Source organism: Verrucomicrobiaceae bacterium, from assembly GCA_016713035.1.
Taxonomy (GTDB): Bacteria; Verrucomicrobiota; Verrucomicrobiia; order Verrucomicrobiales; family Verrucomicrobiaceae; genus Prosthecobacter.
The window spans coordinates 1-230,686 of record JADJPW010000003.1 but is presented as its reverse complement, the minus strand read 5'-3'; the positions used below and the strand labels follow the sequence as shown (position 1 = coordinate 230,686).

161 protein-coding genes, 1 tRNA gene and 3 pseudogenes (1 of these 165 cut by a window edge) are annotated in these 230,686 nt (G+C 58.2%); 91 read left to right on the top strand and 74 right to left on the bottom strand.

The window, feature by feature from the left end; translation table 11 throughout:
- The 4 genes from IPK32_11980 to IPK32_11965 all read left to right on the top strand — a co-directional run.
- Positions 1 to 522: the 3' portion of a four helix bundle protein gene (locus IPK32_11980; GenBank protein MBK8092669.1), read on the top strand. Its footprint begins 36 nt before the window's first position; only the last 522 of its 558 coding nucleotides appear in the window; the start codon falls outside the window, past its left edge; the stop codon is at positions 520 to 522.
- 233 nt (positions 523 to 755) lie between these two features.
- A complete protein-coding gene (locus IPK32_11975) occupies positions 756 to 1,076 on the top strand; it encodes a hypothetical protein (GenBank protein ID MBK8092668.1) in 321 nt (106 codons plus the stop codon).
- The gene (locus tag IPK32_11970) at positions 1,045 to 1,296 is read left to right on the top strand and encodes a hypothetical protein (protein ID MBK8092667.1); all 252 of its coding nucleotides are present in this window, start codon (positions 1,045 to 1,047) and stop codon (positions 1,294 to 1,296) included. Before IPK32_11975 ends, IPK32_11970 begins: the two co-directional genes overlap by 32 nt.
- An 81-nt stretch (positions 1,297 to 1,377) precedes the next feature.
- Positions 1,378 to 2,142, top strand: a complete 765-nt coding sequence (locus IPK32_11965) for a hypothetical protein (GenBank protein MBK8092666.1) — start codon at positions 1,378 to 1,380, stop codon at positions 2,140 to 2,142.
- Positions 2,143 to 2,485: 343 nt separating this feature from the next.
- On the opposite strand, the gene IPK32_11960 is transcribed toward IPK32_11965, so the two are convergent.
- The gene (locus IPK32_11960) at positions 2,486 to 3,025 is read right to left on the bottom strand and encodes a transposase (GenBank protein MBK8092665.1); all 540 of its coding nucleotides are present in this window, start codon (positions 3,023 to 3,025) and stop codon (positions 2,486 to 2,488) included.
- Positions 3,026 to 4,300: 1,275 nt separating this feature from the next.
- Here IPK32_11960 and IPK32_11955 point away from each other — a divergent pair.
- Both IPK32_11955 and asnB read left to right on the top strand, forming a co-directional pair.
- The gene (locus IPK32_11955; protein ID MBK8092664.1) at positions 4,301 to 6,016 is read left to right on the top strand and encodes a citramalate synthase; all 1,716 of its coding nucleotides are present in this window, start codon (positions 4,301 to 4,303) and stop codon (positions 6,014 to 6,016) included.
- On the top strand, positions 5,907 to 7,742 hold the full coding sequence (gene asnB, locus IPK32_11950; protein MBK8092663.1) for an asparagine synthase (glutamine-hydrolyzing): 1,836 nt from the start codon (positions 5,907 to 5,909) through the stop codon (positions 7,740 to 7,742). The genes IPK32_11955 and asnB overlap by 110 nt, the downstream gene beginning before the upstream one ends.
- 70 nt (positions 7,743 to 7,812) lie before the next feature.
- Here the strand turns inward: asnB and IPK32_11945 are convergent, their stop codons facing one another.
- Positions 7,813 to 8,691, bottom strand: coding sequence for a haloacid dehalogenase-like hydrolase (locus tag IPK32_11945; GenBank protein MBK8092662.1), 879 nt, complete (start codon positions 8,689 to 8,691; stop codon positions 7,813 to 7,815).
- Between the two features lie 19 nt (positions 8,692 to 8,710).
- On the bottom strand, positions 8,711 to 9,619 hold the full coding sequence (locus tag IPK32_11940; GenBank protein MBK8092661.1) for a TIGR01777 family protein: 909 nt from the start codon (positions 9,617 to 9,619) through the stop codon (positions 8,711 to 8,713).
- Positions 9,620 to 9,663: 44 nt separating this feature from the next.
- Between IPK32_11940 and IPK32_11935 the strand changes: the two genes are divergently transcribed.
- From IPK32_11935 to IPK32_11925, 3 genes are all read left to right on the top strand, one after another.
- Positions 9,664 to 10,419 carry a hypothetical protein gene (locus IPK32_11935; GenBank protein MBK8092660.1) on the top strand — a complete coding sequence of 252 codons (756 nt, stop codon included), beginning with the start codon at positions 9,664 to 9,666 and terminating at the stop codon, positions 10,417 to 10,419.
- A 129-nt stretch (positions 10,420 to 10,548) separates the two neighbouring features.
- Positions 10,549 to 11,052: a hypothetical protein gene (locus IPK32_11930; GenBank protein ID MBK8092659.1), complete on the top strand. Its 504-nt coding sequence runs from the start codon at positions 10,549 to 10,551 to the stop codon at positions 11,050 to 11,052.
- A complete protein-coding gene (locus IPK32_11925) occupies positions 11,049 to 12,233 on the top strand; it encodes a beta-lactamase family protein (protein MBK8092658.1) in 1,185 nt (394 codons plus the stop codon). The genes IPK32_11930 and IPK32_11925 overlap by 4 nt, the downstream gene beginning before the upstream one ends.
- On the opposite strand, the gene lgt is transcribed toward IPK32_11925, so the two are convergent.
- On the bottom strand, positions 12,221 to 13,174 hold the full coding sequence (gene lgt, locus IPK32_11920; GenBank protein MBK8092657.1) for a prolipoprotein diacylglyceryl transferase: 954 nt from the start codon (positions 13,172 to 13,174) through the stop codon (positions 12,221 to 12,223). The genes IPK32_11925 and lgt overlap by 13 nt on opposite strands.
- 14 nt (positions 13,175 to 13,188) lie before the next feature.
- Positions 13,189 to 13,683, bottom strand: coding sequence for a pantetheine-phosphate adenylyltransferase (gene coaD / locus IPK32_11915; protein ID MBK8092656.1), 495 nt, complete (start codon positions 13,681 to 13,683; stop codon positions 13,189 to 13,191).
- Positions 13,684 to 13,806: 123 nt separating this feature from the next.
- Here coaD and IPK32_11910 point away from each other — a divergent pair, with 123 nt between their 5' ends.
- From IPK32_11910 to IPK32_11895, 4 genes are all read left to right on the top strand, one after another.
- Positions 13,807 to 14,556, top strand: coding sequence for an RraA family protein (locus tag IPK32_11910; protein MBK8092655.1), 750 nt, complete (start codon positions 13,807 to 13,809; stop codon positions 14,554 to 14,556).
- Between the two features lie 64 nt (positions 14,557 to 14,620).
- Positions 14,621 to 15,040, top strand: coding sequence for a hypothetical protein (locus tag IPK32_11905; protein ID MBK8092654.1), 420 nt, complete (start codon positions 14,621 to 14,623; stop codon positions 15,038 to 15,040).
- A 23-nt stretch (positions 15,041 to 15,063) separates the two neighbouring features.
- Positions 15,064 to 16,419 carry a PQQ-binding-like beta-propeller repeat protein gene (locus IPK32_11900; protein MBK8092653.1) on the top strand — a complete coding sequence of 452 codons (1,356 nt, stop codon included), beginning with the start codon at positions 15,064 to 15,066 and terminating at the stop codon, positions 16,417 to 16,419.
- A gap of 221 nt (positions 16,420 to 16,640) precedes the next feature.
- On the top strand, positions 16,641 to 16,904 hold the full coding sequence (locus IPK32_11895; GenBank protein ID MBK8092652.1) for a hypothetical protein: 264 nt from the start codon (positions 16,641 to 16,643) through the stop codon (positions 16,902 to 16,904).
- 84 nt (positions 16,905 to 16,988) lie between these two features.
- Here IPK32_11895 and tgt read toward each other — a convergent pair whose 3' ends face one another.
- The 3 genes from tgt to IPK32_11880 all read right to left on the bottom strand — a co-directional run bounded on the left by tgt (position 16,989) and on the right by IPK32_11880 (position 23,445).
- A complete protein-coding gene (tgt, locus tag IPK32_11890; GenBank protein MBK8092651.1) occupies positions 16,989 to 18,605 on the bottom strand; it encodes a tRNA guanosine(34) transglycosylase Tgt in 1,617 nt (538 codons plus the stop codon).
- A gap of 91 nt (positions 18,606 to 18,696) precedes the next feature.
- Positions 18,697 to 22,344, bottom strand: a complete 3,648-nt coding sequence (locus IPK32_11885; GenBank protein ID MBK8092650.1) for a hypothetical protein — start codon at positions 22,342 to 22,344, stop codon at positions 18,697 to 18,699.
- Between the two features lie 63 nt (positions 22,345 to 22,407).
- Positions 22,408 to 23,445, bottom strand: coding sequence for a methionine synthase (locus IPK32_11880; GenBank protein MBK8092649.1), 1,038 nt, complete (start codon positions 23,443 to 23,445; stop codon positions 22,408 to 22,410).
- Between the two features lie 914 nt (positions 23,446 to 24,359).
- Between IPK32_11880 and IPK32_11875 the strand changes: the two genes are divergently transcribed.
- Positions 24,360 to 26,129 carry a polyprenyl synthetase family protein gene (locus tag IPK32_11875; GenBank protein MBK8092648.1) on the top strand — a complete coding sequence of 590 codons (1,770 nt, stop codon included), beginning with the start codon at positions 24,360 to 24,362 and terminating at the stop codon, positions 26,127 to 26,129.
- An 84-nt stretch (positions 26,130 to 26,213) separates the two neighbouring features.
- Here IPK32_11875 and IPK32_11870 read toward each other — a convergent pair whose 3' ends face one another.
- The 3 genes from IPK32_11870 to IPK32_11860 are packed head-to-tail and all read right to left on the bottom strand — an operon-like array spanning position 26,214 to position 29,164.
- Entirely contained in the window at positions 26,214 to 27,281 is a 1,068-nt protein-coding gene (locus tag IPK32_11870) for an aminoglycoside phosphotransferase family protein (GenBank protein MBK8092647.1), read from the bottom strand.
- On the bottom strand, positions 27,278 to 28,231 hold the full coding sequence (locus IPK32_11865) for a bile acid:sodium symporter family protein (GenBank protein MBK8092646.1): 954 nt from the start codon (positions 28,229 to 28,231) through the stop codon (positions 27,278 to 27,280). Before IPK32_11865 ends, IPK32_11870 begins: the two co-directional genes overlap by 4 nt.
- Before the next feature lie 27 nt (positions 28,232 to 28,258).
- Entirely contained in the window at positions 28,259 to 29,164 is a 906-nt protein-coding gene (locus IPK32_11860; GenBank protein ID MBK8092645.1) for a tRNA-dihydrouridine synthase family protein, read from the bottom strand.
- Positions 29,165 to 29,402: 238 nt separating this feature from the next.
- Between IPK32_11860 and IPK32_11855 the strand changes: the two genes are divergently transcribed.
- The gene (locus IPK32_11855; GenBank protein MBK8092644.1) at positions 29,403 to 32,264 is read left to right on the top strand and encodes a M28 family peptidase; all 2,862 of its coding nucleotides are present in this window, start codon (positions 29,403 to 29,405) and stop codon (positions 32,262 to 32,264) included.
- Positions 32,265 to 32,284: 20 nt separating this feature from the next.
- Positions 32,285 to 32,701, top strand: coding sequence for a hypothetical protein (locus IPK32_11850; protein ID MBK8092643.1), 417 nt, complete (start codon positions 32,285 to 32,287; stop codon positions 32,699 to 32,701).
- Here IPK32_11850 and IPK32_11845 read toward each other — a convergent pair.
- The 3 genes from IPK32_11845 to IPK32_11835 form a co-directional block, all read right to left on the bottom strand.
- Positions 32,698 to 34,017 (bottom strand): membrane dipeptidase, encoded by a 1,320-nt coding sequence (locus IPK32_11845; GenBank protein MBK8092642.1) that lies wholly within the window; start codon positions 34,015 to 34,017, stop codon positions 32,698 to 32,700. The two genes, IPK32_11850 and IPK32_11845, sit on opposite strands and share 4 nt — an antisense overlap.
- Positions 34,018 to 34,051: 34 nt before the next feature.
- Positions 34,052 to 34,816: a sulfite exporter TauE/SafE family protein gene (locus tag IPK32_11840; protein ID MBK8092641.1), complete on the bottom strand. Its 765-nt coding sequence runs from the start codon at positions 34,814 to 34,816 to the stop codon at positions 34,052 to 34,054.
- A gap of 114 nt (positions 34,817 to 34,930) precedes the next feature.
- Positions 34,931 to 35,566: a hypothetical protein gene (locus IPK32_11835; GenBank protein ID MBK8092640.1), complete on the bottom strand. Its 636-nt coding sequence runs from the start codon at positions 35,564 to 35,566 to the stop codon at positions 34,931 to 34,933.
- A 291-nt stretch (positions 35,567 to 35,857) separates the two neighbouring features.
- Between IPK32_11835 and IPK32_11830 the strand changes: the two genes are divergently transcribed.
- The gene (locus IPK32_11830; protein ID MBK8092639.1) at positions 35,858 to 37,861 is read left to right on the top strand and encodes a PKD domain-containing protein; all 2,004 of its coding nucleotides are present in this window, start codon (positions 35,858 to 35,860) and stop codon (positions 37,859 to 37,861) included.
- Positions 37,862 to 37,865: 4 nt separating this feature from the next.
- Here the strand turns inward: IPK32_11830 and IPK32_11825 are convergent, their stop codons facing one another.
- A complete protein-coding gene (locus tag IPK32_11825) occupies positions 37,866 to 39,995 on the bottom strand; it encodes a protein kinase (GenBank protein MBK8092638.1) in 2,130 nt (709 codons plus the stop codon).
- 112 nt (positions 39,996 to 40,107) lie between these two features.
- Here IPK32_11825 and IPK32_11820 point away from each other — a divergent pair, with 112 nt between their 5' ends.
- The 3 genes from IPK32_11820 to IPK32_11810 all read left to right on the top strand — a co-directional run bounded on the left by IPK32_11820 (position 40,108) and on the right by IPK32_11810 (position 44,867).
- On the top strand, positions 40,108 to 41,187 hold the full coding sequence (locus tag IPK32_11820; GenBank protein ID MBK8092637.1) for an ABC transporter ATP-binding protein: 1,080 nt from the start codon (positions 40,108 to 40,110) through the stop codon (positions 41,185 to 41,187).
- A gap of 35 nt (positions 41,188 to 41,222) precedes the next feature.
- On the top strand, positions 41,223 to 43,379 hold the full coding sequence (locus IPK32_11815; protein MBK8092636.1) for a DUF1549 domain-containing protein: 2,157 nt from the start codon (positions 41,223 to 41,225) through the stop codon (positions 43,377 to 43,379).
- A gap of 219 nt (positions 43,380 to 43,598) precedes the next feature.
- The gene (locus tag IPK32_11810) at positions 43,599 to 44,867 is read left to right on the top strand and encodes a low temperature requirement protein A (GenBank protein MBK8092635.1); all 1,269 of its coding nucleotides are present in this window, start codon (positions 43,599 to 43,601) and stop codon (positions 44,865 to 44,867) included.
- Positions 44,868 to 44,945: 78 nt separating this feature from the next.
- Here the strand turns inward: IPK32_11810 and IPK32_11805 are convergent, their stop codons facing one another.
- Positions 44,946 to 45,182, bottom strand: a complete 237-nt coding sequence (locus tag IPK32_11805; GenBank protein ID MBK8092634.1) for a thioredoxin family protein — start codon at positions 45,180 to 45,182, stop codon at positions 44,946 to 44,948.
- A 171-nt stretch (positions 45,183 to 45,353) separates the two neighbouring features.
- Between IPK32_11805 and IPK32_11800 the strand changes: the two genes are divergently transcribed.
- From IPK32_11800 to IPK32_11785, 4 genes are read left to right on the top strand one after another with little or no spacing between them, the layout of a single operon-like run.
- Positions 45,354 to 45,707 (top strand): helix-turn-helix transcriptional regulator, encoded by a 354-nt coding sequence (locus IPK32_11800; GenBank protein MBK8092633.1) that lies wholly within the window; start codon positions 45,354 to 45,356, stop codon positions 45,705 to 45,707.
- A gap of 13 nt (positions 45,708 to 45,720) precedes the next feature.
- Complete coding sequence (locus IPK32_11795) at positions 45,721 to 46,953, top strand: hypothetical protein (protein MBK8092632.1); 1,233 nt, start codon at positions 45,721 to 45,723, stop codon at positions 46,951 to 46,953.
- 41 nt (positions 46,954 to 46,994) lie between these two features.
- On the top strand, positions 46,995 to 49,625 hold the full coding sequence (locus IPK32_11790; GenBank protein MBK8092631.1) for a glycoside hydrolase: 2,631 nt from the start codon (positions 46,995 to 46,997) through the stop codon (positions 49,623 to 49,625).
- Positions 49,626 to 49,684: 59 nt separating this feature from the next.
- A complete protein-coding gene (locus IPK32_11785) occupies positions 49,685 to 52,420 on the top strand; it encodes a hypothetical protein (GenBank protein MBK8092630.1) in 2,736 nt (911 codons plus the stop codon).
- 199 nt (positions 52,421 to 52,619) lie between these two features.
- On the opposite strand, the gene IPK32_11780 is transcribed toward IPK32_11785, so the two are convergent.
- On the bottom strand, positions 52,620 to 53,528 hold the full coding sequence (locus IPK32_11780; protein MBK8092629.1) for a hypothetical protein: 909 nt from the start codon (positions 53,526 to 53,528) through the stop codon (positions 52,620 to 52,622).
- 40 nt (positions 53,529 to 53,568) lie between these two features.
- Positions 53,569 to 56,586 (bottom strand): hypothetical protein, encoded by a 3,018-nt coding sequence (locus IPK32_11775; protein ID MBK8092628.1) that lies wholly within the window; start codon positions 56,584 to 56,586, stop codon positions 53,569 to 53,571.
- A 338-nt stretch (positions 56,587 to 56,924) separates the two neighbouring features.
- On the opposite strand from IPK32_11775, the gene IPK32_11770 reads away from it, so the two are divergent.
- From IPK32_11770 to IPK32_11760, 3 genes are all read left to right on the top strand, one after another.
- Positions 56,925 to 58,001, top strand: a complete 1,077-nt coding sequence (locus IPK32_11770; GenBank protein MBK8092627.1) for an exo-alpha-sialidase — start codon at positions 56,925 to 56,927, stop codon at positions 57,999 to 58,001.
- Positions 58,002 to 58,060: 59 nt separating this feature from the next.
- Positions 58,061 to 58,981, top strand: a complete 921-nt coding sequence (locus tag IPK32_11765) for a dihydrodipicolinate synthase family protein (GenBank protein ID MBK8092626.1) — start codon at positions 58,061 to 58,063, stop codon at positions 58,979 to 58,981.
- A 200-nt stretch (positions 58,982 to 59,181) separates the two neighbouring features.
- Positions 59,182 to 59,799: a DUF2490 domain-containing protein gene (locus tag IPK32_11760; protein MBK8092625.1), complete on the top strand. Its 618-nt coding sequence runs from the start codon at positions 59,182 to 59,184 to the stop codon at positions 59,797 to 59,799.
- Between the two features lie 211 nt (positions 59,800 to 60,010).
- On the opposite strand, the gene IPK32_11755 is transcribed toward IPK32_11760, so the two are convergent.
- Entirely contained in the window at positions 60,011 to 61,468 is a 1,458-nt protein-coding gene (locus IPK32_11755; protein MBK8092624.1) for a PPC domain-containing protein, read from the bottom strand.
- A gap of 14 nt (positions 61,469 to 61,482) precedes the next feature.
- On the bottom strand, positions 61,483 to 62,823 hold the full coding sequence (locus tag IPK32_11750; GenBank protein MBK8092623.1) for a DUF1501 domain-containing protein: 1,341 nt from the start codon (positions 62,821 to 62,823) through the stop codon (positions 61,483 to 61,485).
- Between the two features lie 134 nt (positions 62,824 to 62,957).
- Here IPK32_11750 and IPK32_11745 point away from each other — a divergent pair, with 134 nt between their 5' ends.
- From IPK32_11745 to IPK32_11725, 5 genes are all read left to right on the top strand, one after another.
- Positions 62,958 to 64,340 (top strand): tetratricopeptide repeat protein, encoded by a 1,383-nt coding sequence (locus IPK32_11745; GenBank protein MBK8092622.1) that lies wholly within the window; start codon positions 62,958 to 62,960, stop codon positions 64,338 to 64,340.
- 60 nt (positions 64,341 to 64,400) lie between these two features.
- Positions 64,401 to 64,910, top strand: a complete 510-nt coding sequence (locus IPK32_11740) for an LptE family protein (protein ID MBK8092621.1) — start codon at positions 64,401 to 64,403, stop codon at positions 64,908 to 64,910.
- Positions 64,911 to 64,938: 28 nt separating this feature from the next.
- Complete coding sequence (gene rsmI / locus IPK32_11735) at positions 64,939 to 65,694, top strand: 16S rRNA (cytidine(1402)-2'-O)-methyltransferase (protein ID MBK8092620.1); 756 nt, start codon at positions 64,939 to 64,941, stop codon at positions 65,692 to 65,694.
- A gap of 40 nt (positions 65,695 to 65,734) precedes the next feature.
- On the top strand, positions 65,735 to 66,112 hold the full coding sequence (locus IPK32_11730) for a DUF721 domain-containing protein (protein ID MBK8092619.1): 378 nt from the start codon (positions 65,735 to 65,737) through the stop codon (positions 66,110 to 66,112).
- Positions 66,113 to 66,242: 130 nt separating this feature from the next.
- Positions 66,243 to 66,327, top strand: a tRNA-Leu gene (locus tag IPK32_11725).
- A 77-nt stretch (positions 66,328 to 66,404) separates the two neighbouring features.
- Here the strand turns inward: IPK32_11725 and IPK32_11720 are convergent.
- Both IPK32_11720 and IPK32_11715 read right to left on the bottom strand, forming a co-directional pair.
- On the bottom strand, positions 66,405 to 84,227 hold the full coding sequence (locus IPK32_11720) for a putative Ig domain-containing protein (GenBank protein ID MBK8092618.1): 17,823 nt from the start codon (positions 84,225 to 84,227) through the stop codon (positions 66,405 to 66,407).
- Positions 84,228 to 84,282: 55 nt separating this feature from the next.
- Positions 84,283 to 85,581 carry a hypothetical protein gene (locus tag IPK32_11715; protein MBK8092617.1) on the bottom strand — a complete coding sequence of 433 codons (1,299 nt, stop codon included), beginning with the start codon at positions 85,579 to 85,581 and terminating at the stop codon, positions 84,283 to 84,285.
- 428 nt (positions 85,582 to 86,009) lie between these two features.
- Between IPK32_11715 and IPK32_11710 the strand changes: the two genes are divergently transcribed.
- Positions 86,010 to 87,242: an argininosuccinate synthase gene (locus IPK32_11710; protein MBK8092616.1), complete on the top strand. Its 1,233-nt coding sequence runs from the start codon at positions 86,010 to 86,012 to the stop codon at positions 87,240 to 87,242.
- A gap of 230 nt (positions 87,243 to 87,472) precedes the next feature.
- A complete protein-coding gene (locus IPK32_11705) occupies positions 87,473 to 88,873 on the top strand; it encodes a DUF1501 domain-containing protein (GenBank protein MBK8092615.1) in 1,401 nt (466 codons plus the stop codon).
- An 8-nt stretch (positions 88,874 to 88,881) separates the two neighbouring features.
- On the opposite strand, the gene IPK32_11700 is transcribed toward IPK32_11705, so the two are convergent.
- A complete protein-coding gene (locus IPK32_11700; GenBank protein MBK8092614.1) occupies positions 88,882 to 89,955 on the bottom strand; it encodes a Gfo/Idh/MocA family oxidoreductase in 1,074 nt (357 codons plus the stop codon).
- A gap of 109 nt (positions 89,956 to 90,064) precedes the next feature.
- Here IPK32_11700 and gcvT point away from each other — a divergent pair, with 109 nt between their 5' ends.
- The 9 genes from gcvT (at position 90,065) to IPK32_11655 (ending at position 129,098) form a co-directional block, all read left to right on the top strand.
- On the top strand, positions 90,065 to 91,177 hold the full coding sequence (gcvT, locus tag IPK32_11695) for a glycine cleavage system aminomethyltransferase GcvT (protein MBK8092613.1): 1,113 nt from the start codon (positions 90,065 to 90,067) through the stop codon (positions 91,175 to 91,177).
- A gap of 60 nt (positions 91,178 to 91,237) precedes the next feature.
- Positions 91,238 to 91,618, top strand: a complete 381-nt coding sequence (gene gcvH / locus IPK32_11690; protein MBK8092612.1) for a glycine cleavage system protein GcvH — start codon at positions 91,238 to 91,240, stop codon at positions 91,616 to 91,618.
- A 1,271-nt stretch (positions 91,619 to 92,889) separates the two neighbouring features.
- Entirely contained in the window at positions 92,890 to 99,324 is a 6,435-nt protein-coding gene (locus IPK32_11685; GenBank protein MBK8092611.1) for a putative Ig domain-containing protein, read from the top strand.
- The gene (locus IPK32_11680) at positions 99,218 to 101,617 is read left to right on the top strand and encodes a TIGR02597 family protein (GenBank protein MBK8092610.1); all 2,400 of its coding nucleotides are present in this window, start codon (positions 99,218 to 99,220) and stop codon (positions 101,615 to 101,617) included. The genes IPK32_11685 and IPK32_11680 overlap by 107 nt, the downstream gene beginning before the upstream one ends.
- A 77-nt stretch (positions 101,618 to 101,694) precedes the next feature.
- Positions 101,695 to 102,363 (top strand): PEP-CTERM sorting domain-containing protein, encoded by a 669-nt coding sequence (locus tag IPK32_11675; protein ID MBK8092609.1) that lies wholly within the window; start codon positions 101,695 to 101,697, stop codon positions 102,361 to 102,363.
- 123 nt (positions 102,364 to 102,486) lie between these two features.
- Complete coding sequence (locus tag IPK32_11670; GenBank protein MBK8092608.1) at positions 102,487 to 103,032, top strand: C40 family peptidase; 546 nt, start codon at positions 102,487 to 102,489, stop codon at positions 103,030 to 103,032.
- 3 nt (positions 103,033 to 103,035) lie between these two features.
- Positions 103,036 to 103,776 (top strand): septal ring lytic transglycosylase RlpA family protein, encoded by a 741-nt coding sequence (locus IPK32_11665; GenBank protein ID MBK8092607.1) that lies wholly within the window; start codon positions 103,036 to 103,038, stop codon positions 103,774 to 103,776.
- Positions 103,777 to 104,078: 302 nt separating this feature from the next.
- Positions 104,079 to 119,084 (top strand): putative Ig domain-containing protein, encoded by a 15,006-nt coding sequence (locus IPK32_11660; GenBank protein MBK8092606.1) that lies wholly within the window; start codon positions 104,079 to 104,081, stop codon positions 119,082 to 119,084.
- A 15-nt stretch (positions 119,085 to 119,099) separates the two neighbouring features.
- A complete protein-coding gene (locus tag IPK32_11655) occupies positions 119,100 to 129,098 on the top strand; it encodes a putative Ig domain-containing protein (protein MBK8092605.1) in 9,999 nt (3,332 codons plus the stop codon).
- Positions 129,099 to 129,134: 36 nt separating this feature from the next.
- On the opposite strand, the gene IPK32_11650 is transcribed toward IPK32_11655, so the two are convergent.
- Together IPK32_11650 and IPK32_11645 are read right to left on the bottom strand one after the other, a co-directional pair.
- Positions 129,135 to 129,932 carry a hypothetical protein gene (locus tag IPK32_11650; protein ID MBK8092604.1) on the bottom strand — a complete coding sequence of 266 codons (798 nt, stop codon included), beginning with the start codon at positions 129,930 to 129,932 and terminating at the stop codon, positions 129,135 to 129,137.
- Between the two features lie 616 nt (positions 129,933 to 130,548).
- Entirely contained in the window at positions 130,549 to 131,655 is a 1,107-nt protein-coding gene (locus IPK32_11645) for a PQQ-dependent sugar dehydrogenase (protein MBK8092603.1), read from the bottom strand.
- Between the two features lie 208 nt (positions 131,656 to 131,863).
- Between IPK32_11645 and IPK32_11640 the strand changes: the two genes are divergently transcribed.
- Positions 131,864 to 133,087: a transposase gene (locus tag IPK32_11640; GenBank protein ID MBK8092602.1), complete on the top strand. Its 1,224-nt coding sequence runs from the start codon at positions 131,864 to 131,866 to the stop codon at positions 133,085 to 133,087.
- Here the strand turns inward: IPK32_11640 and IPK32_11635 are convergent.
- The 3 genes from IPK32_11635 to IPK32_11625 are packed head-to-tail and all read right to left on the bottom strand — an operon-like array spanning position 133,084 to position 136,228.
- Complete coding sequence (locus IPK32_11635; GenBank protein MBK8092601.1) at positions 133,084 to 133,764, bottom strand: response regulator transcription factor; 681 nt, start codon at positions 133,762 to 133,764, stop codon at positions 133,084 to 133,086. The genes IPK32_11640 and IPK32_11635 overlap by 4 nt on opposite strands.
- Before the next feature lie 31 nt (positions 133,765 to 133,795).
- Positions 133,796 to 134,908, bottom strand: coding sequence for a sensor histidine kinase (locus IPK32_11630; GenBank protein ID MBK8092600.1), 1,113 nt, complete (start codon positions 134,906 to 134,908; stop codon positions 133,796 to 133,798).
- A gap of 24 nt (positions 134,909 to 134,932) precedes the next feature.
- Positions 134,933 to 136,228, bottom strand: a complete 1,296-nt coding sequence (locus IPK32_11625; GenBank protein ID MBK8092599.1) for a hypothetical protein — start codon at positions 136,226 to 136,228, stop codon at positions 134,933 to 134,935.
- Positions 136,229 to 136,450: 222 nt separating this feature from the next.
- Between IPK32_11625 and IPK32_11620 the strand changes: the two genes are divergently transcribed.
- The 3 genes from IPK32_11620 to IPK32_11610 are packed head-to-tail and all read left to right on the top strand — an operon-like array spanning position 136,451 to position 138,425.
- Complete coding sequence (locus tag IPK32_11620; protein MBK8092598.1) at positions 136,451 to 137,002, top strand: sigma-70 family RNA polymerase sigma factor; 552 nt, start codon at positions 136,451 to 136,453, stop codon at positions 137,000 to 137,002.
- Complete coding sequence (locus IPK32_11615; protein MBK8092597.1) at positions 136,999 to 137,529, top strand: hypothetical protein; 531 nt, start codon at positions 136,999 to 137,001, stop codon at positions 137,527 to 137,529. Before IPK32_11620 ends, IPK32_11615 begins: the two co-directional genes overlap by 4 nt.
- The gene (locus IPK32_11610) at positions 137,490 to 138,425 is read left to right on the top strand and encodes a DUF3520 domain-containing protein (GenBank protein ID MBK8092596.1); all 936 of its coding nucleotides are present in this window, start codon (positions 137,490 to 137,492) and stop codon (positions 138,423 to 138,425) included. Before IPK32_11615 ends, IPK32_11610 begins: the two co-directional genes overlap by 40 nt.
- Positions 138,426 to 138,432: 7 nt before the next feature.
- On the opposite strand, the gene eboE is transcribed toward IPK32_11610, so the two are convergent.
- Positions 138,433 to 139,605 (bottom strand): metabolite traffic protein EboE, encoded by a 1,173-nt coding sequence (gene eboE, locus IPK32_11605; protein ID MBK8092595.1) that lies wholly within the window; start codon positions 139,603 to 139,605, stop codon positions 138,433 to 138,435.
- Between the two features lie 138 nt (positions 139,606 to 139,743).
- On the opposite strand from eboE, the gene IPK32_11600 reads away from it, so the two are divergent.
- Positions 139,744 to 141,060 carry an amidohydrolase gene (locus tag IPK32_11600; protein MBK8092594.1) on the top strand — a complete coding sequence of 439 codons (1,317 nt, stop codon included), beginning with the start codon at positions 139,744 to 139,746 and terminating at the stop codon, positions 141,058 to 141,060.
- Positions 141,061 to 141,344: 284 nt separating this feature from the next.
- Here the strand turns inward: IPK32_11600 and IPK32_11595 are convergent, their stop codons facing one another.
- Positions 141,345 to 142,172, bottom strand: a complete 828-nt coding sequence (locus IPK32_11595; protein MBK8092593.1) for a hypothetical protein — start codon at positions 142,170 to 142,172, stop codon at positions 141,345 to 141,347.
- 301 nt (positions 142,173 to 142,473) lie between these two features.
- Here IPK32_11595 and IPK32_11590 point away from each other — a divergent pair, with 301 nt between their 5' ends.
- Entirely contained in the window at positions 142,474 to 144,864 is a 2,391-nt protein-coding gene (locus IPK32_11590) for a heparinase II/III family protein (protein MBK8092592.1), read from the top strand.
- Positions 144,865 to 144,891: 27 nt separating this feature from the next.
- Entirely contained in the window at positions 144,892 to 145,377 is a 486-nt protein-coding gene (locus IPK32_11585) for a methylated-DNA--[protein]-cysteine S-methyltransferase (GenBank protein MBK8092591.1), read from the top strand.
- Positions 145,378 to 145,403: 26 nt separating this feature from the next.
- Here the strand turns inward: IPK32_11585 and hrpB are convergent, their stop codons facing one another.
- Together hrpB and IPK32_11575 are read right to left on the bottom strand one after the other, a co-directional pair.
- Positions 145,404 to 147,962, bottom strand: a complete 2,559-nt coding sequence (hrpB, locus tag IPK32_11580; GenBank protein MBK8092590.1) for an ATP-dependent helicase HrpB — start codon at positions 147,960 to 147,962, stop codon at positions 145,404 to 145,406.
- A 102-nt stretch (positions 147,963 to 148,064) separates the two neighbouring features.
- A complete protein-coding gene (locus IPK32_11575; protein ID MBK8092589.1) occupies positions 148,065 to 149,339 on the bottom strand; it encodes a Gfo/Idh/MocA family oxidoreductase in 1,275 nt (424 codons plus the stop codon).
- 179 nt (positions 149,340 to 149,518) lie between these two features.
- Here IPK32_11575 and IPK32_11570 point away from each other — a divergent pair, with 179 nt between their 5' ends.
- Both IPK32_11570 and ispD read left to right on the top strand, forming a co-directional pair.
- Positions 149,519 to 149,971, top strand: a complete 453-nt coding sequence (locus IPK32_11570) for a GatB/YqeY domain-containing protein (GenBank protein ID MBK8092588.1) — start codon at positions 149,519 to 149,521, stop codon at positions 149,969 to 149,971.
- 72 nt (positions 149,972 to 150,043) lie between these two features.
- On the top strand, positions 150,044 to 150,700 hold the full coding sequence (gene ispD, locus IPK32_11565) for a 2-C-methyl-D-erythritol 4-phosphate cytidylyltransferase (GenBank protein MBK8092587.1): 657 nt from the start codon (positions 150,044 to 150,046) through the stop codon (positions 150,698 to 150,700).
- A gap of 12 nt (positions 150,701 to 150,712) precedes the next feature.
- Here the strand turns inward: ispD and IPK32_11560 are convergent, their stop codons facing one another.
- Both IPK32_11560 and IPK32_11555 read right to left on the bottom strand, forming a co-directional pair.
- A complete protein-coding gene (locus IPK32_11560; GenBank protein MBK8092586.1) occupies positions 150,713 to 151,597 on the bottom strand; it encodes a hypothetical protein in 885 nt (294 codons plus the stop codon).
- A gap of 5 nt (positions 151,598 to 151,602) precedes the next feature.
- Entirely contained in the window at positions 151,603 to 152,394 is a 792-nt protein-coding gene (locus IPK32_11555) for a dienelactone hydrolase family protein (protein ID MBK8092585.1), read from the bottom strand.
- Positions 152,395 to 153,231: 837 nt separating this feature from the next.
- Here IPK32_11555 and IPK32_11550 point away from each other — a divergent pair.
- The 6 genes and pseudogenes from IPK32_11550 to IPK32_11525 all read left to right on the top strand — a co-directional run bounded on the left by IPK32_11550 (position 153,232) and on the right by IPK32_11525 (position 159,161).
- Positions 153,232 to 153,576 carry a hypothetical protein gene (locus tag IPK32_11550; GenBank protein ID MBK8092584.1) on the top strand — a complete coding sequence of 115 codons (345 nt, stop codon included), beginning with the start codon at positions 153,232 to 153,234 and terminating at the stop codon, positions 153,574 to 153,576.
- Between the two features lie 41 nt (positions 153,577 to 153,617).
- Positions 153,618 to 154,520, top strand: a complete 903-nt coding sequence (locus IPK32_11545; GenBank protein ID MBK8092583.1) for a DUF3800 domain-containing protein — start codon at positions 153,618 to 153,620, stop codon at positions 154,518 to 154,520.
- A gap of 799 nt (positions 154,521 to 155,319) precedes the next feature.
- Positions 155,320 to 156,198 carry a methyltransferase gene (locus tag IPK32_11540; protein MBK8092582.1) on the top strand — a complete coding sequence of 293 codons (879 nt, stop codon included), beginning with the start codon at positions 155,320 to 155,322 and terminating at the stop codon, positions 156,196 to 156,198.
- Between the two features lie 113 nt (positions 156,199 to 156,311).
- Positions 156,312 to 157,050: pseudogene (locus IPK32_11535) on the top strand (MBL fold metallo-hydrolase).
- A gap of 128 nt (positions 157,051 to 157,178) precedes the next feature.
- A complete protein-coding gene (locus IPK32_11530; GenBank protein ID MBK8092581.1) occupies positions 157,179 to 158,063 on the top strand; it encodes an NAD(P)-dependent oxidoreductase in 885 nt (294 codons plus the stop codon).
- Between the two features lie 57 nt (positions 158,064 to 158,120).
- Positions 158,121 to 159,161 carry a VWA domain-containing protein gene (locus tag IPK32_11525; protein MBK8092580.1) on the top strand — a complete coding sequence of 347 codons (1,041 nt, stop codon included), beginning with the start codon at positions 158,121 to 158,123 and terminating at the stop codon, positions 159,159 to 159,161.
- Between the two features lie 10 nt (positions 159,162 to 159,171).
- On the opposite strand, the gene IPK32_11520 is transcribed toward IPK32_11525, so the two are convergent.
- Entirely contained in the window at positions 159,172 to 160,230 is a 1,059-nt protein-coding gene (locus tag IPK32_11520) for a murein L,D-transpeptidase (GenBank protein MBK8092579.1), read from the bottom strand.
- Positions 160,231 to 160,575: 345 nt separating this feature from the next.
- Here IPK32_11520 and IPK32_11515 point away from each other — a divergent pair, with 345 nt between their 5' ends.
- Both IPK32_11515 and IPK32_11510 read left to right on the top strand, forming a co-directional pair.
- A complete protein-coding gene (locus IPK32_11515; GenBank protein ID MBK8092578.1) occupies positions 160,576 to 161,973 on the top strand; it encodes a sulfatase-like hydrolase/transferase in 1,398 nt (465 codons plus the stop codon).
- A gap of 83 nt (positions 161,974 to 162,056) precedes the next feature.
- On the top strand, positions 162,057 to 162,467 hold the full coding sequence (locus IPK32_11510; GenBank protein MBK8092577.1) for an RNA-binding S4 domain-containing protein: 411 nt from the start codon (positions 162,057 to 162,059) through the stop codon (positions 162,465 to 162,467).
- A gap of 48 nt (positions 162,468 to 162,515) precedes the next feature.
- Here IPK32_11510 and IPK32_11505 read toward each other — a convergent pair whose 3' ends face one another.
- From IPK32_11505 to IPK32_11480, 6 genes are all read right to left on the bottom strand, one after another.
- Positions 162,516 to 163,004 carry a hypothetical protein gene (locus tag IPK32_11505; protein ID MBK8092576.1) on the bottom strand — a complete coding sequence of 163 codons (489 nt, stop codon included), beginning with the start codon at positions 163,002 to 163,004 and terminating at the stop codon, positions 162,516 to 162,518.
- The gene (locus tag IPK32_11500; protein ID MBK8092575.1) at positions 162,982 to 164,088 is read right to left on the bottom strand and encodes an NAD(P)/FAD-dependent oxidoreductase; all 1,107 of its coding nucleotides are present in this window, start codon (positions 164,086 to 164,088) and stop codon (positions 162,982 to 162,984) included. The genes IPK32_11505 and IPK32_11500 overlap by 23 nt, the downstream gene beginning before the upstream one ends.
- Before the next feature lie 34 nt (positions 164,089 to 164,122).
- The gene (locus IPK32_11495) at positions 164,123 to 165,622 is read right to left on the bottom strand and encodes a sulfatase-like hydrolase/transferase (GenBank protein ID MBK8092574.1); all 1,500 of its coding nucleotides are present in this window, start codon (positions 165,620 to 165,622) and stop codon (positions 164,123 to 164,125) included.
- A 39-nt stretch (positions 165,623 to 165,661) separates the two neighbouring features.
- Positions 165,662 to 166,741, bottom strand: a complete 1,080-nt coding sequence (aroB, locus tag IPK32_11490; GenBank protein MBK8092573.1) for a 3-dehydroquinate synthase — start codon at positions 166,739 to 166,741, stop codon at positions 165,662 to 165,664.
- A gap of 625 nt (positions 166,742 to 167,366) precedes the next feature.
- Entirely contained in the window at positions 167,367 to 167,576 is a 210-nt protein-coding gene (locus IPK32_11485) for a transposase (GenBank protein ID MBK8092572.1), read from the bottom strand.
- A gap of 498 nt (positions 167,577 to 168,074) precedes the next feature.
- Positions 168,075 to 168,971, bottom strand: a complete 897-nt coding sequence (locus tag IPK32_11480; protein MBK8092571.1) for an amidohydrolase family protein — start codon at positions 168,969 to 168,971, stop codon at positions 168,075 to 168,077.
- A gap of 320 nt (positions 168,972 to 169,291) precedes the next feature.
- On the opposite strand from IPK32_11480, the gene IPK32_11475 reads away from it, so the two are divergent.
- The gene (locus IPK32_11475) at positions 169,292 to 170,431 is read left to right on the top strand and encodes an IS1380 family transposase (protein ID MBK8092570.1); all 1,140 of its coding nucleotides are present in this window, start codon (positions 169,292 to 169,294) and stop codon (positions 170,429 to 170,431) included.
- A gap of 336 nt (positions 170,432 to 170,767) precedes the next feature.
- Positions 170,768 to 171,448, top strand: coding sequence for an IS5 family transposase (locus IPK32_11470; protein ID MBK8092569.1), 681 nt, complete (start codon positions 170,768 to 170,770; stop codon positions 171,446 to 171,448).
- A 91-nt stretch (positions 171,449 to 171,539) separates the two neighbouring features.
- Here IPK32_11470 and IPK32_11465 read toward each other — a convergent pair whose 3' ends face one another.
- The 4 genes and pseudogenes from IPK32_11465 to IPK32_11450 form a co-directional block, all read right to left on the bottom strand.
- Entirely contained in the window at positions 171,540 to 171,608 is a 69-nt protein-coding gene (locus tag IPK32_11465; GenBank protein ID MBK8092568.1) for a hypothetical protein, read from the bottom strand.
- A gap of 180 nt (positions 171,609 to 171,788) precedes the next feature.
- Positions 171,789 to 172,382, bottom strand: a pseudogene (locus tag IPK32_11460) (IS630 family transposase).
- Entirely contained in the window at positions 172,310 to 172,717 is a 408-nt protein-coding gene (locus IPK32_11455) for a transposase (protein ID MBK8092567.1), read from the bottom strand. Before IPK32_11455 ends, IPK32_11460 begins: the two are co-directional and overlap by 73 nt.
- Before the next feature lie 5 nt (positions 172,718 to 172,722).
- Positions 172,723 to 173,649 carry a transposase gene (locus tag IPK32_11450; GenBank protein MBK8092566.1) on the bottom strand — a complete coding sequence of 309 codons (927 nt, stop codon included), beginning with the start codon at positions 173,647 to 173,649 and terminating at the stop codon, positions 172,723 to 172,725.
- Between the two features lie 37 nt (positions 173,650 to 173,686).
- On the opposite strand from IPK32_11450, the gene IPK32_11445 reads away from it, so the two are divergent.
- Positions 173,687 to 173,995 carry a hypothetical protein gene (locus IPK32_11445; GenBank protein MBK8092565.1) on the top strand — a complete coding sequence of 103 codons (309 nt, stop codon included), beginning with the start codon at positions 173,687 to 173,689 and terminating at the stop codon, positions 173,993 to 173,995.
- Positions 173,996 to 174,288: 293 nt separating this feature from the next.
- On the opposite strand, the gene IPK32_11440 is transcribed toward IPK32_11445, so the two are convergent.
- Positions 174,289 to 175,038, bottom strand: coding sequence for an IS630 family transposase (locus tag IPK32_11440; protein ID MBK8092564.1), 750 nt, complete (start codon positions 175,036 to 175,038; stop codon positions 174,289 to 174,291).
- On the bottom strand, positions 174,981 to 175,322 hold the full coding sequence (locus IPK32_11435; protein ID MBK8092563.1) for a helix-turn-helix domain-containing protein: 342 nt from the start codon (positions 175,320 to 175,322) through the stop codon (positions 174,981 to 174,983). The genes IPK32_11440 and IPK32_11435 overlap by 58 nt, the downstream gene beginning before the upstream one ends.
- Positions 175,323 to 175,619: 297 nt before the next feature.
- On the opposite strand from IPK32_11435, the gene IPK32_11430 reads away from it, so the two are divergent.
- A complete protein-coding gene (locus IPK32_11430) occupies positions 175,620 to 175,769 on the top strand; it encodes a hypothetical protein (GenBank protein MBK8092562.1) in 150 nt (49 codons plus the stop codon).
- Between the two features lie 210 nt (positions 175,770 to 175,979).
- Here IPK32_11430 and IPK32_11425 read toward each other — a convergent pair whose 3' ends face one another.
- Positions 175,980 to 177,530, bottom strand: a complete 1,551-nt coding sequence (locus tag IPK32_11425) for a hypothetical protein (GenBank protein ID MBK8092561.1) — start codon at positions 177,528 to 177,530, stop codon at positions 175,980 to 175,982.
- Positions 177,531 to 177,673: 143 nt separating this feature from the next.
- On the opposite strand from IPK32_11425, the gene IPK32_11420 reads away from it, so the two are divergent.
- Positions 177,674 to 178,219, top strand: a complete 546-nt coding sequence (locus IPK32_11420) for a hypothetical protein (protein ID MBK8092560.1) — start codon at positions 177,674 to 177,676, stop codon at positions 178,217 to 178,219.
- 22 nt (positions 178,220 to 178,241) lie between these two features.
- Positions 178,242 to 178,604, top strand: a complete 363-nt coding sequence (locus IPK32_11415; GenBank protein MBK8092559.1) for an ATP-dependent Clp protease adaptor ClpS — start codon at positions 178,242 to 178,244, stop codon at positions 178,602 to 178,604.
- A gap of 2 nt (positions 178,605 to 178,606) precedes the next feature.
- On the opposite strand, the gene IPK32_11410 is transcribed toward IPK32_11415, so the two are convergent.
- Positions 178,607 to 178,759 carry a hypothetical protein gene (locus IPK32_11410; GenBank protein ID MBK8092558.1) on the bottom strand — a complete coding sequence of 51 codons (153 nt, stop codon included), beginning with the start codon at positions 178,757 to 178,759 and terminating at the stop codon, positions 178,607 to 178,609.
- Positions 178,760 to 178,852: 93 nt separating this feature from the next.
- Here IPK32_11410 and IPK32_11405 point away from each other — a divergent pair, with 93 nt between their 5' ends.
- Both IPK32_11405 and IPK32_11400 read left to right on the top strand, forming a co-directional pair.
- On the top strand, positions 178,853 to 180,538 hold the full coding sequence (locus IPK32_11405) for a ribulokinase (protein MBK8092557.1): 1,686 nt from the start codon (positions 178,853 to 178,855) through the stop codon (positions 180,536 to 180,538).
- A complete protein-coding gene (locus IPK32_11400) occupies positions 180,535 to 181,578 on the top strand; it encodes a substrate-binding domain-containing protein (GenBank protein MBK8092556.1) in 1,044 nt (347 codons plus the stop codon). Before IPK32_11405 ends, IPK32_11400 begins: the two co-directional genes overlap by 4 nt.
- A gap of 93 nt (positions 181,579 to 181,671) precedes the next feature.
- On the opposite strand, the gene IPK32_11395 is transcribed toward IPK32_11400, so the two are convergent.
- A complete protein-coding gene (locus IPK32_11395) occupies positions 181,672 to 182,685 on the bottom strand; it encodes a ketoacyl-ACP synthase III (GenBank protein MBK8092555.1) in 1,014 nt (337 codons plus the stop codon).
- A 64-nt stretch (positions 182,686 to 182,749) separates the two neighbouring features.
- Positions 182,750 to 183,805 (bottom strand): aminopeptidase, encoded by a 1,056-nt coding sequence (locus tag IPK32_11390; GenBank protein MBK8092554.1) that lies wholly within the window; start codon positions 183,803 to 183,805, stop codon positions 182,750 to 182,752.
- A 375-nt stretch (positions 183,806 to 184,180) separates the two neighbouring features.
- Here IPK32_11390 and IPK32_11385 point away from each other — a divergent pair, with 375 nt between their 5' ends.
- Positions 184,181 to 185,590 (top strand): mandelate racemase/muconate lactonizing enzyme family protein, encoded by a 1,410-nt coding sequence (locus IPK32_11385; GenBank protein ID MBK8092553.1) that lies wholly within the window; start codon positions 184,181 to 184,183, stop codon positions 185,588 to 185,590.
- Positions 185,591 to 185,702: 112 nt separating this feature from the next.
- Here IPK32_11385 and IPK32_11380 read toward each other — a convergent pair whose 3' ends face one another.
- Positions 185,703 to 187,280 (bottom strand): methionine--tRNA ligase, encoded by a 1,578-nt coding sequence (locus tag IPK32_11380; protein MBK8092552.1) that lies wholly within the window; start codon positions 187,278 to 187,280, stop codon positions 185,703 to 185,705.
- A 124-nt stretch (positions 187,281 to 187,404) separates the two neighbouring features.
- Between IPK32_11380 and IPK32_11375 the strand changes: the two genes are divergently transcribed.
- The 6 genes from IPK32_11375 (at position 187,405) to IPK32_11350 (ending at position 194,019) form a co-directional block, all read left to right on the top strand.
- Positions 187,405 to 187,566: a hypothetical protein gene (locus IPK32_11375; protein ID MBK8092551.1), complete on the top strand. Its 162-nt coding sequence runs from the start codon at positions 187,405 to 187,407 to the stop codon at positions 187,564 to 187,566.
- A gap of 59 nt (positions 187,567 to 187,625) precedes the next feature.
- Positions 187,626 to 189,014 carry a hypothetical protein gene (locus IPK32_11370; GenBank protein MBK8092550.1) on the top strand — a complete coding sequence of 463 codons (1,389 nt, stop codon included), beginning with the start codon at positions 187,626 to 187,628 and terminating at the stop codon, positions 189,012 to 189,014.
- Between the two features lie 101 nt (positions 189,015 to 189,115).
- A complete protein-coding gene (locus IPK32_11365) occupies positions 189,116 to 191,755 on the top strand; it encodes a right-handed parallel beta-helix repeat-containing protein (protein ID MBK8092549.1) in 2,640 nt (879 codons plus the stop codon).
- Between the two features lie 112 nt (positions 191,756 to 191,867).
- Complete coding sequence (locus tag IPK32_11360) at positions 191,868 to 192,203, top strand: DUF433 domain-containing protein (GenBank protein ID MBK8092548.1); 336 nt, start codon at positions 191,868 to 191,870, stop codon at positions 192,201 to 192,203.
- Positions 192,200 to 192,541 carry a DUF5615 family PIN-like protein gene (locus IPK32_11355; protein ID MBK8092547.1) on the top strand — a complete coding sequence of 114 codons (342 nt, stop codon included), beginning with the start codon at positions 192,200 to 192,202 and terminating at the stop codon, positions 192,539 to 192,541. The genes IPK32_11360 and IPK32_11355 overlap by 4 nt, the downstream gene beginning before the upstream one ends.
- Before the next feature lie 122 nt (positions 192,542 to 192,663).
- Positions 192,664 to 194,019, top strand: a complete 1,356-nt coding sequence (locus tag IPK32_11350; GenBank protein ID MBK8092546.1) for a toll/interleukin-1 receptor domain-containing protein — start codon at positions 192,664 to 192,666, stop codon at positions 194,017 to 194,019.
- 30 nt (positions 194,020 to 194,049) lie between these two features.
- Here the strand turns inward: IPK32_11350 and IPK32_11345 are convergent, their stop codons facing one another.
- Positions 194,050 to 194,358, bottom strand: a complete 309-nt coding sequence (locus tag IPK32_11345; protein ID MBK8092545.1) for a hypothetical protein — start codon at positions 194,356 to 194,358, stop codon at positions 194,050 to 194,052.
- Positions 194,359 to 194,677: 319 nt separating this feature from the next.
- Between IPK32_11345 and IPK32_11340 the strand changes: the two genes are divergently transcribed.
- Positions 194,678 to 195,169 (top strand): hypothetical protein, encoded by a 492-nt coding sequence (locus IPK32_11340; GenBank protein ID MBK8092544.1) that lies wholly within the window; start codon positions 194,678 to 194,680, stop codon positions 195,167 to 195,169.
- Between the two features lie 856 nt (positions 195,170 to 196,025).
- On the top strand, positions 196,026 to 196,838 hold the full coding sequence (locus IPK32_11335; protein ID MBK8092543.1) for a hypothetical protein: 813 nt from the start codon (positions 196,026 to 196,028) through the stop codon (positions 196,836 to 196,838).
- A 12-nt stretch (positions 196,839 to 196,850) separates the two neighbouring features.
- Here IPK32_11335 and IPK32_11330 read toward each other — a convergent pair whose 3' ends face one another.
- Positions 196,851 to 198,062, bottom strand: coding sequence for a DEAD/DEAH box helicase (locus IPK32_11330; protein MBK8092542.1), 1,212 nt, complete (start codon positions 198,060 to 198,062; stop codon positions 196,851 to 196,853).
- Positions 198,063 to 198,661: 599 nt separating this feature from the next.
- Here IPK32_11330 and IPK32_11325 point away from each other — a divergent pair.
- From IPK32_11325 to IPK32_11300, 6 genes are all read left to right on the top strand, one after another.
- Positions 198,662 to 199,381 (top strand): PEP-CTERM sorting domain-containing protein, encoded by a 720-nt coding sequence (locus IPK32_11325; GenBank protein MBK8092541.1) that lies wholly within the window; start codon positions 198,662 to 198,664, stop codon positions 199,379 to 199,381.
- Positions 199,382 to 199,454: 73 nt separating this feature from the next.
- Positions 199,455 to 200,210 (top strand): 3-deoxy-manno-octulosonate cytidylyltransferase, encoded by a 756-nt coding sequence (gene kdsB, locus IPK32_11320; GenBank protein MBK8092540.1) that lies wholly within the window; start codon positions 199,455 to 199,457, stop codon positions 200,208 to 200,210.
- 31 nt (positions 200,211 to 200,241) lie between these two features.
- Positions 200,242 to 201,867 (top strand): CTP synthase, encoded by a 1,626-nt coding sequence (locus tag IPK32_11315; GenBank protein ID MBK8092539.1) that lies wholly within the window; start codon positions 200,242 to 200,244, stop codon positions 201,865 to 201,867.
- 97 nt (positions 201,868 to 201,964) lie between these two features.
- Entirely contained in the window at positions 201,965 to 202,687 is a 723-nt protein-coding gene (locus tag IPK32_11310; GenBank protein ID MBK8092538.1) for a hypothetical protein, read from the top strand.
- Between the two features lie 163 nt (positions 202,688 to 202,850).
- On the top strand, positions 202,851 to 203,510 hold the full coding sequence (locus tag IPK32_11305) for a transposase (protein ID MBK8092537.1): 660 nt from the start codon (positions 202,851 to 202,853) through the stop codon (positions 203,508 to 203,510).
- Positions 203,507 to 203,902, top strand: coding sequence for a hypothetical protein (locus IPK32_11300; GenBank protein MBK8092536.1), 396 nt, complete (start codon positions 203,507 to 203,509; stop codon positions 203,900 to 203,902). Before IPK32_11305 ends, IPK32_11300 begins: the two co-directional genes overlap by 4 nt.
- A 76-nt stretch (positions 203,903 to 203,978) precedes the next feature.
- On the opposite strand, the gene IPK32_11295 is transcribed toward IPK32_11300, so the two are convergent.
- Complete coding sequence (locus IPK32_11295; GenBank protein ID MBK8092535.1) at positions 203,979 to 204,995, bottom strand: glutamine synthetase beta-grasp domain-containing protein; 1,017 nt, start codon at positions 204,993 to 204,995, stop codon at positions 203,979 to 203,981.
- Between the two features lie 243 nt (positions 204,996 to 205,238).
- On the opposite strand from IPK32_11295, the gene IPK32_11290 reads away from it, so the two are divergent.
- From IPK32_11290 to IPK32_11275, 4 genes are all read left to right on the top strand, one after another.
- Positions 205,239 to 206,153: a dihydrodipicolinate synthase family protein gene (locus IPK32_11290; GenBank protein ID MBK8092534.1), complete on the top strand. Its 915-nt coding sequence runs from the start codon at positions 205,239 to 205,241 to the stop codon at positions 206,151 to 206,153.
- Between the two features lie 151 nt (positions 206,154 to 206,304).
- Positions 206,305 to 207,117, top strand: coding sequence for a diaminopimelate epimerase (locus IPK32_11285; protein MBK8092533.1), 813 nt, complete (start codon positions 206,305 to 206,307; stop codon positions 207,115 to 207,117).
- A 58-nt stretch (positions 207,118 to 207,175) separates the two neighbouring features.
- Positions 207,176 to 207,571 carry a four helix bundle protein gene (locus tag IPK32_11280; GenBank protein MBK8092532.1) on the top strand — a complete coding sequence of 132 codons (396 nt, stop codon included), beginning with the start codon at positions 207,176 to 207,178 and terminating at the stop codon, positions 207,569 to 207,571.
- 93 nt (positions 207,572 to 207,664) lie between these two features.
- On the top strand, positions 207,665 to 208,546 hold the full coding sequence (locus IPK32_11275; protein MBK8092531.1) for a 4-hydroxy-tetrahydrodipicolinate synthase: 882 nt from the start codon (positions 207,665 to 207,667) through the stop codon (positions 208,544 to 208,546).
- 277 nt (positions 208,547 to 208,823) lie between these two features.
- Here IPK32_11275 and IPK32_11270 read toward each other — a convergent pair whose 3' ends face one another.
- Positions 208,824 to 210,140 (bottom strand): Gfo/Idh/MocA family oxidoreductase, encoded by a 1,317-nt coding sequence (locus tag IPK32_11270; protein ID MBK8092530.1) that lies wholly within the window; start codon positions 210,138 to 210,140, stop codon positions 208,824 to 208,826.
- A 73-nt stretch (positions 210,141 to 210,213) separates the two neighbouring features.
- Between IPK32_11270 and IPK32_11265 the strand changes: the two genes are divergently transcribed.
- Positions 210,214 to 210,918 carry a YggS family pyridoxal phosphate-dependent enzyme gene (locus IPK32_11265; GenBank protein ID MBK8092529.1) on the top strand — a complete coding sequence of 235 codons (705 nt, stop codon included), beginning with the start codon at positions 210,214 to 210,216 and terminating at the stop codon, positions 210,916 to 210,918.
- Between the two features lie 9 nt (positions 210,919 to 210,927).
- Here the strand turns inward: IPK32_11265 and IPK32_11260 are convergent, their stop codons facing one another.
- The 4 genes and pseudogenes from IPK32_11260 to IPK32_11245 form a co-directional block, all read right to left on the bottom strand.
- Positions 210,928 to 211,707: a hypothetical protein gene (locus IPK32_11260; GenBank protein MBK8092528.1), complete on the bottom strand. Its 780-nt coding sequence runs from the start codon at positions 211,705 to 211,707 to the stop codon at positions 210,928 to 210,930.
- A pseudogene (locus tag IPK32_11255) lies at positions 211,704 to 212,781 on the bottom strand (exo-alpha-sialidase). The gene IPK32_11260 and the pseudogene IPK32_11255 overlap by 4 nt, the downstream one beginning before the upstream one ends.
- A 27-nt stretch (positions 212,782 to 212,808) precedes the next feature.
- Entirely contained in the window at positions 212,809 to 213,819 is a 1,011-nt protein-coding gene (locus IPK32_11250) for a hypothetical protein (protein MBK8092527.1), read from the bottom strand.
- A gap of 34 nt (positions 213,820 to 213,853) precedes the next feature.
- Positions 213,854 to 214,411, bottom strand: a complete 558-nt coding sequence (locus tag IPK32_11245) for a recombination protein O N-terminal domain-containing protein (GenBank protein ID MBK8092526.1) — start codon at positions 214,409 to 214,411, stop codon at positions 213,854 to 213,856.
- 78 nt (positions 214,412 to 214,489) lie between these two features.
- On the opposite strand from IPK32_11245, the gene IPK32_11240 reads away from it, so the two are divergent.
- Genes IPK32_11240 through IPK32_11230 form a run of 3 tightly spaced genes read left to right on the top strand, consistent with a single transcriptional unit; the run spans position 214,490 to position 215,765 of the window.
- Positions 214,490 to 214,741 (top strand): hypothetical protein, encoded by a 252-nt coding sequence (locus IPK32_11240; protein MBK8092525.1) that lies wholly within the window; start codon positions 214,490 to 214,492, stop codon positions 214,739 to 214,741.
- Positions 214,742 to 214,758: 17 nt separating this feature from the next.
- Positions 214,759 to 215,526 (top strand): hypothetical protein, encoded by a 768-nt coding sequence (locus IPK32_11235; GenBank protein ID MBK8092524.1) that lies wholly within the window; start codon positions 214,759 to 214,761, stop codon positions 215,524 to 215,526.
- Positions 215,523 to 215,765 (top strand): hypothetical protein, encoded by a 243-nt coding sequence (locus tag IPK32_11230; protein MBK8092523.1) that lies wholly within the window; start codon positions 215,523 to 215,525, stop codon positions 215,763 to 215,765. Before IPK32_11235 ends, IPK32_11230 begins: the two co-directional genes overlap by 4 nt.
- 40 nt (positions 215,766 to 215,805) lie before the next feature.
- Here the strand turns inward: IPK32_11230 and IPK32_11225 are convergent, their stop codons facing one another.
- The 14 genes from IPK32_11225 to thiH form a co-directional block, all read right to left on the bottom strand.
- Positions 215,806 to 215,943 (bottom strand): hypothetical protein, encoded by a 138-nt coding sequence (locus tag IPK32_11225; GenBank protein ID MBK8092522.1) that lies wholly within the window; start codon positions 215,941 to 215,943, stop codon positions 215,806 to 215,808.
- A gap of 4 nt (positions 215,944 to 215,947) precedes the next feature.
- Positions 215,948 to 216,784 carry a subclass B3 metallo-beta-lactamase gene (gene bla, locus IPK32_11220; protein ID MBK8092521.1) on the bottom strand — a complete coding sequence of 279 codons (837 nt, stop codon included), beginning with the start codon at positions 216,782 to 216,784 and terminating at the stop codon, positions 215,948 to 215,950.
- Between the two features lie 6 nt (positions 216,785 to 216,790).
- Complete coding sequence (locus IPK32_11215; protein ID MBK8092520.1) at positions 216,791 to 217,996, bottom strand: family 10 glycosylhydrolase; 1,206 nt, start codon at positions 217,994 to 217,996, stop codon at positions 216,791 to 216,793.
- 75 nt (positions 217,997 to 218,071) lie between these two features.
- Positions 218,072 to 218,689 (bottom strand): hypothetical protein, encoded by a 618-nt coding sequence (locus IPK32_11210; protein ID MBK8092519.1) that lies wholly within the window; start codon positions 218,687 to 218,689, stop codon positions 218,072 to 218,074.
- An 84-nt stretch (positions 218,690 to 218,773) separates the two neighbouring features.
- A complete protein-coding gene (locus tag IPK32_11205) occupies positions 218,774 to 219,589 on the bottom strand; it encodes a hypothetical protein (GenBank protein MBK8092518.1) in 816 nt (271 codons plus the stop codon).
- A 26-nt stretch (positions 219,590 to 219,615) separates the two neighbouring features.
- Positions 219,616 to 221,277 (bottom strand): N-6 DNA methylase, encoded by a 1,662-nt coding sequence (locus IPK32_11200; protein ID MBK8092517.1) that lies wholly within the window; start codon positions 221,275 to 221,277, stop codon positions 219,616 to 219,618.
- Positions 221,220 to 222,131: a hypothetical protein gene (locus IPK32_11195; protein ID MBK8092516.1), complete on the bottom strand. Its 912-nt coding sequence runs from the start codon at positions 222,129 to 222,131 to the stop codon at positions 221,220 to 221,222. Before IPK32_11195 ends, IPK32_11200 begins: the two co-directional genes overlap by 58 nt.
- The gene (gene lexA / locus IPK32_11190; GenBank protein MBK8092515.1) at positions 222,097 to 222,702 is read right to left on the bottom strand and encodes a repressor LexA; all 606 of its coding nucleotides are present in this window, start codon (positions 222,700 to 222,702) and stop codon (positions 222,097 to 222,099) included. Before lexA ends, IPK32_11195 begins: the two co-directional genes overlap by 35 nt.
- A 257-nt stretch (positions 222,703 to 222,959) precedes the next feature.
- Positions 222,960 to 223,835, bottom strand: coding sequence for a hypothetical protein (locus tag IPK32_11185; protein MBK8092514.1), 876 nt, complete (start codon positions 223,833 to 223,835; stop codon positions 222,960 to 222,962).
- Positions 223,836 to 223,842: 7 nt separating this feature from the next.
- Complete coding sequence (locus IPK32_11180) at positions 223,843 to 226,476, bottom strand: DUF4838 domain-containing protein (GenBank protein MBK8092513.1); 2,634 nt, start codon at positions 226,474 to 226,476, stop codon at positions 223,843 to 223,845.
- A 618-nt stretch (positions 226,477 to 227,094) separates the two neighbouring features.
- Entirely contained in the window at positions 227,095 to 227,586 is a 492-nt protein-coding gene (locus tag IPK32_11175) for an FKBP-type peptidyl-prolyl cis-trans isomerase (GenBank protein ID MBK8092512.1), read from the bottom strand.
- Positions 227,587 to 228,146: 560 nt separating this feature from the next.
- Positions 228,147 to 228,416, bottom strand: a complete 270-nt coding sequence (locus tag IPK32_11170) for a hypothetical protein (protein MBK8092511.1) — start codon at positions 228,414 to 228,416, stop codon at positions 228,147 to 228,149.
- A gap of 363 nt (positions 228,417 to 228,779) precedes the next feature.
- A complete protein-coding gene (locus tag IPK32_11165; protein ID MBK8092510.1) occupies positions 228,780 to 229,478 on the bottom strand; it encodes a hypothetical protein in 699 nt (232 codons plus the stop codon).
- Between the two features lie 46 nt (positions 229,479 to 229,524).
- Positions 229,525 to 230,658, bottom strand: coding sequence for a 2-iminoacetate synthase ThiH (gene thiH, locus IPK32_11160; GenBank protein MBK8092509.1), 1,134 nt, complete (start codon positions 230,656 to 230,658; stop codon positions 229,525 to 229,527).
- Positions 230,659 to 230,686: the final 28 nt, after the last annotated feature.

Below are 230,686 nucleotides of genomic sequence, written 5' to 3'. Positions count from 1 at the left end.
CCCCAGGGCGGCAACTACCGAGAACTCCTCTCCTTCCGCAAGTCCGAGACCGTCTTCGACTTCACCTTCCGCTTCTGCGAGCGCTTCCTCAAGAAAGGCGACCGCACCATCGACCAGATGGTGCAGTCTGCCCGATCCGGGAAACAAAACATCGGTGAAGGCTGCAAAGCCTCCATCACCTCCGCCGAGATGGAGCTGAAGCTCGTCAACGTCGCCCGTGCCAGCCTGGAGGAACTCCTCCTCGACTACGAGGACTACCTCCGCGTCCGCGACCACGCCAAGTGGGACAAAAACAGCAAAGAAGCCCTCTACGTCCGCAAACTCGGCCGCACCCCCGACGAGAGCTACGAGACCTACCGGACCTTCATGGACACCCGACCACCGGAGGTCCTCGCCAACATCGCCATCTGCCTCATCCATCAGGCCAACTACCTCCTCGATCAGCAGCGCCGCCGTTTGGAAAAAGACTTCGTCAAAAAAGGCGGCATCCGCGAGCGCATGACCCAGGCCCGCCTGGAGTAGCGGAAAAAGCAGCCATCCCGCCCGCCCCAGCGCTCGACACCACCCTCCGCTTCACCACCCAGCCCACCCGGCAACAGCACCACCACCACCCGCAAGCCCCCCAACCGCCGCCAAGACTAATCCCTCCCATCGACCTCGCCTTTGGCCCTCTAGGCCCAATGCCGCTAAGCAAAAAAGCGAAGAGGGGCGAAAAGAGTGCTGTACAACTGAGTAGCTGAGTCAACTAGCGGTAGATGGTAAAGCCATCCAGCCCACCGCGATACGAACATCATCTCTCTGCACGCATCCGCAAAAAACTCGGCGTCGAGCAGTTGCCCGAGGAACTGCGGGCAGAGCCAACGCACCAAGGGCCGCGACGCAAACTTCTCGGTTGGCAACTCATCGCCGGCATGGTCGCCCAAAGTCTGCACGCTTGCGGCAGCCTACAGCAGATCATCGGTCGTTATTTTGCTGTGCGCATCAGGCTCCGCGGCGCTAAGCCAGCGTCGTTTGAAGATATCCACCCAAGCTTTCGATGCCTGCATGCGCCACTCCCTGGTGCCGCTAGCCTGTGAGCAGCGGCATCCAGCGTGTTTTTTCGCCGGGCTGCGCTTGGTCGGCATCGACGGTGGGCAGTGGAACCTGCTTAACACCGTGCAGATCAACGCCCAAGTGCCCAAAAGCCGCAGTCGTCGTGCGCAGGCAGCCTTTGCCAAGCTCTCCATGAGCACGCTGGTCGAGCCTCGGCACCCATGCACCGCTGGCCGTATCGATGTCACTGGGTGCGCTCAATGAGAAATCGCTGGCCGATCCGTTGCTCGCCGCGCTACCACTCGCAGCCTGCTCATCGCCGACCGCTATTACGGGCAGGCTCCGATGCTCAAAGAACTGCAAAAACATTCGCAGCGCACGCAGAGTCACTTTTTGGTCCGAGTGCGGCAAAAGCTCTCCGTGCGAGTGCAAAGCGTGCATGCCGATGGCAGTGCGGAGGTGGTGGTGAGTCTGCGCGAGCGTGAGAGCCCATGCGCAGACTCGTCAACAACAGCTCCGTCCAAAGCTGACGAGAAGCAGACACCCGAGGCGAACAAAGCGCGAGGCCGCCCGCGCAAACATCCGCCGATGCGCCAGAGCGAGTTGCCAGTGCGCGAGATCGTGGGGCGAGTGCGCAACGCCGCTGGAGAGTGGGTGAAGGTGCGGCTGTGGACGAGCCTGAGCGTGCAGCAGGGCAGTGCGCGTGAGTTGTTGGCGTTGTATGCGAAGCGCTGGGAACAGGAAGTCTTTTACAAAGAACTCAAGCTCGTGCTTCACGGAGGGCATTTGCTCAGCGCACAACGCACCGAGACAGCACAGCAAGAACTCGCCGCGCTCCTCATCGCCAGCTCACTGGTGGCTGAGGAGCGACTAGCCTGCGCACAGAGCAGTGAGGATGAAGAAGTCCGGCAGGCAGGAGCGCTGCGCATCAGCATGAGCCACTGTTTGGAGCACACCGTAGCGCTGCTACTGGTGCTGGAGGCAGCGCAGGGCCTCATGGACGAGGCGGCACAAGGAGTGCTGGTGCGCCGAGTGCGAGAGCAATCGCCCAAGCCGCGTTGCCAGCGCGACGAAGACGTAGTTGCCAGCGCAAGGTGCGACAGCCCGTGAGCAAATGGCCACGCCTGCTCTCGACCTCTTCTCTCCAAGCCAGCGACGATCTCATCATCGACCCTTTGCTTAGCGGCATTGCCTCTAGGCCCCATCCGTCCTATTCTTTCCCCCCACCGCCTCCCCGGCCAATAAGTCCCCTCAGCCCTATCCGACCTATTCTCCCCGTCATCAGCTCTGCAGCCCCTCCAAAGAACCGCTCCAGCAGAAACCCGACGAAGAAAGTGCCGCCGCCCCTGATAAGCCTCCGCTTGCCAACTCACAGCCCCCAACCGAAAGCTCATCCATGAACATCACCGAAGACGTCCGCCAATACGCCGCCGAACAAGCCATCTCTGAGAGTCTATCCGGCAAAAGGTTCGACAGGTTGTAACGAGGTGAGGCGTCTGGCCATGATGCCGATGAAGGCGAGGTAAACAAAGGCTTCGTGATGGCGCGGGTTCTTCTCGTGATCCCGTGTGAGTCGGCGTTGCTTCACCAGCCAGCCAAAGCTGCGCTCGATGACCCAGCGGCGCGGCAGCACCACGAAGCCCTTCTGGTCTTCGAGCTTCTTGATGATCCCCAAGGCAAAACTCGCTCCGTGACCGAAGAGTTGTCCCATGCTCTGCACGAAGGTCTCCAGCTTCCCGGCATAGCCACCATCGGCAAAGATCATCAGCAGGCTCAGGAAGCCATGGCAAAACATGCACAACAGCAGCTTTGCGCCGTCACGATCTTGCACGTCGGCGGGCGTGACCACCACGCCCAGCAGCAGGCCGTTGGTGTCGGTGAGCGCGTGGCGCTTGCGTCCCTTGATCTTCTTGCCCGCGTCGTAACCGCAGCTCACAGCCGGTAGCTGCCCGCCTTTGACGCTTTGGCTGTCGATGACAGCGGCGCTGGGCATGGCGTTTTTTTAGCATCAGGCGTGTCTGGGTGCGCAGGGCGTCGTTGAGCTTGGGCCACAAGCCCTGCTCGGTCCATTTACTCAAGGCGTCGTGAGCGGTGCTGCGGGGCGCGAGGTTCTTGGGGATCATCGACCACTGAGAGCCCGTTTTGAGCACATAGCGGATGGTGTCCAGACAGATTCGGGCGGAGTCGGGAGCTCGCAGCCTGCCTCGACAACGCTTCGCGCCAGCCGGGTAGATGATAGGCTTGATGAGTTCCCATTCCGCATCGCTGAGATCAGAATCGTAACCGGCTGGTTGATAGGGCTTGGCTGGCATCGCCCAACTTCCACTTTCAGCTTTTACTGGCTACAACTTTTTGCCGGATAGGCTCTGAGGAGGCGGCGCTTCAGCGTGGGATGGCGGAAAAGTCGAAGGAGTTCGTCGAAAGTGGAACGGAGGTTTACTCGAAGGCTTAGCGTATATTGATCTCAATTCTGTGAGAGGTGGGCTGGTGGGTGATCCGAAGAATTACAGGTGGTGTGGGTATGCGGAGGCGCTGGGTGGGAATAGGGAGTGCCAGCGGGGGATATGTCGTGTGACTGGGCGAGATGCTGCGGAGACGGATTGGGTGAAGAGTGGAGCGCGGGAGGGGTATCGGCAGATGTTGTTTTCGATTGGGCGGGAGGTGAAAACGAGGGAAGGGAAGGCTGTGGCGCGGCGTGGGGTGAAGCGCGAGAAGGCCGAGGAGGTTTTGGAGGCGCGAGGGAAGCTATCGTTGAGTGAGTTGGTGCGCACGAGGGTGCGGCATTTCTCGGAGGGGGCTGTGATTGGGTCGCGGGCGTTTGTGGACGTGTTTTTCACGAAAAATCGGGATATGTTTGGGCCGTCGCGAATGAACGGCGCTCGGAGGATTCGCGGTGCCGACTGTGATTTGATGGCTTTGCGTGACCTGGATGCTGGATCTGGCAGATTAGCCAATCCCTAGCTGTAGGCAGTGTGTGAGCCCACTTGACTGCTCTTGACCTCTAGTTCGGTCTCCATCCTTCAGCGACTCCTAGAATCTCTTTGCCTTCAGCAGGCGGCTCGGATAGATTCTAGGCCGTTTTCCATGGCTCACACCGCCTTCCATTACCAGACCATCCGAATTAGTCGAGGACTCCACTGCGCGTGACGCGGCAGCGGGGTCCGGTTCGCATTTTTTGGTCTGGTGAGGCCGTCCTGCCGATGCGCAGCCGCACCGCCCGCGTCGCCCACTTTAGGCTTTCGGCAAACTGTCCCCATTTTTCATCCACATGTCCCTCGTAACTATCTATGACACCACCCTGCGTGACGGCACCCAGGGCACCGGCATCTCCTTCAGTACCCTCGATAAAATCCGCGTCGCAGAAAAGCTCGACGACTTCGGCGTTCACTACATCGAGGGCGGCTGGCCGGGCTCGAACCCCAAGGATGCAGCTTTCTTCGAGGAGGCCGCCAAGCGCACCTGGAAAAAGGCTCGCATCACGGCCTTTGGTATGACCCGCCGTGGTAAAATGAAGGTCGAGGACGATCCGCAGGTCAAAATGCTCCTCGATGCCAAAACTCCAGCCGTGACCATTGTCGGCAAAACTTGGCCCCTGCACGTCACGGAGGTCTTCCAGGTTACTTTGGAAGAAAACCTGGCGATGATCGCGGATACGGTTGCTCATTTGAAAAAACATGGGCGCGAGGTGCTCTATGATGCGGAGCACTTCTTCGATAGTTTCCGTGAAGACCCTGAATACTCGCTGAAAACGATCAAAACCGCCTCAGATGCCGGTGCTGATCTCATTGTGCTCTGTGAGACGAATGGTGGCGCACTGCCGGAGTTCATCGAAGAAGTCACCCGCAAAGCTATCGCTCATCTGGGCAAGCCAGTGGGCATTCACACGCATAATGACGGTGGCGTCGGAGTGGCCAATGCGCTCGCGGCCGTCCGTGCGGGTGCTTGCCAAGTCCAGGGCACCATCAATGGCTATGGTGAGCGTGTGGGGAACTGCAACCTCGTCACGGTGATGCCGAATCTCCAGATCAAGATGGGTATCCCACTCGGTATCGACCTCACACGTCTGCGGGAGCTATCCCACTTTGTCGATGAGCTGGCCAATGTGCCGCATGATATCCGTGCTCCCTATGTCGGTCCTGCCGCCTTTACGCATAAAGGTGGTCTGCATGTGCATGCAGTGCAGAAGCTTGCCCGCACTTACGAGCACGTCGATCCAGCCCTGGTCGGCAATGAGCGCATCATCACCATCTCTGATATGTCCGGTCAGTCGAACGTGCTTATCAAGGCGGAGAACATGGGCTTCAAGTTCGCCAAAGGTGCTCCTGAGGTGCAAAAAATTCTTTCGGAGGTAAAACGCCTCGAAAGTGAAGGCTGCGAATTCGAGGCGGCTGAGGCTTCCTTTGAGATGCTCATCCGTAGGCAGCTCGGGCTTTTCAAGCCCAGCTTCCAGCTCATCGAATACCACTCCACGCACCGTCATCGCGGTGGATTGGATGGTTTTGAGAGCTGTGAGGCCACGGTGAAGATCGACATCGGTGGACAGCATGTTTATACCGTGGATGAAGGCGACGGTCCCGTGAACGCTCTGGACAAAGCCTTGCGAAAAGCCCTCATCGCCGCGTATCCGGCCATCGAGGTCATGCGCCTCGTCGATTACAAAGTGCGTATCATCGACAGTGGCAGCGGCACTGCGGCCAAGACCCGCGTGCTCATCGCCAGCACCGATGGTAATGCCACCTGGAGCACAGTCGGCGTCAGTCAAAATATCATCGACGCGAGCTGGAAGGCTCTGGTCGATGGCATCGAGTTTTCATCACCAAACAGCCCGAGTGACTGCGGCTTTAGCGAGCTAAATCCTCACACCACTTCCTCCCATGTGCGGCTTTCTTGGCTGGTTCCGTCCCTCCACCGCTCCCTGGAGCGTGGAGGAGCGTGGCCTCCAGTCGAGTGCCCTCGCACGCATCACGCATCGTGGGCCGGATGATGGCTCTGAGTCTCTGGGAGACGGCTGGTGGATGGGCTTCCGGCGGCTGTCCATTCTGGATCTGAGCGATCATGGTCGCCAGCCCATGCGCTTCGGAGCTGGGCGCTACACGCTCACCTTTAACGGTGAAATCTACAACTTTCGTGAGCTGCGAGCCACTCTAGGCGATGCGCAGCTTGGCTCCACGGGGGATACGGCGGTCCTGGGGGCTCTCATTGAGCGCTACGGCATCGACAGCGTGCTGCCACGGTTGCGTGGCATGTTCGCCATCGCTTGGCGAGATGCGGCAGATGGCTCACTCGTCATCGCACGCGATCATTTTGGGATCAAACCGCTGTACTACCGCGTGGCGAGTGACGACGGCCTCATTTACGGCTCAGAGCTCCGCGCCGTGCAGCGTATCAGCGGTGATAGCGCGATCAATCCGAGTGCCCTCGCTGATTTTTTCCGCTGGGGAGCCGTGCAGGCACCGGAGACGATGTTTGCGGGCATTCGTTGTCTGCCGCCTGGTCACTTACTGCGCTGGAAAAATGGGCGCATGGAGGTGCAGCGCTGGTTTACGCCAGAGTGGGCCCCGCGTGGTGGCAAAGCTATCGCTAAAGAAGAGGTGCGTGATGCTGTGATCGAGAGTGTGCGCACGCATCTCGTCGCAGATGTGCCGGTGGGCGTTTTTTTGAGTGGGGGGCTGGATTCCACTATGATGGTGGCGTGCATGCGAGCCGCAGGGCAGGGGAGTATCAAAGCCTTCTCGATCGGTTACGAAGAAAATGTTGGTGTGCCGGATGAATCGGATGCGGCAAGACGAAGTGCGGAGTTTTTCGGCTGCGAATTCACTCGCGAGCGCCTCACCGCAGACTCCCTGGAGCAGAAGCTCGATGCCTATTTTGATGCGATGGATCAGCCCACTGGCGATGCGCTCAATACCTGGCTGGTCTGTGGCGTCGCCGCCCAGGATGTGAAAGTCGCACTCAGCGGCCTCGGGGCGGATGAGTGGTGGGCCGGTTACAATTACCACCGTCTCATCGCATTGGCGCAGAAGTCGCCGTTTCGCTTTGCAGGCGGCCTTGCACGCGGATTGGACAAGGCGCTGCCCGCTGTCCTGCGTGGTCACAAGGCATGGAAGGCTGCTTTTTATGCCTTTGGCGGAGCTGGTGCCGATGTGGCGCATCAACAGGCCCATGCACGCACCATCATCCCACCGGTGATCGCGCCGGATTTGCGCATCGAGTCTGCGCATTGGCTGGATGAGCTGCTCCTGCGTGAGACGCAGACCTACCTAGCGAACATGCTCCTCCGTGACAATGACTGGACCAGCATGGCACACAGTCTGGAACTGCGTGTGCCCTTGGTGGATACCGAGATTTTCTCCCTCGCGGGTCGAGTGGCTCCTGAGGCCAAGCTCAATGCCAGCGGTGGCAAACGCATCCTGCGCGAGGCCTTCCGCGAGATGCTGCCTCCTTGGATTTACGAGGACAAGGCCAAGAAGACCTTCACGCTCCCGCTCATGAAATGGATGCGCCTGCCGAAATGGCGTGAGCGCATTCTCGATACATTGCACTCCCAGGCCTGTCGTGAGCGTGGTTTGCTCGATCCCGCCCGTGTCGAGGCGCTTTGTAGTGGCTATTTTGCCAATCAAAACGATTCGAAGCAGATCTGGCACCTCAGCCAGCCTGTTTGGATGCTCTACCTGCTCGAAGAATGGGCGCGGCGGCATACGTCTCCATGATGAGGCCAATAGGGGGGGGCAATGCGCCTAAAAGAGCCTTTTCGCGTCGATGCAGAGGCATGTTCGACTCTTAGAAGTGCGGTGCTGCGATGGTGCCGTCTTCGATTTCTTGCTTCTTTTTGCGGAGGATGGTGTCGGCGATTTCGCGGACCATTTCCTCTAGCAGGAGGCGCAGGTGGCTGCCGGGGCGGTAGTCCGCCGGAGCGATGTGCTTCACGCGGTCAGCTAAGCCGGTGAGCTGGAAGCATTTGCGGAAACTGGCGCGGGAGGACTCATCGGGATTGTACACGGCGATGGCGTGGCCGCCGTAGCGCTTCATCAATGTAAAGCACGGCACGTCCGTGGGGCCGTCACCGACGTAGATCATGTGCTGAAAGGGAATGGGCCGCAGCTCAGGGGCCATGTGGTCGTTCACGTCTTCATGCGGCTCGAGCATGCCTTTATTGATGCGGAAGATGTATTGCGTCTTGGTGGTGTGGCTGATGACCCGCTTGGGGAATGTGATGCGGCCATTTTTATCCTCTCCGAATTCGCAGCCAAAGATGCGCTTGATATGCGGAGCGAGGGCGGAGCCATCGAGGAGGGCCTTCAGTCCGCTGGAGACGATGTAATGCTCGATCTTCACGCCGAGGAGACGGTGTTGGTCATTGAGGATGTTGTTGATCTCCGAAAAGATTTCCGGCACGCCTTTGTAGAAGCGCAGCTTGGCACCGAGCTGGCGCAGGTCTTCATTGGTGGGGCGGTCCATGTCGAGGTAGTCGAGCATGCACTTGAGGTAGGCGAGCTCGCCGTCGTAGCCTTCTTGATCGACGAGTTCGCGACTGCGCTTCCAGAACTGCGCGGGATTGATGCCGAAGTGCGGGAAGAGTGTCTCGTCCTGCATGTACGTCGGGCTCAATGTCTGATCATAGTCGTAAATGATGCCGATGGTGGTCTGTTGGGAGGCCATGATGGATAATGCCTGTTATTTAGGTTCCTGATTGCCACAGGGATGTCAGAGCACCCTGGAGCTGCGGATGAGCGAAAGTGTAGCCGGATTCCGTCGCGATGCGAGGAAGGACTCGCGTGCTCGGCAGTAGCATTTCTTCCGCCATACCGGGTAGTGCCCCCCGTAGCACGGCTGCGGGCACATGGCAGAAGGCGGGCCGGTGCAGCACGGTAGCGAGCGTTTGAGTGAAAACGGCATTCGTCACCGCCTGCGGGGCGACTAGATTCAGCGGGCCATGCATGCTCTGCGTGTCCAGGGCATGCAAAATGAGCCTCGCAGCATCTTCGACATGAATCCACGGCATCCACTGCTGCCCGCTGCCTAGTCGTCCTCCGAGCCCGAGGCGAAATACACGCCTCAGCAGCGGAAATGCCCCGCCATCCTCACCTAGCACCATGCCGGTGCGCAGTGTGATGACACGGATTCCGAGTGCAGCGGCCTCCTGGGCGGCATTTTCCCACGCCACGCAGAGTTTGGCCAAAAAGCCCTCTCCCGCCGCTGCGTATTCATCGAGGCTCTCTTCTCCGCGATTCCCGTAAAAACCGGCTCCAGAGGCGCAAATGAGCACGCGGGGGCGATTTTCTGCTCTCCAGCTGCGGAGCTGCGCGATGAGCGAGGCGGTGAGATCGACACGGCTTTTCCAGATGCGCTGTTTTTTCGACTGCGTCCAAAAACCCATCAGGGACTCGCCTGCTAGATGCACGAGCGCATCCAGCCGTGTCTCTGGCACTGCATGCGGCGCATCCGCAGGCACGCGCAGGATCTCATCTGCCAAAAGTACTGGCCATGGCTGCGCGGAGCGGCTGTAGGCCACACGCTCATGCTGGTGAGCGTGTAGGAGCAAATGTCGTGCGAGGAAGCCCGTGGCTCCGGTGATGCCGATACGCATGTCTATTGCTATGTGGCGGAGTATCTGCTCGTAAAGGGCTTTGTATGCCGTCTTCCATCCCGCAAGTGCTCCGCAAACTAGGTCTATTCAGCTCCTCGTGCCTGCTGGGGGCATTTCTCACTGCATGTGGCACGCGGCCACCACTGGCGAATCAAGGCCTGACACCACAGAGCTGCATGGCCGTGGCAGAGGCCTATCGCACGCATGTGTGGATGCCCACCACTGCGAATGTAAGACATACCCGTGATGCAGACGGCATCTCTGTGGATACGCCGGACACGGGCTATCGTCCGGGCAGCTTTTGTCCGGGCTACTGGACGCCGGGGCACGCGGCGCTGGGCATCCCGTATCAATGGGGTGGCTTCTGCACCCCAGCGGAGTTCGATACCGGAGTGCGTGCTGGTTTGGCCGCGGGGGATGTCTATACGGCGGAGAAAAGGCGTCTGCTCGATGCCGCCGTGAGTCGCCATGCCTGCGGGATCGACTGCTCGGGCTTTATCTCCCGCTGTTGGCAGCTCCCGCGCTCCTACTCCACGCGGGAGCTGCCAGGTATCTGCCGTGTCATCCCAGCGCAGCAGCTACGCCCTGGTGATGTGCTCAATACAGTGAATGCACACTGCATCCTCTTTGGCGGCTGGGTGGATGCCTCACAGACCAGTTTTTATGCTTATCATACCGGTAGTCCACCACACTGGCGTGTGGTGCGGCAGGTGATGGGGCTAGCACCGCTTTTGGCGCAGGGTTTTGTGCCTTTGCGGTATGTGGGAATGGAGGATAGGCCGCTCCACCGAGCACGATAAAGGCCTGATCATTCAGTCTGAGGGCAGACGCAGAAGACAGACTTCTGAAATCTCTTGTTTGCTAGAGGGAGATTTGTTTCTATCAGCACTTGAGCGGGTACTCTGGGAGTTTCCACGCTCCTACCTTTTATGAATGATCTGAATCGCCGTATCGCAGCCGCACAGGGCTATGTCGAACTGGGACTCCACGAGGAGGCACGGGAGGTGCTGGTATCACTGCCCATAGCGGCCCATGGGCGTGTGGATGTGATCGAGATCACCCTGCTATGCCTGATGGGGGAGCGGCGCTGGGAGGAGGCCTTTGCTCTGGCGGCACGGCTGTGTGAGATCGAGCCCTCGGAGCCGGGGGGCTTTATCCACGCGGCGTTTTGCCTGCATGAGATGGATCGTACCATGGAGGCGCTGGATTTTCTTTCTCGTGGTCCGGCAGAGCTGCGCAAGAAGCCTGTCTATTATTACAACATGGGCTGCTACCACGCGAAGCTGGGGCACACGGAGCAGGCGCTGCATTATCTACGCCTGTCGTTTGAGATGGATGCGAGCCTGCGGAAGCACGCTCGGCGTGATCCTGATCTCGCCGGATTGCGTGAGTGGCTCCACGCAGGTGCAGTGGTAAAACCGCAAACTGCATGAGTGCCCCGATGCTGACCTCTGAGCGGCTCCAGGCGGCCACGGCGTGGTTTGACGAGAATTTCCGCACGCGTGGTGATCTGGGGGCCTCTGTCTGTGTGTGGGAAAAGGGGCGTGAGGTGCTCTCGCTCGCTCGTGGGCATACTGACCGCGCTCGTTTGCATGAGTGGACAGCGCAGACCCTGGTGCCAGTCTGGTCTGCGACGAAAGGGCCGGCCGCGCTCAGCTGTCTGCTGGCGCTGGCGGAGGCCGCTTTGCCGCTGGAGAGTGAGGTGGCGGAGGTGTGGCCCGAGTTTGTGGGCGGAGGGAAGGAGTGGGTTACGTTTCGTCACCTGCTCACACATACGGCGGGCCTTTGTGCACTGGATGAGCGGGTGCCGATCTTTGACTACGATGCCGTCATCGCGGCACTGGAGCAGCAGCAGCCACTGTGGGCTCCGGGCACGCGGCAGGGCTATCACGCTCGCACGTTCGGCTTTTTGATGGATGAAATCGTGCGGCGTGTGACGGGTGCGGAGTCGCTGGGGCAGTATTTCCACGACACGATCGGTGAGGCGCTGGGGCTGGATTTCTGGATCGGGCTGCCGCGTGAGCAGTGGGAGCGTGTGTCGCCGATTTATCCTGGGAAGATCAGCGTCGCGGCGGCAGATCAGGCTTTTTTGCGTGCTTTTGGCACTCCCGGCTCGCTGACGCTGCGCACCTTTCAGTCACCGTTCGGTCTGAATGCCGTGAGTGACTTCAATCAGTCAGAAATGTGGGCACGCGGCTACGCCAGCATGGGTGGAGTGGGCAGCGCGGCGGGGCTGGCGCGGTTCTATGCCTTGCTGGCAGGTGGTGGTCGCTGGGAGGGGCGTCAGATCGTGTCGGAGGGCATCATTCAGCAGTTCATGTCCAGTCTGAGTCAGCAGGAGGATGCCGTGCTGCTCACGCCTATATCTTTTGGCGCTGGAGTGATGCATGACCCGGTCGATCTCGATCCTGAGTCCCCAGGCCAGGGGCGGAAGCTGCGGCAGCATTTTGGCACCGCGAAGAGTGCCTTTGGGCACCCAGGGGCAGGGGGGAGCCTAGCCTTCGCTGATCCTGAAAACGGCGTGTCTTTTGCCTATGTGATGAATCAGATGGAGACCAGTGCACTACCCGGTGAGAAGGTGCAGGGCATCGTGCGGGCGCTTTACGGCATCTGAGGCACTCCGGCGGGCTTTTTGCCAAAAAGGAAGCCATAGACCAAAAAGACGATGCCGATCCCGATCATGAATGTGGAGAAGAATTGGCCCTTCGTGAGGCCCATGATCATCTCTGAGCCGCTATCTGGCTGCCGCACATTTTCCAGTGCGATACGGGCTGCGGCATAAAGGAGGAAAAACAGGCCTGTGATGACGCCATGTGGCAGCCGTGGCCATTTGACCCGGATGAAGATCAATACGGCAGAGAGCAGCAATCCCTCCCCCAGCGCCTCATAGAGCTGCGAAGGATGCCGAGGGTGCAAAATAGCCTCCAACTCGGCACGGCCACCGCCATTTTGCTCGAACCACGCGATGATGTCTGGGCTGTGCTGCAAGCCCTGGGGCAGCGAAACCGGCACACCGCCCTGACGCTCGAAATCCTCATGCAACAGCTCCGTGGGGAATTTCATCGCCCACGGCACATTCGTCACGCGGCCAAAGAGCTCGCCATTGATGAAATTCGCGATCCTGCCGAGGAACACACCCAGCGGAGCCCCACACACCAAAGTGTCACCGATGCCAGTCCATGAGATGTGGTGCTTCCGTGCATACCAGAGGCAAAAAAGCGCCACTCCAGCGATCCCGCCGTGACTGGCCATGCCACCATTTTGCAGCATGAAGAAGGTCCACGGCTCACGGATGAAGCCGTCAAAGTTATACAGCAGCATGTAGCCGAGTCGTCCGCCCAGGATCACGCCGAATAGGGCCACCAGGCTGATGAAGTCGCTCACATCTTTCTCAGGGATCTCTGAGAGGCCACGTCGTGCCAGAAAGACCATCACGCGGTAGGTGAGGTAAAAGCCCATCACATACGCTAGCCCATACCATTGCAGTCCGAGGGTGTCCGTGAAGCGGATGATCTGTGGATGGAGATTGTGAAGGTAGTAGGCGAAGAAAGACATGAAAAAGAGATCCATCATGAAGGCGTTAACTCAGCGCTATACTTGCTGCGCAGCGCAGAGACGACATTGGCAGGGGCAAAGGGCTCAATACCACCACCTAGGCGACCGATTTCTTTGACGAGGCGGCTGCTGATGTAGGTGAACTCCTCGCGGGGCATGAGGAACATGGTTTCCAGATTCGGCTCCAGCTTCCGGTTCATGAGTGCGAGCTGGAACTCGAACTCAAAGTCCGAAACGGCACGCAGACCACGCACCAGAGCGCAGGCACCCATTTTGCGGGCAAAATTCACCAGCAAGCCATCAAAGGGCATCACCTCGACATGCGGAATGTGTGCCGTAGCCTCACGAGTCAGCCCCACACGCTCCTCCACGCTAAAGAGGCTGTTTTTAGCATTATCACGAGCCACCGCGACGATCAGTCGGTCAAAGAGGCCAGCGGCACGCTGGATAACGTCGAGGTGGCCGTTGGTGATGGGATCAAAGCTGCCGGGATAAAGCGCGATTCTCATGGTGAGGGCCTGATTTTAGCGCGGCGGCAGGAAATGCAATGCGGGTATCACATTAGAAAAGCGCCATCGAACCCGCGACTCTGCGCAAAAGCCTCTCTAGCGACGTTTAATCCATCACTCCTCATGCCACATCTCAAGCACTCCGATCTCCTCCAGCTCAAACGCTGGAATACCCCCACCATCTACAACGGCTGGGAGCAGATCACGAAGAGGGACTCCGGCGCAGATGCCTTCAACATTGAGGAAACGCGTGATTTTATGCCGCAGATGGGGCCGATGATCGGCTACGCCGTCACCGTGGTCATCGAGCCCTCCAACAAAGCCCATCGTGAGGCCAATCCAAACGCCGGCAACGAATACCGCCGCTACATCGCCTCCGTGCCGGGTCCTAAAATCGTCATTGTGCAGGATCTCGATAAACCCGGCGTGATCGGCTCCTTTTGGGGTGAGGTGAATAGCAACATCCACCGCTCTCTCGGCTGCGTAGGCACCATCACCGACGGAGCGATCCGCGATGTCGATGAAATGACCAACGCAGGCTTCAAAGCACTCGCTCGCCGACTCTGCGTGGGGCATGCCCATGTGCATCCGGTGCGCTGGAATGTCGATGTGGAGGTCTTTGGGCGCAAAATCTCTCCAGGGGACCTCATCCATGCCGATAAGCACGGCTTTCTCGTCATCCCGCCGGAGGATCAGCCACGCCTGCTCGATGCGGCCCGCTTCATGGATAGCAACGAATGCGAGACCGTGATCCCCGCAGCTCGTAGCGCCACAGGCCAGAGCACAGACCAGATCATCACGCAGCTAGAGGCCTCCATCACCCAGTTCAGCGCCAATGTGAAAGCGAAATTCCGCCGCGAGGGCGAGTGGTGATGTCGCGATGCTTTTGACCGCATTACTTTTCAACAAAGACCCTCCAGCCAGTGACTATGCACCCATGAAAACGAGCCTTTTTCTGCTCCTCGGCCTATGTGCGGCCCTTTTGCCCTCCTGCTCCTCATCGAGCCCGGCTGGTGGTGCATCGAGTTTCCGGCTCACAGCCGCAGACCATGCACGGCACCGCGCTCGTGAGGAAAGGAAGGCGCAGGAGCTCGCCGCTAGCCAGGCTGCGACGGGTCAGACTGGCAGCCTCATGTATCAGTCGAACCAGAGTGGGCCATTTGGCAGCAGCAGCCAGAGTGGCATGGTGCGTGTGAATGGACCCATCGAGGCCTATCAGACCATCGGTGGCGCACCAGTCTATCCAGGTATGCCCGTTCCAGGGTATAACTACTATCCGCAGCCCATTTACGTCGGCGGCGGTGCACCAGGTGCGTATTGGGGACCCACGACAGTGCGGCGCACCGTTTCGCCATGAGCTCATCTTCGAGGTGATCCAGAATGAGGCGAAAGATTGCACCGCTCGTAGCCGTCCATTTGGCCCGCATGATCCGCCGCATCGCCTCACTCCTCACTCTCCTCTCGATCTCCAGCCTCGCCGCACATGGCGCAGTCACGACTCCGCTATTTTGGCCAACTAAATTTGGCCCTACTGGCGACAGCATCGTGCCCGCAGCAGATGCGGCGAAAATCCCCCTCGAATGGGACGGCAGTAGCGGGAAAAACATCCTCTGGCGCACGCCGCTGGAGGGGAAGGGGCACTCCACACCAGTCATCGGTGGGGATTTGATCTGGTTCACCGCTGCCACCGAGGACGGAAAGAAAATGTACGTCTATGGCATCGACCGGCATGACGGAAAGATCGTTCACCACATCCTACTCTTTGAAAATGCCCAGCCTGAGGAGCTAGGGAATCCCCTCAATAACTACGCGGCCCCATCACCCGTGCTCGAAGCAGACGCTCTCTACGTGCACTTCGGCACCTACGGCACTGCACGGATCGACCCCAGCACTGGTAAGACCGTCTGGCAGCGCCGCGACATCAATGCCCGCCACTTTCGCGGCCCTGGCTCATCACCCATCATCCATGGTGGCATGCTCGTGCTCACTTTTGATGGCATTGATACACAGTACGTCACCGCGCTGGATAAGGCCACTGGTAGCACCCTCTGGAAAACGCCACGCAGCACGGATTACGGTGATCTCGATAAAGAAGGCAAGCCCACCCGCGATGGCGACATGCGGAAGGCCTACCACACACCCGCAGTCTTTGACATCGGCGGCACGGAGGTGCTCGTCTCCATCGGATCACGCGCAGCTTTCGGTTATGATGTGAAAACGGGCAAAGAGCTCTGGACCGTGCGCCACACCGGCTTCAATGCCGCCATCCCACCCTATCGCATCGGCGACGTGCTCTTGCTGAATTCGGGTGCCGAGCGTGCTCACACCATCGGCATCCGTATCGACGCTAAAATGACAGGCGACATCACCGAGAGCCATCTGCTCTTTGATCGAGAAAAGCGCAACGCCAGTGAAGCCTGCCCCGTCCTACTCGGTGGCACATATTACCAGATCACACGCGGAGGCATTCTCTCTGCCATGGATGCCAAGACTGGCAAAGATCTGTGGGAAGACCGTCTCCAGGGCCGCTTCCTCCCCAGCCCCATCGCTCTCGGTGACAAGCTCCTCATCTGCAACGATCCCGGCCAGTGCTACTTCGTCAAAGCCAGCCCAGAGAAATTCGAGCTCACAGGTACCAATACACTGCCAGAGCTCATCACCTCCTCTCCCGTGGTTGCGGATGGTGCTCTCTTCATTCGCAGTGCAGGTGCACTATATAAAATCGGTAAAAAGTAAGGCATCAATCGTGATGCCCAGACGGGTCGTGGCCGAGTCAAGCAAGCATTTCCTCAAAATATTTCCGCCCTGGAGTACAAAATGCTTCTCAAAGACACAAAACCGTCGCAAAGCTGATTCTTTGTGCTAGTATAGCCGTCCCTATGGCTACCACGACTACTACCGCACCTGTACGCAAGACACGTTTCTCCCGTCGAGTCCCTGACCATGTTACTGATGAACTGGTCAATGTCCTTTCCAGCCAGGAAACCTACGAGTTCAACCAACTCTTCCGCCTTGTTTACGACAATCTGAAGCTCAAGAACGCTGTCAGCGGTGGTGAAGAAATGCTCCGTCTCCGTAGCTATGAAAAGCTGCAAAATCTCGTCAGCCGCGGCCTTTGCGCCAAAGTCGGCAAGACCTACCGCGGCCTCGAAGGCCTGCGTGAAGCCCATGAAGCCGCTATCGCAGCACGCAATGCCGCTGCTATCGCTGCACGCCGCTAATCCGCCGCTTCAAATAACGAAATCATTCATCACAGGCCGCCCCATCTGGGCGGCCTGTTTTGTTAGAGGTGGCTAAATCCTGCCTTACTCGGCCCGTAGCACAAAATCAGCCACTGGAGCCTCCGTAGCCCGCGATTTCAGCTCCCAGCTCAGCCCAGGCTTGAAGCGGGATTTCCAGTTGCCGCGCAGTAGCAGCGTATCGGCCGCTCCATGGCGTAAAAAGGGGAAATGCCGCTTCTGCGCCAGTGCGAGCCGCAGAGCGTCAAGGTCCTCCGCATGGCTGATGATGTGCATCGGGCGCAAATCATCGTTTTGGGCCTCTGCGAGTGCTTCATAGGCCAAGATCGCCGCTAGGGCCGCTGCACCGATGCCCAGCTCTGGATCGAGGACGACCAGGGGCTCACCCGCAGATAAGAGCATGTGTTTCAGTGGCTCCAAATCGAGTGTGCAAGTGCTGGCGAGCACCTCACCACTCACGCGGTGTCTCACCGTGCTCTCATGCAGTTCGTAGTGCCCCAGGCTGGTCGGCGGCTCGGTGCTGCGCTTTACGCGTTTCGGCGGGGAGACGGGGTTCTCCACGTCCTCCTCCTGCAAAATGGCCCGTTTTTGGGTATACAGAGCCGTGAAGCGATCTTCCAGGATGCTCTGCCGCACTTCCCGCATCAGCGCATGGTAGAAGTGGATATTATGCTGACCGATGAGCTGCCACCCCAGCGTCTCCTGCGTCTTGGTGAGGTGGTGCAGATAGGCCCGTGAGTGCGTGGCGCATACTGGACAGCCACAGGCCGCATCCAGCGGCACATCGGCGAATTTATAAACCGCACGCCGTAGCTCCACGATCCCGTGTGAGGTGAAGGCCGTCCCCCGTCGTGCCACCTGGGTGGGGATGATGCAGTCAAACATGTCCACACCGCGATGCACCGCCTCCAGCACATCCAGCGGAGTGCCCACGCCCATGAGGTAGCGCGGGCGGTCCTCTGGCAGCAGGGCCGCTGTCAGCTCACAGACGTCCTCGCGCTCGCTTTTCGCCTCCCCGACGGCGAGTCCACCGATCGCGAATCCATCGAATGGCATCTGCACCAGGCCTGCGGCACTCTCTTTCCTCAAATGCGGATACAGAGCCCCCTGCACGATCGCGAAGAGCGATTGAGGAGAGTCCTCCCGCGCGGCGAGGCTGCGTGCCGCCCAGCGCCGCGTCACTTGCAGTGCCTGGCGGGCTGTTTTTTCATCTGCTGTGCTGGGGATGCATTGATCGAGCACCATCATGATGTCACTGCCGATGCTGCGCTGCGTCTGGATGCTCAGTTCGGGGCTCAGCAGGATGCGGCGGTTATCCACGTAGCTTTGGAACACAGCGCCTTTCTCCGTCATGGAGCGAGAGTGCGGCAAGGAGAAGATCTGGTAGCCGCCGCTATCCGTCAGCACCGAGCCTGGCCACTGCATGAAGCGGTGGATGCCGCCCATTTTTTCAAAGACCTCTGGCCCAGGCCGCAGCAGTAGGTGGTAAGTATTTGCCAGCAGGATCTGGGAGCCAGAGGCATGCAGAGACTCCGGCGTCTGTGCCTTCACCGTCGCCTGCGTGCCTACAGGCATGAAGAGAGGCGTGCGCACCTCTCCATGCAGCGTGCGAAACGTCGCCGCACGCGAACGCGACCCGCTAGCGCGGGCTTCGAGTCGGAAATGCAGTCGTGAATCGGGCATGGGGCCCGCTTCATACTGCGACAGCCGCCCGTAGCAACTTCTCCCCGCTCAGATACCCTCTGCTAGTGCTGGGAAAGCTGTGCAAAAGAGCTCACGGCACGATCCGCACGCGATAGAAGTGCTTCACCGTGCCAGCGCTGGTGTCGTTGTAGCTACTTGTGGTCGTGGTGGCGGTGATTTCTGGGGAGACATCAGTCCAGCTCGCGCTCACCAGCGTGGCGCTGCGCTGGACGCGGTACTTTTTTCCGATCTCGCTGGCCCAGGTGACGGTGAAGTGGCCAGCAGCAGGCTGCGCGTGGCTGGTGATCTTGAAGGTGGAGCTACCAGAGAGCGGATTGGTGCCTGCGGCGTGCTCCGCTTCATTGCTCTGGCCATCGCCATCGTCATCAGCGGTCGGCGAGAGCAGTTTCACCGCCGTGGTGGCGCTGGCGGGATTCGGAGCGCCGCTGTCGGAGCTGGCGGAGGTGGATTCGACTCCAGTGGCGCTGACGGCTTTCAGTGTGGCGTAGTAGGTCTGCCCAGCGGTGCCGGTGAAGGTGTAGCTACTGCCGCTGACGCTCACGTTATTCGCGAGTTCGCTGCCGCCGGGTGTGGTGCCGATGCTGATGAGCCAACTGGTGATGTTGTCATGTGATCCGGCGTTGCTCGTCCAGGTGAAGGTGCCCTGCGTGCCGATCATGTAGTAGCTGCTGTTCGGGCTGCTACTAGGCGGCGGCGTGACATCGACGATTTTCAAATACTGCGCCAGCTCACCATCGGCGGTGATGGGATTGACCGTGCCCCCACCGAGGCCGACGTAGATGCCGTTGCTGTAAATATCCGCCCCAGTGCGAGCAGTGCCCCAGAGATTCGCCGAGGCATTGCTGCTAGCGAGATTGCGCACGTTGTATTGGCGTGCGCTGCTGTTTTGCAGCCCGAGCAGGTTCCAGAGCGGATCACCGACACCGCCACGGATGTCAAAGGTGCTGCTGGTGGCCAGGTGGGCTGCACCGTGCTCGAAAAGGTTCGTGAAGCAGAGCACCACGTCTTTGAAGGCAGGCGAGGCATTGGCTTGTTCATATTTCGCAATGGCGAAAATGTTGTCCGCAGGTGCTCCACCGCCGATTTTGAGGTCCAGATAGTATTGATTGAGGCTTTTGATGGCGGGGCTGTTCAGGCGGGCCCAGTTCACTCGGCCATACCATTGCGCGAGGCCTGTGTTGTTCGGAGGTGGTTGGGTCCAGAACTGCGCTTTGTTCCATTTTTTGAAGTGCGGGATGCGTTTGAAGAAATTCAGTTCGTGATCGGTTTCAAAGCCATCGTAGTGCCAGGTGCCGGAGCCGGTGTTGTAGTTCTGGATGCCCTGTTCCTGCCCGTAAAAGACCATCGGCAGGCCAGGGACGCTGCTGGCAAGGGCGTGGCGTGTGGCATTGAGCCAGGTGTCGTTATCGGGTAGGATTTCGTCATGGCCAGTGATGTTCAGCAGGATCGCTCCAGTGCGGTAATTGCTGCGGCGGGCCTCGTAGGCGCTTTGGAAGTCATTTTCCTTGTTCAGATGCGTGGCGGTGAAGCTGAAGACCATGTTTTCATTGAGGATGTCAAAGACGCGATTGCTGCGATAGCCCGGCTCGGCTCCGTCGAGTGTCTCCGCCATGAAAACGAAATTCCACTTCGCACAGCGGGTTTTGTTGATGATGTATTCCCACAGCGGATTGGGCAATCCTTGGCCGAAATCGCAGCGAAGGGCGTCGATGCCTTTGTTATCTGCTGCGAGGCGTGCGGCGGCGCTGCCGCTGGTGGAGTTGGAGAGCGTGTGGCCGCTTTGCTGAAGCCAATAGATCGGGTAGTAGCCGAACATCCGCCAAAGCTTGATCACGTCAGGACTCATGCTGTTCCAATCCATGAAGTCGTCTTCGTTTTTATGCGGCTCAGATCCGGGCGCATAACTCGGGAGGCGCCAAAGTGCGGAGTAGCGTCCGTAATACAGCTCTGCCGCGTCGTTCCACTTGGTGGGGAAGTCATTGCGATCCGGTGCCACCGCTTTGTCTTTGTCGCTGAGACTGGTGAAATACGTCGCTGGCTGCCCATAGTCACCCGTGCGGCTGTACCAATGTGCGGGGATGCTGGTGCCGGTGCTGCCAGTGAGGCCCAAATCGACTCCACCTTGGCCGTAGATGGCATCCCAGGCGGTGTGATTCGCCACGAAGTCGAGCATCACATTGATCGTGCCGACGCTGCCGCTGTAATCATCCGCTTTGGTGACAAAGGTCTGGAACTCGCTGAGTGCGGAGCTCTCGGTATTGGCACTGCCGAGGTAGGGATTCACCGCGAAGAAGTTCTTCGTCGCATAGGGGCTGCCGGGCTCGTAGGGCGCGGAGGTGGCGGGATCATTCTCCACACCGAGTCCGCCCGTGGGATGGATGGGCTGGAACCAGAGGCAATTCGTCTGGATCGAGTTGAAGTAGTCGAGCGAGAGCGGGTCTGTGCCATCGCTATCCCCATCGGCCGCGCCGAGCAGATCCACAAAGGTACTGCGACCGCCGGAGCTATTCGCCGTGGCCTCGATGGTGAGCGGATTGATCTCATAGAGCGTCATTTCGAGTGTCTTCTTTGGCGAGACGACCACGGCGTGATCGCGGTCGCCATAGTAGAACCACGGCCCTGTCGGCGTGAAGCGGTAGCGCACCGTCGCACGATAGGCCCCGGTCTTCGTCACGGGGATGGAGGTGCTCCAAGTCGATCCCGCAGCGGTCATCGCGTAGGCTTTGTAGTAATGCGAGTCGTTCTGGCCGCAGACATCGCGTGCAGGCGGCAGGATGCCATCGGCGATGCCGTCGCCATTGCTGTCAGCATCTGCTTTTTCACGGCGATTGAGATTGGTCACTAGCTCCACTTCCGTGGGGGCAGTGCCGGCATTGAAGGTAGCACTGACATTCAGCGGGTAGGATTCCCCCGCGATTTCGTCGATGAAAAACTTGGTGGTTTGATAAGGGCCACTGGCTGCATTGATGGTGAAGTCCGAGATACGCTGAATGCCGGTGATCGCGTAGTTTGCCCCGGAGTTGTTGTTCCAGGAAAGCGTGAGCGCATCTGTGGCGAAGCCGCTGTGGAATTTATCCGCTGTGGCAGTGCTGGTGAAGGCATACCAGGCGTAGTTTTTGCCGTCCTTGATGTCAGGGATGGTCGTCGTGGCGGTGCTGCCTGCCACGCTAGCCTGGATCACCTGCGAGTACTTCCAGGCGCTGTCCGTGTATCGCACATAGACCTTTTCCTCGGCGCTGGGCGTGCCGTTGAGATTGATCGTGATCAAACCCGTGCCCGCATTCCGCGAGACACTCGTGATGGCCACCGGGGCGCTGCTCATCTCCATCACGCTGATGAAGGTATTCGCGGGACCGGGGTCTTTGACAGTAAAGACGTAACGTTTGCTGTTAAGTGTGCCGCCACTGAGTTTCGCATCAGAATCGCCGACAGGCTGGTAATAGAGGATGGCGAGTTCGTTCTTCGGGAAGATGAGATTGCCGCCGTAGTCCTTGTTCCAGTCATTGCCGGTGACCATTTTGAAATTGTAATCGGAATCGGCAACTGGAGCCATCCACTCGAAGCGGAACCACTCCGTGCTGCCATCTGGGCCGGTGTATTTGTAGCTGTTTGTGGTGCCTAGGTCCCAGCCTTGACCGTCGCCGGGGAAATCGACTTCATTGGCATTCCAGGCAAAGGCAGAGCTGGCGATGAGCAAAAATGGAAGGAGGCGTATCACGCTGGAGAGGTAGAACAGGCCTTGGAGCCCGTCCTTTGGTCATCCGTTGAAATTCTGGCCGATTTAGAGCCCGAGTTCCTTCTTCACGATCTCCACACCCGCGCACATGCTGGCGAGCTTCTTTTTCGCGGCCCAGCGTGCGGTTTGAGAGAGGCCGCAGTCCGGGGCGAAGACCAGCTTGTCCGCTGGCGCATGCTTCAGGCAGGCGCGGACGGCATCAGCGACCTGCTCTGGGGTCTCGATGTGGTAGCTTTTCACGTCGATGATGCCCACGGCGACATCGTAGCGCTCGGACATCGGTTTGATGACCTCCAGCTCCGCGTATTCACGGTTCGCCATCTCGACGTGGACTTCGTCACAGTGCAGATCGAGGAAAGCGGGGAACAGAGGCGCGTATTTGCGCCAGCCGACGGGGTGGCCTTTGAAATTACCAAAGCAGAGATGCGTGCAGATGCGGGCCTTGCCGTAACCGCTGCTGACAGTGCGATTGAAGATGTCCACGAAGCGCCGCGTGTCCTCGCGGTAGCCGTAGCAGCTCATGCTCGGCTCATCCACGCAGATTTCCTCCGCACCCGCCGCGACGAGATCGGCGATCTCCTTGTTCACGATGGGCAAAAGCGCCTCCGTGATGGCGTAGCGGTCCTTGTAGCGATCATTTGGCAAAAGCCGCCCACTGAGCGTGTAAGGACCTGGAACGGAGACTTTGAGCCTTTTGCCCGTTTTTGCCGCGAGACGCTGCAAACGCTGAAATTCCTCCACCGCACCGAGGCCACGCGGAGCACGGAGTTCGCCGGAAATCTCGTGTTTGCCGCGCTGATCATGCGCAGGCGGCCCAAAGCGCCGCGGACTAGCCGGTTCGAGCGCGATGCCCTCGATGAAGCCGTAAAATGACAAATTGAAGTCAAAACGCGTCTGTTCGCCATCCGTGATGACATCCAGCCCAGCGGTGATTTGATCCTGGATCGCCACCTGCGCCGCATCGTCCTGCATTTCCGCGATGTCCGCCGTGCCGAAGCTGCCGAGATGCTGCGCAGAGAATTCCAGCCATCCCGGAAACGGATAACTGCCAATGACGGAGGTGCGGAGCGGTTGGTTTTTCATGGTGCCTACACGAAACGCCATGCAGGCCCGCTATGCCATCCAGGAGCCGCAAAGAACAACCGATGCGGCGGGAAGGTGCAATCTGTGGGGGCAATTGGCAGAGAGACAATTACTTCACTCGTTGGGGGTAATATTACCGCATACAAAGCTAAAACCTATTCATTTAGGTGGGTGTGATTTGTCTTGGGTTGATCGTAGCGGTGCAGTTCCAGCTCGAGAAATTTGGTCACGTCATCGACGATCCAGTGGATTGCGTGATGGGGAACCACTTTCATGCAAAGGTGGAGGCGCCGGTTCAGAAGAGGTGGGTGGAGGAGCTGTTTGGTGGGCCTCAGGGGGGGAGGAACGGCTGATGCGGCATCTGCGGGTGCTGTATAGCAAGGTGTTCGTGGAGCAGTTGCAGGAGGAGTGCGGCGAATTGCGAAAGCGTGGCTCTGAGGCGGTGGTGCAGCATCGGTTTGGGCTGCTCAAAAGGCGGTTTTGCGATGTGGCGGTGTTTTTGAAGGAGGTGAAGCAGAGATTTTCGCGGTGGTACAACAAGCGGCACAAGCTGAAGGGGACGCTATGGATGGATCGCTATCGGAGTGTGCTGGTGAATGGGGCGGGAAGGGAACCCGCTGCTGGAGATGGTTGCGTATATTGTGCTGTTTTCGGTGGGGCGGGAGGTGTCACCCTTTGGGGTGATGCGGAGCTGGCTAAAATGCAGTGCGCAGGCGTTTGCGGCGGTGAAGTCTGGTTTGACGGCTGGTTTATGCTCTTGGAGCGGAAAAATGTTTACCTAATGAACTGCGTCGGGTTGCCTCCTGGACAAAGATCGCATACTCCAGCGCAATCTCTGCAAGACCTGCTCTATCTGCGCCGGTTACACATTGTCCGAAAACCAGAATCCAAATCAGGTATCCCAATCACCCCCGATGTCCGTCCTCACTGTCCGTGCCGCCGCTCTGCCCCCGCCCATCCCTGGGCTGAACCGCGCCTTGCGTGCTCCGAAAAAGAACATCCCGCAGACCAAGCAGGAGCGTGATCATATTCTCGCTACCGTCCGCGCTTATGCGCAGGAGGTCGGCCTGGTCCCACCCATCCCGCTCGAAGAACTCAGCCAGCACACGGACAAAGTCATCGCCATCCACGGATTCGACAAAATCTACCGCGACTACATCGGCGTCCTCATGGCCAACGAAAGCTGGCGCGAGGCACTGGCCACCGTCCCTTTTGAAAAACGCCTGCTGCTGATGCCGAAATGCCTCCGGGTGGAGAGCAAATGCCCGGCTCCCTTTGATGAATTCGGTCTGCTCTGCAAGCAGTGCGGCCTGTGCAGCATCCAGGATTTCCAAAATGAGGCCGAAAAGTTAGGCTACGCCGTTCTCGTCGCCGAAGGCAGCGCTATCGTCATGTCCCTAATCCAAACTGGGAAAATCGAGGCCATCGTCGGTATCTCCTGCCTTCCGGTGCTGGAAAGAACCTTCCCCTACGTCGAAGCGGCTGCTATACCGGCCGTCGCGGTGCCTTTGCTCCAGGATGACTGCATCGACACCGTCGTCGATATCGACTGGGTCTGGGACTACATCCACCTCACTAGCGAAGACCAGACTCGCCGGCTCAATCTCAACTCCCTCCACGATGAGGTGAAGACGTGGTTCACCCGCGAAAGCATCGACGCACTCATGGGCAAACCCAGAGGCCACACCGAGGAGCTCGCTCGCGATTGGCTGGCCCGTGCGGGCAAGCGCTGGAGGCCGTTTTTGACCGTCGCCGCCTACCAGGCTCTCCGTGAAGACCCTGAAGGCCCCATCACCGATTCGATCAAAAAAGCAGCCATCGCCGTCGAGCTCTTTCACAAAGCCTCGCTTGTTCATGACGATATCGAGGACGATGATGCCCAGCGCTATGGCGAAACGACACTCCACACCGCTCACGGCATTCCTGTGGCCCTCAATATTGGCGATTTGCTCATCGGAGAAGGCTACCGACTCCTCGTCGAAAGTGATGCACCAGCGCATCTCCGCACAGCAGCCCTCCAGGCCGCTGCGGATGGTCAAAGAGAGCTCTGCATCGGCCAAGGAGCCGAGCTGCTATGGACACGTCACCCTGTCGCTCTCACCAGCCAGCAAGTCCTCGAAATCTTCCGCAGCAAAACCGCTCCTGCCTTTGAGGTGGCGCTCAAGGTCGGTGCGGCTCTGGCCGGTCGTCTCGATGAATGCGCTGACGCCTTGCACACCTACAGCGAAAACCTGGGCATCGCTTACCAAGTCCGTGACGACCTCGATGATCTGGGAGAAGACAGCGCCGCCGCCAATGAATGGAACATGCGTCCCAGCATCGTGCTCTCGCTCCTGCGTGAAAAAGGCAAAGGAGAGATCAAAGAGACCATGGAGGCTCTCTGGAACGGTCAACCCTGCACCAAGCCCACCAACGCCCAAATCCGCGAATGGGCCCAGTCCACCGGTGCCTACGAAAAGGCCACCACCTTGCTGGAAAGCTATAAAGAGGTCGCCATACGCTCCCTCCAAGATGTGGAGATTCCGAATCTCAAAGGCCTGCTGCGTCGCGTCATCGGAAAAATCTTCCATGAGCTGGAAATCAAAGGCTGGTGTCGAGAGTTCGAGCAAAAAAATCTCAACCCCGAACTCCGTGCTCAAGCTGCCAAGGCTGCCGAGCACCTCGTCCCGGTTGTGAACGCTTAAAGGACTGATCAAAAGCGCCGCGAGAGCCGCGGCTCCTGCCCCTTGTGGATGGGTGCGTCGATAGCATCCAGTCCCAGGGACGACTCATGCATCATCTGTGACTTCAGCATCCGTTCGCAGACCACGCAGAGCGAAATCGAGTCGCTGCAGCGTCATCTCCCGCAGGCCAGCACCGCCGGAACCTGCTGCGATGAGGAAAAAGCCCGCATCACGCTCAAAATAGCCTGCTCCCACGCGGATCACGGATTTCACCAACATATTGCGCAGCAGATGCAGCCAAAAGCGCCGCCGATACTCCGCTGGCAAAGCTAGACGTGCCTGGTAGCCCACAAATGCATGCCGCAAGAACTCCGCATCGTGAAAACAGGCCAGTAGAGAGAGGTCATCCATCGGATCGCCGCGAATCGCGTCATCGAAGTCAATGAAGGCTGCGATCTCGCTGCGTGTGCCCAGGATGTTCCAGAGGGCCAGATCCTTATGCACCAGGCAGCCAGCCTCCAGCCGCAGTAGTGACTCATGGACCGCGATTTCTGCTGCGATCTCCTTTGCCCGAGCATGCGTGAGGAATCCACGCTCGACCAAGAAGCCTAAATGCTGCTCCAGCCGCAGATGAAAGTAATCTGCATACACCGCATGGCAGCCTGTGAGCGATTCATCGAGTGGGCCGTAGCCACTACCCGTGATCTGCTGCCACTGCGCCACGGCCTCGCCGATGCCCGATGCGATGCGGGGCACATCCAGCACGCCTTGCTTATGCCAGTGATTGAGATCCGGCACGGAAAAGCGCTCCAGTGCCTGCCACGCGAAGGGCACCTGCTCACGGCTTGCATCACAGCCAAAAACACGCGGCACAGGCACGCCAGCCGCACGCACTCGCTCCATTACGCAGGACTCCACGGCCAAATGCGCATCTTTTTCTGGCCCGTTCTCCACACGGACAAAAAGCTCTCTGCCATCCACTGCGGCATTCCATGTCAGATGATTCCCTTGTCCTGCCCCTGGGCTCAAAAGGACCGATTGGGCCGCGAAGTGGCCTTTTAGAGCTGCGAGCAGTTGCGGCTCGATTTCTGCATCCTCCGCACCACGAGCCTGTGTGCCGTGAAAAGCCGCCGGGCGATCACATTTCCAGTAATAAATGTCCTTTCGGCTCATGGTGGGCTGAGAGGTGCTTTTTCATCTGGAATGCGGTTTTTCCACCACGCTGCCAGCAGGCCCCCGATGACGTTTTGCAGCACTCCGCTGAAAACAGCCGCCGCAGCGGCTAGCGGCATCGCGCCGAAATGCTCCCGTGCCAAGGAGGCCGCCATACCGCCATTTTGCATACCTACCTCGATACTCACGGTGCGTGCTACGGACTCAGGGTAGCGAAGCACACGCGGCAAAATGTAGCCCAATGCGAAACCAAAAAGGTGCAACAGCAGAGCTGCGAGCAATAAGCGGCCGAAATTCGCCGAGATCGCATCTGCGCTCGCCGCCACGATGCCACCACTCACCAGGACGAAGGCCAGCACCGCGATCGTAGGCCCACAGGCACCGATCTGATCCGCCATGCGCGGGGTTTTCCAGCGGATCAGCACCCCCAGCACGACGGGAGCCACCGTGAGCTGAAAGGCCGAGATGCACAGTTCCCACGCATTTACCGGCACGTATTTCCCTGCCAGCAGACTCGTCCACATCGGTGTGAAAAAGAAAGCCAGGAGAGTCGAAGCCATCGTCAGCACGACTGAGAGGGCTACATTCGCCCGTGCTAGATAGCTGATCATATTCGATGCCATGCCGCCTGGGCAACTTGCTACGAGGATGATGCCCACAGCCAGCCCCGGCTCCAGTCGCAGCGCCGTGGCCACCAGCCAGCCACAAAAGGGCATGACCGTGTATTGAGCCACAAAACCCAGCACCACACTCCCTGGCATGCGACCGATCATTTTAAAGTCATCCAAACTCAGCGTCAGGCCCATCCCCAGCATGGATGCCGCCAGCGACCAAAAGATCCACGGCTTATCAAACCAACTCATCGTCCAAGGCCAGAAGAAAACGATCACGGCCAGCGTCACCAGCCAGACCGGATAGAGATTGTTAAACCAGGAGAAAAAGCGCTTCATAGAGTAAGTTGTATGGGATGGCTGAAATCAAAAATAGTGGGCACACACATCCATCACACCAGCACGCGTCGTGCAACGGCGCATGGCATGTAGAAAGGCCTCAGCATCACGCACCACGGGGCCAAAAAAATTCAGGTGTTTCTTCACGCGGTTCACCTGATCGAGCTCACGCGTCGCAGGCATCGTGACCGTTTCGTAGAGCTCCTCCACATAGGCCAAGCGCTCTGCCGCTGTGCGTGGGGGAGGCGTTTCACCACGAATCCGGGCACGGATACGCTCAAAGAGCCACGGGTCACAGATCGCGCCGCGCCCGATCATGAGTCCGCGCACTCCTGTCTGAGAGAGGACGGCCTCGGCAGCCTCTGGAGTGCTGATATTGCCATTGGCCAGCACGGGACGCCCCAGGGCTGCATTTGCCGCAGCGATCAGATCATAGCGCACGCCATCGCGATACATCTGCGTCACGGTGCGGCCATGGATCGTCACCAGATCGACACCATGCTTGATGAAGAGTGGGATCAGTGCATCGAGCGTCTCCGTGTCATCAAAGCCGAGTCGAGTTTTGACCGTGAATTTGACTTCCACGGCATCCCGCAGAGCGGCCAGGATGCCCTCGATGCGTGGCACATCACGCAGCAGGCCACCGCCTGCACATTTGCGATAAACAACCGGAGCAGGGCAGCCCAGATTCAGGTCGATACCGGCTACGGCGTGGCGTTGTAGCTCCTTCGCATTGCGCACCAAGCTGGGGATGTCGTTGCCGATCATCTGCGCCACCACCGGTCGCCCGGTCGGATTTTCCGTGACCGATGCCAGGATGTCTTTTTCCAAATGGGAGTCCGGGTGGACGCGAAAATACGCGGTGTAATACACATCCGCCCCGCCATAACGCGTGATCAGCCGCCAGAAGGGCAAATCGGTGACATCCTGCATCGGTGCCAGTGCCAGCAGTGGCTCTGCGCGGGCGAGGAGGGCATCGAGGTGTTGAACGGGGGGCATCAGGAGCGGCGATCCTAGCGTGGCCATGCCACAAGGGCAAAAGACCGCGCAGGATTTTTCCTCCCTGCTCAACGATCCGAGCACAAAATGCAGAGTGAGGCATGCGAGAGCGAAGATTTGACGTTATACAACGGTTTCCATCGCCTCCTACACGCTCCGCTTTTCTCCTCCTATGCGCCCGCTGCTTTTTGCCATTCTTACTTCCGCTGCCCTAGCTCAGAACGAAGCGGATTTCCTCACGCATGCACGCCAGCTCACGTTTGAAGGCCGTAGGGCAGGGGAGGGGTATTTCAACGCAGACGGCACCAAGCTGATCTTTCAGTCCGAGCGTGAGGAGGGGAATCCCTTTTATCAAATCTACCTCATGGACCTGGAAACGGGCGATCAGGAGCGCATTTCACCCGGAATGGGCAAGACGACCTGTGCGTGGATTCACCCGGATGGAAAACGCGTGCTCTTCGCCAGCACGCATACTGATCCAGAGTCCAAAAAGCTCCAGCAGGCCGAGTATGACGAGCGGAAGGCTACCAAAGTGCGCAAATACTCCTGGGACTACGATGAGCATTACGACATCTGGGAATACACGATGGCTGAGAAAGCGCTGAAAAACCTCACGAGCAGCCGTGGATACGATGCCGAGGGCGGATGGTCGCCAGATGGCAAAAAAATGGTCTTCGCGAGCAATCGGCAGGCTTATGAGAGCAAGCTAAGCAAGGAGGACGAGGAGCGCCTGAAACTGGATAAGCAGTACTTCATGGAAATATACACCGCTGATGCGGATGGATCGAACGTGAAGCGCCTCACTGAGGCACCGGGCTATGATGGTGGGCCGTTTTTTAGCGCGGATGGCAAGCGCATCTGCTGGCGGCGCTTCACGCCGAAAGGTGATGTGGCCGAGGTATGGACCATGAATGCCGATGGCAGCGATCAGCGGCCGATTACCAAACTCGGCGCCATGAGTTGGGCACCGTATTTTCATCCCAGTGGCGAGTATTTGATCTTCACCACCAACTTGAACGGTTTTGCCAATTTCGAGCTCTACATCGCGGATACGGCCGGAAAGCATGCTCCAGTCCGTGTGACCTACACGGATGGTTTTGATGGTTTGCCGGTTTTCTCGCCGGATGGCAAAAAGCTCTCATGGACGAGTGGCCGCACCAGTGGCGGTCAAAGCCAGATTTTCATCGCAGACTGGAATCATGAGGCCGCGATGCGTCATTTCACTCCGCAGGCAGCCAACCTGAAGACTGCCCCAGAAATCGCCGAGGCTGATTTGAAGGCACACATCACGTATTTGGCCTCTGATGAGCTGGGCGGCCGCCTCACGGGCACGGACGGCGAAAAACTCGCGACGCAGTATTTCGCGGATGTGGCGCAGCAGATCGGACTCGCGCCTTTTGGCGATGACGGCACGTTTTTTGACAACTTTGACTTTACGGCGGGCGTCGCACTTGGTGAGGGCAATAAAATCACCTTTGGCGATCAATCTTTGACCGTGGATAAGGATTGGAAGCCGCTCTCGTTTTCCCAAAACGGCGAGGTGAAGGCCGCGAAGATCGTCTTTGCCGGTTACGGCATCGAAACGCCGGAATCGGCCTCCATCGAGACGTATTCGAGCTATGCGCACCTAGACGTGAAGGACAAATGGGTGCTCGTATTTCGCTATTTGCCAGAAGGAGTCTCTCAGGAGCGGCGCAATGAACTCAGCCGCTACTCCAGCCTGCGCTACAAGGCACTCACCGCACGGCAAAAGGGCGCACGCGGCCTCATCGTCGTCAGTGGGCCGAATTCCAAAGTGGTGCAGCAGCTCGCGCCGATGACTTTTGATGCCTCTTTGGCCACCAGTGGCATCGCAGCCATCAGCGTGATCGATTCGCTGGGTGACAAGCTGCTCGCTGGCACAGGAAAAACGCTCAAAGAACTCCAGGACAAGCTCGATACGGGCGATCTGATGGGCGGCATCGACTGCAAGGGCACTCTGGCGGCCAATATCGTCATTCAGCAGGAGAAAAAGAAGGGCCGCAATGTGCTGGCGGTGCTTCCTTATGGTGAAAAGCCAGATCCGCATGTCGCTCCGCTCATCGTGTGTGCTCACATCGATCACCTGGGCAGCAGCGGCGGATCAAACTCGCGTGCGAAGGGCGATGAAGTGAACAAAATCCATCACGGAGCGGATGACAATGCCTCCGGCGTCGGTGGTGTCCTGGAAATCGCCCAATGGCTGGCCGATCAGAAGAAGCAGGGCAAGCTCACGCTGAAACGCGACATCCTTTTCGCCGCATGGAGCGGTGAAGAGCTGGGCCTGCTGGGCAGCAATCACTTTGTGGAAGCCTACGCCAAGATGATCAAGGGCGATGCGACAGCGAAACTCACCGGCATGTTCGCCGCGTGTCTGAACATGGACATGATCGGGCGTTTTCAGAAGGCACTCGTGCTGCAGGGCCTGGGCAGTAGCTCGCTGTGGGCGAAGGAGATCGAAAAACGCAACGCCCCCATCGGCTTACCGATCACCACGCAGAATGATGCGCACCTGCCGACGGATAGCACCGCGTTCTATTTGAAGGGCATACCCACGCTCAATGCCTTCACCGGTTCACATGCGGACTACCACATGCCCAGTGATACGGCGGACAAGATCGACTACGCGAGCGCGGCAAAGATCACCAAGCTCATGGGCCTCATCGCTCGCGGCATCGCCACGGCTGAGGCCGCGCCAGATTACATCGCCATGGAGGCCCCGAAGAACTCCGGCGTGCGCACTGGGCTACGTGCTTATTTGGGAACGATCCCAGACTATGCCCAAGGCGATACCAAAGGGGTGAAGCTCAGCGGTGTGTCACCCGTGGGGCCAGCAGCCAAGGCAGGTGTGAAAGCTGGTGATGTCATCATCAAGCTCGGTGGCAAGGACATCGCCAACATTTATGACTACACCTATGTGATGGGCGACTTGAAGATCGGCAAAGAAACGACGATCACCGTGCAGCGTGATGGCAAAGCCGTGGACTTGAAAATCACCCCCGGTTCGCGTGATTAATCGCCCAACGCTCCTTCAGCATGAACAACGCCTCCAAAGACCCGAAACATCACCTCTCTGTGCTTCTGGAGCGGCTCCAGCATCCCACGGACTATGAAAAAGCGCTGCATTACTTTCTAGAGGAGTTCGCGGGCGATGCACCATTCATCATGAGTGGACTAGAGGTAACAACACCCATGCTCGACGCCGTGATCCGGCAAGTCATCAAGGGCGCGAGCGGTAAGCCACAGCCTTTTAGAGCAAATCGTGTGTTTCGTGTATCGGAGCACGGATTTCATCATGGCAGCGGCAGTGTGGATGGTCGGGTGGTGCTGTTTTTCCACTTTGAGAGCGTGAACAAAGGACTCGCGGCGATCATCCCCGGCTTTCAGGGGCCGGTGGACGTCGCTCGCTTCTCGCTTCCGCCTTCTTTGCCGGTGGATACCTCGAAGAACTAGATCGTGTTCGCTTTGAGCACGCGGAGCATATTTTCACCGATGACTTGGCGAATGGTATCGTCGCTATGGCCGCGCTGGATCATGCCGAGGGTGAAGAGAGGCCAGTTCGACCAGGCGATGCTGAGCTCGGCCTCTGGAGTGGTGATGAAGTCGTCTTTGGGCCAGAGGTGCTCCCAGCGGCCGGCAGGGCCGGAGGGGGCTTTTTTCAGCTTGGCACGTTCTTCTTTGTCAAAACGTGAAGTGTAGGCCACGTCGCAACCGATGGCGGCGTGCCGCGAGCCGAATTTTTTCAGCATGTGGTCAAGGTGATCCATGAGCGAGGTGATGTCGCCTTTGCCACCGAGGAAGCGTGAGATGCAGCAGATGCCGATGAGGCCATCGGTGTCGCAGATGGCCTTGATGGTGGCATCCGGCTTGCCACGGAAGTGCTCGTAAACACCGCAGCAGGTGGTGTGGCTGGCGACCATGGGCTTGGCGCTGGCTTTGGCGGCATCGAGGGCCGTTTTCCAGCCGCTGTGTGCCACATCGACGATGACGCCGATGCGGTTCATCTCTGCCACGGCGGCATGGCCGAAGTCGCTGAGTCCGCCGTCATGCGGCTCGCCTGCGCCATCGCCGATGGGATTCCGGCGATTGTAGGTGGCATGCATCATGCGGGTGCCGAGCTCGTGAAAAATGCGGATGAAGCGCAGCTCATCGCGCACGCTTTCCCAGTCCTGCATGAGCGGGACGCCATTGGTGGTGAAGCAGAGGCCGACGTGGCCATTTTTTTTGAGCGCCGTGATTTCTTCAGCTGTGACGACTTTGGAAAGCGCGGGCTGCATGAGGTCGGTGGCCTTGGTGAAGTGCGCGAGGCGCTTGATGAGGCGCATGGGATCGCTGCCTTCTTCGCCGGTGTTTTGGAAGATGCAGGTGACGCCAGCGGCGTGAAAGGCATCGAGGAATTCCTTGCGCTCGCGTTCGCTGGTGGCGTTGCGGTTCATGGACATCGACTCACGCAGATCTGCGAGCTCGGCGGCCCCAGCACCGGCGTCGATGGCGGCATTGAAGGCGTCTGCGTCGATGGCGCAGCGCGGGGCAAAGCCGTAGCTCTCAAAGACCACGCTGCCGAAGTGGAGCTCCCATGCGTGGTCGATTTGGGCCTGGGTGGGTTTCAGCAGGCCCAGGGCGATCTCACGCGGGCGGTCGATGGCTGGATTGCCAGTGCGCCAGCGCTCGCGCGATTCCTGGGAGCGAACGTGGATGTGAAAACTGCCTGCCAGGGCAGTGAGCGGGAGTTTTTTGAGCAGATGACGGCGTGTGAGAGCGGTGGGCATGCACAGCTACATACGCGGATGGATGGATTCCGTGTCAGCGGATCATCCAGAGCGCTGCAAAGGCGGTGAGCCAGAAGAGGACGTGCTCAAAGGGCTTTTGCGGCAGGCGCTTGAGGATCTGCCAGCCGATGAGGACGCCGAGTATGACACCGGGGAGCAGCGCTAGATTGGTGAGCAGCGATTTGGAGTGAATGATGCCGAGATTGGCACTGAAGGGGGCCTTGAAGAGATTGATGAAGAGGAAGAAGCGGCTGAAGACGCCGAGGTGCTCTTTTTTCTCCAAATGCTGCGCCAGCAGATACACGGTCATGACGGGGCCGGCAGCGTTTGCGAGCATGGTGACGACACCCGCCATGCAGCCCATGCTCCAGGCAAAGAGACGATGCTCTGCGAGCTGCACAAAGTCTTGCCTGCGGCGATTGAGCAGCAGATTGAAGGCCAGGAGAGCGAGGATGAGCCAGCCGATGACGATGCGTGCCGCCTGGTTATCGAGCTTATCGAGCAGCCACCAGCCGACGATGACACCCACGATGGCGGGCGGGACCATGGGCAGCACGCGGAGCCAGCTACCGCCGTGACGATTGATCCAGTAGCCCATGAAATCTGCGGCGATGAGCATGGGAAGGATGATGCCGACGGAGGCCTTTGCCCCGAATAGATGCGCCATGAGCACGACATTGAGCGTGGCGGTGCCGGAGAGACCTGCTTTGGACATGCCGATGCACATCGCCCCAAAGGTGGCGAGCAGCAGCAGCCACGGATCTGCGGGGAGGAGGGTGTGTTCAGAGAGCCAGTTCACGAATATTGCGGTGGCTTCCATGCTCTGCGCCGACGGCTCAGGCAAGTTCACGGCCCAAGAAAAAACCCCGCTGGAGTGACCGGCGGGGTTTTCGAGAAGGTTGTCGAATGAAGATTACTTGCGGCGACGGCGGAGAAGCAAGGTGCCGAGGCCGAGACCAGCGAAGAGTGCTTTGGAGGGTTCTGGCGCAGCGACCACGCTGAAATTGGACACGAAGTTGTTGCCACTGTTGTTGTTGTAGAAGGTTCCTTCATTGCCTGTACCATCAAAATAGACTTCCAGGCTGTAGTTACCGGGCGTGAGACCGGAGAGGATGTTTGGCGTGCTAGCGGATTGAGCCCATTTCTGATCTCCAGAACCACTGAATGTCTGGCCATCAGCTGCACCAAATGTAGCATCGGAGGTCCAGCCCAGTGCAAACACATTATAAGAACCACTAGGGCTACCTGAAGAATACACACGCCAGTTCACGTTGCCGCCGTACACGTCACCCCCACTGTTTTTATAGGTCAGGACTTCTCCTGCGATGATCACAGATGATCCCTGAGTAAAGGAACCGAAATTCGCACCACTCAGCGCGGCTAGAGTGTCTGGATCAGGCTCATTGGCACCGTAGTACTCGGACGATGTGAATCCGCCGCTTTGGTTGGTGTCTACAAAAAGGAAGGAGCCAAACATGCCAGTCGCACCGAAGGAAGGGGCGGCAGAGAGTGTGAGGAGGGCCAGAAGGAGCTTGCCTATGCTTTTCATGATGGTTGATAGCGGATAGATGTCAGTGTGGGGAGACTTAGAAACTAACAGGCTCGGGATTAATTTGTTTTGAGGAAAACGTCAATCTAACCAATTGACCAAAGTGGCGTGAATTTCTGGTGCTATCCCCAAATGAGGTTTTAGCGAGCGAAATGGACGAGATGCCTCGCGATCTGAAAACGGCTACAGGCTTATCTGTGAAACACCATTCTGGTTAAGATGTCATTCCTTCGTAAAGACGTAATAAAGATTCCTTGCGCATGACATGGTTATTATAATAATTGCAAAACCATGAAAAATGCATTCTCGAAATTACAACTAGCGTCTGCGATTGCTCTCACTCTGGGCAGCTTTTCGATGAGTGCCCTAGCTGAGGCCGTGGTGGAGCGTCCAAGTCTGCCGAACTATCGCTTTAGCCGCAATCTCAAGAATCGCGACTTGGTGACGATGTCGTCCGCCTTCCTCAATCAAGTGGCTCCACATCATGGCAGCACGGGTTCAGAATTCAGAAAACTCATCGCTCGTGATCGCTGCCTCTGCGCAGATAGGCAGGCGCATATGTACTACGCTTGCGAAGTGCCGCCACAGGCTGCTACTGGAGCCACAGGGACCGACAGCCTCCTCCAGCCGCAAACGCCGAGCACCACGGCGGCGAAACCCTTGCTCCACAGCCGCCCAGACTCCCTGCGGAAGATTTATCTCGATTTCGACGGCCATACGACCACCGGCACCTACTGGAACTCGAATTTCACTTCCGGGGCAGCCATCACGACGCCTCCTTTCGACCTCGACGGCAGTCCCACGACTGTGAGCACGACAGAAGCCACTCGCATCGAGGCCATTTGGCGTCGCGTGGCGGAGGATTACGCCCCTTTCGATGTCGATGTGACGACGGAGGACCCCGGTGCGGCTGCCTTGACTCGCAGTGGCAGTACCGATACGGCTTTTGGAGTGCGGGTATGTGTGGGCGGCAGTTGTTACGACTGGTTTGGCTCTGGAGCGGGCGGAGTGGCCTATCTGGGCTCCTTCACTTGGAATACGGACACGCCTTGCTTTGTTTTTACTGCGCAGTTGGGCGGTGGTCATGATAAGTACACGGCGGAAGCTGCGAGCCATGAGGCTGGACACACTCTAGGGCTCAATCATGACGGACAGACCAATATCACGGAGTATTACGCTGGTCATGGCGACTGGGCTCCGATCATGGGCGTCGGTTATTATAAAGCGGTGACACAATGGAGCCGTGGTGAGTATCCCAATGCAAACAACACCCAGGACGACATCGCTGTGATGGCGAGCTATGGCGTCGTGGCAGCTACAGATGACCACGCAGGGACGCAGACCACGGCGACAGATATTGGTAGCGCAGGTGGCAGCATCTCCGCGCAGGGCCTCATCAGCACACGGACAGACGCAGACCTTTTTCGCTTCGCCGCAGGTGCGGGAGCCGCTACTTTTCAGGCCCAACCCGCTGCGCTTGGACCGAATCTCGACATCCAGCTCTCACTTTATGACAGTGCAGGCACATTGCTCGCCACTGAGAATCCAGCAGGCCTCCCTGGCCAGCTCAGTGCCACACTCACGGGCGGCACATACTATCTCGCGGTCGATGGTGCTGGAGTGGGAGACAGCAGCACTGGATACAGTGACTACGGCAGCCTCGGGGTCTATGGACTCAGCGCCGTGGTGCCGCCAGTGAGCGGTATGGTCCCCATCGCGAGCGTGTCGCAGAGTGCTCCTACCACTGGCACCGTGCCGTTGACAGTCTCCTTCTCCAGCAATGGCAGCTATGACCCAGATGGCACGATCAGCAGCTTCCGCTGGGATTTCGGTGATGGCTCTGCGCCTGAGACGGTGGCCAATCCGGTCCATGTGTATCAGGCCGCTGGCACCTACACCGCATCCCTCATCGTCACGGATAACGACGGCCTCACTGCTACCGCTAGCACCGTCATCCAAGTCAATCCGGCACCCGTGGATGCCCGCATGAGCATTTCCTCCATCTCGCTGGTATCCTCCACCACCTCACGCGGCACCCAGGTCACGGCACGCGTCACCGTGCTCGACAAAGCGGGCCGCCCAGTCTCTGGCGTGATCGTTTATGCGAACTGGTCCGGCGTCACCACCAAATCCGTCTCTGCAAAAACCAGCCGCACGGGTGTAGCAGGATTCGTCAGCCCACGCCTCACCTCCCCCGGCGTCCTCACCTTCACCGTCAACAATGCGGTGAAAAGTGGCCTCACCTACGACGCTACGCTCAATATCGAGACCTCAGAGAGCCTCACGATTCCGTGATGGCTCATGGGAAGTACTCGCGGCGCAGTTCCTCGATGAGCTTTTGCTGATCCGACTCTGCCAGAGCTGCTGCATACAGACGTAGCTCAGCCACGCCTCCATAGAAGGGCGATTTGGCGCTGCCCGCGTCGCGGTAGGTCCAGTAAGCGTCTCCCCCGAGGGCAATGTTTTGGAGCGTCTGCGCTGGCGCAGGGATTTGCACGGCTCCATCTGCCACAGCCCCCTTTGCATTGAGTAAATGCACCGAGATCGCTCCGTTCGTGCGCCATGTCGCCAGGGCCACAGTCGGTATCGTCGCATCCAGAGCGGGCACTTCGATCCTCCGCACGCGGCTGGCGGCCGTTGCTTGAGCGCCGACATGCCCCATGGCAAAAAACGCATGCCCTTCACTGTCTGTTTTGAGTGCCATGGAACCATCTCCGAAATTCACATGCGCTACGATCGAGTCCTTTGGCCGCTTGCTCGCATCTTGATAAAAAACCACCGCTAGCGTGGCACCGCTGGAGGCCGCATCTGCAAATGGCACCGCCTTACCCTGTCCGCGTCCGATGAAGCCCAGCGTGGCCTCTGGGGCGCTGCTGCTCGCTCCAAAGACCACAAAATGGCGCGGGCCGGGCAGCGGGAGCTTCTTCGCATCTGGCTTGAGCATCTGGAAAGTGATACGCCTTGCCGTCCCGACATCCCAGGGCAGGACAGCCAGCGCATTATCACCGCTCACTGGCCCGAGATCATGCCACAGCGCCACCGTGTCCGTGACACGACCTGGTTTGTCATCATCACTGCCAGAGAAGGTATTGATGCCTGAGCCGGGGCGGAACCAGGCGTAGAGCTGATCATAGGCCAGAGGCTTCGCCACGCCGCCAGGCAGGTTTGGCGCCTTCGCCGAATCCTCTCCTGCATAATATCGCTGCCGGAAGCTGCCTAGATCACGAAAACCCTTCATCAGACCATCCGTGCCGATGTCGATGATGCGCGGGGAGGTGCTGCTAGAGCCTGTGGAGCTACTTTTGGAGCCAGCAGCCGGTTTTAGCACCCACCAGCCAGCAAGGCTGAGGACCACGATGATCACAGCGATCGCTCCGAGGGGCATTTTTGACTTCGCGGCACTTTTTGGCCGCACCTGGGCCACTGGGGCACTCACAGGCGATTTGGCAGCCGCAGGTAGTGGGCGGCGCGGGGGCTGAGTCGGGCCGACATTGGGCCCCACGGCGATGGGGATCGTCCTAGCCGTCGCATGCAGCACCGGGCGCTGCGGCGGTAGTGAAACTGGTGCCGAGAGCCCCTGCGGATGCACCAGCTCCGGGGCCACAGGCATTGGCGCAGCTACCGGCACACGTGTCGTATCCCGCAGCAGAAAAGTCTCTCTTACCACGGTGGCCTTTCGCGGACGCGTATCTGGATCAGCCACGATGAGGCTCATCACCCATGCCGTCATCCAGCGTGGCACATGCGGAGCCTGCTTCTCCAGCGGCGGCAAATCGTGGCCGAGATGCTTTGTGCGCAATCCTTTCAGCGACCGGGACTCAAAGGCAGGCCGTGCCGCCAGGGCTTCATATAAGACACAGCCCAGCGCATAAATATCCGTGCGCCGCCGTGCCGTGCCACCCTGCCATTGCTCGGGCGCAGCGCAGCGATACGCAGTCACTTGGTCTTCCTCGGTGGTCGATTTCGCCTCGAATCCGGTGCCGAATCCATCCACCACCACCTTCCACTCCGCTGCCGCCGTGCCACTGATGCGGATGTGATGGGCCGTGAGCGTGCCATGCACGACTCCGTGATCCTGGAGTGCCTCCAGAGCATCAAGGAGTTGCCTTGCGAGCACCTCGAACTCCGCTGCATTCACTGGCCCACGCCGCAGTAGCTCTGTCAGTGCCACTCCATGCCGAGGAGCCGCTGTCAGTGTGAAAAAAGCCCCATTTTCATCCCTCCCGCACTCCAGCACCCGCTCCACATGCGGAGACTCCACCGCGGCCAGATTGGTGTATAAAGCCTGGAGTCCCGCTACATGCTCCGCCGCATTGTTTTTGTAGATGCGCTGCACCACATCCATCTGCAACCGCGTATCCCGCGCGAGGCGCAAAACACAAGCCGTGCTCTCTTCGAGGTATTGTAGCGTCTGAAACCGGTCCGACATGTTGATAGGTGTTGAGAGGGAAGGGGGGCGAGAAAAAGAGAACCCTCGCACGCGTAGGAGATGCCGCAAGCACCTTGCCACCTGGGATGTTCACGGCTCCCATATCTACCCCATGGCCGATCACGCCTTTTTGACCATCGAAAACATCTCTCGCAGCTTTGGCACCCACCACGCTGTCGATCGTGTATCGCTAGAGATCTCTGCTGGAGAGATTTTCTCCCTCCTCGGCCCTAGTGGCTGTGGCAAGACCACCCTCCTGCGCCTCATCGCCGGCTTTGAGCAGCCAGATGCAGGCCGCATCCTCCTCGATGGCCAAGACATCACCGCCCTGCCACCCGAGCGCAGACCCGTGAACACCGTGTTTCAAAACTATGCCCTCTTTCCCCACCTCAGTGCACGGGAAAATATCGCCTTTGGACCCCGCATGGCTGGCAGACCCCGCGCAGAGACCGCCGCTGCCGTCGCCGACATGCTCGAAATGATCCAAATGACACCGCATGCCGAAAAAAAGCCCGCCCAGCTCAGCGGCGGTCAGCGTCAGCGCATCGCCATCGCCCGTGCCCTCGTCAATCGGCCCCGCCTCCTCCTGCTCGATGAGCCGCTCGCCGCGCTCGATTTAAAACTCCGCCAGCACCTCCTCACCGAGCTGCGCAGCCTCCATGCCGCCACTGGCACCACCTTCATCTACGTCACCCATGATCAGGGGGAGGCACTCAGCCTCAGCGACCGCGTCGCCGTCATGCATGCAGGCCGTGTCGAGCAAGTGGACACACCCCGCGGACTCTACCAGTCACCCCGCACCACCCGCATCGCCGCCTTTGTCGGTGATGCATGCCTCCTCCCTGCACGCGTGCTCGGTTTACAGGCGCAAAATCTCACTCAAGTGCATGTGGAAGGCCTTGGCCAGCTACTCGCCGCTACCCCAGATCCAGCTCCCAGCCCAGGCGAGGCTCTGCACCTCATGCTACGCCCAGAGCGCCTCCGGCTGGCCACCGGCCCCCAGCCCCAGGAGAATGCCATCACCGCCCAAGTCACCGCCACCGCCTACCACGGCCCCCATCAGCGTCTCACACTCCAAGCCGGCCCCCACACACTCACCATGCAGGCAGAGAACACACCGGCCATGCCCGGAGACACCCTAGTCGTCACCTTTGCCCCCGAAGATGCCCGGCTGCTGCGAGCGGCGGACTAAAAGAACCTGCCACACCAGCTCGTTTGCCTGTCTGCATGCGATTTCTCCTTCTACTCGTCCTACCCACTTTGCTGGCTGCCGCAGAGCCTGCTCGTGAGATAGACAGCCTCCTCGCTCAGGGTTGGCAAAAGCATCACCTCAAGCCCAATCCGCCCGCCAGTGACGATACCTTCGTCCGCCGCATCCATCTCGACATCATCGGCCGCATCCCCACCCTCGACGAAGCACAGGCCTTTCACCGCAGCACCGCACCGGATAAACGAGCCCGCCTCATCGATGCCCTGCTCGCCAGCGAAGGCCACACCGCCCACTTCTTCCACTTCTGGGCTGACTTACTGCGCATCCAGTCCCGTGCCAACAGCGCTCAGGGCGACATGACCAGCAAGCCCTACCTCCACCACATCAAGCGCCGCCTCCGCGAAAACATGCCCTACGACGCACTCGTCCGTGAGCTACTCACCGCCCAGGGCAAAGTCTGGGATAACTCCGCCATCGGCTACTACATGCGCGATCTCGGCATGCCGCTCGATAATTTATCCAACACCACCCGCGTCTTCCTCGGCACCCGCATCGAGTGCGCCCAGTGCCACAACCATCCCTTCGATAAATGGACCCAGATGCAGTTCTACCAGATGGCCGCCTTCACCTACCCACTGGAGACCAACTTCACCGGCATCTCCCAGCAAAAAGGAGCCAACGCACTCATGATCGAAGCACGCAAAAAACCCGAGCTCGCCATCCACAGCAAGCACATGGGCCGCGTCTTCGAAAACCTCGGTGACTTCGTCCGCTACAGCAAGGTCGCCGCCCTACCCGAGCGCATCCTGAAGCTCCCCCACGACTACGTTTACCCTGATGCCAAGCCGCACGCCATCATCCAGCCCGCCACCATGCTCGGACAGCCACTCACCGGCGATCTGCGCACCTTTGCCGCCTGGATGACGTCTCCAGAAAACCCACGCTTCACCACCGTCATCGCCAATCGGCTTTGGAAAAAAGTCTTCGGCCACGGCCTCATCGAGCCCGTCGATGAAATCATGGACAGCACCGTCCCCTCGCACCCCGCCCTCATGCGCCACCTCGAAAAGCTCATGATCAGCCTCCGCTACGACCTCCGCGCCTACCTCCGCATCCTCTACAACACCACCGCCTATCAAAACCAAGCCACCCACACCGAGCACACCGCCGGAGAGACCTACCACTTCACCGGTCCCATGCTCCGCCGCATGACCGCAGAGCAGATCTACGACAGCTTCGTCACCCTCATTCATCCTACCCCCGATCTACCCCACCGACACGGCATCGACAGCGAAATGGCCTCCAAGATCACCTATCGCGGCAAGCTCAGCGACGCGCTCGACCTCCTCACCGCCCAGGAAATCTTCGATGGAGCCGCCAAAGCCAGTCTCGGCTACGAAGCCATCCAGCAGCGCTCCAAACCTCTCCGTGACGCCTACACCGCCGCCCAAAAAGCCAAAGACAAGCCCCTCATCGAAAAACTCAACCTCGAAATCCGCAGCATCGAATTCACCGCCCGCACCGGTATCCACGACCACGTCGTCGTACCCGCCGTCGCACGGCTTTACGAGAAAAAAACCGGTCATCCCGCCCCACCGCCCATCCCCGTGCGCAGGCCCACCCTCGAAGAACTCAAAAAAACCGGCCAAAACCGCGACTACATCTCCATCCCCGGCTACGACGCCGACCAGCGCATCCCACAGGACGAAAAAAACGCCGCCCAAGCCCGCGAAACCATCTACCGCCAAGAAGCCGCCCATTTTCAGCTCACCGAGCTCCCCGCCTACCTCAAAGCCCGCGAAGCCCACTACCGCGACTGGCCCCGCGCCGCCCAGCTCGACTCCCCAGCCCCCCGCGGTCACTATTTACGCGAATTCGGCCAAAGCGACCGCGACCTCATCGACAACGCCAGCAGCGACGCCAGCATGCCCCAGGCACTCGTCCTCATGAACAGCGAGCTCTTCGCCACCATCCTACAGCCCCACACCCAGCTCCGGCTCCAGCTCAGCACCGCCCGCACACCCGACGAGCAGCTCGAAATCATCTACCGCACCCTCCTCACACGCAGCCCCACCCCAGCCGAAAAAGCCACCTGGACCCGCTCCGGCCTCACCACCCCCGAAGACCTCATCTTCGCGCTCCTCAACACCCAGCAGTTCATCTTCATCCAGTGAGCAGGGAGGTGGCCACCTCCCGAAATTACGGCCAGGAGTTGAGTGATAAGTTAGGGAGGTTGTGAACATTTAGCCTTGTTTCTTGTTCGAGCCTGTCGGTCGTAATCGCAGTGGAACTGGTGCGTGCTGTTCTCTGAGCTGGTGGCAAATAAGCTTCATCTCTCTTGCCCAACCATGGGGCGGTAGCTATCGCGTTGGCAGCACAACAACTGCTCTTTCATGCACTCCACTCCATCGACCACGCCTGACGCCGACTTGCTCCATCATCATCGCCGAAAAATGGCCGGACGTGACCCGCATCAAGGGCAGCGAGTGGCGACACCTCTGGAGCTGTTGTTTGATCTAACCTTCGTCATCGCGTTCGGCATCGCGGCATCGCGCCTGGCTCATGCTGTGGGTGAGGGGCACTATCATGCGGGATTGATGGGATTTGGAATCGCGAGCTTTGCAATATGCTGGGCCTGGGTGAACTTCTCCTGGTTCTCCTCTGCCTACGACACCGACGACTGGGTTTTTCGTCTGGTGACCATGGTGCAAATGATCGGTGTGTTGGTGCTGGCGATCGGTCTGCCCAGCATGTTCGCCTCTGTTGAGCAGGGCTACCGAATTGATAACTCCGTCATGGTGGTGGGCTACGTCGTGATGCGTGTCGCGATGGTCTTTCAGTGGGTGCGTGCAGCCAAGCAGGATCCCGCCCGTCGCAGCGCTTGTCTTACCTACGCTTTCATGATCTCGCTGGCTCAGGTCGGTTGGGTGGCGCTGGTTTTTGTGAACCTTCCATTTGGTGCTCGCTACATCGCGATAGGCGTCTTAGCCCTGATCGAGATGCTCGGCCCCGTCTTAGCTGAGCGCAAGGATGGCGGCACTCCATGGCACGCCCATCATATCGCGGAGAGATACAGTCTATTTGCCATCATTGCACTCGGTGAAGGGGTGGTGGGAACGGTGGCAACGCTGTCCGCAGTGATTGAGCAATACGGCTGGACGCTGGATGTCGCCTTTGTCGGTCTAGCGGGTGTGGGGCTCACGTTTGGCATGTGGTGGGTGTATTACATGCTGCCATCAGCCGCTATCTTGCATGGTCATCGGGAGCGTGGCTTTGTCTGGGGATACACGCAGATGCTTATTGTCACGTCTATCGTCGCCACTGGCGCGGGGCTGCATGTGGCGGCGGATTTCATCGCGCATAAGGCTCACATTGGCCCGCTCGCTACGGTGCTGAGTGTCGCTATACCTGTGGGCATTTACCTCGGCCTTGTGTATGGCATCTACTACTATTTGGTTCGGCGCTTTGACCTGCTTCATGTCTGGCTGCTGGCGGGCACTGCGGCAGTCGTCGCGCTCGCTATCGGTGCTGCCATGGGCGGGATGAGCATGTCGGTCTGCTTGATGGTGCTCATGTTCGCTCCTGTGGTGACGGTGATCGGCTATGAGGTGCATGGACATCGGCATCAAGCGGAGGCGCTGGCAAAGGGCCAGGGAGCTTGAGATGCCGACATCCAGCCTGTGCCACAGCGCCAGGATGGACCGTCTGGCGGCTGCGACACAGGAGTCTTTGACGGGGGGTTACTTCAGCACACTGAGGTCTGCGCCAAAATTGATGTGATACGCGGCTCCGCCGATGACGAGAGCAGGCACGGATTTCACCCCGGCGGCTTCGGCTTCAGCGACGCGATCCTTGGCGCTGCCAAGGTGGACGATCTCGACATCGTAGCGGTTGCCATCGAGTGCAGCGGCGACGTTTTGTTCAGCAGCGACGCAGACGGGGCAGCCTGCGTGGTAGAAGGTGGCTTTGGTTTTCATGTGGATGTGTTCTGATGTTTGGTGGGTTGAATGACAGGCCGCTGCGTGATGCATCGGATGTCGCCGCCATCAGAATGCCGGATGTGAAATCGCGAAAGAGGGCACTATTGCGTGGGTGGGCACCGTTTTGTGCCTGCTGGCTAAAAAACAGCGCGGATGCTACGAGCGACCATGAAACCAAAAGCTGCTACCAAGAAGAAACCTGGACACCTGCCGCTGGCCGAGCGCACAGCGTATCGGCGGCTCGAAGATGTGGTGGGCTGCAAATGGTCTGCCGCTGTGCTGGCAGCGATCGGACGCGGTGTGTCACGTCCTGGGCAACTGGAGCGCTTTATTCCTGGCATCTCGACGAAGGTGCTCAATGAAAGACTGCGCAAGCTCATGGACTATCGCCTCATCACGCGCTCGGAGATTGCAGGCAAGGTGCCGCGCACCGAGTATGCACTCACCGCCACAGGCACGAAGCTGAACGCCATCATCGAAAACATCCGCGATCTGGATGAGGAGCATGGTGCTGAGCACTAGCGAGAAACACATCATGAAAAGCGCCCTCACCCTTCTTCTAACTTTGGCGATAAGCCTGCACGCTCAGGACTTTGATCTCTACGGCGGTTCCACGTCTATCAAAGGCAAAGCCACGGGTTGGTTCCATTTGGAGGAGGTGAAGGGACGCTGGTTCTTCATCACACCGGAGGGAAACGGATTCATCCCCATAGGTGTGAATCACATCGGCACCTACTTCGGTGGTGGGAATCAAAAACTGCGCCCTGGGGAGCGTGACCTCGTGAAGGAACGCCATCACGGCAGCGTGAAGGAGGCGGCGGCGCATGTGGAGAAGATGGTGCGCAGTTGGGGCTTTAACTACGCAGGTTACGATGCGCCGGTTCATGTGCGTCAGACCATGCCTTTCTCCACCGGATTTAAGCAGACCAATACCTCGGGTGTGACTGTTTCTGGGCCGCCGGAGTATGTGGATGTGTTTGCTCCCGAGTTCGCCGCAGACTTGGATAAAAGAGTCGCGGAGCATTGTCGGCCTCTGCGTGAGAATCGCTTCCTGCTCGGCCACTACCTCGTGGATCTGCCGCGCTGGGGCGACATGGCTTACCTTGAGAACGAAGAGAAGAAAAGTGGAGTGAGTTGGTTGTCCTTCTTTCGCAAATTGCCGCCCGGCTCTCCCGGCTGGCTGGCGTATGAAAAGGCCATCACAGGCGCGGCGGATATCCAGGTGGCTGAACTCGCCTTCACCGTCGAGATCGCGGATCAATGCTATCGCCTCACCGCTGAGGCCTTCCGCCGCCATGATCCGCACCATCTTGTGCTTGGTGAGCGGTTTGCTGGAACACGTCTTTTTTTACCCGTAGTGGAATGTTCGGCGAAACACTTCCCCGTCATCGCAGCACAGCTCGATGGTGATTTTGACGCTGCGTTTTATCGCGATCTCCACCAGCGCACTGGCAAGCCCATCATCAACGCCGACCACGTCGCCAACTTCATCACCCCGGCCACGCAGAGGGTGCTCGGCCGTGCTTTGAAGAACGAAGCTGAGTCTGCCGCGCTCTACGCCAGCTATCTCCGCGCTGCCTTTGCCGAGCCATTCATGATTGGCTACAATCGCTGCCAGTTGGCCTCTCGCATCTTTCAGGACGGCCCGCCTGCTGGATGGAAGCAAGGCATCCTCGATCCCGCTGGCGAACCCTATCCGGTGCTCCTCAAAGCCATCACCACGACAAATCACGAGGTTCTGGAACGTTTGTATCAAATCTCCAAATGAAGCGAGATTCGCCACGACCGTTTGCCACATCACTCGCTGTCATGAGACTCACACTATGCCTCGCCATCCTATGCTCGCTCCTCTCTGCATGGGCGGTGGAGCCGAAGCGCATCTATCTCGCTGAGGACGATCACACGGACCTCATGTGGACGGCTGACGCGGACACCTATGATCGTGTGTTCGTCGAGATGCTGGACCACCATCTCAAGGCGGCAGATGAGACAGCGGCGAACCCGCCTATGTATCGGCATCGCTTCAACTGCGATGGCTTCTGCTGGCTGCATGCTTACCAGCAGAAGAAGACGCCAGCGGAGTTCGCACGCCTCGTGGCGCGGATCAAAGACGGCAGCATCAGCGTTCCGATGAATCAGGTCGTCTCCTGCTATGGCGGGCAGCCGCTCGAGGCCGTGCTACGCGGCATGTATGATGCAGGCCGCATGGAGCGGCAGCATGGGCTGAAGTTTGATCTCGCCGTGGCGATGGAGAACCAGACGCTGCCGCTTGGGCTCGCCTCCCTGTTCGCTGGCAGCGGTGCGCGATTCTCCTGGCGTGGTGTCTGCGCCTGCGCGACGCGGATGGATAAGAAAGCACTCGGTCACCGCGAGCATGAGATCTACTGGTGGACGGGTAAGGATGGCCAAAGACTGCTTTTGAAGTGGTATTCACACGATGGCGACATTGGCACGTATTATGAAGGATCGGACCCCGTGAAGGCCGTCGAGCATGTGGACCGCGACCCCGATTTCCTCTCCCGCTATGTGGACCCAAAGACTCGTGCTCCGTATCGCGTGGCAGGTGTCTTCGGCTTCGGTGGCGATGATCTCGCGAGGAAATCCGGCGTCAAACCACCGCCTGTTATCCCTGGCGTGCCTGGGCTGCACAAACTGGTGTCCTCTGTCTATCGCGATCCCTTTTCTCTCATCGCACAACAGATGAGCGATGATACCCGGCAGGTCATCGTCTCCAATGAGCAAGACTTCTTCATCGACTTCGAAAAGACGCACGGCGCATCATTGCCGAACCAATCCCTCACCTATGGCAACGAGTGGGACCTCTACTCCGCCTCCATGTCAGAGACCACTGCGCGAGCCAAACGCGCCATCGAAAAGCTCCGCACCGCAGAGCTGCTGACCGCGTTGGTTTATCGGAAGTATCCCGCCTTCATGCAGCGCCACGCACCAGCGCGGGACCGTGCCTTTCAAGCCATCGGGCTGTATTGGGAGCACAACTGGACGGCTGACGGCGTCATCTCGCGTGCGCAGCGTGCTGCGTGGCAAGAGCTACTCGTTGAGCAAATCGAATCCTATGTGGACTCCATCATGGGAGAGGCATTGGTGCGTCTCGGCGGGATGATCCCACGCCCCGAGAATGCCAAGCGTTTCCTCGTCTGCAATCCCCTCGGCTGGAAGCGCACTCAACATGCTGACCACCCTTACACAGGCTCCAGCGAGGTGCATGTGCGCGATCTCACGACAGGCAAGGACACACCGCATCAGCTCATCAAAATCCACGGAGCACCCCACCTGCGCATCCTCGCCAGCGATGTGCCCAGCGCTGGCTACAAAGTCTATGAGATCATCACTGGTAAGGGCGCAGACGTCCCCAATGACGCCGCCACCATCACCGATAACGTATTGGAGAATGCCGCACTCAAACTCGTCGTGGAGCGAGATGGAGCCATCCGCAGCCTTGTGGATAAACTGCACGGCCACACCGAACTCGCTGCCACTCTGGACGGATGGAAGCTCAATGATTTCGCCGCCAGCTCCGACGATGGTGCTGCGCTCGAGATTGTGAATCGCGGCCCCGTCTCCGTCACGGTGCGTGCCCGCAGCGAGGCTGCTCTCGCTCATACCACACACATCACACTCTACCGCGACAGCGACCGCATCGACATCGAGAATGAACTCACGGAGAACTTCAGCAACGTGCGCCACTGGGCCTTCAGCCTCGCGCTCACCGATCCCAGCGTCCACACCGAGGAAGTCGGTGCCATCATCCTGGACAAGCCGCAGTCCCAAGGTGGCGACTATGCCAATAGCCACGCACGCTACGACTACGTCACGGTGAATCACTTCGCCGACATGAGCGCTGGTGGCCATGGCATCACCATCTCCAGTCCTGATCTGTCCTTTGCTCGCCTCGGTAGCAGCACCCCGTTAAATCTAGATACAGCTACACCACAGATTCACTTTTTAGCTGGTGGTCAGGTGGACGGCCCCAATCTCGGCATCCACGCGCAGAATGGGCATCACTACTTTCTTCAGCGATTCGGTCTGCGTGCCCACACCGGCTACCAGCAGGCCAGTGCGATGCGTTTCGCCCTGGAGCACCAGAATCCCTTCATCACCGCGCCCATCATCAGCAAAGACAGCCCCACGCCTTACCCCGAGACCGAGTATTCTCTCATCAGCGTCAGTGATCCCGAAGTCATGCTCTGGGCGCTGAAAGTGCATGAAGACGGTATCGAGCACGGCCTCGTCGCACGGCTATGGAATCAAGGCAGCAACAGCTCACACGTGAAGCTAACCCTCCCGCAACCGCTGCGATCTGCACAAGCCCTGACGCACCTTGAGACGAAGCGCTCCGACCTGCAGCTCGTGAACGGACAGCTTGAAGTCACCCTCCCCGCCCAGCGCCTAGAAACCTACCGCCTCGATCTCGCGCCCTGATGAAAAACGCTGAATAACAAGGAGCACCGAGCCGGCTCACACGATCATCCCTTTCCATCATGAAAGCTCTCCTCATCTCATTCCTCTTCACCGCCAGTGTAGCTTGGTCGATGGCCAATGTGGAGACGATTCCCACCCACGGTCGCAATATCTACCGACTGGCCGTCGCGGAGCTCGATGGCAATCCCGCCGCGAAGGAAATCGTCGGCTCGACCTACGACAATCGCGTCTGCGCCTTCGCCGCCGATGGCATGCATCGCTGGGATGCGGCGGTCGGCGGTTTCGTGTTCGATCTCGCGGCGGGCGATCTCGATGGCGATGGGCGCGATGAAATCATCGCCGCGAGTGCGGATGGCTCGGTTTACGTTTTCTCGTCTGACGGTAAACTGCGCTGGAAACAGGACCTCGTGGCCCCGGTCTATCAGGTGGCCGTTGCCAAACTCGACGGCAAGACCCCAGTCGTGTTGGCTGGCGGTGTTTCCCGGCAGATCGTCGTTTTCTCTGCGGACGGCACCAAGCTCCACGACCAACCCGTCAACGGCATCGTCCGTATTCTGCGTGCTGGCGACTTCCACGGCGACGGCACCGATGAGGTGGCTGCGCTTCTGATCAACGGTCCTTCGCGGCAAGACCTACTCTTCTTCAAAGGTCCCACGCTCACCCAACTCCCGGACAAAATCGCGAAGGCCAAGAAGCCCGGCGATCCGCTGATGAGCGTGAAGAACGCCAACGGCATCGTCGCCGACCTCGATGGTGACGGCAGCGCCGAGTTCGTGTGGAAACCCGGTGCTTACAGCTTGAAGGGCGGTCTGCATCCGTCGTTCATGCTCCCGGCGAGCTTGAAGGAACTCGGCTACGATTCTCACTATAACATGCGCCTCGTGACTTCCGGCGATCTCACGGATCAGCCCGGCGCCGAGACCGTCATTCTCGAAGGACCGCAGCTCGGGCTTTTCGATGCGAAGGGTAAATCACTCGGCCACGCGACCATGCCTTTTGGATTCACGGACATCGTCTATTCACCCGGAAAGCCCTATGGCAGCATCCTCCTTGGCTCCAGCCCCAACGGCGATGACAACCTTTACCGTCTGACCTTCGCGCCCGGCTGGGAAGAATCCCTGGCACGACTTGAACGCCGTGGCGTCATGGCCGACATCGGCGCAAATCTCGCGCAACTCGCCGCCGACGCAGCGACCTGGCACGGCGACCCCGGACCGCGCACGGATAGCCCCATCGACATCGTGGTTTCGCATTACCTCTGGAGCGGCTGGGACCCACGCAAACTGGATCGGTGGATGGCCGATGTGCGGGACTACGAAAAGCGATTCCCGTATCCGAGCCTGCGCTTCGCCACGGCATTCTGGCCCGGTGAAAAGTCAGCGCTTCTGCGTCCTGACGGCCAGCCATGGGGCCGAGATCGGCGTTTGGCCCACGACCTGACTCGCGAGCAAATCGTCGATGGAGCCAAGCGCTTCGAAGCGGCTCACTGCCCTTTTTGGGTCCAGGTCGGCCACGGATGCGCACCGCATCTCGAAGTCGCGACGGTGGCGCTGATGCTGAAGGCTGCACCGACGATGCTTATCGGCTTCGTCAGTGCCGAGGACGAGGACGCCAGCATTCTGCCCTACTATTTGGAACACCACATCAGGCCGATCTTGGAACTCTGTCTCGAACACAAGAAGAGGGTCATCCTGCGCAACAAAAACATCTGGTGGTCACGTTTTCCCGCCGACGCAAAAGTGCGCGAGCTGATTTTCAATGGTCGCTACCGCTCGGTGATTCTGCCCTCGGTGGAAGACAGCAACTCGCGCAGTCCCGACATCAATCTCGCCGCGCGAGTCGGCCTGTGGATCGACGGTCAAGTGGACGACTGGGCCAGTCGGTGCGGGGCCGACTGGTTCAGCTTCAATCGCGGCTGGGAGTGGGAATACCCGATGACTGGCCACCCGCACTTACGCTACTATGTCTCACAGGCGATGCTCGGAGCCCGCGTCTTCATGATGCTCAATGGTGAAGTCGAACCAAGCACGGGCCGCTGGTCGCGCGTCGGCACCGAAGGCACCGCGACGTTTCTTCACCTCCTCGGCCGAGGCGCGATCATCCCGCCCAAGCGAGAGCAGTTGCGGTCCATCTCCCCGGTCGCGTTGGTGATGGAGAAACCCAGCCAGCGCTTCACCAAGCACGGGCTCAACGGCCACCGTGAAGAGCAGTGGGCCGCCGATGGCACCGATGGCAAACCCTGGGCCTTCGACCGGCTCGACTGCTACTGGGGCATGGCCCCGCTCCCACCCACCGACGTCTCCACCTATCTCTGGGGCCGCACACGCCGCGACCCGTCGCATCTGGTCACGACGACGCCACACGGCTTCGTCGCGCTCGTCCCTGGCATCACGCCGCGAGCCGATGGTCCGTGGACCACCCTCTGGACCACCGATGGCGACCACTTGAGCCGCAACGGAAAAGCTTTCACCCTCTCCGAGGCCCGCACCGCGCTCACCGCCGACCTCGCCGCTGGCGCAAAAACGCTTCCATTCGCCGTGACCGGCCGCGTGTTTCATCAATTCATCGAAGTCTCGCCACGCCGATACATCATCGCGCTCATCGACTCGGGATGGCTCGACCCCGCCGACCGCGACGTGCGACTGAACGCCCAAATCCCCGGCCGCTGGCAAGTCACGGATCGGATCACCGGGAAGGCCCTGGGTGAGATCGACCAAGGCCTCAAGCTGACCGTCCCCGCTGGCATGATTCGCTTGCTCGAACTGCACGAGACTGCCGCTGCAGCACGCCCCTGAACCGCCCCATCACCACCTTCCTCTTCACCGACATCGTCTGCCGAACTATTGCCGCCGCCAAATCGAGGCTCGCCAACCGCCGTTCGCTTACTCCAATGCATAATCCAGGTTTACCCAGGGAATGCCGCTGGAACCCCTGATTTTACATGCTCCATGTCGCCTGCTCGCTGCTACGTCAGGCTTTGATGCCGTCGGCACTTCAGGGTTTGCTGATTTCAACTTTGTAGAAATTTCGCGTAATGTTGGCATTGGGATCGAGAACGGTGCGTTCGTCTCCAGAATCAATGATGGTACCTCCGGGGAGAGCAATCCAACTGTTGGGTGTGAGGTCGGTGCTAGTCATCACGGTGTAGGTGTGGCCAGCATAGCGGGGGCTGAAAATGATTTGTTGATGGTGAGGCTGACCGGGGACGGAATGGATATTGATATGAAAAATAGAGGTTCCGTCCGTGGGAATGATGCCCGCATGGAATTCGAAATGGTTAGTGAAGCCATCGTGGTCGGGATCAAGCAGCGGGGCGGCTTGGGGATTGTCCATGCCGAAATATTCCACCTGCCAGGTATCGCTCAAGTTGTCGCCAGCGTAGGTGCCGAAGTTATCCGGCAACGAGTCCACAACGTTGAGGTTGAGGGTTCCGGTGTTTCCAGCAAAGACGCCTTGCGCGGTGGCGGTGGTGTTTTCAAAGACGACATCTGCTGTGGTGAGGCCCCCGGAGGAGATGCTGGAGAGCGGGCCGCTGGCAACGCTCCACGCCACGCTGGCAGCGGGGACGGAGAGGAGAGATGCATCGTCAAGTGTTTGCCAGGCGGAGAGCTGGGCGGTGGTGGTTTCATTTAGATTCAGCTCGGCGGCGGTGAGAGTGAGGCCGGTGACTTCGGTAAGTTGAGCGACATATCCTTGCTTCGCCGTGTCGTTAGCGGAAGTGGAAATGCCTGAGATCCCGCCGAGGCTGCCGTCATGCGTGTAGATGGCGCTGGTTGCACGTTGGCCTCCGGCGTCATTAGTAGCGGTGGGCACGGCGTAATTCGTGGAAGTGCTAGGCTCGGCTCCAGCGTTGGTCGTCACCCATGACAAGATCATTGCCGATACGAATGGTGTGTATTTCATGGTAGGTAAATGTTTGAATGCAGCGGCGGGGTGACAGGTCCTAGGGTTCGAGAGCGATCCAGTGGATGGTGAATGGTGCCATGGTCAAATCCAGTCCACTGGCGTCCGGTAGGCGTAAGTATTTGAGCTCGCCTTTGCTGGAATCGTAGTAGCTGATGCCCGCGGTGCCATTCACCGAAACCATGGAGGTGTATTGGCCCATGCCAAGCGTGCTGTCGAGAAACAGGGGGGTAGTCCAGGTGGTCCCGCTCGGGTTTAGTGCCTGCACGTATTTGATCTGGCCGTTGTCACCAAAGCTTATCGGAATGCCATTATCATGGAAGTAACTGATGGCAGGATTGCCATTAATGACCGCCAGAGACGTAAATTGCCCCACTCTGCCAGCACTATCCACGGTGATGGAAGTGCTCCATGATGAACCGGTCGAGTCGTTAGCCCGGATGAATTTGAGGTCATCGGTGGTATCGTTGTTGTAACTGATGGCAGGAATCCCGTTGATAAACTCCAGCGAGGTGAAGAGCCCCACATTGTCGGTGCTGTTGTCTATGGTCCGTAGGGTTCCCCAGCCCAGTCCTTGGTTACTCATTGACCTAACAAATTTAAGATTGCCGTTGGTCCGGTCGTAGTAGCTGATGGCAGGGAAGCCATCGACCATTTTTTGAGAGCTATACTCGCCCACATTGCCAGTGGCATCGACGACAACTCGGGCATCCCAAGTCGCTCCGTTGATGTCGAGTGCTCGTATATAGTTCAGAGTGCTGTTTCTGTAGTAGCTGACACCCGGGACGAAGCCAGTGATCATCATCAGCGAGGGAAACTGGCTATTGTCGTCAATGACCACGGGCAGCCCCCAAGTGGTCCCATTTGGGTCGTTTGCCCTCACGTATTTGAGATCGCCGTTGGTGGTGTCGTGATAGCAAATGGCTGGATTCCCATTGATGACAGCCAGTGAGGAGGATTGACCTACGTCTCCGGTGCTATCGATTGTCAGAGCCACACCCCAGTTCGTCCCTACGGGGTCCGTGGCTCTCACGTATTTGAGATCTCCGTTAGTGACATCGTAGTAACTGACAGCAGGGTGGCCATTGACGATCGCTTGGGACGTGAATTGACCCACGTTGCCGTTCATCCCAGTATCCAATGCCAATGGAGTGCCCCAACTCGTGCCATTGACGTTGGAAGAACGCACGAACTTAAGATTGCCGTTGGTCGAGTCAAAATAGCAAATGGCAGGATTCCCACCGACCACCAGGAGAGCGGAAAATTGGCCCACACGGTCAGCGCTGTCGCCATTGGAGGTCACAGGCGTGCTCCACGCAGTGCCGCTGACATCTGTCGCTCTCACGTATTTGAGATTGGTGTTGGTCGCGTCGTAGTAGCTGATCGCCGGGTTACCATTGACCACCGCAAGAGAGGTGTCGTGGCCGACGATGCCCGTGCTGTCGAGCGTCAAAGAAGCCGCCCAGATCGTGCCGTCGGCATCTGTGGCACGCAGGTATTTGAGATCACTGTTGGTAAAGTCGTAGTAACTAATGGCCGGATTGCCATTGACCACCGTCAGAGAGGAATGTCGCCCTACAGAGCCTGTGCTGTCGAGCGTCAAGGATGTGCCCCAAGTCGTCCCGCTGGCATCTGTCGCCCTCACGTATTTGAGATCGCTGTTGGTAAAGTCGTGGTAGCTGATGGCCGGATTGCCATTGACCACCGCCAGTGAGGTGTCGAGACCGACGAGGCCCGTGCTGTCGAGCGTCAAGGGCGCGCCCCAAGTTTTTCCACTGGTGTTCGTCGCCCTCACGTAATTGAGGTCGCCGTTTGTGACGTCGTGGTAACTGATGGCTGGGTTGCCATTGACCACCGCAAGAGAAGTAAATTGCCCCTCATTGTTCGTGCTGTCGATGACCCTAATGGAAAACTGGCTGGACCAAGTGGTGCCGGTGGCGTCATTGGCTCTAATGAATTTGAGGTCGCGGTTCGTGGCATCGTAGTAGCTGATGGCGGGAGCGCCGCTGACCACTGCCAAGGAAGTATGGCGGCCCACATCACCGATGCTATCAACGGTGACGGGTGCGCCCCAGATGGTTCCGTTCGCGTCGAGCGCCCGCATGTATTTGAGGTCGCCATTGCTCACGTCGTAGTAGCTGATGGCCGGATTGCCACTGACGATGGCGTGCGAGATGTAATTACCCACGACGCCGGTGCCCACATCCAGAGTTGTCGGAGTGATGCCGCTGGAGACCGTGGCGGAGAAATCTGCGGCACTCTTACTGGTGAGGAAAACGCGGGCCGTCGAGGCGGTGCTTCCAGCGGTGGTTTCCAGGGTCAGCGTCACCCTAGGAGGGGTGGTAAATGGTGGATTGAAAGTAACCGTGAAATCGCCGCCCATAGGGGTGAGTGCAATGCTGCTGCTGGAGATCGAACCACTGCGCATGGGCTTGAGCATCTTAGCAGCGGTGATGGAGCCATCCCCAAGCTGAGCGGTGCCGACCGCACCAGTGGCAATCTGAGTAGAGCCGACAGCACCTGTGGCGATGTTGCCTGCCTCCACCGCATTGGCCGCAAGCTGCGTGGTGCCCACCGCTCCGGCAGCGATCTTGACCGCCGTGATCGCACCATCCTTCACATTATCCGCCATCATGGCATAGCCCACGGCGGCGATACGCTGGTCCGGCGTGAGGAGTTGAGTGCCGTTCACGCCGTCATTAAACCAGACGCGAAGGCGCACATCGGCATTCGCCCAGACGCTGGCGGGGATGGCGGTCATGTTCAGCGGCGGCGAGGTGTCCCCGAGGAGGACGGAGTATAGACCCTTCGTCACGGGCAGCGAGACGGAGGCATCCGGCACGCCATCAGCAGGTGCGAGGTCAGCAGCATTGCCCCAATAGACGGTGGAGCCATCGCCATTCACCAGAGCGAACTTAAACTGCCCCGTGCCCTCGAAGTTCACCGTGCCGACAGCCACGCGGCCTTGGTAGTTGAGAAGCTGCGGCACCTGCGCGGGCAGGACGGCAGTGGTGAGTAGCAGTGATCCAAGTGCCCAGGCTCGTGTTGTGATTTTCATGATAGATGCAGGTTATCTGGTAGAGAGTATGTCAGCGTTTTTCGGATGGGAAGCATATTTATCGCCCATAGTTTGAAGTCGAAACGAGCGCCTCAGCCCAATGTAGATCCCGCTTGAATCCGGAAGCACCGCCTCGGGAAGCCGACGGGGGTTTGTAGTGGTGATGGTCTTACCATCGCCTTGCCGGTGAAGTTGGGTTGGTTGGTATATATAAATGGGGTGGCAGTAATTGAAGATAATACCAGTCATCCCATGAGGGGCATTGCTAGGCCCCTCCGCCGCGCAAGCCAGATCGTAGTGTGCGAGTGAATTCTCTGATTCTGCGCGTATGCATAACTATGAAGCCACTCATCGCACTTCTGTTCATCGCCACCTCCCTCTCTGCTCAGACGTTCCAGCGCTTCGTCGCTATCGACAATGTCTGCGCGTGGCCGAATCTCACGTTGATGCCGGATGGCAGTATCAACACGACCATCTTCGGCCAACCGAGTCACGGTCAGATGCCCGGAGCCGCTGAATGCTGGAACAGCAAGGACGGACAGTTTTGGGAAAAGCGCGGCATCCCGGCACCGAACGATCCGCATACGAACCGAATGAACGTGGCGGCTGGGTTGGCGAAGAATGGCGATCTCCTCGTGCTGTGTGCTGGCTGGACGGACATCAAGGAGCCGGAGTCACCGAAGCAATCGGCCTTTCGAGATTTCATTCTCGCTCCGTGGGTCTGCCGTAGCAGTGATGGCGGGCGCACTTGGACTCAAATCAAAGCCTTCCCCGCACCCGATGCCGGGTGGACGAATTATATACCCTTTGGCGACATCAAGGTCGGCGAAGATGGTGCCCTGCATGTGTCCTGCTACGGAGGTGAACTGAAGGATAAGATCAAACTTGGCATGAAGACCAAGTCCATGCGCTCCTGGCACTACCGCAGTGATGACGATGGCAAAACTTGGGCACGCACCAGCATCATCCACAAGACTGGAAACGAAACCACGCTCCTGCACCTCGGTGGCAAGCGCTGGCTCGCTGCCGCACGCGAGACGGCGATGGATTTGTTCATCTCGGAAGACGACGGCTTGACCTGGGGTGAACCGAATCGCGTCACGCAAAAGAATGAGATCAATGGCCACCTCGCCCGGCTCAAAGATGGCCGCATCGTCCTCACGTATGGGAACCGCATCAAGACCGGCAACCAACTTGGTGTGCTGGCGAAGTTCAGCAGCGACGAAGGCAAGACCTGGGGCGAGCCCATCCGCGTAGCCCACACCACTTCCTGGGATTGCGGCTACCCGAGCACCGTCCAGCGCGCCGATGGGAAGCTCGTCACTGCTTGGTATGCTGGCGCTTCCGAGTATCATGCCCGCTACCACATGGGCGTGGCCATCTGGGATGCGCCGCCTGCCGCAGAAACGAAGTAGCATCTTGGCCAGGGCAACATGCTCGCTGACACGAATCCTATCCATCTATCTTCCGCCGCATGATCAGTCCTCGTTACCGCCGCAGCATCCTCGCCACCTGTTGTGTGCCGTGGAATGAGCGCTTCGAGTTCGAGGAAGACATCTTCCGCCGCAGCGTGCGTCTGCAAATCGACAGTGGCATTCGTGATCTCTACATCTTCGGCACAGCGGGCGAAGGTTACGCCGTTACTGACACACAGTTCGATGCGATCACTCGTGTGTTTCTCGATGAAACAAAACGCGACGACGTGCAGGCGATGGTCGGCCTTATTGGTTTGTCGTTGCCAACGATCATTGAACGCATCGAGCGCGCACGCGACATGGGCGCGAGACGATTTCAGCTGAGTTTGCCGAGCTGGGGTGTGCTGAGTGACACCGAATTGAAGACCTTCTTCCGCGAGACTTGTGGGCGTTTTCCTGATTGTGAGTTTCTGCACTACAACCTCATGCGCAGTGGCCGGATCATCACCGGAACCGAATATGGCATGTTGGCCGCTGAACACGCCAACCTCGTCGCCACGAAGAACAGCACCGCTGATGAAGTGCGCCTGCGTAGCCTCTTCATTGATGCGCCCCAACTCCGCCACTTCATCACCGAGGTCGGCTTTGCAAAAGCCTGCCACATGGGCGACTGCGGCTTTCTCATCTCCTTCCTCTTCACAAACTTCCAGCGTGCGCAGGACTACTTTCAAGCCGGTTGTGATCGCGATTCAGCCAGGCTTGACGCTATCACCGCAGACTTCGACGGCCTCATCGCCACCTTCAAAGAAGCCGTCGGAGACACCGCCCACATGGATGGCGCCTTCGACAAGCTCTTCTGCCGTATCCACGACCCTGAGTTCCCACTGCGTCTGCTCCCTCCCTATGAAAGCGTGAGCACCGAACGCTTCGATCGCTATCGCGATCAGTTGCGTGCGCGGCATCCAGACTGGCTGCCCTGATATGATGCCTCACGTTTTCATCTCCCCGCAATCCTGTGCCAAACTGCTGTTGGAACATGTCGAGGAGTGGGCCGGGGATGGGAAGGGGGGGCTTTGAATGATGAATGTGGATCGTGTCAGCGATTCCTCCGAAGACATCTGGCCTTGGAACTGCTTAGGAGAGGGTGATGCGAATACACTTGGGACTTCTGGGACTGCTCTTGCTACTCCATTTACCGGCACAGGCCGATGAATGGTGGGCATGGTCATGGCTGGAGTTTTGGCAGCAGCCCGGAAGAAGTGCGGGTGTCTTTCTGGCGAATCGCGAGGACTCGGAAGACGGCTCCTACACCCAACTCGTCAGCTCACGCTACAAGCAGGAGCTGTTGCCCTGGCTGGATATGGGGATCGGTCTTTCCGTGCTGAATCTGGAGAACACCGTCTCGAACGAACGTCATTGGCAACTGCGCCCCGAACTGGAGCTGAACCCGCATCTCGAACTCACCCCGCATTTGCGGATCGACTGGCGGAACCGCATGGAGTGGCCCTGGAATGAAGAGGAGTCGTTGAAGGCTGGCCGTTTCCGTCACCGCATTCAGCTGGGCTGGACACTGCCCCACTCCATCGGCCCATGGACCCGCTTCTTTATCAGCAATGAATGGCTGGTGAACCTGGGTCGCGGCCAATGGACTGAGAACCGCGTGGTCCCGCTCGGTCTGACTTTCAAAGCAGGGAAGCGCACCGATCTCGATGTCTTTTACATGATCAATTCCACCATGCCCAAGGAGACCTGGATTCACGAGTCCGTGATCGGAACGTATCTGCGGGTGAGGTTTTGAAGAGCGTCGTTGAGGCCATTGCTGTGTGCCAGTAGTGGACCAACTTCATCTGCCTCCGCAGGAATTTCATAGTCCAAGAGATACTCACCACAAATAGCCGGAGTTTGGGGCATCGCGCTGGGACAGAGCTTGGCGAACTCGTGCTGCGGATGGCGGGCTGCATTCGCTGCGTGATTTACGGGGTGATTGAGACTTTTGGCGGTTGGGGGCCTTATTTTTTCTTGGCCGCTGTGACGGTGAGCCAGGGCTGGGGGTCTTGGGAGATGAGGAGTGGGCCGCGGGGCTCTGTGAAGGGGATGGTGTAGGTGGCGGTGGTGGGCTGTGGGGTACCTAGGATTTCGATGCGGATGGGGGTCTGGCTTGGGAGGGCGTCTGGTGCGGCCTTGAGGGTGAGTTTGAGTTCTCCTCCTTTGGCGGGAATTTCGAGTGGGGCGGCGGTGATGCCGGGAGGGAGCTGCTGGGCTTGGGCGGTGAGTTTGGTGGTGGGGGTGCCGGTGATTTTGATGGCAAGTTTGATGTCGGTGCTTTTGCCGGGCTCGATGAGGTAGGCGTGGGTGTCGAGGGTGGCGGTGATGCTGGCGGTGGTGGGCTGCACGCTGAGTTCGTAACTGTGTGCGGGGCTGCCGCCGTGAAAACGATCTGCTACGATGATTTTGACCTCGCCGTCTTTAGCGACCTTCCAGCGCAGTGCGGAGTTGCTGGTGTCTTTGTCGATGTCATCGGACTGCGTGAGGGTTTTTCCAGTGGAGTCGTCGATGCGCAAAACGGTGTCGAAATGCTCGGAAAGGAGGCTGAGTGCCCATTCTTCGCCTTTTTTGGCCTGGAGGGAGAAAATGTCTTCTTCCTTCGGTTTGGAGAGAATTCCGCGCAGGGTGACGGGAGTGGTGATTTGGGCCGGTTCGGGCTTGGGAGGCTCTGCTGGGGCTTTTTCGGCCAAACTAAGCCGGTAGATGTGATTGGCGCTGCCTTTGAGTGAGACATCCGCAGCGGGTGGATGGGCGAAGGCGAGGACTTGGACGAAATAGGTGCCGCTCTGGGCTGGGGTGTGCTCGATGCGTGGATCGAGATTGTGCGTGTCGTGGCCGGAGGCGATTTCGATGCCGCGTGAGTCCAGTAGGCGCAAAGCGGGGTCCATCGGCGATCCGAGCGAGTAACCGTGGAGCATGATTTGGACGGTTTTGCCCTTTTGAAGCCGGATGGGGTAGGTGTCGATGTCGCCAGCTTTGGCGAGTGTGCCGTTGAAGGTGGTGTTTGCTCGGGGTTCGGCTTTTTTGAGGTCGGATGGGACGTCGTTGGGCTCGAGCTCCGCAAATTCATCGAGTGTGCCGATGTGGAAGATGCGTGGTGGCGTGCTGCCTGCACTGGTGTGGAGGCGGATGAGGCAGGGGCCGGGTTTGGCGTCTGCCGCGAGGGTGACGGTGAAGGTTTTCGGCTTGGCACCGGGCTGAAAAGTGACGCCGGGGGCACTGCACCAGATGCCAGGACTGTCTTTTTCCAAACCAGCCCCTGCGACATTGATTTCAAAGGTGGTGCCGATTTTTCCGCCTGCGGGGAAGATGCTTTCGAGCCCTGGTGGCGCAGCGTGGGCAGTGAGTGGTAGCACGATGGCGAGTGCCAAGGTGATGAGGCCGCTGGGGTATCGGCTGGTGCTGCGGGCGGGTGTCGTCATTCCACGCGGCGGTTTTACGCAAAGAGCTCGCGGATGGGGCGTCCGCCGTTGATGAGCTGGACGGGGCGACCGCTGTTGGTGTGGAGGATCTGATGCGGGTCGATGCCCAGCTTGGTGTAGAGCGTGACGGCGAAGTCCTCTGGGGAATAGATGTTTTCGCTGGCATAGTAGCCTTTGGGGTCGGTAGCACCGATGATGCCGCCACGGGGGACGCCTGCGCCTGCGAAGAGGATGTTCATGGCACCTGGCCAGTGATCACGTCCGCTGTCTTTGTTGATTTTGGGTGTGCGACCGAATTCTCCGAGGGCGACGACGAGGGTGCTTTCGAGGAGGCCACGGTTGTCGAGGTCGGTGATGAGTGCGGCGAGGCCCTGATCGAATTTCTGCATGAACTCGCTTTTGCAGGTCTTGAAGAGCTCACGGTGATGATCCCAACCGCCGTAGTTGATGGTGACGAAGGGGACGCCGACTTCGACGAGGCGGCGGGCGAGGAGCATGCGCTGACCGAGGTCGGTGCGTCCGTACATGTCGCGGGTTTTATCGTCTTCGAGATTGATGTCGAAGGCCTCCTGGGCGGGACGTGAGGCGATGAGATCGACGGCTTTGCCGTAGAAGGTGTCAAAGCTGACGGCGGGGTCTTCTGCGAGGGCGTTTTGCATGCGCTGCATGCGATCGAGGGACATGCGTAGCTCGCGGCGGGAGAGGCCACGTGCTTCGCTGATGTCGGCTGGGAGCACGACGTCGCGGACTTTGTAGCCTTTGGAGTTGGGGTCGCCGCCAGCGACAAAGGGGGCATGCTCGGCGCCGAGGAAGTTCGGTCCGCCGCTGCGGGTGATGCTGGGGAGCGTCATGTAGGCGGGGAGTCCACGCTGGACGCCGCGTTTGTAACTGACGACGCTGCCAAAGGATGGATGGAAGGTGACGAAGGCACCGCAGCCGACGGGGACGGGTGTGGGGGCACCGGTCATCATGTAGTGATTGCCACCGCCATGATTGGGGTCTTTGTGGGTGACGCTGCGTAGGACGGAGAATTTATTGGCGACTTTGGCTAGATGAGGGACGCATTCAGAGAAGCGCACGCCGGGGACGCTGGTGGGGATGGAGCCGAATTGGCCACGTATGTCGCTGGGGGCATCGGGCTTGGGATCAAACATCTCGTAATGCGAGGGGCCGCCGTCGAGCCAGATGAGGATGCAGTTCACGGGCCGGGCGGGTGAGGGCTGCGGGGCAGTGGCGGCCATAGCCTTCGCACGGAGTAGATCCGTGAAACCCAGCCCGCCGCCTGCGGCGGTGAGTCCGAGTTTGAGAAAATCGCGTCGTAGGTGCCCGGCGCAGTTATGGGTGAGGCGTGGCATTTGATCTAATTCAGTGGGGCTAACGTGGAAATTACGGCTGGGGTGTGGGGAATCTTGCGAATGGGGCTAACTAGATCGAAGGCTGGTGGACGGAACCTTGACGCCTCCTTAACCTTCCCCTACCATCTAGCCCGATGAAACGATCCGCTTTCTGCCGCCCCACGCTTACCGCCTTGGCTGTGGCCATGACTTTTCTAACTGTGCAGCCACCTGCATGGGCTCTACTTGATTTCATTTTCGGGAAGAAGGAAAAGGTGGCACCCGCAGCGAATGAGCGTGCTGTGCAGGAGCAGGCTGCGTCGCAGTTACTAGCGGAAGGCCGTGCGGCTCAGAATGCAGGCCGCAGTGGCCGTGCGAATGACTACTACGAGCAGATTCTGAAGCGCTACCCATTCACGCAGAGCGCAGCGGAGGCAGCTTTCTCGCGTGCTTTGATCATTCGGCATACGGAGAATGACTTGGAGGAGGCCTTTGATGCTTTTCAGCAGTTTATCGACACCTACCGTCAGAGCCCGCGCTTCTCAGAGGCGGTGGCGATGCAGTATGAGATCGCCGAGGAGGCAAAAGGTGGGAAAAGACAGCGCACCCTGATCCTGGTGCCGATGAAGATGGGCTCGGAGGACGTGATTAGCTTTTACACGCAGATCATTAAGAATGCGCCATTCGGGAAATATGCGCCGCTGGCTCAGTTCAGCATCGCAGAGGTGTATCAGGATCAGCGTGAGAAGGATAAATCCATCGAGGCCTACCAGAAGGTCGTGGATAATTATCCCTCCACCTCCCAGGCAGCGGAGGCGCAGTTCCGCATCGGCTCCATCAGCAATGTGGCAGCGCAGCGCAGTGAGGATGCATCGAATCTGACTGCTACGCGTGATGCTCTGACGACTTATATGGCCGCTAATCCAGGGGGTGAGCGTAAGCAGGAGGTGGAGCAGATCCTCCGGCAGGTGAATACTGCGGAGGCGAATCAGAGCCTCACGGTGGCGAAGTTTTACAAGCGTAGTGGCAAGACGGTGGCCGCCGCGATGTATCTGAACGAGGCATTGAAATTCGGTTCTCCCGAGGTGAGCGCGGAGGCACGTCAACTGCTAGCAGAGCTCGCAGCCCAAGATCCGAAAGGCGTGGCGGAGTCTCGCCGTGCGATGCCGGGCAATGATTTCACCAAGCTGGCCTCTCGTGACCTGAAATCGAGCTCTGGCTACGTCGGCCCATTGCCACCGGATTTGCAACGCCTGGGGCAGCGGCCGAAGATGCGCAGTGGCAACGATAGCTTCATGCCCATCCCGCTGACGGAGCCAGATCTCCCAGCCATGCCAGGGGGCACGGCACCTACGCCGGGCTCACTTTTGCCGACACTGCCTGACTCTGAGAAGCCTGCTCTCCTACCAGTGCCTGCGGCACCGGGTAGCTCTGTGACACCGCCCGCTGGCATCTCTGCACCAGCAACGCCTCCGCCCTCTGTGCCAGCGCTGCCTGCTCCTTCGCTCCCTGTGCCTCCGAAGCCACCAGGCAGCTGATTTCCTCGACCGTTTGCTCCCTGCATCACCTGCTATTGATCATCTCCTCCCGTCTCCCTGATGAAACGCTTCTTTGCTGCGCTGCTTTTGCCTGTATGCCTCCTACTCACGAGTTGTGCGGGTTACCACCTCGGTGGACAAAAACCGGCACATCTGCGTGACATTCGCACTCTAGCGGTCCCCGCCTTTAAAAACATGACCTTGGAGCCACGCTTGGCGGTGAATGTGACCAATGCGGTCATCAAGCAGCTCCAGAATCACGGAGCCTACCAGATCGTCGATCGCCGCAATGCAGATGCTGTGCTCGTCGGTACAATCCAAGGAGTGAATCGCTCCCAATACCGCTCGGATCGTACAAACATCCTGCGCAGCTCGCAGATGCGCCTGACGCTGGAAGTTACTTATGACATCCAGGATCGTAATGGTCGAGTCTTGCACAGCCACTTCCAGACGGGTGAGTCATTTATCTTCCTCGATCCAAATGTGCAGCTTTCCGAGACACAGGCGCTGGAGGACGCCGCCCAGCGCCTCGGCACCAATCTCGCCAATGAGCTCTCCGAAGGATGGTGAGGAGGGGACTCCCGCCTCAGAGAGTGTGATGCTCGAAGAGGAGGAGAGTTGGAGCCTCGAAGGTGGAGACTGCAATCTGCCATCTGCGATCCCCGCAGGTCTGCATCTCGTCGCGACTCCGATCGGCAATCTAGGAGACATCACGGGACGTGCAGTGGACACGCTACGTGGGGCCAGCCTAGTCGCCTGTGAGGATACACGTCGTAGCGGGATGCTGATGAAGCATCTAGGCTTTAAAGTGCGGCTGGTGAGCCTCAATGAGCACAATGAGGCCTATCGCATCCCTCAGCTACTCGATCAAATGCGTGGAGGTGGCAGCGTGGCACTCATCTCAGATGCAGGTATGCCGACGATCAGTGATCCAGGGCAGCGCCTCGTAGCGGCGACGGTGGCGGCAGGCTTTTATATCGACAGTCTGCCAGGCCCGAGTGCGGTGCTCACTGCGCTCGCGGCGAGTGGCCTGCCCACGACGCCCTTTTACTTTGGTGGCTTCCTCGCGCACAAAAAAGGAGCCCGGGGGAACGAATTAGCCACGGCACTAGCTCGTGAGGCGACGAGCATCTACTTTGAGAGCCCCTATCGGCTGGTCGATACGCTCGAAATGCTCGCGACGGCTGCGCCCGAGCGTCGAGTCGTGGTAGCACGCGAACTGACGAAAAAATTCGGTGAGTTCCAGCGTGGGGCTGCTGCGCAGGTGCTAGCGCATTTTCAAAAAAAGCCGCCGAAAGGTGAGATCACGCTGCTGATCGCTCCGGTCGAAAGTCCGAAGTGGCTGACATGGTAAAAAGTCAGCGTACAGCCTTTTTATCCATACAATCTTCCTCGTGTCCGACCGCCTACCCACCGCACGTCAAAATCACCGGAAACGGCTGATCGCGGCATGGCGTGGAATCGATGAAGGGCCGTCCGATGTGCTTTCCGCGCTCAGTGTGGCGGATCTGGCACCGCGTATCATGGCGCAGTGTGGCCTAGCAGACCGTGTGCGGCTCGAAGACGTGCTAGAGGCCTGGCAGCAGATTGTGGGTGATTTGCTCTTTCGGCTTACCAAGCCGGATAGCATCGCGCGGGGGGTGCTGACGGTGCGCTTACTGCAACCCAGTGCACATCATGCTCTGAGCATGGAAAAGGGAAAAATCCTGCTACGACTCCAAGCGCGGCTACCAGAGGCAAAAATCAAAGATTTGCGTTTTCGGCATGGATGAGTGCAGAGCTGGGGAAACAGGTCAGGAGATGCAAAAAGCCCTCTGCTGCAAAAAGAGAGAAGAGAGCAACAAATGCCTTGCATCAACAATGGTAGCGCTATACTCCGCGCCCCTGCTTCCAGCAGCCCTCGCTCGGGTGGCGGAATTGGTATACGCGCAAGACTAAGGATCTTGTGCCGAAAGGCTTAAGGGTTCGAGTCCCTTCCCGAGCACCACCCTCCCTCACGGGAGGGTTTTTTCGTACTGAGATACGCTGTCGTGAATCCGTGGGGCAGATGCCGGCGGCCCTTGATCAGGGCTTCACGAGGAAGAAGGCACGGAAAGGCTGACTGAGCTGGCTCTGAGTGACATCCACGCCTGTGGTGGAGTCGATCCAGCGTGGAGCTGTTTCGGTGCTCTGATAATAGTGGCGCTGGTAGCCGGAAGCTCCTGGAGTTTCATCACCGAGCCAGAGGTGGAAGCGGTCTGCGGTGCTCTCTGTGGTAGATGCGTGGTAGCCTGCGGCGGTATCGAGACCGAGTGTGGCGGGGCTTTGAGCTAGCGGGGTGCCGGAGGCGATGAGTTGGGAGCCGCTGCGAGGTTGTAGAGCCATCTTATAGCCACGCACCTCTCCCATGAGCGGCAGTGTGACGCTCTGAGTGCGGGGGTGGACCAGGATACCCTCATCTGGACGCAGAGGTGTGGAGCCCACATCTGCGAGTGTGGCATCTCCACGGCGGACCCAGCGCGGACCCTCTGGAGCGGCGTAGAGCCAGATGATACGGAAGGCGCTGCCGTCGTAGCAGAGGATGCGATCTGCGTTCTCTTGTGCATTGGATGCCTGGAAGGCTGTGACGGGCAACAGCTCGCGCAGCGTCCAATGCGGGCGGATGCTGATCTGCGTGGCGGCAGCTGGAGCAACGCCGCTTTCAAAGATGAGCATTTCGGCGGTGCTAGCGACTTCATCGATTTCATAGCGTTTGCCTGCGTCTGTGCCGCTGGTGACTTCTGCATAGTAGGTGTGGCCAGACTTCAGTGCAGAGCCCGTGGCACTGGAGGTGCTGCCAGTATAGACGGCGGGACGCAGTAGGGGCATGGAGAAGGTCTGTGCAGAGGCGGCAAAGGTGTGCAGGTGCCAGCCGAGTACTGGGGTGGTAGCGGTCTGCTCTGGCTGACCATTGAGATCGGCATCGAGCACGATGGCGAGGCGGATGAAGGGCTGTGTGAGAGCGGGATAGCGCAGCGTCTCAGTGCCATCAGCATGGGTAGTGACTGTGGCGGCGATTTGTAGGCGGGTCCAGCTTTGCAGATCGGAGCTGCCTTCGAGACGATAGGTGATGTCGCGGTGGCCGCTGATGTCACGATGGAGCACGGCGCTGAAGGTCTGAGTGGCCTGATCAGGCTGCAACCAGAAGCAAGGTGCGTCTGCACGGCCAGGTGTGGTGCCGAGTGCGTATTCGATGAGGCTGGAGTAGGCATCGCCATCGTTATCCGCGCCATTCGGATAGGCGGCTTGCCATTCGACAAAGGTGTCTGGCGTGATGCTCTGACGGAAGTCGATGCCAGTGACGGCCTGACCACCCATGCTGACGCTGGTGCAGAAGAGATCGCCGCCATCGGTGTCGTAAGTGGCCTCTGCTCCGGGCTGGAGGCTCTGGATGACGAGGTAGTCGCCCGGTGGGACGAGATCGAACTGGTACTGGCCACCAGAATCAGTGGTAGTGGTGCCAGTGGCCGCCATTTCCCCAGAATCGAGAGTGCCGCTGCTGTTGGTATCCGTATAAAGAATGACCTGGATGCCAGAGAGTGGCTCGGTGGGAGTGGTGCTCGTGTCGAGGCTGCTGAGCTCACGACGGACAGTGCCAGAGAGCGGTGCGGCAGCGACAGGGACGGTGTAGAGACCTAGATCGAGGGTGAGATTCACACTGGAGTCAGATGCGTCATCGCTGGTGGCTAAGTGACCGGTTTCACCAGAGGCAGCTGTGGGGGCTGCATTGGTGGCGAGTGTGAAGTCGCCCGTGCGGACACCGAAGACGATCGCCTTGCTGGTGGGGAGGAGGTTCTGATCTGCATCGTCATCGAGATCACTGACCGGGCCAGGGACAGGTGCCAGAGTGGGTGCGAGGCCTGTGAGCACAGTAGAGAAGTCCGATGGTGGGATATGGAGGAAGTAGGTGCCAGGAGCGACGCAGAGGCTGTAGTGACCACCACCGGAGGTGAGTGTGGATGCCACGGGTAGATCGACCAGCGGATCACTGCCGGCGGCAAAGAGCCTCACGCTCACGCCATCGAGCGGCTGGTCCCCTGTGTTGTAGTAACCGTTGTGATCGACATCATTGAAGACGAGATTTCCGACACAGACGGTAGCGGCGAGTGCGAAGTCGATGGTGTTGTTGCTGTTCGGGTCGGTGTCTCCGTCATTGATAGGCTCTGCATCGATGACGAGTGCGATCACGGGGCTGAAGAGCGGAGTGGCAGCACCACCGGGCTGTGAGCCATCGTTGTTGTTGTCAATGTCATCATCCGCAGTGGATGGTGTGCCGCTCGTGGCTGAGTAGCTGGCTGGCGGTGTCACTTTGACGAAGTAGGAGCCGGGTTCGAGGCCTGAGAAGGAATAGAGGCCAGTCGAGTCGGTGGTGATGTTTGCTCCGATTTGAGTGTCCGCATTGGAGCCGCTGCCGCCGGGGGCATTGTCTGCGCCTGGGGTAAAGAGCTGCACGATGGCTCCGGCCACACCGGGCTCACCAGTTTGCCATGTGCCGTCAATGTTTTGATCATGGAAGACAAAATTGCCGAGGCGCAGACCGCCGACGTCGATGGTGTACACCTTGCTGCCGGGGCATCCTGCGCTGTCGGTGGCAAGGACGGTGAAGGTGACATCATTCGCTGGCGCAGATGGGATACCACTGAGCTGACCGGTGGAGCTGTCGATCGACATCCAGGCTGGTGCACTACTGAGGGAGTAGGTATAGCCGCCGCTGCCGCCACTGGCTGTGACCTGGGTGCCGGGCAGGGTGTTGTAATTGATGTCAGCAGAAGCATTCGGCAACGTCGCAGGCGTCCAAGTGAGCACCGGGCACACGCGGTAGGAGACCGTCTTATCCGTGCTACATGCCTGATAAGGTGTGGCGAGAGTAGCTCGGACGGTAAGAGTATGCAGACCCACGGCGACACTGTTAGTGACGGAGAGTTTACCATCATTAGAACCGATGGAGAAACCTGTAGGCGGTGTGACGAGGCTCCAAGTGACTCCGATGCCATTGCTGACCGAGGCGCTGAAGCCGGTGCTCTGCGTGTAAGCAGTGCCGACGGTGCTCATCATCGCTGTGCCATCCTGGATGACGATGCTCGGGCAGGTGATGGCAAAACTGATGTCGATAAAGCCTGAGCAACCGGTCTGATTGGTCGCTGTGAAGCGATAGGAGGTGAGTGAGCTAGGCACCCGCGGTGTGCCGGAGAGAGAGCCGCTGGGCGAGAGGGTCAAACCATTCGGCAGTGCCGGAGAGACACTCCAGGTATAGTTTTGCGACAGAGGTGCTGCTCCTGTGGTAGTGGCCTCAAATTGGATGCTCGGGTAAAGCGTGCCGACGATGCCATTGGGGAGCGAATTGGTCGTCACGTTGACAGAAGGGCATGAAATAGTGACAGGGATGACCTGGGACGCGTTGCAGTTGTCTGCGTCTGTGACTTGGACGGTCACAGTGTTGTAGGTGCCCGGATTGGCCGTGGGTGTGCCATAGAGCTGGCCTGTGGAGCTGAGGCTCAGACCCGCTGGCAGATTGGACGCGGACCAGGACAGGGGTGCCTTGGCATTGGAGACGAGGAACTGAACATCACTGATGGTGGCATATTGAGTGAATGGGCCAGCGCTACTGGGGGAAATGGTCATCGTCGCGCAATCGACATTGATGACGAAATTCGCGCTGGTGCCTGTGCAGCCATTTGAATCGGTGGCGGTGATGGTGACAGTGCGGCTCTGACCTGCGATGGTGGGTGTGCCTGAAATGACGCCGCCAGTGTGCGTGAGGCCATCTGGTAGTGTGCCATTGAGTGCGTAAGTGTAGGTGCCCACACCGCCAGTGGCAGTGAAGGTCACATTCGTCATCGGTGTGTTGCGATTGAGATTGAGCGGATTGGATGCGGTGGTGGCGACATTGATCGTAGGACAAACGACATTGATAAAGTGGTCCTCAACCTCACCATAAACAGGAGTAGCAGGATTGGAGCTAAATGTGGGCAGGGAAGTGCTAGCACCGATACGTAACCGCACTTTTTTGGGTCCAAGAGTGACGTTGGTAGAAGGCGTGACGGGGACGAGCAAGGTGCCCCCAGTGAGGATGTCGGAGAGGGTGAATGTCTCACCAGCTTCCATGAGGTTATTGCCACTCCAGTCGATGAAGACACGCAGATTGGCCTCTGAGGCTCCCAGAGCGGCTAGGTTGAGTGTGACTGGGATGGAGAGATTCGTGGTGCCGGTGGCGGGGATGCTTGCTAAGGCCAAATCTTCGTCATCGAGGCGACCTCCTGCGGTGGAGTCGTCCGCATCGCCATTGCCCGTGGAGGGGGCTGATGATTCAGCATCTGTAATGCTTGTCCCCAGGAAAATATGTGGGCTTACGAGGTTATAGACACCTGGGAAGGCTGGATGATCTCCATAGTCCGTCGAGACGGGCACTGGCTGATAGCGGCGTGAGCCTGTGCAGCCTCCTGTGCTGGCATCTGTCGCTGTGATGGTGAAATCCAGCGCAGTAGCATCAGGGGGCGTGCCACTGAGGGTGGCGGTAGCGGCGTTCCAGGTAGCCCAGACTGGGATGGAGCCTGCGGAAACACTGAAAGTGTAGGTGCCGCTGCCCCCCGTCGCTGTGAAGGTCCGGCTAAAGGGCACATTGACGAAGATGGTGGGCATCGTCACCGGATTGACCGTGATGGCTGGACATAGAATGGTCAATGTTAGCTGCACACTATTTGAGCAGCCAAACTGATTCGTGACACTAAAGGTGTAAGTCGTGGGAGCTGAAGCAACGGAAGGTGTACCGCTTATTTCGCCGCCAGCACTGAAAGTAAGGCCCGCTGGCAATGCTGGAGTCACACTCCAAGTATAAGTTTGTGTGGGTTGTCCAGGTCCTTCCGTAGTGGCATTCAGATAATATGATCCATAAGATGATCCCGCAGTGCCATTTGGCAGACTGGAGGTAGTCACCGTGATTTTAGGGCATTCCAGAGTGATTTGAGTTTCTGTCAGGTTGTTGGTGAGATCCGCCTCTTGGCGTTCATTGCTGATTTGAGCTTGCAGCGAGTAGGTGCCCAGAGGTGTGCCTGGAGAAACTGTGGCGAGAATGGTGATCGTGCTGCCTCCGAGAACAGGAGGGCTGCCCAGATTCCAAGTGAGCTCTTGCCCAGAAATAGAATCAGGACTCAGAGATGCGGAGACAAAGGTGAAGCCAGGGGGGAGTGTGCTATTGAGCACAGCATTGACGGCGTCTTCGGGACCGTTGACATTCCAGTCCAAAGTGAACTCGACGGTTTGCCCGTAGTGTGCTGTCGGCGTGTTCACAGAGCTGGTCACCACCACATCCGTGCATAGTAGCCCGATGTTGGCGGAGGAGGAGTTATTGTCAGGGTTTGTATCAGGAGTGAGGGATTCTATTTGGGCGGTATTGATCACTTCCTTCAAGCCCTCTGGTGCAGGTTCATTCACAGTGACCTGGAACGTTATCGCACGGCTTTCTGTAGAATCGTAGGTGATGTCCCAGCCATTGATCACAGGTGCGATGGAGCTGCTGGTGCTGCTTAGTTCGGCACGCACGATCAGCACGTTCTCACTTGCATCGATATAACTGACATCAATGGGGCCAGAAGTCATCGGTGATGGGCCGAAATGCATCTTGTCGCCTGCCGCATTGTAAATGGACCAGACGATCGAGGTGCCAGGAGGTACAGTCTGATCGACTGTGAAATTCATCCATTTTCCAAGCGCATTGGCAGTGACTATCTTTTCATAGGTGCCGCTGGAGTAGTAGCCATAAGGTGTGGTATTGGCGATCCAGACGGCTCCTCGAGCTGTGCCGCCATCTGCATGGATAGGTGCGCCACCAGCGATCTCTGGGCGGCCATCTCCGTCGATGTCGCCCACATTACCCACGGCATGGCCGAAGAGGTCGCCAACAGCGAGCTGGGAGGACATGGATGCGGCGGCGGCACTAGTCTTGCGCCAAGAGGCAGCTGTGCCGTCTGCATTCAAATTCAGCAACCAGAGTGCGCCGCGATTACTGCCGGTGCCGCCAACGGGGACATCATCATCGTTTTTCGCACCTACGAGCAGATCGGCTAGGCCATCACCATTGAGATCCCCCATGGAGGTCATGGAGCATCCGAAGAAGTCGCTAGCATCCAAAGTGCCGCTAAATCCTCCTGTTGTAGAGCTGATTTTCTGGAGACTGCCGACGCCAGCCTTGTTGTTGAGTAGGCAGACGTAAAGAGCACCACGGTTGGTTCCGCCATCGTCATCTTGCTCTGCGCCGAGGGCGATGTCTTGATAGCCATCTCCATTTAGATCCCCCAAGGAAGCCACACTGCAACCGAGGCGATCCCCGTTGTCGAGTAGTCCTGTTGGGAAACTAGATAGGCCCTCGGCGATTTTATTGTAGCCATTGACAGTGCCATCGTTTTTCAGGGACAAGACGTATGCCGCGCCACGATCTGTTCCGCCGGTATCATCGCCATACGCCGAAGCGAGCAGTTCTGGCACGCCGTCGTTGTTTAAGTCAGGTAAGGCAGCCAGAGAATACCCGAAATTATCAGAGTCGGTCAACGTGGTGAACCCTCCCGAGGTGCTGGAGATTTTGACTTGATCAATGACTTTGGCTTTCGAGTCGATGAAGAGAATCCACACGGCACCCCGGTTACTATTGGCTGCACCATCGTCGTCATTATAGGCACCTACGGCTAGTGCTGTAGTGCCATCTCCACGGATGTCCCCCAGTGCTGCCAGTGAGCAACCGAAGCGGTCATTTGCAAGCAAGGTGCCCCCAAAACCTCCGTCGCCCAGCGTGATGCGTTGAATAGCTGTGATCGTGCGGTTTTCCCCCATGAGTAAGATATAGACCGCGCCGTATTGCACCCCAGATACCATCTCCTTCCAGGCACCGATGGCGATGTCGTTATAACCGTCACCATTGATGTCGCCAATGCCTGTCACGGCACTGCCGAACTCTTCGCTGTTGTTGAGATTAATACCCAGATCTGGGTGTTGTGAGCTAGCGATCTTGGTCACGGGTGAGTCCATGATCTCAGCGCTCGCTGGCGGAGAAGTGAGTGTGCCGGCTTGGACATGCGATCCGTTGATCGTGCAGGGTAAAGCTTTGTTTTGCTGGAGGTAGAGTTCCCAGATGGCTCCTCGATTGGAGCCTCCATCATCGTCCTGTGGAGCGCCGCCGATGATATCTGGATACCCATCTCCATTGAGATCAGTGGAGACGGCGACTCCAAAGCCAAAATTGTCCGAGGAATCGAGCCCAGCGAGTGAAGGCTGTGTAGCAGCGCTGAGCTTGATCATGCTCATGGGCAGCATGTCACGGCCCATGTGGACAATGTAGGCAGCGCCAGCAAAAGGCCGCGTCCCGACGGGTGCACCGTCATCGCCATAAGCTCCTACCACGAGGTCAGCGATGCCATCTTGGTTAAAATCCACTCCACCAGCCAGAGCTGTCCCAAATCGTGAGGCGCGAGCAACCACCCCGCCGAAAATGCTCTCCGTGCCGTCGAAGAGGGTGCTGGACTGCGGTTTTCCATCCGTATTGAGACTGTAGATCTGGACAGAAGATCCACGAGTGGTGTCCCGCACTGCTCCCACGGCGAGGTCAAGCATGCCGTCTCCATTCACGTCACCGATGCCGGTTACGGCGGTGCCGAACAAATCAGGCAAGCCGGTATCCTCATTCAATTGAAGCCATTTTAACACCGTGCCATCATGGTTGGTCTTCATGAGCAGGATGTAGGCGCTTCCACTGCCTTCTACGGGAGCTCCCACGACGAGATCAGGCACGCCATCCAGATTGATGTCACCGAGGAGATCGACAGCAGCACCAAAACGCATGCCACTGGTGAAACTGCCATCAAATCCGCCTACGTTTTCAGTGATTTGTTGGGAGGCTTTGACTGTGCCGTCCGCATTGAGGAACAATACATGGAGCACACCGATGGTGGTCTGTTGTGGTGCACCCACTGCGATGTCAGGAACTCCGTCTTTATCGAAATCTCCGATACCTGTCACACTGGTGCCAAACTGTGCCCCTATCGGGATGCTGCCACCTGGTAGGCCGCCTGCTTTTTCACTGATGAGCACATGGGAACGGATAGTGCCATCCGCATTGCGGAAGAGGATGAACACGGCACCCGTGGCACCAGAGCCAGAGTCGTACAGATAGCTTCCCACGGCTAAATCCAGGATGCCGTCCTGGTCCACATCGCCGATCACAGCCACATCGCTGCCGAAGCGTGCAAGATTATTCAGCGTCGCGGAGAAGTTGCCCACTGTCTGACTGATTTTCGCTGTGGTATCCGCTTGCATGCCGTAGCAGCGTAGTCGCTCACCCACATAAGCGCCCGGTCCTGGCATCCAGGGCCAAGTTATTTCAATCGCACCTACTCTGCCGTTGGCTCCTTTGCTCACAAGATTCACGATGCCTCCATCCTCCACGCCACGGATACTACCAGGCACGAAGGTGGTTCCTTCTGGAATGGCATCGCTGATCTTGACGAACGCAGCACCGCTATCGCCAATGTTACCGTAGTTCAGTGTGTATTCGATCCGTTTCCCAGCTTCACTGCTTTTGGTGCTGCCGTTTTCGATATTCATCACACTTTTCTCCAGATAAATATCGGGTCCCTTTGCGATACGAATCTCGACAACTTGATTGGATTTACATCCCTCAGCATCCTTTACAAACACCGTGGCATAATAGGTGCCCACGTCTGCGATTGGTGTGCCAGAGAGCAGGCCCGTTGTTTCGTCGATCATCAGTCCATCGGGTAGATCCGAGCCTGACCAAGAAAGCGGAGGCACGGCGTTGGTCACCTGGAACTGAATGCCTGCCACAGGCTGACCTTGAACAAATGGGCCAGCCCATTGCGGGGTGATCTGCATCGTGGGGCAGTCCACATTGATGGTGAAGTCGTTACTAAGCCCAGAGCAGCCATTAGGTAAGGTTGCGGTCACTCTGAAGGTGCTGCTGCCAATAGCCGTGGGAGTGCCTGTGATACTGACACTAGCGTCTGGAGTGCTGTTATTGAATGAAAGCCCATCCGGCAGGGAGCCATTGAGAGTCCAGTTGTAGTTGGAAGCACCTCCACCAGAGGCGGAGAAGGTGAGTGTGCTCATCGCGACACCACGCGTGATTGCCATCGGGGAAGCCGTCGCGGTGGTGATGGTGATCGCGGAACATCCTGGAGTGATCGTGTAGGTGCGCTGGCCCGTGCAGCCATTGCCATCCGTGGCGGTGACGGTGAGGGTGACGGGTGACGTATTGGGCGGAGTGCCGGAGAGAGCACCGTTGGAGGCGAGTGTGAGCCATCCGCCGATAGGCTGGGCGGAGGCAGTGGAGTAAGTGACGGTGCCGCCGGTGGAGTTGGAGACGGTGATGGTGTCAGAGTAAGGAGAGCCGACTACTGGGATGAGATTGATGGCATTGAGAGCGAGGACAGGGCAGACGCGGAAGCTGAACGTTTGATCATTCGAGCAGGAGATGAAGCTGGCAGCGGTGGCACGCACGGTGACACTGTAAACACCCGCAGTGAGAGCGTTGCTGACGCTAAGCCTGCCATCCGTGCTGCCGATGGAGAAGCCTACAGGAGGGGAAACGAGTGACCAAGAGTAGCCACCTGTGAGAGAGCTAGAGGCGCTGAATCCGGTGTCCTGCGTGTAACTGGATCCCTCAATGCTCTGCATCGCCACACCGCCAGAGATGGTAATCACGGGGCAAACCACTGCGACGGAGCGAGTGACGCTACCGGTGCAGCCGTTCGCATCGATGGCGCTGATGGTAAAGCTCACTGCGGCGGCGCTAGCGAGCGGTGTACCGCTGAGTTGGCCATTGTTGTCGATGGAGAGCCAAGCTGGAGCTCCAGTGAGAGAGTAGCTAGTGATGGAGCCGCTTCCCGTAGCGGTCACGAGAGTCGATGGATCGGTGAAATTGCTGCCGACAACGGCATCTGGCAGTGACGCCGGTGTCCAGGTGAAAACTGGGCAAACGCGGAAGTTCACGGCTTTATCCACAAAGCACGCTGTGTAAGGTGTGATGAGGCGTGCACGGACTGTGAGGGGATAAAGCCCAGTGGTGACGGTGTTGGCTACGGTCAGTTTACCGTCAGTGGTGTCGATGGAGAACCCTGCTGGAGGAGACACTAAGGACCAGCTCACTCCGACGCCATTGCTGACGGATGCGCTGAAGCCTGTGGACTGTGTGTATGTGGTGCCAGCCTCACTTAGCATCGCGACGCCGTCGTTTATGACCATCGAGGGGCAAACTGGGGCGATGGAATAGGAAAAAAGAGCGCTGGTGCAGCCATTAGCATCGGTAGCGGTGAGATTGATCGTGCGGCCGATCGTCTGTCTGGGTGCGCCGGAGAGTGTGGCGGTGGTATTGGTAACCGCAGGCGTGAAGAGCATGCCGCTGGGCAGGGTATTGGCTTGCGTCCATGTGTAGGGACCCGTGCCGCCGCTGGCAGTGAAGGTAATCGTCGTATTCGTGCCGATGACTGGCGTGGCGACACTTGGCACATCCGGTGTGATGGTGATGATGGGACAAACCCGGAAGGATACAGACTTTGTCTGTGAGCACATCGCATAAGGTGCCACCAAAGTCGATCGCACAGTCAAAGAGTAAACGTTCGCAGCGACGGCGCTCGTCACACTTAGCTTACCATCAGCACTGTTGATGCTGAATCCTGCGGGTGGACTATCGAGGCTCCAAGTGGTCGAAATGCCATTGCTGACCGAGGCACTGAACCCTGTCGCTTGCGTGTAAGCGGTGCCAGTGATGCTCTGCATGGCTGCTCCATCGGTGATGGTGATCGTGGGGCACAGAACTCGCAGATCGACATCTAGGAAACCGGTGCAGGCATTCGGATTGCTCGCCGTGAAGCGGTAGCTCGCAATAGCCACTGGGGTAGTGGGTATGCCTGTGAGCAAGCCAGAGGCGTTGAGGCTCAAACCAGCAGGCAGAGCCGGGGAGACACTCCAGGTGTAAGTCTGCACGCCGACTCCCGCTGTGCTAGCGGTGAACTGCACACCTGTGTAAGGAGAGCCGACGATGCCATCGGCCAAGGTGACAGCTCCGACAGTGACCGCAGGGCAGGTGATGGTGATGGGCACCACGCGTGAAGAGGTGCAGTTGTCCGCATCGGTGACTTGGACGGTGGCTGTGTTGTAAGTGGCCGGTGCAGCCGTGGGGATGCCATCGAGGACACCATCGGTGCTCAGAGTGAGGCCAGCGGGTAGATTGGTGGCACTCCAGGAGAGAGGAGCCTTGGCATTGGTGACGCTGAAGGTGACATTGGTGATGTCTGCGTATTGCGTGAAGGGTCCAGCGCTGCTGGGGGTGATGGTCATCGTCGGGCAATCGACATTGATGATGAAATTTGCGCTAGTTCCAGTGCATCCATTGGAATCGGTGGCGGAGATGGTGATAGTGCGGCTCTGGCCTGCGATGGTGGGCGTGCCGGAGATGACCCCGCCTGACTGCGTGAGTCCGTCAGGCAAAGTGCCATTGAGTGTATAGGTGTAGGTGCCACTTCCTCCAGAGGCGGTGAAGGTCACATTCGTCATCGCTGTGCTGCGAGTGAGGTTGAGAGGGCTAGTGGCCGTGGTGGAGACTGCAAGGCTGGGGCAGACCACATTGATGTAGTGATCCTCTACTTCGCCGCGCACACCGGTGACACTGGTGTTCCATGTGGGGGCCGTAGTGCCTTCCGCAATACGAACACGCACCTTTTTTAGACCAGTAGTGACTGTCGCAGGTGGAATGACGGAGACTGTCTTGATTCCGCCTGTCGTGATATTTCCCTGAGTAAAGGTCTCCCCTGCGTCGATGGAGTCGTTTCCATTCCAATCCACAAAGACGCTTAAATTGGCCTCCGTGGCACCGAGAGCGGCCAAATTCAGCGTCACAGGTATGGAGATCGGAGTGGAGCCTACGGCTGGAATGTTTGGCAGGCTCAAATCCTCGTCATCGACACCACCAGAGGCTGTGGAGTCATCTGCATCCGCGTTTCCAGTGGTAGGATAAAGTGCCTCCGCATCGGGCGTGATGGACCCGATGTAAATATTCGAGCTAGCGACGTTTCCAACGAGTGGCCAGGTGGCGTGGTCACCGTAATCCATCGCTGCGACAACGGTGATGAAGTGGTCTTCGATTTCTCCGAGTCGAGTCGGTGTCGATGCATTGTAGGTGACATTGTTGCCGGTTTCCTGAATTCGAAGGCGCAGACGCTTGGTGCCTGGAAGAGTGCCATACGGCGGCGTGAAGCTGAAAGTGTAGTCTCGTGAGGTATCGAGAATCTGCTGAGCCAGTGTAGCATTGGGAGCTGTGGCAGGATCTTCATCCCAATCCACAAAGCCGCGAATTCGACCTGTGCTGCCACTGAGGAGCGCGATATTCGTGGGGACTGTTACTGCCGCAGTGAGCGTGTTTTGAGTGCCCAGGTAGATCTGTGTCGGCATGGCGATGTCTTCGTCATCCGCATTTGTTCCGTCATCGGTGTCGCCGATGGAGAAGGCGTTTTCAGCATCGGGAAGGAAGGCTCCCATGTAGAGGAGGTTGGAGGCTTTATTGACGCCATCGGCGGCGTTGATCGTGACGAGGTCGTCACCACGCTCGGTGCTCACAGGCACCGGTTGGTAAAGGCGTGATCCGGTGCATGAAGCGCTATCAGTTGCCGTGATGGTGAAATCGAGCGCGGAGCCATCCTGCGGTGTGCCTGAGAGGGTGCCTGTGGCGGCATTCCACGTCGCCCAGGCAGGTATGCTGCCAGCAGTCACACTGTAGGAGTAGCTGCCCGTGCCACCACTGGCAGTGAAAACTTGTGTAAAGGGTGCTCCGACAAAGATTGTCTGCATTGTTGGCGGATTCACCGTGATCGCAGGGCAGCCTGGTGTGAGTGTGTAGGTGCGTGAGCCTTGGCAGCCATTCGCATCCGTGGCGATGATGGTGAAGTTCAAGACCCCTGAAGTCGGCGTGCCGGAGAGGCTATCACCCGTACGTGTGAGCCAGCCCGTTGGCAATGTGCCCGCATCCGAATAGGTGTAGGGGCCAGTGCCGCCAGAAGCACTCAATGTATGCGTGTAGGGCGAGCCGATGATGGGAGTGGTCAAGTCGCCCAAGCTGATGGCGGGGCAAACGCGGAAGGAGACCGTCTTATTTTGGTAACAGGCCTGATAAGGGGAGGCGAGCGTAGCACGCACGGTTAGAGTGTAGAGGCTAGCTGTCGTACCTGCTGCAATGGAGATTTTCCCATCCGCAGAGCCAATGGAGAATCCCGCTGGGGGAGTGATCAGACTCCAAGTAACAGCACGACCATTGGAGACACTCGCGGTGAAACCCGTGAGTTGCGTAAATGGCAGCGGTTGCTGTGCCGTCAATGATGAGCCGTCCGTAATGGTGATCGCGGGGCAAAGAACGTCGATGATGTCTGTGTAGGTGCCTGTGCAGCCATAGGCGTCTGTGGCTGTGACAGTCACGTTGATGCCGGTTGCCGTGGTCGTCGGTGTGCCAGAGAGTTGACCACTAGCATTCACAGAAAGCCATGATGGGCCTGTGGTGATGGTATAGGAGCTGATCGCCGCATTGCTGGTGGCTGTGAGTAAAGTGGCAACAGAAGAGTAATTACTGCCTACCACAGCATCTGGCAGACTCGCGGGTGTCCAGGTAAAGACGGGACAGACACGGTAGCTGACGGCTTTAGTCTGTGAGCAGGCCGTATAGGGTGCCACTAGGGTCGCACGGACAGTCAGTGAGTAGAGTCCAGTGGCCACGGCCGAGGTCACACTTAGCTTGCCATCAGCAGGTCCGATGGAGAATCCAGCGGGTGGAGATACCAGACTCCAGGTTGTCGCGATTCCGTTGCTTACCAAAGCGCTAAAACCGGTCGTTTGCGTGTAAGCGGTGCCAGTGATGCTCTGCATGGCTGCACCATCAGTGATGGTGATCGTAGGGCATAGAACACGCAGATCGACATCGCGGAAACCGGTGCAGGCATTCGGATTGCTCGCCGTGAAGCGATAGGTCGCATTGCCCACTGGTGTGCTTGGCGTGCCAGTGATCAATCCGCCAGTGCTTAGGCTCAAACCAGCAGGCAGAGCCGGGGAGACACTCCAGGTGTAAGTCTGCACTCCAGCGCCCGCCGTGCTGGCTGTGAGCTGTACATTCGTGTAGGCGGTGCCGACGATGCCATCGGCCAAGGTGAAGGCTCCGACAGTGACCGCAGGGCAGGTGATGGTGATGGGCACGACGCGTGAAGAGGTGCAGTTATCAGCATCGGTGACTTGGATGGTGACCGTGTTGTAAGTAGCCGGTGCAGCAGTCGGGATTCCATCCAGAACCCCTGCCGTGCTTAAAGTGAGGCCAGCGGGTAGATTGGTGGCACTCCAGGAGAGAGGAGCCTTGGCATTGGTGACGCTGAAGGTGACATTGGTGATGTCTGCGTATTGCGTGAAGGGTCCAGCGCTGCTGGGGGTGATGGTCATCGTCGGGCAATCGACGTTGATGGTGAAGTTTGCACTCGTGCCGACGCAACCACCTGCTGTGGTCGCTGTGAGTGTGAAGGTGCGGCTCTCCACATCATCTGGCGTGCCCGTGATGGTCACGGAGGCAGCCGGAGTGGAGTAATTGAGGGTCAAACCGGATGGCAGTGTGCCATTGAGGCTCCAGATGTAGGTGGAGGCACCACCACCAGTGGCGGAGAAGGTGAGAGTGCTCATCGCGGTGCCACGCGTGAGTGCCATCGGGGAGGCGGTAGCGGTAGTAACAGTGATCGCGGGGCACCCAGGAGTGATCGTGTAGGTGCGCTGGCCGGTGCAGCCATTGCCATCAGTAGCGGTGACGGTGAAGGTGACGGGGGTCGTATTGGGCGGCGTGCCAGAGAGAGCACCGTTGGAGGCGAGTGTGAGCCATCCGCCGATAGGCTGAGCGGAGGCGGTGGAGAAAGTGACGGTGCCGCCAGTGGAGTTGGAGACCGTGATGGTGTCGGAGTAAGGAGAGCCGACTGGCGGAGTGAGATTGATATTATTGAGAGCGAGGACGGGGCAGACACGGAAAGTATAGTCCGGTGACTTTTCCATAAAGCAGCTGTTGTATGGAGCAACGAGCGTGGCGCGAATTTTCAAAGAATAGAGTCCGACGGGCACTGTACTTGCCACGGTGATTTTGCCATTAAGCGGATCGATGGAGAAGCCCGCAGGAGCTCCAAATAGATTCCAAGTGACTCCAATACCATTGCTAACCAAAGCCGTGGCACCGACATCTTGCGTATAGGCTGTGCCAACAGTAACTTGCGAGGCTGAGCCATAAGTGAGGGTGATCGCGGGGCAGGTGATATTGAAGGTATAGGCTTTGCTGCTGGAGCAGCCTTTCGTGTCGGTAGCGATGATGGTGACGCCTACACCCGTGGCGGAGGCGGTGGGTGTGCCTGCGAGCTGACCTGAAGCGCTGTTAATGCTCATCCAGGCGGGGAAGCCTGCTGCAAGCGAGTATGTGTAGGATCCGATGCCGCCGGTAGCTGTCACCGCAGTGCCGCCGATGGTGTTGTAGTTCGTGCCGACGATCGCATTGGGCAGAGTTGCTCCTGCTGGGCTGAAAGTGCCCGCTGGGCATGCACGGAGGCCTATATCGAGCGTTTTTTCGTCGTTGCCGATGCCGGAGGGCTGCTCGGCACCGGACGTGAGGGTCAGGGTGGTCGAGACGATGGCGGTGCTCTGAGCTCCGGTCTGCACGCCGTTGTTGTCATTGTTGATGCTGTTGTCGAGCGTGACGGAATTGATCGCCACGAGTGGTGCGCTGCTCGGAGGCGTGGGGAGACGCACTTTGTAACTGCCTGGAGTGTAGATGCGGAAGAGATACTGCCCGGAGGCGTTCGGATTGGTGCTAGTAATGATCGTGTTGGCATTATCAAGTAGCTCAACATTGAGCGTAGTCAGGCCACTCACTGCATCCGTGCCGCTGTCGAAGAGACCGTTACCATTGCTATCGATGAAGATCTGATCACCGAGGCACAGGCCACTCCAGAGACCAAAGTCGATGGTGTACTCGGTGTCAGGATTGGTATCACCATCCGTGATGGACTCGGTGCCGTAGGCCAGAGCGATCATGGGCGAGCGGATTTGCGTGCCTGGACCACTTGGCTGGATGCCGTTGTTGTCGTTGTTCTCGCGGTTATCGGCGGTGTCAGGCGTGCCGCCAGTTTTTTGGATGGTGGAAGGAGTGAACTGTACGTAATAATTACCCGGAGCGAGGCTGCCAAAGCTGTAATTATTCACCGCAGCAGCGGTGGTGGCAGTCGTGGTGATGAGAATGTCATCTCCATCTCCGACAGTGACGTTGGTGGATTTGTACAAGCTGATGCCAGAGATGCTGCCCGCACCGAAGTGTGCCTCACCAGCGTCTTTGATACCGTTGTTGTTCGCATCATCCCAGATGCTGCCACCGAGAGTGAGTGCATTGGGCGGAGTGATTTCGCAGAGGGCGACATAGTCAGCCGCCAGCGGATTGGTAGCTGTACCACCGCTGAGGACGAAGTTCGCACTGTCGATCTGGGCGATAGTGGCTGCGGGATTGATGCGGAATGTGTACCGATATTGCCGCCAGGTAGGCTGTGCGGTATTGGCTGTTGCCAGTGTCCAATTCGTGCTCGTGTAATCCGCGCTGGTAAAGTTTGGCACGGGTGTGCCCGTCAGCTCGGACTGCGGCACGGTGTAGTACTGGTAGAAGCCAGGGGTTGCTCCGCCGATGATCTGGAAAATCTGTCCGCTAGCTGCTCCTAGATCCCAAATGACACTCGCATTGGCTGCGCTCGCATTCGCGGCCCACACACTGAGCTCATACGTCTTTCCAGCAGTGAGCTGCGAGCTCCATCCACCACTCACGGGTCGCAGACTGACACAGGCGCTGGTATTTTGGAACAGCAGCATGCGCCGTCCGTGGCGTGCTTTGCCCGCTTCGATCCATGAAACCGTACCTGTGTTGTTACCGGGCAGAACTTGAACATTTTGAATGGGCTCACCGAGTCCAGAGCTGCCATTCACATTGCCGATCCATTGCAAAGCATTGATTCCAGCTCCAAAACTCGTTGAGGTGCCATTGTAGCCGAGGACAGCCATCGCTGTGCCCGTCGCATTCGGCGTGCCGTCGAATTCAAAGCTTGGATTGGCGAACAAATTGGCCGCGTAGCACGGATCGAGGTTTGCAAAGCCAAAATCGACGGTGCTGTCCGTATTGGCATCATCGCCATCGACTCCACTGGCTGGCTCTGCACCGCTGGTGAGTGTGATGACTGGCGAAAAGACCTCTGTGCCACTGCCACCGGGCTGAATCGCATTGGAGTCATTATTTTGGCCATTGTCAGCTGGATCACCATTGGCGCTCACCTGTGGGTAAAAGGCAGGTGGAGCGGGAATCCGAACGTAGTAGGTATAAGGAGCCAGACCCGTGAAGGCATAAGCGCCATTCCAGTCCGTCTGAATGTCAGCGCCCACTTTCACATCATCACCGCCTCCTCGCAGACCGTCAGCCCCCGTGCTCCAGAGCTGCACCGTGATGCCAGGGATGCCACTTTCCGTGCTCTGGCGGATGCCATCATTATTCATGTCCACAAAGACGAGATTTCCGATCCCAGCAGCATTCGTATCGAGTGTGTAGGTGCGTGTGCCCGTGCAACCATTCGCATCCGTGGCGATCACAGCGAAAGTTTGAGCGCCGGAGCTGGTAGGCGGCGTGCCACCGAGCTGGCCACCACTGGTGATCGTAAGCCAGGCAGGTGGTGTCGGCGAGGCCGCGAGTGCGAACGTGTAACTGGGCGTGCCTCCTGCGGCGCTGATAAGCGTGCCTGGTAGCGTGTTATAATTCACCCCCACCTGGGCTGCGGGCACAGTTGCCGGAGAAAGCGTGATCACTGGGCATATCTGGATGCTCACCGCTTGATCCTTATAGCAGCCATTGGCATCGGTAGCACGGACAGTGACACTGACGCCCGCACCATTCGCGGTGGTCGGAGTCCCCCCCGCCACTTGAAGCCCCTCCGCCAGCACCCCCTGCCGTCCAGGTATAGGAGCCACTGCCGCCAGCGGCGTTCAAAGTCGCTGTGTAAAGTGCCCCGACCGTACCATCCGCCAGCGTCGTAGGCGTGACAGTGATCGCTGGACACTGCTGCTGCCACAAAAGTGAATCCTCAAAGCCCAGCGGGCCAGAGCCATACACACCCCAGGTCAAACCATCCGCCGACATGCCATCACCACCATTGTACACATTCCACGACGTCAAAGACGGCTGCAATGCCGTGTGACCATCACTCACCAGCAAATTCGAAACTCGTGTGTAGGCAGCCGTGGGTGATGTCCAAAGCACCGCGAAGCTTCCAGCCGCCCCACTGGTATAAATTGTCCCCAATGCACGCCCCGTATCGCTCACAGCACCGATGATCCCGCCTAGATTGTCCTGGGGACTGACCAGCGCCAGATTCGTCCGAGTACCTGCCACCGTGTCATAAATAAAGGGAGTCGGGACACCCGAGATGCGCTGGGAGGCACCCACATAGCGGCCATTCGGGCTCACTTTACCAGCGGAGCGTGGTGTGGTGTAGGAATAAACCGTCGTCGGCCACCCACCAGCCACACTACCACTCAGAATCTTGCCGGAGCCATCCGTGCCGATGACAAGCAGCTTTGTGCCATCTGCGGAGGCATCCAGCACTTCACGCACGCCGCTAATAGCTGTCCAAGCACGGGTGCTAAGATTCCAGTAACCCCCCACAGCCAGAGTCGGTCCAGCAGGACCATCCGAATCCACACTACCAAAAGCATACGCACTATCACTCGTCATCGAGGTGGGAATGGCCGTGATGCTCGCATTGGCATCAAAGGGCGTGAGCAGCCGCACCGTGGTGCCCGCCGTCCGATTATGGAACCACGCGATCACGTTCACATTTGCCCCGCTGGTCCATTTTTCGTGGCCGACACTGTTACCGCTGTCGTTGATGTCATTGGCCAAGGCATACGGACTTGAACCTGTTACCTTCGGGATCTCCGTGACGACGGGAGTTCCAGTCGTCATGTAAAAACCACGCGTCGTCGCCCCGAAGCGCACACCGGCCACATACTGGCCGTTCGGAGACATAGTCATGATACACTGCGCATGGTCATTCGTTTGCCCGCCCAGCACATCTTGTCCCACACGCGTCACCTTGTAGAGTGTACCGGTTGTCTGGGCCATAGCGGTACTCGCCATGGCGAGTAGCAAGGGAGAAGCCTTGAAAAATCTTCCTAGCCACTGCCACCCACTGGTTTTTATGTCTTCGGTTAATTCCTGATGTCTTTCCAAGGTAAGTCCTGTGGGCAATAAGTCTCTCACCCGCGACTTCGCGCGGGCAGCCTGGGTATTCCTATGAAAAACATGGAAATACTTTCTGGTTTGGGTGCCAGTTGCTGAAATTAGACTCATTATTTTATATGAATTATTCCATAGTTAATCACTTGAGCTATAAATTCAATACAATTCGACTAAAATTGTAATTATTTAGATTCATTTGTAAGTTGCCCGGCTCACATCTCCTGAAAAACCACCTTCAGGCACTCGACACCCTCTCTTTCGGGCCTATCCTCGCCACCCCCAGGCCCCAAACCGGCCTTTTTCCCTAAACTGCCTCTCCATCCCTCATGAGCCAAAAAATCGTCCTCGCATACTCCGGCGGCCTCGACACCTCCGTCCTTCTTTCCTGGATCAAAGACACCTATCAGGCCGAAGTGATCGCCTTTTGTGCCAATATCGGCCAGGACGATGAGTTGAAGGGGCTCAACGCGAAGGCTAAAAAGACTGGTGCCTCCAAAATCTACATCGATGACCTCCAAGAGGAGTTCGCCCGCGATTTCATCTTCCCCATGATCCAGGCCGGAGCCATCTACGAAGGCCAGTACTTCCTAGGCACCTCCATCGCCCGCCCCCTCATCGCCAAACGCATGGTCGAGATCGCCAAAGCTGAAAAAGCCGGAGCTATCGCCCACGGCGCCACCGGCAAAGGCAACGACCAAGTCCGCTTTGAGCTCACCGCAGCCGCTTTGGCTCCAGAAATCGACATCATTGCCCCCTGGCGTGACGAGCGCTTCCGCACCCAGTTTCCAGGCCGCGCCGAAATGATCGCCTACTGCGAAGAAAAGAAAATTCCTGTCCAAGCTAGCGCCAAAAAGCCCTTCTCCATGGACCGGAACCTCCTTCACATCAGCTATGAAGCCGGCATCCTCGAAGACCCCTGGTTCGACGCCAGCGATCCCAAATACAAAGACTACTTCAACACCCTCTCCGTCTTCCCAGAAGACGCCCCAGAAAAAGGCGAAACCGTCATCCTTGAGTTCGAAAAAGGCAACTGCATCGCGGTGAACGGCAAAGTGCTCGATCCGCTCGCCGTCATGAAAATGCTCAACAAGCTCGGCGGTAAACATGGCGTGGGCCGCGTCGATATGGTGGAAAACCGCTTCGTCGGCATGAAAAGCCGCGGCGTCTATGAAACCCCCGGCGGCAGCATCCTCCACTTCGCCCACCGCCAGATCGAGAGCCTCACCATGGACCGCGAAGTCATGCACCTGCGTGACAGCCTCATCCCCAAATACGCCCAACTCGTCTATAATGGCTTCTGGTACGCCCCTGAGCGCCTCGCCCTCCAGGCACTCGTCACCGAGAGCCAGCAAAAAGTCAGCGGCACCGTCCGGGTGAAGCTCTACAAAGGCAACATCATCGCCGCAGGTCGCAAGAGCCTCTACAGCCTCTACAACCCGCAGATCGCCACCATGGAAGCAGACCCCACCAAGGCCTACAACCAAGACGACGCCACCGGCTTCATCCGCCTCAACGGCCTGCGCCTAAAAACCGCCGCCCTCCGCGACCGGAAGAAATAATCGCCCTTTTTTAGCCCCACCAGCAAAGGGCTGCCCAAACGGGGCAGCCCGAATGCTAACCGCATGTAGTATAGGAAGTGATGAAGCGAGGAGGGATGCTACCGGTAGTGCAGTAATCGGAGGCCTCGTGGTGCTTTGCACTTGGGGGGCTGTGATTGGAGGTGCTTGTGTGGTTCCGATAGGAGGGAATAGGTGAAAATCGGTGAGTTTGATACGTTGGTAGTGCACTCATGGCTTCATCTACGCTTCGTCGAACATTTCTCGGTAAAACCTCTCATGGGCTGGGTGCTTTGGCGCTCGCTTCTTTGCTGCGCCCAACGATGGCGGCTCCGGTGAAAGGGGTGATCGGTGTGCCGCCTTTGCCGCAGAAGGTAAAGAGGGTGATTTGGCTGACGATGGCAGGCGGACCGTCACACTTAGAGACTTTTGATCCGAAGCCGAAGCTGGCGCAGATGGATGGTAAGCCGATGCCGGAGTCTTTTACGAAGGGGCAGCAGCTCGCGCAGCTTCAGGGACGACCGCTGATGTGTTTTGGCCCTCAGCATGCGTTTGCGAAGTTCGGAAAAAGCCAAATCGAGATTTGTGGGCTGTTTCCTCATATCGGGAGTGTCATGGATGACATTTGTCTGATTCGCAGCATGACGACGGATGCGATTAATCATGATCCAGCTCATATGTTCATGAATACGGGGTCACAGATTGCTGGACGGCCTAGTATGGGTGCTTGGGTGACTTATGGTCTGGGGACTGAGGCATCTGATCTGCCGGGGTTTGTGGTGCTGACTTCTTTGGGCAAGGGGGGACAAAATCAGCCCATTGCGGCGAGGCAGTGGAGCAGTGGCTTTTTGCCGTCGAAGTTCCAAGGTGTGCAGCTTCGAGCAAAGGGTGATCCTGTTTTGTATCTAACAAATCCGGCGGGTGTGACGAGGGAGCGCCAGGGGGCGGATATCGGGGCGATTAATGCACTCAATCGGGCTCATGATGCGCTGGTGGATGATCCTGAGGTCGCGACGCGTATCGCGCAATATGAGATGGCTTTTCAGATGCAGGCGAGTGTGCCGGATTTGATGGATGTGAGCCAAGAGGGGGCAAAAATTCTCGAGCTTTATGGCTGCCAGCCAGGGGATGGCTCATTTGCTGCGAATTGCCTCCTAGCGCGGCGTCTGGCGGAGCGTGGCACAAGGTTTATTCAGTTGTATCACAAGGATTGGGATCATCACGGCGGGGTGAAGGAGGGGGTGGCGCTCAAGGCCCAGGAAATCGACCGCGCATGTATGGCGCTGATCACGGATCTAAAGCAGCGCGGGATGCTGGAGAGTACGCTCATCGTGTGGGCGGGTGAGTTTGGCCGGACGCCGATGTCGCAGGGGGGTAGCGGGCGTGATCACCATAATAAGGCGATGTCGGTCTGGATGGCGGGTGGGGGTATCCAGGGTGGCATGGTGCATGGGGCGACGGATGATCTGGGATATGCGGCCATCGAGAAGATCACGACCGTTCACGATATTCATGCGACGATGCTGCATCAGCTGGGCATTCGTCATGATGCCTTTAGCTTTAAATTCCAGGGGCTGGATGCTCGCCTTAGCGGTGTGGAGGGGGCGAAGGTGATCCAGGATATTTTAACGTGAGCGATGGCTCACGGTAGCAGTGGTAGGGTACGTTTTGCTTTGGCGCTTTGGAAGGCGGTATCGACGATTTGTTGGCCGATGCGTGAGATGTCGAGGCGTAATGGGCCGATGAGGGGCGCCCCGGTTTCGAGATGGTGGATGACGTGCTCGACGGGGTTGCGATTGGGTGCAGCGATGGGGGCTGCGGGGATGTCGTAGCCCTCGGGGCATGAGCGGGTCTGTACGCGGAGCGTTTTGGCGTAGTCGTAGCAGGAGATCGTGCCATCGGTGCCTTTGAGCACAAAGCCACACATGGGCTGTGGCTGGTGAGTCCACGGATCGGTGAAGGTGCCCCAGCGTGTTTCTGTTTTGCTGAGGCCGGTTTGATAGCGCAGCACGGCGATGGCGTGTTCATCGACTTCGAGGCCTGCGGGCTCGTCCCAGGTGCAGGTGACTTCCAGTGGGGAGCGACCTCCGAGATGCCAGGTGCCGAGTGTAGTGCCGTATCCCATGTAATCGAGCAGTGAGCCTCCGCCCTGCGCGGCGCTGTAGAACCAGCTAGCGCCTTTGTCAGCGGCGGAGGGTTCTTTTTCGATCTTGTCGGCACCATGATAGAGGGGGCCGCGATTGCCGCCGTGGTGATGAAACTCTAAAACTTCGCCAATGAGGCCTTCCTGAATGAGGCGGTGGGCGGTTTGCTGCGCGGCATCCCAGACGAGGGGCCAGTTGATGGTCAAGAGTTTGCCGTGCGGGCGCATGGCGGCCACCATGGCATCGGCCTCGGCCAGTGTGCCTGCGAAGGGCTTTTCCATGATGATGTGGGTGCCGAAAGGGGCGACTTTTTCGACCCATTCACCATGGCGTGAGGCGGCAGGGCAGAGGAGGACGATGTCGGGCTTTGTTTTTTCCAGGCAGGCGCGGTGGTCGGTGAATACGCGGTCTGTGCTGAGGTCGAAATTCCGAGCGGCATCGAGCATGCGCTCGGGGTGTTCATCACAGATGGCGACGATTTCTGCGTTTGGGTGCTCGTGGGTCTGCCGGAGCAGATCGCCCATGTGGAAGTGGTCGAAGTTGATGCCTGCGATGCGCCATTTTTTGCTCATGTAGGGTTTTAGCTGCCAGAAGTGATGCGGCAAGCGTGATGTGAGAATCCCTACTATCTAGCACAACGCCATGTTTGACAGGGGAGGTGTGCTTCGCACGCTGGTGACTGTGAACGACTCCACCGACCTTCTCCGCCGTACTCCGCTTCATGATGTTCATCTCGAATTGGGGGGACGAATGGTGCCTTTTGCGGGCTGGGAGATGCCGGTGCAGTATGCAGGTATCGTGCAGGAGCATCTGGCGGTGCGGCAGGCGGTGGGTGTGTTTGATATTTCGCACATGGGGCAGTTGCTGGTGAGTGGCCGGGGGGCTGAGGCGTTTCTGAATCGGGTGCTGACCAATGATGTAACAAAGCTCACGCCTGGACAGGGGCAGTACACGCTGCTGCTGAGGCCGGATGGCGGTGTGGTGGATGATTTGATCGTTTATCGTGTGAGTGAGCGGGAGTTCTTCTTGGTGGTGAATGCATCACGCATTGAGGCGGATTGGGAGCATCTGGAGAGCCAGATTACGGAGGAGGATGCGGTGAGTATGGCCAATGCCAGTGACTTTACGGCCGGAGTGGCGGTGCAGGGGCCGCGCAGTCGGCAGGTATTCGAGCGTGTTTTTCAGGGCAGTGCTCCGTATCCAGAAAAGAACACTGTCCTCATCACCATGACGCCAGATGGCCCGATGTGGCTTTGTGGCACGGGTTATACGGGGGAGGATGGGTTTGAGTTTTTCATGCCTGCGGAGAAAGGGGCGACTTGGTTCCGTAGCATCGTGGATGCGGTCAAGGCGGAGGGAGGGCAGCCATGTGGGCTGGGTGCCAGGGACACGCTGCGACTGGAAATGGGCTACCCACTTTATGGAAACGACCTGAGTGAGACTCGCTCACCGCTGCAAGCGGGGTTGGGCTTTTTTGTGTCGATGGAGAAGGGGGCGTTTACAGGCCGGGAGGTGCTGGTGGAGCAAAAAAGTGCCGGTTTGCCGGATAAACTGGCTGCTTTCAGGATGATCGGGACTGCGCCACCTCCGAGGCCCCATTATCCCGTGCTGCATGAGGGCCAAGTCGTGGGTGAGGTGTGTAGTGGCACGCAATCACCTAGTCTGGGGCGGGGGATTGGCATGGTGTATCTTCCGCCGCTGGCTGCGGCTATCGGGGCCCAGATCGAGATTGAGGTGAGAGGGCGTCGTTTTCCGGCGGAGATCGTCAAAAAGCCATTTTATCGAAAATCATAGCGCGGTATGACCTCTATGATTTAAAAGCTAACGGAACTCACCCACATCGAAACCACTGCTATGAGCCTCATCCCTGACTCTCTCCACTACCGCGATTCACACGAATGGATCGACCTGACTCAGAATCCAGCGTCTGTGGGGATCACGGACCATGCGCAGGCGGAGCTGACGGATGTGGTCTTTGTCGATTTGCCGAAAGTGGGTGCTGTGGTGACTGCGGGGCAGCAAGTGTGTGTGATCGAGTCCGTGAAGGCCGCGAGCGATATTTATGCCCCCGTGAGTGGTGAGGTGGTGGAGGTGAATGAGGCGCTGGCGGCAGATCCGGGGCTCATCAACCGTGATCCGTATGCTGGGGGACACATTTTTAAGGTCAAGCCGTCGAATCCGGCTGAGGCTGAGAAGCTCATGAGTGCCGCTGCTTACAAAGCGCACCTGGGCTGATGCTGTGATGGGATGCCAGGAGTCTAAAAGCCGGGAATATGGCGTGGAGTGAAGCCTTTGAGGCTGTGTCCTGTTGGAATCCAGCGTGGGCCGACTGCTTTGCCGTCGATTCAGGTGTCAAAGATGACTCCAGTGAGGGAGACGAAGATGTGCTTTTGATTTGACCCATATGGTGATCCAGTGACCACGCCCAGGGGCACCGTAGGTAACGAATTTGCGGCAGTGTTTGCTGCCTGAACTTATGGCCCGTCTACCGCGAAAGGCGGTGGCCACGTTCGCGGTGGCATTGGTGGGGAAGTGCGAGGCCGCCTAACAGTGCGCCGAAGGCTGTTTGCGCCCTTATTTACGAAAGAAGTGGCGGTGGGTTCCTCAATTTGAGAATCGAGGGGGATTTCTTATTCCGATTTTTCAAATACCCCACCCCTGCGTGGGCACCAGCCATTCCCGGGTCTAGGTAAACCGGATGGATTTCAAAAGGCGATTTGGGCACCGATTTTTCGAGCACATTGATCACCTGCGGAGTTGATAACATAAATAATTAAAAATATAGAAATAACAAAAAAAATTTGCTTACATTATGATATATGTTTTACTTTTTGTTGTGATAATGAAATTAAAATATAAAATTTATAAAATCATTATTTATTAATATAAACCAACCGCTGATTATAATGCACTTTTTCAATGCTATTTTTAAACTGGGGCTAATACTGATTACTTACCTTTGGGTGGAAGTTAGTTGCTCTGGAGCCACCAATTTAGGGCCTGAATTGGGCTGCAATGGCAGTCTTGACGGTGCAATGATTTTTGGAAATTATGCAACACCCCCAGTGGGGGCTGATGGTTATTATACTCAAGGCGGTTGCGTCCAATTTACCCAATACTGGGAGGACCATTATGGTGACGGTGGAAATGGGAACACCAATATGTGGGTTATCTCAGATGCCACTCTAGCTAAAGAAGGTAGCAAGTTCCTAGCCTTGCGGAATGCCCCGCCCCTTTTTGGAAGTGGATACTACTGGATCAACTGGAAGAATACCTTACCCAGTAACCCGGCTGGTAAGACGTTTCGTCTGACTTTTTGGATGTTAAACGGCCCGGCAGATGTGCAAATCAGTCGAGGAGACCACGGAGAAAACGCCGTCGCAACACAGTCGTTTACAAGCGCAGCAGCGCCCGCGAGCCCGCCCTGGGTCTGGGAGCAAAAAACCTTCGATTTTACAGTGCCAGCGGGCAGTACCTATTTTTATCCAAATGAGCTGAATGTTCGAGTGCGGCGCCCCGCTGGCAATAACAGCCAGTTTACCTACTTAGATGGCTTTTCGCTCAAAGAATGCCTGCCATCCCCTCCTCCGTCTCCGGTCGCTGACCTTGCGCTGGGTAATTTGGTTTGGTGTGACGACAACAACAACGGCATCAAGGACGTTGGTGAATCAGGAATTGACGGTGTGACCGTTCAACTGGTCAAAGACCAAAACCTGGATGGAGTCATTTCCTCTTCCGAAGAAACGACTCTGGTAGCGACAACCACGACCGCAGGTGGAGGGCTCTACCAATTTTCAGCACTCTATTCAGGACGTTATCGAGTGATCATCCCCACTAGTAATTTCGGCACTGGGCAAGCTCTGAATCTCAAAACACGCTCATCCACCATAACGGACTCATCTGACAACGGTGAGGATAACGACGACAACGGTATCCAAAGTTCAGCAGCCGCTAAAACCTACAGCCCTGACATTGTGCTCCTTCAGAATACAGAGCCAGGCACAGGAGTGGATGGCACGAATGCCTATACTGACAGCACCGTGGACTTTGGATTTACCTCCACCACGTGTTTGGGCGGTACCATTTGGTGTGATGATGATAACGATGGCACTATAGATTTAGGCGAAAGCAAGGTGAGCGGTGCCTATGTCGTCCTTTACCAGGACATCAACTGCGATGGTGACATCAATGATGCTGGGGAGTCTGTAGAAGTGTCGGCGCAAGTCACGGATTCTTCAGGTAACTATCTTTTCGAAAATTTGCTCCCTGGATGTTATATCGTAGCGGTGCCTGATTTTAACTTTGTCACCAGTGGCGGGGGCAAGGGTGGCAGTGGCAGCGGTTCCTTAGGCGGGGGTTCTCTAGGTGGAGATACACTGGGTGGCGGTGGAAGAGATGGTGGCACCAGCGGATGCAGTTTGACGACGCATATTTATTCTTCAACGGCAACTCCTGGCAGTGGTTCTGTTTGGGGGGCTGACGGATCAACAGCCTCGCAGACTCCTGGTGTAGATCATGGTTTCCAGAATACTGGAGGTGCCACTACGGTGTCCTCCTCAATTACCGTGACAACTGGCAGTTGTGTTACCAATATTCATTTCGGCTTTACCGCAACCAAGGCGAGCGTCTTGCCTGATCCGGCTGCAGGCCTTGTTGGATTGGCGGATTTTGTTTTCTGTGACGAAAATAACAATGGCGTCAAAGATGCTTACGAGGTCGGCATCATGAGAGTTGTCCTGGAGCTCTACCATGACGCAGATGGAAATGGAGTGATCAGTGGAAGTGAGGGCACGACGCCCGTAGCAACCACCAACACTGATGCAAACGGCATTTATTATTTTACGGATCTTTCACCGGGGAATTACCAAATTAAAATTCCTACTTCAAACTTTAGCGGTACGCTTCGTTACAAGCAGCTTTCCTCAACCACAACCAGTGCACTGGACAACCAAGTGGATCATGATGACAATGGTATCCAGTCTGGGGGAGCGGGAACGGTTGTGGTGAGTCCTTTGATCACCCTTAGCTTACCATTCTTCGACCCGAGGACTGGAACGACAACAGGGGGAGAGCCTCCTGTGGCGGTGGATTGCACGGGTGACCGAGTGGACAGTACGCTCGACTTTGGCTTTGTGCCCACCACGGCCATAGGTAATTTAGTTTGGTGTGACGAGGATAATGATGGAGTCAAAGACACTGCCGAAGTCGGTATCGCGAATGTGACGGTGGAGCTTTTGAGAGATGGAAACTGGGATGGCGATTTCTTGGATTCAGGTGAAGCGACGGCCATCGCAACTACTACAACTAACTCGTTAGGGAACTATGAGTTTACAGGTCTGTTGAATGGAAACTACAAAGTTAGAATCCCAGTATCCAATTTCAGCTCTGGAGGTGCTTTATCTGATAGAGTTCGCTCCTCTGTCCCGACCGATTCGACGGACAATCAGGAAGATATGGATGACAATGGAGCCCAAGTCGGCGGGAACGGTACTGAGGTCCTAAGTCCGCTCATTCTACTCATGGCAGGAGCCGAGCCGAATAATGCGATAGATGGAACAGATGAATCTACTGACAGTACGGTTGATTTTGGATTTTTCACGCCACTTGCTTTGGGTAACCTAGTCTGGTGTGATAGCAATAAAGATGGTGTGGCGCAATCGGGAGAGCCTAGATTCAAAGACGTACTGATCTGGTTGTATCAGGACAAAAATGAAGATGGGGTGCTCACGGCACCGATTGAGACTTCTCCATTGGATTTCACGAGGTCAGACAACAATGGCAATTACGAATTTGGCAATCTAGGAAAGGGTATCTACAAAGTGCAGGTGTTGGCCGGAAATATGGCTTCTGGGCAGCCTCTTGAGCTGAAGCCCTATTCCACGGTGCCCCAGGTAAACTTAGATAATGGATCGGATAATGATAACAATGGTACTCCAAACTTACAGGGACATGTGGATAGCCCATTTATCAATCTTGCGCCAGGCTCTGAGCCTAATGTGGCAACGGATGGGACCGATACCCACGCTGATAGTACGATAGATTTTGGTTTTGTGGACACCCTTTGCTCCACGATCACGATTTCCCCATCCACGCTGCCCAATGGAACGTTAGGAACGGCTTATAGCCAAACCCTCAGCGCCAGCGGAGGCACTGCACCCTATACCTATGCTGTCACCACAGGCACACTGCCCACAGGACTCATCCTGAGCAGTGGTGGAGCTATCACGGGCACGCCAACGAGCGCAACTAGCCGTACTTTTATCATCACAGCCACAGACTCGAGTGGTTGTAATGGCACGAGGGAATTTACGGTAGCTCCGGTTTGCCCCACGATCGGACTTTCGCCTACTACGCTGCCAAATGGCACAGTAGGCACGGCCTACAGCCAGACGCTTAGCGCCAGTGGTGGAGCGGTGCCTTACTCTTATGCAATCACCACAGGTGGCCTGCCAGCAGGCCTGAGTCTGAGCAGCGGTGGCGCTATCACGGGAATGCCTAGTTCAGTCGGAACAGGCTCATTCACGGTGACTGTGACCGATGCCAATGGTTGCACGGGTTCTCTCGGTCTTAGCATCAGCGTGAATGCGGGTGCCTGCCCGACAGTCACGATCAGTCCATCACCTTTGTCATCAGGCACAGTGGGCACCGCCTACAGCGCCACGCCGAGTGCGTCACCTAGCGCCACCTATACCTGGACGGCGAGCGGACTGCCTGCGGGCCTGAGCATTAACGCAAGCACGGGAGTGATTAGTGGAACACCTACGGCAACAGGCACGGCAACCATCACAGCAACGGCCACGATTACGGGCTCAACCTGCTCAGCGACAACGACACTTACGGTAAGCTGCCCCACGATTACTCTTTCACCTACCACTCTGCCTAACGGCACGGTGAATACGGCTTACAGTCAGACTGTCAGTGCCAGTGGCGGCACTGCGCCTTACAGTTTCGCAGTTACGACAGGCACGCTACCGACAGGTCTTGGCCTGAGTAGCGGTGGAGCCATCACTGGCACGCCAACGAGCACGACTAGCCGTACTTTTACAATCACAGCGACGGATTCTAACGGCTGTGTAGGCACTCGTGTCTTCACAGTGGCTCCGGTTTGTCCTGTGATCAACCTTTCACCTGCTTCGTTGCCAAATGGTACAGTGGGCACGGCTTATAGCCAGACCGTTAGCGCCAGCGGTGGGATTGCGCCTTATGGTTTCGCAGTTACCACGGGTACATTGCCGACAGGTCTTAGCCTGAGCAGTGGTGGAGCCATCACAGGCACGCCAACGAGCACGACTAGTCGCACCTTTACCATCACGGCTACAGATGGGAACGGCTGCACAGGGACGAGAGAGTTCACAGTGGCACCGGTATGCCCCACAATTACGCTTTCACCTTCCACGTTACCCAATGGCACGGTAGGTACGGCCTACAGCCAGTCGCTTAGCGCCAGTGGAGGTGCTGCGCCATACAGTTTTGCAGTCACTGCGGGTACTTTGCCCGCAGGGTTGAGCCTCAGCAGTGGTGTTGTTAACGGTACGCCAACGAGCACAATCAGCCGCACCTTTACCATCACAGCAACGGATGCCAATGGCTGCACAGGCGGGATCGAGTTTACAGTGGCACCAGTTTGCCCCACGATCACTCTAACACCCACGTCACTGCCCAATGGCACGGTGGGCACGGCCTACAGCCAGACGCTCAGCGCAAGCGGCGGCACGAGCAGCTACACTTATGCCGTAACCACAGGCGGATTGCCCGCAGGCTTGAGTTTGAGCAGCGCAGGAGCCATTACTGGCACACCGACCACCAGTGGCACCGCGAGCTTCACCGTCACCACGACCGATACGCATGGATGCACCGGCACGAGCAACCTGAGCATCACCGTCAATGCAGGGGCTTGTCCGACCGTGACGATCACACCGACACCCCTCGCCGCAGGCACCGTTGGCACTGCCTACAGCGCCACGCCGAGTGCTTCACCCGCAGCGACCTACACCTGGAGCGCAACGAGCTTGCCCGCAGGCCTGAGCCTCAACACCAGCACCGGAGCCATCACCGGCACCCCAACGGCAACAGGCACCGCAACGATCACCGCGACCGCGACGATCACCGGCTCCACCTGCTCAGCCTCCACCACGCTAACGGTGATCTGTCCATCGATCAGCATCACTCCGCTCACACTGCCCAATGGCACGGTCAATACGGCTTACAGCCAAACCTTGAGTGCCAGCGGCGGAACGAGCAGCTATAGTTACGCGGTGACCAGCGGTATCCTGCCCGCAGGCCTCAATCTGAGCAGCGGCGGAGCCATCACCGGCACACCGACGAGCACCACGAGCCAAACGTTCACCATCACCGTCACCGACGCCAATGGCTGCACGGGCACGCATGAGTTCACCGTCGCACCTGTGTGCCCCGTGATCACCATGACTCCTTCGACATTGCCCAATGGCACGGTGGGCACGGCCTACAGCCAAACTTTGGGTGCAAGCGGCGGCATCGCCCCTTACAGCTATGCGGTGACCACCGGCGTATTGCCCACGGGATTGAGTCTGGGCAGCGGTGTGATCAACGGCACACCGACGAGCACCACGAGCCAAACGTTCACCATCACCGTCACCGACGCCAATGGCTGCACCGGCACTCGCGAGTTCACCGTCGCACCTGTGTGCCCCGTGATCACCATGACTCCTTCGACATTGCCCAATGGCACGGTGGGCACGGCCTACAGCCAAACTTTGGGTGCAAGCGGCGGCACATCGCCTTATAGCTTCGCGGTGACCACCGGCGTATTGCCCACGGGATTGAGTCTGGGCAGCGGTGTGATCAACGGCACACCCACCAGCGCCACTAGCCAAACGTTCACCATCACCGCCACCGATGCCAATGGCTGCACCGGCACTCGCGAGTTCACGGTGGCTCCTGTGTGCCCTGTGATCACCCTGACGCCGAGCACGCTGCCCAATGGCACCGTGGGCACCGCCTACAGCCAAACTTTGGGCGCAAGCGGCGGCACGAGCAGCTACACTTATGCCGTAACCACAGGCGGATTGCCCGCAGGCTTGAGTTTGAGCAGCGCAGGAGCCATTACTGGCACACCGACCACCAGTGGCACCGCGAGCTTCACCGTCACCACGACCGATACGCATGGATGCACCGGCACGAGCAACCTGAGCATCACCGTCAATGCAGGGGCTTGTCCGACCGTGACGATCACACCGACACCCCTCGCCGCAGGCACCGTTGGCACTGCCTACAGCGCCACGCCGAGTGCTTCACCCGCAGCGACCTACACCTGGAGCGCAACGAGCTTGCCCGCAGGCCTGAGCCTCAACACCAGCACCGGAGCCATCACCGGCACCCCAACGGCAACAGGCACCGCAACGATCACCGCGACCGCGACGATCACCGGCTCCACCTGCTCAGCCTCCACCACGCTAACGGTGATCTGTCCATCGATCAGCATCACTCCGCTCACACTGCCCAATGGCACGGTCAATACGGCTTACAGCCAAACCTTGAGTGCCAGCGGCGGAACGAGCAGCTATAGTTACGCGGTGACCAGCGGTATCCTGCCCGCAGGCCTCAATCTGAGCAGCGGCGGAGCCATCACCGGCACACCGACGAGCACCACGAGCCAAACGTTCACCATCACCGTCACGGCGACCGATGCACATGGTTGCATGGGCTCCAACAGCTTAAGCATCACGATTGAAGCACTCTCGAACATCACAGGAACCATTCTAGAAGATACCGACAACGACAATGATGGCGATGTCGTGATCCCTGTCGTCACGCTGACACTCTGCACCGACCTCAATTCCGATGGAGACTCCAATGACCTCGAAGAAGGACCCGCGGACAATCCAAATATTGAGGGAGTGCAGGCCTATCGTCACCACCACGGACGGGAACTACGCTTTCACGAATCTGGTCGCCGGTAGTTATGTGGTGAAGGAAAATCAGCCTGTGGATTATGTGAGTGTTTCCGATGGTGATAGCACACCTGATACTCCGTTGGCACCGGTTGATTCGACCAATTCTCCATCCGATGACATCATTGCTGTTACGACGAGTCCTGGTGAGACTGACAGCGGAAATGATTTCATCGAAGAGCGCCTCTATGATCTGTGTGGCCAAGTACGCTATGATAGCGATCGCGATGGTAGCCTCATCGATCCTGATGTCGGCCTCTCTGGTTTCAGCATACGGCTCTACCAGGATACGGATAGCAGTGGAGGATACACGACTGGAGACGTGCTGCTGAATACCAAGATCACAGACACGAATGGCGACTACTGCTTCAACGATCTGCCATCGGATGAATACATCGTCGTCGAAATCCCACCTCATACCGAGCTCTACAACACCAACGACCAAGATCGGAACAATGACCGTGCCATTCCGGTGGCGATCACAAACAGCGACAGCGATAATAATGACTTCCTCGAAGCAGCGGACCCACAAGGTTGGTTCTACGACGTGGAGACATGCGAGGTCGTCCCTGGTGGCAGCGTCACAGTCACTACCATGCCTGTGGGCGGCTCTGTGAATATGATTCTCAATGGATCGAATGGTGAGTACTCCTGGCTGACCAATGGAGTCTCAGGCGTCTATGCCATGACGGTGACACCGCCTCCAGGATACATTATCGACCCCAGCCGCCCATCGGGTGCCACGCTAGATCCAACAGGATTATCCGACCCGTATTATGTCGGCTCTGGAGTGAATGGAACGGGTAGTGCGCTACTCGATTGCACTCATGCCAGCAACCCCTGGCACGTGAGTTTTGAGCTCACCTCTGGTGATCCATTTGTCCTCTACAACAACATCCCGCTGATCCGCACCAAACCCATCACCTTCGCAGGCTGGCAGATACTCAACACGCTCGGCGGACAGAATGGCGCGACTCAGGACCCAGATGGAGACGGATTGACGAATCTACAGGAGTTTGCCTTCTGCTACCCCGCTGATTCAGGCGTAGCCACTGGCTGCCCGCTCGAAGTCGTGCGTAATCTCGATGACACACTGGATGCACACGTGCGTCGTGTGACCGGCGCAGCAGTCACCTACACCCTCGAGTACATTTCCGAACTAGCACTCAGCGGTGCAGGTGGAGCAGGCTGGACAGCGATCACCAGCATCACACCCGTGGTCACCACGAATGTGGACGGCACCGAGGAGGCAGACTACCGCGACCTAGCCCAGATACCTGCCCTCAGCAGTGGCAAAGGCTTCGTGCGTGTCGTCGTCAGCAATGGTAGCAGCACCGCGAGAACGTATGCCGCAGGGTGGGGGACACAGGTGCTCGAGCAAGGCTGCCAGACCTGCAGTCAGCCCTACCTACAGTGCGCACTCTTTAGAGGTGCCGTGGACAGCGTCAGCGGCTCACTCCTGCACTGCACCACGAGCGCAGGAGCCAGCAACATCGCCTCCGGCTTCGTGGTCGGCAGACAGTATTATATCGAGGTGGCATCGGGTGACCATGTCGGCCACCGCTGGGAGGTAGATGAGGCTAGCTCCGATCCCGACAGCATCGCCATCGACACCAGCAGCGTGCATAACACTCAAACCACTCTGCCAGCCAGCCTCGCGGGAGATGTCATACTACTTCGTGCGCATACCACTCTGGAGCAAGCCTTCCCACCAGCCTCATTCACAGGCACCAGCAGCCCCACGACAGCAGACCGCATCCTCGTCATGGATCGCACCACCAGTGCCTTCCGAGTTTACTGGCTCTTCAATGGCACGCCAAAGCGTTGGGTCGCATCGGGTGATGCCACACTCACGAGCCTCAACAACACGCCACTGTATCCTGGGTTTGGCCACTTCATCCATCCCAAAGGCGGCACTGTCACCCAGATCTATGTCGGGCACGTGCGTGAAAACGCCTTCGCCTATCCATTGTCATCAGGGACGAACTTAGTTTCCAGCCCTTGGCCGATGGATCAGAGTCCTTCGCAGCGTGGAATGACAGCGGCTGCAGGCTTCACAGGCACGCGTAACGCGACCAGTAGCGATAAAATCAGTCTGTGGGCAGGGGACACCACACCAGGCACTGAGGCATACGACTCCCATTTCTACCTCATTAGTCCCACACGCAATCAATGGACGCCGCAGGCCAATGCGAGCCTCATCAATGAAAATGACCTGCAGCTCTTCCCTGCGCACCGCAGCTCCGTCATCCGCGTCATCAACCCCGTGAACTGGCTCATGCCCCTGCCTTGGACACCCTAATTCATCACGGTCCCCTTTTACGAACTTCATCAACCCACAGCACCACAATGAAAAACTTGATCCTTGTCCTGGTTTGCATGCTTAGCGGCATCCTATCCACACATGCTCGCTCCATCGAATGGGGGACCGAAGTCAATGACATCCTGCTCGATAGCAATGGCAGCGCCTTTACCGGCTCTTACATCTTTGAGATCGGCAGCTTCGGCTCCACCTTTATCCCCACCGAGGTCAATATGGACGAATGGGCTGCCAACTGGAAGGTCTTTGATCGAGGGATCGACGGCAACGGGTGGAATCCCACAGATCAATTCGCCTCAGGCATCGCCAACCTACAATCTGACGGTACCAGCGACTTCTACACTCCTTCCACTTTGAGCCCGATCTTCACTAGCGGTGAGCAGGGCTACATGTGGGTATTCAAAACCAACACTACCTATGAAAGTGGCTTGGAGTGGGCGCTCATCACCAATTCTAGCGCAGACGGCCTCGGTTCCGACAACTGGACATTCCCAAGCCACAGCGACCAGACCGGACTCCCCCTCGAATGGTACTGCAGCAATGCCTCCGCCGTCATCTTTGGCGGACTCGATGGCGTTCAGGGGCCTGGAGATCACGCAGCCTCTCCCGGCGCTTTCTGCATCCAGACACACACCATCGTTTCAGTTCCAGAACCGACAAGCTCCATGCTCCTTGCCGCCGCGTGTGGTCAGCTCCTGCTGACTCGCAGGCGCAGGCAGACGCGGTAGTCCGCGCCTCGGTTTTGATGACAGCCCCGCGCTCCCGTCGCTGCTGTTGTGGCTCCTAAAAGGGGCTTCTGAAAAAGATATCTCACTGCTCTCCCGAGTCAGCCCCCCAACCATAGCATCGTCATGTCAGCTCATGTTCAGTCACACTGGTTCAAAACTCATGTCCACGTCGCGCTCGCTACAGCCTTCCTCCTCTTGTTTTGTGATGGATCACTTGCCAGCAGCACTGCTTCAGGTTCACGCACGAAACCGGCCACTATCCTGATCAAACGGCCTCATGGATTGATGCTGGCTGTAGCAGACGAGCAGCCAGATAAAATCAAAAACGTCGTCTATGCGGCCAATCGCATCATCGGAAAACCCTACAAATGGGGTGGCGGCCACCTCAAGCGCCTAGACTCTGGCTATGACTGCTCCGGGGCCATCTCTTATGCCCTCTCTGAAGCTGGCATCATTCCAGGCAGCAAACACTGCCGTGAGTATTTGCAGTTTGGCCGACCGGGTAAAGGGCGCTGGCTTACACTCTGGGTGCATGAAAAACACATCTTCATGACCATCTTCGGGCGCACGTTCGATGTTTGCGTCAATAAAACAAAAACAGGTCCGCGCTGGGTTCCCACTGGGCGCAGCACCGCCGGGTTCCAACCACGCCACATCCCAGGTCTATAACACATGCTTCCTCCTTTTTTCAGAGTCCTCCTTGTCTTGCTAGCACTGGCCTTGCCAGTAGCGGCAGAGACCGGCAAAGCATCCTATTACGCAGATAAGTTCCATGGTCGCCCCACGGCCTCAGGCATTCCCTATGATCGCAATGGTTATACAGCTGCACATCACACTCTTCCATTTGGAACGGTTTTAAATGTTACAAATATTAGCAATGGGCGCACCGTGCGTGTCACGGTCAATGACCGTATTGGGCACAAAGGCCGCATCATAGATCTTTCCTATGCCGCAGCCAGCCAGATCGACATGATTCGTCAGGGTATCGCTAACGTCACAGTTGAGATTAACAGTCAAGGTGCACCCAGCGCCAATCGCAATATCGCTACTCCCACTAAGCAGACTTACCCACCTCCTAAAAAACTTATCCTAACGCCCACTACGCCGCCGCCTTCCTCCCCGCAGATTCTACCAGCAGACAGCATTTTCACGCTTCCGGGCCAAAACCACCACAGCGCCTATGAAGCTCAGTTCGGTGCTTTTGTAGCCTATAACAAGGCATTGCAACTCCACCATGCCCTAGCTCAAAAGGGCATCACAACCCAGATATTTCTACGAGGCAACAAACGTCAACTGTACCGCGTCATATCCTCATGGACATTCGCCTCAGAAGCTGATGCTGTTACTTGGCTACGCCAGCTTCACACCGCAGGGCGTATTTCAGAAGGGCTTGCGCTACCTCGGGGTTGGTAGAAGTTCTTACTCTTAATGTGAGGTGGCCCATGGGAATCGGGCTAGTGGCTGAGTGATGGTTTAGAGTCTTTTGCCGGTTTTGGAGTGAAGCCAGCTGTAAATACCATATTAAGCAGCTTATTGCAGGGGAGGGACAAAAGAGACAAAACGGCAAAAAAGGCGCTTCGTATGACAAAAAATTTAATTATTATACAAAATGAAATAAATAAAAATTAATTTATTAGCAAACACTTACAAATTTACTGATTTGTTATTGAAAATATGAATCATGTCTTTAAAGTGAAAAAAATACGAAAGACTAAATGCTTATAGCTATCAACACGGCCTACGCCAAAGGCGGCACACCGCCTTTTTGGAGAGCTGTTTTTAACTATAAAAAATATGTTAATTATTTCTGGGTGATCCTGGGATGCTTTTTTCTTCAAATTACTGGTGACTCCTACGCTGGGACGATCACCTGGGGGAACACTACCGATGGGCAGATCTATTTCAGCAATGGACAAGACTTTCCCACGTCGGCAGCGCTGGCAGCCTCAGGCGTGAGGTTTGAGATCGGTGTCTTCGACTCCGCTGGAGGGTTTAATTTGAGCACGAGTTCTCCCTCCGAGTGGCGTAACCATTGGCACCCATTGGACATCCTCGGGCCGAGTGATTACAGCTCTCCGCAGCCAGTGGGTGGTGGGGACTTCTTCACGGGAACATTCAATGTGGAGCGAGTGGGCTCGGTCATCCGCACTTCGGACAATGGTGGGGCTCCGGCCTATGACTTCACACCTGGTAGCAAATTCTACTACTGGATATCCAACTCCAACGACATCGAAAATGGAGCGGAGTGGGCCCTTTTCACCGCCGATCACTGGACTCTGCCGACCTCGGCCGACCTTTCACTCTTTCATGGCCTATTCCGCATTCCCAATACGGGCTTTGATGTGGCCTGGGGTGGTGTGGGCAGCTTCGATAGCGATACCATGGATGATCGCATCACCGTGCCGAAGAAGGCCACGGCGAACTTTTCTCTCCAAACCGCAGTGCTCAGTGGGCCTAGCATCGGTAACCGCGTCTGGTTGGACAACGATGGGGACGGCCAACAGGACGCCACGGAATTCGGCATCCCTGGCGTGAGCGTGCAGCTCTGGTCCCCTGGGGCCAATGGACTGGAAGAAAACGGTGGTGGAGATGATGTCCAAATCGGAGCCGCAGTGCAGACAGACATCGACGGGCATTACGCATTTGAGAATTTGGCAGAAGGCGCTGTTTATGTGCGCATTCCATCCACTCCGGTGAATTACCCCAGAGCCACGATTTCGGTAAATGCGGATAACCGAGTGAACACGGACAGCAATGGCATTCAGAGCACCATGGGGGCGGCTGTTCGTAGTCCGATCATCATGCTCAATAGAGGAGCTGAGCCCAGCAATGAGGTGGATGGAAATAGCATCAATGGCGATTTCACGGTGGATTTCGGCTTCCAAAATCCAGATCGCTGCTACTCCGTCAATCTGATCGACAACGCTAGCTTTGAATTCAACGGCAGTGCCAATACAAACGGGACATCAATCGCAGAGCTCGGATACGATGGCGCGGGCATGAGTTTCGGTGCGAACGTGAATGCGCTGCGCTGGGTGGGTGGTGTGAATGGCGTGAGCCCATTTAATGCGCCGATTCAGCGCATGCAGGTGCTCGCAGTAGGCGCTACGGCCAAGGTGAGCTGGGTGGAGAGCCTCAAAGCCCGCGCTGGAAAGCGCTATGTCTTACTAGAGGGCACAAACTCATGCATCGATCTACGGGCTTTCGCTGGCGGAGAGTGGAGCAGTGCTCTCCAGCCTGGAAAGACCTATGAAGTTGCCTTGTGGGCAGATACCGCCTCTGCAGCGGATGCATCCTTCAATCTCACGCTAGAGGCTGGTGCGAATATTTTCAGCGTAGCCAATGTGGACCACCAATACTTCATCGCCACACAGCAACTATGGAATGGGGCTCCAGCGACGAAATTCAGCGCGGCAGACTACAATGGATGGAATGAGGCCACTGCGAATAATACACGCCCGAACTGGCGCAAATTCACCTTCCGCTTCTCCATCCCAGCAACCGCGACCGCAGCACAGATCGATCAGGCTAGCCTCATCATCGCCGCTGGCACAAACAGTGGACCAATCGCTATCGATGACATGTATCTGTGTGATCTCAGCGTGCCGATCATGAGCATCGGAAATCGAGTGTGGTTGGATAATGATGGAGATGGCCTGCAAGACGCGAATGAGCCGGGAGTCCCAGGATTAGCGGTGCAGCTATGGTCTCCTGGAGCGAATGCCATCGCTGAAAATGGCGCTGGAGACGATGTGCAGATCGGTGCCTCCAAGACGACAGACATCAATGGCGGGTATGTCTTTAACCAATTGCTCCCAGGCATGGTTTATGTGCGTATTCCATCCCCTCCCGCCTTTTACCCGCAGGCGACAGTTTCGGTTAACTCGGATAATGGCATCGCCAACGATAGCAATGGCATCCAGAGTGCCAGTGGAGCAGCTGTGAATAGTCCAGTGATCAATTTGAGCACCGATACAGAGCCAGATACAGCCGTGGATGGGGATGGGAGAGATGGGGACCTCACAGTGGACTTCGGCTTCCGTAATCCTGATCCGTGTTATGCCTTCAATCTCATCGACAATGCCAGTTTTGAGCTCAATGGCAGTCCTAATACGAACGGGGCTCAGATCGCAGCACTCGGATACGATGGCGCGGGTATGAGCTTTGGTGCGGGCGTGAATGCGCTACGCTGGGTGGGCAGTGTGAATGGCGTGAGCCCCTTCAATGCACCGATCCAGCGCATGCAGGTGCTCGCAGTGGGCGCTGCGGCGAAGGTTGGCTGGGTGGAGAGCTTCAAAGCCCGTGCTGGTAAACGCTATGTCTTATTAGAAGGCACAAATTCATGCCTCGATCTCCGTGCTTTCGGTGGCGGTAACTGGAGTGCTGCCCTGCAAGCCGGAAAAACGTATGAAGTGGCTCTGTGGGCTGACACGGCGTCCTCTACAGATGCATCCTTCAATCTGACGCTCGAAGCTGGAGCAAGCCTCTTCCGAGTCGATGGAGTCAATTACCAGTATTACATCGCCACACAGCAAAAGTGGATCGGATCTCCAGCGACGAAATTCAGTGCTGCAGACTACAATGGATGGAATGAGGCTACTGCGAACAATGCGCGGCCGAATTGGCGTAAATTCACCTTCCGCTTTTCCATCCCGGCTACGGCGACTGCGGCGCAGATCGATCAGGCTAGCCTCATCATCGCCGCAGGCACGAATAGTGGCCCGATCGCGGTCGATGACATGTATATGTGCGAGGTCGCCGCTCAAATGTGTGTGGGAAATCAGGTCTGGGTGGATATGAATAATGATGGTGTGCGTCAGAGTGTGGAAAGCGGTATCCCTGGCTTGCCCATTCAGCTCTGGACTGCGGGTGCCGACGGCGTGGTGAATAATGGATCGGGTGATGATGCCGTCGTTCGCAACTCGGACTTTACGGACGCGAATGGGCAATACCTCTTCGAGAATCTCCAGCCAGGCTCCTACTATGTCCGCATTCCCACGGTGCCTGTCTTTTTCCCACAAGTCAGTGCCAATGGCGTGGCTTTGGACAACAATATCAACAACGACAGCAATGCCCTTCAGCCAGGAGGCTCCGGGACAGCGGTTCACTCCGCGCTTTTCACTCTGACAGCAGGCGCTGAGCCGGGAACCGGTGTGGATGGCGATGGTACGGATTGCAATAGCACCATTGACCTCGGTTTCGCGAATCTGGATCCATGCTATGTCACAAACCTCTTCGACAACCCGAGCTTTGAAGTGAGCGGCACAGCAAATGCAACCGGAGTCGCTACGCGGGTGCTCGGCTTTACTACGGGCGTAACCTTCTTCGGGAATAATCTCAATGCACTGCAATGGACAGGTGGTGTAACGGGGAATTCGGGCCTTGGTAGCCCGATCCAGCGTGTGGAAGTGCTTCCTGGAAATAATGGCAGCAAAGTGAGCTGGGTGGATAGCTTCAAGCCGCGTCATGGACGCCGCATGCTCCTTCTTCAGGGGACGAACTCGTGCGTGAGCATGCGTGCTACTGGTGGCGGAGCATGGAGCAGCGTACTCCAGGCCGGGCATGAGTATGAGCTCTCAGCATGGGCTGCGAATGCCAGTGCCGCGACGGCTTCGGTCATTTGGGATCTCGGAGCACAGGCGCAGGTTTTCCAAATCATCACGGGGGGCACTCCGGGTGTTTACCAGTACTTCACGGTGCCACAGAGCGCAATGGATGGCACTCCACGTCCTGCATTCACTGCGGGTGATTACAGTGGGTGGAGTGATGCCTCACCGACCAGTTCACCTGCTCCTGTGTGGAGGCAGTTTAAGTATCGCTTCCGTATTGCGGCTACTGCCACACCGACGCAGATCGACACCGCTTCCTTTGTTTTCTCCGGCGGTAGCAGCACGAATCCGATCGTGGCTGACTATCTCTCCCTTTGCGAGGTGCCTACGAGTGCCACGCTGACATTGGGAAATCTCGTTTGGAATGATGCGAACCGTGATGGAGTGCGCAATACCGGGGCCAATGGGGAACTGGGTGTGCCAAATGTCGCCGTAGCGCTCTTTACGACTGCAAATACGACGATCGGTGACGCAGACGATATGCTCGTGGCCACCACGACCACGACCGCCACTGGCGACTATAACTTCACAGGCCTCATTGATGGATTCTACTACGTCCGCGTCACCCCGAATGCCAGCTACCCTGCCACTGGTGGCAATGTCGTCACCAGCGACAACCAGATCAACAATGACAACAACGGCGCACAACCTGGTGGCCCAGGAACGCCGATCTATAGCCCAGTCATCACGCTCACCAAAGGTCTAGAGCCCACCAATGATGGCGACACCGATCCTGATACAGAGCTGAGCGTCGATTTCGGCCTCTTCACAGGTATTCAGCTGGGAGATCAGCTTTTCCATGATGCGAACAATGATGGCATCTTCACCAGTAGCAGTGAGAGCACGCTGGGACCAGGGGTGAAGGTAGAGCTGCTCAATAGTGCAGGCACACTCATCACAGACACGCTCACCAATAGCAGTGGTATCTATTCTTTCCTCGTTTTCACCCCTGGTCAGTATCGCCTGCGAGTGCCTACGCCTCCCGCCGCTACTCCGCTGGTGAGCGGTATCGCGGACAACTCGGATAATGGAGAAAACAATGACAGCAATGCACTCCAGCCAGCAGGACAGGGGACAGCGGCTCTGAGTCCGCTCATTACTCTCACGGCAGGTGGTGAGCCGGGATCGACGGGGGCGACGAACGTGGAAAACACCATCGACTTTGGCTTCCGCGCCTGCCCAGCCATCACGCTGAGCCCAGGTACGCTCGCTTTGGCGACGCAGTATGCGAACTACAATCTCTCGCTAAACTCATTCGGCGGTGCGGGTGGCTATGTTTATTCGATCACGAGTGGCTCACTTCCTGCGGGCATGACTCTGAGTCCGGCAGGTCTGCTCAGCGGCATTCCTGGCGCGGCGGCTGCACCGGGGAATTACCCACTGGTCATACGCAGCACGGATAACACAGGCTGTTACGGCCAGCAGAGCTACACGCTCCGTCTCTTCTGCCCTACGCTGACGATCACGCCCAGCACCTTGCCGCCATCCACACAGTATTCGTCTTATTCACAGCCTTTGTTGGTAGCCAGTGGCACAGCGCCTTACACTTGGAGTGCAAGTCCAGCGCCGCTAACTGGTGCGGTGGCTTGGTGGCCTGGTGAAGGTGGCGGTGCGGAGGTCATGCTGGGCAATACAGGGGCGCTTTTCGGCGGTATGGGCTTTAACACGGGCCGTATCGCTCAAGCTTTTGCTTTCGATGGAGCCGATGATTATGTCCAGGTGGCGGATCACTCCTCGCAGCGTCCGGCGAACTTGACAGTGGAAGCCTGGGTGTATGCAGAAAATGGCTCAGCTAGTGGAAATCGCGTTTTGGTCGCCAAAACGGCAGATTTAGCCGGATTGAGCAGTGGCTACGGTTTGATCCAAACGGGTGGCGGATCCCAAGTTCGCTTCTTCATCAATGGAAATGCTTCCACGGCTAGTTCCGAGTTTGTCGAGGCCGCTTTGACTGCGAACGCCTGGCATCATGTGACGGTGACCTATGACCGTGTGAATCTAAATCTTTGTATCGACGGTGCTTTAGCTGCTACAAAGCCATTCGCCGCCGCATTGGTTCATAACAATGTGCCTCTTGTGATGGGGGGCAGCTCCACGGCAGGCACTGCTTGGCAGGGCAAGCTCGATGAAGTGATCCTTTACAACCGTGCGCTAAGTGTGGCGGAGGCCAGTGCGCGTTACGCGATCACGCAGAATCTCAACAATGGCGTGCCAGCAGGCATCAGCGTGAGCACAACCACTGGCGAAATCGCAGGCACGCCCACTGCTGCGCCAGCGGATTATCCCTTCACCGTGCGTGTAGCGGATGTGTATGGATGCCTTGGTGTGCGCTCCTACACACTGCGGATCGTGTGTCCGCAGATCAGCATCACGCCAGCGACGCTGGTGGATGCCAAGCAGTATGTGCCGTATTCAGATGTGAACTTCCAGGCCACAGGCGGCACGGCTTCTTATAGCTGGAGCATCAGCAGTGGTGCGATGCCCACTGGTATGACTTTCAGCACAGCGGGTGTGCTCGGGGGCACCCCAGGCTCAGTTCCAGGCCTCTATACCTTCACCGTACGTGCCCGTGATGCGAATAACTGCACGGGCGAGCGCCAAGTCACGCTGCTGGTGAAGTGCCCGACCATCACTCTCACCCCCACGACGCTCAGTGATGCGAAGCAGTTCACCCAGTACACTGCGGTGCAGTTCCAGGCGACAGGTGGGAATGCTCCATACACGTTTGCGGTTGCCTCTGGTTCGACTTTGCCAGCGGGAATGCTGTTGAGCAATGCAGGCCTCCTGAGTGGCACGCCCACGGCGCCGCCAGGCGATCACACATTTACCATCCGGGCCACAGACGGCTCGGCTGCGGCATGTACGGGAGATGTGACCGTCACACTCCGCATTACTTGCCCAGACATTAGCATCGGGCCTGCCTCGTTGCCTGTGATCACTCAGTACACGCCGTATAGCCAGAATCTCTCCGCCACTGGCGGCAATGATCCCTACACCTGGACTCTGGTGAACGGTGCACTGCCTGCTGGGATCACCTTGAATAGCGCAGGGCAGCTCGCAGGCACCACTTCGGCTGCTCCTGGAGTGTATAACTTCCGCGTGCGTGCCTCCGATACTGCTGCCTGCTCGGCGGAGAAAAACATGAGCGTCGCGGTAGAGTGCAGCGTCATCGACATCAATCCCAAAACATTGCCACCAGGGAAGACGACCACGGCGTATAGTCAGCAACTCACCGCCACCGGCGGTACGGCTCCTTATCAGTGGACACTCTATAGTGGGGCACTGCCTGCCGGTGTCACGCTTTCCAGCGGTGGACTCATCAGCGGCACGCCGACAGTGGTAGGTTCCTTCAATTTCAGCGTGGAGGTGCGTGATGCCTACAATTGCTTCCAGCGCCAGGATCTAGTGCTCGCGGTGGAGTGCCCACCGATGGATATTGATCCAGATTCACTGCCCGAGGCAGTGGTGGGGCAAAACTACAATCAGCAGCTCACGGTCACGGGTGGTGTGCCGGGATATACTTGGTCCCGCACTTCGGGGGCCTTCCCCACGGGGATGTCGATCAATTCGAGCGGGCTAATTAGCGGTATCCCCACCAGTGCGGCTGGGAACTACTCCGTCACCATCACCGCGCGTGACTCGAATAACTGTCCGGCTGTAATCAGCTACGTGCTCACGCTGCGCTGTCCAGACATCACCGTTTCTCCGCTGCTTACGAATGGGGTGATCGGGGAAGCGATTTCGGAGACTTTCGATGCCACTGGAGGCACCGCTCCTTACACCTGGAGCGTGGCCTCTGGCAGCACCTTACCTGCGGGGCTGACATTGTCGCCATCGGGTGGATTGGGTGGGGTGCCAGAAGTGACGGGCGCGAATGTATTCACCATCCAGGCGAGTGATGTTTTTGGCTGCGTAAAGACGGCGGACGTCACTGTGAACGTGAGCTGTCCAGCACTGGTGCTAGCGCCAGCTTCTTTGCCTTGGGGGATGAAGGGTGTCGCGTATAACCAGACGGTGAGCACCACCAAGGGCAAGGCTCCCTATACTTACAGCGTGGTAGCGGGCTCCTTGCCTCCTGGTATCTCACTGACGGGCACCAATGGTCTAATCAGCGGCACTCCCACGGCGACGGGTAGTTCTACATTTACCCTGCTTAGTGTGGATGGCGCTGGCTGCTCAGGTACACGAGATTTCACCATCGACATTCATGGCATCAAGCTGGGCAACATCGTCTGGAACGATCTCGATCAAGGTGGCGACCTTGATGCTGGTGAAACGGGTATCCCAGGAGTGGGCCTCGCTCTGTATTCGACGGTAGATAGCACCATCGGCAATGCAGACGATCAGCTCGTCACTTCCATGACGAGTGGTGCACTGGGTGATTACTCCTTTGCTGGCTTGGCACCGGGCAAATACTACGTGCAGGTCACTGCGCCTACTGCACAGCCTTATTCATCCGGTCCGCAGGTGAATGCAGATGATCTCATCGACAATGACAACAATGCTTTGCAGCCAAGTGGCAGTGGTACGCTGGCGCGGAGCCCCTTGATCACGCTGAGTCCTGGTCAGGCTCCGGGAACTCTGCCGATCACGAACTTGGGGGATAATCTCACAGTGGACTTCGGTTTCCGTGCCATGCCAACGCAGATCAATAATCTGCTGGAATACACTCTAAATGCCAGCAGCGGCGGTCTGCCAGTCTATCCTAGCTACAAGAATCCCTGCGTCGTCAATGCTGCGAAGATTCAGATCGAGGACGATATGAACGGTCTAGCCGACATCAGCGAGCCTACGTCCAATGGTCCGGTGCGTGGTGGCGCACTCAGTCGCCGCATGCGTGGATGGGATGGTAGTTATGACCTGGCTTACGATAGTCCGCCGACACTGCTGAATCAGCGCCCAGACAGCCTGTGGCTGCGTTTTGACATGGACCCGACCGCGACAGGAACTGTCGGACGCCTGCTCTTTGACATCAACCGCACAGGCAGCACGTCACCGGTGCAGGGGAAAGCCATCCTTTCCTGGAAAGACGGCTCCGTGACTCGCTCGGCCGCTACAAGTACCTTCACATTGAGTGCGGTGTCTTCATGGTATTCCCTCCAGCTCGCTTTTGACCAGTTCATGGGCGGAGCGACGGCGCTTCCCACTGGTGCGGGCCTGGCAGGTCGTTCTTTCTTGCTGGAGCTGTATCTCTGGGGTGGTGATGGCAGTGGCTACATCGACATTGATAATCTTTTGCTGGAAGGCAGTGCGACGTGCTCACCACCATCTCTTTCCATCGGTGACTACGTATGGGCGGATACGAACTGCAATGGGCTCAAAAATCCCAAAGAACCTGGTCTTCCAGGTCTCGCCGTTCAGCTCTGGCAACCCGGCGTGGATGGACTGCCTGACACCGGAGACGACCAAATGCTCCAAACCACTCAGACGGATGCGAATGGCTACTATCTCTTTTCTGGACTGCCCGCAGGGAATTACTATGTGCGGCTACCGGTGCTCAATCCTGAATGGCCAACTGCGGCTCCCGCTGATCCAGCGGATAATGGCGAAGATAATGACAGCAACGGTCTGCAAAGCGGTGGCATAGGCTCTCCTGTGCGCAGCCCAGTGATTCAGCTCGCGTTTAATGCTGAGCCGGGTGTCGGTGGTTCAACGAACCAGGAGATGACGATCGACTTTGGTTTCTGTGCCTCGCTGGTCATGGGGAACTTAGTATGGAGTGATGAGGACAATGACGGCCTCTTCGATGCTGGTGAAGACGGTGTGGCTAATGCCCAGTTGGCACTCTTTAAATCGACCGATACGACAGTGAACAATGGCAACGATACACAGATCGGCACAGCGTTCACCACAGGGGCGGATGGGGCTTACAGCTTCAGTGGATTGAGCGCGGGCTACTACTACATCCGCCTCACGCCGCCGATCACTCACCCACGGCGCAGCAGTGTGAGCACCAGTGCGGATAACGGCGTCGATGGAGACAATAATGGCATCACGCAGTCGGCCACAGGTGCTCCGATCTATTCTGGAATCGTCACGCTTTCCGCTCTGACGGAGCCTGGCAGCCTTGTAGCTCCATTTGGTGGAAATGCGGACAATACCATCGACTTCGGTCTGCGGCCTACCTACTGCTCTCTGGGCAACATGGTTTACAAAGACGGTGACAATGATGGGCGTTTCGATTTCGGTGAGGGTATCGGCAGCGTGGTCGTAGAGCTTTTTGATGGCAATGGCGTTTTTCTCCAGTCCACTCTCACGAGCGGTAGCTTCTTCACCCGTGGTCGCTATCAGTTCACGGGATTGCTGCCGGGTGATTATTATGTGCGTATCCCAGCATCTGAGTTCGGAAGTGGTAAGCCATTGGTCAATACCGTGTCCATCACGCCAGCTCTGCCGAATGACGATAATCGGGATGATAACCTCATAGGCAATGACAACGGTTTGGATAATGCCCAGCCAGCGACCAACGGCATCTCCAGCAATGTCATCACCCTCGCTGACTCCAGTGAGCCAATCAATAGCGGCAGTGAGACTGGAGCCAGCAATACACTAGATGATGGAGATGATAACAATGGCAACATGACCGTCGATCTCGGTTTCAAAGCGGCCACGGTCAATCCGACGGCCTGTTACCATTTCTTCCTTAGTGATGCCAATCTTGATGGCACGCTGCTGGAGCGTGTGAGCGAATGGCAGCCTGATCAGTCCTATGACTTCAATTACAGTGCCGTCACGGCCTATCCGACTGGTTTTGATGTCATTTATGATGCCGCATTGGCCCGTGTGAAGCTGGATGCTGTCTTCCAGCAGATCGGTGCCGCAAAGGTGGATGCAGTCACGCTGATCCTTAGCACGGGTTCAGACCCCGCCACAGCGCAGCATGCGATTCTTTATCTGGATGCCACGAACCGTGCTGCTCCGCGAGTGACGATGTATCGCTATAACACGAGCTTGGGACTGAGTAGTTGGCAGACGGCAAGCAACATCCTCCTCTCCAATGCGCCTGGCAGCACGACTGCCGGTGATGTGCTGGAAGTAAAAGCCACGGAAGTCGGTGCCAATGTGCGATTCGAAATGACACTGAATCTCGCTCGCGTAAATAATGGCTCGAACTGGACGGGAATCGGTGTCGATCCAGCGCAATGGCAGGGAATGATCTTCGGCTCGAATGCTGGAGTGGTGCTGCAGCATCATGATCTGAGTGCTGCTCCGACCTACAATGCAGCAGGGGCGCTCACCGCATTCAATTCAGCTTCAAACGGCTCTTTTGTCACCGATCCGGCGGGGGTGGAGGTGGTAGTGACGGAGCTCTGCCCTAGCTCACCGTGGGTTTGCATCGGGAATCTCGTTTACAGCGATACGAACCTCAATGGCGTGCTCGATGGTGCCGAGAGCGGCATCTCGGGTGTGTCCGTGCAGCTTTTTAGCCCTGGCACCGATGGCGTGATCGGCGGTAGCGGCTCTGGAGCAGATTATCAGGTGGGCAGCACCTTTGTGACAGGGGCCTCAGGGGCATACAGCTTCGTGAATCTCGTGCCGGGTCCATATTACGTGCGTGTTTCGCCTCCTGTGTTCTATCCGATCACCGGAGGAAATGTGGTCACCAGTGACAATCGCGTGAATAATGACAACAATGGCTCCCAGCCCGGTGGAGTGGCCACATTCATCTACAGCCCCGTCATTATGCTGACACCAGGCGCAGAGCCTGATAATGCAGTCGATGGTGATGATGCAAACTGCGATGCCACCATCGACTTTGGCCTCTTTACTGGCATCACCGTGGGTAGCCATGTCTGGAATGATGAGAACAACAATGGCCTGCGGGATAGTGGAACAGAAATGTCCAGTGGCGGCATCACCGGTGTGCAGATGGATCTCATGAGCACCGGGGCGGATGGACTGCCGGGTGGGACGGGTATCAATGCGGATACCCTCGTGCGCACGGCCTCCAGCGGTGCCAATGGCTTGTATAGCCTGCGCACGTATGTGCCAGGAACCTATTATGTGCGCTTTACGCCACCTGCTCTTTATCCGCTAGCCAGCAGCACGGCGGTGCAGGCTGATAATGGTGTCAATGAAGATAACAATGGCGTGCAAACAGGCGGTGCAGGCACCGAGATTCGCTCCATGGTCTTTACGCTGACCGCCGGGGCTGAGCCCGCACCTAGCGGCATCACCAATGCGGAGGATACCATCGACTTCGGTCTGCGTCCTTGTGGCACGATCACCCTTTCCTCGACTCCATCTCCGCTCACTGATGCGCAGAGATTTGCATCGTATAGTGCTGCTTTTAGCGCTGCTGGCGGCACGAGTCCGTATGTTTTCAGCCTGGCTTCTGGTGTCTTGCCAGATGGATTCACTCTGAGCAGCGGCGGGGTGCTCTCCTCTAGCAGCGTGACGGCTATGCCGGCCAATTACTCGCTAAATATTCGTGTCGTGGATGCTGCCAATTGCTCAACGACGGGTATTTTCCCGCTGAATGTCGTCTGTGCGAACATGGCGCTTTCCCCCACCAGTCTCGCGACAGCAAAACAACGTACCAGCTTCAGCCAGCAATTCACGGTCAGTGGCAGTGGCACGGCTCCTTTCACTTACACGTTGCAAAGTGGCACTCTGCCAGCGGGAGTGACACTCGCTGCTGGAGGCCTGCTCTCTGGCACGATCAACGGAGCTCCAGGAAACTACAACTTTACCGTCCGGGTCACTGATGTGAATGGCTGCTATGTGCAGGCGGTCATCCCATGGACGATCCTTTGCCCAGACATCAGCATCAGCCCGACAAGCGTGGGTGCCGCGAAGATGTATCAATCCTATGGCCCGGTGAATTTCACCGCGAATGGTGCAAATGCACCTGTGCTATGGAGTTACACGGGTACGCTCCCATCGGGTATGACACTGAACAGTGCAGGATCCTTGGGCGGCACACCGACGAGTTCCCCTGGCACCTATAACATCACACTGACAGCCACGGATGCCGCTTCTTGCTCAGCGTCGATCGTGCTGCCCGTCGTGGTGCAGTGCCCAGACATCACCATCCTCAATAGCTCGCCTTTAGCTGATGGCGTGAAGGGTTCTGCATATAGCGATTTGCAGCTGAATGCCTCTGGTGGCAGCACGCCTTATCAGTGGAGCCTGATTGGTGGCCAGTTGCCCGCAGGTCTGAGCCTGAGCACATCTGGACTGATCAGTGGCACGGTCACTGCGCAGGCTGGGGCTTATGATTTCACTGTGCGTGTCACAGATGCGGTGAATTGCTCCGCAACGAAGCCTCTGCGTATCAATGTGGTATGTCCTTTGCTCGACATCACGCCAGGCACGCTGCCTCCAGCGACGCAATATGCCACTTATAGCCAGAACTTGAGCGTGAGTGGCGGCGCATCGCCCTATGCCTGGGTGTTGGATAATGGAGTGATGCCTCCAGGAATCTCATTTTCCAATGGTGGAGTGCTCAGTGGCACACCCACGACCCTAGGTAGCTACACATTCGATGTCGGTGTTTCCGACTCCGATGGCTGCTACAAGACAAAGCGCTACACACTCACGGTGGATTGCCCGCCGATCACGATCACGCCGCCAGTGCTGCCGATAGCGCAGCGGAAAGTGGCCTACTCACAGCAGCTCTCTGCGAGCGGCGGTACAGCACCCTATCGCTTCAGTGTACAGGGTGGTAGCACCTTGCCCACGGGACTCAGCATCTCCACAGCGGGCCTCATCAGTGGCACATGCACCGATGCGCCTGGTAGTTATAACTTTGTCATTCAGGTGCTCGATGCAAACGACTGCCCAGGAACACAGCCCTTCACCCTCATGCTGGAGTGTGGGCCGATCAGCATCAGTCCTGCTTCTCTGACAGATGGAGTCGTGGGTACCTCCTATTTGCGCACACTGACAGCTAGTGGCGGAGAGGCTCCCTATACCTGGACGCTGAATACCGGGGCGCTGCCTGCTGGTCTGACTCTCGCCACGAACGGTGTGATCTCAGGCACGCCGACAGAGCAGACGACAGCCTTCATCCGCGTGGAGACAACGGACATTTATGGGTGCAAAGGCAGCATCGACTACAATTTCAGCGTCATCTGCCCGGCGGTGACACTGTCGCCGCCAGATCCGCTGCCACATGCCTATCTCCAGGCCAGCTATGACCAGCAAATCACCGCTACGGGTGGACATGGTCCTTATGTGTTCGACATCATCGCTGGGGCACTGCCTGCTGGGATGACTATGAACAATGCAGGCCGCATCACTGGCACACCGACTGTTTTCGGCTACGCAAACTTCACTGTCCGCGCCCGCGATGCCTATAACTGCCCCGGCACGCTCTCCTACACACTCCAGGTGAAAGGTTTGGGCCTTGGAGACATCATTTACGAGGATAACAACTTCAATGGCCTCCATGATAATGGTGAAGCGGGCGTGAAGGACGTGACTGTGGAGCTCTGGGATGCCGGTGATGATGCCGCCATCGGTGGTGCGGGAAGTAATAGCGATGTCCTAATCACATCACAGACGACGGGAGCACTGGGTCAGTATCATTTCGATAATCTGCTACCAAGTGCCTACTTCATCCGCGTGTTGCCGCCTGCCACCTTGCCGATCCCTGGTGGAAATCCTGTCAATTTGGATAACGGCGTCGATCTGGACAACAACGGTGCCAGCCAGCCTAGTGGCCCTGGAACTGCGATTTACAGCCCCGTGATCGCCCTGGCTGCTGGAGTAGAGCCTACTGTCGATGATGCGGATAGTGACACAGACTTCACTGTCGATGTGGGGCTCTTCCGCGGTATGACGTTGGGCAATCGTATCTGGCATGATTTTAATGACAATGGTACTCTCGATGTTGGCGAAAACGGTCTTGATGGAGTGACGGTGCAGGTTTGGAGCACTGGTGCGGACCTCGTCATTGGTGGAACGGATGACACCCTGCTGCGCACGACGATGACCACGACAGTGCTTGGTGTGCCTGGTACGTACTCCTTCACGGCGCTGGCTCCTGGAAAGCTCTATGTGCGCATTCCGACCCCACCTGATGGCTACTCGCTCTCCAGCAGCGTCACGACCATGGCGGATAATGGCATCGACAATGACGATAACGGCATCCAGGTGAGCGGTGGCTAGATCTACAGTCCGATCGTGACACTCACACCCGCTGGCGAGCCAGGAAACAGTGGCGGCACCTACCGTGACAATACGATCGACTTTGGCCTGTTGGGGCTGAGACCCACACTTTATGTCGCGGCGACGTTTGATGACAGCATTCAGGCTTTTGATACCACGACGGGTCTTTATCAAGGCGATCTCATCTCTCACTTCGGCGTCAGTCACAGCCAAGGCGACGGTGAATGGGGTGATCTGCCTTATAACATCGAACTCGGCCCAGATGGTAAATGGTATGCCTCCCACTTCGGTGCGAGCAACATCCGCCGCATCAGTGCCACAGGTGCTGATGAAGGTGCCATGCTCGATAACAGCGCAGCTGGAGTGTCCTGGATCAGTTGCTTCGCCTTTGGCCCAGATGGCAACTACTACGTCGTGGACTCCAACGGCCAGCGTGTGGTGCGCTTCCAGGGGCCGGGCGGCCCCACACCAGGAGCACCGATGGGTGCAGCTCCATACACGTTCATTTCCCAGGCAGGCATCACGGATCTGAATTTCGGCCCAGATGGCAATATTTACCTCGTGATCGAGTCGGGCACCACACGTGAGATTCGCCGTCACAGTGCCAGCACGGGGGTATTGCTCGGTACGGTCGTCACAGAGTTTGAGCTGATGAACATGGTCACTGGTGGCCAATCTCTAGCCATCATCTCCGGTATCGACATCCACGGCAGCACTCTCTACGGCGTGAATCGTGCCGATGGGGAGGTTTTCAGCATCGATCTGACAAACCCTGCCACACCGGGCGACCCGCAGCTCCTCGCCACGATCAGCAGTGCAGGGAAGGGGAGCGTCGTCACCGCAGACATCGAGTATAATCCCTCTGACGGTCATCTTTATGCCGCAGGTTATAGCTGGGGCAAGCCACTGGTCGGCGGTACTACATATACCAGCGGTGCCTTGGTGAAAATCGATCCAACACCAGCTCCTGCGGGTGTCGTCAGCATTTTCGAAGTGCCGATGCCATCGCCCCCTGGACCGAATAATCAAATCTGGCCAGGACCGCGGGATGTCGGCCTCGGGAAGACTTTTGCACCGCTGCCGGAAAGCGTGGCGATCGGCTCCCATGTCTGGAACGATGAAGACGGCGACGGCAGGCTCGATAACGGCGAAACCGGTATCCCCGGTGTGCGTGTTGAGCTCTGGAGAGATGCCAATAGCAATGTGGCCGATGGCGCGGAAGCACGCGTGGGCTGGACATTCACCAATTCACAAGGGCTCTATTATTTCAGCGGTCAGGCACCAGGTATTTACCAGATCAGGATTCCAGACACGAACTTCGGCCTTGGTCAGGCCTTGGCGAATAATGGCTTCAGCAGTCCTCCGACCAGGATCACAGACAATAACGAGGATGGCGATGACAATGGCATCCAACTCGGCGGCAATAAAACAGAAGTCGTCAGCCCGCTCATCACGCTCACTCCTGGTGATGAACCACTCGGAAATGGAGTCAGCGCGGTGGAGCGTGATGCTGGCGGTGAACTCGATGACTATGTCGTCGATGCCAACGGGAATATGACCGTGGATTTCGGCTTTGTGGAGCCTGGTGATATGGGGATCGGAAATCTCGTCTTTAATGATCTCAATGGCGATGGTAGGCCCGGAGCTGGTGAAGGTGTGAACGAGGCCACGGTAGAGCTCTACTTCTGGGGTGCTGTGCCTGGCACCGATCAGCCGCTAGCCATCACCACCACAGATGAATATGGCAAATACCTCTTCGAGGGACTGTGGACCGTGGACTACTTCGTGCACCTCCCAGCAGCTCAGTTCACCAATGGCGGTGGTTTGAGGGGCCTCTTCTCTCTGCCTGGCACCAGCCCAGGGGATGATGACGCTGGCGAAAACGGCATCGACACCACGGAACCGTGGAATACCGGCATTTCATCTGACCGCATCACCCTCACGGCGAACTCCGCGCCAGTCGATAATACGGCCAGCAACCCGACCGGCATCGAAACCGGCACGGACTACGAAGAAGACTCCGCATTGGGTGATGAGAACATCGACCTTACCGTGGACTTTGGACTGTATCGACCTGTGTCCCTGGGGAACTTGGTCTTCCGTGATAAGGACAATTCCAACTCCTACACCGATGGTGAAGGAGTGGGTGGAGTGACGGTGGATCTTTACTACAGCACACAGACCCCCGGCACGGACCCAGCCTATCGCAGCACCCAGACAGATGGAGCGGGCATTTACACGTTTAATGACCTGCTAGCGGGCACTTACGTCGTCCACATTCCTTCCAAAATGTTTGCTGAAGGGGAGCCACTGCATCGCACGGTCTCCATCCAGGAAGGACTCGTCGGAGATGATGATGTGGGCGAGGACGGCATCAATGGCGGTGATCCTGCTTTTTATGGCGTCTCCTCGCTGCCAGTGGCCATTTTCGCAGGTTCTGCTCCTACGGCGATCACTGGTGAATCAGGCGTGAATGCCGATGCGGATGACCAAAACGATGCCGCGATTGATTTGACCATCGACTTCGGATTCCAGACTCCAGTTGGACTGGGAAATTTGGTCTTTATTGATGAAGACTCCGATGGACGCTTTGATTCCTCCATTGATACACCGAAGGCTGGCGTGACTGTGGATCTCTACTCAGAGAGTCAGACTCCAGGTCTCGCCGTGCCGTTGCACACGCAGGTGACAGATGATGGCGGACGGTACTTCTTTGGCAATCTGGCACCAGGTGGCTACGTCGTTCATATCTCCGCAGAGCAGTTCCAGCGCGGCAGACCGCTGCACCGCTATATCAGCACACCAGACCCTGTCACGCCGCCTACGGAGATGCTCGATGATGACAGCGCTGGTAGTGACAATGGTATCGATACCACCGATCTACTCATTTACGGGATTCAGAGTCCTGTGATCCAGCTCCAAGCAGACGACGAACCTGTGAGTGCCGACTTCGGAGGCATCGAGAGTGGTATTGATGCAGACATTGATGTCTTCGATGATAATAACTTCGATCTGACCGTGGATTTCGGCTTCGTGAGTGCTGTGCAGAATGGCGTCGGCATCGGAAACCTTGTTTACAAAGACATGGACGGCGACGGCAAATTTGATCTGGGCGAAGGCGTGGACGATGTCGTCGTCGAGCTCTACTACGGCGCAGAGACACCTGGGCCGGGCATTTATCCGCTAGCTAGCACCACCACGACTGGTGGTGGTCTCTACCGCTTCTCGAATCTGGACGCCGGTGGCTATCTGGTGCATCTGCCACCACAGAACTTCGCCGCAGGAGCCCCTCTGGAGGGTTGGAAATCTCTCCCTGGCCATGGCGGAGACAATCGCGTGGACGACAATATCGCCGCAAGCAATGATAATGGCGTCGATAGCGACACCCTTGCTGATTCCGGTATTTCCACGGCCGCCATCACGCTGCAAGTGGACTCAGAGCCGATGAATGCCGGCCTGGAGACCGGCTACCGTGCAAACATCGATGATGTAGATGATAACAATACAGATCTGACTGTCGATTTTGGGTTCTTGCAGCCCGTGAGCGTGGGCAACGTGGTCTTCATCGACGAGGACTACAATGGCTTCTACAATGTCGATGGCGACACACCGGGCTTAGGCAAGAAAGTCACGCTCGAAATCTTCCGCTCCGACATGGACCCACTCCATGATCTGCCCTTGAGCACGACGGACACTGGCTCGTTCGGTGCTTACCGTTTCGATAATCTCGCTCCAGGCACTTACTTTATCCGCATCCCACCATCGAATTTTGCCTTTGGAGAGGCTCTTTACCAGACCTCCAGCGTTTATGGCGTGCAAGCTGGTCAGGACCCATTCATGCTCGATGATAATACCGGAGAAGATGGGATCGATGTGGGCAATCCGACGGTCACTGGGGTGCGTAGCGCTGACTTCACTCTAGCTGGTGGGGCTGCTCCGACTGGTGAGATGGAGCTCGGCCTCGATGGGGAGATGGATAATGATACGGATGACTCCGTGGACCTCACGTTGGACTTCGGATTCGTTCGTCAAGTGCGAGTGGGGAACCTTATTTTCGCAGATGATGACAATGATGGCATCATGGATGCTGGCACTGAATTGGGCATCTCTGGAGTCACGGTGCAGCTCTGGAGCAATGAGACGGCGAATGGCGTCATGTTGGCCTCCACCGTCACAAATAGCTTCGGCTTCTATTCCTTCCAGGTTGCTCCAGGTAGCTACCACATCCGTGTGCCGGGCTCGCAATTCGAACAAGGCTCCGCGCTGTATGGCAAGCAGCCATCTTCTCCGGATGGCGTGCCTGTGCCACAGAGCACCGCTGGGGATGATGATGTCGCACAGGATGGCTATGCGATGCAAAACAACCTCACGGCGAGTTATGTGCGCACGCCGGATTTTGTCGCTGTGCGCGGTGGATCACCCAGAGCCACCACGGGCGAGACCGGCTATCTCTCTGAAAATGATGACTCAGACGATGCCAATGGCGATCTCACGGTGGACCTAGGTTTCTCTCCGGTGCCTCTGACCGTGGGAAATCTCGTTTACCGTGACCTCAATGGCAATGGCACCTTCCAGAGCGGACTAGATAGTGTCCTGCCAGGAGTGGAAGTGCGTCTGCACCGTGTGGGGGATGATCCCTACGACCCAGAAACGCTGCCAGTCGATAGCATGATGACCGGCACGGATGGCACATATCGTCTCCGCACGTATGAGGCTGGTAGTTTCTTCATCTTCCTGCCAGCAACGAATTTCGTCGCAGGTGGACCACTGGCTGGTATGAGCTCCATCCAGGGCAATGGCGAAGACGATGAGATCGACGATAATGCGGACGAAAACGGCTTCGACACGGATTATGCCGATGAGCTAGGAATGTACTCCGCCACCTTCTATCTGGATCATGGTCTGGAGCCAGCAGGTGCGGCGGAAGGTGGCTATCTAGCCACCCAGGACGATGCAGCGGATACCAATGGTGATATGACGTTCGACTTTGGCTTCACTGGCGGCAGCGTTTCACAGCTCATGAGCATCGGAAACCTCGTCTATAACGATGCGAACCTCAATGGCGTGGCCGATGCGGGTGAAGGTGTGCCGAATGTGTGGATGATTCTGCGAGTGCCGAGCGCCACAGACCCATCTGGCTGGGCGATGACGCAGAACACCTACACCGACGCAGAAGGGCGCTATGCTTTCTCCAATCTGGTTCCGGGCAATTACAAAGTCCACGTCGCTGCGGACAACTTCAAAGTCATGAATGGCACACCAGGGTCACTCTATCGAAAAATGAGCCTGCGTGGAAATCACACCGCTCGAATCGACGACAACTTCGGTGAAGATGGTGTGGATGTACAAAATCCGCATCAAGTCGGCATCGATTCCGGTGTCATTGAGCTACTCGATGGCCAGGCTCCGACAGGGGCTACCGAGGGCGGCCTCTTTGGCAGCTCGGACAATGTCAGTGGCGATAATATGGCGGACCTCACCGTGGACTTTGGATTTGCGACACGCATCGGAATCGGAAATTTGGCCTTCAAAGATCTCAATGCAGATGGTGCATTCAATCCAGCTCCTAATGGAATCGACCAGAGCCTCAGCGGCATCAGCATCGAGCTGGTACACCGTGATACGGCGAGCGGAACTGATACCGTGCTTGCGAACACGCAGACCGATGTCGATGGGCATTATCTATTCTATGCGCCTCCTGCTACGGGCATTCATCGTTACTTCGTCCGTGTGCCGAAGGAGATGTTCTCCGCTACTGGTATGCTGCGGGACTTCATCCCTGCCATCAATAGCACAGGGGTAGATGACTTTGATAATCAAGACGCCCAGCCAACGGCAAATCCTGCAACGACCGGAGTGAGTTCCCCGATAGTGGCTTTTGAGCCGAATGTACAACCCACGGCAAATACGGGCGAGAATGGCGACTCTGCTGCCTCGGATGATGGCGAAGACGACGCGAACATCAATCTCACGGTCGATTTTGGCTTCAAACCGAAGACCTTCTTCGTGGGTAATATCGTGTTCCTCGACGAAAACGATAATAGCAAATACGACAACGGTGATGTCGGCGTGGGTGGAGTCACTGTGCGTCTCTACAATGCCGGCGATCCGACCTCTGCCCCACCGGTGGCGGAGACGGTCACGGCAGTCGCTGGTGGTACAGCCACTCCTGGTAGCTACTACTTCCAGGTCAGCAATGCGGGCAGCTACTACCTCTACATTCCGAAGGAAGAGTTCGCCTCAGGTGGTGATCTGCATAACCGCGTCTCCTCTGCTGGTCATGGTGCCACACAGAATGGTGGCGTGTATGATGTCATTCAGAACCTCGATGATCGATATGATGAAAACGGTCTCGATCTGGGAACACCACTTCTCGATGGGGTGCGCTCAGGAAACATCCAACTCGCCCATGGCACGCTGCCGCTCAACTCCAGCGTCACTGATCCTACCGGGGAAAATGGCATCGACAGCTTCAAGGATGATGTTTATGACGCCTCCGGCACATTGACCGTGGACTTCGGATTCCGGCCACCGCCTGCGGTGCCACTGGTCATTTCGACCACTGTTTTGCCCAATGGAGCACGCTTCACTTCTTATAATGCACAGTTCCTCGCCACCGGTGGCACGACACCGTATAGCTGGAATCTAGTCGGTTCCGGTACTCCTCCGCCAGGAGTCAATCTCAGCTCCAGTGGCCTGCTCTCTGGTACTCCGCTGGAATCTGGGAGCTTCTCCTTCGTCGTCTGCGTGCATGATTCTGCGGGGAATGTGGCAGAGTCTGCCTTCACCATCAATGTGATCGCTCCGACACTGACCATCATGCCGAGCGACGCACCAGTGTTCACCACGGGGACAACACAGAGCTTTATTTTCCAGGTGCCCGGCGGCGCTGGTGGCTTCACATGGGACATCGTATCTGGTCAGGTGCCAGGCATGTTCATGAACAGTTACGGCAACTTTTATGGCACACCGACTCAGACGGGCGTCTTCTCCATTATCGTGAGAGTGGTCAACAGCAGCGGTGCCTATGGACTCCGTGCTTACTCGATCCATGTCATTCACCCCTATCTCGCGATCACTCCGACAGTGCTACCGTTGGGCTCCATCCTCAGCACTTACAGTGCCCAATTCGCCACGAGCGGAGGCACTGCACCATACATCTGGTCTGTGCAAAACTCATCTGGCGGCAGCTCACTGCCACCTGGGCTCACTCTGAGCACCACTGGCCAAATTTTCGGCACACCACTCGTCGCGGGCACCTTCCAGTTCGCCGTGCAGGTCAATGATTCCACTGGCCGACTCGGTCGCGTGAATACGAAGATCGAGGTCAAGGCACCGACTTTCCAGGTGTATCCGGCTGTTCTGCCCACAGGCACCCAGGGATCAACCTACACCGCCCAGTTCACCGCTGGAGGAAATGGTCCGTTCACCTGGAGTGCATTGCCCGTCACCGGCTCGAATAGTCTGCCACAGGGCCTCCAGCTCTCTCCCACGACGGGGCAACTCAGTGGCGTCCCGGTCGTCTCTGGCTTGCACAGTTTCTTCATCCGTGCAGTTAGTTCCGACGGTCAATACGGCTTTACCCGTTATGAGCTGAACCTCATGCCTGCGGTCTTGAAAATCTCTCCGGTCAATCTGCCGAACTACATACCAGGAGAGCAGTATCAGCAGCAGCTCTCTGTCACTGGTGGCAATGGATCGGTGGCATGGGAACTTGTCAGTGGAACTCCACCACAGGGCATCCAACTAGATGCCACTACGGGGGCGCTGATCGGAACGAGTAGTCTGCTCGGCACCCACACCTTTGTCCTACGAGCGACCAGCGGCGCTCTCAGTGCGACGCGGACTTGCTACCTGACGGCACAGCCTTCCGCGCTCGTCATTACCTCCACCCCCACTATCCTGCCCTCGACGACGTCTGGTGCCACCTATTCAGTCAGCTTCGAGGGAGCCGGGGGCAGTGTTCCCTTAAGCTGGCAGATTGTCAGCGGCATGCAGCCTCCTGGTTTGCAGTTAACCTCAGGTGGAACCAGCACCGCCATCCTCTCTGGCACGATTTCACCGGGTGCTACCGCAGGCACTTATGAATTCGCTCTTCGTGCCACGGATACAGCAAGCAAATCCAGCACACGCTATTTCAGCATCACCATCGACCCTCCTCAATTGTATGTTTCACCGAGTGTGCTGCCGACTGCCGTCATCGGCGATGCCTACACAGCACAGCTCACCGGCACTGGTGGTAGTGGTAGCTATTCTTGGATGATCATTGGTGGCTCGTTGCCCCCAGGCATGACCTTGAATTCCGCCACGGGCTTGATCCAAGGCTCAGCCGCAGTGACAGGCACCTATCCCATTGTCCTTCGCATGCAGGATGCCACAGGTGCTTCTCGCTTGATGAATTACAGCTTCGTGGTTTCAGGACCGCTCATTAGTATCTCACTACCGACGACTCAGAGCTATGTGGGTACGGCCTTCAATGCGCAATTCATCGCAGGTGGTGGTACAGCTCCATATAGCTGGCAGCTCGTCAGCGGCACGTTGCCCTATACTTTTGATACCACGACGGGCTCCCTCAGCGGCACCACCAATACCACGGGTATCTTCCGCGTCGTCTTGCGTGCCACGGATTCCAAGGGAGCCTTTGGACTGGCCACCTACACGCTCAATGTCGGTACACCTGGGGCCCCAGCTGGTGGCAATACACAGAGAAATGTGCTCTCACCTGTCACCAGCGTGCAGGATGGGGATAGCACCGTTTCCACCGCCACCACGTTCGCTGCATGGGCTGCGGAAAATGTGCTCCACAGTCCCCTGGACGATCCAGACGCCGATTCGCGCACAAATCTGCTCGAATACGCCCTCAGCACGCCGCCACAGCATGGTCGCCACGCCGCTCACTTCCTCCTTTGCCAGAATCCATCCACAGGCGGCGTGGATGCGCATCTCATCCGTGCGCAGACCACGCTCAAAGACATTCGCTACACACTCCAGATCAGCTCAGACGCACAAGCATGGAGCACACTTTCCCTCGTGCCGCTGAATGTCCAAAACACCGATGGCACTACCACCGCAGTCTATCGCGACATAGACAGCAGGCTCGCCACCGGCCACATCCGTCTCCATATCGCACTCGATGCAGACCTCAATGGCACCCCAGAGGCCGTCACCACCAGCGCCGTCCACGCCTGGACGCGTCAAGAGATGACCGTTGGCCGTCAGACACTCTCCATGCCCTTGCTACGCTCCGCGTTCTTCATCGGTCGCGTGAAATCCGTCACTCAAAATGTCCTAGAGCTCGAAAATGGCCCTCTCGACATACTCCAGGCCATCTCGGCACATCCTGCTGCGTTGCTCGAAGTGCAGGACGGCTCCCTCTCGGGCCATATCTTCGACATCGACCTCAGCACCTCCACGGCAGAAACACTCGCACTCCGCCAGACGCCGCCAGCAGCGCTCTCCGGTGCGAGGATCGCCATCCGTCCACACTGGACACTCGGCACATTACTACCAGGGCATCATTTCCTCAGTGGCACCAGTTCCAGCACCGCAGACCGCGTGCTCTTCTATGACAGCGCTGCAAAAACCTTCCGCATCCACTGGCTGCATAGTGAAGGCGGTAGCCTGAAATGGGTGCGTGAAGGAGATGCCTCACTCAGCAGCGCAGCAGATCGCGTCATTGCACCCCAGGAGGGCATGCTCCTCCAACTCCGCGAGCAGCCCGCAGTGCTCACACTCATCGGAGAGCTCTGCCCACTCCCACGCCCAGTGCCCGCGACAGGTAGCAATGCGGTCTTCCGCGGCATCACCACACTGACGGCACGCACCCCTGCGAGCCTCCCAGCCTCCGCAGGCTGCAAATTGCGCCTTTGGAGTGGTGACACGCAGCCCGGTAGCTCAAATTATCTGAACTATCAGCTCTCCCCTGAAAGCATTTGGATCGAAGAGCTCACCTCGCGTGATGTAACTCATGAGCCTCTGCTCCAGCCTTTCCGCGCCTACTTCCTCACACCTTGAGGGAAAAGATGACGTGCCGCAGAGTCTCCCGCCATGTTACCTACTAACAGCAGGGCGATGGGCCAGACTTGACCTCATCATCAGGCGCATTGTCCACATGCAAGAAACTAGGAGCGCTAGCCACGGCGTAAGCCAACCCCATCGGGTGAAAAATGTGATGGATGAGCGGGCGGTGAGCTTGCCATGCAGTACGCCCTTCTGCATGGCGGCTAATTGCTGATGCGTAGCGCTGTTGGCATGAATCATCTGGGATACTCCTGATGACGCAGCGATCGCAAAATCACGCCGATTTTCCGCTGCACGCAGTCGAAAGAGCTGGGCGTGCTGAATGTGCTGTTTTGCGCTCCAGTGTGCCGCATCCATGGATGGCACTGCAAAAAATGTCGCTCCATCCAGCACCATGTGGCGAACCACATCCTGGAAATCGCAATCGAAGCAGATGGGCGTGCCAATTTTCCCCAAAGGCGTCTCGATGGCTTTTGCCGTAGGCCCATGCTCACCATCATCGAAAAAATGAACGGTATGCACCTTGCCGTGTTCACCGAGAACTGAGCTGCCATCGATGGTGAGGGCGGTATTTTGCCACTTCGCTCCCCCCAGCCCAGTCTGAGTGCCAAAAATCATCAGACAGTTCTCCTGCGCCGCGAAGGCATGGATTTTCGCCAAATCGCTCGAAACGCGCACATCCTTCGGGACAGCATATTCTGGCCAAAGGATCATCTGGGTTCCTGGAGGCGCATTTTGGGATAGCGCGAGGTATTCACTCAGAGGGGCCGTTTCGGCTTGGATCGCGGTGATGGCGATGTTTGGCTGGAGAAAGTCTTCTGGCTCCATAAACCATGCGAAAACGCAGCAAGCCAAAATGGATAACGCACACAACCAAGCACGATAAAGGAGTGCGGCGATCAAAGCTATAGTGGCAAGCCCCAAGCCATACACGCCAATCCAGGATACCAGTGGCCAAGGCTCCAGAGCCAGCCCCACACTCATCCAAGGAAAACGCAGTGGCATCAATTCACAGCGGATGAATTCGATCCCCGTCCATGCAAAGGCAATGAAACCTGCCATCTGCCAGCCAGAGAGGAGCCGTCTCGCAGCCCACGAGATCCATAGTGCAAATAGGGCAGGGAATAGGGCCAAAATCAGCCATAGAACCACAGCGAACACATTGAAAAGCTGCATTAGCCAAGAGAGACCTGTGGCAAACGCCGCAAGCCCCCAGAGCATGCCCCAGCGAAAGGCCTGTCCCGGAGTGCAGCCTCGCACACTCACGATAAGGCCAGCCACACCCAATAAGACAAGTTGCCGCCACCCCACGGGTGGAAAAGACCATGCATAAAGCACGGCACTGATGATTAGGATGATGAGGCGACTTACAGTGGGCATTTTAGCTGGGGCTTATTGGCTGTAAGTTGATTCCAGACCCCGCTAGCACTGCATGGTCAGACACTCATTTACTGAGCCGATAGATCGCGCCATTCCAGTCCAAGACGAGCACCTCGCCGGCTGCATCCGCGCAGAACGCTGTCGGCTTGATGAGCACGGCTGGCTTCTGCTTCGGATTATCCGCAGGAGTCTGGGGGCTGGTAAAGAGGAGATCATTGCTCATCACTTTCCCTGAAGAGTCCACTTTGAGAGCCCAGACTTTGCCCAGCACGAAGTCGCCATAAACATACGCCCCTGACAACTCGGGAAGCGCTTTACCACTGTAAACAAAACCACCTGTGATGCTCAAACCTTCGCCATGATTGTAGGCAAACACTGGATCAATCAGCTTGGCATCCGCCGGTGGAGTGTCCGTATTGAGTGAGAATGCCGCTGAACCTTCGCGATACTGCCAACCATAGTTCCCGCCTAGCGTAAGCCAATTGATCTCCTCCCACAGATCCTGACCGACATCTGCACACCATAGATGGCCATGGGCATCGAAACTGAGCCCCCATGGATTACGAATCCCATTGGCAAAAATCTGCGGGAGCGCGTTCACGCCACTGGCATACGGATTATCAGCAGGGATGCCGTATGCGCCGTGATACTCGCGGCTATTGACGTCAATACGAAGGATCTTCCCCACAAGCACGGCATTGAGCTGAGACATCTTGAGCTCGCCATTCCGCTTCGAGGTGTCACCGACCCCAATATATAGAAAACCATCTGGTCCGAGGAGGATATTACCACCGTGATGATTCCAGTTCACCAGAGGCACCTCCAAAAGCACACGCTCACTTTTCTCGTCAGCTTTATCACCAACTGCCTTCATCTCTGAAACCACAAGGCGTTTTGGTTTCTGCATCGTATAGCACAGGTAGAAAAGGCCGTTGTCTTTGAAGCTCGGGTGAAAGGCAAGGCCATTGAGTCCTTCTTCAAATAGACCATCCTTCGCTTCCATGCCTCTAGGACTCAGATCAAGGAAAGTTGGCGCTTCGCTAGCTGCTTCATCCTTTGGGAGGATCAAAACCTGTCCACGCTGAAGGGCCAAAAACAGCCTTTGTGTCCCATCAGGTGGGCTCACCACAGCAATGGGACGCTCGGTAGTTAGTTTCTCGTAAACGCGCACTAACTTGTGAGAATCTGCGCCAAAAGCAGCACCAGTGAGCAAAGCGGATAAGGCAACAGAAAGAGCCAAGAGAGGGAGAGAGCGCATAAAAGGCATAAGGCCGCATAGAAAGCCCATCGCGCCGTGGTCTTGCAGGTTTTACGATCAAATATAATGCATGGCAATATATTGTTGCGGTCACACGTGCTTTCGTACACAATCCCCAGCTATGAATGCGCACTCTCTGCCCGAAACCCCGCCTTTATCTGAAAGGGAGCTGAATCATGCAAATCGTCGTCTTCCTGATCCTGAGCAGGGTGGAGCCCATGCGCTGCCCACTGCTGATCTGGATCAAAATGGCCTCAAATGGGTGGAGGCGAAGACTTCTCTTTATCCCTACGATACGGGTTGGAAAGGCCGTAGAAGGCGGGTGCTTGGGGGCGGTGGGTTTCGATCACATTGCTATCATGTGATGTCTCGCACTTGCGGAGGGGCTGTTCATTTTGATGCGGTAGAGAAGGAGGCTCTACGGAAGATTCTCCTTCGCCTAGCGGAGTTTTCTGGGGTGCGAGTGCTGACTTATTGTGTGATGAAAAACCACTTCCATGTGCTGGCGGAGGTGCCCGAGCAAAATTCATGGGTGGGACGCTTTTCGGGCTCGGAGGGAGAGCAGCGATTGATGCGCCATCTGCGGATTCTTTATAGCAAGAGCTACGTGGATCAGTTGAAGTCAGAGCTTGCTGATTGGCGCGGACGTGGATTTGAAAAAATGGCAGACAGTAAGCTCGCTAGCATCCTTCGGCGTTTCTGTGATCTGCCGACTTTCATGAAGGAGGTGAAGGAACGCTTCAGCCGATGGTATAATAAGCGCCACAAGCGAAAAGGCACGCTTTGGATGGATCGCTTTAGGAGTGTCTTGGTCGAGGGGAAGGGGGATGCACTCCGTGCTGTGGCCGCCTATATCGATTTAAATCCTGTGCGTGCGGGCATCACGTCTGATCCAAAGGAGTATCGCTGGTGTGGTTATGCAGAAGCCTTGGCTGGAGATCCGATGATGCGCTCTGGCATATGCAGGGCAATGGGAGAGGTAGAGGATGGATGGGAACGATACTCTGTGCGGGAGAGGTATCGTGATCTGTTATTTGATGGCGGCGTTGAGGTGCGTGATTCAAAGGATAAAGTCATCCGCAAAGGTGTGCCGAGGAGGTTGGCTGAGCAGGTTCATCGGGATGGTGGAAGATTGAGTCTGCGTGAGCTTGTGGCGCAGCGAGTTCGCTATTTTAGCGATGGGGCCGCGCTTGGGGGCAGAGAGTTTGTGCAGCGTGTGTTCGAGGATTTTCGGGGGATGTTTAGCCCCCGGCGAGTTGTTGGCCCGAGGCGTATTCCCCATGTCGAGTCGCCGCTATATTCCCTTCGCACTCTGGGGAAGGGGAATGAGGGGGCGGTGGCTTAAGCTCCGTGATCGCGCACCCACTGACCAGCGCGGAGATAGAGCTCCGCTGCGCTGCGAAGCTGGAGCTTGTCTTTGATTCGAGCGCGGTAGGTTTCGATGGTAGATTCACCGAGGTGGATGGCTTGTGCGATTTCTTTGGTGCTTTTGCCTTGGCCTAGCATTTGAAACACCTCCAATTCACGATCCGCGAGGGTTTCGAGACCTGAGAGTTCTGTGCCGTGACGTCTGTTGGAGGCGGTGACTCGCTGGAGCATGCGTGAGGTGACGTGTTGACTGGCATAAACCTCGCCTTGGAGGACGCGACGCACGGCATTGACGACCTCTGAGGAGGCTTCATTTTTAGTGATGTAGCCTCTGGCTCCAGCTCGCAACGCTCTCTCGGCGTAAAGATCTTCATCGTGCATGGAGAGGATGAGTACGGCAGTATTGAGATCGTGCGCTTTGATTTCTTTGAGGAGCTCGAGCCCACTGGCTCCACCACGCAGCGTGATGTCCACGATGGCGATGTCGGGTTTTTGCGATTCGATGAGTGCCCAGGCATCTTTCACATTATCGGCTTCTCCGCAGATGGTCACTCCGAGTTCCTTTTTGAGGATTTGGCCGAGGTGCTCGCGAAACATGGGGTGATCCTCCACAAGAAGGATTCTGTGGGAGGGGTGAGATGATGGCGTCGTCATGGGAGGAGTGTAGTATAGTGATGGGTGATGGTTATACCCGCGTCACTGGCACTGCGCAGCGGATATGAGTTCCTCTTGTGGGGAGATTATTGATCTGAAAAGCTGCTCCCATCATTTGCGCCCGATAGCGCATGGTGCGCAATCCCATGCCCTGTTGTGGGCCAGACTGTTGATCGATTTGAATACCTTTGCCGTTGTCCACTACATCCAACAAAATGAATCCGGGCTCGCCTTGGAGGTGTATTTTGACTTCTTGTGCGCCGCCATGTCGAACGGCGTTGGCCACTGCTTCTTGGGCGATTCGGTAGAGGTGCATGGCGGCCTCGGGTGGAGAGATTTGAGTTTCTCCCTCCTCGGTCACTTCGATTTGGATGCCGGTAAGTCGTGTCGTGTTTGCCGCTAAATCACTGAGGGCTACGGCCAGTCCGTGATGATCCACATGCACGGGGAAAATACCGCGTGCCATGCCTCGTGCTTCACGCACGGCTTCATAGATGGACTGCTGGATCAATTCTGCATCCTGGGCAGACGTGAGATGTTGGGTGCGCAGATCATCGGCAAGTGAGCGAGCTGCTAGGCCGATGGCCGCGAGGTGTTGACAGAGACCATCATGCAGATCCTGCCCGATGCGCTGCTGCTCATGTTCACTGACGGCGACGATGTCTGCCTCCAGTTGGCGGCGCTCCTCCAGTGCCTGGATGCGTGCGGCATCAGCTTCCTGTTTGTTGCGCACGGAGGTGGCGGCGTAGCCCACGACGGCAAAAAAGACGACTCGACTCAGGGTGGCCCAAAGATATCCCAGCATCGTTTCATAAGGATGCGTCTCCAGATTCGCCAGCCACCAGATGACCCCGCTGAGGATGGTGATGAAAATGCCAGCCGCAGACCCCGCCCACCAGACAGCGATGATTACCGGCACAGCGTAAAAGACGAATAAGCTCACCTCCCAGGTAGTTTGGTGATCGAGCCACCCCATCGCTACGGTCAGCAGTGCGGTGCAAAAGGCCACTAGAGCAGGCTTTTGTCTCCGCATGGCCTGCGTCATTCGTTGCCCCAGCCTAGTCCACGGCCACTCACCTGCTCTCTCGGCAGGTTGTTGGATCGTGGGGGTGACGACTTGCTGCATGCCCCATTCTGGACGCATTCTGGCTGCGAATCACTCTTTTTCTCAGGCTCGCATCACCACCGACTCATTCATGCGGCTCATCCCTTCGGCTAGCACATCACCTACCCATTGCCTCGCGGCCTTAAAACCACGCACCAGCGCATTGTCCAGCACCTCATGCACGCCGAATTGCTCCGCCAGCGCAGCCTCGCAGCCGCAATAGCGTGGCAGCAGCGTCACCAGCCCACGAGGGCGCATCCCCTCCTCACGCATGGCCAAAGTAGGGCTCACCACCCCTTTGCAGAGTACCAATCCACTCTCTTCCAGCGGGATACTGCGGCGCATGCCGAAGAACCAGCTCCGCCAGCTAAAGCGGGTGCGTCCCAGCTCATCTGTCTCCACACGGCCCAGAGTACGCACAGGCACACCGTCGATACGTCGTGCGAGGAAGCCCTTCGCTCCATCGCTCCTGATCGATTCTCTATCCGCATGGGGATCGAGGATCATATCACGCCCCATCAGCATGCCAAAGACAGCCAGACGCAGCGACCAGCCAGCCATCAGCACCGCGATAGCGATCAGCACTAGGGACACCGCAGCACCCAGCACCGGACTCAGCGCCGCACTACCAGCCACCAGCGCCAGAATGCCCAGCTTCAGCAGCTTCAGTCCAGTATCCACCAGCCCAAAGGGCGAAAAAGCAATCAGCACATTGATCGCGTGCGAACTCAGCCACACCACACCAAAGGCAGCCACAGCCACAGGGATGCTGATCCATGGCGTATGCACACCTGCATCCAGCATCGACGCCACAGGCAGCATCGCCGTCCCAGACACAGCGCCTGCATCACGCTGAATACGATCCACTTGGGACATCGCCAGCGCCACCAGTGGCACAAAGCCCGCACTAGCCACCAGCGCACTCGCCTTGTTCTCAAATAGCTCCACCCAGTCCAGTGGCTTCTTTGCCAAAGCAGGCACAAAAGCCCCCAGCACATCCTTCATCAGGCACAGCGCGATCAGCCCCAGCCCAGCACCCCACACACGTGGGTCACAATACCACGGCAGCCGCCCACGCAGACTCTCCTCCGTGCGCCACCATGTCCACGCACCCACCACGCTCACCCCCAGCAGCGGACTCACCGCTACCCCAGTGATCTCACTGATACCCTCTGCCAGCGACACGCCAGGCAGCAGCAGACCACTCTGATTCGGGCTGGAAATCCCCGCCGCAGCCGCAGCAGCCTTCACAGGATCATCCAGCAGGCCCGCAGGCTCCTGCGCCACACTCAGCGAGGCAAAAGCCAGCACGCACGGCAGCACCAGCACGCGGAGAAGTAGGGAAGGGGAGGTATTCATGGCTGTTTCGGGTTTCAGTTATGCAGTCTCACTCACAGACGGAGACAGCACTCACTTTGCTCATCCCCATCATCACGCAGTTCCATTTTTCCGCCATTCTTTCCGCCACATCACCCACCCCAGCTCCCCAGATCGGCTCAAAACACCGCATCCTTTGCTAAAAATACCACCACAGCCTAATTTACCACCCCGCCAGCCCGTTCCACCCGCCGAACACACCACATGCCCGCCCAACACGACCAGGATGAAGCCTCCGTTTTGGTGCGTCGAGCACTCGACCAATATGAAACGCAGCTCATCGCCTACGCCGCTGGCATCCTCGGGGGAGACATCGACCGGGGGCGCGACGTCGTGCAGGACTCCCTGCTGCGCCTCTACCTCACCGAGCCCGCCAAAGTCCGCGACAACCTCAAATCCTGGCTCTACACCGTCTGTCGGAACCGCGCCCTCGACATCCTCCGTAAAGAACAGCGCATCGACCTTGGCGAAGACGCCATCCTCGAAGCCGAGCCCTCCCACGAGCCCGATCCTCGCCAAAGTGCCATCCAGCGTGAGCAATGCGAAGGCGTCTGGCACTGCGTCGATCAGCTCCGCCCCAACCAGCGCGAAATCATCCGTCTCAAATTCCTCCACGACTGCTCCTACCAGGAAATCGCCGACATCACCGGCCTCACCACCGGCAACGTCGGCTTCATCATGCATCACGCCATCAAGAAACTGCGCGAGATCCTGAGCCAAGACCTCTCCGAAACGCATCCCTCTCTCTCGAAATGAACCCGCACGACAATCCCAATCTCACCGCCTACATCCTCGGTGAACTCGACGGCCCCCAGGCCCATGAAGTCCGTGCGCAATTCCAGCACGACAGCCCCTCAGCCCATGAAATGGAGCAGATCGAAGCCGTCACCGATGCCCTGCGCCACACTGCCCCCATCCCCACCTCACGCCTCACCCTCGAGCAGCGTCACGCCGTCCTCCACCCCGCCCATCTCCCGCGCATGGTGCAGCCCATGATGCCCCGCCGCGCCACCACACCCGCCTCACGTGGCAAACAGCCCGGAGTCCTCTGGACCGTCCTCGGCGGCATGATGAAAGCCGCCGCTGTCCTCACCCTCACCGGAGCAGCCTTCTTCCTCGGCAAAAACATGCCCGATGCCGCCCCTCAGGCTGCCGCGAATCCTCCCGCCCCAGTCCAAACAGCCCCCCAGGCCGAAAATACCCCAAACTCGTCCAAACACCGAAACCCCTCCCAACGCCCATTTTGGCCCCAGCAGCCAATCCGGCCCCAAAACCCGTTTTAGTCGCCGAAACAGCCCCCAAAGCCCCTCCAGCAGCCCAATCGCCCACCAAGCCCATCATCGCCGCGAAGCCTGAAATCACCCAACCTGCCCCTCAGGCCCCAACCGTGCCAGAACTCGGCTTCAGCACGCCCGCAGGAGCCAGCAGCACCTTCGCCAGCACCACCAAGCAGCCTGCTGGTCAATTCAGTCTCCGCCCTGCACTCATCAAGGCCCCCAGCCCGCCGCGAGATCCCACCGCCCTCGCCGCCCCCCTCCTCACAGACGCCAAAACCGCCTCCACCGTCACCAAATCCCCCGAGCTACTCATCCATTCCTGGAAATCCGAAATCGCCACCTGCCCCTGGAACCCAGACCACCGCCTCCTCCGCATCGTCATCCAGCTCCCCTCCAATCAAAGCGCCGTCACCACCGCCAAGAACGCCTCCTATCCCGTCAGCATCTCCTTTGACCCCCTCAGCGTAAAACAATACCGCCTCCTCAGTGAGCGTCACCTCCCCGCCGCAGACCTCAGCAGCGCAGGCACCCAGATCATTTGGTACGAATTCCAGCCCAACAGCAAAAGCGACATCAACAGCAAAACAGGCCGCCAAATCGCCAGCGTCTCCGTCTTTGGTGCACGCTTCACCACCCAGGCCGTCGGCCCCTTCGACAGCAGCCGCCTCCAAGTCCTCGATCGTGGCTACACCCTCGAAAACGCCCGCGACGACTTCGTCTTTGAATCCGCCGTCATCGGCTTCGGCCTCCTCATGCGTGGCGCAGAGCAGGTCGGCCACCTCGATCACGATCTCGTGCTCGATCTCGCCCGCCGAGCGAAAAACTCCGCCACCAGCGACGAGCGCACACGCTTCATCCGCCTGCTGGAGGACACCCGCCGCGCCATCGGCCTCGGTTTATAACAAAAACTCACGCGAGACCGCGGCCGCGCATCTCCGCCAGCGTCCAGTCATACTCACGCACCAGTTGATCCACCACATCACCACTGCGTAGCTCCTGCGGCAGCACCTCCCAGGTATAGGTCTCCATCTCGATGTGCTGGCACTTCGTCGGATGCTTCGCCAGCCAATCCATCGCCCCCAGCAGGTGATCCCGCGTGCTATCAAAACCGCCCCCAGGCTGCGCATGGATCGGGATGTGGAAATGCACCCGCCACTCCTCCCCTAGCATCCCAGGATTCGCCTCTGCAAAAGAAAGCGCATCCGGCAGATCCTTGAATCTCCGCAGCGGCTCCTCCTCACCATAGCTCGCGATCACTTGATGAAAATACACCGGCTCATCAAAGCCCCGCAGCTTCGCGATCAGCTCCGGCGTCGGCCGTAGCTTCAGCGCAGAGCTGAAATGCAGCTTACTCAGTCGGATACCCGCACCCGTCACACGATCCAGCGCCGCCTTTGCCTCCTCGAACTCGATCGCCAAATGGCACGTATCGTAATTCAGACCCACAAAGCGGAAGAAATCCCGATCCTGCGGATGCCGATCAAGATACAGCCCAAAGAACTTCAGCGTCTCCCCGCTCGTCTCAAACAGCCCTAGCGGCTCCGGCTCCAGCCCCAGGTGCAAATCATGCCCACTCGCCTCCGCCACCCGCTCGATATGCTCGCGGCACAGACGTAGATTCTGAAAAATCGCCTCCAGCTCCTCCGCCCCAGGATGAAAAGTCTTATGCGAGGCCGGTAGCGTGCTCACACTCCCGCTCACCCCCGGTGGCAGCAGCTTTCCCAGCAGATCAAAAAGCAACTTCGTGTACTCCAAGCGCTCACCACTGGCCCAATCCGGCTTAAACACCTGCTCCTTCACCCGCGTGCCGTGAAAAGCCCCGTAGGGGAAACCATTGATCGTAAAAACATAGCAACCATTCGCATCCAGCCAGGCGCGGAACTCATCCAGCCGCCCCGGAGCCGCTAGCTCCCGCGCCGCCTGCTCACTCAGCCGCAGACCGATGCCATAGGGCTTCCCCCCGCTCACACGCTCCTTCACCCGCAGCGTATGCTCACGCAGCCCGCGCCACGTCTCCTCCCACGTCTCGCCGCGGTGGATATTCGTGCAGTAACCCAGATGGATGCCATGATTTAAAAGCATAAGACCTCCTTCGTGCGCCGCCGCCCGCCCCTCGTCAACTCCTCTTCCCATTACCCTTTGCACTCAGAGGCCAGAGATTCCGAGCAAGAGGCAAGATCAAGCACCAGAACCCCCGTTTGAGCCACTGCACCTACTGCCATGAAATCGCTCACCCCAGCCCTCGCCGCTCTCCTCTTGCTCGCACCCGCATCGACCCCATTCGCCCAGGAGCTTTCCGCCCAGGTCCAGGCAGAGCTCCCCAGCCTCATCAGCCTCTACAAAGAGCTCCACGCCAATCCAGAGCTCTCCATGCACGAGGTCGAAACCTCCACCCGCATCGCCAGCGAGCTCCGCAGCGCCGGACTCCAAGTGACCGAAAAAGTCGGCGGCCATGGCCTTGTCGGCGTCCTAAAAAATGGCGATGGCCCCGTCATTCTCGTTCGCACCGACCTCGATGCCCTCCCCGTCACCGAGCAGACCGGCACCGACTACGCCAGCAAAAAAACCGTCAAGGACGACCTCGGGCGCGAAGTCGGTGTCATGCACGCCTGCGGGCATGACATCCACATGGCCACCTTCATCGGCACCGCCCGTGTCTTGGCCAAAATGAAGCGCCGCTGGAGCGGCACCCTCGTCATGATTGGTCAACCCGCCGAAGAACGCGTGCTCGGAGCCCGCCTCATGCTCCGCGCGGGCCTCTTTGAGAAATTTCCACGCCCAGACAAAGCCATCGCCCTCCACTGCGCCTCCGACATGCCCCACGGCACCATCGGCATCGTCGAAGGCTACGCCCTCGCCAATGTCGATACGGTCGAAATCATCGTCAAAGGCGTCGGCGGTCATGGCTCCATGCCCCACCTCAGCAAAGACCCCATCGTCCTCGCCGCACAGATCGTCCTCGCCTTACAAACCATCGTCAGCCGCGAGGTCCGTCCCGGAGATCCCGCCGTCGTCACCGTCGGCAGCATCCACGGCGGCACCAAAAGCAACATCATCAGCGACGAAGTCCGCCTCCAGCTCACCCTCCGCAGCTACAAAGCAGAAACCCGCCAGCACCTCATCGACTCCATCAAGCGCATCGTCCGTGCCCAGGCAGAATCCGCCGGCATGCCCGCCGCCAAAATGCCCGAAGTCATCGTCTCCGATGACCAAACTCCCGCCCTCTACAACCAGCCCGCCCTTTGCACCGCCGTGCGCGGCTACATCGGCAGCGAAATCGGCCCCGACAACGTCCTCACCCGCGAGCCCGTCATGGGCGCAGAAGACTTCGCCGAATACGGCCTCACCAAAGAAAAAGTCCCCCTTTGCATGTTCTGGCTCGGCACCCAAGATCCGCGAGCCGTCCTCCAAGCGAAGGAAAAAGCCACATCGCTGCCCTCGCTGCACTCCCCACTCTTTCAGCCAGTGCCAGCCCCCAGCATCGAAACCGGCGTCCGCGCCATGACCAGCGCAGTACTCGGCCTTTTCCGCAAATAAGCCGCTGCTTACAAAACCACGGTTTGAGGCCAAAATCGACCTTTTAGGCCATCCTTCGCAAAAATGGGCAAGCATGCCTCACAACCGTGAGAGCGACTCCCAATTCTCATCGGTCCATTTTGGCCTGTGATCGCTGTTTTGGCCCGCTTTGAGGCCCTTTTCGGCACCTTCCGCACCCTTTTCCGCGTCCCAGGCACCGCTTTGCCCCGATCCCGCTCCTCTGATTCGCATTCCCGGTTCGTTCGTTCGCTTCGAGAGTGAGAATCGAGTCACAAAAGTGAGAATTAAAGGCCAGCAGGATGACGAGCAACGAAGCCAGCCATGCTGCGGCTCTTCACACGCCATCTCGGGCCCTCGCCCACGCTACCACCGCTGGTGTCCATGCGCAGTCCGCAGATCGTCATGAACACATGCTCCCCTGGCTTCACCCACACCGTGATGAAGCGGCCCTGACCCGCTTCACCATAGTTCATGAAAGCACCGCTGGCCAAAGGCGCACGCAACAGCCCCGCTTTGATCAGCACATAGCTGACGCTGCCACTGCAATCATAAGCACTGTCTTCCACGCTGGCATGGCCACCGCCACGCAGGTAGGGCTTGTTCTGAATCTTATTAGCCGCATACACCGCATGCTGCACCGCCGCAGGAGCACCGGAAGCGAGTGACGCAAAACGACCATCAAACCGGATCGAGGAAGAGCCACCACCGCCGATAGCAGCCTGTGGAGCCGCAGCGGCACGAGGAGCGGGAGCCGCCTGGCGTGGAGCCACAGCGACCGCACGCGGAGCAGCCTGCTGCTGACGAGGGGCACGGCCCGCAGCGGCCTGCTGGGCATGGTAAGCAGCCCAAGCGGCTTGGTTCTGGGCATAAGCCTGCTGCTGGCGGTGGTAGGCAGCCCAAGCGGCCTGGTTCTGGGCATAAGCCTGTTGCTGGGCTTGATAAGCAGCCTGAGTCTGAGCGGCGGTGTAGTTGCCAGCGGCGTAGTAGCCGTTTTGGGCCTGTGAGGAAGAGGGCGCCGCCAGAACGAGCAGGAGGAGGCAGAGGGAAGCCAGAGCAGCGAAAGCAGTGCGAAGCGCTAGGCGAGTAAGGAGGAGGAAACCAGAAGGAGACATGGCAGAGGTCGAGTTATGGAAAATATAACTAACATAACCATCATATCAACAGCCCTCGTAAAAACGTGGCGAACTCGTAAATTAGAGAAACAGACCATGCGAACAGGGCATAGCACTTCGAATAGGCCGAATAGGCCGAATAGGGCCTATGGGGCCAATTTTGGTGCCGCCTTACCGTTTTGCGGGTTGGAGGCATCGTTGGCGGCAGATCACCGTCTGCTGCAAGCTGGTCATCTTCTCTCTTGACCATACCGATGATAAGAGCGCTTTTGCATACCCGTTTCCGACTTCTCTCCACGCCATGAAACCGAACGCACGCCTCGCCTGCCTGTTTGCTACCCTTTTCACTGCCGGACTCTCTTTGGCACAACTCCCTGATGAATTCCGCACCTGGACGAATACATCCGGGAAGCAAATTGAGGCCACACTCGTCTCCGTCGATGCTACGACGCGATCGCTGAAAATCCGAATGAAGGATGGTAAAGAATTCGATGTGCCCATCGCTAGCCTGAGTCCGGCAGATTTCGAGTATGCCAAAACACGCTACGCCGCGATGCAGGCTGCACCTGTGACGATGCCTGCCACGACTCCGCCTGCCGCAGCGACCACCGCTGGCACGCCGCCCGCTCCGACACCTGAGCCTGCGAAGGCTAAAGGCAAAGGGAAAGCGCCCGCTGCACCAGCCGTAGCCAGCAAGCCCGCTCCGCCGCGCCCGCAGATCACCGTGCTGCCGGTGTCCAAATTCAAAGCTCCTGCGGCAAATGATTACCTCGGTGGTATCCAAAAGGTGCGACCTCGCCTGATCCAAAACGCCGCAGGCTGGGCCGCGATCAAAAACCAAATCGCTGCGGATCCGGTGCTCGCCAAGATGATGGATAATTTAAAAGCCTCTGGCGAGGACTTGCTCAAAGACCCCGAGCTCAACCGCATCAATGGTGAAGTGCGTGGCACCACCAGTGAGGGCTCAAAGGCCATCTACCGCATGGGCTTGCTCGCGGCACTGCATTATGGCGATGGCGATTTGAAATGGAAAGAGCGTGGTGCACGCGAGGTGATGCTGCTTTGCGATAAAGTGAATTTCCGTGACTGGCATCCCACCGAGGCCGTAGCAGTCGCAGACATGGTCATCGCCGTCAGCCTTGGTTATGACTGGTTCCGTGATGGCTACAATGCCGCCCAAGCTGCTGAAATCCGCACCTTCCTGCGCCAAAAAGGTGTCGATGCTCTGGTCGCTCATCTTGAGGAAGAGCCCGTGCCACCGACTGCCTTCGGCACCAGCGCCGGACAAACGGAAGAAAAGAAAAAAGCTCCCGCCAAAGCCCCGGCCAAAGGCAAAGGGAAGGCCGATAAAGAAGAGCCACCACCCGTGAACATGGAGAAGATGCACATCGCCTCCGCGCTGCTGCTCAATGCCATCGGATTCGTCGATGAAGACCCCGATATGGCAAAAATCTCTGCCAATGCCGCTGCGAAAGTCTTTGGCGAAGGCATCCAGCGCTTTGCTCCTGCGGGCATCTGGCCAGAGGGCATGGTCGCGGGTGATTGCGTGATGGATTACGCCTCCATGGTCATCCAGTCCCTGCGCAGCGCCGCAGGCAAGGACCTCGGCCTCAGCATGCTCGAAGGCATCCCACAGTTCGGTTTTGCCCGCATGCATCTGTATGGCCCCAGTGGTCAGCCCTTTAACTTTGGCGATGGAGTCCAGGGCGGCACGCCGCGTCCATGGGTCGCGACATGGTTGGCCGGACTGCATGGGAATCCCGGCATCCCGGCCATCACGGCAGGGGCGAAAATGGGTGTCGGCTCTTCCTTCTTCGGCCACGCAGGGCACTTCATTTATTACAACCCGCACGCCGCAGGCCAGGGCACCCCAGACAGCCCCGAGTATGCCACACCCGGCGGCATCGCGGCTACCGTGCGGAGCGGCTGGACCAAAGATGACCTCTACATCGCTGCCAAAGGCGGCGACAATCGCGATCTCCACTCCCAGCTCGACATTGGCACCTTCGTCCTCGACGCAGGGGGCGTGCGCTGGGCCATGGATCTCGGCGCAGAAAATGATCGCGCACCCGGATTCGAAGCAAAGCCTGGCGCGGATCGCACCAAGCGCTACGAACTCTTCCTCGAAGGCACCAAAGGCCAAAATACCCTAACGCTCGAAGGTGGTAATCAGGAGCTAGATGCCCGCGCAGGTGTCCTTTTCACCCAATCCACGCCTGAGGCTGGCTTCGCCGTGATCGACATGACGAAGGCCTATGACAAAGATGCCAAAGACGTCCATCGCGGCATCATGGTCGTGCGTGGAGCGGCACCCTATCTCGTCATCCAGGACGATCTCTCCGTCAAAAACACCAAACCGCTCACTTGGAGCATGCAGACCAAGGACACGGAACTCGTCGTCAATGGCAACACCGTGACGATGACCAAAGGAGGCCAAAAACTCCTCGCCACCATCGTCTCGCCCAAGGAGGCCATGTTCACCTCTGAAGAGCCACCGCCTCCTGCGGATGAACAGCAGGGACGCAAGCTCGGCGCCAAGACCGCCGACTTCGCAGGCGAAAACGTCAAGATCCTCAAAGCCACCGTCCCTGAGGCCAAAGGCAACGTCAGCCTCTGCATCACCTTCACCACCGCTGAGACAGCACCAGCACACACGCACACAGCCATCTCCACCTGGGCAAAGAAAAAGTGAGTCGTGCGGAGAACTCCAAGACCAATCATGCCTGCTCCCGTTTACTTCACCACGCAGGCATCGCCGCTCGGCGATCTCACGCTTTGCATGACGGGTGGTCGCCTCTGCGGACTCTACTTTGAAGGACACAAGCCTGCCCCGAAGCATGAAGGCTGGATCCGCGATGATGGGCCGCTTTTTGATGCTGCTCGGACTTGGCTCGATGCCTACTTCACTGGTAAAAAACCGCGCAAACGGCTCCCGGTCGATTTTCGCAGCGGCACATCCTTTCAGCGGCGTGTCTGGGATACGCTGATCTCCATCCCGTATGGCGAAACGACCAGTTACGCAGCCATCGCTGTCGAAATCGGCTCTCCACGTGCCGTGCGAGCCGTCGGAGCCGCTGTCGGGCGCAATCCGCTCTCCATCTTCATTCCCTGTCACCGCGTCATCGGTCGCGATGGAACTCTAACAGGCTACGCAGGCGGAATAGACCGCAAAAAGCACCTTCTCGCCCTAGAGGCTCAAAAGTAGCGTCATTGCTGTGCAACAATGCAGCTCTACCGCCACTCGTGCTTCGGATACCTTCCACGAAGCTGCGCTTTCACGCCGGGATAGCCTTCACGCCAGAAACGACCGAGGTCGCCGGTCGTCTGAATCGGCCGCTGTGCCGGTGAGAGCAGGTGAACGGTGACGCTGATGCGACCGGCGGCGACTTTGGGGTTTTCGTTCACGTCGTACATGTGCTGGAGCACGGCGCTGACGGCGGGGGGCTGCTTTTCGTCATAGACGATGCGGGCGGTTTTGCCGTTCTTGAGGGCGTAGCGCTCGGGGGCGTATTTTTCCAGCATCTCGCGTTGCGAGTGGCTGAGCCATTGGTGCAGGGCGGGGAAGACTTCGCGGTCTTTGAGGGCGCGGTAGGTGGTGCAGCCGTGGCAGAGTTGCTCGATGATGAGATGGCGGTCTTCTTCACTGATGGGCGGGATTTCGAGCTCGGGCATCCACTTGGAGAGGCAGTTCACGCGGGTGATCCATTGCTCGACTTTTTCGTTCCAAAGCGGGAGTTCCAGGCGGCCAGCGATGACTTCGGCAGCGAGCAATGAGGCGGCTTGGGTTTCATCGGGCTCGCCGCGTTCTTTGCTGGCGAGGACGAGGCTGCGGAAGCGTGTCTCCTCCATGTTCATGACGCGGCGGTTCACGCTGTCGTAGCGGGCGCTGCGTCCGGTGGTGAAATCGGCGGGGAAGAGCTCGCGCAGCCAGTTTTCGTCGATGGCGGTGACGTTGTTGAGCTTTACGGTGAGCGCTTTGCCCTGCACTTCGACGATCTCGGCGGCGACGAGTAGGCGCGGGGCTTTGATGTGTGCGGCTTTGTCGAGATGGCCGGTGTAACCGCCTGCGAGCCGGTAAATGCGGCTGCCGGGGCTAGTTTCGACACCGAGGTGGTCGCTGAACGCGGCGAGCAGTGTTTTCGCGAGCGCTTCAGGCTCAGCGATTTGGTCGTTGATGCTCAGTCCGGCCCGTTTAGCGAGATGGAGGAACTGATCGGCGCTGCGTGCGGATTCACGCGAGGCCATGGCATGAACGCCATAGCGGGCGCAGGCATCGGGATCGAAGTTCATGGCCTCCGCACGCGTGAAAGCACGCAGCAGGGCTTGGAACTCACTGAGGTCGCCATTTTCCCAAAACTCCTCGTTGGTGTGTGAAGCGTTGTTTTTGCCGACGAGCAAAATATCGCTCCCCTGGGCGATGGCGGCGCAGGTAGCGGCCTCACGCAAACAGCCGAACTCGGCGGCGGCGAGCAGCATGCGCGAAAAACGCGGATGCAGCGGGAATTTGGCCATCTGGCGGCCGAGGTCGGTGATGCGGCCGTTTTGATCCGTGGCACCGAGGTCGTGCAGGAGGTCTTCGGCGCGAGCGAGTGCGGCTGGAGCGGGAGCTTCGAACCATTCGAGGTCAGACGAATCGGACCGATCGGTCGGGTCAAAAAGCACCCGCAGCGCCAAAAGCGCCTCACTCAGATCAAGACGCTGCACTTCCGGCAGTTCGCATTCGGCACGCAGAAGGTGCTCACGCTGGGTCCAGAGGCGCACGGCGATGCCGGGGCCGAGACGACCGGCGCGGCCGGCACGTTGCTCGGCAGATGCTCGGCTGGTTTTCTGCACGGTGAGCGTGTTGATGCCGCGACGGGCATCGTAGTTGGCGATGCGGGCGGTGCCGCCGTCGATGACGGCTTTGACGCCTTCGATGGTGAGGGAGGTCTCGGCGACGTTGGTGCTGACGATGATTTTGGGCTGCTCGCCGGGTGTGACGGCGGCGTCTTGATCCTGCGGCGTGAGTTCGCCATGCAGCGGCACGACTCGGCGACCACGGGAAAAGGCACGACCTTGGATGGCGGCGATGGTTTTGCGGATTTCGTGCCCGCCGGGCATGAAGACGAGCATGTCGCCGCTGAAGCCGGGTGAGAGGGCGAGTTCTTCGCAGGCGCGGGCGGCTTGGTCCCACACGGGCTCGGGGTAGCCGTTTTTTTGCGGCACGGGGGCCTGGTAGCGCACCTCCACGGGGAAGGTGCGGCCTTCGGACTCCAGCAGCTTGCTGGGCTGCATGAAATCAACGAGCGGCCCTGGCACCAGCGTGGCGGACATGACGATGATTTTTAAATCGGGTCGCCGTGTGCGTTGAAGGCGGCGGGCAAAGGCGAGCACGAGATCGCCATCGAGATGACGCTCATGAAATTCGTCGATGCAGATGCAGCCCACGCGGTCGAGCTGCGGGTCTTCGAGCAGCATGCGGAGCATGACGCCCTCGGTGACGTAGGTGAGCCTCGTTTCGCGGCTGGTGACGTTTTCAAAGCGCACTTGGTAGCCGACTTCGCCACCGAGTTTGGCATTTCGCTCGCGAGCGACACGCTGGGCGAGCATGCGTGCGGCGATGCGGCGTGGTTGGAGCACGACGCAGCGTTTGCCATCCGGCAGGAGGCCGCTGTCGAGCACGAACTGCGGGATCTGCGTGGACTTGCCGCTGCCGGTGGGCGCTTTGATGAGCAGATTCGGCGTCGCCGGATCGAGCAGAGCGGCGGTGAAGGTCTGGCGGAGTTCGAAGATCGGAAGTGGGTCGGCCATCGGCTAGTGGAGTGCTCGCAGGCCCTTGTTCAGCATGAAGTCGCGATCAAAGGAGCGGCTGTGCGATACACAGTGAGAGCGGGGGCTTCAACCATTTCGGACTCACACGGGGCGTGTGTAGATGCGCTGAAAGGTGTCCGCTCGGTTCATCGGGTCGATGATGGTGATGCCATCCTCGCCGAAGCGGGCGGTGACGGGGGCTCCTTTGCCTTCATGGAGGTATTGGAAGTTCAAATCGCGCACTTTGGCCGCGGCATCGACGATGGCGCAGGTGATGCGTGCTTCCTCGGGCGTCGGATACAGATGCGCGAGGCTGTCGCGGCTCTCGCTGGCGAATTTAACCCTGGAGACGGCGACGAGTGCCACGGTTAGGCTGTCCACGCCGTAGCCGATGTAGGCCTTGGAGCCGTCTGCACGGGTGACGTCGCGGGTGAAGTGATTGTTGCTCGTGCGTGAGCCACCACCGGCATTCCACCAGCGGAAGCCGCGGTATTGCTGATCGCTCTCCACTTTGCCATCGGCACCGACGATTTCGTGCCCTTGATTGACCGGGCCTTCAAAGTCCGCCGGCGTGATCCAGTTGTTGTGGAAATTGATGCTCATGCCGTTGTCGAAATCCACCCGCACCTGCACGGCGTCGTAGGCATTGATGCCATCGCGAATGAGGCGTTTTTTTTGTCCTACGGCGGTGAGGCTGACGGGCTTTGATTTGTAGTAGCTGTAGATGAGATCGGTCCAGTGCGGGCCGACGTAGCTGAAGGGGTCACTGCTCTCCACCCACTTGAAGGTGCTGGTGCTGACCTCCAGCGGCTCCTCTAAATAGGCGGTGCCGTAGAGCGGGGCTCCGATGCGGTTCTGGATGTCATCACGGATGCGCAGATGATCTGGGTCGTAGCGCTTATGCATGTCCACACCGACGATGAGGTTCTTCGCCTTTGCGGCGTCGATGATTTCATCAGCCTCCTGGATGCTGAGACACATGGGCTTCTCGGTGAGCACATGGACGCCCTTTTTCAATGCGGCGAGGATGGGCTGCGTGTGCAGATGGTCAGGCGTCGCGACGGCCATCACGTCTAGGTCGGGAAAGGCGGCCAAAATGTCATTCCAGGGCTCATCACCATGAAAGCAGCGTGGTTCATGCCCCGTGAGCTCTTTGAAGAAGGTGGCGGACTTCTTGGCGCTGGCCTCTGAGCGTGTGGCGACGGCCACGAGGTCAAACTTCACCGGAGCCAGGTCACGGGAGTATTTATCCAGGCCCACGCGAGCGAGCTGCCCGGCGATGCCGAAGCGCTGTAGGTCTGCGTAAGCACGCAAGTGGACATCTCCGCCGAACATGCCGGCACCGACGAGGGCGATTTGGATCGTTTTTTCTGCCATAGGGCTGCTATCCAAGCCGACAGGGCAGGGGAAGCAAGGGGCGAGCGTGATACCAGCGTGCCTGAAAATGGTATGAAAGGGAGAAAGTAGGGCCAGTTTGCGCTTGTGCCCAAAGCGAAGGATTTGCTATGGGAAGCACTCACCTCACGCCACCATCACCCTACCACTCACCCTTTCCCATGAGCTTTAACGCCCGCCTCACCGAAGACATCAAAACCGCCATGAAGGCCAAAGACGCCGTCACCCTGGAGACCGTGCGGATGCTGAAGTCTGCTCTCAAATACGTCGCCATCGAAAAACTCGGTGCCGAAGGCGAGCTACCAGAGGCCGATGCGCTCAATGTCGTGCGCAAAGAGATCAAGAAGCGCCAGGACAGCATCACCAGCTTTGAGAGTGCCAATCGTGCGGATCTGGCGGACAAAGAAAAGGCCGAGCTCGCCGTGCTCGAGAAATACCTGCCCGCCGCCATGAGTGCCGAGGACATCACCAAGCTGGTCGAGTCCGTGATCGCTGAGCTCGGAGCCACTTCCAAAAAAGAAATGGGTGCCGTGATGAAGGTGCTCCAGGAACGCAGCGCTGGCCGTGCCGATGGCAAGACGCTCTCGTCCGAAGTCGGCAAAAGGCTCGCGTAACATCCACCTCCGCCCTCTCCAGGATGCCATCTGCATGCTCGCATGGGATGGTGATCGGGAGAATCAAACACCATGACCTCCGCCATCATCGTCGCCGCAGGCAGCAGTCGGCGCATGGGCTTTAATAAGCTCCTCGCCCCGATGGGCGGAGAGCCCGTGCTGCGGCGGACTTTGGGCGTTTTTGCCCGCTGCGATGCGATTGCCGAAATCATCCTCGTCGCCAGCGAGGAGGTGCGTGAGGCCGCCGAGAGCTGGCGACTGCCCAAGCTCACGCAAATCGTCTCCGGTGGCTCAGAGCGGCATTTTTCGGTCAAAGCAGGACTGGATGCCGTTTCGCCGCAGGCTGGACTAGTCGCCATCCATGACGGAGCGCGGCCATTGATCAGCGTGGCGCAGATTCAGCGCTGCATTGAGGCGGCTAGCATCCACGGAGCTGTCACCTGTGCCCGCCGCGTCACCGAGACACTGAAGCGGGCCGATGCCGCAGGGCGCATCACCGACAGCATCGACCGTGAGGGCGTCTGGATCATGGAGACGCCGCAGGTCTTTCAGATCGGTCTCATCCGCCGTGCCTATGATGCCGTGTTGGCTGCCGGACTGCTCGTCACCGATGAAGTCAGCGCCATTCAGCATCTGGGAGAGGCGGTGCGAGTCATCGAGAACCCAGAGCCCAATCCCAAGATCACCCTGCCTGGCGACATCCAGGCGGCGGAGCGTTTTCTAGGCTGAGGCCGATAGGGCTCACTCATACGGCAGCCACCAGGCACGCAGCCATTCCGTCTTGCCACGTTGGAAGCCACGCTCCAGCAGGCGCTTTTCCATATCCTGGAGATGCGCAGCGCCGTAAAAGATGGCGAGATGCTTCTTCCCAGCGGCGATCTGTTTGTCCAGGACCTCAAAGGCCACACGATTGCGCTCACCGACGATCACCGTGCCATCCCCCGCCTCCATGCGGGCCATCAGTCGCTCCACTTGATCGAACTGGCCTGCCACGGCACGCTTCAGCTCCACGGGATTGTCCTTATTCATCAGGAGCTGGAGCATCATCGCCAGGCTGGCCGCATCTGGATCATCACCCGTTTCGCTTTGCATCTCGGACTGCGCCTGCCAGAGCTTGAAGTAGAGTCCCAGCAGGCTCTCCTTTTTCACCTCACGCGTCTTTTGGAACTGCGGCAGACTCATATCGGCATGGATGAAGTTCTTGGCGCGGTAGTCGATGCCTTCGAGCTGGCCGTGCAGATCCAGCGCATCACGCATCGCTGCCTGAAGCTGGCCCACCCAGGCCAGAGAGCTGGCATCCTCCTTTTCTGCGCCCGGCTTGCCGCGCAGATCCATGGGCTTACCGACGAGTTCGTAAAGCACCGCATCGTAGCTGCGAAAGCGCAGGTTCAGCGCATCGAAGTAGCTTTTGTCAGCGATGTGGATCGCACCGACGAGATCGACCACCACCTTCGTGGGCGAGGTGAAGCTCACCACCGCCGTTTCCAGGCTGTCGCCATCCTCGTGGGACTCGAAGCGCACATAATCCGTCAGCGCGGCCTTCTTTTCCGCTGGAGGCGCAGGGGACTCTGCCCGCAGGACAGCGCAGGCGAGTAAGCAGGCAGCGAGGAGGGGAAAGCGTCTCATGGCGATTAGCCTGGGTTTTTAAAGATGCGGTCAAAGAACTGCCGCATCTCATCCCAGGAGGCTTTATCGGCCGCTTCGTTGTAGGCAGCGCCTGCGTTGTTGTCGTAACCCGCAGATTTTAAGGTGAAGGAATGTACCGCGCCGGGATACTGCACCAGCTTGTAATCCACCGCCGCCTCCTTCATCTCACTCTCCCAGGCGGCCAGATTCGCCGCTGGGACAAAGGGGTCCTCCGCACCATGCAGCGCCAGCACCTTGCCTTTGATGTTTTTACCATCCGCAGGTGTGGGTGAATCGAGTCCACCGTGAAAGCTCACCACGCCTTTGACCATCGCACCCGAGCGAGCTAGCTCCATCACCGCCGTGCCACCAAAACAATAGCCGATGGCGGCGATCTGCGCTGGATCCGCCTGTGGCGTGGCGCGGAGCTGCTCCAGCGCGGCGAGGAGTCGCTCCCGGAAGAGCTTGCGGTCCGAGCGGTACTTTCCGGCCTCCTTGCCAGCCTCTGGCGGCTGCGGACGCACCCCTTTGCCATACACATCCGCCACGAAGACGTTGTATCCCATCTCTGCCAGTTGGTGAGCCCGTTCCTTCTCATGAGCACTCACCCCCGTCCATTGGTGGATCACCAACACGGAGGGCAGTTTGCCCGTTTTTGCCGCATCGACGATGTGGAGCCCCTCACAGGTCTCACCGCCGGATGGATACTCCACCACCGTTTCACGGATGTCGGCCCAAGCAGCAGCAAGGTGGGCAAAAAAGGCGGCGAAGAAGAAAAAGCGGCGATTCAGTCTCATATCAGCCCCGATTTTAATACGAGCCCCTTCGCCTGACAAGATGTTCCCCACCCTGATGGGTGGGATTGAGGGCCTGAGGTGTTTTGGAGTGCTTAGTTCTTGGTTCTTCGTTGATCCGCCTCCGCCTTCCGGAGGCCAGAAGACATCAACCACAGAGGGCACGGAGGAGCACAGAGGGAAGATGTTCTTGGTTCGTCCTCGTTGATTCGCTTCGCTCCCCTTAGGGCTGCCTGCGGCAGTCTGTCTCGCTTCGCTCGGCTCTCGAACTCGTCCTCGATTCTTCAGCGTCTTTTTTACCACGGATGAACGGATGGTTTCACCACGGAGGTCACAGAGGAGCACAGAGTTCTGATTCGGATCACTTGGCAGTGGGCTGTCTTCTCTCTGTCCACACCGCCGCCGGTCGGCTATTTGAAACAGCCTGAATAACTGACGAAGTAGCCCATTTTGCCCACTAAACGTCCCGTTTTGCCCTGGGAGCCACCTGACGGTGTCCTGGGAGTCACCTGACGGTGCCCAGGGAGGCGTCTCACTCTGCTCAGGGAGTCAGCTAACGGTGCCCATAAAGTCATCTCACCGTGCCCACGAAACGTCCCGTTTTGCCCACAGATCCGCCCGTTTTGCCCGGAAAACGTCCCGTTTTGTCCACAGATTCGCCCGTTTTGCCCACACCGTGAGCTGACGTTGCCCTCACCGAGACCTGCACCCCAGCCCACCGGCAGCTCTTTTTCCCGAGCCTCCACACCGCCCAGACGCTCTTCTAGAGGCCCTTGCGCCCCCTCCGGCTCAAAGCCTTGCCATCCGTGCCATCCCCTGCTTGGATAGGGAAACTCCCGCATGGCCGCCTTCCCTGAACAGCAAGCCCGCCAAACCATCGACGCCATGCTGGTGCCGGCAAGCTGGGCCGTTCAGGACTCCAAGGCCTTCGATCTCTCCACCTCCCTCGGCATCGCGCATCGGGAGGTGTCGCTGAAGTCGGGCCGCTGTGACTATCTTTTCTTGGTGAACCGCAAGCCCGTTGGGCTCAGCCTCTGCCAACAACTAGGTTCATGGTGTGCCAATACAGCCGAACAAACCCGCATCGTAGCGGAAGTGGAGCGGCGGTTGAGCGTGGTGAAGAAACTGGAACCCGTGGTCACCACCAACTTCCAACGCGCCACCCGCCTGCGGCAGTCGATCTAGCAGAAAGCTTTCGCAGGGGAACTCTAACGCTCAACGCTTCAATCCTTATGCTCTACTTCATTGACGAAAGCGGTCACGATCACAAAAACTCGCCCTATGAAGTCCTCGCCGCTGTGGCGGTGCAGGAGCGGGATTTGTGGAACCTCATTCAAGCCATTCGCAGCGCAGAGATCGAACACTTCGGAGTTCATCTGGCTGAAGTCGGAATCGAGCTGAAAGGGACAAAGCTGCTCAAGCGAAAAACCTTCCGTCTGGCGTCAGAGGGGGAAACGATTCCCGTGGAAGAACGCCGAAATCTCGTGCGGGAACTCGTGCTCGAAGGATGGAAGGCCCAGCAAGAGGGAAGACAGGCGAAGGTGAGCTTTAGAGGGCTGGTAGCTTACGGACAAGCGGTGCTGGCTTTTGTGGAAGCGGTGCTGCGTCTCATGGTGAGATTCCGTGTGAAGGTCTTTGCGGCTGTGGTGACGCCCGAAGCCCCGCGACCAGCTGACAAGGCGGTGCTGCGCCGCGATTATGCCTTTCTCTTTGAGCGTTTCTTCCATCATTTAAGTTCCAGCTCAGAGTCCGAAATGGGACTCATCGTCTTTGATGAACTGGAGAAGACACAAAGCAAAATCCTGCTCGGCCAGATGGGGCGCTACTTCCTGGAAACGCAGACAGGCTATCAGCGCAGCGCCCGGATCGTCCCCGAACCCTTTTTCGTGCATAGCGACCTGACCACCGCTGTCCAGCTCGCTGATCTGGTGGCTTACTGCGTGAGCTGGGCGGTCCGCCTGAACTCGATGGACAAGCCTGCACGCGAAGAATTGAAACCTCTCGCTGATCTCGTGTTTGGCATGCGTTTCGTCGGCAACCGCTTCAGCGACGTGGACAGCAAAGAGTGGCCTGTCTATGGCATGTTTCATTTGGACGACCTGCGTCCACGCTCTGAACGGACCCCATAAAAAACAAAGGCAATGCAGGGCTTACGCCCCACAAAGCCTCCGCCGGTAAATAACCACTCTCCGCTCGATTGCCAAACCCAATTTTCATGACCAACCCCGCTGCCCTCGTCTCCAAGCTCTGGAACTACTTGCAGCATCCTGCGTGATGACGGCCTGTCGTATGGCGACTACGTCGAGCAATTGACCTTCCTGCTCTTCCTGATGATGGCGGACTCTTGCGGTGTGGCACTCATGGAAGGAATATCGAACGCCTAGCGGCCTCAGGACCGGATTACGAATGAAGAACACAGGACACTAAACTGGAACTTTGTGCTCCCCTGTGATCCCTGTGGTGCATAAGAGGTAGGAGATGAAGAGTTGGAGCAGGAGCAACCAAGAACTAGGAATCAGGCTCAAACGGTATGTTCCCACTGATCCGTCATCATCCGTCCTATCCGTGGTTTCAACGTCGGGGAAGGAACGTTCAACATCGAACGCTCAACATTCAACATCCAACGTCCAACGGCCAACGGCCAACGGCCAACGGCCAACGGCCAACGGCCAACGGCCAACGGCCAACGGCCCTGAATAAGGCACCAGATGAAAAGCAAGAGCGAGAGCAAGAAGGCTCAAACCAGGAACCAAGAACAAGGAACATGAAACTCTGTGAACCTCTGTGCCTCTGTGGTAGAGTTCTGCGGCTTCCTGGAGGCGGAGTGGGAGGCGGAGGCGGATTGCTCGGAGGACTGACCTTCTCACCGGGAGGATGAGGAGGGTTCTGAGGATCTTGGAGCATGTGTTTTCGAGCATCCGAAACAGAATGTTTGCCGTTCTGGCTGGGGTGGTCCACATCTGGAAAATGAAGGATCAGGTTCAAACCATTTTCAAAGGCTGGGCGAAGCCGGGCCCGATACCACCGGCGGTGCCGGTGGCGGGCGAGGGGGAATCATGCGCGGCGCTTTGTGGCCATTTTTGGGTTTTGCAGTTGGAGAACGGGCATCGCTTCTCCACGGATGATGCGCTGACGGCGTGGTATGGGACTTCGTGGGCTCCGACGGTGAAAACGGGGCTGGATCTGGGGAGTGGCATCGGGACGGTGGGCATGATCTGTGCGTGGCGTTGTCCGGGTGCTCGATTTGTGACCGTGGAGGCCAAGGCGGAGAGTGTGGCGCTGGCCCGCCGTTCGGCTTTGGCCAATGGGCTGGTGGATCGGTATGAGATCCGGCAGGGGGACTTTCGGGAGCCGGGGGTGATTCGGGAGGATGAGAAATTCGACCTCGTCACTGGGAGTCCGCCGTATTGGCCCGAGACGGATGGCATCGTGAGTGAACATCCCCAGAAACGGGCCTGCCGATTTGAGGTGCGGGGGAGTGTGGTGGATTATTGCAAAACGGCCGCGAAACATTTGGCCACGGGAGGTCTGTTTGCCTGTGTGTTCCCTCATGCGCCGCATCAATTGGAGCGTGTGCAACAAGGGGCGCGTGAGGCGGGATTGGTCATCGTGCGCAAGCGTCCGGTCATTTTCAGAGAGGGCGATGAGCCCTTGATTGCCGTTTTTGCCATGATGCGTGCGGAAGACTTGCCGGAGTGGTTTCGGGGCCAGACATGGGATGAACCACCCTTGATTGTCCGGACCAAGGCCGGGGGCTGTCATCCCGAATACTCGGCGGTGAAACTGGCGATGGGTTTTCAACCGTAGCGGCTACGGGGAAGGAGGTTCGGTGAATCGGAGGCTCCTGGGTGCCGAAGGTGCGCGGGGCTCGAAATTCGATGTTGGATGTTGAGCGTTCTTTGTTCAATGTTGCTCCCCTTATGCCTCTCGCTCTCGAAGACTTATTTAATGACGTGATCTCCAAATCCATGCGCGGACTCGCTCTGTCCGATGCGCAACTGGCGGCGAAGGCCGGGGTGACGGAGGCGCAGATCAGCGCGGTGCGGGGCGGGGAGGTTTGTGAAGAGGTGCTGAGTGCCATCGCGCCGCATTTGGGCCTACATGGGCCAGCTTTGATCCGCATGGCACGCGGGGAGTGGGCTCCGGCAGAGGTTTCGCTGCCTGGACTGGCGCAGTTCACCACCACGCATGGCGATATGTTGGTGAATTACGTGAGCAGGGGCTGAACTTGAGCCTCGTTTTCATCACGCATACCCATCCAGATCACATCGCGGATCTGTCGGGCCTCACGGGCGGTGTGGTGCCTGCTTTTGTGCATGAGAAGGAAAGCTGCCCAGGGGCCAAGACCTTCTCTGTGGCGGAAACGGAGGGCTGGGACACGGGTGGGCTGCGGATCGAGCCACGGAGCACCTGGGGGCACTCGAAGGGGGGCATCAGCTACGTCATTCGTGGTCTGGAGCGGCCGGTGGTGATCGTGGGAGATGCGCTTTTTGCCTCCAGCATGGGTGGGGGCGGTGTTTCCTTCACCGAGGCACTCGCTACCAATCGCAAGGAACTTTTCACCCTACCGGATGATGCCGTCGTCTGCCCTGGTCATGGCCCTTGACCTCCATCGGCGAGGAGAAGGCGCACAATCCCTTCTATCCCGAATTCAAGTGATGTCCCGGTGTGGCGGGCTTTTTTCGCCCTCCGGACTCAATCCGTGAAATCGGCGCAATCTGTGGATAATAGCGGCCTATTTCATCAGTACAGAACTCAGCTTCCTCAATTCAATCATTCCAAATCATATGTCTCAAACAGTCGCTTTCGTCGGAGTCGGTAAAATGGGTGCCAACATGGCGCGTCGTCTCAAAGAGTGTGGTTACAGTGTCACCGCCGTGCTGGATGTGAATGCGCAGGCTGCCGCTGACCTAGCCGCCGAGCTGGGCTGCAAAGCCTGCACAAAGCTGGCAGACGTCACTGCCGCCGCAGATGTCATTTTCACCGTCATCACCAACGATGTCGCGATGCGGGCGATCTATTTCAATGCTGGGGACAATCTGCTGGTGGGTGCTGCGGGCAAAATCTTTGTGAACTGCGCGACGCTCTCTCCGGCTGTGTTTCGTGAGGTTTATGACGCGGCAAAAAAGGCCGGAGGCAGCAGCCTAGAGGCCTGCATGGCTAGCAGCATCAGCCATGCACGGGAAGGGAAGCTCTACCTCATGCTCGGCGGTGATGAAGCTGTCTATGAGCAGGTGAAAGCCATGATCGAGCAGATGAGTGTGAATCGCCGCTTCATCGGTGGTGCTGGCCGTGCAGCCGAGGTGAAGGCGCTGGTGAATATGGTCATGAATATCAATACCGCTGGCCTGGCCGAGGGGCTAGGCCTGGCCGCAGCACTGGGACATGATCTGGGCCTGATCCGTGAGGTGTTTAGCCAAACGGGTGCCAATAGTCGTGTGCTGGAGACGGATGCCGCCGATATGGTGGCACGGGAGCATGACTGCTGGTTCTCTGCTGAGCATGCGGCGAAGGACAGTGGCATCGCGGCTGGGCTGGCGACGGAATCTGGGCTGAATCTACCGCTGAACACGGCTACTCAGGCGCAATATGCCAAAATGGTCACGCTAGGCCTCGGTGGACTCGATAAGAGCGGCATCGCGGAGCTGACTTTCAAAGGCCGCCACGCCTGATAAACGCTGGCACAGCCTCGACAGCGCCGTGGATCGGCGCTTTGGTGCCGCCTCTGCATGAATACGCTCACTTTCGCTCATGAAAAACTGCTCTGGCTGCTGCTCGCAGTGCCACTGCTACTGCTGGCGCGGCTGTGGCTGCGTAGGCGGGAGTCGCGTGCGGTGCAGGCTTTTGTGGCGGCTAGGATGCGCCCGCTGCTGGTGACAGGTCGCTCGGCGGCGCAGTCTTGGCTGCTGTGGTCACTCTACATGGTGGCGCTCGCTTGCATGATCATCGCTGCCGCGAGACCCCAGCTTGGCACTGAAAAGACCGATGTGCCTGATAAAGGGCGGAACATTCTCATCGCTATCGACACCTCACGCTCGATGCTGGCGAAGGATCTCGTGCCAGACCGGCTGACGCGGGCCAAAATGGCGGTGCATGAGCTGGTGGGGGAGCTGCGTGGCGAGCGCATCGGCCTCCTAGCCTACGCTGGCATGGCCTATCTCCAGGCTCCGCTGACCACCGATCATGAGGCGATCCTGGAGTCGCTGGATGATTTTGATCATACCATCATCGAGCGCGGTGGCAGCAATGTGGCCGATCTGCTGGATCTGACCACCCGCGTGGCGGAAACGCTGCCGCAGAGCAACTGCGTGCTCATCGTCTTCAGTGACGGTGGTGAGGTGGATGATGCGCTGACATCTGCGATTCAGAAAATGACCAAAGCCCGCGTGAATGTCATCACGGTGGGTGTAGGCACGGAAAACGGCTCTCTGATCCCCGATCCAAACAACCCGACAGACTATGTGCGCGATGTGAATGGCACCGTGGTGCAGACACGACTGAACAAAGCCGTGCTCCAGCAGATCAGCAGCGCCACGGGTGGCATGTATTTCCGACTGGGTAGTGAACCGATAAACCGCCGTGCCATCGCGCCCATTCTAGCGCGGTTGCGTGAGCAAGAGAGTGCCTCGCGTGTGCAAACAAAGCCGCTAGAGCACTTCGCCTGGCCATTGGGCCTGGGGGTGGGCGTTCTGATCGCGGCATGGGCACTCTCCTCTCGGCCACCACCCCTCCCACGCGGGATGGATAAGCCTCTTCCAGTCGCTGGTTGAGGCACCGGGATTAGGGCGTCTTCTTCTTCCAGAACTGGAACCACTTCTTCTCGGAAGGTGGCTGCGGCACGGCTGTGGCCGGACGTGAGACGGTCCTGGGGGCTGTGGCCTTGGGCTGTGGCTTGCTTTCTTTCTTGGCGACGGAGGGTGGAGGGCGGGGCAGGGGCTTTGGCCCCTCAATGACGACCTGCATGCGCTTGGTGATCATCTTGGAAAGGCGGATGACGTCCCAGTTCGCGGTGCGCATGCAGCCGTGGCTTGCGCTGCGCCCGATCGTCTGCGGCTGATTCGTGCCGTGGATGCCGATGCCGGGCTTGCTCAGACCGATCCACATGACGCCGACGGGATTGTTCGGCCCGATGGGCAGCTCGAAGGCCTCCTTGCTGCGCACGCCGTATTCCAGGACACTCTTGTCCCAGCGAAAGGTGGGCATCTGAGCGATACCGACGATGCTCCATGTGCCGGGTGGCGTGGCGAGATGGCCGTAGCCGGGTGTGATCGGCACGCTGGCGAGCATTTTTTCACCTTCGTAGAGGGCGAGTAACTTCTCACGCGTGTCGATGCGCAGCACCCGTGTCTCAAAGGCCGGCGTCTCTGGCACCGTGGCGATGGAGAGCTCCTCGATCTTAAAGGGATCCACATTCGGCACACGCACCTCGTCGCCGGGTTTCAGCGAGCTCATCTTCTTTGGTTTATTGAGATGCGTGATGAGATCCGGTGACGTGTGGTAACGCTCCGTGAGAAACTCGAGCAACGACTCATACGGCAGATACTTCTGTTTGCTCTGGAGCGCAGGCTTCCCTGGCACCTCACCGATGAACTGCATGTCCTCCTGGCGGATGATGTAGGTCGTAAAAGGCTCTGTGACTGCGGAAAGATCCAGTGTGTGGCCTTCTAGCTCCGTCTCCGGCAGGCCATTGGCCGATTGATAGCGCTTCAGGGCCTTGGTGGTGAATTCGCCGGGGCGGCCATCGACTTTGCCCGGACCAAAGAGCTTGCCATCCAGGAAAATTTGCAGCCGCAAGATCGGCTCGATGGGCTCAGGAGCCTTCGGCAATGGATCAGGCATCGCAAAGGCCACCGTCTCCGCTTTATCTGGCTGCACAAAGGCGGGGGCCAAAGGCACCGATAGAGGCACAGGTGCAGTGGCTTCCGCAGGCACTGTTACGCTACCGGTGGGCGTCACAGCATCTGGTGCAGCATAGCAAGTGAGGGCCAGCAGGGGGAGCAGGGCACGGAGGGATGTCTTCATCTCAATGGGTCGAGGCTTCAAGGCGGCGGATATAGGCGAAACGCGTGATACACGCAACTTTTAGGCCAAAACTCAAAAAGGAAGATTTCCGCAGGCCGCAGCGGGCGCTGGTGAAGTCAAATGCATGCTGGAATCAGGTCGCACGGACGTTCTCCACGGGTCATGAATCGCGTCCTTGCTGCCCTCATCGCCTTCCTCGTCGTATCCACGGCTCTTGGGGCTCCGCCAAACATCGTGCTCATCCTCAGCGATGATCAGGGCTGGCCAGACCTGGGCTGCATCGGGAGCAAACCCATCATCACCCCGAATCTGGATAAACTCGCTGCAGGCGGAGTGCGAGCCACGCAGTTTTACGTCACCTGGCCCGCATGCACACCTTCCCGTGGCAGCGTGCTCACGGGGCGCTACCCACAGCGCAATGGCCTCTATGACATGGTGCGCAACGATATGGTCAACTACGGGCACCGATTTGAGGCAGACGAATACGCCATCTCCCCAGAGATGACACTCGGCCTCGATGTGCGTGAAAAGACCCTCGGCGATCTGCTGCGCAGCGCCAGCTATGCCACGGGCTGTGTCGGCAAGTGGGACATGGGCCAGGCCCAGCGCTACCTGCCGCTTCAGCGCGGCTTCGACTTCTTTTACGGCCACGGCAACAACGGCATCGACTACTACACCCATGAGCGCTACGGCGTGCCCTCCCTCTTTCGCGGCAATGAGCGCACCCAGGAAGATCGCGGCACCTACATCACCGATATCTTCCGCCGTGAGGCACTACGCTTTATCGGCGACCATGCAGGCCATCGCCCCTTTTTCCTCTACCTCGCATTCAATGCCCCGCATGGTGCCTCCAGCTTCGGCCCTGGCACAGTGACAGGGGAAAAGAAAAAGGGCGAAGGTGTCCAAGCTCCGGAAAAATACATCGCCATGTATCGTGGCAAAGTCGAGGATGAGCGCCTCGCCCGCTACTACGCCGCCGTGACCTGCATGGACGATGCCATCGGCGCATTGGTCGAATCGCTCGAAAAAAGCGGCCAGCGTGACAACACCCTCATCCTCTTCATGTCGGACAATGGTGGCAGTGGCAATGGCGGCAACGCCCCACTCAAAGGCAGCAAAGGCACGATGTGGGAGGGCGGGCTACGCGTTCCCTTCATAGCCAACTGGCCGGGCAAATTGCCCTCAGGACGCATCACCGATGAATTCCTCACTGCCTTGGAGATCGTCCCCACACTCCTCGACATCTCAGGAGCCCCAGCCCCCGCAGGCCTGAAACTCGACGGCCACAACATGCTGCCCGTCCTGCGTGGTGAAGCCAAAAGCCCACGCCAGACCATGTTTTGGCAGCGCCGCAGCGACAAAGCCGTGCGGCATCAAAACTGGAAATGGATCGAATCCTCCAAAGGTGGCGGATTGTACGATCTGAGAGAAGATCCCGCTGAAAAACACGACCGCAGTGCCCAGCACCCCGAAATCGTCCAACAACTGCGTGAGAGCTTTCGCACCTGGAAAGCGGAGATGGACGCCAGTGAGCCCCGTGGCCCATTCCGTGACTATTGAGGCATCCGACGGGTAAAGTCGGAGGCTTCCTCTCTCATTTGCCATTGCGGCATTTATTCCGATCATCTGGACTCATTACTCGCATGCCAGAACTGCCTGCCACCACTCTCCGCGCTGATAAATGGCTCCACCATGTCCGCGTTTTTAAAACACGCTCTCTCGCCACTCAAGCCTGTGCCAGGGGCCAAGTCACCCTCGGCGGCCAGTCGATCAAAGCCTCACGGGATCTGCATCCCGGTGATGTGCTGGAAGTCCAGCGCGGTGATTTACGCCTCCGGCTACGCATGATCGCGGCACCCGCGAGCCGAGTCGGTGCTCCGCTTGTTCCTCGTTTCTGCGAAAACATCACCCCCGAAGAGTGGCTGCAAAAAGCCGCCGAAATCCGCCGCGAGAAACGACTCATCAACCCGCCCGAGCACGCCCAAATCGCCAAACCGAACAAAAAACAACTCCGTGTGCTACGTGAATTCTGGGAGGCCGAAAATAGCCTATAACTGGCCTGCAAACGAGCCATCTCGCTGGCTGGCACTCAAATCGGTCCTCTAGCTCATCCCTAGCCAGCTCCCGAGTGCATTCGCTACCCGCTCGCCATGTGTGAAGGCTTCTTCAAAGAGAGACATGCCACTCATGTCACTGTGAGCATAAAAAACGGGCGGCGTCTGGCGGAGCATCTCTGCCCGCAGCGGCCCGCTGATGAATCCGGGCACTGGGCGGATCATGCCGTGCCCCCAGAGCCAGATGTCGATGCTCTGCACCTGCTCTGCGAGGTGTGGATGCGGGGCCGCTAGCGTATGTAGCACGCGCTCACACCATTGCGCATGTGTTTGCGTCAGCATCCACTCGCGACTCTTTGATGGGGCGGTGCCACAGAGTGCCTCATAGTGCGTGATCACGGTTTCACGCGGCACGGAGGTGAGGTTTTGATGCGTGGCATTCACATAGCCCAATGAGGCACCACGGAAGACCACATTGTCCCACGCGGGCTGCACACCAGGAGACGGTGGTAGTTCATCGAGCGTGAGATTGGCCACCACCCAGGGCGAGTACCAGATCAGCGGAGGCCGCCCGTGGATCGAGCAGTCGGCGTGCGACAAAACGTGGGACGCAGAGCATCACTGCGCGTGCGTCGATGCGAATAGCACGGCCTGTCTGAGTCTCTAGCGCTAGCACCGAGGCTCCCTGCCCATTCACCTCGACAGCGTAGGCTAGCGCATCTGTTCGGGTGGCGGGTAGGTCTTGGGTGATCAGCTTCACCAGGTGCCCATTCCCCTCTGGCCATGTCAGCATGGTCTCGGGCTCGGCATTGGCGGCTTCACCAGTGCGGCTAGCGAAGTAATGCAGGCCCGCCCATGCAGACACCTCATCAGAACTCCCGCCAAAGTCATCTCGGCAGGCATAATCCACACTCCAGCGCAGCGCCTCACTGCTGAATCCGTGTGCATCCATCCACGCAGACATGTTCTGTGTGTCGAGCGCTAGAATTTCTGCATCTTGGCTGGAGGCATCGACAGGCAAGGCAAAGGCTGGCTTCCCATCGCGACCGCGCTTCTCCCGCCAGTGAGCGATCTCTGCCGTGAATGCGGCAAATTGCGCCTTTTCTTTCTCTGGCAGACCATCAGCAGGATTGAGGCCTTCGATCCATTCGCCATGGATGAAGAGCCGCTCCTGCAAATCATGACAGAGTGCCATTTCATCATAGATCGGCCTCCCTGCGGCATCATGGCCTGTGATGATGCCGCATTCCTCAAAGAAGCGCCGGACCTCCACGCAGTCGCGACCCGGCAGGGGCACATAATGCGCCGCCCAAGGGTAAGCGCTGACGGCATTCTTGCCAGAAATGGAGGCACCGCCGCACTGAGACTCGAGTTCGAGCACGGTGATCTTTTCGATGCCCATTTTTGCCAAGCGCCGAGCCGCAGTGAGTCCCGCGATACCTCCACCCACGATCACCACATCTGCCTTTTCATGGTGATCGACCTTCGGCATCGCTGCGCCACGCAGCAAATGCCCACGAGCATGTGAGCCGCCCACGATGCTACCCGCGATGCCGCTCTGGCGTCCGCAGGAGCCCAGCAGCCACGCTGGCGCGGATCGCAAAAGGCAGCGGCGTTTCATAGCGGTGGTAGCGGGAAAAAGGGACTCTAGGCACTCAATCACGCCCCAGTGGACGTGCTCCTGTGGCAGGCGTTTTCGTGAGTGAATCCCCCAGATCGGCTCGCATGGCCTCAGCATGCTTTTCGAGCTGCGAGACGATTTCTGGATGCTGAGCAGAAAGGTCGGTTTTTTCTCCTGGATCGGCCTGGAGGTCGTAGAGCGCCTTTTTTTGCTCCAGGACGATGTAGCCATGTCGTGTGGCGATGCCGGCCACACCACTCTGCGTGATGGATTGCGGCTTCAGGCGGCCAAATCGCCCCGGTTTGCCATCGCGGCCCGTTTCATCGCCTGGTGAGATGTAGCTATGTGCAAAGTGCAGCTTCCAGCGCCCACTGCGCACGGCCTGCAGCTCATCGCCGCTGTAAAAGAACAATGCCTCATGCGGACTCGTGGCCCCAGCACGATCCTCCAGCAGCGGCAGGATGTTTTTGCCATCGAGTGGATTCTTTGACAGCGTGCCACCGCAGAGAGCTGCCAGCGTCGGCAGTAGATCCATCTCCATCACGGCCTCTGCACAGGTTTTTCCCGCTGGGATGTGCCCAGGCCAGCGCATCAGGCATGGAACACGCACACCGCCCTCGTAGCTCGTGAGCTTCCCCTCACGCAGCGGCGCTGCGGAACCCGCGTGATTGCCGTAACTGAGGAATGGCCCATTATCCGAGAAGAAAATCACCAGCGTATCCTTCTCCAGGCCATGCTCCCTGAGTGTGGTGAGCACACGGCCCACAGAGGCATCGAGCTCCTCCACTACATCGCCATACAGTCCAGCAGCAGATTTGCCACGCCATTCCGCTGAAGCAAAAATGGGCACATGCGGCATCACATGGGGCAGATAGAGGAAGAAGGGCCGCTCCTTGTTCCTCGTGATGAAGCTCACCGCACGCTCGGTGAAGCGCCGAGTGAACTGCGACTGATCAGGATCGGTCTCCACCACTGCCTTTCCATCATAGAGCGGCAGTGGCGGCATCTCTGCGGCTAGGGATGGATGGTACTTGCTGTTGTCATTCGAGTAAGGGATGCCCAGGAACTCATCAAAGCCATTCACCATCGGATGAAATGCTGGGCGCGTGCCCAGATGCCATTTCCCGAACGCCGCCGTGGCATAGCCAGCCGCATGCAGCATCTCCGGCAGCAAAAGCTCATCTGCATGGATGCCCTCACGGCTCGTATGATTCAGCGCACCCTGCATCCCCACGCGGTTCGCATAGCAGCCCGTCATCAGAGATGCCCGCGAGGCACTGCACACCGCCTGCGACACATAAAAGCCAGTGAACCGCATCCCCTCCGCCGCCAGGCCATCGAGATGCGGCGTGCGAATCTTTTCCGCCCCATAACACCCCAGATCCGCATACCCCAGATCATCCGCCAAAATGAGCACCACATTCGGCACGCGAGCCTGGAGCACGCCTGCTAGCAGAAAGACAAGATAGACGAGTGAATGAAAAAGTGAGTTTTGCATGAGCCTAGGAGTGAACGGGTCCAATACTTGAAACATTCTGTCGCCACAGCAGGCCCAATGGGTTCGCGAGAGGTCTTATCGTCGTAACTCGGCCAAGGCGGCCTCCATATCGGCTTCTGTCACCTCGGTACTGACGAATGCGTCTCCTGGCTGGCGTAGAAGCACGAAGCGGGCGCGGCCTTTCTCGAATTTCTTGTCCATTCGGGCGATGCGCATGAGTTCTGCGGTCTCAAAGTCTGCCCCCAGCACCACGGGTAGCTCAAACTTCTGTAGCAGAGCCACCATGCGATCATGGGCCTCCGCTTGGAGCCCGCTCAGACGCATGGAGAGCCAGGACGCGGCTCGCAGACCCAGTGAGATGGCTTCTCCGTGCAGCAGCCTTCCATAACCGGCGGCGGCCTCAATGGCATGGCCGAGGGTATGACCATAGTTCAGCAGCGCACGTAGTCCGCTGGTTTCAAATTCATCTGCCTCGACGATCCGTGCTTTGATGGCCACATTGCGGCGGATCAGCTCCGCCAGATCGCCCCGGCCATCGGCCACATCGTCGATCACGTCATACATCGCCGCATCTCGGATCGCTGCATGTTTGATGATTTCAGCGAAGCCCTCATTCCACTCACGCTTATGCAGAGAGGCCAATGTATCCGTGTCTGCGAGCACGAGCAGCGGCTGGTGGAAGCTACCGACCATGTTTTTGGCGTCTGGTAGATTCACCCCTGTTTTTCCGCCCACACTACTATCCACCTGGGAGAGCACCGTCGTGGGCACCTGCACATAGGGAATGCCACGCTGGTAAATCGCTGCACAGAATCCACCGAGATCGCCGATGACACCCCCGCCCAGCGCCACCACAAAGCTCTTCCGGTCCAGCCCTGCTCGCGCCATCTCGCCCAGGACATCCTGCGCGGTGATGAGCGATTTGGATGCCTCACCCGCAGGGACGGTGATGAGCTGGGGCTGCTTTCCAGCCGCACGCAGACTCTCCAGCATGGTATCGGCATAAAGTGGCCCCACATTCGAGTCGGTGATCACAGCGCACTTCGTGCGCTCGGCCAGCTTTTCATGGTTCAGCAGCTCCGGCGACTTCAGCAAGCCACCACCGACATGCACCGCGTAGCTACGCGGCCCGAGATTCACAAAAACAGAGTTCAAAATACGAGAAGATTTGGTGGGTGAAGAGTGAGGCAGGCCCGATCCAGCCCAATGCGCCAGTGTCAGGTTACGGTGACTTTGGTTGTTCCAGGCTCGATGTTCAATGCTCAATCTGCCTCAATGATGCGGCGAATGGGGGCTTTTTTCTGCGTGTGCTTTGGCATGGGCAGGGGGAAGCTTTCGTCGAATACGTAGACACGGAAATTGGGTTTGATTGCTTTGGATAACTTACTTAAAGGAGGCAAGGGAATTTAAGCTGAGGGCGCTTCTGATGCACGCGAAGGTATTGCTCGCGGCATGTTGCCTGACGATGAGGTTGTTGCCATGGCGCAGGCACTAGACCCACAAGGCGTGGCGAGTTGTAGGTGCCGCAGCTGGCGTTGAAGGTGGTGAAGATATCGTTAGCGAGCAGCGAGACTTGGCGGAGGAGTGGGCGTTGATGCTTGCGCAGGTGGGTAAGGTATCCGCTGCGGCTGACACCGAGGGTGTGCCAGGCTCTGGCGAGGTTCATGCGCGGCTGCTCGTGGTGGTGGTGTTGGATGAGGGTGTAGCGATGGCTTCTTGCGGGGCTAATATGGCCAAGGCTTTTTATAGAATGTCATTCTGGGCGCGGATTGAGTCGGGTTCACGGCGCAGGGAGGCGATCTCCATTGCTATAGCGTTCTTTCCAATCGCGTGGGTTACAAGGGGAGATACCCAGTTCGCGGGCGAACTGAGCGGCCTTGCGGCCGCTTTTAAGAAATGCGACAGCGTCGCATTTGAAATGCTCGTCATAAGTGCGTTTTCCATGAGCGCTTGCTTGGCCTGCGCGGTGGTGGTGCCAGCGTCGGCTCAAAAAGGCTCACACGGAGGAGGAGCGGACATTTTGGAAGATCTGCGCCACTGATACCGCATTGCTCGGCCGCCACATGATCGTGGTGGCACGAAAACCAGCTGCCTAATCGGAGATCAGGCCTTTGCGCGGATGTTTTTCCAATTTAGCCACGCACGTCGGTAGGTGAAGGCCATCGCTAATACCCCATAAAAAGCGGTATTGTACGGTGTGGATCCTGCACCGGCAGGAGGTGCTGAATACCCGCTGGGGCAGCAGCCAGTGTCGATCCGAAAGACTTTGATGGTGCCACATGTGTGGCGACAAAAGCCAGCGTGCAGCAGACTAGCCAGTAAGTTATGGAGCGAAGATTCATGAATTTATCTTTTCCGAATTATTTGAGCTTTTTGCCTTATTTTCAGTTATTTGGCAATATTCAAGAATGAGAAAGCAGGGCCGGTGAGCACGGTTCTCTCTTTGGCAATCTGGCCACGATTTTGTTCACCCAAGGTGAAAAAAAGTTTACTCCCGCCTTTCCGCCCAGCGGTAGGCAGCTTGAGAGTTCTTCCAAAAGTATTTTTCGCAGGCTTCACTCCCTTTGCTGCCGAAGTATTCACGTACGATTCCGAAAACGACATCATAGCTCCCTCCCTTGTCACTCACGGGCCAATTGCTCCCGTAAATGAGCCGATCAGGACCGAAGCTCTCCCACAGGTGGTCCAATACTGGCAGGTAATAGCTCGCCTCACGCGGCGCTTGACCTTCTGGGCACTTCACTTGCTCGACGAGTGCAGATACCTTCATGAAAACATTTGGTAACTTGGCGACGCTGAGGATTGCGGGCTTCCACTCGGGCCGCAATGAGGCAGGATCACCAGGAGCACCGAGATGGTCTATGACGATGCGCAGAGCGGGGACTTCCTTCGCTAGTTTTGCGAGTGCTGGCAAGGAGGTCGCTGGGCCATTCACATCGAGTTGGAGTCCATGATCTGCCAACAAATGAGCACTGGCTTGTATGGCTTGCGCTTTGGAGGGATCACTCAATGCCACGCCACTCCAGCGCACTCCGCGAAAGATGGGATTGGCTGCAAACCGCTTCAAATGCCTGGAGAAGTCTGTATCTGGCTCAAGATGCCCACAGAAGCCTACGATGGCTTTTTCCTGAGCGGCGAGGTCGAGAATCCATTGGTTATCCTCCACCCACGCACTGGCTTCCACGATCACCGTCTCGTGACAGCCATGCGGTGCTGCAAGTGCCAGCCAATCGGCAGGCATCACTTTACGATGCAGTTTACTCCCTTTGCCAGGCCACGGCACCCCCTGGGGGCGTGTAGGGTCATAGAAATGAGTATGCGTATCTATGATTCGGCTCGCGATGGGTGCAGCAGCAGATGCGGAGGAGAGGGCAGACGCACTCATGGCTGCAGCAGTGGATCGTAGAAAGTGACGACGGTGCATGGCAATGTTGGGTTAAAGGACCAAAGCTTCAAATGTCTGGCTCAATATAGAAGAGTTTACTGCATCAGAATTGGGCGGCTTAATCTAGGCGGTGTCTTCGCAAATGGAACGCATTTTCTGCAAGGTTGGTGCAGGGCTGAAGTTGAAAGGCTGCCATGTTCAACCTGGATAATGCAATAGAGTAGCTGGAGTGAAGCGAAGGGGTGTTACTACGAGGGATTGACGCGTGTGGCAGAATCACCGTGATGGTGAATCTACCGATTGAATACTCCGACAAGCCTGTGACGCCCTTTGGCGGCATGGCGTTGATGAAGCGTTTTGTGGATCAGACTGGTATCCGCGAACATCTGGCCACCTTGGATCTGCCTCAAGGCGGGTCGAATCGAGCGTATGATTCGGTGCAGATCATCGAAAGCTTTTGGCTTGGCATCTGGACGGGGGCTAGCCGCTACATCCACTGCGATTGGTTGCGCCAGGATCAAACGCTTGCAGCCATTTTTGGCTATGAGAGCCTGCCAAGCCAAAGCACCTACAGCCGGTTCTTCGGCAAGTTCTCTCATGCGCGCAACACGGTGGTGTTCCCAGCATTACAGAAGTGGTTCTTTGCGCAAATCAACGTGGGAGCAGTGACGGTGGACTTCGACAGCACGGTCATCACGCGCGATGGCAGCCAGGAAGGCGCTGCCAAGGGCTACAACCCCAACCGCAAAGGGCGCAACTCGCACCATCCGCTCATGGCCTTCATCAGCCAGACACGCATGGTAGCCAACGCATGGCTGCGCCCGGGCAACACGGCAGCGTGCTCCAATTGCGTCGAGTTCATGCGCGAGACTTTCGATGAGGCGCTCGCGGGAGTGAAGGTGGGCCTCGTGCGTGGCGACAGCGGTTTTTATACCGACGAAATCCTGAGCGCGTTGGAAGAGCGCAGCCTCAACTACATCATCGCCGCGCGGGCCTACTCCAACATCAAGAACGAGGTCCACGGCATGAAGGACTGGGTGGAAATCTGCCCCGGCATCGCAGTCAAAGAGTGGCGGCATCAGCCAGCCGATCCGAAGGCCAAGGCGCGTCGGCACATTGTGGTGCGTAAGCAGATCAGTCGCCGTCCACAGGCCGGAGGCAAGCTGCTCTTCGACGACCTGCCCGACTACCGCTTTAGCCTGTATGTGACCAATCTCGACCTGCCGCTCGATCAGGTCTGGAACATCTACAACAGCCGGGCCGACTGCGAGAACAGGATCAAGGAACTGAAGCAAGACTTCGGGCTCGACGCGTTTTGCCTTCAGGAGTTGACTCGGTCGCCGCCTCACGGCTCCCTCGCCCTGCGGGCTGCACTGCGTGCAGTCTGTCTCGCTGCCCGCCGGGCAGGCTCGGCTTTGGGCCACGGAGGCCTCGTTCCGCTTCATCATGGTAGCCTATAATCTGATGAGTCTGTTCCGGCGTTTTGGACTCAATAGTCACAATCAAGCCACCTTGGCGACGCTGCGATCCTATTACTTTGCAATAGGCGGTTGGGTCAGACAACACGCTCGAAAGCGAGTGCTCAAGCTCTCACTGCCTGGCAAAAAACGTCCCTGGATGGACGCTATCTTCCGCCAAATCGAGGCTCGCCCACCGCCGTTCGCTTACTCAATTGCATAATCCGGGTTCAACAAACTGACCCGGAGTCTGCAAACCGCCCTGCGTGACAGGGCTTCTTCATTCATTCTGTAGTGCAACAACGCTGGGCAGGGCGAAGAGGGCGCAGGCCTAAAATCGTGGCTCTGCATCTGGAGGCTTTCTTCCACATCCTACGCACTGGTGATCCATGGAGAGACCTGCCTGTGCGCTATGGGCTCTGGACAACGGTCTATTCGCAGTTCAGGCGCTGGTGCCTCTGCGGGGTGTGGGACGCGCTGGTGGCGTGGTTGGGCAAGAAGGCCAAGGGCTTGCTGCGACATGTCGATGGTAGCTACATCAAAGTCCATCAGCACGGTCTGCAAGGACCTAAGCTGCGGCGTGAGCAGCAGGCCATCGGGCTGTCGCGTGGAGGGATGACCACCAAGCTGCTGGCTGCCGTTGATGAAGACGGCCTGCTCTGCGACTTCGTGCTGTGCGCGGGCAATTTCCACGACCTCACCGCCGTCCGCCTGATGCTTGAGTCCTTTCGCGGCACGCATGTGGTGGGCGACAAAGGCTTCGACAGCCTAGCGTTTCGTCAGGCACTCATGGAGCACGGGGCCGCTGGCAGCACGATCCCGCGCAAAGGCTACCAGACCCTCGACGAGCAGCCACAGCCATTTGACCGCCAGAACTACGCCACGCGCCATCTCGTCGAAAACTTTTTCCAGCACATGAAGGCTCACAAGAGGCTTGCCATGCGTTCGGAGAAAACAGCCTCTTCCTTCGCTGGCTTCATCACTTTCGCCGCACTCCTGGACAGAACTCTCCTGGCTTGATTTGCGAATACACCGCCTAGTGAGAACGATAAAAAAATCGGGTAGCAGTTTCCTGCCGCCCGATGATCGGAGTGATTGGTGTTAACGATGATTACTTGATGTGCTTATTCACCAGCTTGGTTATCTCAAACATCGTCACTGTAGCTTTGCCATTAAACACTGGCCGTCGCCAGAATGCACATCAAATTCATCAAGGCATCTAGGGGGGAAGCCAGCCCATCTGGTGACAAGTTGGCCGTGATGCGGTATGGTATCGCATTGGGTTCACGCAAGAGGTGTAGGCGGTACATGCTTCAAGCTTCTGGAGGCAGAGAGACTGAAGATGAAGAGCTAGAGCTTTTTAAATAATTCTATAACCGAAAGAGTTAAAATAACCAGCGGCATCTTTGGCTGTGATTCTTGAGAAGGCGAGGCTGATGGCCTGGTCGAGCTCCTCAGGAGTGCGGGCCTCGGTGCTGCGCAGAGAGGCTTTGATCTTGCTCCACATCTTCTCAATCGGATTGAGGTCCGGCGAGTAGGCTGGCAGGAACCTTACTTCAGCTCCCACCGCTTCAATCAATGCCGCCACTTGCGGGCTTTTGTGCACGGCGAGGTTATCCATGACCACGATATCGCCCCTGCGCAGCGTCGGGCAGAGCACCTCGGCGAGGTAGGTCACGAAGGCTGCCGTGTCGGCGGCTCCCGGCAGATGCATGCAGGCCGTGGTGCCATCCAGCCGGATGGAGGAGATCATCGTCGTGCTCTGCCAGCGGCCGCAGGGCGCTGCGGCATGCAACCTCTTGCCTCGCGGTGCACGCCCTCTCAATCGGGTCATGTTGGTTTTGGCTCCGCTCTCGTCGAGGAACACCAGACGCCAGGGCTCTAGCCCGCCTTGCTTGCGCTTCCACTGCCGCCGCGCTTTGGCGACGTCTTCGCGGTCTTGTTCAGCGGCGCGGAGCGTCTTTTTTTATATGTCAGCCCCATATCCACGAGCACATAGTGGATGGCGGGCAGCGTGCACTCCAGCCCCAGGGCATCGCGCAACTCGGCCAGGGTCATGTCAGGTTTACGCTGGAGTTGCTTGCGGATGGCGATGCGGTGTTCGGCCACGATCTTCTTTTTGCGTCCGGCAAGGTGATGTCGAGGCTTGATGCAGCCGGTCTTGCGACGCTGCTGGAGCAGCTTTTTGACCATGCCATAGGAGACCCCATAGCGCCGGGCAATCTGTTCCTGCGTGCCTTCACCGCGGTCGCAGGTGCTGATAATGCGTTGACGAAGATCTAGACCCAATGCCGCTAAGCAAAAGGGTCGATGATGAGATCGTCGCTGGCTTGGAGAGAAGAGGTCGAGAGCAGGCGTGGCCATTTGTTCACGGGCTGTCGCACCTTGCGCTGGCAACTACGTCTTCGTCGCGCTGGCAACGCGGCTTGGGCGATTTGCTCTCGCACTCGGCGCACCAGCACTCCTTGTGCCGCCTCGTCCATGAGGCCCTGCGCTGCCTCCAGCACCAGTAGCAGCGCTACGGTGTGCTCCAAACAGTGGCTCATGCTGATGCGCAGCGCTCCTGCCTGCCGGACTTCTTCATCCTCACTGCTCTGTGCGCAGGCTAGTCGCTCCTCAGCCACCAGTGAGCTGGCGATGAGGAGCGCGGCGAGTTCTTGCTGTGCTGTCTCGGTGCGTTGTGCGCTGAGCAAATGCCCTCCGTGAAGCACGAGCTTGAGTTCTTTGTAAAAGACTTCCTGTTCCCAGCGCTTCGCATACAACGCCAACAACTCACGCGCACTGCCCTGCTGCACGCTCAGGCTCGTCCACAGCCGCACCTTCACCCACTCTCCAGCGGCGTTGCGCACTCGCCCCACGATCTCGCGCACTGGCAACTCGCTCTGGCGCATCGGCGGATGTTTGCGCGGGCGGCCCCGCGCTTTGTTCGCCTCGGGTGTCTGCTTCTCGTCAGCTTTGGACGGAGCTGTTGTTGACGAGTCTGCGCATGGGCTCTCACGCTCGCGCAGACTCACCACCACCTCCGCACTGCCATCGGCATGCACGCTTTGCACTCCGCACGGAGAGCTTTTGCCGCACTCGGACCAAAAGTGACTCTGCGTGCGCTGCGAATGTTTTTGCAGTTCTTTGAGCATCGGAGCCTGCCCGTAATAGCGGTCGGCGATGAGCAGGCTGCGAGCCTGGTAGCGCGGCGAGCAGCGGATCGGCCAGCGATTTCTCATTGAGCGCACCCAGTGACATCGATACGGCCAGCGGTGCATGGGTGCCGAGCTCGACCAGCGTGCTCATGGAGAGCTTGGCAAAGGCTGCCTGCGCACGACGACTGCGGCTTTTGGGCACTTGGGCGTTGATCTGCACGGTGTTAAGCAGGTTCCACTGCCCACCGTCGATGCCGACCAAGCGCAGCCCGGCGAAAAACACGCTGGATGCCGCTGCTCACAGGCTAGCGGCACCAGGGAGTGGCGCATGCAGGCATCGAAAGCTTGGGTGGATATCTTCAAACGACGCTGGCTTAGCGCCGCGGAGCCTGATGCGCACAGCAAAATAACGACCGATGATCTGCTGTAGGCTGCCGCAAGCGTGCAGACTTTGGGCGACCATGCCGGCGATGAGTTGCCAACCGAGAAGTTTGCGTCGCGGCCCTTGGTGCGTTGGCTCTGCCCGCAGTTCCTCGGGCAACTGCTCGACGCCGAGTTTTTGCGGATGCGTGCAGAGAGATGATGTTCGTATCGCGGTGGGCTGGATGGCTTTACCATCTACCGCTAGTTGACTCAGCTACTCAGTTGTACAGCACTCTTTTCGCCCCTCTTCGCTTTTTTTGCTTAGCGGCATTGTGGCTAGACCGGTTCTCAAAAAGAATGTCATAAACGCGTCTTTGGGCGGCACTGGGACTGAAGGATGGATGGCTGGTCGAACAAAGAGCGTAGGGACTCGATGATACGGTCCTGAAGTTGCTCGGAAGTCTTGGCGATCCAGCCGTTGAACCAGTCGGCCTTCATGCGCAGCCACAAGCGTTCGATGGCGTTGAGATCGGGCGAGCGTGGTGGCAGATACTCGGGCTCAAAGTGGTGCCAGTTAAGACTCTTGGTCTTGTGCCATGAGGCGTTGTCGAGCACCAGGATGGCGCGGCGTCCTGCCACGTGCGGATTCTCTTCGGCCAGAGTGTCAAGGAACACCTGAAAAGTGACGCTGTCGCACAGGTTGAAGAGCAGTGCGCCGAGCCTTCCATCTTTGGGCCGCACGGCACCAAACACATTGTAGCGGATGTGCTCGCCGAGATAAGGTGAGTGGCGCACCTTGCCGATCTTGGTCCAGGTGCGGCGCGGGCGCGGATCGCCTTCAAAGCCGCTTTCGTCGCTGAACCACAGGTCGACGCTCGGATCGGCCACCCAGCGCTGGAGCTTTTGGCAGAAGGCTTGGCGCTTGTCCTCATCCTGGTTGAGCGGCCAGGGGCGCGGAACTTTGAGGCGGTAATCGTGCTCGTGGAGATAGCGCACGGTGGTGCTGTAGCCGAGCTGCGTTTGCAGGTTCTGCTTGATCCAGCCGTGCAACTTCACCGCAGTCCAGTGGCTCTGTCCAGCCAGCGACGGATCTTCGATGAGAGGCAGAATTTTTCGTTCACTTGTTCCTTGGGCAGGATTCGGCGACGGCCGCTGCTACGCCCAGGAATGAGACCATCAAGGCCGGCGAGATTGAAGGCTTGGATAAAGCGCAAAACCTGCCGCAGGCTGAAGCCTGAGAGGTCAGCGACTTGCTCGCGGCTCTTGCCTTCATAAAGCCAGCGCAGCGCTTGAAGCCGACGAAAGCCCTTCTTCGTGGGTGAGCAATCCATCGCCACGCAGACCTCTTCCAAGGTCGCGTTTTCGAGATTGAGTGTGATGCACGGGCGGGCCACCGCCGCCTATTATTAATCCGGCATCAAGACAGAACATCAAATCAGCCGGTTCTCCCTGCGTGGGAGGTGCGCTATCAAAGTGCCGGATTAATAATTACCGCAATTCTAAAAAGTACAGCCTCAATATGACATTATTTTTGAGAACCGGTCTATACGGCCCGCCTGCATGATTCACAAAGGCTCCTCGCTATCAAGGTAAGGACTTACCGGAAGGGATTTGCCAGTTTTGAAATGAGATCCTCTAAGCTGTCTATTTCGCTATGCTTGGTTCGTGGTAGCCATACAAAAATTAACTTCTTGAGTCGCGCCCCCCCGCCAGTGCCAGTGATCGTGCTGTGCCGTCAGTTCGGTGCGGCACTCTCCACCACCTATTACCAGCCGCGTGGCCGCCAGCTCGAGCCACAATGCAATCCCATGTACGTCGAGGCCATCCGGGCTGTGATCTAAGCTCATCCCAACTAATGCATGCACATGACGCATGCCCTACTTATCAATGGCCAGGGCATGATCGTCAATCGCAAGAAGATCCACCACATCGTAAGCTTGCACCGCAGGACGTGCGGGTAGTGACGCACCCGCCGCCGACCACGTGTTCAGCACCGAAAGTCCTGTCCTATTTACGTTACCTTAATCAGACAGACATATCCCCCACTCTCCTCACCAGAGATACTTCACGGTGAATTCACCGGCCTTGACGGGGAGGACGAGGTTTTTTCCGGCGATGCGGGCATCGGGGCACTGGATGCGGTAGTGGATGGGGCCGGATTGGCAGTGGAAGTTGCCGTTTTCCTCTCGCAGGGGGCCGGTGGAGAGGCGGAACCAGGCGTTGGCAGGCGCTTGGCCGCTGATTTTGATGCGGCGGTGCAGGATGGGGGCTCCGTCGGGTTTGTTGCCATCGCCCTGGGCGGTGTAGCTCTCTTCCACGGCTAAGGTCTGCCACTGGTAGCGAAAAATCGGGCTACGATGGGTATCGAGTGTGTAGCCGCTCCACTCGAAGCCCTGGTAGCGCTGTGCTTTGTCCCACGCTGGCCATTGGGCATCAGGCTTCTCGGTGATGAAGAAGGCGGGAGTGACCTCGCCGGTGGGTTGGAGCACGTCGTAGCCGAGTGGCTTCTCGTGGCCGCCGCCGCGTGAGTTCCAGTGCCGCGCGGCGTCCATGAAGGCTCCGCGCCATAGGAGTGCTAGATTCATGCTCTCGGCACTCCAGGCGAGATTGATGCCGCCGGGCAATCCCACACCGATGCCGCGATTGCCTGCGCCAGCGATGAAGTTCCGATAAATGACCGGTTCATCACGCACAGCGAGCGGGATGGGATCGAATTCCTTTTGCTTCTTTTTGGTGCCGCCTTGCCAGGCTGGATGCCGCCATTTCGAGAGGGGTGTGATCTGGAAGTCGGCTCCTTTCCAGGCGGCGTAGAGCTCGATGTTGCCGCCGCCTTGGAAATACTCGAGGCGCATCTCGTGCGGGCCTTTTTCGAGCTTGATGGAGCCTTCTTGGATGTCGCTGGCGGGATGGATGCCATCGTGCTCGACGACTTTTTTGCCGTCGATGAGGATTCTGCCGCCGTCATCGCTGGAGAGGAAAAAGCGGTAATTGCCGGTCTTGGGAGCATTGAGCTTGCCGGTGAAGACGACGCCGAATTCGTTCTTGTAGTCGTCGAGCTTGATTTGGAGGAGATTGTCTTCGACCACGCCTTCTCGGTGTGACTTGAGCTTGCGGAAGTCTGGCAGCGTCTGCCAATCCCCCAGATAGAGCGCAAAGCGCAGATCTTGCAGGCCTTCGCCCGCAGGGGCGACACGCAGCTCCCCGCGCATCGTCAGCGCATGTCCGGGAAAGGTGCAGACATACGGGTAGGTGCCTGGCTTCTGGGGTGCGGTGAAGGCTAGCTCCTGCTTTTCATGCGGATTGAGCATGCGGGTGTGCAGCCAGATGCGTGGGTCATCGGGTAGCCAGTTGCGCTTCAGGGCCTCTTCCGGCTTTTCCATCTGCTTATTGCTCATGGCGGCGGTATCGGTGCCGGGTTGGCAAAAAACGATGTTGTGGGGCAAGTCGTCGCCATTTTCAAAAATCAGCCGTGCGGGCTGTCCTGGTGCTAAGAGCAGCTCGGAGGTGTCATACTTCATCTGCGCTGTCCGGGTCTGGATCTTCAGCACGGCGGTCTCGGCAGCTACGGCAGCGGCATGGGCCATCCAGAGCATGGAGGCCATCAAAACAGCCAAGTGGGAGCAGGGAAAATGAACGCGGAGCATGTGGGGCGCATCCCAACGGTCATGACGCAGCGTTTTTTGCCCAGTATCGTTTCTTTGCTTGGCAGACTGCATCGCGGGAAATAACCTCCACCTACAAACACATGAGCGCACGCACCTGGTTCCTCCTGAAAGCCTCTGATAAGGAAGTCTTCGGCCCCACTGACCTTCCCACTCTCAAAAACTGGGCTGCGGAGGCGAAAATCTCTCCGCTGGATAAAATCAGCTCCGATAACCGCCAGAGTTGGAATCGGGCACCTTTCATCCCGGAGCTACAAATGGACTTCCTGGTCCAGATGCCGGATAATTATCTCTACGGCCCCACGAATGTGGCCACGATCCAGGAATTCCTCGCCACGGGTGAGATTGATGAAAATGTCTCCATCATCAACTGCCTGGAAAACACCGAAGCACGCCTGGGTGATCTGCCATGGTTCCAGGTCAGCCCCCAGCAGATGCGCAGTGCTTCCACGACCTTCATCGGCACGCAGTATGATAAGAACGTCCCCTCGGATGAAGCTGCCCAGCGCCGCATCGCCATGCTCGAGCGCCAGGTCATGGAGCTCCAGCGCCAGCTCGATGAATGGCAGCAGTCCTACAATGACCTGCGCCAGCACTTCATCGAGTCCACCGGCCAGCCGCCGCTGTGATCGCCATTTTTTCTCCCGAATCATGATCCGCAGCGCCACCACTACCGCCCCGCCACCGCCGAAGCGTGCCCCCGTCCGCCCCATTACTCAGCCAGGTCTGCCAGCTCGCCAGCCACGCTTCGAGCCACCATGGCATGTCATCCTCATCAATGACGACGAGCATAGCTTCGAGTACGTCATCGACATGATGGCCGACATTTTCGGCCACTCGCGTGAACTGGGCAAAAAGATCGCCGAGGAAGTGCATGAAAAAGGCCGCGTCATCTGCGCCACCGTGCACAAGGAGCTCGCCGAGCTACGCCAGCAGCAAATCCACGAGTACAAGCCCAAAGACACCGACCACGGCATCGGCCCCATGCGCTGCGTCATCGAGCCCTCCGTTTAGTTTTAGTAGAGCTGAAAGTGCACCACTGCCCAGATCAGCAGGCCGATGAGCACCACCACCACCGAGATCGGCATGCGAAAGAGAATGCTGTGAATCCCGGAATGGATGGTCTGTTGGATGAGGCGTTGGATAAAGCCGCGTAACTCTGGGGTCATGATCCCGCGACTCTGGGCCGCTCCATGGCGATTTCAATGGTGGTGAATCACCGATTTGACCACACCCCGGCTCGCGTGCACCTCTCGCACCGCATGACACCACGTTACTCCCTCGGCATCGACTACGGCACAAACTCCTGCCGCTCCCTCCTCATCGACCTCGACAGCGGCGCAGAAGTGGGCTCCACCGTTTTTCACTACCCCAGTGGCGAGATGGGCATCCTCCTCGATCCCAAAGATCCCCACGTCGCCCGGCAGAATCCCCAGGACTACCTCGATGGCCTAGAGAGCGTCGTGCGCGGTGCCCTCAGCCAGGCGCAGGCCCAGATCAGCGGATTTGATCCCGCACAGGTCATCGGCATCGGCATCGACACCACCGGCAGCACCCCCATTCCCGTGAATCGTGCAGGCACCCCGCTGGGACTGCTGCCCGAGTTCAAAGACAACCTCAACGCCATGGTCTGGCTCTGGAAAGACCACACCGGCCATGCCGAAGCCGCCGAGATCACCGCACTCGCCCACCAGATGCGCCCGCACATCATCGCCAAATGCGGCGGTATCTACTCCAGCGAGTGGTGGTGGAGCAAAATCCTCCGCCTCCGCCGCGTCGATGAACGCGTCTTTGATGCCGCCTACAGCTTCGTCGAGCATTGCGACTGGATCCCCGCCGTACTCACCGGCCAGACCGATCCACTCACCCTGAAGCGCGGCATCTGCTCCGCCGGGCACAAAGCCATGTTCAGCGATGAATGGGGCGGCCTCCCCGACAAAGAATTCCTCGCCCAGCTCGACCCGAAGCTCGCCGATCTGCGTGACCGCCTCTACTCCACCGCCCACACTGCCGACACGAAAGCCGGTGGCCTCTGCCCCGAGTGGGCGCAGCGCCTCGGGCTCGCTCCCGGCACCGCCATCGCCGTCGGGGCCTTTGATGCCCACATGGGTGCAGTCGGAGCCGGCATCCGCGAGGGCACCTTGGTCAAGATCCTCGGCACCAGCACCTGCGATCTCATGATCGCACCCACCACCCAGCCCCTCGCAGACATCCCCGGCGTCTGCGGCATCGTCACCGGCAGCGTATTGCCCGGCTACTACGGCATCGAGGCCGGACAGAGCGCCGTCGGCGACCTCTTCCTCTGGCTCGTCAATCACCTCGTCCCCGACAGCTACGGCCGCGATGCAGGCGAAAAATTCGTCAACATGGAAAAAGCCATGTCCGCGCAGAAACCCGGTGCCACCGGCCTCCTCGCACTCGATTGGAACAACGGCAACCGCACCATCCTCGTCGATGTCCGCCTCACCGGCCTCCTCCTCGGCCAGACCCTGCACACCGAGGCCCATGAAATCTACCGCGCCTACATCGAAGCCACCGCCTTCGGAGCCCTCACCATCATCCAGCGCGTCGAGCAATACGGCGTCCGCATCGACCAGATCATCAACACCGGCGGCCTCAGCATCAAAAACGCCACCCTCATGCAGATCTACGCCGACGTCATCGGCAAGCCCATGAAAGTCAGCCAGAGCGAGCAGACCTGCGCCCTCGGAGCCGCCATCTTCGGAGCCACCGCCGCAGGCGCAGGCGATCTCGCCACCCTTCAGGCACGCGTCACCGCCACCCGCGAAAAAGTATATCACCCCATCCCAGAGAACGTCGCCATCTACCGCCAGCTCTACACCCTCTACCGCACCCTGCATGACGCCTTTGGCACCGCCACCTGGAGCGGCCAGCTCGCCCACGTCATGAAGCAGCTCCTCGACATCCGCACCCGCCAATCCGCATGAACCCGCGCATCCTCCTGGTCATCCTCTCCTGCGTCCTGAGCATTCTCACCGGGCTCGTCCTCTCACGCGGCGGCGCAGCAGCCGCCGCCAGCGCACGCCAGCGGCCCCTCATCGGACTCTCCATGGACACCTTAAAAGAAGAGCGCTGGCAGGCAGACCGCGACCTCTTCGTCGCCCAGGCCGCCCAGCTCGGAGCCGATGTCGAAGTCCAGTCCGCCAACAGCAACGACACCCGCCAGCTCGCCGACGTCGAAGCCCTCATCACCCGTGGCGTCGATGCCCTCGTCATCATCCCCCATGACGCCGCCGCCATGGCCAAAGCCGTCCACCTCGCCCACCAGGCCAGCATCCCCGTCCTCTCCTACGACCGCCTCATCACCGGCAGCGACCTCGATCTCTACATCACCTTTGACAACATCAAAGTCGGCGAGCTCCAGGCCAGCTTCCTCGCCCAGCGCATCCCCGACGGCGGAAAACTCCGCCTCCTGCGCATCTACGGCTCCAAAACCGACAACAACGCCAAACTCTTCAAGCAAGGCCAAGACAACATCCTCCAGCCCCTCATCGCCGCCGGCAAAATCGAAGTCCTCCACGAAGACTGGGCCGACGACTGGAAACCCGAAAACGCCAAAAAAATCACCAACGCCGCCATCACCAAGCACGGCCCCCAATTCGATGCCATCCTCGCCAGCAACGACGGCACCGCAGGCGGCGCCATCCAGGCCCTCACCGAAGAAGGCATCCAGGGCAAAATCCTCGTCACCGGCCAAGACGCCGACCTCGCCGCCTGCCAGCGCATCGCCCAGGGCACCCAGACCATGACCGTGTACAAGCCCCTCGTGCAGCTCGCCCAGCAAGCCGCCGCCCTTGCCGTCAAGCTCGCCCGCCGCCAGCCCATCATCGCCAAAGACAGCACCCCCAACGGCCAGATCGACGTCCCCTCCGTCTTCCTCCCCATCCACGCCGTCACCCAGGAAAACCTCCGCCAAACCGTCATCCAAGACGGCTTCCGCAGCGAAGCCGATGTCTTCGGCAAATGACCCGAGTGCCCCATCCATTCACCCAGTCATTATATTTTATGCAATCCTAGTAGCGGACTGAATGCAGTGTATAGTTGCCCCCCTGCCCCGGTTTTACCAGCGCAGGACAGAACTGGCCCAGGTGAAGCCGCCGCCAAAGGCGACGAGGAGCACGACATCACCTTTTTGAATGCGCCCGGCACGATGGGCTTCATCGAGGGCGACTGGGATGGTGGCAGCACTGGTGTTGCCGTATTTATCGAGGTTCATGAAAACCTTTTCGATGGGCAGATTCAGACGCTCGGCGATGGCACCGATGATGCGGGCGTTCGCCTGATGCGGAATGACGAGGGAGACATCCGCGGCGGTGAGCCCGGCCATCTCCAAAGCCTGCTGGGAGGCCTCGAGCATGCGGGTGACGGCATGTTTAAAGGTCTCGCGGCCTTCCATATGGATGGTGTTGGGGCGGCTGAGGACGTTTTCAGCCGTGATCGGGCAGGCGGAGGCACCACCGGGGACTTTGAGCAGGTCGGTGAGGTTTCCATCACTGCCCATGACGGTGCTGAGGACACGGCCTTGGGCGTTTTTATCTTCTTCCGCAGCGCGGCGGATGACGACAGCGCCAGCACCGTCGCCAAACAGCACGCAGGTATTGCGATCCTGCCAATTGACCAGGCTGGTGAGCTTTTCAGCGCCGATGACGAGCGCGGTGGTGCGGTTCCCCGTGTTGATGAAGTGGCGGGCGACTTGGAGGGCGTAAAGGAAGCCAGAGCAGGCCGCGGAGACATCAAAGCAGACCGCATTGGATGCGCCGATCTTCTTCTGCACGAAACACGCCGTGCTGGGGAAAAACATGTCCGGCGTGACCGTGGCGACGATGATGAGCTGGATCTCCTCTGGCTTTACGCCTGCATTTTCCAGGGCGCGGCGGGCAGCCTCGGAGGCGAGGTCGCTGGTGGCTTCATTTTCAGCAGCGATGCGTCGCTCTTTGATGCCGGTGCGGGAGGTGATCCATTCATCGGAGGTATCGACGATCTTGGAGAGCTCGTCGTTGGTCATCACGCGGCTGGGCATGTAACTGCCCGTTCCGATGATGCTGGAGGCGCAGAAGGGCTGGGAGGTGGTCATGAGAAGACAGGGGGGAGAGCTGTTAAAGCATGACTACCCTGGAATGCAAACCTGAGTTTTTCGCTCACAGCCCTAGTGCACGCTTGCGCTCGGCTTTGGACATGGTTTTCATCTTCTCCACGGCCTTGTAAAAGGTCTCCAGGTCGCCACCGGCATCGCGGAGCATTTTTTCAAAGCCGGGGACCATCGCGTGGTAGGTGGACACGGTGTTGAGGCGTGCATTGTTCCAGGTGATGGCGAGATCGGTTCCGGTTTGCACATTGGTGGCTTTATCCTGCACCCCGAGGGTGGCGAGCTTGCGCTGGAGGGCGGTGAGGACGCTGCGTTTTTGCTCTAGGGGCTCTTTTTCGGTGGTGTAGAGGGTTTTGAGCTGCTGCCGTGTCTCTAGCGCCAGGCGGATCATGCTGCTCTCACGGTGCAGGTGTGCCTCATACTCGCGGAGCTCGCTCAGACGGCCCTGAGAGCGCAGCCAGCGTCGTACAGCCGCCTCGGCATTGGCGGTGGCAAAGGCCTCATTAAAGTCCGTGTCACCTGCGATGAAGAGCCGCGTGTGCGTGAGCTCATGGAAGATGAGCTCGGCGAATTCGGCATCGCTGCGGTGCAGGCAGGTATTGAGCACGGGGTCTTTGAAGAAGCCCAGCGTGGAGTAGGCCTCCACACCCGCCGCAAAGACATCGTAGCCCTGGTTTTTCAGCCGCAGGGCCTCCTGCCGCGCATCTTCCTGGGCAAAGAAGCCGCGATAGGAAAGCCTGCCGATAAAGGGATACCACCACTGCTTTGGCTCCACATTGAAGCGCTCCGACGCATAGACCACCCAGACGACGAAGGGCCGCTCTAGGTCTGTGTAGGTGCCAAAACTCTCCGCTGGCAGTTTCAGCTCCGTTTTCGCATACTCGCGTAGTTTCAGTGCCAGGCGCAGTTTGTGCTTCACGGCCTCACTTTCGGCTTTATCGGCCAGGACGGCTTCGATGGGGCGTTTTTTGGAGGTGATCTCTGCCTGGCCCTTCATGGCCTGCGAGTAAAACTCCACCGTGCTGCAAGAAGCGAGCAGCAGTGCCAACGAAGACGGCAGGAGTGTGCGGAACGCAGAGGAAAAGGGACGCAGCAGCATGGAGTTCACCACGCCGAGCATGCGCCGCGCTGTAGCCGCCTCAACTGCGAAAGCGCTGGCAGCAGGGTATCTGTATGAAATGACGGAGCCTCCCTGGGGACGATCAAAAAGATGACAGGATTTACAAGATTACAGGATTATGCAGGATTCACCCTGGGTGACTTGGTGCATTCGAGACGATTTTAGAGTCCAGCTTTTTCCAATGTTAAGCCACCAACAAGTTACAGGCCGTTAATCCTGCATAATCATGAAAATCCTGTTAATCCTGTCCTCGTTTCCGCTCACTTCGATTGGCATCCTTTGGTGAGTAACCCTTTAGCCAAAGGGCTTTTTCAGCACACTGCGGGTTTCACATCTGCTGTCTTGTGCTCTCTTGCGGCTAGCATGAGTAACCCCAAAGCTACCGACATCCACGTCATCGCCGCTGAAGTCTATTTCCTGCCCGTTTCCATGCGGGTGCCGCTGAAGTTCGGGCCCGAGACGGTGACAAAGGCGGACTGCCTCCGCGTGCGCGTCACCGTGCAGGATGAAAAGGGCCGCACGGCCTCTGGCTGGGGCGAGACGCCGCTGAGCGTCTCTTGGGTCTGGCCGAGCACGCTGAGCGTGGCGATGCGGGCACAGCGCATGCGAGATTTCTCGATCCTGCTGGCCACGCGGCTGGTGCAGAGTGACCTGCGTGGTCATCCGATGGAGATCGGGCAGGATTTCATCCACGGCATCCTGGCCAGTGCGACGCAGGAGGCAAATGCAGCCGCAGGGGGCGATCCCATGCCTTACCTGGGCTCGCTGGTGGCCTTCAGTGCCTTTGATATCGCCGTGCATGATGCCTACGGCCGTCTGCATGAGCGTGACATCTACGCGACTTATAACAGCGACTTCATGAGCCGTGATCTGGCTGCCTTCATCACACCGGAGGAGGGCTCGGGCGTGTGTTTCCGGGGCCGTCAGGTGCAGGATTATCTGGTCATGGATGCGCCATCTAGCCTGCCGGTGTGGCATCTCGTCGGTGGCGTGGATGCGCTGGAGAAGCACGACCTGCACGGCACCGAGCCGCATGATGCGCACCCCATTCTACTAGCCGACTGGATCGTGCGTGATGGCCTGCGCTGCCTCAAAGTGAAACTGCGCGGCACCGATGCGGAGTGGGACTATGAGCGCATGCTCCGCGTGGCCCACATCGGCCTGCCACTAGGCGTCCAGTGGCTCAGTGCGGACTTTAACTGCACGGTGAAAGACCCCGCTTACGTGAATGACATCATGGACCGGCTCCTGCGTGATGAGCCCGAGATCTACGCCCGCACGCTCTATGTCGAGCAGCCTTTCCCGTATGATCTGGAAGCGCATCAGACGGATGTGCGCAGCGTCTCGGCCCGCAAACCGCTCTTCCTCGATGAAAGTGCGCATGATTGGGAATACGTGCGTCTGGGCCGCCGCCTGGGCTGGTCTGGCGTGGCACTGAAGACCTGCAAAACGCAGACCGGTGCCCTACTCAGCCTCTGCTGGGCCAAAGCGCACGGCATGCCGCTGATGGTGCAGGATTTGACCAATCCGATGCTCGCCATCATCCCGCATGTGCGGCTCGCCGCGCAGGCGGGGACGATCCAGGGCGTGGAGTGCAATGCCATGCAGTTCTATCCAGATGCCTCTGCCCCGGATGAGACGATCCACCCTGGCCTACACCGCCGCCGCGATGGCCGCATCGACCTCTCCACGCTACGCGGCCCCGGATTCGGCTACCGCGAAGCCGAGATCCCACGCGTACTCCCAGAGCCGACGACCCGCGTTCATCGCTGAGGAGGCGGTGTTTGTGATGATCGGGGTGTCGGGTGACTTTGGTGGTATTCGCGCCGAAGTGCTTAGTGCTTAGTGCAGAGAACCGAGAACCGAGAACCGAGAACCGGGAACTTCATCCTTCCCCCAACTCCAGGCGGGGGAAAAGGGGCACGGGAATGCCGAGTTGGTGCCCGTTCGGCAAGAGACCCCAGCGCAAATCATTGAACTGGAAGCCCACGGGCATCTCCCAGCCGATCTGTGCCCGCGCAGCCTGCATCGCCCGTGGCATGATGGGGGCCAGTAGCACGGTCACATGCGTCAGTGCCTCCGCCAGATGGTAGAGCACGCTGTCGAGCCGGGCCGCCTGCGCTGGGTCCTTGGCCAGGGAGAAGGGCTTGGTGCTATCGACGAAGGCATTCGCGTGGGTGACGATGCGCCAGGCAGCGGCGATGCCATCATGCACGGCCCAGGCACTCATATTCTCCACAAAGGCAGGCGTGGCCTCCGCCACGGTCTGGCGTAGTGCCTGATTGAGCTCATCATCATAATCACCCAGCGACAGGATGCCGGAGCGATACTTCTGCGCCATGTTGATGCTGCGATTGAGCAGATTGCCCAGACCGCCGGCCAGCTCCTTGTTGTAGCTCATGATGATGCGCTCATCGCTGAAGTCGGCATCGTAGCCGGTCGCAATGTCACGCATCAGGTAATAGCGCAGACCATCTGGCGTGAAGGTATCTGCCAGCACATTTGGATCGATCACATTGCCCAGGCTTTTGCTCATCTTGGCACCTTTCACATTCCACCAGCCGTGGACGATGAGCTTCGGGATCTCCGCATCCGCGAAGCCCAGGGCATGCAGCATGATGGGCCAATACACCGCATGGGCAGGCACCAGGATGTCCTTGCCGATGATCTCCGCATCTGCGGGCCAGATTTTCTCAAACTGCGGCAGGCCTTCATTGCCCACCTCACCCGCCAGATAACCCGCGAAGCTGATGTAATTTGACAGCGCATCGAACCACACAAAATTCACCGAGTCCTCATCAAAAGGCAGCGGAATGCCCCAGCTCAGTCGCTCCTTGGGCCGTGAGATGCACAGGTCGATGCCGCCAGAGCCCTCCAGCGCATTGAGCACGTCATTCGTGCGGTGCGGAGGGAAAATGAAGTCCGGGTGGCTGCGGATGTAGCCCTTTAGCCACTCGGTATGCTCACTGAGCTTAAAATACCACGCATCCTCCTCACGCCACTCCACCTCACCCCATTCTGGGCCAAAGTTGCCATCCGGGCCGCGCTCCTTGTCCGTGAGGAATTGCTCCTGCCGCACGCTGTAATGACCGCTGTAACTCTTTTTGTAGAGCTGGCCGCCATCGTGGAGCTTTTGCAGCATCGCCTGCACCACACGCTTGTGCCGCACATCGGTGGTGGCAGCCCAGCCATCGAAGCGCACATCCAGCTTCTCCCACAGCGCGGTGAAGTGCGCCGTCACATCATCCACGAACTGCTGCGGCGTCTTTCCGGCCTTTTCCGCGCTTTTTTGCACCTTCTGCCCGTGCTGATCCACCCCCGTGAGAAAGAACACCTCGCGGCCATTTTGCCGCTGAAACCGCGCCATGACATCCGCCAGCACTTTTTCATACGCATGGCCGATGTGGGGCGGCGCGTTCGTGTAGTCGATGGCGGTAGTGATGTAAAAAGGCTTCATAGGCAGTGCTTGCGCCCTCTCCATGCCGCAAAATCGCCCGTCGTCCAGCCTGTGCGAGAAAATGCGTGCTGGACAACCAGCGGCGTTTTTTCATAGAGTCATTTCCCTTCTATTCCCGCCCTCCCGGCACATGCGCTTCGTCTCTAAACTCCTCTGGACCCTCGCCTTCCTCACCGCCACCTTCATCTGGATGGTGCTCTTTGAGCACGGCTTCAGCCTGAAAGGCCTCATCAACGGCACCCAGACCGAGCTTCAGAACCTCTCCGCATGGGTCTCCGGCGGCAAAAAGTAGCTCCCATTCCCTCCAACTCGCCTCACTCCCTCTCCCCGCAGGATTTTTTACTTATGAGCATGATCACCAAGGACACCGACCTCGACCCGAAACTGCAAAACCTCTGGAAAAAAGCCCTCGCTTCCTCCGACACGAAAAACTGGGATTACGTCGTCAATCTCCTCCTGCCCATCGTGAAGGACAATGTCGGCTTCCTCGATGGACGCATGATGCTCCGCCTCGCCGAGGGTGAGCGGGTCAATGCCGCTGGTGGCAAAAAATTCGGCCTCTCACTCGGCCTTGGCGGCGGCGGCCTCTTCAAATCCGGCAAAAAAGAGCCCGCAGAGCAGATCGCAGACCTGGAGGAGAATGTCTTCCAGAAAGACCCCTTCAGCCAGAGTGGCAACACGTCCCTCTACGACATCGCCATGAAGATGCACTTCCCAGAGCTGGCCGCCTTTGCTCTGGAGACCCTGCGCCGTGGGCACCCGGAAAACACCAAAAACATGCACAAGCTCGCGGATCACTACATGGCCCACGAGGAGCCCCAAAAGGCCAGCGAAGTCTATCGCAGCATCTTGAAAGTCGATCCCCGCGACATGACTGCCGCGAAAGGCGAAAAAGACGCCGCCGCCAAAACATCCATCAAAACCCAGGGCTGGGGCGCAGAAGGCGACTTCCGCAAAGCCATGAAAGACAGTGGTGAGGCTGCCAAGCTCGAAAAGCTCGCCAAACAAGGCATGACCAAGGAAGAAATGGAGCAATTCCTCGCTGAGACCATCGAGCAGTACAATGCCGATCCGAGCAACATCCTCATCGTCAAGCGTATGGCCGATCTCTATGAGCGTATCGGTGAGCTGGAAAATGCCCACACCTTCTTCGAATACGCTCTCACACTGAATCCCGGTGACGTCTCCATGCTGCGCAAGGTGGAAAACCTCCGCAACAAGATCGACGACCAGCGCCTCGTCCAAATGGAAGCCGACATCGAGGCCGATCCGAATGCCCCTGACATCGACGACAAGCGGGCACAGATCAGCGAGATCAAGCGCAACCGCGCCTCCAAGCTCATCGAAGAAGCCAAAACACGCGTGGATCGCAATCCCACCGATAAAACCCTCCGCTACGAACTCGGCCTCGCCTACTTCGAGGGCACCCTCTACACCGAGGCCATCCCAGAGCTCCAGCAAGCCCGTGCCAATCCGCACATCCGTACCAAGGCCATGCTCATCCTCGGCCGCTGCTTTGAGAAAAAGAACATGAACGACCTCGCCGAAAGCACCTTTGCTGAGGCCTCCAAAGAGATCGTCGCCATGGACAACGTCAAAAAGGAGCTGCTCTACGAGCTAGCTCTCGTCCGCCTCAAAATGGGCAAGACCGAGCTCTACCTGGAAGCCCTCAAAGAGATCTACAACACCGACTACGGCTACCGCGACGTCGCCAAACGCGTCGAATCGTCCTACACGTAATTCGAGCAGGTCCATCGCGGAGAAATCTCGCCGTCCGCGCCAAAATTCGCCCACAGCAGGCCTTTGCCCCGCGCAGAGGTCTCAGCTATGGCACGGCCCGCATGTATCGACTCGTCACCCTTCTGTCCTTCGCGTCCCTGCTGTCCCACAGCCACGCTCTGGACATCCACATCACTCCAGATCTCCCACCGCACGCCGCACTGAAAAAACTCCGTGAGGCACGCAAAGCCGGCGACACCTCTCCTGCGACGCTTTTCTTCCCCACAGGCACCACCGAGCTGCTCACACCACTCACACTCGAAGCGCAGGACACCGACATCACCTTCACCGGCACCCAAAGCACCCTCATCGGCGGCCCCAAAGTTACCGGCTGGGAAAAACATCAAGGCGAGATCGTCAAAGCCGATGTCTCCAAGCTCCTCCCGAAAGGCTTCCTGCCGAAACAACTGCTCTGCGAGGGCCAGCGCCAGATCCTCGCCCGTTACCCGAACTTCGACGCCAAGGACCCGCTTTACGGCGGCTGGGCCTTTGTCGCTGCTTTCCCACCCGCAGGTGCCCCCGAGGGCCATCTTTGGAAACGCACACTCTTTGTGAAGCCCCAGGACATCCGCACCTGGGCGCATCCCGAGGACGTGGAGCTCGACATCTTCGCCCAATACGGCTGGTGGAACTTCATCGAGCCCATCGCATCGCTCGATCCCGCCACGCGACTGCTCACGCTGAAAAAAGACTGCTCCTACGACCTCCACCCGCACAACCGCTACCACTTCCAAAACGCCCTCGAAGAGCTCGATGCCCCCGGCGAGTGGTTTTACGACAAGCACAGCGGCACGCTCTACTTCTGGCCGCCTGCTGATTCCGCTTCGCAAAGTAGCCCTCTCGCTCCGCGAGAGGAGCACAGCGCTTCCGCCAACATGGAAGCCGCTCCAACTTCCGACACTGCATCCGCGAACAACGCCACCAGCTCCTCTCGCGGAGCGAGAGGGCTACTATCCGTCCGCATCCCCCTCGCCGATCCCTTCTTCAAAATCAAAGGTGCGAAGCACATCACCCTCCGCGGTCTCACGCTCACCGGCACGCATGGCAGCGCCATCGTGTTCGAGCGGGCGGAGGACTGCCTCGTCGAAAAATGCGTCATCACCCAGGTCGGTGCCTTCCACGGCAGCGGCGTCGGCGTCAGCGATGGCAAAAACGTCCGCGTCTCGCACTGCGAGATCAGCTTCACCGGCAGCAATGGCGTCAGCCTCAGCGGAGGCGATCGCAAAACGCTCACTGGCCCCGGTCACGTCGTCGAGGACTGCCACATCCATCACATGGGTGTCTTCAATAAGAACGCCTGCGGTGTCGCCATGTATGGCGTGGACAACGCTGTGCGGCATTGCCACATCCACGACGGCCCGCGCATGGGCGTGCAGATGAGCGGTAACAACCTCCTCGTCGAATACAACCACCTCCATCACCTCTGCCTCGAAACTCAGGACGGCGGCGCGGTCTATACCGGCGGCCGCGATTGGATCAGCAGCCGTGGCAGCAAGTGGCGCTACAACTTGATCCACGATGTCATCGGCTGCGGCCAGGAGGCCGGCGGGCTGAAGCATCCGTGGTTCACCTTCGGCCTCTACCCGGACGACAACACCGGCGGCCTCGACATCATCGGCAACATCGTCTTCCGCGTCGCCCACACGCCCATCCACATGCACAACTCGCGGGATTGCCTCGTCGAAAACAACATCTTCGCCCTCGGCGGCAAGTTTCAGTTCGATCTGCACGGCTGGACCAAAGAGCAGCGCTTCTACACCAGCCACATCGACAGCATGATCCAAGGCTACGAATCCGTCGCTGGTCAGCTCGCCTGGGCCAGCATGCGCGGCATGGAACTGCATCCCAAAGACGCCATCCGCGACGACGGCACCATGATGAGCGGCAACCTCGTCCGGCGGAACATCATGTTCTCCGACCAGCCCGGCATCAAATACGGCGACCTCCGCCATGTGTCGCCCAAGTGGAACGTCATCGACCAAAACCTCGCGTGGGCAAACGGCCATCCCATCACCACCGGCATCAACAAAACCGGCCCCGACAAGCCCGGCCCGCCGCTCCTCAGCGAAACCTTCGACACCGCCGAGCCCGGCAAGGCCCCGAAAGGCTGGGGCTTCAACCATCGCCCCAACAAAGACGTGCAACTCGTCGTCGCCGATGGAGCGCTGCGCGTCGATTGCGCCCTCGGCAGCGATCCCGGCAATCCCAAAAGCGTCTTCCACGGCCCCGACGTGCCCATCAAGCCCGGCGCCGCCTACCGCGTGAAACTCCGCGTCAAATCCACCGAACCGACCGCCAAGCTCAGCCTCGCCTTCGCCTCCTTCAAAAACCGCGAAGGCTATTGGCAGGCAGGCAGCACCAGCCTCACCGCCACCAGTGAATGGACCGAAGTCGAAGCCACCGGCCGCATGCCACGCGAAAACGAAGCCGCCTGGAAACCCTGGATGACCCACTTCTGGCTCCGCATCGACTGCCACGAGCCGAAGGGCCAGGTCTTCATCGACAACGTCCGCCTCACCGAATGCGAACCCCTCGACGAATGGACCTCCTGGCAAGCCGAAGGCTGGGACAAACACAGCCTCATCGCCGATCCGATGTTCGTGCACTGGAAACACGATGATTTCCGCCTCCAACCCGACTCCCCCGCCTTCAAACTCGGCTTTGAAGCGATTCCGGTGGAGAAGATCGGCATCCGCAAGTGACGTAGCACGAGTTTTCCAACTCGTGCACCACGAACCTCACCGAGAGGAGCGCGGACACTCCTGTCCGCCTTTGCTCTTGGCGTTAGGAAGCGCCGCGTGCTATGTTCCGCCGATGACTGCAACTTACGACCATGTCCGCGAGGCTGTGCTGCACCTACCAAAGGGGGATCAGGCGCGTATTCTTGCAGTCGTGGCCATGGAGGTCACGGATGCGCATCCGGGCATCGACTTTCAGACCAACGTCTGCGGCGGCTCCGCCCGTGTCATCCGCACCCGCATCCCCGTCTGGCTGCTGGAATCGCTTCGTCGGCAGGGCAAAACCGATGGGGAACTCCTCGCCGCTTATCCCTCGCTGAACGCAGAAGACCTCGCCAACGCCTGGAACTACGCCCGGTCCCACCGCGACGAGATGGACCGCGAAATCGCCGCGAACGGTGACGAGTCATGAAGGCCCGCCTCTACTCCAACGAGAACTTCCCGCTGCCCGTCGTCCAAACACTGCGACAGCTTGGTCATGACGTCTTGACCACGCACGACACGGGCAAATCGAATGCAGGCATCCCCGACGACGAAGTCCTCCGCTTTGCCATCGAAGACGTCCGAGCCGTCCTCACCCACAACCGCCAGGACTTCATCGCCCTCCACCGCCAAAACCCCGACCACGCCGGAATCATCGTCTGCACCGACAATCCAGATTTCGCAGCCCTGGCAGAGAAGATTCATGCGCAGTTGGAAACGATGACCTCCCTGCAAGGCCAGCTCGTCCGCGTGAACCGGGGAGCATGAAGAACTGGCTCTCGCTCGAGGAATGGACCTCCTGGCAAGCCGAAGACTGAGACAAACACAGCCTCACGACTGGTCTTGTGTGCTTACTCTTTTGCATCCATACGTCTTAGTAACGTTCGCCTATGAAAACGCATCCTGTTCCAAAAAAACCAACTGTGTTTCTCAGCCATTCATCCAGCAATAGGCGTGAACTCGTGGCTCTAAAGCGGCTTTTGGATGAACGCGCAGGTGGCTTGATTGAGTTTTTCCTCTCATCTGATGACGAGAGTATCCCTCATGGAACAATCTGGCCGGAGGAAGTTAAAGCGGCATTGGATCGCATGACCTTGATGCTTGTGTTTATCTCGCCGAAAGCGCTTGAGTCAGGATGGACGTATTTCGAGGCTGGGTATGGTCTTCACAAACTGGATTCGGCCAATATATACTGCCTTCCAGGGTGCGAAAAAGCCAAGTTGCCAAGCCCTTTCAACCTGCTCCAAAATAGGAATCTGCACTCAGCGAAGGACGTCTCACTTCTGCTCCAAGGAATCAACTTTCGCCTTGGGGCGAAACTAAGAGAAGCGGTAACAAAGTCTGAGTTTGAGCAGATATTCAAAGCTAGAGAGCTTGGACAGGTCAGCCTTCGAGTCCCGTTGGACAAGCTAATTGAATCAGTCCGTATTGATGTCCAGGGACCCTCGAACAGTATGGAGTGTTTTTCGCAGGTATGTTCAGAACTAAATGTTCCAAACAGCCCAGCATCCATGGATGCCAACGATTTTGCTTCAAGGTTTGGGAATAGTCGGTGTTCGACAGGGGTGAGACTGCAAGTCAAAGACCCCACTAAAGATTACTGGTTTCGGGTTTTGGGCCAGTATGCCAGGGAGCAACCAATTACTCTGACGGAAACAGAATTGAAAGCAAAAGGCTTATGGATTTATGAACTATCAGAGTATGAATGGATGGATGCCAAGGGAGGTGCTGACGCTGAATTCAAGTCACTAAAAGAAATCAGAGCATACAACAAGCGTCTCGAAGAACGTGCGGAGGCCAGAAGGAAAGAGCTTTTGCAGCTTCAAGCAGGTCCAAGGCGCTGCGTTCTCATCATCTCGCCGCTCAATTTTGATCTGGCGCTTTCAATTGCTGATTCATGGCTAGCCAAATCCAAGGCTTCCGGCCCCATGAAAACAACAATTCATTTATCTAACAATGTAACTGTCGAGATGCGGACAGAGGTTCTTGCCGCAAAAATTCATGGCTCCGAAATCGGTGTGGGAGATGATGGCGCGTTAATTTGCAACAACGATATACGTTTGAGCATGTCGCAAAATGATGGCGACCATGTTGATGCATCTCGTCATTCCCTCACATTTGAGACCAGTGAGGTGAAGTCTATTTCAAGCTTCGGGATTGAGAACCTCGTCTCGAACCTTGCGGAATTGAAGGTGATTTCGGCCAAATCTGCCAGGAGTAAAAGCAAGAAGAGTGGCCTGCTCTGAGGCCTCAAGTTGATTTCGCAGATCATGAAATCACTCCCGGCCCGGTAGCACCACATCCTCGCGGATCGCACGCTGCCACGAGACGGGATCAGTGATGTCGCGATACGGATTCAGCTTCCGCACCGCTTCAAAAGCCGCCGCCCGCTTTGCCAGCATCTCCGGGGTGGCGGTGGGGATCACGCGCTTGGGCTTGGGTGAGGTGCCATTCGGCACCGAAAGGACGACATGCATGTGCCCCGGCTTCAGCCATTCCGGCAGAGGCGAGAGCAGCTTCAGGCTGCCATCGGCATGGACTTCGACATCGGTTTCCAAGGTGTGCATGGCGCGAGTGTAGGCCATTCCCCCGAAATCGTCCAGCCTGTGAATGGCGAGGCGTGAGGTCCTTCTTCGGCGGCCACGAGGCTTTCGGGTCATATTCTTGCTCCTGCTCCTGCTCTTGATCTTCATCTTGCTCTCTCTGAGTCAGAAAGATTGAAGATGAAGAGCAAGACGGGGCACGAAGGCCTCGAACCGCTGATTTGACGCTGATGAGACGCTAATCCCAATCCCCGTTCTGACATGAGCGTTGAATCAGCGTCTTATTAGCGGTTCCAAACGGCTCGAATGGCAGAATAGCCTTCCATTTGCCATTTCGGCGGAAATAGACATCCTTTCGGCCATGACTGCGGCGGATCTCACTCCCGATGCCCTGGCGAAGCTGGAGGCCAAGCTCATGGCGGACCTCGACATGGTGCGCAAGGTGCGAGCCCTGCTCACGGAGCACCAACTCGGCACCGGTAGCCCCGCTTCGGCGGCTCCGACAACGGTGGTGGCCGTGGCGGCTCCTGGGCCTGTCTTCAACGCGGCACCACCCGCCCGTCCAAGGGAAGAAGTGCTCAAGGAATGCCTCGCGGCGACGGCTGGAAAGCCCTTTGCGCCGCAGGACTTCGCCAAGTGTGTGAAAGACCTGACCCAGCAGCGGCCGGGAGACAAGGAGGTGAAGACCTTCCTCAGTCGCATGATCCGCCAAGGCTGCGCCGTGGTGCATGCGGTGCGGCGTGGGCGGCCCGGCAGTCTGTATCGCTCCCTGCTGCCGGTGCCGGAGAAGAAGGCGGCATCCGGGATCGAAGAGCCCACTGATGCAGCCAACAGCGAGGTCTCTGCTGGCTAACCCAACGCGATTTTCGGGCCGTAGAGGGCCTGGAGCGGCCTCAAAGACACCGAACAACCGGCGGTTTGCAGCGAGATGTGAGCTCAAAGCAAGCGATGATGCGGCTCAAAGCCTGCTCCCTGCGGGATCACATGGCCCGTGGCTTGAGGTCACAGAGACCGTTCATGGAGCTCAAAGAGGCCATTGTTTCAGCCAACATGCCCCATTCTTCCTGCCGTTTAATCCATTCTTTGACCCAGGAGAATGCATTAAACCTGCCGTTGAATGGATGATGTGGGGTGAAGGAATGCATTTAGGGCACCTCTGGATAGGGGTTGTTTCCTGGATTACGCAGTATTTACCCTAGGTAACTCGGTGTGGTCGCGGTGATTTCAAAGCACTGCCCTTGCTGATGTGAAGCCGCTATCAAGTTACATGCCGTTAATACTGTCCTCATTTCCATCCGTACACTTGCAGCATTTTGGTGCGTAAGCCCTGGGCCGAAGTGCGCACTCCGGCTAGCGACAGCGGTGTCGCGCCTAGGCTTGCCACGCGCACTCCACGACGCTGCCGCGTTCTTCGGGATGCGCCTGAGAGTGCTCTTGTCCTTCCTACCGTTCCCAGGTCCCGCAATCCCAGCAGGGTGATCAGCATATCCTCTGTGTACCAACTTCCCTGATGAACCGAAAAAGAGGACTGTTAACGCCAGACGGCGTCTTCCAGAGCCAGTTTCGCGTCCCCAGAGGCGGAGACCAAGATCTGCGAGGTCATTCCCTTTGCCCGTATGCGGAGAAGTGCAATGGGTGGAGGCATGTTGGGCTGTTCCTTGTTTACCTTTCGCCGTTGGCTCGTTCTTTTTTGGATGGGCGGATTTCTTTTGTCGTCCGCGTGCTTTGCGCTCACGGGGCTTTCGCTACAGCTCGTCTCGGAGCAGTCGGCGGTGGTGCCGGGGAAGCCTTTTACGGTGGGGCTGTGGGTGGATCATGATCGGGGCTGGCATACGTATTGGCGGCAGCCGGGTATCGTGGGGGTGCCGACTCAGTTGACGTGGTCGCTGCCGCGTGGCTGGAGGGCGGGGCCACTGGTGTTCCCAGAGCCGGAGCGGACGCTGATGTTTCAAATCAAGGCGCAGGGCTTTGACCGGGATGTGATGCTGCGGACGGAGATCACGCCGCCTGCGGATCAAAAGCCGGGGGAGCAGGTCACGCTGGCGGCTCAAGCGGTGTGGATGTGCTGTGGGAAGTCTTGTCATCCGGGCAGTGCGGAGCTGAAGCTCACGCTGCCGGTGGCGGAGACGGCGGTGGTGTTGGAGAAGTGGAGGCGCCTGCTGGATGCGGAGCGTGCCCGTGCCGAGAGGACGAGTACGGCCTGGACGGCGGCGGCGCAGGAGAAGGCTGACTCGATCACGCTGACGCTGAAGCCTGCCTCTGGCGCGGCTCGCGTGACGAGGCATCAGCGTGAGGCAGAGGAGATCATCGTTTTCACGGAGGATGGCTGGTTCGATAGCGATCAGCCACAGATCATCACGCGGCATGCAGATGGGGCATTGAGCATCCAGCTCAAGCGTGCGGAAACTTACCTGGGCGGTAAGCCGCCGAGGACGCTGCGCTGCATCCTGCGCTGTGAGAAGGGATGGGAGCAGGGGCAGGAGTGGAGCTGCCTACAGGTCGCACCACGGATCGAGCGGTGAGAGAGGGGTGTGTTACCGGCGCTTCTTTTTGCGTCCGGTGAGGATGGCGCGGGCTGTGTCCTCTTCGTCTAGGACGGTGGTGTATTTGTAGGTGAAGCCTTCGAGCTTTTTGCGCGGGATTTTCTGGCTGATGAGGCGCTCGATGCTGGCGACGTTCATGACTTCATCGGCGGCGAAGAGGGTGTAGGCATCGCCTTCTTTCTGGGCGCGGCCTGTGCGGCCGATGCGGTGCACGTAGTCCTCGCTGTCCTCTGGGACCATGTAGTTGATGACGTGTGTGACGTGGGTGATGTCGAGCCCACGGGCGGCGAGGTCGGTGGCGACGATGATTTCGAATTCGCCGTCGCGGAAGCCTTTGAGGGCTTTTTCACGGTCTTTTTGGCCGATGTCGCTGTGCATGACGGCGGCTTTGTAGGAGCCGGTTTGCTCGATGGCGCTGAAGAGCTGATCTGCCTGCGCTTTGGTGCGGGTGAAGATCATCATGCTGTTGAAGTGTGTCTGCTTCAGGATGGCGAGGAGTAGCTCCTGGCGCTGATCGCTGGCGACGGGATACATGTAATGGCTGACGGTCTCTGCGGCGGAGAAGCGGATGCCGACTTCGACGCTCTCGGGCTCCTTCAGGGCGAAGTCTGCGAGGCTCTTGATCTGCGGGGGCATGGTGGCGCTGAAAAAGAGTGTCTGGCGGGTCGCGGGGGTCTTTTCGATGATGCGGCGGACGTCGGGGAGGAATCCCATGTCGAGCATGCGGTCCACCTCGTCCAAAATGAGCACTTCGACGCCGCGGAGGTCGGCGATGCCTTCCTGCATGAAGTCGAGCAAGCGGCCGGGGGTGGCCACGACGATGTCCACGCCTTGCTGGAGGCCTTTGCGCTGCTTGTCATAGCCTACGCCACCATGGACGAGGAGGACGCGGAGGCCGGTGTGCTTGCCGTATTTTTCAAATTGCTCGACGACCTGGGCGGCGAGCTCGCGCACGGGCTCGAGGACGAGCACGCGGAAGCTGCCGGGGGCTCCGAGGCGGCTGATGGTGGGGAGGGCAAAGGCGGCGGTCTTTCCAGTGCCGGTCTGGGAGGCTCCGACGACGTCTTTGCCGGTCAGGATGATAGGAATAGCCTTTTCCTGGATGGTGGTGGGTTTTTCGTAGCCTGTCTCACGCACGGCGGCGAGCACGGAGGGGGCGAGGCCGAGGACCTCCCAGTTCGGCGGGTAGGGGCCTTCTGGAATGGGTGGGGGCGGGGGAGGGGGGACTGGGGCGTGGTTCTCGCGGGCGGGTTTTTCTGGGCGAGGGCCGCGTTTTTCTGGGCGGTCGCCGCTTCTTTCGCCGCGCTCACGTCTTTCGCCACCACGCTCGGGGCGGTCGCTGCGTGGGCCGCGTTCGCGTGGTGGACGGTCTTCGCGGTGCTCACGCTGCGGTGGGCGGTCGCCGCGTGGCTTGAGCTCGGGTTTGGGGGTGGTTTTGTGCCCGTGGTCGTCATGCGGGCGCTTGTGGGCGTGCAGCGTAGTCGGCTGGGGGTGTGATGGAGCGGGGGAGGAGGCTGTTTGGGAGCCTTTGCCGAGGCGCAACACCTTCTTCAGGCCAGATTTCAGGCGACTGATGATGGAGGGTTTTTTCGGCGGATGTTCGGTGCGGTTACGGGTGGTCACGAGAGGTGGTGTTGGCCTGAGGAGCAGGGTCTATCCGCCAGTTTGGGGGGGAATGCAATGACGCGGTGCTGAAGCTCTGATGGATGACGAGAAGGGCGGACAATGGCGGGGTGATAAATTATGGATATTACATTGATTTTACTCAATTAATTTGGCATGGTGAAGGAAATCGAAAGGATATGACTTGCCTGACCAAGACCTATTTAGCAAGCCTCGGCCCATTGGGTGCGCGGAGAGTGGTCTGTGTGCTCGTGGCGCTGTGGGGGCTGGGATTTGGGCACTTGGGTGCTGCTACGGTCAATTTCCATGATGTGCCCGGCAATGCATTGCTCCAGGCAGATGGCGTGTCGGCGCTGGATGACTCATTCCGCTTTGAGCTAGGGACTTTTAAGTCCAGCTTCGTCCCCACCGCTCAGAATATCCAGGACTGGGTCCTGAACTGGGAGCCTTTCTCCAGGGCAGAGGCACCGGCCTTTAACGGGTGGAATAGCTCAGTTTCGTATTTTGATAAAGATGCTGAGCTGCTGCCGGACGGCACGAGCGATCAGGGGCTATCGAGCGATGTCTTTGCGGCTGGTGATGCCGTGTATCTGTGGATTTATGATGTGATGACTCTCAATGGCGCCTTTGAGTGGGCACTGATCACCAATGACAGCTCCGATAGCAATGTGGCGAACAATTGGGTCATGCCTGATCCGAGTGAGACTTTTTCTACCGATTTTACCTTGGCTTCTGCGAGTAAGGCCATCTGGGGTGGGGTGAACAATGTGCAGGGTGCGGGAGATTTCGCCGCCCCGCTGACGATTTTTCACCTCCAGACACACACCGTGCCGGAGCCTGCGGGAGCCGTGCTGCTGCTGTCCGCTGCTGGTTGTGCGGTGATGCGGCGAAAACGCTGAAAAGAGTCGCTTTTCCATCCTTGCATCGCGTGAGCATCCGCGCCATCTCGGGCGAACCCGCACGTACCCGCCCGTGGCCCACTCTGAATCCTCACGCACCCTCGTCGCCATTCCTGCCCGCTGGGGCTCTACCCGCTTCCCAGGCAAGCCTCTGCACCTCATCGCCGGAAAACCGCTCGTCCAGCATGTCTGGGAGCGCTGCCAGGAGTGCCAGCAGATCGACGACGTGATCATCGCGACCGATGACGCCCGCATCGCCGAGGCAGCAGCCACCTTCGGAGCCAAAACGGTCCTCACCGACCCGAATCACCCTAGTGGCACCGATCGCATCGCCGAGGCCGCCGCATCCTTTCCCGACCACCGAGTCCTCATCAATGTACAGGGCGACGAGCCGCTCATTTCCCCCGCATTGATCGATGAGCTGGCCCGAACGCTGCGTGATGACCCCAGCGTAAAGATGATCACCGCCGCAGCTCCCATCCACGACGCCACCCAGATCGCTGATCCGAATATCGTCAAAGTCATCTTCGATACCCATGGCGACGCGCTCTACTTTAGCCGCAGTCCGCTGCCCTTTGTTAGGAATCCACAGGCCTGGCCGCGTAGCTACCGGCACCTCGGCATTTACGGCTTTCAGCGCAGCTTCCTCTTTCAGTTTGTGGCCTGGCCCCCGAGCCGTCTGGAGCAGACCGAGTCCCTCGAGCAGCTCCGTGCCCTCGAAAATGGTGCACGCATCCGTGTCGGCCTTACGGATGAACTCACCCCCGGTGTGGACACACCCGAGCAGGCAGAGGCCATCGAAAAGCATCTCCAAAAACATTCCTCTTGAACCTAGCGCATAGAACCGCGAACCGAGAACCATCATGAAATACATCTTCGTCACTGGCGGCGTCGTCAGCTCCCTCGGCAAAGGCCTTGCCGCATCCTCCCTCGGCACCCTACTCGAACTGCGTGGCCTGAAGGTCATCATGCAGAAGTTTGACCCCTATCTGAACATCGACCCCGGCACCATGAACCCCTACGAGCACGGCGAGGTGTATGTGCTCGATGACGGTGCTGAGACGGATCTCGATCTCGGTCACTACGAGCGCTTCACACACACCAATCTCTCCAAGCTCAACAACCTCACCTCCGGCCAGGTTTATCAGAGCGTGCTCGATAAAGAACGTGCAGGGAAATACCAAGGCCGCACCGTCCAGGTCATCCCCCACGTCACCAACGAGATCAAAGCCCGCATCCACGAAGTCACCGAGAAAATGCAGGGCGATGTCATCATCACCGAGATCGGAGGCACCGTCGGCGACATCGAGGGCCTGCCCTTCCTCGAAGCCATCCGTCAGTTTGGCCATGAGGTCGGCAAAGGAAACGTCCTCTTCATCCACGTCAGCCTCGTGCCGTATGTGAAAGCAGCCCAAGAGCTGAAAACCAAGCCTACTCAGCAATCCATCGCCAAGCTTCGGGAGATCGGGATCGCTCCGCACATCATCCTGTGCCGCACAGAGCACGCACTCGATCTCGATGTGCGTGAAAAGATTTCTCTATTCGGCAACGTGCCCATCGAAGCCGTAGGAGAGGTGCGAGACGTAAAAAACACCATCTATGAGGTGCCACTGAAGCTCCACGAAGAGCGGCTCGATAGCATGGTCTGCAAGCTCCTCGAACTTCAAACCCCCGAGCCCGATCTCACCCGCTGGCGCAGTTTTGTGCAGCGAGTCATCCACCCCACCCACCACGTCCGCATCGGCGTCGTCGGCAAATACATCGAGCTCCAAGACGCCTACAAATCCATCTACGAAGCCCTCACGCACTCTGGTGCCGCACACGACTGCAAAGTCGAAATCGTCCGCGTCGATGCAGAAAGCATCGAAAAAGCCGGCCCCGAGCTCTATTTGACCGGATTACAGGGCATCCTCATCCCCGGCGGCTTCGGCGACCGAGGCACCGAGGGCAAGATCACCGCCGCCAAATTCGCCCGCGAGCACGGCGTGCCCTATTTCGGCATCTGCCTAGGCATGCAGATCGCCGTCATCGAATTCGCCCGCAATGTCTGCGGCCTCAAAGGAGCAACCAGCACCGAATTCGACAAAGCCACCGCTCATCCCGTCATCAGCCTCATGGAAGAGCAAAAAAAAGTGAAGCAGCTCGGCGGCACCATGCGACTTGGCTCCTGGGTCACAGATTTGACACCCGGCAGCAAAGCCTACGAACTCTACCACAGCGCCACCATCACCGAGCGCCACAGGCATCGCTTTGAATTCAATAGCGACTACAAAGAACTCATGGAGTCCAAGGGAATGGTCATCTCCGGCACCAGCCCCAAAGGGGACTTGGCCGAGATCGTCGAATTGCCTGCACATCCCTACTTCGTCGCATGCCAGTTCCACCCCGAGTTCCTCAGCAAGCCGAACCACCCACATCCTCTCTTCCACGGCTTTGTCAAAGCAGCCATGAATCACCACGCTGTGCTAGAGCCTAGGTGTGCATGAGCAAAAAGGGGACTTCTCAGCCAGCGCTGACTTCTTGCTTGTCATTTTAGTACAAGAGTCGCTACAATCACCGCTTATCCGTCCTCTCTCCAAGCTCATGAAACGATTTTTCACCGCCGCTCTTCTTTTAATTGCCTGTCTCTCTACTGAGGTCATTGCAAAGGATGAGGAACTCCTCACGGCCATCCAAAAGCTCAAAGACGCCGGAAGCTACACCTGGCGCTGCGAACTGAACCTGACGCCAGGGCTCACCGCGCCAGCCATCATCGAAGGCAAATACAATGCCACCCAAGGTGTGTATGTGAAAGTGACCTCCGGCAAATACAGCGCCGAGCTGGCCATGCGCGGAAAATTAATCATCGCGAAAACAGACCAGGAATGGAAGCCTGTGAAGAAATTCACCCGTTCAGACATTGATCACAGCATGGTGCGTGCGCTGCGTGACATTGCCCCACCGCATCTGGAATTGCCAGCCGTGCAGGACACTTGGCGCACCTCGCGTAAAAACACACCGACACTCTTTGAAGGTCAAATGAACCTCGGAACAGCAAAGAAAATGATCTCCGCAGCGATCCAGCAGTCGGGAGCAATCCAGCTCGGTTCTCTCAATTGCGACATCTGCAAAGCGGCCATCACACTCGCAAATGGGCTGCCCGAACGCATAGTCCTGGAGGCGCAACTATCCGGGGGAGGGGGATTTCTCTCCAGAGGTACAAATGCCCGTTTAAGCCAGATGACACAGCTTTTAGACGTAGGCAGCACCACCATCCAATTGCCACCTGAGGCAGAGGCTGCTCTGGTGGCAGAAATGTTGAAGTGAACAAATTGACCAATTGACCGTAGATCGTCATCTTTCGGAGGAATGGTGAAAGAGACACCTGTACAAGTAGCTAAGTTGAGGTGTATCGAAGTGTATCAATAAAAGGACTGTCCTTTTATAACTATCTACTTGCCACCCCAAACTCCCTGCTTACCTCCCCCGCATGCGCCAAGCCCGCCTCAAGGCTCCCTCTCACTTCCCCGTCGCTTACTACCACTGTGTCTCCCGCGTCGTCGATCGACGCTTCGTGATCCTTGAAGAGGAGCGTGAGCAGTTTGTGCACTTCTTGCGCATGTATGAAACTCTCTGCCAAGTCCGCGTCGTCACCTTTTGTGTGCTCTCGAACCACTTCCATGTCATCGTCGAGGTGCCGCGCAGACCTGATACGCCGCCGACCGATGACGAGGTGCTCCGTATTGTGCGCAGGGCCTTCGGGAAGAATGTAGCGGGGCAGATCCAGGCTGAGATCGATCATTATCGCAAAATCAAAGCGCATGACGCTGCCAATGCGATCCTGGATGGCTTTCGCGAGCGGATGTGGGACATCTCTGCCTATATGAAGTCCCTGAAGCAGCGCTTCACCCCGTGGTTCAATAAAAAGCACCAGCGCAAAGGCACGTTGTGGGAGGAGCGGTATAAGAGCACCCTCATCGAGGGTGGTGGCGATGCCCTAGCGATGTGCGCGGCGTATGTGGATCTCAATCCAGTCAGGGCAAAGCTAGTGAGCGACCCCAAGGACTACCGGTGGTGTGGCTACGCACAGGCCGTTGGAGGCAGCATAACAGCCCGCCAGGGCTGGAAGTCGCCGTGCGAGCACGGTTGAGAGAGAGCCTCCGCCATGGCAGCAGCGCAGAGCTGCTAGAGCGCTATCGAGTGATGCTCTTCACCTGGGGCACTGCGGTCAAAACGAACGCCGATGGCACGTCACGCGGCAGCATCAGTGAAGCAGCGCGTGAACGCGTGGAGAAAGACAAGGGGCGACTTGCGGTAGTGGAGGCACTGATGTGCCGAGTGAGGTATTTCACCGATGGAGCCGTATTGGGGACGCGTGAGTTTGTGAACGCGATGTTTAAGGCGCAACGGCGTCGCTATGGGTCAAAGCGGCAGGATGGAGCACGGCGCATGCACAGGATCGACCACGGTGGAGACGCAGAAATATGCTCCATGCGTGATTTGAAGGTGGATGTCGTAACAATGTCGGGTGCTGAGGATTGATGAGCTCTTAAGTTTTTCCGCAAAAAACGCCGCCTGTCTCCAGGCGGCGTTTTCGTGGACGTTTAGTGCTTTTGTCTTACTTCGTGGGCACGGTCGCGATGGTCTTGAGGACGCGGGACGCGATCTGGTAAGGGTTGCCCTGGGAGTTCGGACGGCGATCTTCCAGGTAGCCTTTCCAGCCATTGTTCTTGAAGCTGTGTGGCACGCGGATGGATGCACCGCGGTCGGCCACGCCCCAGGAGAACTTGTCGATGCTCTGGGTCTCATGCAGGCCAGTGAGGCGCATGTGATTGTCTGGACCATAGACGGCGATATGTTCTTCTTTGTATTTATCAAAGGCAGACATGAGGGCGAGGAAGTAGGGCTCACCACCGACTTCACGCATGTGTTTGGTAGAGAAGTTGCAGTGCATGCCGGAGCCGTTCCAGTCGGTGGCACCGAGGGGCTTGCAGTGATACTCTACGTCGATGGCGTATTTTTCGCAAAGGCGGTTGAGGATGTAGCGAGCGACCCAAACTTGGTCAGCGCAGGTCTTGGAGCCTTTGCCGAAGATTTGGAATTCCCACTGACCTTTAGCCACTTCTGCGTTGATGCCTTCGTGATTGATGCCTGCTGCGAGGCAGATTTCGAGGTGCTCCTCGACGATCTGACGGGCAATGTCACCGACGTTTTTGTAACCGACGCCTGTGTAATAAGGGCCTTGTGGGGCAGGGTAGCCATTCTCAGGGAAGCCGAGGGGGCGACCATCTTGGTAGAGGAAGTACTCTTGCTCGAAGCCGAACCAGGCATCTGGGTCGTCGAGGATGGTGGCACGGTCGTTCGAGGCATGTGGGGTGCCGTCGGCGTTATAGACTTCGCACATGACGAGGACGCCATTGTTGCGAGTGCTGTCTGGGTAAACAGCTACGGGTTTGAGGACGCAGTCGGAGGAGCCGCCAGGAGCCTGCTGGGTGGAGGAGCCGTCAAAGCCCCAGTCGGGCAGTTGCTCGAGCTTCGGGAAGCTGTCGAAGTCCTTGAGCTGCGTCTTGCTGCGGAGGTTGCGGACGGGCTGATAGCCGTCCAACCAGATGTATTCGAGTTTGTATTTGGCCATGGTTGAGGATGTGGTTGGTAAGTGCTTCGCTGTAGGGGTGGAAATGACACCCTTGAGGCTTTGGCGAGCGCCCATAGGAGCAAGCCCTGTGCCAGATGCGAGGCGATTTTCCCCATTTTTTGAACCGTTATTTCAGGGAGCTGAAATGACCTCTTTCGGGCTCCTCCCCCCCATTCTCATTCACTTCCCCCACACTCTCCCGGCTTGCGCGGGACGCTGCCCAGTCTCAGGATACACGCCCGCATGAAAACCACCCCCGCCACCTTCGCTGATCTGCAATCCTCCGTCATCGCCGTGCCGCCCCTGTGCCGGAACCGCGACCTCAGCCTCAGCAAAGCACGGAATAACAAACTCATCCGCCACATGCACCAAGGCGGTATCCGTACCTTGCTTTATGGTGGCAATGCGAACCTCTACAACATCTCCGTCAGCGAGTATGCGGTGCTGCTAAAGATGCTCGTGGATATCGCGCCAGATGACATGTGGGTCGTGCCCTCTGTGGGCCCCATGTATGGCACCGCGATGGACCAGGCTCGTATCCTGCGTGAGCACGCCTTTCCTACCGCCATGCTGCTGCCTACGCTCTTCCCATCGAAGCCAGCGGGTGTCGCTACGGCGGTTCGTCACTTTGTCGAAAAATCAGGCATCCCTGCCGTGCTCTACATTAAAGACCCCAACTATGTCACACCGGAGATCGCGGCAGAGCTCGTCAATGATGGGCTCATCTCCTGGATTAAATACGCCATCGTGGTCGAGGACCCGAAGAAGGACCCATGGCTAAAAAAACTGGTCAAAATCGTCGATCCACGCCTCATCGTCAGTGGCATCGGTGAACAGCCCGCCATCACCCACATGCGTGACTTTGGCGTCGCTGGCTTTACTGCGGGCTGTGTATGCGTAGCCCCCAAGCGTTCCACCGCGATGCTCAAAGCCATCCTGGCCAAAGACTGGGCCACTGCCGAGGGGATCCGCAAGGAATTCACCGCTCTAGAAGACCTGCGCAATGCCCATAGCCCGATCCTCGTGCTGCATCATGCCGTGGAGCTCTCTGGCGTGGCAGAAACAGGCCCCGTGCTCCCACTGCTCACCGAGCTACCGGCCAAACTCCTCCCAAAAATCGAAAAAGCGGCCAAAGCCCTACTTGCGAAGAATGTTTGAGGCTGTGGAGTTCTGATTGCCCACCGCTCGCTTATTTGACCCGCAAAGACTGTATCTCCAAAGAAGTTCATCGAGCCATTCCAGGGCTTTGTAATGCCCTGGGCTGCTTCTTGACCAGACACTTCACCGCTCTTCACTCCGGCCCCTTTCCATGACCCTCCACTTCACCAAAATGAACGGCGCGGGCAATGACTTCGTCATGCTCGACAATCGTGACCTGAGCCTCTCACTCACGAAAGACCAAATCGAAAAGCTCTGTGACCGCCACCGTGGTATCGGCGCAGACGGACTGCTCTGTGTAGAGCCTGCCACCAGCGGCGGCGACTTTAAAATGCGCTACTACAACGCCGATGGCGGCGAGGCCGAAATGTGCGGTAACGGTGCCCGCTGCTTTGGTCGTTTTGTGAACCACCTACACGGCGACAAGCTCGTCAAAATCCAGTTTGAGACGCTCGCTGGCATGATCAGCGCCGAATTCGAGGCTGATCAGGTTCGTATCAACATGAGTGCCCCGCACAGCCTGAAACTGGCTCAGAGCCTGCCCGTCGCCGATCAGCAGCTCATCGTGCATAGTGTCAATACTGGCGTGCCGCATGCCGTCGTGATGGTCGAGGATCTTACCACCGTCCCTGTGCGTGAATGGGGTGCCAGTCTGCGCTATCATGAGGCTTTTAAACCCAAAGGCACCAATGCGAACTTCGCCAAAGTGCTCGCCCCAGGCAGCATCGCCATCCGCACCTACGAGCGCGGAGTCGAGGACGAGACGCTGGCCTGCGGCACCGGAATGGTCGCCTGTGCACTGATTCATCATGAACTCACCGGTGCCCCGAGCCCCGTGAGCGTGCTGGTCAAAGGCGGCGATACGCTCAAAGTCGGCTTTGAGGAGACCGCGAAGGGTGAATACACCAATGTGACGCTGTTTGGCCCGGCAGACTTTGTTTTTAGAGGGAGCGTCTCGATTTGATCGAGAGTTCTCGAGTACTGAAAATTGGAAAATGAGAACTGAAAACTGAAAATTGTTTATGAGTGCGACGAAGTCATCGCTGGTACTTGCGGAAGCCATGGAAGAGCGGTTTTTGGAGTTCGCTGCCCGAATCTGTGTTTTGGTGGAGTCGTTGCCGGATACCAAGACAGGGCGGCATATTTCTGGGCAACTGATTCGCTGCGGCACGTCACCTGCGCCGAATTATGCGGAAGCCTGCGCCGCCGAGAGCCGAAATGACTTCACTCACAAGCTGGGCATTGTTTTGAAGGAACTGCGTGAAACGCGCATCTGGCTGAAACTCACTTCCAAAACCGGCACGATGAAGAAAAGTAGGCTAAGTCCGCTCATCGACGAATGCAGCGAGCTCATGAACATCATCGGTGCCTCCATCGTCACCGCCAAATCAAACGCTCCAGCTCGAAAAGTCCGCTAATCGCCGCACCATCCGCCGATACAATTTTCAGTTTTCAGTTTCCAATTCTCAATTTTCAGTCCCAAAGACACTCCAACCACCCACCGCCCCTCCATGTTCGCCGGAACTCACACCGCCATTGTCACCCCTTTCAAAAACGGCCAGCTCGATGAAGTCGCGCTCAAACGCATCGTCGATCTGCAATTTGACGGTGGCGTGACCGGCATCGTGCCATGTGGCACCACTGGCGAGTCGCCCACTCTCGACTACGATGAGCACGAGCGCGTCATCCAGCTCGCCGTCGAGTATGCGAAGGGGCGTGGCGTCGTCATGGCCGGCACCGGATCGAATTCCACTCGCGAAGCCGTCGAGCTCACTCAAGAGGCCGAAAAAGCCGGAGCCACTGCCATCCTCCAGGTCGCTCCCTACTACAACAAACCCACCCCAGAGGGCCTATACCAGCATTTCAAAGCCGTCGCAGAGTCCACCAAGCTGCCCATCATGCTTTACAGCATCCCTGGGCGTTGCGGCATCGAGATCGGGCTCGATGTGCTAGTGCGCCTCGCGGAAAATTGCCCGAACATCTGCGCCATCAAAGAAGCTGGCGGCAATCCAGAGCGTGTGAACCAGATGAAGCAGGTGCTGCCCGCCAGCTTTGAGATCCTCAGTGGTGATGACAGTCTCACACTGCCCTTTATGGCCGTGGGTGCCGTCGGCGTCGTGAGCGTCGCCTCGAACATCATTCCAGGCCCCATCAGCCAGATGGTGCAGCATGCGCTAAAAGGCGATTACGCCTCTGCTCAGGCCCTGCATCACCGCTATTACCCACTGCTGGCCGCTTTCCTGAAACTCAGCACCAATCCCATCCCGATCAAAACCGCCATGGCCCTCGCAGGACATTGCAGTGGAGAACTGCGCCTCCCTATGACTGGCATGGAGCAGCCTAAAGTGGACGAACTCGCCGCCACGCTTCGCAAGCTGGGGATCATCGGGTAAAATGGCAACATCGCGCAACAGCGCGACAGAATGGTAGTAACGCGGAGAGAACTTATGATCAAATCTCCCGCTACAAAGTCGTCTCGCTGGTGAAACGGTTGGTCGTGTGGATTCGCTCATCGACATCTTGGATGAGAGCTTTTCACAGCTCTCTGACGCGATGACCGAAAGGCTCGAAAGACCACAGACATCGTTTTGCCTACAAACTCAATCCCAGCGATTTGCGAAGCAAAACGCTGGAGGAGTTCTCGTCCGCTTTAAAGCAAGGGTAGCCGCCTCACACAATCTCCCAGCCTTTGCGGTAGTCGCGGCGGACCATTTTATCCGCCAGCTCGTTGTTCGGGATTTTTAGCGCCGGGGCATCCCAGATGAGATTTTCACCAGGGAAGGCGCTGGCTAGGCAGCCGAGAAGCACGGCCTCCGTGAGCGGGCCTGCGTAGTCGAAGTTTGCGCTGGGCTTCTTATCACCCTTCAGGCAGCAGTCGATGAAGTCGAACCAGTGATTCCGTGGTTCGAGTTTCGGATACTTGATGCCTTTAAATTTATCCGCAGGGAAAAGACGCGGCGTGGAGCCGTGTGGATGCAGCAGAACGCCTTCCGTGCCGAGGTAAATGCTTCCCTGACCGGGAAATTTCGCCGCATCGCCAGTCAGCGCCATGACCTCGGCTGGTGGACGGGCATCGCCATCTGTCCAGGTCACTTTAATGCTATCGCCAGCGGTGAATTTGGTGCCTTTGTAGGAATACTCGACGATAGCGTTGATCGCCCAGTTGTCCTTGTTCGGTGCGGGACCGCGTGAGACGACACCCGTGGGCGCAGCCAGATCCAGAGCACGGAACCAGCCGCTGAACATGTGACAGCCCATATCGCCAAGTGTGCCCGTGCCGAAGTCACGGCGCTTGCGCCAGTTTGCAGGGTGATCGTAACCTTCGATATAGCCACGCTCCGAGGCGACGCCCAGCCAATTGTTCCAATCGAAGCCCTCTGGGATAGGATCGCTCTTCGTGGGACGTGGCTCCATATCACCCCATTTCTTGTTCGAGAAAGTGTGGACCTCCTTCACTTTGCCGATGAGGCCCATTTGGATGAGCTCCACCGCATAGCGCTCGGATGAGTCGGAGGAGACCTGGATGCCCATTTGGGTCATCACGCCCTTTGTACGGGCACGCTCCACCATCTGGCGGCACTCCCACAGATTATGAGCGAGCGGCTTCTGCCCATAGACGTGTTTCCCCTTTGCGATGGCCGCGATGCCGATGCTGCCATGCATGTGATCTGGCGTGGAGACGTTTACGCTATCGATATTGCCCGCTTCTTTTTCCAAAAGCTCTCGCCAGTCCTGGTAGGTCTTTGCGTTTGGCCATTTCTTCAAGGCACCGGGGAATTTCCGCGTGTCCACATCACATACGGCCACCAGCTCCCACATCGGATGCTGTGACATCGCACTCATATCAGACATCGACATACCCGCTGCTCCAAAGGCTGCATGGCGCAGCTTCCCATTCGGCGAAGCGGCCATCATGCCCGTAGTGACCCACGGGGCGGCGAAAAGTGTGGCTGCAGATTGGCGGATGAAATGACGGCGTGATTGCATGGTGTGAGGTGAATGAGGGATGAGGTGGCACAAAATACGTTGCGTAGCGTGCTGCTTATCCGATTTCTCCTTCATGAGCGATATATCCGCACGACTCCAAACCATCCGCGAACGATTAGCTTCCGCCTGCGCACAGGCAGGTCGTGTGCCTGGGAGTGTGGATCTGCTCGCCGTATCGAAAACCTTTCCTGCTAGCGCCATCCGCGAGGCTGCGGAGGCAGGGCAGATCCTCTTTGGTGAGAATAAAGTGCAGGAAATCCTCGCCAAGGCACCTGAGCTACCCTCGCGGCTGCGCTGGCATCTCATCGGCCATTTGCAGTCGAACAAAGTGCGCAAAGTGCTGCCCCTCGTGGATACCATCCACAGCGTGGATTCACTGGACCTCGCTCGCGACATCCAGCGCATCGGTGCGGAGCTAGCGCTCTTCCCCAAAGTCTATCTGGAGGTGAATTTGGCCGCCGAGAGCACGAAGCACGGCTTCAAGCCCTCTGAGCTGCGGAGTGGTGGACTCGATGCACTCTATGAACTCGATCGCCTGCACATCCAGGGCCTCATGTGCATCCCGCCCTTTGATCCCGTCGCAGAGAAAACACGCCCCTACTTTGTCCAGCTACGCAGACTGCGTGATGAGCTGGAAAAAAGCGGTGGAGCTCCGCTGCCTGGCCTCAGCATGGGCATGAGCCATGATTTTGATGTCGCCATCCAGGAGGGAGCCACCATCGTCCGCGTCGGTAGTGCCATCTTTGGTGAAAGGACGGCGAAGAACGTCGATGCGTGAGTCCGTAGTCTATTCCATCATCCTGCTCGGTCGCACCATCGCTAGCCCGACGCTTTTGCCGCTGAGTGGGTGTATCGTCACACTGGTCACTTTTCCCGTTTCGTAGGCATCACCTACCAAAAGAGCAGTCTCACTCTCAAACGAGACCATCGTGCGCGGCATCTTCCCGGTCGTTTTGATGCGTGAGAGCACTTCCTGGCCGATGTAGCACCCTTTGGCGAAATCCATCGCACGAGACTCTAATCCCGCCTCTGGCGGAAAAGTCTCATTCGTCAGCTCATGGCCCCAGCGAGGCACTTTTTGCAAAATGCGCAGACTTTCGGCATCCGCATCGCTTAGCTCGATGTGGCGCGGAACATACGCCGCGTCAGCCGGCAGCCACAGATCCACCCCAGTGATGCCAAAGCGCATGGAGCGGATACCTGGAGGCAAATCTGGCCCGAAAACATGCCAGAGCTGCCATGGGTTCGTCACATCCGTGAGCTCGGCATCATCGGCGACGATGTAGCGCTCAAGGCGCATGCCTAGTGACTCACGTAAAGTGGCCTCTGCGTCGATGAGGAGTGCCTCCTCCCCCGCATGGATGAAGACATCGCCGCACATGCGGCCCTTCACATCCGTCACGCAGGCGTAGAGCGTGTTCGTCGTGCTAGCACGGCGGACATCTTGGGTCACTTGCCCATTGAGGTAGCGCACACGGTCTGCGCCAGTCAGCCGCCACTTCGCACGCGTGCTGAGGTTCACCGCAGCCCCTTGCGCCATGATTTGTTCGTAGAGCTCGCGTGTCATGCTGTGGGCCATTGTCCATCCACGATGGGTTGGAGCTTGAGTTTCGCAGGATCGATCACCACATGGCGCACCTTTTGGCGTTTCCAGGTATAGGTGATGTGTACGAGCCCATCGCGGGTCTGGATGATCGCTGGATAGCTGTATTCGCCGGGATCGCTCTCCAGCACCAGCGCCGCACTCCAGGTCGTGCCATCCTTGCTTGCTGCGAGGTTCAGAGGGGCGCTTGCCGCCCCACTTGCCGGGAGTGCCACCGATGTGATTGTACACGATCAAATGGCTGCCATCGGCCAGCGTGACGGCATCCGTGCCGCTATTATTATTCGGGAGTGTGCCCAGTGTCATCGGTCCCCATGTCTTCCCAGCATCCTCACTGCGCACTTCAAACACACGATTCATTCGGCTGCGTCCCAGAGCGAGCAGTTTATCCCCACCCAGAGAGAGAATGCTCGGCTGGATCGCCTGAATCGCCACGCCATCATTTACCGGAGGGGTTTTCTGCCAGGTCGCACCTAGATCGCTGCTGCGCTCGAAATGCACGGCCCACTTGCTGGGCTTCTCGTGCGTTTCATTGCTCGTAGGGCATAAAATATCGCCATTGGCGAGCTGCATGGGCTTGTTCTTGATCGGCCCGAGAATGCCTTCGGGCAATCTCCGCGCTGCAGACCAGCTTTGGCCACCATTCGTGCTCGTCTTGAGCTCGCCCCACCACTGCTCGGGATTGGGGCCCACTTTATAGAAGAGCATGAGTGGACCGCTTTTCGGCTGAAAAAGCACCGGATTCCAGGTGGGATAGCGTGTGCCATCGGGCTGTACTCCATTGGCCGTCTCTGCGCTGGGCGTCCATTTCCCGTCGATGAGGCGAGATACCCAGATGCAGACGTCTGGGTTCTTCTCATGCGTGCCACCGAACCACGCGGCGACGAGACCGGATGGAGTCTCCGCTAGCGTAGTCGCATGGATCTGCGGATACGGCCCCGTATCGTAAATGAACTCAGTCTTCATCGCCGCAGTCTCTGCCCGCAAAAGTGGGCAGAAGCCAAACGCCGACAAAAGGGCGAACAGAGCAGTCTTCATAGGATAGGATGGATGAGCGGGAAGGGCTTACTTGGTGATTTTCAAGACACGGTCGTTGTAACTGTCCGTGATGTAAAGCTCACCCGTCAGCGGATGAATGGTCACTCCATGAGGACGAGCTAGCTCACACTTTTGTGGATCGCCGCTGGCGCTACCTTTGGCGTGCTTGCCAGTGCCTGCGATGCGCTCGATCTTGCCGGTGGTTGGCACGTAACGGCGGATGAGGTGACTTTCCGCGTCTGCAATGATGACGGAGTCATCTTTATCCACGCAGAGGTGCTTAGGGCCATTCATCGTGGCTGCGAGTGCGTCGCCGCCATCGCCTTCGCCGCCTTTTTGGCCGCTGGCGTTCACGACGGTGCGGATTTTGCCGTCTTTAGCCACCACACGCAGCGCATTGCCACCACGCTCGAGGATGTAGATGTTTCCTTGCCGATCCACCGCCACAGCACGCGGATCGACCAGCGGCGCATCGACCGCTACGGCACCATCTTCGGGTTTTCCCTTCTTGCCATTGCCCGCGACGACTTGGGAGGTGCCAGAAGCCAGATCGACCATGTGGATTTGCTGCAAATTGGCGATGTAGAGCTTCGTGCCCGTAAAATCGAGCGTGATGCAGTAGGGGCCTGTACCTTTGATATTCTTGCCCGTCGCTTTGAAGCCCGGCAAGGTGCTCACACTGTTGGTCTTCAGATCCACTTTCCGCACCACACCATTCCAGGTGTCACCGATGAGTATATTGCCATCGGGTAGGACGGCGAGGTTATGCGGGCCGTTGAACTGCGCTTGCAGTGCTGGGCCACCATCCCCGCTGTAGCCTGCTTTTTCCTGTCCGGCGATGTGGAGGAGCTTTCCGCCCTCCTCGACGCGAAAGAGCCGATTCCCCGAAATCATCTCCACGACGTACATTTTGCCCGTGGAGTCGAACTCAGTGCCAAACGGCTCTTTGAGACCGCTGCCGATGACTTCGACGATTTGAGCGGCCTGCATAGCCGCGACCGAAAACAGGATGGAGAGTGAAACACGGATGATATTCATGGCACCCTCTTTCTAAATTCACTGCCTCACTGAATCAATGACTCACTGACTTTTCCCTGATCCACTCCACCACCTGCCGTCGCTGCACGGGCAGACGCTTGTGGAAGACATCCGCGATAGCCTCCGCCGCAAGTGAGCGACTGCCCTCTGGCACGATGCCGAGTGCCTCTGCCATACGCTGCTCATAGCGGGTGATGAGCGCCATGCTCGGGTCTTTTTCCGTGAGAAAATCCAGCGCCTTGCAGAGGAGCGCATGGATCTCTGCCAGCGGTGTGTGACTTTCCACCACGAGGGTGATGAGCTTCACCATGTAGGTGGCCGCCAGCACGCGTCCGTAGCTGGTGCGTAGCCCCAGACGCGGATTCGTCCACCGCGCCTCCGCCAGGATGCCTAAGTCGGTATTTTTCCCCGGCACAAAGCGCAGATCACAACTCACAAAGAGGTCCAAAAGCCCCACAAACGGCGACTTCGGCCTCAGAGCTCCCTTGGCGATGGTTTTAAACACCCCCATCTCCGCACTGCACCACTCGACGATCAAACTCGTCTCTGTGTGCCTCTGTCGGCCGATGAGGATGGCTTCGGTTTTTTGCATCTATGAGCAGGGCAGGATGCTAGCAGGAATCAACACAGAGCAAAGCCTGGTATGTCATTTTGAAACAGAACCATTCCGATGAAGGACAAAAAAGGCCGCACTGCATCCGCATATCCGGTGGTGATGCGTACTGCGTATCACCCATTTTTCCGCGAGGGTGTCGTCTGGATGGCGTTTTCTCTGCCTCCAGCCATGAAACCATTCTTTGCCCTCATTCTTGCCGTTTCCGCCTACGCCGACGAGCCGCTCACGAAGAAACAGAGCTTTCACTTCACCGTAAACGGTCCCGGTGTGCTCTTCGACGACGTTCGCATCTGGGCAGCGAAATGAACTCCTTTTTTAAACCTATGAATCGTTTATTGCACACACACCTCGCTGTCGCGGCAGCATTCACACTCTGCCTCGCTGCCAAAGCTGACGAACCTGCCACGCTCATGACCACGCGGGGCAAGCTGCTCGCCAGTGAGGACTTCGCTGAAGCACCACCTCCATTCACCGGCAAGCCCGTCGGCTTCGCGAGCGGATTCACTGGTTGGCGCTACAACAGCAGCGCCACGGGTGGCAAAGGCGGACGTTGGGAGATCGCGAAGGGCGAGTTCCGCGGCATCGAGACCCCTGGAGCGAACCATCCGGCCACCGCTTCGTTTGGCCTTCCGTTTCAAAACGTGATCATCCAATGCGAGGTGCGCCTCAACGACGTGCCTGACGAGGGCCGGAAGTATCGCTCGCTCTTTGTGAAGGCCACAGACGCAAAGGACTACGTCATCTCGCTCAGCCTCGGCCAGGGAGGGCTGTTTTTGACCCCGTATGACGCGGACAAGATCAATCCCACTACCAAGCAGCGCGAAAAAGGCCCCACCGTGAAGCTGCTCACGCCCATCAAACTGAACGAATGGCACACCGTCGTGCTGGAGATCCAGGGCAATGAAGTCGTCGGCACGCTCGACAAGAAAAGCATCACGCTGGACAATCCGCTCATCGGCACCGCTAAACACAGCATCATGCTCGGCGCAGGCACCGAGGCCAGCTTTCGCAAGCTGCGCATCTGGGGAGCGCTGCCGAATGCCGAGTGGGAGAAGAACAAAGTGAAACTCCATGCCGGCGCGAAGCCATGAGAGCCGCACTTTGCCTCTGCCTTTGGAGTTTGTGCGTCATGGCAGATGAACTGCCGAAGACGCTCCGCCTTGATCTTCAGCGTCCGATTGATCCACGACTAGCGAAGATCGAATCCGGCGACTTTGGCAGCGGTCAGGTGCATGTGGCTCGCGCAGCCGTCGAAGTCCGCGCTTTGTCTGGTAAGCTCAAGCCGGGAGATCAATTGGTGCTCTCGGGTACGGCTTGGAAGGACGCATGATTCACTTTTGAAGGCCATGGCACGGCTGAGGCCCCGATTATTATCCGGCGCGAGGATGCACCCAGCAGGATTTTTTGTCGAAGCCGGTGCTGACGGTGTCCAGTTGGATGGTGAAGAGCGGCTCGGCGGCAAAGAGCGCCGGGCTGAGAGCAATGAGGAGCAAAAGGACGCGGCGCATGGCATTACTTGGCCTGTTGTTTCGCCAATTCAGTGAGGAAGGCTTTCTCGCGGTCCGCAACGTAGCGGTGGTAGCCTTCGGGATCAATGAAGGGGTTATTGGCACCAGCGTCAATCGAGCGGGCATGTTTGGCATTCATGTCGTAGTAACCGCCGTGGGCCCCGAGGAAGAGATCAACGGGCTGTGCTTTGAGGAAGTGAAAGGTGCGCTCGTAGTCGGTGGCGATGGTTGGGTAGTCTTTATTGGCGACGAGGATGTAGCCTGGGTTCACATTCGGACTGCCGATGATGACGGCGTTGAGGTCATCGACCTTCATCGTCCATGTCGTGCAGCCGCGTGTGTGGCCAGGGGTGAGATTTGCGACGAGTGTGCTGCCGCCGAGTTTGACCTCGTCGCCGTCTTTGAGTCGGCGGTCCACTTTGGCGGGGGTGAACTGCGTGTAGTCGGCCAGACGTGACTTCTTCGCGCCGCCGCTCTCCACCGCATCGGCGTCCTGCTCCATGACGAAGTATTGGGCCTTGGTCTGCTTGATGACCTCCGCGCTGCCTGCGCAATGATCCGAGTGAGCGTGGCTGATGAGCAGGATCTTCACGTCGGTGAACTTGAAGCCGAGTTTCTCTATGCTCGCGCGAATGAGTGGCACGGACTCATCAAAGCTACTGTTGATAAGGATGTGCCCCTCGGGTGTGGCGATGAGATAAGACGCGAGATCCTTCGAGCCGACGTAGTAGAGATTTCCGGCAATCTTGTGCGGTGGAAAGGGCTCCATCCATGCCGCAGGCTGTGCGACGAGCGCTTGGATGGAGAAGAAGAGGCTGAGGATAAGAAGCAGTGGTTTCATGAGGGCTCAGTCGGCGAGACCTTGGAACATCTCTTTGCGAGTCTCGTTGAAGAGATGCAGGCCCTGGGCTCCGGCGGCGCGGACTTTGGCGGCGCGTTGCTCGTAGTGCTCGCGGGTGAGCAGCGTGCTGGGCACGGGCTTCATCTTGCCTGCGGCGATGAGGCGGTCTTCCTCGGCAGTGCGGTCGTGGCCTTTGACGGTGGCTTCTTCGCCGAATAGCACGGCGCAGCCTCTGCCTTTGGCCATCTGCACAAAGGGCGCGATGTCGAAGTCATAGCCGCCGAGTCCGTATTGGCCGACGACGAGGTAGTCGAGCAGGCCGTCCTTCAGCCAGGTCTCGATGTCGCAGCCCCAGGTGGGATATTTTTGCCAGTCGATGCGCACAGAGAGCCCGAGGTGCCTGCCTTTGCGCTCACCTGCTTCATCAAGGAGCTGGCGCACATCGCGGACGAAGCGGGTCATGTGCTCGAAGCGCAGCGGGAACCAGCGCGGGTCGTCCTGCGGCACGGTGGCGGCCTCAATGCCGTATCTGGCCTTGAAGGCATCGGCCATGGGCTTTTCAAAGCTGAAGAAGATGGGATGGCGCTGGAAGTCGAGATTGATGCCGTCGATGTCGGCCTCCACGACCTCGCGCAGGATGGCGAGTTTGAACTCGCGCACCTCGGGGAAGGCAAAGGAGAAGCGCGCGCCGGTTTTGCCCTTCGCATCGACGATGCGGAACTCCGGGTGCTGCCACCAGAAGGTGCTGTTGGCGAACTTCGGAAACGAGCCGCCCCACATCTCCGCCGCATAGTCGCCGCTCACGCGCAGCGAGGCATAGCAGGCGATTCCGGCCTCGTGGCACGCATCGGCAACGATCTTCAACGTGTGCTCGCCTGCGTCGGCCATGCGCTTGAGTGTTTCGTGCGCGAGCTTGTCGCCACGGCGAGGAAATTCAGTCATGCCATCGCCGATCAACTTGGTGACCTTCGAAGGATAATTCGCTCGGCTGCCTGCGATCATGCACCACTCCATTACGGCCACTTGCGTGTCCTTGTAGGCCAGCATGGCCTTCCGCAGATCCTCGGCGGTCTTGTAGCGGCCACTGTGAAAGGCGCTGAAGCCGTCGTCATTCACGACAATGAGCTGCGAGCCGTTGCGCGGCTTCGGTGGCTCGGCGGCGAAGAGCGAGGTGCAAAGAACAACAAGGAGTGAAAAAAGGGGCTTCAGCATGGCAAAGGGCCATTGTCGTGACCCAGCATGAGAAACGCCCGTCATGAGGAAGTTCTACCGTGGCAGCGCCATTGATTAGACGGGAACAAGCAGGTGGTAAATAGTGAAGCGTCCGCGGTTCGAGTCGAATAACTCCACTTCATCAGAGAGAACGTGTAACGATTCGCTGATTCCAGAGTCGTCGGGGATAATGCTAGACGTGGAAAGAACACTTCCATGGGCAAGGCGGAGCTTGTCACGGTGCAAATGAATGACTGCAGAGATTGCATCGCGTGCGGCTTCAATTTCGCCGTCAAAAACATAGCCGAGCATGCCACCCGCACGCAGCCCTCTGGAGTAACGGCCGGAGATGAAGCACATCATGCCTTGCTCGTCCTCCACCGGCTTGGTGGTGCGGGATGTCACATACTCGGAGACGAGGGAACTGAACCCAGCCTGCGGAAACGTGACGTGCAGGCGTTTGGCTTCGATGGCAAAACACGGCCACGGCTTGAGCGTTCCGGTGGAGAAGAGGAACCGAAGGTCCAGTCTCCCAATTTTTCCATCCTCGTTTTGCTCATCCAATTCCCACGGCTCGATGTCGAGGTGGGTGGGACGAGCTTTCAGCTCAGCATCGCGCAGAAGTCGCTTCCAGAGGCGTTTCGTGATGGAGTTTTCGTGCTCGCAGGGTTCTGCCTTCTTCACCGACTTCATGCAGCGGAGGATGGCTGCGAGGATGAACGGGATTTCATCTTTGGGGAAAGGTTGCCGCCAGATGTCAGAAATCACGCTCATGGCTTATGCACCCCTGGATTGTTGGATGGCGGCGTAAAGGTCAGCGCTGTCGTTGAGCGCAGCGGTGCGGGTCCAGCGCCCGCGCAGGGCGGGTTTGGCGATGAAGATACGCGGGCCATCAAACCACCACGTCTCATCCCTGAGATAAATGAGCGATCCATTTCCCGTCGTAGCGGCGCCCTCGATATGTCTGACTGCCTCGGAGAGTTCTTTCGTGAGCGGCGTAGTGCGGAACGATCCGCTAGTTTTTGTCTGCTCGACTTTGACCACGGCGAGGCCGAGTTCGTCGTTCACCGCAGAAGTGATGGTGAGAGCAAGACGTTGATCTTGGGACCACTCGCGTAGCGTGCTGCCAAGCATGTCGGCATAGGGAGCCAGACCGTTTGCGTCGAGCGTATCGAGCGTGGGCATGGGCGTATCGAGAGTGCCTGGTGTATCGCTCTTGTCGAAGATGGTGCAGGTATCCTCCACCAACGCCCTTTCTTGGTTGGTGAGGCCAAAGTAGTCGTAAATCAGCGGCTCTACTTCCTCTTGAACGGCTGCAGTTTTTGTCGCCCATGTGGAAAGCCACTTCTTTCGCTCATCGTCAGCATTGCCTTCGTCGCCATGGCGGAGCTTGAGAGCTTTTGGGTCATCTAGTTCCTCGAGCCGCGCCGCGAGCTTGGCTGCGGGTTCGGCCATGCGCTTTTTCAAATCGCGCAGCTTGCTGACGATCTTCCTTAGCAGGGCCGCTGCTTCAGGTGAAGCTGCATCCGGGTTGCCCGGCAGGTAAAAAGGCATGCAGAGCACTTCATCGAGATGCACTTTGTCACGCTCCATGCCGATATTGGCCGAGGTATGAAACGCTATGTAGCGTGCGAGCCGCGAGCGGAGATAAGCAGCGAGGAAGATGAGACTGTCTGCATCTTCCTGTGGACCAGCGATGGATTGTAGTGAGTCCTGAAAGCGAACTGTGAAATCGAAGAATGCGGCACTCGTGAAGCCTTGATTGAAAAGCACCAAGGGCGGTGTGAACAAGGCAGAGGGCGGCTTGCTGTAGAGTTCTGTGAGACTGTATTCCTGCGCGTTAAAGTGTTCCTGGACACTGCCGCAGAGTTCCTGCGGAACAAATGCCTGCCCTTCCATGCGTTTGGGGGCAAAAACAAATCTGCGGTGCTCCATTTGTCTTTGGCTTCCTTGAATGGCCTCAATTCACGGTCTGGCTTTGCCTTGGAATTGAGGCTCCAAGGCTTGCATCCCTGACCTGCGACCCACTCGTGAGTGCGTTTGCCGCGAGTCTGGCTGAGTTGATCAACCCGGTCACCGAGCTTTGGTAACGCCCAAAGACTCTGTAGAAACTTCACATCTTGCTGGGTGCCCCAGAAGTGGCACTTCCAAGCCATGGTCGCAGCATTGTTTCCTGCCGCACCGAGGAGTGACCTCAAAAGAAGTTCTTTGCGGTCGCTAGGAGCGATAGGGATTGCTCCCTGCCTCAGGTCCACCCGGGTGACCTTCGGCGTGAGATACTCGACACGGTGTGTCTCGACTGCGGGCGGGTTGGAATTGAAGCGAGCTATGAGGCATGGGCAAATCGCGCCCGTGAAAAGAATGAAGCGGTAATCCGACAGTTGGACGACCTTTTCCAAAGTCACGTCTCGCAGCCACCGACTTTGGAAAACGTCAGTCTTGTTGAAGAAAACTTTTGTCGGTAGGAGCAGCGCGGCCTTGCCATCTGCTAGGAGAAGACTCGGCGTGCGAGCCATGAAGTCTTGGGCGATCTGCTTTTTGCCGCGTCCAGCCCATGGCGGATTGCCCACGATGGTATCGAATCGTTCGTTTTCCTTCGCCACCCATTCTTTGGCGAGCGGGAAGAAGTCGCCATGCCAAATGACCGGAATGTCGGGCTTTTTCGCTCGGCCGCCCTGGTGTTGGAGCAGGTTCGGCAACTTGTTCGTCTCACTCTGCTGAATATAGCTGCGAATATTGCGCGGCGTAAATTGATCGAGAAAGGCGAGGTAGAGACTGAAACAGGCGACGCGGCAGGCGGTGGCGTTCTTGTCCACGCCGCGCAGACTGCCGAGGGCGGTGCGAAGTGCCTTGTCCTTAGCGCGGTAAGCGTGTGGAGTTTCGCGTGCGGCTGTCGCTTGATGCTTGGCTGTCCACTCGGCGGCGAGCCGGTTGAAGACCAGCACGAGGAAAATGCCGGAACCACAGGAGGGGTCGAGATAGCGCTGACCCGTGAGGCTGGTGCGCCCTTCCAGAGCGACATCGAGCGTCATTTCCGCAAGGAAGCGTGGCGTGTAATAGGCACCGTCCTCGCGCTTTCCGGAGACGTTTTCGTTTTCAAGGAAGTTCTCGTAGATGGCGCTGATCGTCTCGACGGGGATGCAACTGAAGTCGTAGGCCCAGAATCCCAAGGTCCTCTGGTTTCCGCCAATGTCGTCGCCCTGTAGAAAGCAGCGCACGGTTTTCAGGTGCGATGAATGAATGGCCGCACGTTCGGCATCAAGGGAATCCTCGTCGAACATACTGCCGTTAAAGTCACGCTTGAGCTGCGGGAAGAGACGCCGGTAAAGACGGTCGAACACTTCGTTATCGTCTCCCTGCAGCACGTCCTGGAGGGTTTTCCACGGCTGCTTCGGAAGTATTTCTCATCGTTCAGGACGACGATGCCACGATCAATGAGGTAACAGGTAAAGAGCAGGCGACCAAGAAAGGCATGAGCCGTGGCGACATCCAGCTTGTATTTGCCACGGGTAAGTTCATTGCGGACCGCCGCGAGCTGGTCGAGCAGGTAAGCATCCACCATCTCGCGAGGGTTGAACTTTTTAGCGGCGTTTTTCCCCTCTGGATTGTGTCGGCGATAGAGTTCCCCAGACGTCACCTGTCGGCAAAACGTGTGGTATGCATGAACGGCATCCGTGCGGTGTGCACGGAGGGCTTCCGCAGCAAGGCCGAGTTCTTCAACGAAGCTTTCGAGTGGCGCTTCGCCGCTGACGTGCTCTTCCGTGAGACTCCTGGGCGGCATCATCGCTGAGAAAATGCGCGTTCGCCGCGAATCCACGAGCACGAGGAGCGTGGCAACACCCTGATTCCACAGTTTTCGCTGAAGCTCGTGCACTTCCTGCGGAGAAAGCTCCCGCTCATCCTCGCGGAGATAAACCGTGGGAATACCTCGCACGACGAGCACACCGCAAAGCTTCATGTCGGCCCATGCACGCAGCAGCAAATGCTGATAAGCAAACAGATCGGAACTGGCGAAGACATCGCCCGTATTCCGAAGATAGACGATGCCCGGCGGAGGCTCAGGAAAAAGGAGCCTGCCGGGGGCATTGGATGGTAAGCACTCATTTTCGCAGCCTCCTGATGACGGCGCGCGCAACGCCCTGGATTTGCAAATCCCACCCAGGAATGAGGTCGGGATAACGTGGGTTCTCCGCACGCAGCCACACCTTGTTACCGCGACGAAGGAAGGTCTTCAGTGTCGTTTCGTTATCAATCAACGCTGCGACAATGCTCTGATTATGCGGCTCTACGCCCCGCTCAACTAGGACCACATCGCCGTCGAAAATGTGGCACCCTTCCATTGAGTCGCCTTTGACGGTCAAAGCGAATGCCTGTTTGCGATCATGGATGCCAAAGTTTTCAGGCCCGAAGCCAACATACCCTGTCAACTCCTCGTTCGTTGAGCTGGGAAGTCCGGCGGGCACCTGACCTAGCACCGGAATCTCATCTGAACGATGCAACAAATGAATGCCCCGTGCCTGCTTGCGATCACGAGAGATGTAGCCTTTGCGCTCGAGCGCAGCGAGATGGTCGGTGGCCGCTTTCGGACTACTGAACTCAAAACGCTCGCAGATTTCTCGGCAGGTCGGGGCACTCGCACCCACGTCGAGTCGTTCTTCGACAAATCGAAGAATCCCGGACTGCATTTCGGTGAGGGGCGCTGGCATACTATACAGGCGTATAGTGAGGGCCGTCGAGGCGATTGGCAAGCTCAGCTTCATCCGACGGCAAAGTTTTCCCGAAAGGGGGACTCGTGCGAAGCCTCAACAAGCCACGAGATGCTGGCCCCGAACTCTTCGTGAAACGCCATGCATTAGATCGGCGTCACCTTGGTCTTCGGAGCTTGTAGCTCAGCGGATCAAGGGCTCCTCGGAACCTGAAGTGCTGTCTCATGTCAGCAACGGCACTTCGCAACGGGCCTGACTCAAAATTCCTCGGCCATCTGGTCGAGTTCTTGGTTGATGCGGTCCTTCCAGGTGGCGGGAAGATCGAGCTGGAGGAGTTGATCGAAGGTTTCGATGGCTTTGATCTTTTTCCCGGCTGCCAGCAACGTGCGAGCGTAGGCTTCGAGGAGATTGCCACGCGCGGTGATGCTGGTGACCTTGGTGAAGTCGGTGCCGTCGAAGGCTTTCACAGCTTCTTTCGTGCGTTGGCTTTCGATGAGCAAACGAGAGAGCGCGATGAGGCTGTCAACGCGCCAGGCGTAGTTGGCGGGCGTGACTTTGAGTGCCTGGCGGAATTGCTCCTCGGCCTTCGCGGTATTGCCCTGCTTTTGAAAAAGCACGCCAGCTTCTCGCAGTGACCGACCACGCACACCGACTTCCGCACCCGGCGCGGCGGCGGCGAGTTGCCACTGTGCGAGTTCGGCAGCGGCGTCTTTCTTCTCGTGGTAGATGGTGGCAAGGATGCCGTGTGCCTGACCCAGGATGCGTGTGGGCCATGAGGCGACTTGCTTGTCACGCACAAACGTGAGCGCTTCATCGTAACGCTCGAAATTGGCAAGCACACGCAGCTTGGCAAAATCGCGCAACGCGGTCTCCTTGATCGTAGCAGCGATGGCGAGCGAACGGTCGGCGTCCTTCAGCGAATCGACGGTGATGTCGAGTGCCTGCGAGAGGTAAGTGAAGTTCTCGCTGGCTTCGTCGGTCTTCGTCGCGAGCGCTTCGAGTTTTTGCAGAGCTTCGTCGTAGCGCTTCTCCGTGCGCAATCGCTTCACGGCACTGAGAGCGGTGTAGTCGATGGCGTGTGAAGCGCCGCTGAGTGAGACGAGGCAAACCAAGAGGAGGCAGAATCGATTCATGAGTGGATCATTTGAAGGTGGCTTTTCCAAAACTCGCGTCGCCTGGGATGCGGGAGGCATTGAGCTTGCTGGTCCAGGCGGAGAACTCGCGGTTGGTCTTCTTGTCGGTAGAGTCGGTGAAGTGCACGCGGCCTACATTGAGATACCAGGTGTCGCCAGCTTTGGGTGCCTTGGTGCGCAGGGTTTCAAAAGGGATGATGGCCATGGATTCCCAGCGGTTCTTGGCCGGGATGAGCTTGGTTTCAAACGTCCATGCGCCGTTCCAGCCCTCGTCGTTCCAGCCGTAACGCGGGTGCAGGTAGTCGGCGATGAAGCCGTGCTCGGCTTCGTTGAAGGAGGTCGGTTCCGGCTCGTAGGCGAAGTAGAAGTAGCGGCTCTTGTCGGCGATGGGTGAGACATTGACGATGATGCTCTCCTGCAACCACAGCTCGGCATCGTGGCCGCGTGCGCCGAAGGTCATCTTGTTCGCAGGCTGCTCGCCACTAACGCGAAGGTAGAGATGGGCGTCGTCGCAGAGCACGCGGAAGGTGGTGGGCGCTTGCAGCTTCGTCACGGCGGCATCGGTGGACAAAAGCGGGTGCGCCTCAGCTTTTTCCCAGCGGGGTGAATCGAGTGTCAAAGGCTCGGTTACTCGCTCAATGGTGAGCGATTGGCTCTGCTGGATCATTTGCGCCGGATTCGCCCGCATCTTCGCGGTGTCCCAATTGAATGGCGCACGATCCAAGTAACGTCCGGCATACTTCAGGCCCTTTTCGTCGGCGAAGCGATACGCGGGGTTCTTCTTCTTGGCATACTTCGCGTCACCGTTGGCCACACCGGCGACAAAGGCGTTGCGCGCATCCACCGCGTCGAGCAACTGCGTGAGCGAGGCCACGTTATTCATCGCCTGATGATTGCGCCAGGCATTGATGACGAGCGCGAGGTGCTTCAGGAAATCGAACTCGTAGCGCACGATGTCGAGCCTGCGCTTCACCTCAGGCAGCTCGGCGCTGCCTTCCGCGGCAGCGAGGTCTTCTTCCAGTGAGCTGATGACATCCGGTGGCCAAAGCGTGCCGAGTGCGAAGATGGGATCGCGTCCGGACTGATACGCGTAGTCACGCAGCACGCGCCACAGCTCGACGCGCTTTTGCACGTTGGTGAAGAAGCGGCGCATCGGGTTCTCGCACTCGCGGAAGGCGGCCTGCAGGTATTCGTCGAAGAGTTCGTTCGCGCTCTGCCGCTTCGGGTCGATGGCGAGGCGCAGATACACATAGATGTTCGGCCCTTCGAGTCCCCATTGGCCTGCGCCGGGGCTGCCATTCACCTGCGCCATGCGCACGTTGTTCTCCACCAGCAGACGATTCTGCTCGGCGATCATCGAGACCGTCATGAGCGGCGTGAGGCCCACGAGATGGAAGTTGCCCCAGTTGTAAAGATACGCCGAAAAGCCTCCGGGCACCTTGAGCTGCTTCCACGCGGCAAAGGCCTCTTCGTCAGAATGCATCATCTCGATGATCGTGTTCTCCGGGAACTCGCGGAAGGTCTGCGGCGGCTGAATCGTGGGGCCGTAGGAGGTCATCATGAGCTTTTTGCCCGGACGATCCTTCATCAACCGCACGGCCAGATCGCGATGCATGATCCAGATCTTTTCGCCCCAAGCGCGATCCGTGCTGAAAGCGATGCCATCGGTCGGCTTCGTCGTGGGTTGGACACCGTAAAGCGCCTCGCATTCCTTGCACTGGCAGGGGCGGAAGCCGTCAGCCTGACCCAGCTCGATGACATCGTAGCCGCTGTCGAGACTGGCGAGGATGTGCTTGTAGATCAGCTCGCGCACCTCGGGATTTGAGAGGCAGAGCTGCCCATCCGTCGCGCCGACCTCCGGCTGCCGCACATTGCCGGTGAGGATGAAATACTCCGGATGGGTCTTCCCATACTCGGCAATCGGCACCGCCGACGGATGCTGATGCCCGCCACGCGACCACACACGCGTAAAGCGCCGACAATGATTCGCCGTGTAGAACAACTCCGGCCCATTGCGCATGTCGTGCTCGATGAAGTGCGGCTCGCCGAGCACATCGAGCGTCGGCGGCACATGAATGATCGACTGCGGCACAAAGGTCGTGCCCGATTCATCCGGCGACAAAAACCGCGCCCCGACAAAGCGATGCACAAACTCCGCCGTGCCAAACAGCGTGCCCTCAAACGGCAACGACGGGTCCTTCGTCGCCGTGCGCCAGCCCGGGATGGCGCGTTTCCCCTCCAGCGCATCCGGTTCGTCATTGCCCGCGATGATCACATCACGCCCCACCACCTTGTGCGCATAGCCCCAGCCGCTCAGCTTTTTGAGATCCACCTTCGCCGCCGCGAACTTCGTCGCTCCCACATAGAACGCCGGTCGCCCCGCCTCCACCTGTGACTCCTTCACAACCGGTAGAGCGATCTTGTTCGCCGCAAACGCCTGCTGCAATAACTCCGCCGCCCGCGTCACCGAAGACTCCGCCGTGGGATTCGCTGCCACATCCGGCACCACGATCTGATACTTCGATTTGCCCCGGAAACCGAGGATCATGTCCTCAGGCTCGTCCACATCAGTCGTTGCAATTTGAGCGATGGCGGACAGCGCGATGGCAAAGAAACAAAGGAGAGCGGCAAGTTCGCGCATGAGACGAGTGGTGGAAGATGTGAACACGGATGAGGCTAACGTCGCCAAGGGCTACGCTTTGTCCGCAGATGATGATGCGGCTGCCTTTGTGAATCATTTGAATGGTAAAAATTGAAGCCTTCGTCAACTTGTCGATGCTCCTGCAGCTCCGGCGACACCCACGGCTCATCAGCAACCGCCTCTGATCGAGAAGCGAGCAGCCTGTGGCCTTTGGCATTTCTCACAACATGAAAAACACGATCATAAACCTCGGCACGATGCTCGCCGTCTTGGTCTTCAAAAAGTCGCCAGGCTAAGTGTCGATGTTTGTTTTTGCGGAATTGGGGAGTGGAGCGTCATCGCATTCGCTACTTTGATGAGCGAGCTGCAATTATGCGCATGACCTGTCCGTCCCAAGTTGGGAAATGGGATGATTGATCCCCGAACATGCGTCTCTGCAGACGGATTCTGCGGTAAGTGTGAACGCGGACGTGCTTCACCCGCCGGAGGTCAGTGCGATGGCACGCGATAGGGGGAGGGCCACTAGATCGAGCATGACGATGCCGTGCAGCATGAACAGGCTCTTCATGAGCCGGGTAGCGGGCGTGGACCTTTGGGCTCGAAGTGGTCTAGCAACTCTCAAAGCCCGCCTACGATTTGCAGCAGCTCCACCTGAAAAATGAGGTCCGCGTAAGGTGGGATCTTGGCCCCTGCGCCTTGACCGCCGTAGGCGAGGTTTTGAGGGATGTGCAGCAGCCATTTGTCACCGGGCTTCATGAGTTGGAGTGCCTCCGTCCAGCCGGGAATGACCTGACCGACGCCGAATGTCGCTGGCTCGCCTCGGTCGTAGGAGCTGTCAAAGACGCTGCCATCCACCAGCGTGCCACGGTAGTGCACCACCACCGAATCACTGCGCATGGGCGAGCGTCCGCTGGCCGGACCTGAGGCCAACACCTTGTAGCGCAGGCCGCTCGCCGTCGTGACTACACCTGATGCATCCACCTTTCTCGCCGGAGCCTGCGACGCGGCTTCGCTGGGCTTCGATTCGGCTGTGGTTTCTTTTTTGGAGGGGCTCGTACAGCCTGCGAGTAGCATTAGCGCAGCGGAGAAGACGAAAGTGGATGGTTTCATGAGTATAGGGCTTTGGTGAGGAAAGGACACTGTGCCTTAAATGCTGATAAAGGGCGTATTCAACGCGAATGCTTGCAAAGGCCACACCGGTAGATCGACTTGCCGCGATTCGTCCGAATCGGCCTCTCTGTCCATACGCATGAATTAAACTCGTGCCATCTTCACCCCGCTGAAAGCCGCCATCACGAAGTGCGAGGGGCTGCACAAGAGCAGTGACAAAGCGAAGCTGTGCCGCCGATTTTGAAGCCGGAACAGGAAAACAAGACCGGACGCTGATTCGAGTAACCTGTATTGCTCTCTCTTTTTCGCTCTCTTGGCCTGGAAAGCGGGATCAGCACGGCGTGCGGCCTTTTTTGGCAGTGCGTTCGGCTTGGCGATCTTGTGGAGCGGAATCTAATGAAATGCTGATGAAGTGTGGATGGAGGTAAGAACGATGGCTATAATGCCGCTAGCTCCGCAAAAGGTGGCTACCGTTGATTTGTCGCAGCCAAAAAAAGACCGCCACCGGTGGCTGACGAGGCAGCCGTGTCGGAGGCGGTCCAAAGAGTGGGACAGAAAACTTATTTTTTGCCAGCCATCACGCTCTTGATGATGCCGATGATGGCCATGAGCACACCACCGCCTGCTGCTGCGCCGCCGACTTGTCCGCCGAGACCTTGAGCAAGCTCAGGGCTGATCATGCCGAGAAGCTGGACACCGCCAGCTCCGCCGAGCAAGCCTGCTACGGTATTGCCAATGGGGCCCAGGCTGAGATTTTTCAGAACGGCACCGATGCCGTTGCCGCCGATGGCACCGATGATGAGTTGGATGATGAGTGCTTTGATGTCCATGTTATCTGATTTGTTGTGTGTGGTTGGCGGGAGGCTGGAAGTTTTGCAGGCTTTCGGTTCAGAAAGGAAGGGTTATTTTGTGGCTGACTTGGCTTGTTCAGATAATAACCAGGAACATTGTTCTAGACCGGTTCTCAAAATGACTGTCCGATTCCCGGCGGCGGGGCAGCCTCATTGGCGGCGTCATTCGCTCGTCAGCTATTGTTCCAATAGCCTCCTCGCTCTTTTCTTGCCACTGAAGCTGCCGCGCTCGCCGGTCATTTCAGACATTCATTTTGAGAATCGGTCTATTTCCTCAGATCCGCTGCGGTTGTGGCATTGACGGATTCAACTGCCCCCAATCTCCGCCTACACCTCTACAAATTAAGGCCCAGTGGTGATGACGATGCTATCGGGCTGGACTTTGAATTCGCGGATGGCTTTGAAGATGGGACCGAGGGTGGCGTCGTTGTGATAGGGGCCGAAGTAGCCGTACATCTGCATGCCTTTGATCATTTCTTCGGGCACTTTTTTGTCAGGGACGCGGACGGCGACTACTTTGATGTCGGGGCCGAGGGCGGTTTTTTCGGTGAGGAAGTCGATCTGGCCGACGAGGTAGCGTTTTTTCTCCTCCCAGAAGCGGGCGGTGTTCATGGGTAGGCTGGCATCGGTGAGGATGAGCGATTTTTCGGCATCGAGGCCTCTTACACGCAGCATGTCTTTGTAACCGCCGGTGGCGGCATCTGGGGTGAGGAGGAGCAGGGCATTAAGCTCCGGGATCGAGAGCGTGAGTGTGGCGGGAGTGCCGGCGGAGGCTGCTTTGGCAAAGGCGGCGAGTTTTTCCTGCAATCCGGTGACGGGGGCGATCTGCGGGAGTGGGGCGGGTGTATCCTGCGAGATGGCGGCGATCTCTTTATCGAGTGTGATCGGCACGTAATAGAACATCCACCATGCGAGGAAGCTGAATACGCCCACGGCGGCTGTCATGATGATGCAGCCGTAGCCTGAGTGAAATTCCCCCGTCGGAGTTTTGACGATTTTTGCCATGCTGGGTGCTGTGCATGCGGCAGGAGGAAAGATCAAGCACGCGGGAGCTTTTGAGCAGTGGTCTAGCGGCCAAAGTGGGGGCTCAGGCCGCGAGGATGGCCGGATCCCAGTCTTTCCACACGGCATCGAGGCCGCGTGCGCTGAGCATCTGGGCCACTTCACGCGGGCTTCGGCTGTCTGCGATGCCGAATTGGCCTTCGGCGCGGTTCCGGGTGCTGGTGGTTTCTTTTTCCACACGGCGACCACGCACGGTGAGGTGCAGGTCGTCATTGCCTGCGCCGGTGTAGCCGCCGGGCTCGGTGTGGCTGCCAGCGCTCATGGTGGTGATGCCTAGCGGTGCCAGGGAGTCACGCAGCGGTGCGGGCTCTCGCGTGCTGAGCACGATGCCGACTTCTGGAAAGGTGAGGCGGAAGGCACAGATGGTCTGCACGAGTGCCCAGTCGGGGAATTCTGTCTGCGGGCGGAATCCGCCTGCGGCTGGGCGGAGGCGGGGGAAGGCGACGGTGAAGGTGGAGCGCCAGCAGTGCTTGTAGAGATGCTCCAGATGGGCTGCGAGCCGTAGGGCCTCCAGCCGCCAATCACTCAGGCCAAAGAGTGCACCGATGCCGATGCGGCGGAATCCGCCTGCATAGCCGCGCTCGGGGCAGGCGAGCCGCCAGTCGAAGTCTTTTTTCGGTCCGGCGGTGTGCATGTCTTCGTACATGGCGCGGTCGTAGGTCTCTTGATAGACGACGAGGCCCTCTGCGCCTGCTTTGACCATGCGCTCGTATTCTGGAGCCTCCATGGGGCCGACTTCGATGCCTAGTGTGGGCACGCTGTCTCGTAGGGCACGGAGGCAGTCCTCTAGGTAGCCATCGCTGACGAAGCGCGGGTGCTCACCGGCGACGAGGAGGATGTTGCGAAAGCCCTGCTCCAGCAGATGCCGCGCTTCACGCAGCACTTGGTCCACGGTGAGGGTGACGCGGAGGATGCTGTCGTTGTCACGGGAGAAGCCGCAGTAGCTGCAATTATTCACGCACTCATTGGAGACATAGAGTGGGGCAAAGAGCCGCATCGTGCGGCCAAAGTTCCGCCGCGTGAGCAGAGCGGACTCGCGAGCCATCGCCTCGATCTGAGCGGGTGCCTTGGGCTCTAGTAGTGCGGCGAATCGCTCCATCAGGGGCGATTTCTTTCCCGGCAAGGCATCGAGCGTGGGGATGAAGGCGGTGTGCGGCATGCGTGCGTGTGCGTGGGGCTGTGAGTCG

Excerpts from the sequence above, each read along its gene's own strand:
- IPK32_11975 (MBK8092668.1), top strand. The coding sequence starts at position 756 with ATGGTAAAGCCATCCAGCCCACCGCGATACGAACATCATCTCTCTGCA.
- IPK32_11970 (MBK8092667.1), top strand. The coding sequence starts at position 1,045 with ATGCGCCACTCCCTGGTGCCGCTAGCCTGTGAGCAGCGGCATCCAGCG.
- IPK32_11965 (MBK8092666.1), top strand. The coding sequence starts at position 1,378 with ATGCTCAAAGAACTGCAAAAACATTCGCAGCGCACGCAGAGTCACTTT.
- IPK32_11960 (MBK8092665.1), bottom strand. The coding sequence starts at position 3,025 with ATGCCCAGCGCCGCTGTCATCGACAGCCAAAGCGTCAAAGGCGGGCAG.
- IPK32_11955 (MBK8092664.1), top strand. The coding sequence starts at position 4,301 with ATGTCCCTCGTAACTATCTATGACACCACCCTGCGTGACGGCACCCAG.
- asnB (MBK8092663.1), top strand. The coding sequence starts at position 5,907 with ATGTGCGGCTTTCTTGGCTGGTTCCGTCCCTCCACCGCTCCCTGGAGC.
- IPK32_11945 (MBK8092662.1), bottom strand. The coding sequence starts at position 8,691 with ATGGCCTCCCAACAGACCACCATCGGCATCATTTACGACTATGATCAG.
- IPK32_11940 (MBK8092661.1), bottom strand. The coding sequence starts at position 9,619 with ATGCGTATCGGCATCACCGGAGCCACGGGCTTCCTCGCACGACATTTG.
- IPK32_11935 (MBK8092660.1), top strand. The coding sequence starts at position 9,664 with ATGCCGTCTTCCATCCCGCAAGTGCTCCGCAAACTAGGTCTATTCAGC.
- IPK32_11930 (MBK8092659.1), top strand. The coding sequence starts at position 10,549 with ATGAATGATCTGAATCGCCGTATCGCAGCCGCACAGGGCTATGTCGAA.
- IPK32_11925 (MBK8092658.1), top strand. The coding sequence starts at position 11,049 with ATGAGTGCCCCGATGCTGACCTCTGAGCGGCTCCAGGCGGCCACGGCG.
- lgt (MBK8092657.1), bottom strand. The coding sequence starts at position 13,174 with ATGTCTTTCTTCGCCTACTACCTTCACAATCTCCATCCACAGATCATC.
- coaD (MBK8092656.1), bottom strand. The coding sequence starts at position 13,683 with ATGAGAATCGCGCTTTATCCCGGCAGCTTTGATCCCATCACCAACGGC.
- IPK32_11910 (MBK8092655.1), top strand. The coding sequence starts at position 13,807 with ATGCCACATCTCAAGCACTCCGATCTCCTCCAGCTCAAACGCTGGAAT.
- IPK32_11905 (MBK8092654.1), top strand. The coding sequence starts at position 14,621 with ATGAAAACGAGCCTTTTTCTGCTCCTCGGCCTATGTGCGGCCCTTTTG.
- IPK32_11900 (MBK8092653.1), top strand. The coding sequence starts at position 15,064 with ATGAGGCGAAAGATTGCACCGCTCGTAGCCGTCCATTTGGCCCGCATG.
- tgt (MBK8092651.1), bottom strand. The coding sequence starts at position 18,605 with ATGCCCGATTCACGACTGCATTTCCGACTCGAAGCCCGCGCTAGCGGG.
- IPK32_11880 (MBK8092649.1), bottom strand. The coding sequence starts at position 23,445 with ATGAAAAACCAACCGCTCCGCACCTCCGTCATTGGCAGTTATCCGTTT.
- IPK32_11875 (MBK8092648.1), top strand. The coding sequence starts at position 24,360 with ATGTCCGTCCTCACTGTCCGTGCCGCCGCTCTGCCCCCGCCCATCCCT.
- IPK32_11870 (MBK8092647.1), bottom strand. The coding sequence starts at position 27,281 with ATGAGCCGAAAGGACATTTATTACTGGAAATGTGATCGCCCGGCGGCT.
- IPK32_11865 (MBK8092646.1), bottom strand. The coding sequence starts at position 28,231 with ATGAAGCGCTTTTTCTCCTGGTTTAACAATCTCTATCCGGTCTGGCTG.
- IPK32_11860 (MBK8092645.1), bottom strand. The coding sequence starts at position 29,164 with ATGCAGGATGTCACCGATTTGCCCTTCTGGCGGCTGATCACGCGTTAT.
- IPK32_11855 (MBK8092644.1), top strand. The coding sequence starts at position 29,403 with ATGCGCCCGCTGCTTTTTGCCATTCTTACTTCCGCTGCCCTAGCTCAG.
- IPK32_11850 (MBK8092643.1), top strand. The coding sequence starts at position 32,285 with ATGAACAACGCCTCCAAAGACCCGAAACATCACCTCTCTGTGCTTCTG.
- IPK32_11845 (MBK8092642.1), bottom strand. The coding sequence starts at position 34,017 with ATGCCCACCGCTCTCACACGCCGTCATCTGCTCAAAAAACTCCCGCTC.
- IPK32_11835 (MBK8092640.1), bottom strand. The coding sequence starts at position 35,566 with ATGAAAAGCATAGGCAAGCTCCTTCTGGCCCTCCTCACACTCTCTGCC.
- IPK32_11830 (MBK8092639.1), top strand. The coding sequence starts at position 35,858 with ATGAAAAATGCATTCTCGAAATTACAACTAGCGTCTGCGATTGCTCTC.
- IPK32_11825 (MBK8092638.1), bottom strand. The coding sequence starts at position 39,995 with ATGTCGGACCGGTTTCAGACGCTACAATACCTCGAAGAGAGCACGGCT.
- IPK32_11820 (MBK8092637.1), top strand. The coding sequence starts at position 40,108 with ATGGCCGATCACGCCTTTTTGACCATCGAAAACATCTCTCGCAGCTTT.
- IPK32_11815 (MBK8092636.1), top strand. The coding sequence starts at position 41,223 with ATGCGATTTCTCCTTCTACTCGTCCTACCCACTTTGCTGGCTGCCGCA.
- IPK32_11810 (MBK8092635.1), top strand. The coding sequence starts at position 43,599 with ATGCACTCCACTCCATCGACCACGCCTGACGCCGACTTGCTCCATCAT.
- IPK32_11805 (MBK8092634.1), bottom strand. The coding sequence starts at position 45,182 with ATGAAAACCAAAGCCACCTTCTACCACGCAGGCTGCCCCGTCTGCGTC.
- IPK32_11800 (MBK8092633.1), top strand. The coding sequence starts at position 45,354 with ATGAAACCAAAAGCTGCTACCAAGAAGAAACCTGGACACCTGCCGCTG.
- IPK32_11795 (MBK8092632.1), top strand. The coding sequence starts at position 45,721 with ATGAAAAGCGCCCTCACCCTTCTTCTAACTTTGGCGATAAGCCTGCAC.
- IPK32_11790 (MBK8092631.1), top strand. The coding sequence starts at position 46,995 with ATGAGACTCACACTATGCCTCGCCATCCTATGCTCGCTCCTCTCTGCA.
- IPK32_11785 (MBK8092630.1), top strand. The coding sequence starts at position 49,685 with ATGAAAGCTCTCCTCATCTCATTCCTCTTCACCGCCAGTGTAGCTTGG.
- IPK32_11780 (MBK8092629.1), bottom strand. The coding sequence starts at position 53,528 with ATGAAATACACACCATTCGTATCGGCAATGATCTTGTCATGGGTGACG.
- IPK32_11775 (MBK8092628.1), bottom strand. The coding sequence starts at position 56,586 with ATGAAAATCACAACACGAGCCTGGGCACTTGGATCACTGCTACTCACC.
- IPK32_11770 (MBK8092627.1), top strand. The coding sequence starts at position 56,925 with ATGAAGCCACTCATCGCACTTCTGTTCATCGCCACCTCCCTCTCTGCT.
- IPK32_11765 (MBK8092626.1), top strand. The coding sequence starts at position 58,061 with ATGATCAGTCCTCGTTACCGCCGCAGCATCCTCGCCACCTGTTGTGTG.
- IPK32_11755 (MBK8092624.1), bottom strand. The coding sequence starts at position 61,468 with ATGACGACACCCGCCCGCAGCACCAGCCGATACCCCAGCGGCCTCATC.
- IPK32_11750 (MBK8092623.1), bottom strand. The coding sequence starts at position 62,823 with ATGCCACGCCTCACCCATAACTGCGCCGGGCACCTACGACGCGATTTT.
- IPK32_11745 (MBK8092622.1), top strand. The coding sequence starts at position 62,958 with ATGAAACGATCCGCTTTCTGCCGCCCCACGCTTACCGCCTTGGCTGTG.
- IPK32_11740 (MBK8092621.1), top strand. The coding sequence starts at position 64,401 with ATGAAACGCTTCTTTGCTGCGCTGCTTTTGCCTGTATGCCTCCTACTC.
- rsmI (MBK8092620.1), top strand. The coding sequence starts at position 64,939 with ATGCTCGAAGAGGAGGAGAGTTGGAGCCTCGAAGGTGGAGACTGCAAT.
- IPK32_11715 (MBK8092617.1), bottom strand. The coding sequence starts at position 85,581 with ATGGCGAGTACCGCTATGGCCCAGACAACCGGTACACTCTACAAGGTG.
- IPK32_11710 (MBK8092616.1), top strand. The coding sequence starts at position 86,010 with ATGAGCCAAAAAATCGTCCTCGCATACTCCGGCGGCCTCGACACCTCC.
- IPK32_11705 (MBK8092615.1), top strand. The coding sequence starts at position 87,473 with ATGGCTTCATCTACGCTTCGTCGAACATTTCTCGGTAAAACCTCTCAT.
- IPK32_11700 (MBK8092614.1), bottom strand. The coding sequence starts at position 89,955 with ATGAGCAAAAAATGGCGCATCGCAGGCATCAACTTCGACCACTTCCAC.
- gcvH (MBK8092612.1), top strand. The coding sequence starts at position 91,238 with ATGAGCCTCATCCCTGACTCTCTCCACTACCGCGATTCACACGAATGG.
- IPK32_11680 (MBK8092610.1), top strand. The coding sequence starts at position 99,218 with ATGACCTCGAAGAAGGACCCGCGGACAATCCAAATATTGAGGGAGTGC.
- IPK32_11675 (MBK8092609.1), top strand. The coding sequence starts at position 101,695 with ATGCTTAGCGGCATCCTATCCACACATGCTCGCTCCATCGAATGGGGG.
- IPK32_11670 (MBK8092608.1), top strand. The coding sequence starts at position 102,487 with ATGTCAGCTCATGTTCAGTCACACTGGTTCAAAACTCATGTCCACGTC.
- IPK32_11665 (MBK8092607.1), top strand. The coding sequence starts at position 103,036 with ATGCTTCCTCCTTTTTTCAGAGTCCTCCTTGTCTTGCTAGCACTGGCC.
- IPK32_11660 (MBK8092606.1), top strand. The coding sequence starts at position 104,079 with ATGCTTATAGCTATCAACACGGCCTACGCCAAAGGCGGCACACCGCCT.
- IPK32_11650 (MBK8092604.1), bottom strand. The coding sequence starts at position 129,932 with ATGGAGCCAGAAGACTTTCTCCAGCCAAACATCGCCATCACCGCGATC.
- IPK32_11640 (MBK8092602.1), top strand. The coding sequence starts at position 131,864 with ATGAATGCGCACTCTCTGCCCGAAACCCCGCCTTTATCTGAAAGGGAG.
- IPK32_11635 (MBK8092601.1), bottom strand. The coding sequence starts at position 133,764 with ATGACGACGCCATCATCTCACCCCTCCCACAGAATCCTTCTTGTGGAG.
- IPK32_11630 (MBK8092600.1), bottom strand. The coding sequence starts at position 134,908 with ATGCGTCCAGAATGGGGCATGCAGCAAGTCGTCACCCCCACGATCCAA.
- IPK32_11625 (MBK8092599.1), bottom strand. The coding sequence starts at position 136,228 with ATGAATACCTCCCCTTCCCTACTTCTCCGCGTGCTGGTGCTGCCGTGC.
- IPK32_11620 (MBK8092598.1), top strand. The coding sequence starts at position 136,451 with ATGCCCGCCCAACACGACCAGGATGAAGCCTCCGTTTTGGTGCGTCGA.
- IPK32_11615 (MBK8092597.1), top strand. The coding sequence starts at position 136,999 with ATGAACCCGCACGACAATCCCAATCTCACCGCCTACATCCTCGGTGAA.
- eboE (MBK8092595.1), bottom strand. The coding sequence starts at position 139,605 with ATGCTTTTAAATCATGGCATCCATCTGGGTTACTGCACGAATATCCAC.
- IPK32_11600 (MBK8092594.1), top strand. The coding sequence starts at position 139,744 with ATGAAATCGCTCACCCCAGCCCTCGCCGCTCTCCTCTTGCTCGCACCC.
- IPK32_11595 (MBK8092593.1), bottom strand. The coding sequence starts at position 142,172 with ATGTCTCCTTCTGGTTTCCTCCTCCTTACTCGCCTAGCGCTTCGCACT.
- IPK32_11590 (MBK8092592.1), top strand. The coding sequence starts at position 142,474 with ATGAAACCGAACGCACGCCTCGCCTGCCTGTTTGCTACCCTTTTCACT.
- IPK32_11585 (MBK8092591.1), top strand. The coding sequence starts at position 144,892 with ATGCCTGCTCCCGTTTACTTCACCACGCAGGCATCGCCGCTCGGCGAT.
- hrpB (MBK8092590.1), bottom strand. The coding sequence starts at position 147,962 with ATGGCCGACCCACTTCCGATCTTCGAACTCCGCCAGACCTTCACCGCC.
- IPK32_11575 (MBK8092589.1), bottom strand. The coding sequence starts at position 149,339 with ATGGCAGAAAAAACGATCCAAATCGCCCTCGTCGGTGCCGGCATGTTC.
- IPK32_11570 (MBK8092588.1), top strand. The coding sequence starts at position 149,519 with ATGAGCTTTAACGCCCGCCTCACCGAAGACATCAAAACCGCCATGAAG.
- ispD (MBK8092587.1), top strand. The coding sequence starts at position 150,044 with ATGACCTCCGCCATCATCGTCGCCGCAGGCAGCAGTCGGCGCATGGGC.
- IPK32_11560 (MBK8092586.1), bottom strand. The coding sequence starts at position 151,597 with ATGAGACGCTTTCCCCTCCTCGCTGCCTGCTTACTCGCCTGCGCTGTC.
- IPK32_11555 (MBK8092585.1), bottom strand. The coding sequence starts at position 152,394 with ATGAGACTGAATCGCCGCTTTTTCTTCTTCGCCGCCTTTTTTGCCCAC.
- IPK32_11550 (MBK8092584.1), top strand. The coding sequence starts at position 153,232 with ATGGCCGCCTTCCCTGAACAGCAAGCCCGCCAAACCATCGACGCCATG.
- IPK32_11540 (MBK8092582.1), top strand. The coding sequence starts at position 155,320 with ATGTTTGCCGTTCTGGCTGGGGTGGTCCACATCTGGAAAATGAAGGAT.
- IPK32_11530 (MBK8092581.1), top strand. The coding sequence starts at position 157,179 with ATGTCTCAAACAGTCGCTTTCGTCGGAGTCGGTAAAATGGGTGCCAAC.
- IPK32_11525 (MBK8092580.1), top strand. The coding sequence starts at position 158,121 with ATGAATACGCTCACTTTCGCTCATGAAAAACTGCTCTGGCTGCTGCTC.
- IPK32_11520 (MBK8092579.1), bottom strand. The coding sequence starts at position 160,230 with ATGCCTGATCCATTGCCGAAGGCTCCTGAGCCCATCGAGCCGATCTTG.
- IPK32_11515 (MBK8092578.1), top strand. The coding sequence starts at position 160,576 with ATGAATCGCGTCCTTGCTGCCCTCATCGCCTTCCTCGTCGTATCCACG.
- IPK32_11510 (MBK8092577.1), top strand. The coding sequence starts at position 162,057 with ATGCCAGAACTGCCTGCCACCACTCTCCGCGCTGATAAATGGCTCCAC.
- IPK32_11500 (MBK8092575.1), bottom strand. The coding sequence starts at position 164,088 with ATGAAACGCCGCTGCCTTTTGCGATCCGCGCCAGCGTGGCTGCTGGGC.
- IPK32_11495 (MBK8092574.1), bottom strand. The coding sequence starts at position 165,622 with ATGTTTCAAGTATTGGACCCGTTCACTCCTAGGCTCATGCAAAACTCA.
- IPK32_11480 (MBK8092571.1), bottom strand. The coding sequence starts at position 168,971 with ATGAGTGCGTCTGCCCTCTCCTCCGCATCTGCTGCTGCACCCATCGCG.
- IPK32_11450 (MBK8092566.1), bottom strand. The coding sequence starts at position 173,649 with ATGAGAAATCGCTGGCCGATCCGCTGCTCGCCGCGCTACCAGGCTCGC.
- IPK32_11445 (MBK8092565.1), top strand. The coding sequence starts at position 173,687 with ATGGGTGCCGAGCTCGACCAGCGTGCTCATGGAGAGCTTGGCAAAGGC.
- IPK32_11425 (MBK8092561.1), bottom strand. The coding sequence starts at position 177,530 with ATGGCCTCCATGCTCTGGATGGCCCATGCCGCTGCCGTAGCTGCCGAG.
- IPK32_11420 (MBK8092560.1), top strand. The coding sequence starts at position 177,674 with ATGAGCGCACGCACCTGGTTCCTCCTGAAAGCCTCTGATAAGGAAGTC.
- IPK32_11415 (MBK8092559.1), top strand. The coding sequence starts at position 178,242 with ATGATCCGCAGCGCCACCACTACCGCCCCGCCACCGCCGAAGCGTGCC.
- IPK32_11410 (MBK8092558.1), bottom strand. The coding sequence starts at position 178,759 with ATGACCCCAGAGTTACGCGGCTTTATCCAACGCCTCATCCAACAGACC.
- IPK32_11405 (MBK8092557.1), top strand. The coding sequence starts at position 178,853 with ATGACACCACGTTACTCCCTCGGCATCGACTACGGCACAAACTCCTGC.
- IPK32_11400 (MBK8092556.1), top strand. The coding sequence starts at position 180,535 with ATGAACCCGCGCATCCTCCTGGTCATCCTCTCCTGCGTCCTGAGCATT.
- IPK32_11395 (MBK8092555.1), bottom strand. The coding sequence starts at position 182,685 with ATGACCACCTCCCAGCCCTTCTGCGCCTCCAGCATCATCGGAACGGGC.
- IPK32_11385 (MBK8092553.1), top strand. The coding sequence starts at position 184,181 with ATGAGTAACCCCAAAGCTACCGACATCCACGTCATCGCCGCTGAAGTC.
- IPK32_11375 (MBK8092551.1), top strand. The coding sequence starts at position 187,405 with ATGCGCTTCGTCTCTAAACTCCTCTGGACCCTCGCCTTCCTCACCGCC.
- IPK32_11370 (MBK8092550.1), top strand. The coding sequence starts at position 187,626 with ATGATCACCAAGGACACCGACCTCGACCCGAAACTGCAAAACCTCTGG.
- IPK32_11365 (MBK8092549.1), top strand. The coding sequence starts at position 189,116 with ATGTATCGACTCGTCACCCTTCTGTCCTTCGCGTCCCTGCTGTCCCAC.
- IPK32_11360 (MBK8092548.1), top strand. The coding sequence starts at position 191,868 with ATGACTGCAACTTACGACCATGTCCGCGAGGCTGTGCTGCACCTACCA.
- IPK32_11355 (MBK8092547.1), top strand. The coding sequence starts at position 192,200 with ATGAAGGCCCGCCTCTACTCCAACGAGAACTTCCCGCTGCCCGTCGTC.
- IPK32_11350 (MBK8092546.1), top strand. The coding sequence starts at position 192,664 with ATGAAAACGCATCCTGTTCCAAAAAAACCAACTGTGTTTCTCAGCCAT.
- IPK32_11345 (MBK8092545.1), bottom strand. The coding sequence starts at position 194,358 with ATGGCCTACACTCGCGCCATGCACACCTTGGAAACCGATGTCGAAGTC.
- IPK32_11340 (MBK8092544.1), top strand. The coding sequence starts at position 194,678 with ATGACTGCGGCGGATCTCACTCCCGATGCCCTGGCGAAGCTGGAGGCC.
- IPK32_11325 (MBK8092541.1), top strand. The coding sequence starts at position 198,662 with ATGACTTGCCTGACCAAGACCTATTTAGCAAGCCTCGGCCCATTGGGT.
- IPK32_11310 (MBK8092538.1), top strand. The coding sequence starts at position 201,965 with ATGAAACGATTTTTCACCGCCGCTCTTCTTTTAATTGCCTGTCTCTCT.
- IPK32_11305 (MBK8092537.1), top strand. The coding sequence starts at position 202,851 with ATGCGCCAAGCCCGCCTCAAGGCTCCCTCTCACTTCCCCGTCGCTTAC.
- IPK32_11295 (MBK8092535.1), bottom strand. The coding sequence starts at position 204,995 with ATGGCCAAATACAAACTCGAATACATCTGGTTGGACGGCTATCAGCCC.
- IPK32_11290 (MBK8092534.1), top strand. The coding sequence starts at position 205,239 with ATGAAAACCACCCCCGCCACCTTCGCTGATCTGCAATCCTCCGTCATC.
- IPK32_11285 (MBK8092533.1), top strand. The coding sequence starts at position 206,305 with ATGACCCTCCACTTCACCAAAATGAACGGCGCGGGCAATGACTTCGTC.
- IPK32_11280 (MBK8092532.1), top strand. The coding sequence starts at position 207,176 with ATGAGTGCGACGAAGTCATCGCTGGTACTTGCGGAAGCCATGGAAGAG.
- IPK32_11275 (MBK8092531.1), top strand. The coding sequence starts at position 207,665 with ATGTTCGCCGGAACTCACACCGCCATTGTCACCCCTTTCAAAAACGGC.
- IPK32_11270 (MBK8092530.1), bottom strand. The coding sequence starts at position 210,140 with ATGCAATCACGCCGTCATTTCATCCGCCAATCTGCAGCCACACTTTTC.
- IPK32_11265 (MBK8092529.1), top strand. The coding sequence starts at position 210,214 with ATGAGCGATATATCCGCACGACTCCAAACCATCCGCGAACGATTAGCT.
- IPK32_11260 (MBK8092528.1), bottom strand. The coding sequence starts at position 211,707 with ATGACACGCGAGCTCTACGAACAAATCATGGCGCAAGGGGCTGCGGTG.
- IPK32_11250 (MBK8092527.1), bottom strand. The coding sequence starts at position 213,819 with ATGAATATCATCCGTGTTTCACTCTCCATCCTGTTTTCGGTCGCGGCT.
- IPK32_11245 (MBK8092526.1), bottom strand. The coding sequence starts at position 214,411 with ATGCAAAAAACCGAAGCCATCCTCATCGGCCGACAGAGGCACACAGAG.
- IPK32_11240 (MBK8092525.1), top strand. The coding sequence starts at position 214,490 with ATGAAGGACAAAAAAGGCCGCACTGCATCCGCATATCCGGTGGTGATG.
- IPK32_11235 (MBK8092524.1), top strand. The coding sequence starts at position 214,759 with ATGAATCGTTTATTGCACACACACCTCGCTGTCGCGGCAGCATTCACA.
- IPK32_11230 (MBK8092523.1), top strand. The coding sequence starts at position 215,523 with ATGAGAGCCGCACTTTGCCTCTGCCTTTGGAGTTTGTGCGTCATGGCA.
- IPK32_11225 (MBK8092522.1), bottom strand. The coding sequence starts at position 215,943 with ATGCGCCGCGTCCTTTTGCTCCTCATTGCTCTCAGCCCGGCGCTCTTT.
- bla (MBK8092521.1), bottom strand. The coding sequence starts at position 216,784 with ATGAAACCACTGCTTCTTATCCTCAGCCTCTTCTTCTCCATCCAAGCG.
- IPK32_11215 (MBK8092520.1), bottom strand. The coding sequence starts at position 217,996 with ATGCTGAAGCCCCTTTTTTCACTCCTTGTTGTTCTTTGCACCTCGCTC.
- IPK32_11210 (MBK8092519.1), bottom strand. The coding sequence starts at position 218,689 with ATGAAGTCGGTGAAGAAGGCAGAACCCTGCGAGCACGAAAACTCCATC.
- IPK32_11205 (MBK8092518.1), bottom strand. The coding sequence starts at position 219,589 with ATGGAGCGTGACAAAGTGCATCTCGATGAAGTGCTCTGCATGCCTTTT.
- IPK32_11200 (MBK8092517.1), bottom strand. The coding sequence starts at position 221,277 with ATGTTCGACGAGGATTCCCTTGATGCCGAACGTGCGGCCATTCATTCA.
- lexA (MBK8092515.1), bottom strand. The coding sequence starts at position 222,702 with ATGCCAGCGCCCCTCACCGAAATGCAGTCCGGGATTCTTCGATTTGTC.
- IPK32_11185 (MBK8092514.1), bottom strand. The coding sequence starts at position 223,835 with ATGAATCGATTCTGCCTCCTCTTGGTTTGCCTCGTCTCACTCAGCGGC.
- IPK32_11180 (MBK8092513.1), bottom strand. The coding sequence starts at position 226,476 with ATGCGCGAACTTGCCGCTCTCCTTTGTTTCTTTGCCATCGCGCTGTCC.
- IPK32_11175 (MBK8092512.1), bottom strand. The coding sequence starts at position 227,586 with ATGAAACCATCCACTTTCGTCTTCTCCGCTGCGCTAATGCTACTCGCA.
- IPK32_11170 (MBK8092511.1), bottom strand. The coding sequence starts at position 228,416 with ATGGACATCAAAGCACTCATCATCCAACTCATCATCGGTGCCATCGGC.
- thiH (MBK8092509.1), bottom strand. The coding sequence starts at position 230,658 with ATGCCGCACACCGCCTTCATCCCCACGCTCGATGCCTTGCCGGGAAAG.